This window comes from Pseudomonas sp. Irchel s3h14, from assembly GCF_900187425.1.
Taxonomy (GTDB): domain Bacteria; phylum Pseudomonadota; class Gammaproteobacteria; order Pseudomonadales; family Pseudomonadaceae; genus Aquipseudomonas.
Genome location: NZ_FYDJ01000009.1, coordinates 1 through 230,686 on the forward strand (window position 1 = coordinate 1; position 230,686 = coordinate 230,686).

Consider the following 230,686-nt stretch of genomic DNA (forward strand, 5'->3'; position numbering starts at 1 on the left):
GCTGTGGCTGTGGCTTTTGATTTTGATCTGTTGCCCCTTTCCCAGAGGCCGAACGCAGGCGTTGCGCAGGGGGGCACCGCGGCAAGGATGCCGCGGTAGCCGCCCCCGGCCATGGATGGCCGATGGCGGCGGGCCCCCGGAGCAATGCCGGAGTGAGGGCATGCCGAGCCTAAGCGAGGCACCGAATGGAGGGGCAAAGCCTTTTGCTTACTTTTCGGCGTTTGGAAAAGTGAGTCGCTGTAAGAGCGAAACCGTAATCAGCCAACACCGCACAAACGGATATGTACTCCAACCTTAGTGGCGCTGACCGGTCTAGTGCCCGCGAATGTAATGCTCCAGCTGCCGAATCAAATCCGCCTGCTCAACGATAGCTTCCTTGACCAGATCCCCAATCGATAACAGCCCCATCAGTTCGCCACCCTCCATCACCGGCAGATGACGCAGATGGCTGTCAGTCATAACCGCCATGCAACGCTCAATACTCTGCTGACTGTCCGCGGTCACCACAGGCGCACTCATGATGTCGCGCACCGGCGTACCAACCGAAGAGCGCCCCTGCAGCACGACCTTGCGCGCATAGTCGCGCTCACTGATCACGCCGACCACCTGCCCGGCCTCGATCACCGGAAGCGCGCCCACGTTCTTTTCGGCCATGATCCTCAGCGCTTCAAGCACCATTTCATCCGGCGCGATGCTATGCACCTGACGGTTTTGCACGACCTTGAGTTTCAGCAATTGTGCGGCTGTTTTCATAAATGCCTCCGATGCGAATACGCGATGCTGTTGAACAGGCTCAAGCCACCCCGACTTCCACCACGCCGCTGTTCAACCGCACGGGCCAGACACGCAGACGCTGTTGCGGGTACTCCAGGCAACTACCGTCCTCAAGGCGGAAATGCTGTTTGTAGATCGGCGATGCAACCACCAGATCCCCCTTGATGCTACCCACCAACCCGCGACCGATCACATTCGCCCCGGATTGTGGGTCATGGTTGTCGATGGCGTAGAGGGTCCGACCCTCGGCACCTGGCAAGTAGAACAGCGCCACTTGCGCGCCGTCGAGCCAGACGACGACGCCGGAGTTGCTGACCAGGTCCTGTTGCTCGCACACCGTTTGCCAGGCCTCGGTGTTTTCCAGGGAATCGATGCGTTGGGTATTGGACTGGCTCATCAGACAATCTCCTCGATAACAGGGATAAGGTTGAGTTCCGCGGCCATGATCGGGCGCCGCTGGCCGCGTTCCTGGACAAAGTGGATGTCCGGGTCCGGGCGTTTATCGTTGACGAAGGTACGGAAGCGCTTGAGTTTTTCCGGGTCTTTGAGGGCGTTGGCCCACTCGCATTCATAGCGGTTGACCACCAGTTGCATCTGCGATTCGAGCTCTTCACCCAGTCCGAGGCTGTCGTTGATGATCACGTCCTTGAGGTAATCGAGGCCGCCCTCCAGGCTTTCGCGCCACACCGAGGTACGCTGCAATTTGTCGGCGGTGCGGATGTAGAACATCAGGAAGCGGTCGATGTAGCGGATCAGGGTTTCATCGTCGAGGTCGGTGGCGAACAGTTCGGCATGGCGCGGACGCATGCCGCCGTTGCCGGCGATGTAAAGGTTCCAGCCTTTCTCGGTAGCGATCACGCCAACGTCTTTGCTCTGGGCCTCGGCACACTCACGGGTGCAACCGGACACCGCGAACTTGAGCTTGTGCGGCGAACGCAGGCCCTTGTAGCGGTCCTCGATGGTCAGGGCCATTTGCACGCTGTCTTGCACGCCATACCGGCACCAGGTGCTGCCCACACACGACTTCACCGTGCGGGTCGATTTGCCGTAGGCATGCCCGGTTTCGAAACCGGCTTCAATCAGCTCGGCCCAGATGTCCGGCAATTCATGCAACTGCGCGCCAAACAGGTCGATACGCTGGCCACCGGTGATTTTGGTGTAGAGGTCGTATTTCTTCGCCACCACACCAATCGCGATCAGTTTGTCGGCGGTGATTTCGCCACCGGGGATGCGCGGTACCACCGAATAGGTGCCGTTTTTCTGCATGTTGGCCATGAAGGTGTCGTTGGTGTCCTGCAGCGGCACCAGTGAGGCGTCCATGATCGGCTGGTTCCAGCACGACGCGAGGATCGAGCCCACCGCCGGTTTGCACACGTCGCAACCGGTGTGGCCACGGCCATGCTTGGCCAGCAGTTCTTCGAAAGTGATCACCCCTTCTACCCGCACCAGCGCATAAAGCTCTTGGCGGGTATAGGCGAAGTGTTCGCACAGGCTCTTGTCGACGCTGACGCCACGGGCAATCAACTCATGTTCGAACACCTGCTTGAGCAGCCCGGCACAACCACCGCAACCGGTGCAGGCTTTGGTCTGAGACTTGAGCAGGCCGAGGTCGGTGCAGCCACCGTCGATGGCCGAGCAAATGGAGCCCTTGGTGACGTTGTGGCACGAGCACACCGTGGCCGCTTCGGGCAACGCGCCCGGGCCCAGGATCGGCGCGCCTTCGGACGACGGCAGAATCAGGCTGGCGGGTTCCGCCGGCAGCGCAATCGCGTTCTGCATGTATTGCAGCAGCGTGTCGTAATAGCTGTTGTCACCGACCAACACCGCACCGAGTACATGCTTGCCCGTCGCGTCCACCACCAGGCGACGATAGCTGGCCGTGGTTTCGTCGATGAACTGATAACTGCGCGCGCCCGGCGTGCTGCCGTGGGCGTCGCCGATGGAGCCGACATCGACGCCCAGCAGTTTGAGCTTGGTCGACATGTCCGCGCCCATGAACGGCTCGGCGGTTTCGTTGCACAGCAGTGCGGCGACACCGCGCGCCATTTGGTAGCCCGGGGCGACCAGGCCAAAAATGCTGCCGTTCCACGCGGCACATTCGCCGATCGCATAGATGTTCGGATCGCTGCTCTGGCATTGGTCGTCAATCACCACACCGCCGCGCGGGCCGACTTCCAGCGAACACTGACGGGCCAGTGCGTCTTGCGCACGGATACCGGCAGAGAACACGATCAGGTCGGTTTCAAGGAATTCGTCATTGGCGAAATTCATCCGGTAGCGGTATTCCTCGCCTGCGCTGATCGATTGCGTACCGCGCGACAGGTGCACACCGACGCCGAGTCGTTCGATCTGCGCCTTGAGCGCCAGACCACCGTACTCGTCCAACTGCACCGGCATCAGGCGCGGGGCAAATTCCACCACGTGGGCTTCCAGCCCCAGGGTTTTCAGGGCGTTGGCCGCTTCCAGACCGAGCAAACCACCGCCGACCACCACACCGCGTCGGGCGTTGCTTGCCGCGGCACGAATGGCGTCGAGGTCTTCAAGGGTGCGATACACCAGCCGCGAATCGCCCTCGGCGCCTTCGATCGGCGGCACAAACGGATAGGACCCGGTGGCCAGCACCAATTTGTCGTAAGAGACACAGCCTTGCGCAGTGATCACCTGACGGCGGGCGCGGTCGATTTCCAGGACCGGCACCCCCAGATGCAGCGTGACGCCCGGGGTCTGATACAGCGAGGCTTCACCGAGGGCCAGCGACTCGGCATCACGGCCGGAGAAATACTCGGAAAGGTGCACGCGGTCGTAGGCACGCATCGGCTCCTCGCTGAACACGTGCAGCCGATACTGATCAAGGGCACCGCGTTCGATCAGCTGTTCGACACAATGATGTCCGACCATGCCATTGCCGATCACGATCAGCGTTTGCAGCTTGTTCAAAGTGGCAACATTGGAATTCATAAGAGACACCCGTCGATAGCTGTTCAAAAAGCAAAAAAAACGCCTGAAACCTTGCGGTTCCAGGCGTCTTTGCCTGTTCGTTTACGGTGCTAAGTCAGGCATCTATGCCGGATCCACCGATGTTGCCCGCGACCTGTTCGGTCAATCGATCGTCGTTGACCGAGGGGGCTGCCCACTCGACTGCATTCACAGTGGGCCTGAACAGTGTCTTGCAGACTTTGTGCCAGCCAGCCATTGGCAGTCCTTGCGCCAGTAAACGTTGACCACGGGCGCCCATGAAAGCCCGATATTTGCCTTCGCATAGTGCAGAGGTGTGTTGCGCGGCCTTATAAAAGTGCACACCTCAGAGGTATTTGAGGATCGCGATATCGCGGCGGCGCTGTTTGAGGTTGGCGAACCAGCGCGTCGGGAAGAACAGCAACACCCCGAGGATCACACTCCACAGCCACACCGTGGGCAGGTTGTCGAAGCCATAGTAGGCACCCTGATTGGCGCCCCAGATCGCGACCGCCACCAGGTACATGGCCTTGAGTACGTACAAGTGCAGCAAATAGAAAAACATCGGCGCCCCGCCGTAAATCGCCAGGGTCGCGGTGGACCAGCGATCCTGCAGCTTCTCGAACAGCGCCAGCAAGATCAGCGAAAGGCCAATCGTCGGCATCAGGAACATCAGCGAGGGCGGGTACTTCCTGGCGCTCATGAAACTCATGAAGGTGCGCAACGAGTCACCGGTCTGCACCCAGGGTTTCTCGCCATAGACGTTCAAGTAGCGAATGAACACGAACGCCACCAGCAGTCCGGCGCCCAGTTTGAGCAGACGGGAAATCCGCTCGGCCGGGTCCATGTCCTTGCCGAACCACGGCCCGATCCCCCACCCCAGCAGGATCACGCCAATCCAGGGCAATACCGGGTAAGTGGTGCGGGCCCGGGTGAATTCGGTGATGTCGATGAACACCCGCTGATGCAGGATCGACCACGGCACAAAGAACGGCGACTCCGGCCCCACGGTCACGCCATCGAGCAGGTTGTGCCCGGCGACAATGGCTACCCCGAGCACGATCAGCCAACTGCGTTTGAAGTGCAGCAACCCGGCGAGCACGATCATGCAGATGCCGATGCACCAGATCACCTGCAGCCACAGGGTCTTGGGCGGGAACTCGGCGTTCCAGGCAAAGCACACGAAGGTGACTTCGAGAAACACCAGGAACAACCCGCGCTTGAGCAGGAACACCGAGGTTTCTTTCGCCGTGTGTTTCTGGCTGTAGAGCCAGGCCGACAAACCGGTGAGGAAGATGAACGCAGGCGCGCAGATCTCGCTGAGCATGCGGGTGAAGTACAGGTCCGGCGTGACGCTCAACGCATCGATCGGGTCGGTGACCTGACGGTGCAGCAGAAAGGTTTCGCGCACATGGTCGATCAGCATCAACAGCATGACGAAGCCGCGCAGGGCGTCGATCGCCAGCATGCGGGTGTTGGCCTTGACGGCACTGGTTGCAAGCGCAGGGGAAGCGGTTGTCGCCTGCCCTGCCAATCCTGAAGATGGGGTCATATCAGTCACTCATTCATATAGTGGTCGCCAGTTGTTGCCCGTTCACTGAGTAGAACGCTTGCACTCAACCCTGATCCTGTTGGGCCCCGCCTCCTGGCAATCGATTGTCATCGGCAGGAAGCGTTCAATCACCGCGATATTGCTTTGCAGATGCTCGGTTATTCGCGGTGTGGTGAAGCTTCCACCGCCCGCCAGCGCCATGGGCAACAGCAATTGATCGGCCAGGTGTTCGGCCACGGCTGCCTCGCTATTGAGCCAGTCCGCCACCTGATTGATCGCGCCATCGGCGACCTTTTCTGCGCGAAGGGCCGCTTGGCCAAATGCGCTGAACACTTCAGTGACGTGCTCAAAAGCGTATTCCAGCAGCAGGACGTTACCCGGTCCACGGTCCTGATCGAGGGCGACACACTGCAATTCGTCTTGCGCCATGTCTAACCGTTTGGCGACCTGACTCAGTTCACGTTCAGCCACATTCGGTGCAATGCCCGCGATCAGCGCACAAGCGCGTTTCGAGAGCAAGGCACCACGCTCCAGCAGGTGCAACGGAGTCAGGGTCGACGGCTGAATAAACGCCTCGACCTCACCGCCCCCCGCTGGCACAAACCCATGGCGCACCAGCTGCAATTCAACCCTGGCGCCCATGCGCCGCAGTTGTGGCAACCAGGCCAGTTGCAGAAAGTCAGTGGGCGGTGCCATCGAATTATGAGTGCCGCCCGAAATCCGCACGCGACTGGCTTCAGGCGCCAGCAACAAGGCTGGCAACAGCGTCTGCAGCACCAGCGTGCAGCTTCCAGCGGTGCCAATAGCAAAGCTGAAATCCCCGCCGCGAATCGGTCCCGGCTCGAAGGACACGCGTTGCGAACCCAACTCAGCACCCTGCACGTTCGCACCGCAAACCTGGGTCGCCGCCAGTACGGCGGTCAGGTGCTGACGCAGCAATCCGGGTCGACTGCGCCTGGCTCGAATGTTCTTAATTTGCAGCGCGCGACCGGTCACCATCGACAGGCTTAAAGCGCTGCGCAACACCTGACCACCGCCAATGGCGCCGTCCAGTTCAATTACTTCCTGTTTCATCTTCATCCTTAGGCGTAGTGCTTGACGGTCTCTCTCAAGTAGTCGTCCAGCAATCGCGAGTTTTCCTGAGTGCGCGGCAGTTTGGGTACATCACGCTCCAATTCTGCGGCGATAAACGCGTGTAATGCGTGGCGCCTTGGGCCGTATGCGCTTTCATCGGCGTTGCGTTTGAGCACCAGCAGTTCCGCGACTTCATCCAGCAACGACGAGTCATCTACGGTGTTCAGCAGATCGGCGAACGTCATCGGCGGGCGACCCAGACCTTGATCGATCCAACGCACGGCCAGCAACGGCCGTAGCACGTAGAAGTACTTCTTGAAGCGAACGCTGTCGCCTTGCAGGTAGCCACGAAAGTTCTTCTTCGCCATCGACAGGTAATGGTTACGTGCGGCCGGCGGACTGTAGAACGCTTCGGCCAACGCACGCAGACGCAAAGTCGCAGCGGATTCGCTGCGATACACCAACGGTGAATCCAGCCACTCCAGCAAGGTCGGGTTGGATTTGCGCAACAATCCCAGGGTCTTGCGCAACTCCCAGCCGCTGACATCGAGTTCATCGTCCAGCGGGCGCTCGATCACATCCCGCGCTGTATCAACCTGGACGAACCAGTCGGGCTTCTCCACATACACGAAACGTACGTCGTAATCGCTGTCGGTCGAGGCGAAACCCCAGGCCCGACTACCGGATTCGCAGGCGTAAAGTACGGTGACGTTACGCTCGCGTTCTATGCGCGCCAACTCATCAAGCACCCGCTCGCGCATTGCTCCGCTGAGCGGGTGGCGCTCTTCACAGGTCATGTCCATTGCTCCTTAATCCTTAATTCAGGCGACTCATTGTGCCCGCAGGCAACTCACCCGTGCTTTCCAGTGCGTGTAACCGTTGTAACAACGCTTGGCGAACAACCTTGGGTGTCTGTGGATCGACCAAGGTGTATTGCGCCGCGCACCAGCGGCCAATCCGTTCAAGCCAGTAGGCCGAATCGGCAGGCGCCTGCTCATGGCGCCGAAGCAGGTATTCCAACTGCCGCCAGCACGGCTTGAGTCTCAGCAACGTGTTGCGACGATGATCGCTCAGCTCATGCCACAGTGTGTTCAAGTGAAACTCCAAGGCCTCGTCAAAGTCTTGCCAAGGGCGCTTGTCGAGCAAGGCAGCTGCGCATTTGAACAGCTTGTCGTGAGGGTCATTCAGGGCATTGATCTGGTGCGCCAAACCTCTCTCGCCAAGGGCCTCCAACGCCTGCAAACGAACACCGGGAAACGTCGTCGCCAGCGCCAGCACCAACATTGATTCCGCTTGCGGCTCTTCGAGTTCCCGGGCGAGCCCGACAAGCCCCAGCCACTCGCGTTTCGAATGAGGTGCAGCCTCGGCCAACCTTTTCAGCAAGACCTCTCGGCAATCAAGCGCCCATTGCGGTGCTGGCCAAAGAGCCAGACTACGCATGGCTGCGGAGGCATCCAGCATGGCTGCCCGCAAATGTGCACGCGGATCGGCAGAAAACGTCAACAACCCCCGCAATGCCTTCACTCGCACACTGGCACCGGGTGTTTTCATGGCGCTCTCGAGCAACGGCAGTGCTTGAGCCGCTGGCAGAACAGCACAGGCATCGACTGCGATCTGGCGCACAGTCATTTCTCCGTGGGTCAGCGCCACTTCCAGCAACGCAGCGGAATCCGTCGCCCCCTCAAGCATCAATTCGAAGAGAAATCGCGCGGCTCTGCCGCGGCAACCCATGAAAGTCGCTTCGACCGCCATCCGAGCCTGCGGCGCTTTGAGCACTGCACGAATCTCGGACAGTGTGGCGCCATGATCCACCCGCCCCTTGTCGGCCAGCGCCATCAACGAAGCAAGTGCCTGTAACAACAGTCCTGCGTGCTCCTGCACCAGGAATTTCCTGATGCTGGTGATTGCCCGCTGTCTGACCTGAGGCACCCAATCATTCAGACGTTCGACCAGCGCGGCCAAGGATTCGACCGATGCATGTTCTGCGAGCGCACCCACAGCGATTTCCCGAACATAACCGCTACCGAAGCGACTTAACGCGATCAGCGCATCGCCTTCGTCGTGGGTATCCAGAATCTGCCGCAATCGTCCTGTTTCGTAGTCCGTCAGCTGCAAGGGTCCGCCTTGCAGGTGCTCCAACTCCCTCATGTAGCCCATTTTTTCTATCCTTTTACGCACACCACCTGACGCAAGGTGTGCAGCACTTCCACCAGCTCGCGCTGGGCGTGCATGACGTGGTCGATGTCCTTGTAGGCCATCGGAATCTCATCGATGACAGCCGCATCCTTGCGGCACTCCACGTGGGCGGTGGCACGGATCTGGTCTTCGACGGTGAACAGGCTTTTCGCTTTGGTACGACTCATGGTGCGACCGGCGCCGTGGCTGCAGGAGCAGAATGAATCCTCGTTACCCAGCCCGCGGACGATGAAGCTTTTGGCGCCCATCGATCCCGGAATAATCCCCAACTCGCCCTTCTTGGCCGACACCGCGCCTTTGCGGGTGACCAGAATTTCCTCACCAAAATGTCGCTCTTTCTGCACGTAGTTGTGGTGGCAGTTCACCGCTTCCAGCGCCACCTCAAAGGGCTTGCTGATCACTTTTCGGGTCGCCTGAATCACCGCTTGCATCATCAACGCACGGTTCTGCCTGGCGAAGTCCTGGGCCCAGCCGACCGCTTCGACGTAGTCATTGAAGTGCCGGCTGCCCTCTTTAAAGTAAGCCAGGTCACGGTCCGGCAGATTGGCGAGGTGCTGACGCATATCCGCCTGGGCCATTTGAATGAACAGGTTGCCGATAGCGTTGCCAACACCACGGGAACCGCTGTGCAGCATGAACCAGACCCGGTTGGTTTCATCCAGGCACACCTCGATGAAGTGGTTCCCGCTGCCCAGCGTGCCCAAGTGCCCACGGTTATTGGTGTTGGCGAGTTTCGGGTACTTGTCGGTGATCGCCTTGAACCGCGGGTCCAGTGCCGCCCAGGCCCGGTCCGCCTGATGCGGAACGCTGTCCCAGGCGCCCTTGTCCCGACCGCCGCGGCCCCCGGTGCGGCCATGGGGCACCGCTTTCTCGATCGCGCAACGCAAGCCATGCAGGTTGTCCGGCAAATCGCTGGCGGTCAGCGACGTGCATGCCGCGATCATGCCGCAACCAATATCCACCCCAACAGCGGCCGGGATGATCGCACCGACTGTGGGAATCACACTGCCGATGGTCGAGCCCTTGCCCAGGTGAACATCAGGCATCACCGCCAGATGCTTGAAGATGAACGGCATCCTGGCGGTGTTCATCAATTGTTGTCTGGCTTCGTTTTCTACCGGAACGCCCTCGGTCCAGAGCTTGATCGGTTTGCCGTTGGCGACTTCCAGCAGTTGGTAAGTATGTGCTTGCATGATTTCGATTCTTTTCTATTGGCCGATTGTTCGGCGTTGTTCTGTGGTTTCTCCGGCACTCACCGGGCAAATCCAAAAAGGTGGCACGACAAAAATGAGTGACTGTTGCGCGTTGCCGCGCTCCGGGGTTAACCGGTCTTAGGATGTACAGCCACTCGGCATTCGTGCCTTTCACAGGCGCTGACAAGGGTTTGATGAGACGTCGTTGATGTAGTCCCATCGGCATTCAGCGCCGGTAAAAAATCAATTCTCTGTGCGATCGATCAAAGCTCCATGGCCTCGATCGCTTTTACCCAATGTTGCGCACCATAGTGGCCGGCGGTGAACTGTGCGATCACGTCGAACACCGAGTCGCTGAAACCGCCGACATTCAAGATGTCTTCACGGTCTGGCGCCTGGGTCCAGAAGCCGGGTTGCATATCAATGCACACCAGTCGCGCCTTCGGGTTGACCTGTTTGATCCGCTCCCATTGGCGCATCGTTTCGGTTGCACCACGGCGCCGCGCATCCATCCAGGATTCGTTGTCCGAGACCATGATCAGCGTATCGACCTTGGCCCTGGCGTTCGCCAGTTTCTCCAGCGGCGCGGAACAGCTTGTCCCGCCGCCACCGATGGCGGCCAACTTCTCGGCATTGCTCATCACGCTGTCGCGAGGGTTGAGCTGAATATCCACCACCTGCATTTCAAACGGCATCACCCGAGCGGCCGGCTGCTTGCGCAGTACGGCAGCGGCCAGCAGCGCAGCAACATCAATACAGCGTACCGCTGTGGTCGCCCCCTGACGATAACCGGTCACCGGACTGTGCATTGATCCCGAAACATCCGGGCAAACAATCACCGAACCTTGCAGCGCCGGCACGTTGGCCAACGACATTTCCAGTGCATCCTGCAACGCTTCTCGCACCACCTGCGGCACCTCATCACCGGTCATTCGGTAGGCCGCGAGCAACTGATAGGGATAAACCCGCGCCTTGGCCACCGCGTCGGCATCCGCCAGACGTGCCGCCACATACTCGGCGCAACCCGGTACCTGAAACGCACCGTGACGCGCCAGGGTGTTGAGGTTCATACGCAGCGCCTGCCAGCCCATGCTCCGGGCTTGAGTCGCCCATTGCTCCTTGGTCAGCGTCTCGTTGCCCAGCAACTGGAACGGTACCTGCGGCACTTCCTGGCTGGCCCCGCTGCGAAAGGCCAACAACGAGCGTGTCAGTTCAGGCAGTGCCTGAACATCCACCGGTTTACCGATCAACCAGGCGAAAAACGCTTCACGCCAGGCTTCGGTGGGTTTTGGGTGAACCATCTTCACCACATCCGCCAACGATGGCTGGTTACCGATCGATGCCTGTAGCAGTTGGCGCTCGCTGGCGTTGTTCAACCAGTTTTGTACCAGCCGTTTTGGCTGCGAACCGAGTGACTTACGCCCTGTTACTCCGCTGCGCAGAATCTGTACGAAATTGCGCAGCATCTTGCCGCTGTCCACCACCTGTTCGAACAGCGCTGGTACCAGCGCTGAGCGCTGTGCGGTCAGGGCTGCGAGCATCAAGGCCGGCATGTCTTTCATGTGACCTTTTTTACGAGCGTAAAGGGCGGCCTTGGCGACGTAGAGGCTGTCCAGCTCGGCCACGAGTTGCAACACGTTATCCAGCTGGCTTTCGGCCGAAGCGTAAAAGGTCTGGTTCAGGCAACCGGTCGCTGCCAGTTGGGCCAGCTGATGTTTGGCTGTGTAGGCATAAGCCGGTGCCTGAGCCGCATTCAGCGAGTCGCATGCCGGCAGTGCTGCCTGTTGGGTGTTGAACAGCTTGATGTTGGCCATCGTGGCGTCTCGCTTTGTTGTCTTGTTCGTTGCCAGAGGTATTGCAGTCGACGTGCCAGTTTTGTTTTTTCAAACGAAAAACTTTATATCTCATTGCTTTATAAGCATTTTATTTTCTAACAGTAAATTTTATCGATCCAAATCGAGACATACCGCTAGATGATTATCTATCCTTGCCTATCGCTATTTATCTTTTGGTATAAACATGTCAGGCAAACGCACGGTCGCCATCGGTTTTATCGGTTCCACCCTCGACCGAGTCGGCAAGGGCGCCAATCGCTGGGGTCATTGGCGACCGACTGTTGGCCTGTGCCAGCAACAGGATGTATTGATCCATCGACTGGAGTTGATCCACGGCGTTGACGCTCGAGACGTCAGCCTGGCGGAGCGCGTGCGTGAAGATATCCGCCAGGTCTCGCCGGAAACCGAAGTGCACCTGCATCCGATGCCACTGCGTAACCCGTGGGATTTCGAAGAGGTGTACGCAGCGCTGCACGATTTCACTACGGCCTACAGCTTCGACACCGAACACGAGGACTACCTGGTCCACATCACCACAGGGACCCACGTGGCGCAGATTTGCTGGTTTCTGCTCACAGAAGCACGCTACCTGCCGGCGCGACTGATCCAGACCTCCCCCGCTCGTCAGCTGGAGGAGCAAGAGCGCGCCATCGGCACCCATGCCCTGATCGACCTCGACCTGTCGCGCTACGACCGCATTGCCACGCGGTTCGCCCATAAACGCCTGGAAGGCCTGGCCTTCCTCAAGTCCGGGATCGCCACCCGTAACGCTGCGTTCAACCGCTCCATCGAGCAGATCGAGCGCGTGGCGGTGCGCTCACGAGCGCCCATGCTGTTGATCGGCCCGACCGGCGCCGGCAAATCCTTTCTGGCCCGGCGCATCTATGAGCTCAAGCGCAGTCGCCATCAGATGCAGGGCCGCTTTGTCGAAGTGAACTGCGCCACTTTGCGCGGTGACGGCGCCATGTCGACCCTCTTCGGCCACATCAAGGGCGCTTTCACCGGCGCACAAAACGCCCGCGACGGCCTGCTGCGAGCGGCCGATGGAGGCATGCTGTTTCTCGATGAAATTGGTGAGCTGGGCGCGGATGAGCAAGCGATGCTGCTCAAGGCCATTGAAGAAAAACGGTTCTTCCCTTTGGGATCGGACAAGGAAGTGGAAAGCGACTTCCTGATCATCGCCGGTACCCACCGGGACCTGCGTAGCCGAGTGGCCGAAGGGCTGTTTCGCGAAGATTTGTATGCGCGGATCAACCTGTGGACGTTCGACCTGCCCGGCCTGGCCGGTCGACGCGAAGACATCGAGCCGAATATCGATTTCGAGCTCGAGCGCCATGCCCGGGAACAAGGTCAAATGGCGCGCTTCAACCTCGAAGCGCGGCGTCGTTATCTGGCATTTGCCAGCTCCAGTGAAGCGGCCTGGCTGGGCAACTTCCGAGAGCTGTCGGCCTCCATCACCCGCATGGCGACATTGGCCGACAGCGGGCGAATCGATGAAGCCCAGGTCGAGGAGGAAATTGATCGCCTGCGCTATGCCTGGGGCCTGGCTCAGCCAGACGACGGACTGAACAGGTTACTCGGTGAAAACGTCGAGATGGACCTGTTCGATCGCCTGCAACTCAAAGCCGTACTCGACGTATGCCGGCAGGCGGATAGCCTGTCCGATGCCGGGCGACGCCTGTTTGGCGTATCACGCCAGGCTAAAGCACAGCCCAATGATGCTGACCGGCTGCGCAAATACCTGGCGCGCTTCGCCCTCGACTGGAAGCAGGTGTCAGGTTGACGCCGCCCCCGCAAACCCTCGGATTCAAGCCCTGCCCATTTCAGAGCTTGGCGATCGAGACTTCGGTGGATTTGACGAAGGCAATCACCTCGCTCCCCACTTTCAATTCAAGATCGCGCACTGAACGGGTGGTGATCACCGAAGTGACAATGCCGGAGGCGGTTTGCACATCGATTTCGGAGACCACTTCACCTGTCACAATTTCCTTGATGACACCCTTGAACTGGTTGCGGACGTTGATCGCTTTGATGGTCATGATGAGGCTTCCTGTCTGATGTCGAATACATCCGCACGGATGTGCAGGCCTTCAAAATGCACGCCCTAGACTAATATTAAAAGGAATAAATATCGATTTGCTTATTCCCTAATGGAATATAAAGTCCGCCAAGTATTTACCACAGCGCCAGGGTATAGCTGACGATCAGGCGATTCTCATCCAGGTCATTACCGAAGTTCGAGCGCACTGACGCGTTGCGCCATTTGAGGCCGAGCCCTTTCAACGAACCGTCCTGCACCACGTAAGCGATATCGGTGTTGCGCTCCCATTCCTTGCCTTCACCCGGCGCAGTGCGTTGCACATTGTCGCCAGAGATGTAGCGCGTCATGAAGGTCAACCCCGGCACACCGAGGGCGACAAAGTTGTAGTCGTAGCGCGCTTGCCAGGAATGTTCGTCGATGTTGGCGAAGTCACCGATCTGCACGAAGTTGACCAGGTACGGATCGCTGCGCCCGATATACGGAAACGGATCGTCGCCGCTCATGCGCTGATAGCCAAAGCCCAACGCATGGCCGCCCAGGCTATAGGTGAACATCGCACCGAAGGCCTGGTTATCGATATCTCGAAAGTTGCCGTCTTCGGTACTGCGCGCATAGCGCACGTCGCTCTTGAGCGATTGGCCGGCGCCCAGGTCCAGCGCGTGCACAAGCCCGAGGAAATTTTGCTGGTAGATGTTTTCCAGCTGGCCGTAGCGGTATTGGGTCGTCAGGTTCGGCAACCATTGATAGTCAGCCCCGGCAAACTGAAACTTGTCACTCCGCCCGCCAATGCGGTTGGCGGTCATGTCTTGATAGTCGGTGGAGTCGACAAAATTGATCTGCGTGAGTTGACCGCCCGTGAGCTTCAAACGATCGATTTCCTGCACATTCACCAGCCCACCCTTGAACGTGCTCGGCAACAGGCGGGTATCGTTGGAACTCACCACCGGGTCCTTGATCTGCAACGTCCCGAATTTCAGGGTGCTGTTGGACACGCGCATTTTCGCTGTCAGGCCTAACTCGCCATAGCGATCCTGCGAGCCGCCGGACCTATCCGGCGGCAACAGATTAGTCCCCGCCGTACCGCCACCGGAGTCCAGCTTGAAACCGGCCATGCCCAAAACATCCAGGCCAAACCCCAACATGCCAGCGGTGTAACCCGACTCCATCCGCAACAGAAAACCCTGCGCCCATTCCTCGGCCTTGTCGCGCGAACCGTCCTGGCGAAAATCACGGTTGAAGTAGAAGTTGCGCGCTTCCAGGCTGCCTTTACTGTCCGCGACGAAATCCGCCTGAGCGGTCGGTGCACAGAGCAGACTCAGGCCGAGCAATGTGCCAACCGGGGCACCCCCATTGAATGGGCGGGTGCGACCCGCTTTTGAAGGCACGTGGACAGTCATGATTTTTCCCATGGAAGAGGTTCCTGCGGCAGCAAGCGAAGATGACGGACACGCCTCATTGTTTTTTTGTGAAGGCGTTGTCGTGGGGAGCGGACGCAGCGACCTGCGTCGTGGAGCGGATTCTTCGTGTCGGGGCAGAACGGCGTCAAACGGGAAAAAGACGAGGTTATGCATAAGAAAATTTGATGCCCTCGATGGCGAACTCTGGAGTAACAATTGCAATTCGCCCCTTCATTACAAGAGCCATAAGCGCCAAGGGAACCGCCATGAACCTCAAATTCCTCGAAACCTTCGTCTGGGTCGCCCGCCTGCAAAGCTTCAGCCTGACCGCCGAGAAAATGTTCAGCACTCAGGCAGCGATCTCCAGCCGGATCGCCGCGCTGGAAGATGAGTTGGGCTTGCGCCTGTTCGTGCGCGATTCACGCGGGGTGTCGCTGACGCCCGAAGGTCTCAAGGTGCTCGACTACGCCGAGCAGATGCTTGAGGTTCAGCGCGCACTGAAACACTCGCTGGACAACACCAGTCCGCAGCAGGGGCTGGTGCGCATCGGCGTGATGGATACGGTGATTCACACCTGGCTCAGCCCGTTTATGTCGACCCTGATGCAGACCTTCCCCGCCGTCGAAATCGAGATCACTGCCGACGCCGCGCGCAATCTCTGCGAGCAGTTGAAAAAGGGCTATCTGGACATCGTTTTCCAGACTGACCTGATCCGCCACGAAAGCGTGCGTAACCTCGAACTGGCGCACTACCCCATGCACTGGATCGCCGCCAGCAACTCAATCTATGCCCGGCCTTATGCCTCGCTCACCGAGATGGCCGGCGAGCGCATCATCACCTTCGTCAAACACTCACGACCGCATCAGGATGTGCTCAACCTGTTGCACGCCCATGGCATCGGCGCTCCGCGCGTCAGTTGCGTCAACTCGGTGTCGGCCATGACCCGGCTGATTCGTGACGGCTTCGGCATCGGAGCCTTGCCGGCGGCACTGGTGGCCAAACCCCTGACCAGCGGCGAACTGATCCAGCTGGATCCCGGCACCCGCTTGCCGCAACTGGATGTCGTGGCCTCGTGGCGCGCTGGGGTCGGGCTGGAACTGATCGAGAACATCGTCGAGATGAGTCGCCAGGTGGTCTGCCAATACGCTGCGGATGTCGGTCCGTTACTCATGGTGGCGGCTCCGGGCCTCGACAGCCGACTGCCCCCTGAATAACTTTTAGTTGTCTGGGGGCAACAACATTCCTTGTTGGACGGCATCACCGCGGTTTTCTAAAAAGGGTCAACGAACCTGCCGAGATGCCATGATGAATCAGCCCGCCCCGTCCTTCGAACAACTGCAGCGCAGCACCCCTTTCGCCCTGCGCCAAAGCATCGCCGCCGGGCACTATCAGGGTCACACCAGCGGCCTGGGCCAAGGCCGGGTGCAAGCCAATATCGTGATTCTGCCCAGTGATTGGGCCAACGAGTTCCTCAGGTATTGCACCCTCAATCGTCAAGCCTGCCCGTTGCTCGACATTACCGAACCGGGCGATCCGTACTTCCGCAATCTCGGGACAGCCATTGATATTCGCCACGATGTGCCCCGATACAGGGTCTATCGCGATGGCGAACTGAGCGATGAACCGCTGGATATCGAGCACCTTTGGCAGGATGACCTGGTGGCCTTCGCCATCGGCTGCTCGTTCTCCTTCGAACAACCGCTGCTGGATGCCGGCATCCCCCTCAAGCACATCGATCTGGGGCGCAATGTCGCCATGTACCAGACCAACATCGACACGCGCCCCACCGCTCGCCTCGGTGGCAAGCTGGTGGTGAGCATGCGGCCGATGAAAGCCGCTGCCGCCATCCAGGCCATTCAAATCACTGCGCGCATGCCCAACGTCCACGGCGCTCCCGTGCACATCGGCGATCCGTCGCTGATCGGTATCCACGCGCTCAACACCCCGGACTACGGCGATGCCGTCCCCATTGAAGCTGATGAAATACCGGTGTTCTGGGCGTGCGGTGTGACGCCTCAATCGGTGGTGCAAGCTTCACGTCCGCCACTGTGCATCACCCATGCGCCCGGCTGCATGCTGGTGACGGATTTGTACAACAGTGCTTTGTAAAGGCGTGGATGTGCTTGAGCTCAGTGGATTGCGCCGAAACATCAGTTAAGGAACGACACAATCCGTAGCAGCTGGCGAAGCCTGCGTTCGGCTGCGCAGCAGTCGTGAAATCAGACGATGCGGTGTTTCAGGAAGACCGCAAACGCAGGTTTTACGACTGCTGCGCAGCCGAACGCAGGCTTCGCCAGCTGCTACAAGGTTTGCGTTGCGGCTGAAATGGCTTAACTGATGCAGCAGTCGAAGCCTTGTAAAACCACTCAATGTGGTCAACGATGCAATTGGCCTTCGTCCCTCATTTTGTGCCATGGACCCTGCCCCATTTCCTGAATGTTCAGGACTAAAGTTCGCGCACATTACCCACAAAAGACCGGATGACAGCAGAACCGACTATCCTTTCGGACAGTGAACGCTGCACTCTTGGCAAAAAGGGACGCCATGCCAGACTATGATCGCGCCATCGGCTCCAGACCCGGCATCACAGGCGGTGATCGAACCCGTCTGATCAGGCCCGGGCCACTCTGGATGGCTTCAATTACGGTTTTCTGTCTTTTCACGGCAACTCCCGGATACGGCCAGAACCTGCCAACCACAGCGGGTGTCGAAAACGCCACGGTTACGGTGATTCAAGCGCAGGAAATCGTTTCCAGGGCCACCCTCGAAGCCGTTCGCTGGAGCGGCCCTGAATCCGGCCCGCAAGCCCTGCGGGGCAAGAGCATCGCCTTTGTCGCAGAAGATTTGCGTAACGGAGGCATTGTCGGTGTCGCTCAGGGCGCTCGCGAGGCAGCCAAGGCGATGGGCTGGACGCTGAAGATATTCGATGGCGCTGGATCATCGGCCGGGCGCGCAAAGGCCTTTTCCGATGCCCTGGCAGCGAAACCCGACGGCCTCATTCTGTGCGGCTCCGATGCCCTTGAGAACAATGCGGCGCTGACCCTTTTCGCCAACCGGGATGTGCCGGTGGTTGGCTGGCACGCCGGGGCACGACCCGGGCCGATTGCCGGCACGCCGGTGGCCATGAACGTCACGACCGACCCGCTCGAAGTGGCTCGCCTCACGGCCATGGCGGCAGTGGCACAGTCAAACGGACAGGCCGGCGTGGTCATCCTGACCGACTCCAAGTACAGCATCGCCATGGCGAAAGCCAAGGCCATGGAAAACGTCATTCGGGCCTGTCAGGAATGTACGTTGCTGGAAGTGCGCGATGTCGCGATCTCCGAAAGTGGCGAGAAGATGCCGGCGATCACCAAGGAGCTGCTTCAGCGCTATGGCAAGCGCTGGACCCACACGCTGGCCATCAACGATATCTATTTCGACTACTCGATTGCCTCATTGACCAACGCCGCAATACCCAGCGACGGCATCAGTCTGTTGTCTGCCGGGGATGGCAGCGCTTCGGCTTTCTTGCGCATACAGGCAAAAACCTACCAGACCGTCACCGTGGCCGAGCCGCTCAACCTGCATGGCTGGCAAGTGATGGATGAATTGAACCGGCTGTTTGCAGGTCAGCCGGTGAGCGGCTTCGTCGCGCCGATTCACCTGGTCAATGCCGACAATATCGCCTTCGACGGCGGGAAGAAATTCCAGTACGACCCTGACAATGGCTATCGAGACATCTATCGCCACCAATGGAACCCCTGATATTGGACGTTATTTCCCGGCTCGGACGCCAGCTATTGCCGCAATCGCTACGCGCACAGTTCACACTGGCGTTTCTGACGCTGGCGCTGCTGATCCTGGCGAGTGGTGCAACGGCGGTCTATGCCTTGCGCACGTCAAACAATGCCACCCGCCAGCTGACGGATGAACGACTGGTCCGCATGCAAGATGGGCAAGACATGCTGCAGCGTACCTTGCTGATCGAACGCCAGACCGATCAGCTTCTGACAACCCGCTCCCCCGACACCCTGCGTTCAAGCTATGCGGCGACCGTCGAACAGCTTGAAGCCCTCGATCAACTGGTGCAGCAGCTGACTGCCGCGAACAATGGCGTGGCGATACTCGACATGCATCAGTCGAGTCAGATGTTCCGCAATACTGCCAACATCGTTGCGCAGCTGCGAGAAAGCCTGCTGCAAACCGAGGTCACCTTCGAGCAAACCATGGAGGATCACACCGCCCGGTTAACCGCGACTCAAACCCGGGCTAGCCTGGAACTGGCGATGTTGCTTTTCGATCTGCCGCACGCTGCTGACAGTGATGCCGTGCAACGGCTGCGGATCCGCTATGAGCACCTGTCACGCACCGCAGGCAAGTTACCGGACGCTGATGTGGAGACGCCCGATCTCTTCTCCCTGCGCCTGAGGCTCATCAATCAGCACAACGTCATACAGCGCTTCAATGAGGAACTGAAGAATGAGGCCGGGGTTCTGGTCGCGGTGGCCCGTGCGCAATCCAGTGCTTATACCGAAGACTATCGCGAAGCCCTGCAGCGCCTGGTCGAGGCCTCAAATCGCAGCCAGCAATGGGTGCTGATCATGTTGGGCGCCAGCCTGATATTCGCCTGGTTCGTGACCCGGGTCTTCATGGGCCGTCATGTGCTCGTGCGTCTGAATGAAATAAGCCGGCAATTGCGTCAGGAACACACTGACAAAACGCACTTGATGATGGCGGAACATGGAAAGGACGAGATTGGCAACATGGCTCGTGCGGTGAATCAATTCCTCAGAGACCGACTTCAGCTGGAAAAAAGAACGGTCCAATTGAGTATCGCCACAGAGCGGCTCGCCCTGCAAAACAGCCGATTAGAGAAAGAAGCGGTCATCCGTGCCGGACAACGTCATGTCCTGGAGCTGATCGCCAGGAGCACCGAGCTTGCAGAAGTTCTCGACAGCCTGGCTCACCTGGTGGAGTCCCAGCTGGAGGGGATGATGGTGTCCATCCTGGTGCTGGATGAGGATGGCAAGCACCTGCTGCACGGGGCTGCCCCCAGTTTGCCGAAAGCCTATAACCAGCTCATTGACGGGATTGCGATCGGTCCGAACGTCGGTTCATGCGGCACCGCGGTGTATCGACGAGAACCGGTCATCGTCACGGATATCGAGCTGGATCCGCTGTGGGAGGAGTACCGTTCAGCCGCTGCGCCCTATGGATTTCGCGCCTGCTGGTCGACGCCGATTCTGTCCCATGAGCGAAAGGTATTGGGTACGTTTGCCTTGTATTCCAACACCGTGCGCAGCCCTAGCTCGACCGAGACGCGACTGATCGACATGGCGACACCGCTTGCCGGCATTGCGATAGAACGCCAGCTTACCGAAAAGCGCATTCGCTATATGGGCGACCATGACGCACTGACCGGGCTGCCGAATCGCACACTGCTCGAAGACCGTCTCAAGCAGGCAATACTTTATGCTCAGCGCTACAACCGCCTGGTGACGGTGGTGTTTCTCGATCTGGACAAATTCAAACTGGTGAATGACAGCCTTGGGCACAGTGCTGGAGACGAACTGCTGAAAACCGTCGCCCAACGCATGCAGGAGTGTGTACGCCGCACCGACACAGTCGTGCGACTGGGTGGCGACGAGTTTGTGATCATCCTGTTCGACCAGCCCTCAGACCTCGACGGTGTTACTCCAGCCCTGCACAAAATCCAGGAAGCCATCCTGCGGCCGATTCAGCTCAGCGGACATACACTCCACGTCACCTGCAGCATGGGGTTGGCCACCTACCCTGCCGACGGCAGCGATACCGACACGTTGCTCAGCAACGCGGACGCCGCCATGTATCGGGCCAAGGAACTGGGTCGCAACAGTTACCAGTTCTATACGAGCGAGATGAAAAACAAGGTTCAGGGCAAGCTCGCCATGCAAGACGGGCTCCGAAACGCACTCAACCATGACGATTTCCTGCTGCTGTACCAGCCACAGGTGGATTTGCAGTCAGGTCAGATTATCGGCGTAGAGGCACTGATCCGCTGGCAGCACCCCGAGCTCGGCATCGTGTCTCCAATCAAATTCATTCCGCAGGCCGAAGAGACCGGGTTGATCGTGCCCATCGGCGACTGGGTGATTCATGCCGCGTGCAGACAGAACAAGGACTGGCAGGATGCGGGCTGGCCGCCGATCACCATGTCGGTGAATATTTCAGCACGTCAGTTCATCGAAAGGGACCTGATCGATCGGGTGAGGCATGCCTTGCAAGAAACCGGACTGGACCCGATGTACCTTGAGCTGGAGCTGACCGAAAGTCTGATCATGCAAGACCTTCAGCAAGCCATCAGCAAAATGAAGGAACTGCAATCAATGGGGATCAGTCTCTCGATCGACGACTTCGGCACCGGCTACTCCAGCCTCGCCGCATTGAAAAGCTTCCCGATCGCGAGACTCAAGATCGACCAGTCTTTCGTGCGGGATCTGCCCGACAACGAGAACGACAAAGCCATCGCCACCGCGGTGATTTCGTTGGGGCACAAACTGAACCTCAAGGTCATTGCCGAAGGTGTCGAAACCGAAGAGCAGCAAACCTTCCTGCGTGAAAACGGCTGCGATGAAATTCAGGGCCACTTTTTCAGCAGAGCGGTCAGCGCAGAGGAAATCAGTGTGTTACTGCGTACGCCCCGGCTGCCTCAACAGAGCCGCATTGCGAGCCCTGACTCGTCAAGGCGAAAACGCGATGCAAAGCGCCCAAGCAGTCCAATGCCCGGGCATTAATGACTCAGCAGTTGCTATGCACTTATCTGATCAAGGAAGAAACGACATTGAAAATAGCTTTTGGCGCCCTGTTTTGACCTGGCTGACGACTCTCGCGCTCGCTAATGATTGGCGATGATGCGGTGTTCGTCGGGGCTTCTGCCGTTCGTGACGCGCCGCCCGCTGCTGGCAAGCATCCATTGTTGGTGCTCTCCCACGGGTACAGGGGTAACTGGAGCAACCAGATCTGGCTTGCCAGTGCTCTGGCTCATAGGGGTTACATCGTCGCCGCAATCAATCACCCTGGCATCACCACTCATGACCGTCGCCCTCAAGCAGCGGCGCAGTTATGGCAGCGGCCCGTTGATGTGCGCCAAGCCATTGATAGGGTCACGACTCAACCTGAAAAATTCGGCTTGGTCGCCAATGACCGAATTGCAGTGGTGGGCCATTCACTCGGCGGCTGGACCGCCCTGGAGATCGCCGGTGCTCGCTTCGATCCAGACCGCTTCGCCCATGACTGCAAAGCACACACGCAGTTAGCAAGTTGCACCGTCTATGGAAAGATAAATCCTGCAAGCACCTCAAAATCGAAGGCCGCGTTGGCCGCCGATTTGCGCGATAAACGCGTCACTGCTGTGGTTACCTTGGACCTGGGCTTTTCACGGGGCCTGACCGATGAAAGCCTGGACGCGCTGCCGGTACCAGCGCTGGTGATCGCTGCCGGCGTACCGTCGCGCGAGCTTCCCTCTGAGTTGGAGTCTGCCAACCTGGCCAAACGCCTGCCTGCGGCGTCAAGCCGTTACGTCGAAATCAGCGACGCAAGCCACTTCAGCTTCTTGTCGTTGTGCAAACCTGGCGCGGAAGTAATGCTCGAAGAGGAAGTACCAGGCGATGGCATCATTTGTCGGGATGGCGACAGCGCTCGTCCGCGTGGAGTGATTCAACAGCAGATTACATCGCTGATAGCAGAGTTTCTTCAGTCATCTATCTACAAAGAAGACAGTTTGTAAAATCGTGGTACGAGAACTGCCGCAGCTCAACAAAAAAACCGTTGGAGCAGTTTCAGCGCCCGCGCAATCTGTCAGAACGGTTGGCCAGGGATGAGCGCTATGGGTCGGAAGCGGTCCGTCGAAGGTAGTGATGCCGGCTTGCTCGCAAGCAAGGATTTCCAGACCTTTGTAATAGCCTCGGTCGGCCACCACCGTTAGCGATTCAGCCTCGATTTCTTCACGCGCCTGGTTCGCCATATTGCTCAGTTGCCCACGATCATTGCCAACGTTGGTCACCTCATGGGCAATGATCAGATGGTGTTTGTCATCGACAGCTGTTTGTACGCTGTAACCAACCGTTCCGGTGCCTCGGCGACTTCAAGCGTTGCCCGATCCGCCGAATCCATCGCCGCCAGATATCGATCAATGCTCTGCTCGATCTGCTGCATGCGTGCCTTCACCTTGCCCTGAGTGAAGTTGCGGTTGCGACAAAGCACCACAAATTGCCGGCAGACACTGCGAATAGCCTTGCCGTTGTCCTTGCGAAAGTCGGCGATGGTTTTGAAATCTGGAGCCAAACGCCCCGTCAGCCACATCAACTCGATGTTCGGCATCACGCTCAAGCCGGCCGCTGGAGTGAATCCGATTGAGGTAGCCGTAGATATAGATCTTCAGCAACACCGCTGGGTGGTAGGCCGGACGACCCGTTGCGGCAGGATCGACGCCCTCAAAACCAAGTGCTCGCTTCATGATCGCCCCCGCTACGATCTCGACGATCAGAAGATTAGACAATTGCAGGTGTTTTCACACAGCCTGGATCGAGATTGAACGGAGAACTTCACTCAACCAACCCTTCTCGAACGATCTCAAAAAAGGTCGTCAGGATTCGCCGCGAGCTCTGCGCCCGTAGACACACCAAGGTCTCGGTAAAGCACCGCTGACAGTCGCTGATCGGCAATCCGCGAAGCCGGGAATCGGAGCCCAACTCGGCCGCTGAGACAACACCGACGCCCATACCGATCGCCACGGCTTCGCGTGCTGCCTCACGTCCCTCCACTTCGATCGCCTTGCGGATGCGCAGGCCTGCCGCTGCCATCTCCTCTTCGAGGGATAGCCGCGTGACCGAGCCCTGTTCGCGCAAGATCAGCGGTGTGTTGTCCAGATCAGCCAGGCAAATGGAGGTTCGTTGAGCCCAGGGATGGTCATGGGCGACGAAGGCGAGCATGGGATCACTGCGCAGGTGCAGCGTCAGCAGACGGTCGTCTTCGATGTGCCGCCCCAGCAGTGCAATGTCTGCCTGGTGCCCGAACAACCGCTGCAGGACCTCATCGGTATTGGCCGTTTCAATCTTCACGTCGACACCGGGGTAACGGCTGCAGAAGCGAGCGACATAGGGCAGTACGTGCACTGGCGCATCCACGGCGAGATTCAGGGTCCCGGTCGACAGGGTTCGATAGTCCATCAGCATGTCGTGGGCATCGACGCTGATATCGAACAGTCGTTGGGTCAGGCCGAACAATCGCTCGCCCACTTCCGTCAGGCGCACCAGACGCTTGTCGCGATAGAACACCATCACGCCGTAGTAATCCTCGAGCTTGCGCACCTGGTCGGACACCGCTGGCTGGGACAGGCAGAGCTGCTCGGCTGCCCGGGTGAAGCTGCCATTCATGGCCACGGCGTGGAATGCCTTGAGTTGCGTATGGGAAATCGCCATTGGAGACCTTGCTATAGATTCAGCTTATTCATGCATTCGATAAATCGATTTTATTTATGAAAGATGAACTGCAAGCATGGTTTTCGCAAGTCCTCTGACCGCTGTCTGAACAGCGGTGCCGCTGGCATTGACCTGGAGTGCTCTATGAAAATTGAACGTTTCGCCGCGATAAAACGCCGTTCGGACATGGTCCGGTACGACAACCACCTCTACATCGGTGGCCAGGTTGCCACCGACCTCAGTGGCGATATCGAGGCGCAGACCCATGAGGTGCTCGCGGGTATCGAGCAGCTTTTGCTCAGTGCCGGCAGCGACCGTACCCGGGTGCTATCGGTGCGCATCTTGCTGGCCCATCGCGAAGACTATGAAGGGCTGAACAGGGTCTGGGATGAATTTTTTCCCGCAGGCCATGCCCCCACGCGGGCGTGCACCCTCGCGCAGTTGATCGATCCCGGTTGGCGCGTGGAAATGATTGTGGTCGCCGCGTGCGCCTGATTACGTCCTGACTCTTGCCTCGAACCGATCAACGGAGATGACCCCATGCGACCTTACTGGCTCGACCAAGCCCTGAAGAACCAACCCGTCACACCTTGCCCGCCGCTACAGCAGGACACCCGCGCCGATGTCTGCATCGTTGGTGGCGGTTACACAGGCTTGTGGACCGCGATCATGATCAAGGAACAGAACCCCGAACTGGACGTGGTCATCGTCGAAGCCGACATTTGCGGTGCCGGCGCCAGCGGGCGCAACGGCGGCTGCGCGCTGTCCTGGTCGGCCAAGTACTTCACCCTGGAGCGCTTATTCGGCGTCGAAGAGGCGGTACGCCTGGTCAAGGAATCGGAGCAGAGCATTTACGCCATCGGCGACTTTTGCGAAAAGTACGCGGTGGATGCCGATTACCGTCTCGATGGCACGCTCTACACTGCGACTAACCGCGCCCAAGTGGGTTCGACCGACGGGGTGATAGCGGCATTGGAGCGCAATGGCATCAACTCTTTCTCCAAATACGCGCTAGCTGACGTGCAGCGTATGGCGGGTTCGACCCGGCACATTGAAGGCTGGTTTTCGCCAGCGGCTGCCAGTGTGCAGCCAGGCAAGCTGGTCCGCGGTCTGCGTCGGGTCGCGCTGGAACTGGGCGTGCGAATCTTTGAAGGCTCACCGATGACCGGCCTGGAACAAGGGCTGCCGGCCACCATCAAGACGCCCGGCGGGCAAGTGGTCGCCAATCACGTGGTGCTGGCGATCAACGCCTGGATGGCGCGGTCATTTCCAGAATTCGAGCGTTCAGTGGCCATCGTCTCCAGCGATATGATCATCACTGAGCCGCGACCTGATCTGCTCGAGCGAATCGGCCTGACCAGCGGGGTCACCGTACTCGACTCGCGGATCTTCGTGCACTACTACCACAACACCCCGGACGGCCGGATCATGCTCGGCAAAGGTGGCAACACCTTTGCCTACGGCGGACGCATTCTGCCGGTATTCGACCAACCTTCACCTTACGCAGGGTTGCTGCGTAACACCCTGACGGAGTTCTTTCCGGAGTTTGCCGATGTCGGCATTGCCGCCACTTGGAACGGTCCGTCCGATCGCTCGGTTACCGGGCTGCCTTTCTTCGGCCGTATGGGCGCAAGGGGCAATATCTTCTATGGTTTCGGCTATTCCGGCAGCGGCGTCGGCCCCTGTCATATGGGAGGACAGATCCTGTCATCGCTGGTCTTGGGCCTGGACAACCCCTGGACACGCTCGCCGCTGCTGCAAGGCCCACTCGGCCATTTCCCACCGGAGCCTATTCGCTACCTGGGTTCACTAATGGTGCGCAACGCCGTTCGCCGCAAGGAGCAAGCTGAAGACCACAACCAACGGCCACGTCGACTGGACGTGCGTCTGGCAAAATTCGCCGCGGCTGCCGGAAAGGCTGACAAGGGGTAACGCCTCGATCAAGCAGCGAAATTTTTACGTTTGCCAACAAAAAAACGCCTGGCTATTGGCCGGGCGGTTTTTTTTCAACACTGTCAGGATTAGCTTATACGTTCTCGCTCACTGGTGAACCGGCGCTGGATCGCCATGCTCTGCTGGCTCCGGCGTATCACTGCCGTAACGGGAAATATCGAGGCCTTCGGCGCTGAGCTGCGGTTTTCTCTTGGCCATCAAGTCAGCCAGCAAGCGGTCGGAGCCACAGGCCATGGTCCAGCCGAGCGTGCCATGACCGGTGTTCAGGAACAGGTTCTTGAACGGTGTGGCACCGACAATCGGCGTGCCGTCCGGAGTGGTCGAGCGCAGGCCGGTCCAGAAGCTGGCTTCGGCCAGATTGCCGCCCTGAGGATAAAGGTCGTTGACGATCTTCTCCAGGGTTTCGCGCCGACGCGGGTTCAGCGACAGGTCAAAACCGGCTATTTCAGCCATGCCACCGACGCGGATGCGGTTGTCGAAACGGGTAATCGCGACCTTGTAGGTCTCGTCGAGAATGGTCGAAGTCGGGGCCATCGCCGGGTTGGTGATCGGCACGGTCAGGGAGTAACCCTTGAGCGGATACACCGGCGCCTTGATCCCCAGCGGCTTGAGCAGTTGCGGCGAGTAGCTGCTGCGACAATTCTCGGCATAAGCGCTTTTAACGAAGGCATATCCCCTGCTCACACCATCACCGAGACCCAAAAACAGGCAGGACAGCACCGGGCGCAACCGCCTGTGGATCTTACAAAACATTTTGGGCGGATCGCCTTTTCCGAGCAGGAAGAAAAGGTCGAGCTGTCGACCACACCCTGTACCGAAGCGTCGGGAATCCAGGTGTGAAGATTATTTTTCCGCGACGGCATCGAATCGCGAACGGCTACTTGGGCAAGTACGTAAATCCAAGAGCTGCATCGTCATGGGAAGAGATTTGAACCAACAGAATCCAAATTGAACGCACCAGACAGATCGGGGCTGATTTACAGCGGCGATGAAATCTCACTTATAAGCTCAGCTTGTATTTGTAATGTGATAAATCGATTTCAGTTATTTCTGCGCAAGTGTTTTTATCAATCCGTGCATCACTCCTCATAAAAACAACACCGCCGGAGAAGATCATGACCACCGCTGAATTCCCGACCACCCAACCGCTGGCAACCCCTGCCTTGGGCGAGCCCTACCTGTTGACCCCAGGCCCGCTGACCACCTCCAAAGCCACCAAGGAAGCCATGTTGCGCGATTGGGGCTCATGGGACGGTGCCTTCAACCAGGTCACTGCTGAAGTTCGCCAGAAATTGCTCAGCATGGCCGGCGTACAGGATGACAGCTTCGCCTGCGTGCCATTGCAAGGTAGCGGCAGCTACTCAGTAGAGGCCGCATTGGCCACCGCCATCCCGCGTGACGGTAAAGCCCTGGTGCTAATGAACGGCGCCTACGGTCAGCGCGCCACCAAGACCCTGGAATACCTCGGTCGTGCCTTCATTACCCTGGACAAAGGCGATTACCTGCCTCCGCAGCCGGAGGAAGTGGATGCCCTGCTCAAGGCCAACCCGGACATCACCAATGTCTTCGTCGTCCATTGCGAAACCAGCTCCGGCATCCTCAACCCGCTGCGTGAAATCGCCGATGTCGTGAAGGCCCACGGCAAGAGCCTGATTATCGACGCCATGAGTTCCTTCGGCGCCGTGCCGTTGACTGTGAATGAAATAGCCTTTGACGTGGTGGTGTCATCCGCCAACAAATGCATCGAGGGCATTCCAGGCTTTGGTTTCGTGATCATCCGCCGCTCTGTCATTGAAGCCGCCAAAGGCCGCGCCAACTCGCTGTCCCTCGATCTCTTCGAACAGTGGGCCTACATGGAGCGCACCGGTCAATGGCGCTTCACACCGCCGACCCACAGTGTGGTGGCCTTCCACAAGGCGTTGGAACAGCACAGCGCCGAAGGCGGCGTGCATGGCCGGTTGGCGCGCTACACACGCAACCGCGACGTACTGGTCGCTGGTATGCGCGAGTTGGGCTTCAGGACACTGTTGGAAGACCGTTGGCTGTCGCCGATCATCACCACGTTCTTCAGCCCTGAACATCCCAATTTTGATTTCACGCGCTTCTACGAAGAACTCAAGGCCCGTCAGTTCATCATCTACCCGGGCAAGCTGACCGTTGCTGAGAGTTTCCGTATTGGCTGCATCGGCCAGATCGACGAATACATCGTCCACCAATTGCTCCGCGCTATCGCAGACAGTCTCGTCGCCATGGACGTGGACATGCTCAAGCCCGCAGCCTGATCGACCCCTTTTAGGTTTCTGCCGATTCGAGCACTGGTGCAATGGGTAGCGCCTTTGGGCAGAGATCTTTTTTAAACCATGGATTCGGTGACGTATCGCTCGGCAGCGCCGGGCAGGAGTCAGCGACCGCCGTCATTTATATCTTGAAGCCTGATGCCATTCTCACGGCCATCTGATCGATGTCGTGCGCCTGGACAGACTTGTGCACCGAAAACAAAAACAAAAACCGACCTCATTTGCGCTGTCTGGCACCTCACACGGGATCAGTACACCATGAACAAGAACACCACAAGTCCTCTCGCAACCGGCTGGAAATCTCTCCAGCGTTGGCGCGTGCAAGTTTTTCTCATCACCTGGGTGGCTTATGCCGCCTTCTACTTCACCCGCAAGGCGTTTTCTGTTGCCAAACTGGGTATTGGCGAAGATCCAAGCTTCATGCTCGAAAAGGCCATGATGGCCAATCTCGACGCCCTCTACTTGGCCGCTTATGCCGTGGGCCAGTTCCTCTGGGGTAATTTCGCCGACCGCTTCGGACCAAGGGTCGTGGTACTTAGCGGCCTGGTCATCTCAGCGCTGGCGGCGCTGCTCATGGGGACCTACGCCACCTTACCGATTTTCGTCTCCTGCATGCTGGTACAGGGTCTCGCTCAATCCACCGGTTGGTCAGGCCTGTGCAAGAATATCGGGAGCTTCTTCAGCACTGGCGAACGTGGCCGCGTAATGGGTTACTGGTGCACCTGCTACGCGTTCGGCGGACTAGTGGCAACGCCATTTGCAGGTTGGTGGGCCTATCAGGTCTTCCACGACTGGCGCATGTCGTTCATCAGCAGTGCTGTGGTGGTACTGGTGGTAGCAGTGCTGTTCTTTTTCCTGCAACGCAACCGGCCGGAGGACGTAGGTCTGCCTCCTGTCGAGATCGAGATCGAACCCGTCAGCAACGTCGTGGTGCCGCGCGAAAGTATGTGGGCTGGCTTGCGCGCCGTGATGAAAAATCGAACCGTGCTGGTTCTCGGCCTTGCCTATTTCATGCTTAAGCCCGCGCGCTATGCAATTCTCCTGTGGGGCCCAGTAATCATCTACGAACGGATGCCTGAGATCGGCAAAGTCGCATCTGCCATCGTACCCACCGCCTTCGAATTGGCGGGCCTGGTGGGCCCGATCCTTATCGGTATCGCATCAGATAAGTACTTCGGCGCTCGTCGGATGCCGGCCTGTGTCCTTAGCTTGGTTGTCCTCACCATCTGCCTAGGGTTGTTTGTCCCTGCGATGCAGAGCGGCAGTCTTTATATGGTGGTCGGCCTGCTGTTCATGATGGGCCTGACCCTCTACGGGCCGGATTCGATGCTGAGCGGCTCGGCTGCCATTGATTTCGGTAGCAAGGACGGAGCGGCCTCCGCGGCAGGCTTCGTCAACGGCTGCGGTTCGGTAGGTGCCATTCTTGGTGGCTTGCTGCCCGGCTACTTCGACACCACCACCATATTCCTGGTGTTCACTGCCTCAGCGCTTCTAGCCAGTCTGATACTGGTGCCCTTCTGGAACAGCCGCCCGAAAACAATCGAAAGCAAGGCGCTTGCTTCGACTCCGGTGCAACCGGTCATTGTCGGCACCAATTCCTGAATTCGAACTAACCAATTATCCATCACTGGAGCAATCACCATGCATTACAAACAACCTTCTCAACTGCAAGCTGTGGTCCTCGACTGGGCGGGCACCGTCGTTGACTTCGGCTCTTTCGCACCCACTCAGATCTTCGTGGAAGCCTTCGGCGAATTCGGCGTTGCCGTCTCTTTGGAAGAAGCACGTGGTCCCATGGGCATGGGCAAGTGGGATCACATCCGCACGCTGTGCAACGAGCCACAGATTGCCGCACGCTACCAGGCCGCCTTCGGTCGCCTGCCAACGGATGATGATGTCACCGCCCTCTACGAGCGCTTCATGCCGTTGCAGATCGAAAAGATCGCCCTGCACTCGGCGTTGATTCCCGGTGCTCTCGATACTATCAACGGCTTACGCGACAAGGGTCTGAAAATCGGCTCCTGCTCGGGTTATCCGGCCGTGGTCATGGAAAAAGTCGTAGAGCTGGCGCGTAAGAACGGCTACGTCACCGACCACGTTGTTGCCACCGACGAAGTGCCCAACGGTCGTCCGCATCCCGCACAGGCCTTGGCCAATGTAATCGCTCTGGGGATCAGCGACGTCGCGGCTTGCGTCAAGGTCGACGACACCTGGCCGGGCATCCTCGAAGGCCGCAGCGCGGGCATGTGGACGGTCGCACTGACCTGCTCCGGCAACGCACTGGGTCTGACCTATGAGGAATTCAAAGACTTGTCCCTGGAGGAGTTGGCCGAAGAACGCACACGCATCATCAAGATGTTCGAAGGCTCTCGCCCGCACTACCTGATCGACACCATCGTCGAGTTGCCGGCAGTCATCGAAGACATCAATGCGCGCCTGGCACGCGGAGAAACCCCACAGGGTTCCTGACCCTGCACGGCTTGTGTCACTGACAGTGGCCGTCCCACGGACGGTCACAACCCAAAACAACAAGAGATTCCGACCATGAACTACGCCCACCCAGGCACTCCCGGCGCCATCGTTTCCTTCAAGTCCCGTTATGGCAACTACATCGGCGGTGAGTTCGTCGCACCGGTCAACGGTCAGTACTTCACCACCACCTCGCCCGTGAATGGCCAACCGATTGCCGAATTTCCCCGCTCCAGCGCCGAAGACATTGACAAGGCGCTGGACGCTGCCCATGCGGCGGCCGATGCCTGGGGCAAAACTTCAGTGCAGGACCGCTCTTTGGCGCTGCTGAAAATCGCCGACCGCATCGAGCAAAACCTCGAACTGTTGGCCGTCACCGAAACCTGGGACAACGGCAAAGCCGTGCGTGAAACCCTTAACGCCGATATCCCGCTGGCCGTGGACCATTTCCGCTACTACGCCGGTTGCATCCGTGCACAGGAAGGTAGCTCCGCTGAAATCAATGAACACACCGCGGCGTATCACTTCCATGAACCGCTGGGCGTGGTCGGGCAGATCATCCCGTGGAACTTCCCGATCCTGATGGCCGCCTGGAAACTCGCCCCGGCCCTGGCGGCTGGTAACTGCGTGGTGCTCAAACCTGCCGAACAAACCCCGCTGGGCATTACCGTGCTGATGGAGCTGATCGGCGACCTGCTGCCACCGGGCGTGCTGAACGTGGTGCAAGGTTTCGGCAAAGAAGCCGGCGAAGCCCTGGCCACCAGCAAACGCATCGCCAAGATCGCCTTCACCGGCTCGACCCCGGTCGGCTCGCACATCATGAAATGCGCTGCCGAAAACATCATTCCGTCCACCGTGGAGCTGGGTGGCAAGTCGCCGAACATCTTCTTCGCCGACATCATGCAAGCCGAAGAAACCTTCATCGAAAAAGCCGCCGAAGGCCTGGTGCTGGCGTTCTTCAACCAGGGCGAAGTCTGCACCTGCCCGTCCCGCGCCTTGGTGCAAGAGTCGATCTATGACGACTTCATGAAAGTCGTGATGAAGAAAGTGCTGTCGATCAAACGTGGCGACCCGCTGGACACCAACACCATGGTCGGCGCCCAGGCGTCCGAGCAGCAATTCGACAAAATCCTTTCGTACCTGGAAATCGCCAAAGGCGAAGGCGCCGAGCTGCTGACCGGCGGCAAAGTGGAGAAACTCGAGGGCAACCTAGCGACCGGGTATTACATCCAGCCGACCCTGCTCAAGGGCACCAACAAAATGCGCGTGTTCCAGGAAGAAATCTTTGGCCCGGTGGTGAGCATCACCACCTTCAAAGACGAAGCCGAAGCCCTGGCCATCGCCAACGACACCGAGTTCGGCCTGGGTGCCGGCCTCTGGACCCGCGACATCAACCGCGCTTATCGCATGGGTCGCGCCATCAAGGCCGGCCGGGTGTGGACCAATTGCTACCACCTGTACCCGGCGCACGCCGCGTTCGGCGGTTACAAAAAATCCGGCGTCGGTCGTGAAACCCACAAAATGATGCTCGATCACTATCAGCAGACCAAAAACCTGCTGGTGAGCTACGACATCAATCCATTGGGCTTCTTCTAACCCGGCGCGATACCGCGTAACGGCTATCGCGGGCAAGCCTCGCTCCTACAGGAGCATGGCTTGCCCGCGATGGCGTCCTCAATGACACACCGAACATTCAAGGACTGGATGCTCTGCTCCCCTTGATCGATCCTTTGGAGCCCTCAATGAAAATCCGTTACAAGGTAAGCCTTGTGGCTGCTTGTGTGCTGTTCGTGACGACCAGTCTCCTGTCGCTGGTCCAGGTAGAGCAGATACGTACGATTTTGCGTCACCAGGTTGAGGCGAGCATTTCCGAATCGAGCAATGCGGTCGCACGCCAGATCGAAAACTGGCTAAACGGCAAACTTCGTCTGATGGATTTGGCATCCCAGGCGATCGACCGCCAGTACAGCCCGCAAGCGACCCAACGAATCTTCGATTCGCCCATTCTGAAAGACGAATTCAAGCTGGTATTCGGCGCCCTTGAGTCTGATGGAAAACCCATCAAGAACACCGCGTCCTGGAATCCCAAACCTGACTATGACGGTCGCGCCCGCCCTTGGTACGTAACCGGCAAGGCAGGTGGCCAAGCAGTTTTAACCGAACCTTACAAGGACTCCACCACCGGTGAAATTCTGATCTCGGCTGTCGCCCGGATCAGCGATGCGGGTCAGTTGCTCGGGGTGTTTGGCGGTGACATCCGTTTGACTGCGGTTGCCGATGCCATCAATACGCTGGATTTCGGTGGGGCCGGTTATGCCTTTCTGCTGAGCAAGAGTGGCAACATCATTTCCCACCCGGACGCTGAACTGAACGGCAAGCCCTACAGCCAGCTTTTCGCAGGAAGCGCCCTACCGCTCAACAGTCAGCTTCAAGAAGTCAGTAGCGATGGAAAGTCCCTCCTGGTGTCCTTCATCCCACTCACCGATCTCAAGGGCATGGATTGGTACATTGGTGTGGTGCTCGATCAGGACATCGTCATGGCCGCAGCCCATATCCTGAGCTGGCGAGCCGTCATCGGTACTGGCCTGGGCGTATTGCTTAGCCTGTTGGTGTTGGGGCTGCTGGTCAGACGGCTACTGCGCCCCCTGGATCAACTCAAGGAATCGTTGGCAGACATCAATCGCGGAGAAGGCGACCTGACCCGCCAATTACCCGTGGTCGGCAATGATGAAATTGCACTGGTCGCCGGTGAGTTCAACCAGTTCCTGCAGAACCTTAAAGCACTCATTGGCGATGTGAAAAGTAGCTCACAACAAGTCCACGAGAGCACCACAGCGACGTCATGCGAAGCGGATCAGGCCGCCAACCGCGTACAGATTCAACTACAGGAACTGGATCAACTGGCCACCGCCATGACCGAGATGGCCTCGACCGCCGAGGACGTGGCGCGCAATGCTCAAGCCGCTGCCGAGGCGGCGATCGTTGCCAGCGAGGAAACAGCAAACGGGGTCGCCCTGGTCTCCAAGTCAACGGGGGCGATCAAGCGTTTGGCTGACGAGATGGACGACACCGGTCATGCCATCAATGAATTATCCACGCTCAGTCAAAGCATCGAATCGATCGTGGCGGTCATCACCAGCATCGCCGACCAAACCAATCTGCTCGCGCTCAATGCGGCCATCGAGGCGGCACGTGCCGGTGAATCGGGACGCGGTTTCGCCGTGGTGGCTGACGAGGTGCGCTCACTGGCCTCGCGTACTCAGCAATCCACTCAGGAAATACGCCTGATGATTGATCAATTGCAGGCGGGTGTGAAACACGCCCAAGTGCGAGTGCAGCAAAGCCGTGACACGGCCAGCAAGACTGCCGGGGACGCCAATGCAGCCAATGAAACGCTCGAACGGATACGTGAGGCCATTTATCGCATCAATGACATGAACCTGCAGATTGCCACCGCCGCTGAAGAACAGAGCGCCACGACCGAGGAAATCAATCGCAACACGACGAACATCCGCGATATCAGTCTTGAAGTATCCGGCAGTGCGGACAAGCAAGTTCGTCAATGCTCGGCGATGGTGGAGCACGTTGGCCACCAGGACAAACTTCTCAGTCGCTTCAGGATTTGAGTTTCGCAATTGCCCGAATGCTCAGGCTGCAAACAGTGACAGATCACAAAAACAACTATTCCACCGAGGTAACAAAGATGCAACTGGGAGGCGCGGCTCTGGAATGCCTGCTTGGCTCACGCTTTCCAAGGCCTCTCTTTAAACGCTGAACGTAAATGTCACGCACAAAAAAACGCCACTCATTGAGTGGCGTTTTTTTGAATCTTGGAGCGGGAAACGAGACTCGAACTCGCGACCCCGACCTTGGCAAGGTCGTGCTCTACCAACTGAGCTATTCCCGCGTCTTGGTGTGGCGCATTCTATAGAATCCAGATGCCCCGTCAACCCCTTGATTCAAAAAAGTTTATTTCTTTTCCACGTCGGTCTTCAGATGCGGCCAGGCAGCCCGTAAATATTGGACCATGGACCACAACGTCAGGCCCGCGGATATCAGCAGCAAGGCGTAACCCAGCAGCACCCAGAACGTGAAATCCGACGGATTGGCCAGCAGGATCACCAGCGCCAGCATTTGCGCGGCGGTTTTCCATTTGCCCAGGTTCGACACCGCGACGTGAGCGCGGGCGCCGAGTTCGGCCATCCATTCGCGAAGTGCCGAGACGACAATCTCGCGACCGATGATCACGGCGGCCGGCAGCGTGAGCCACAGGTTGCCATGTTCTTGCACCAGCAATACCAGCGCAACGGCAACCATCAGCTTGTCAGCCACAGGATCGAGGAAAGCCCCGAACGGTGTGCTTTGTTCCAGTCGGCGGGCCAGATACCCATCCAGCCAGTCTGTGGCGGCAGCAAATGCGAACACCGAGGCGGACGCCAGATAGCTCCATTGATACGGCAGGTAGAACAGTAAAATGAAGATCGGAATGAGCAGGACGCGTAGTACGGTAATCAGATTAGGGATATTCATCGGCACAACTGGCTACGAGGTGAGGGGGCATTCTACTCGCTGTGCAGATTGGCATAAATCAACTCTGCGAGCTTTTTACTGATCCCGGGTGCTTTGGCGATCTCTTCGATGCTGGCACGAGACAGCTCCTGCAATCCACCAAAATGTTTCAACAAATCGCGACGACGGGTCGGTCCGACACCGGCAACGCCCTCCAGTGTAGACGTGCGGCGAGTTTTCCCACGACGGGCGCGGTGCCCGGTAATCGCAAAACGGTGAGCCTCGTCGCGTATCTGCTGGATCAAATGCAGCGCGGGGGAATCGCCGCGCAAGGTGAATTCGTGGGCGGCATCGTTCAGGTACAGGGTTTCGAAACCGGCCTTGCGCGTGGCGCCCTTGGCTACGCCCAGCAGAATCAGATCAGGCACAGCCAGTTCATTGAGCACGTCGCGGGCCATGGACAACTGCCCCTTGCCACCGTCCACCAGCAAAATGTCCGGTAGCTTGCCCTCCCCGTCCTTCAGTTTGCTGAAGCGTCGGGTCAGGGCCTGGTGCATCGCGGCGTAGTCATCGCCCGGGGTGACGCCTTCAATGTTGTAGCGACGGTAGTCGGACTTGATCGGACCTTCGGGGCCGAACACCACGCAGGAGGCCACGGTCGCTTCACCACTGGAGTGACTGATGTCGTAACACTCCAGGCGCTGCGGTGGCTCATCCAGGTTCAACACTTCCGCCAGGGCATCGAAACGTGCAGCAACGTGTTGACGATTAGCCAGTCGCGCTCCCAGGGCCTGCTCGGCATTGGTGACCGCCAACTGTTGCCAGCGTGCTCGCGTACCACGAACCCTATGACTGATGGTCAATTCGCGACCGCGCAGCTCATCGATGGCCGCGATCAGGGTCGGGAAGTCTTCGTGAACCACGTTGACGATCAGTTCGCTCGGCAAGTCGCGCTCGGGACTGCTGATGAAGTACTGACCGAGAAACGCCGCCATGACTTCGGAAACGTCTTCTTCAATACCCACCTGCGGAAAGAAGTTCTTGCTCCCCAACACCCGCCCGCCACGCACACTGATCAAATGAACGCAGGCACCACCCGGATTGACAAACGCTGCGATCACGTCGACATCGCCCGTCCCGCCTTCCATGCTCTGCTGGTCCTGGACCCGGCGCAGTAATGAAATCTGATCCCGCAACTCGGCCGCACGCTCGAACTCGAGATTGATCGCCGCCTCCTCCATTCCTGCGGACAACTCATCCGCAAGCGCATTGCTGCGCCCCTCAAGGAACATCACCGAGTGCCGTACGTCTTCAGCGTATACCTCAGGTTCCACCAGCCCGACACAGGGCGCCTTGCAGCGTTTGATCTGGTATTGCAGGCAAGGGCGCGTGCGGTTCTTGTAATAGCTGTCTTCGCACTGACGAACAAAAAACGTCTTCTGCAGCAGGCTCAGGCTTTCGCGAATCGCACCGGCGCTGGGATAAGGGCCGAAATATTTGCCCTTGGCCTTTTTTGCACCGCGATGGATGCTCAAGCGAGGGAACTGGCCATCCGAGAGAAAGACGTAGGGGTAGGATTTGTCGTCGCGCAGCAGGATGTTGTAGGGAGGACGCCACTCCTTGATCAGCGTCTGCTCAAGCAACAAGGCTTCGGTTTCATTGGCCGTAATCGTCGTTTCGACCTGAGCGATACGCGCGACCAGCGCCGCAGTCTTGGGCGCAAGACCGGATTTGCGGAAATAACTCGACAGGCGATTCTTGAGGTTCTTGGCCTTGCCGACGTAGAGCAGGCGTGCCTCGCTGTCGAACATGCGATACACACCGGGACGCCCACTGACCGTCGACAGAAAGGCGCTTGGATCGAAGACTTCAGTCATTTTCAGAGACTGGCATCGACCATGCCGTGACGAACCGCCAACAGCGTCAACTCGACATCGCTGCTGATCGAAAGCTTTTCGAAAATGCGGTAACGGTAAGTGTTCACGGTTTTTGGCGACAGACACAGTTTGTCGGAAATGATCTGGACCTTCTGACAGCCGACAATCATCAGCGCGATCTGGATTTCCCGCTCCGACAAGGCGTCGAAAGGCGAGTCATTGGTCGGCTGAAAGGATTTGATCGCCAGTTGCTGTGCAATTTGCGGGCTGATGTAGCGCTGCCCGGCAAACACCAGGCGGATGGCCTGGACCATTTCCGGCAATCCGGCGCCCTTGGTCAGATAGCCCGCGGCACCGGCCTGCAACAACCGAGTCGGAAACGGATCTTCTTCGCACACGGTGACCGCGACGACTTTGATATCCGGATGACTGCGCAACAATTTGCGTGTGGCTTCAAGACCGCCGATACCGGGCATCTTGACGTCCATCAGCACCACATCGGGTTTCAACTCACGCGCCTTGAGCAGGGATTCTTCGCCTGACTCAGCCTGGCCGACTACTTGCAGGCCATCGATGTCAGCCAGCATTCGTGTAATGCCTGTACGAACGAGATCATGATCATCGACTACTAGCACCCTAATCAAGCAGACACCTCGCGATATGGTCTTATTGGGTTGCCGACACCTTAGCAAAAAGCAACTGGCAGACCTAGCGGCAAGCGTCATATAAAAAGTTTCAATACATCTTGAAAGGCTTGCCGTATGCGTGTCTCAGCCAGGCGAGTCATTGATATCACGCTGCATTCTCAGGAAACACTCGTCCGTGCCGACCACCTTCAGGCCCTTTCTTTCATACAACGCTTGCGCGGGATTATTTTCGAAAACCGTCAAACGCAATGCCGGGCGCCGCTCCTTGCACGCCATGTCGAATACCTGATCAATCGCCCAGGAACCGGCGCCCTGCCCTCGAAACGCTTCGAGGACGTGCAGTTCGCGGATGTACAGGGCTTTGGCGTCACGACTCAGACTGAAAAAGCCCAACACGGTACTGCCACTTACAATCAACCAGTTCTCGCGCCCTGCCCAGCCAACATCGAACCCTTCGTCCTGCCACAGCAGATCGTGCTGAATGTAATAGCGGAGCATGTTGTTGCGGGTCAGTTCACGAGCGAAGTCGAGGTCCCTGGATGTCGCCGGACGTAATTCAAATACCATCACTCCAATGCAACCTCCACTAATTGCCCTTTCCAGCCGTCAGCGTTGCGTCGAGCAACGACCATCAGGTTACCGGTTCCGGGTGCGGCCGCAATCAGCGAACCGTCCGACGCCCAGATCGCGCTGCGACCTGCCGATTCCCAGCCACCGGTTGCACCGCCATGGTTGGCCATCAGGACCGCCATCGAATGAGCGCTGGCGTAACCTTGCAACAACGCGGTATCCGGGGCGTAACCGTTTTCCGTGATCAGCACGCCCGCCGCATAGAGATCGGCCCCTTGCTGCGCCGCCGCGGCGGCATGACTGGTGTGAGAGAAATCCGCACACACCGCCAACGCGACCGTATCGGCACCTATGGTCAGGGTCGAACCGCCGGTTCCCGGTGCAAATGCCACTTCCTCGCCGGGGTGCAGATGTTGCTTACTGTAGATCCCGAGCGATCCATCAGCGCCCAACACCAGCGCCCCAATCAATACGGGCGAATCCTCCGACAGGCGAATCGGCATCCCGACGACAGTCGTTACACCGACTTCCCGCGCGAAATCCCGTAGCGGTTGCAGCACCTCGGCGTCTGGCGCAATGGCCAATTCAGCCGCAAATCCACGCTCGTACCCGGTCAGCGATAACTCCGGGAACACCAGAAATTGCACGCCCTGCTCCGCGGCAAGCTGCATGAAGCGCTGATGCCACACAATGTTTGCAGCAAGGTCACCGGCGATGGAGATCGATTGAGCAGCAGCGATGATCAGTGGCGTCATGGTTCGTCCTTGTGACGTTGTACATAAGCGAAGCACAAAGTGTGTCACAACCGGCGACGCACTCAAGCGATAGAAAATGCCTCCGGTGATCGATAGCATTTTCTGATTGAATCCGCGTACCGGCCTCTAGTAAGCTCGGCGCACTCATCGGAGACAAATCATGTTCAACGCCCTCATACAGCTTCGTACCGTCAGCGCCCTGCGCTCGGTGTCGGCTGCCCGGGTGAATGACGTTTGTGCTCCGGTCAGCTTTTATTTTGGGTATTGGTTTAGCCACTGGCGCGCCTGATACCCACACGGCGCCCACTTTAAACGGGTCGCCACCAGAGAATTCTCAACCCCCGGTCGGCTTCCCGACCGGGGGTTTTGTTTTTTCAGCCCCACACATTTTTAGCGACACACCAGACAGCCAGAGGATTCAACAATGAACTACGCCACTTATTACCGTTACGACAGTTTTACCGCCTGGCGATTTAGCAGCCTCCGCTCGGGACAGCCTGCCGCCTCCGATCGGTCACCCACAGGTGGCAAGCACACACACGCAGCCAATCCGGCCAATTGTCGAACACCCCAGTAGGGCCGAGTGCGCGGGAACGAACCCGCCGCCAGCCCAGGAAGCCCGAATATGAACTCGTCCGTCTCTGCTCTGCCGCTGTCCACCTTGAGCCCTGCCAATGAAGCGCTGACCCTGCGTCTGCCCAGCTCATTGCAACTCAAACAGCAACTGCCACTCAGCAACGTCCTGAGCCAGCAAGTCGCCGCCCACCGCGAAGCGGTTCGCGCGATCCTCAACGGTGAAGACTCCCGTCTGCTGGTCATCGTCGGCCCCTGCTCGATCCACGATCCTCAGTCCGCCCTCGAATACGCTGGCAAGCTCGCTCGCCTCGCCGCCGACGTCAGCGATGAGATGCTGCTGGTGATGCGCGCCTACGTCGAAAAACCCCGCACCACGGTCGGCTGGAAAGGCCTGGCCTACGATCCCCACCTGGATGGCAGCGATGACATGGCCGGCGGCTTGACGCTTTCCCGCGAGTTGATGCGCGAAATGCTCCGCCTGGGACTGCCGATTGCCACCGAACTGCTGCAACCGATGGCTGCCGGCTACTTCGACGATCTGCTGAGCTGGGTCGCTATTGGCGCTCGCACCACCGAATCGCAGATCCACCGTGAAATGGCCAGCGGCCTGAGCATGCCGGTCGGCTTCAAGAACGGCACCGATGGTGGTGTCGGTGTGGCCAGCGACGCCATGCGCTCTGCCGCCCATCCGCATCGTCATTTCGGTGTCGACAGCCAGGGTCATCCGGCAATCATTCAGACGCCGGGCAATCCCGACACCCACCTGGTGCTGCGTGGCGGACACCGTGGGCCGAACTACGACCGCGAGAGCGTCGCCCAGGTGAACAGCGATTTGACCAAACTGAAGATCCCGGCCCGGATCATGGTCGATTGCAGCCATGCCAACAGCGGCAAAGACCCGTTGCGTCAGCCGTCGGTGTTTAACGATGTGCTTGAACAGCGCCTGCAAGGTGATCGATCACTGATCGGCATGATGATCGAGAGTCATCTGTTCGAAGGCTGCCAACCGCTGGGCACGTCAATGCGTTACGGCGTGTCAGTCACGGACGGCTGCCTTGGCTGGAGCGGGACGGATTTATTGTTGCGCCAGGCAGCCGACCGGCTCAGAGCGCAGAGCAGGGTTGAACAATCGGCGTGAGCCATACCCTCGTCCAGTCCTCCTATCGAGGACTGGACGTCGGAATCGAGACACGATTAACAGGCAATGGGTGTTCCCGGAGTAGGCCATCGCAGTAAAACGCTCTGTTACAGATAAAAAGATGTTCAAATATTCCGAACAAGACCTCATCTACTTTCGAACTTTCGTACATTTTCTATTCCGTTTTCATCAGGTTACAGCGGCTTTTTCATACAACGTCGAACAGCGGGTGTGCTTTAGAGTGAGCCCATCAACACACCTCTGAACGACTGCGAAAAAGGAAAGAACATGCAACGGAATGCAACGACTCAGTATCCGATCCTGTTGATCCACGGGCTCTTCGGCTTCGATCGCATCGGCAAGATCGAACTCTTTCATGACGTCAAGCAGGCCCTCAGGAGTGCAGGCGCAAGAGTGTTTATCCCGCACGTGTCGGCTACCCATAGCAATGAAGTTCGAGGCGACCAACTTCTGGCGCAGATCGAACGGGTACTGGAAGGAACCGGTGCAAACAAAGTCAACCTGATCGGCCACAGTCAAGGCGCACTCGCTGCACGTTATGCGGCAGCGACAGCACCGGAGGCAATCGCTTCGGTGACGTCCGTCAGCGGACCGAATCACGGCTCGGAACTGGCCGACTTCTTGCGCAAGGCGCTGACGCCCGGGCGCCTGCCGGAACACGTCGCCTCGACAGTTGCAACGTTGTTTGCAGACTTTCTATCGTTGCTCAGCAGCCACCATCACCTGCCGCAGAACGCCATCGCCGCGCTGAATGCCCTGACCACTGAAGGTGTAGGCGCGTTCAATGACAAGTACCCCCAGGGATTGCCGAAAACCTGGGGTGGCAAGGGTCGCGAACTGGTCGACGGCGTACGTTATTACTCCTGGAGCGGCACCCTGCAGGGCGACATCCTCGACAAAGGGCTTGATGCTCTGAGTCCGCTGCACGGGTTCCTCCGCGCCTTTTCCCACTACTTCACCACCGAACCCGAGCAGAACGATGGCCTGGTTGGCCGCTACAGCTCCCATTTGGGCAAAGTCATCCGGTCCGACTACCCGCTGGATCATCTGGACAGCCTCAGCCAGACCGCCGGTCCGCTGCGCAAGGGCATCGATCCGATTGCCCTGTATGTGCAGCATGCGGAGCGCCTGAGAAATGCCGGCCTATAAAGGAATACCGTACCGGCCTGCATAGTCTGTACGGAACTTTTGAGAAGAAATAGACCACTGAATCCGGTAGGCTCCGCACTTTACTGAACATTGAAAGGAGTATTTCACCATGGCTAAAGCCACTGCCCGTCACATCCTCGTTGCCAGCGAAGCCAAGTGCAACGAATTGAAAGCCCAAATCGAAGGCGGCGCTGATTTCGCCGAAGTCGCCAAAGCCAACTCCACTTGCCCGTCCAGCCGCCAGGGCGGTGATCTGGGTTCGTTCGGTCCAGGCCAGATGGTCAAGGAATTCGACGCCGTGGTCTTCAGCGCACCGATCAACGTGGTGCAAGGCCCGGTCAAGACCCAGTTCGGATACCACCTGCTGGAAGTGACCAGCCGTCAGGACTGATCAAGCCTTAAGTTTTCTGCTCAACGGCCCGCCTTTTGGTGGGCCGTTGTGTTTCGGATACGTGATACGGGTGGCGAGGGACGCGCCGCTAGCGTACAAATTGCGGTTATTGACCACCCGGCTCTAAGGCTGACAATGCGACTGGCTTTCCCTACTTTATTGTTCACGGCCGTGGCCCTGTTGTTGAGCGTCACCGGTGTGACTGCAGCACCGCAACATGCGTTGACCGTGTACGGTGAACCGGCGAAGTATCCTGCCGGCTTTAGTCATTTTGCCTACACAAACCCGCAAGCCCCCAAGGGCGGCACAATGCGCCGCTCGGCCGTCGAAATCGGTCATTTCGATCATATGTTGCCCTACATCGATAAAGGCATTGGCGTCACACAGATCGACGGCCTGCTTTACTCGCCCCTCGCCCAGCGTTCGCTGGACGAGCCTTACACCGTGTACGGTCTGGTGGCTTCGATGATGGAGCGCTCGGACGACGGTTTGTTCCTGCGCTTCTACCTGAACCCCAAGGCCCGTTTTGCAGACGGCAAACCGATCACGGCCGAAGACGTTCGTTACACCTTCGACCTGTTGATGACTCAGGGCAGCCTGCGTTATCGCACCCAATTTGCCGACGTCAAAGGCGTCGAAGTGGAATCTCCTCTAACGGTTCGGTTCGACTTGAAAAGCAATGAAAACCGTACCCTTCCCCTTGATATAGCGACCCTGCCGGTGTTTCCCGAGCATTGGTGGAAGACTCGCGACTTCGCCAATGGTGGAGGTTACGAGCCACCTTTAGGCAGCGGCCCCTACAGGGTGAGCAAGGTCGACTCCGGTCGCAGCATCACTTTCGAGCGCAATGCCGATTGGTGGGGCAAGGATTTACCGGTCAGCCGCGGCCTCTACAACTTCGATCGTTTCAGCATCGAGTACTTCGGCGATACCGACGTCGCCCGTCAGGTCCTGCGCGGCGGAGCCTACGACTACAACCGCGAATTCTCCGCCACCGCTTACTCCATTGGCTACGACAGCCCGGCCCTGAGTGACGGGCGACTGCAAAAGGCGCACCTGGCAACGCAAGCTCCCCAAACGGCTCAGGGCTTTGTGTTCAACCTGCAAAACCCGCTGTTCCAGGACCGTCGAGTGCGTCAGGCACTGGCCATGCTCTGGGATTTCGAGTGGAGCAACCGGCAGATGATGCGCGACATGTACATCCGCCAGCAGAGTTACTTTTCCAACACCGACCTCGCCGCCCGACAACTGCCGGACGCCGGCGAACTGGCGATTCTCGAACCGCTGCGCGGGCAGATCCCCGACGAGGTGTTCACCCAGGTTTTCCAGGCACCGAAAACCGATGGCAGTGGCCTGATACGCGACAAACAGTTGCAGGCACTCGATTTGCTCGAACAGGCCGGCTGGAAACCCGATGGCGATCAACTGGTCAACGCCGAAGGCAAGTCGTTGAGTTTCACTTTCCTGGTCAGCCAGAACGGCATGGACCGCTTGCTGCTGCCTTATAAGCGCACCCTGAAACAGATCGGCGTCGACATGAATATCCGCCGTATCGACTCGTCCCAATACGTGAATCGCCTGATGAGCCGCGACTACGACATGATCGTCACCGGCTACCCGGTCACGACGTCGCCCGGGGGTGAACTGCTCAATTACTTCGGCTCGGTCTCGGCCAACGACCCTGGCGCCAATAACTACATGGTATTGAAAAATCCAGCGGTCGACACACTGATCGACGGACTGATTCGCGCCACCACCCAACCCGAAATGCTGCACTACGCCCACGCGCTGGACCGGGTGCTGCAATGGAACTACTACTGGATTCCCAACTATTACCCGCCGGGCAGCTCCACCGTGTGGTGGAATCGTTTCGGGAGGCCCAACGAGCAGGCGAGCAATGACGAAGCCATCGAGAGCTGGTGGGAAATCAGCACCACGCCGCTGACCAACCAACAGATGACCGCTGAGCAAATCAGCCGTGGCAAACCCGGAGGGCCGCACTGATGTGGGCTTACATACTGCGGCGTCTGTTGCTGATCATTCCGACGCTGGTGATCATTCTTCTGGTCAACTTCATCATCGTCCAGGCCGCGCCGGGTGGCCCGGTGGAACAGGCCATCGCGCACTTGCAAGGCATCGGCGGCGCGAGTGTCGGCGGCGGTTCCGGTGAACACATGTCCGGCACCTCCCGATCCAGTCGCGGCCTCGACCCGCAACTGATCAAGGACATCGAAAAGCAATACGGCTTCGACAAACCAGCACACGAACGCCTGTGGCTGATGCTCACCAGTTATGCGCGCCTGGACTTCGGCAAGAGCTTTTTCCGCGGCGCGACCGTCACCGACCTGATCCTGGAAAAAATGCCGGTGACCATTTCCCTTGGGCTCTGGGCGACGCTGATCACCTACCTGGTGTCGATTCCTTTGGGCATCCGCAAGGCCGTGCACCACGGCAGCCACTTCGATATCTGGAGCAGCACCGCGATCGTCATCGGCTACGCCATGCCGGCGTTCCTGTTCGCGATGTTCTTGATCGTGGTTTTCGCCGGTGGCACCTCGCTGAACTGGTTTCCGGTGCGCGGCCTGGTCTCGGACAACTTCGAATCGCTGTCGACCGTGGGCAAAATCGCCGATTACTTCTGGCATCTGGTATTGCCGGTGACGGCGCTGGTGATCGGCGGGTTCGCCACGCTGACCATTCTGACCAAGAACTCCTTCCTCAATGAAATCACGCGCCAGTACGTGGTCACCGCCCGCGCCAAGGGTCTGAGCGAACGCCGAGTGCTCTACGGCCACGTGTTTCGCAACGCCATGCTGCTGGTGGTCTCGGGGATTCCCCAGGCGTTTATCAGCGTATTTTTCGCCGGTTCCCTGTTGATCGAAGTGATCTTCTCCCTCGACGGCCTGGGTCGCATGAGTTACGAGGCCGCGGTTTCACGGGACTATCCGGTGGTATTCGGTTCGCTGTTCATCTTCACGCTGTTCGGTCTCTTGATAAAACTGGTCGGTGACCTCTGCTACACCCTCGTCGACCCGCGTATCGACTTCGCCGCGAGGAACGCCTGATGTTCAAGCTCTCGCCGTTAGGTCGTCGTCGTTTCGAGCGGTTCAAGAAAAACCGTCGCGGCTGGTGGTCGCTGTGGTTGTTTGTCGGCCTGTTCCTGCTGACCCTCGGTGGCGAGCTGATCGCCAACGACAAACCGCTGATCGTCAGCTATCAGGGCTCCCTCTATTTCCCAGCCCTGAAGCGTCATACCGAGCAGGAGTTTGGCGGGCAGCTGCCGTTCCAGGCGGACTACCGCAGCGATTATGTGCAAAAGCTGATTAATAAGGACGGTGGCTGGATGCTGTTCCCGCCAATCCCCTTCAGCGACGACACGCCGAACTATGATCTCAATCAACCCGCGCCTAGCCCGCCGACGAAGGTCAACTGGCTGGGCACCGACGACCAGGCACGGGACGTGTTGGCCCGAGTGATTTTCGGTGCGCGGGTGTCGATCCTGTTTGCCTTGATGCTGACCTTTGTCAGCGCACTGATCGGCATCGCGGCCGGCGCCCTGCAAGGCTATTACGGCGGCTGGGTCGACCTGATCGGTCAACGGTTGCTGGAGGTTTGGTCGGGGCTGCCGGTGCTGTACCTGCTGATCATCCTGTCGGGTTTCGTCGAGCCGAATTTCTGGTGGCTGCTGGGAATCATGGCGCTGTTTTCCTGGTTGGCCCTGGTGGACGTGGTGCGCGCCGAGTTCCTGCGCGGACGCAACCTGGAATACGTCAAAGCTGCGCGGGCGCTGGGCCTGACCGACCGTAAAGTCATCGTCCGGCACATCCTGCCCAACGCGATGAACGCGACCCTGAGTTATCTGCCGTTCATTCTGACCGGGGCAATCTCGACCCTCACGGCGCTGGACTTCCTCGGTTTCGGCATGCCCGCCGGCAGTGCATCGCTGGGCGAGTTGATTGGTCAGGGCAAGCAGAACCTGCAAGCGCCGTGGCTGGGGCTGACAGCGTTTTTCACCCTGGCGCTGATTCTTTCTTTACTGGTGTTTATCGGGGAGGCGTTACGTGACGCCTTCGACCCGAGATCATGAGGCGGACGGCTAACATGAGTAACAACCTGATCGAAATCCGTGACCTGCGCGTCGCCTTCAGTGGCCAGACCGTGGTGCGCAATCTGTGCCTGGACATCCACCCCGGTGAATGCCTGGCGCTGGTGGGCGAGTCGGGCTGCGGCAAGTCGGTGACCGCTCACTCGATCCTGCAACTGCTGCCCGAGACCGGCACCGAAACCACGGGCAGTATTCGCTATCGTGGCCGGGAGCTGGTCGGCGCTTCGTCCAAGGTGCTGCGAGAACTGCGGGGTAACCGCATCGCGATGATCTTCCAGGAGCCGATGACCTCGCTCAATCCGCTGCACAGCATCGAAAAGCAGATCGGCGAAACCCTGTTGCTGCACAAGGGCCTGGCCGGCAAAGCGGCGCAAGCGCGGATACTCGAGTTGCTGCATCTGGTCGGCATTCAGAAGCCCAAAGAGCGGCTCAAGGCCTATCCCCATCAATTGTCCGGCGGCCAGCGGCAACGGGTGATGATCGCCATGGCCCTGGCCTGCGAACCGGAGCTGCTGATCGCCGACGAGCCGACCACCGCGCTGGACGTGACAGTGCAGCGCAAGATCCTGCTGCTGCTCAAATCCCTGCAACAGCGTCTCGGCATGTCGCTGCTGCTGATCAGCCACGACCTCAACCTGGTGCGCAGCATTGCCCAACGAGTCTGCGTGATGAAGGCCGGAGAAATCGTCGAGCAGGCACCTTGCGAAACGCTGTTTACCGAACCGAAACATCCTTACAGCTGCGTGCTGCTGAACGCCGAACCGGAAGGTGAAGCACTGCCCAGGGACGAGCGCGAGAACGTGCTGGAAGTGGACAATCTCCGAGTGCAGTTCGCCCTCGGTGGCGGGCTGTTTCAGCGCAAGACCTACCTGAAGGCCGTGGACGGCATCAGCCTGAACATTCAACGCGGCAAGACGCTGGGCATTGTGGGCGAATCCGGCTCCGGCAAGTCGACGCTGGGTCAGGCGATCCTGCGCTTGCTCGATTCCGAAGGCGGCATTCGCTTTCAGGGTGCAGCGCTGGACGGCCTGACGCAAAAACAGCTGCGGCCGTGGCGCAAGAAAATGCAGGTGGTGTTCCAGGACCCGTTCGGCAGCCTCAGTCCAAGGATGTCCGTGGCGCAGATCATCAGCGAAGGCCTGGAGGTGCATAGCCAGTTGACGGCTGACGAATGCAAAGCCGAAGTGATTCGGGCACTGGAGGAAGTCGGCCTCGACCCGCAAAGCCGTCATCGCTACCCGCACGAGTTTTCCGGCGGCCAACGCCAACGCATCGCCATCGCCCGGGCGCTGGTGCTGAAACCGGCGCTGATCCTGCTGGATGAACCGACCTCGGCACTGGATCGCACGGTGCAAAAACAAGTGGTCGCCCTGCTCCGCCAACTTCAAGAAAAACATGGCCTGACCTACCTGTTCATCAGCCACGACCTGGCGGTGGTGCGCGCACTGGCTCACGACATGATCGTGATCAAGGACGGCAAAGTGGTGGAAAGCGGTGCCAGCCACGACGTATTCGATTCGCCGCAGCATCCGTATACCAAAGAGCTGTTGGCGGCGGCGCATCCTGGGGCCGTCCGATGAACACCACCGAAAGCCTCAAGGACTATCAGCGCGTTCGTTTGCTGGCGATCCGTTCGTTGTTCGAGATCATCGAGCAGTCCAGCGAAGGCACGGTGATTGTCGACCGCGACGCCAACATTGTCTGGATGAACGAGCGCTATGCCCGGCGCTTCGGCCTGGAATCGGCGGAAGTGGCGATCGGCAAGGCCTGCGAAAGTGTGATCCCCGGCAGTCTGTTGCGCGAGGTGGTGCGCACCGGTCGGCCGATTTTGCTCGATATGCAGGACACCCCCAAAGAACCATTGGTGGTGATGCGCCTGCCGATTCATGACGACGCCGGCGTGGTGATCGGCGCCATCGGGTTTGCGCTGTTCGACGAATTGCGCAGCCTCTCGCCGATGCTCAAGCGCTACATGAGCATGCAGGAAGAACTGGCCTCCACCCGCTCGTTGCTACGGGCGCGGCAAACCAAATACAACTTCGCGCACTTCATCGGCACCAGCGCCGCCAGCCTCGAAGTCAAGCGCCGTGCCCGGCGCAGCGCGAGCGCCGAGTCTCCGGTTTTGCTGCTCGGTGAAACCGGCACCGGCAAAGAGCTGCTGGCTCAGGCGATCCATGGCGCTTCGCCGCGCGCGCACAAAGCCTTCGTCAGCATCAACAGCGCGGCGATTCCCGAATCGTTGCTGGAAGCGGAATTCTTCGGCACCGCGCCCGGCGCGTTTACCGGTGCTGATCGCAAGGGCCGTGCCGGCAAGTTGCAGATTGCCCAGGGCGGCACCCTGTTTCTCGATGAAATCGGCGACATGCCGTTGCCACTGCAAAGCAAACTGCTGCGGGTACTGCAGGAGAAAGAATTCGAGCCGGTGGGCTCCAACGAAGTGATCCAGAGTGACGTGCGGGTCATCGCCGCGACCTCAACGGATCTGGAAGCGGCGATCAAACGCGGTGAATTTCGCGCCGACCTGTATTACCGCCTCAACGTGCTGCCGATCCAGGTCCCGCCGCTGCGTGATCGACTCGATGACCTGCCGGCCCTCAGTGAAGCGATCCTTGAGGAATTGCGCAGTCAACACGAATTGAACCGTGAAGCGCTGGAGTTGCTGGGTCAACATGCCTGGCCGGGGAACATTCGTGAACTGCGCAACGTGCTCGAACGCGCCGCGCTGCTTAGTGATGACTTGATGCTGAATGCTGCAGATATCCGCGCGGCGATTGGTACGTTCACACCGGTAGCGCGTGCGGCGCCTGTAACGATTGAGCCGGTTGCGCATGAGACGTTTAGTGCGGCTCGGGAGCGGTTTGATCGGCAGTTGATTGAAGCCACCCTCGCGCAATGCGGCGGGAAGGTTGTTGAAGCGGCGGCGCGGTTGGGGCTGGGACGGTCGACGCTGTACAAGAAGATGGTGGCGTTGGGGATTGCAGAGTCTCTATAAGGAGACATAGATCTCTATTGGTAGACATGACCTCATCGCGGGCAAGCCTTGCTCCTACAAGGGGGCGGCGCACACAAATCAAGTGACTACCATTACCCCCTGTAGGAGCAAGGCTTGCCCGCGAAGGCACTCGCCCAACCACCAACATTCTCAAAACAGAGACGAAATCCAAGAGCGCTACTGAACGCCAACAATATTTCTTTATATTTCAACTAGTTAGCTATCTGGCACGAAACTCGCTAAAGCCCTCTCCCACAACAGTTCCACCCTACAAAAATAACAATCCAGGAGACACACCATGAGTGTGATCATTGCCTTGGCAGCTCTCACGCTGCTAATGCTCGCGGCTTACCGTGGCTACAGCGTTATCCTCTTTGCCCCGATTGCCGCCCTCGGCGCCGTGCTGCTCACCGACCCTTCCGCCGTCGCCCCCGCTTTCACCGGGGTGTTCATGGAGAAAATGGTCGGCTTCATCAAACTGTATTTCCCGGTGTTCCTGCTCGGTGCGGTGTTCGGCAAGCTGATCGAGCTGTCGGGCTTCTCGCGCTCCATCGTCGCCGCGGCGATTCGTCTCCTCGGCACGAGTCAGGCGATGCTGGTGATCGTACTGGTCTGCGCCGTGCTGACCTACGGTGGCGTGTCGCTGTTCGTAGTGGTGTTCGCGGTCTACCCGTTTGCTGCTGAAATGTTCCGCCAGAGCAATATTCCCAAGCGACTCATCCCGGCGACCATCGCCCTCGGCGCATTCTCGTTCACCATGGACGCCCTGCCCGGCACCCCGCAAATCCAGAACATCATCCCCAGCACCTTCTTCAACACCACCGCCTGGGCCGCGCCCTGGCTGGGCCTGATCGGCGCGATCTTCGTGGTCTGCGCCGGCATGCTGTTTCTGCAGCGCCAGCGCAACAAAGCGCAGCACGCCGGTGAAGGGTATGGCACCGATCTGCGCAACGAGCCGGAAACCGCTGCCGACATCAAACTGCCGAATCCGTGGATTGCTGTGTCGCCGCTGCTGGCCGTCGGCATCATGAACCTGCTGTTTACCCAGTGGATTCCGCAGTGGTACGGCAAGACCCACAGCCTCGCGCTGCCAGGCATGGCCGCGCCGGTGACCACCGACATCGCCAAGCTCACAGCGATCTGGGCCGTTCAGGCAGCCTTGCTGGTCGGCATCATTATGGTGCTGGTATTCGGCTTCCAGGCGATTCGCGGCAAACTCGCCGAGGGCAGTAGAAGTGCGGTCAGCGGTTCGTTGCTGGCGGCGATGAACACCGCGTCGGAGTATGGTTTCGGTGCGGTGATCGCCTCCTTGCCGGGTTTCCTGGTGCTGGCCGACTGGCTCAAAAGCATTCCCAATCCGCTGGTCAACGAAGCGATCACCGTGACCCTGCTGGCCGGCATCACCGGTTCTGCGTCGGGCGGTATGAGCATTGCGCTGGCGGCCATGGCCAATGACTTCATCGCAGCGGCCCATGCGGCCAACATCCCGCTGGAAGTGCTGCACCGGGTGGCCGCGATGGCCAGTGGTGGCATGGACACCCTGCCGCACAACGGCGCGGTGATTACCTTGCTGGCGGTGACCGGCCTGACCCACCGCGAAGCCTACAAAGACATTTTCTGTATTACGCTGATCAAGACCCTGGCGGTTTTTGTGGTGATCGGTACTTTCTACGCCACTGGCATTGTGTGAGGTATTCATGACGACTCTTTCGGGCAAGACTGCACTGGTCACCGGTTCCACCAGCGGCATCGGCCTGGGCATCGCCCTCAGTCTGGCCAAGGCTGGCGCCAATCTGATCCTCAACGGTTTCGGTGATGCGTCCAAGGTGATTGCCGAGGTGGAGCTGCTCAATAACAAAAGCGGTGGCAAGGTTGGCCATCACCCGGCTGACGTGAGCAACCCTGAGCAGATCGCCGACATGATTGCCTACGCCGAGCGTGAGTTCGGCGGTGTGGACATCCTGGTCAACAACGCCGGCATCCAGCATGTGGCGCCGGTGGAAGACTTCCCGGTGGAGCGCTGGGATTCGATCATTGCGATCAACCTGTCGTCGGTATTCCACAGCTCCCGTTTGAGCCTGCCAGGCATGCGCGCCAAGGGCTGGGGCCGGATCATCAACATCGCCTCGGTGCACGGCCAAGTCGGCTCCGTGGGCAAGGCGGCTTACGTGGCGGCCAAGCATGGGGTGATCGGTTTGACCAAGGTGGTGGGTTTGGAAACGGCGACCACCAACGTCACCTGCAACGCAATCTGCCCGGGCTGGGTGCTGACGCCACTGGTGCAGAAGCAAATTGATGATCGCATCGCCAAAGGGATCGACCCGCAACAGGCGCAGCATGATTTGCTGGCCGAGAAACAGCCTTCGCTGGAGTTTGTGACGCCGCCACAATTGGGCGAGCTGGTGCTGTTTTTGTGCAGTGAGGCCGGTAGCCAGGTGCGTGGCGCGGCGTGGAATATTGATGGTGGGTGGTTGGCGCAGTAACCCACAGTGATCGTTCCCACGCTCTGCGTGGGAATGCAGCCAGGGACGCTCCGCGTCCCAAAGCGGACGCAGAGCGTCCATTGAGGTATTCCCACGCGGAGCGTGGGAACGATCTGAATGAGAGAACAACAAGAAGAGGCAAGCCATGTCCGACATCCTCTGGCAACCCAGCGCCAAGCGCATCGGCAAGACCCGCATGGAGGCCTTCCGGCGCTTCATCAATCAGCGACACAACCTCCACGTCGACGACTACCCTGCCCTGCATCAATGGTCCATCGACCAGCGTGAAGCGTTCTGGCAGGCCATCGTCGATTTCTTCGACATCCGTTTCCACGACCAACCGGACGCTGTACTGGTTGAGGGCGCGCAAATGCCCAGCGCCCAATGGTTTCCCGGCGCTACCCTGAACTTCGCCGAACACTTGATGCGCCGTCGCGACGATGCCGTGGCGGTCATTGCCATCGGCGAGAACGGCCAGCGTGAACACCTGACCTGGGCAGAGCTGGCCGAGCATGTCGCCGGGTTTCAGAACAGCTTGAAAGCCGCCGGTGTCGGCCTCGGTGACCGCGTCGCGGCGTGCATGCCGAATACTTGGCAAACCCTGGTGGCCATGCTCGCCACCACCAGCCTCGGGGCGATCTGGTCCTGCTCTTCGCCGGACTTCGGCACCCAGGGCGTAATCGACCGTTTCGGCCAGATCGAGCCCAAAGTGCTGATCACCTGCGCCGGTTACCGCTATGCCGGCAAGGACATCGACCAGACCGCCAAGGTCAATGAAATCCTTGAACGCCTGCCGTCCTTGCAGCAGTTGATTATCGTGCCTTACGCCCGGCCGCAAGCGCACATCGAACACTTCCATACCCGGGCCAACGTAACGCTCTGGGATGATTTCTATGACGTGGGCGGCGAGCCGGATTTCGTCCCGGTGCCCTTCGCCCATCCGCTGTACATCCTCTATTCCAGCGGCACCACCGGCGTGCCGAAATGCATCATTCACAGCACTGGCGGTGTGTTGCTGCAACACGTCAAGGAACATGGCCTGCATTGCGATCTCGGTCCCGGCGACCGGTTGTTCTACTACACCACCTGCGGCTGGATGATGTGGAACTGGCTGGTCTCGGCGCTGGCCGTGGACAGCACGGTGGTGCTGTACGACGGCTCGCCGTTTCATCCCGCCCCCGAGCGCCTGATCGACCTGATCGACGACGAATGCATCAGTGTCTTCGGCACCAGCCCCAAGTACCTCGCGACCCTGGAAAGCAACGGCATCAAACCTCGCGAAAGCCATGACCTGAGCAGCCTCAAAACCCTGCTTTGCACCGGTTCCGCGTTATCGCCGCAGAGTTACGACTATGTCTACCGCGACCTCAAGCCTGACCTGTGCCTGGCCTCGATGTCCGGCGGCACCGACATCGTTTCATGTTTTGTGAACAGCAATCCGCTGCAGCCGGTACGCCGTGGCGAGATACAAGGCAAAAGCCTGGGCATGGCGGTGGAAGTCTGGAACGACAACGGCCAGCCGGTGATCGGCGAAAAAGGTGAGCTGGTGTGCACCCGGCACTTCCCGGCAATCCCCATCGGGTTCTGGAATGATCCTCAGCAGGAAAAGCTTCGTGCCTCGTATTTCAGTCAGTTCCCCGGCGTCTGGGCCCAAGGCGATTACGCTGAACAATTGCCCCATGGCGGGATGATGATCCACGGACGCTCCGACGCCGTGCTCAACCCCGGTGGCGTGCGCATCGGCACCGCGGAAATCTACCGTCAGGTGGAGAAAGTCCCGCAAGTGCTAGACAGCGTGGCCATCGGTCAGCAGTGGCAGGATGACGTGCGGGTGGTGCTGTTCGTGCGGTTGCGCGACGGCGTCGAACTGGACGAAGCGCTGCAACAACAGATTCGCCAGGTCATTCGCGCCAACACCACACCGCGGCATGTGCCGGCGAAGATTGTCGCGGTGACGGACATTCCACGGACGATCAGTGGCAAGGTTGTCGAGTTGGCCGTGAGGAATGTGGTGCACGGCCAGAAGGTGAAGAACACCGATGCCTTGGCCAATCCCGAGGCGCTGGAACAATTCCGCGACCGCTCGGAACTCCTTGATTGACAGAGATCGAGTGTGGGAGCGGGCTTGCTCGCGAAGGCGTCGGGTCAGTCAATATAAATGTCGACTGACACACCGCCTTCGCGAGCAAGCCCGCTCCCACATTGGATTTATGTCAGTCCATTAATCCCCATTCACCCGGAGGTGCATGGGGGCCTGGTGATGCTTCGGCGTGCAGCTTCAGCCGCAGACGCAAATTGTTCACCGAATCCGCATGCTTCAACGCTTCCTCCTCATCGATAGCCCCTTCTGCGACCAACTCGAATAGCGCACCGTCAAACGTCTGCATCCCCAGCTCCACAGACTTCTCCATGATTCCCTTGAGCTCTGAAAACTCATTGCGCCGGATCAAATCGCCAATGGTCGGCGTACCCAGCATCACCTCCACCGCCGCCCGTCGCTGACCGTTGCGGGTATGCACCAGGCGCTGGGACACAAACGCTTTCAGGTTGTTGCCCAGATCATGAAGCAACTGCGTGCGGCGCTCCTCGGGAAAGAAGTTGATGATACGGTCCAGCGCCTGATGGGCGTTATGGGCATGCAGGGTGGAGATAACCAGATGACCGGTATCGGCAAACGCCAGCGCATGCTCCATCGTCTCGCGATCACGAATTTCGCCGATCAGCACGACGTCCGGTGCCTGGCGCAGGGTATTTTTCAATGCGGCATGAAAACTGCGGGTATCGACGCCGACCTCGCGCTGATTGATGATCGACTTCTTGTGCCGATGGATGTACTCGACCGGGTCTTCGATGGTGATGATGTGGCCACTGCTGTGGCGATTGCGGTAGTCGATCAATGCCGCCAGCGAGGTTGACTTGCCCGAGTCGGTAGCGCCGACGAACAGCATAAGTCCTTGTTTGAGCATCACCGTTTCGAGGAGCACCGGCGGCAGCTTGAGGTCTTCGAAACGCGGAATGTCGAGCTTGATGTTGCGCGCCACGATTGACACATCGTTGCGTTGTTTAAAGATATTGACCCGAAAGCGCCCGACACCGGTCAAAGAGATCGCCAGGTTCATCTCCAGGTCCCGATCGAACTCCAGACGCTGTTCGGCGTCCATGATGGACGCGGCAATGGCCGCGACTTCTCCCGGCTTGAACGGCTGATCGGCCAAGGGTCTGAGCACACCCTCGAACCGTGCGCTGGGTGGCGCACCGGTAGACAGATAAAGATCGGAGCCATTCTGGCTGGCCAGGAGCCTTAACAGTGCATCGATTTCCATGGCAAAAAGCACCCGCGAAGCATTCAATGAATAAAAATGACCCAAAAAGGGTCATACAGCGTCTACTGCGGTACAAGGATAGTTGACACCGCTACACCGACTTAAATGCAGGACATCTTGATGAACGCATCACCGACCGGCAGCGATGCCCAGGCCTTGATTGCCCGACTGGACTGGAGACGCAGCCCGCTGGGCGCTGCCAGTACCTGGCCGCAGAGCTTGCGAACCGCCGTGGATATCGTGATTCATTCGCCGATGCCCATGCTGTTGCTGTGGGGCCCGCAACTCACGCAGATCTACAACGACGGCTTCGCCCTGCTGGCCGGCAGCAAGCATCCACACGCATTCGGACAGCCGACACACCTGATCTGGCCTGAGTTAAAAGACTTTACCGACCCCATTTACAGCGCCGTCCTACAAGGGCAGGTGCGGACCTACAGCGAACAGCGCTTCACCTTACAGCGTGATGGCCATGATTCCGACTTCTGGCTGGACCTGACCTACAGCCCCATCCGCGATGAAAGCGCCCAGGTCGCCGGGATTCTGGTTACCGCCATCGAAACCAACGAACGCCGACGCATCGCCCTCGAACTCGAGCAGCGTTCGGCTGCCAGCCTCAAGGCCCAGCACGAAACCGAGGAGCGCCTGCAACTGGCCCTCGCGGCCACCGACGCCGTCGGCACCTGGGACTGGGACATCAGCGAAGACCGCTTCATTGCCGACACCCACTTCGCCCAGTTACACGGTGTCGACCCGCTGCTCGCCAATCAGTTGCCCATCAGCGCCTACCTTCAGGGGGTGCACCCGGAAGACCGCGCCATGGTCGCCCGCAGCATCAAGTACTCCATCACCCACGGCACCGAGTACGCCGAGGAATATCGCCTGTTGCAAGCCGACGGTCAGCTGCGCTGGGTGTTCGCCCGGGGTCGTTGCTACAAGGACCACCATGGTCGGCCGATCCGCTTCCTCGGCGCCGCCCTGGACCTGACCGAACGCAAGCACACCGAGCAGGCCTTGCGGCAAAGTCAGACCGAGCTGCAACTGATCATCAACGCCATGCCGATCCTGATCAGCTACGTGGACAGCGAGGAACGCTTTCGCCTGAACAATGCGGCCTACCTCGACTGGTACGGGCTGACGCCTCAGGAGCTCTTTGGCAAAACCATCCGTGAAGTACTGGGTGAAGAAGCCTATGCCTTGCGCGCCGAATACATCGCCCAGGCGCTGTCCGGCAAGCCTTGTAGTTTCAGCATCCGCACCCCGCACCGTGACGGCAGCATCCGCCATGCCCTGATGAACTACTTGCCGCGCCACGGCGCGGATGGTGCGGTGAATGGTTTCTATATCTTTGTGATTGACGAAACCGAGCGCAAACAGACCGAAGAAGCCCTGCGCAATCTCAACGAAACGCTTGAGGAACGAGTCGCCGCCCGCACCCAGCAATTGGCTGAAGCCAACCAGCGACTGCAGAACGAGATGTTCGAACGCGAGCGCGCCGAAGAGGCGTTGCGGCATGCGCAGAAGATGGAAGCGCTCGGCCAACTCACCGGCGGCATCGCCCATGACTTCAACAATATGCTCACCGGGATCATCGGCAGCCTCGACTTGATGCAGCGCTACATCGCCGACGGGCGCGCCGCCGAGGTGGGCCGTTTCACCGAGGCGGCAGTGTCCTCGGCCAACCGCGCCGCCGCCCTGACACATCGCCTGCTGGCGTTTTCCCGGCGTCAGTCACTGGACCGCAAGCCGCTGAACGCCAATGATCTGATCCATTCCCTGGAAGATCTGCTCAGCCGGACCAAGGGCGACCACATCGAGCTCAAACTGCAACTGGCCGATGACGTCTGGCCGGTCAGCACCGACGTCAGCCAGCTGGAAAATGCCCTGCTCAATCTGGTGATCAACGCCCGGGACGCCATGCCCGATGGCGGCGAGTTGCGGATCGAAACGGCCAACGTTTATCTCGACAGCAGCGACATCAACACCCTGGAACCGGTCAAGGCCGGGGATTATCTGATGATTGCCGTCAGCGACAACGGTAGCGGCATGACACCGTCGGTGCTGGCCAAGGCCTTCGACCCGTTCTTCACCACCAAACCCATCGGCCAGGGCACCGGTCTTGGGCTGTCGATGATCTATGGATTTGCCCAGCAGTCGGGTGGGCATGTCAGCCTGTTCAGCTTGCCGGGCCAGGGCACCAGCGTTCGTCTGTACCTGCCGCGGCTGCACGCCGCAGAGCCCGAAAACATCCTGAAGCCGGTCACCAGCGAGGCGCCGGCCGCGATTGCCGGTGAAACCGTGGTGTTGGTGGAGGACGACCCGGCGGTGCGCATGCTGGTGCTCGACCTGCTCAACGAGCTGGGTTACCACGCCCATGAAGCCGAAGACGCGAAGACCGCCCTGCCCCTGCTGGAATCCGACCTGCGGGTCGATTTGCTGGTCACCGATGTCGGGCTGCCGGGGATGAACGGTCGGCAACTGGCGGAGATCGCGCGCCAGCACCGTCCCGAGCTCAAAGTGCTGTTCATGACCGGTTATGCGGAAAAAGCCGCCGAGCGCCAGGGCTTCCTGGAGGAAGGCATGGACATGGTGGCCAAGCCCTTTTCCATTGACCTGTTGGCCAACAAGATTCGCGCGATGATCGGTCAACCGGACTGAGTTAAGGCATAATCGCGCGCCCCCGCTGGCACCAACATAGCCACCACCGTTGCAAGGTACTGCCCATGAAAGCTCAAGCCCGCCATATCCTGGTGAAAACCTCGGAAGAAGCCGAACAGCTCAAACAACGCATCGCCAAGGGCGAAGCCTTCGATGTGCTGGCCAAGAAGTATTCCACCTGCCCGTCCGGCAAGCGCGGCGGCGACTTGGGTGAAGTGCGGCCCGGGCAGATGGTCGGGGTCATCGATGCCGTGATCTTCAAAAAACCGTTGCGCGTGGTGCACGGACCGATCAAGAGCAAGTTTGGCTATCACCTGGTGCAGGTGTTTTACCGGGATTAATGGATCGTATTTCAGGTTCGGGGGATCAATGCCCCCGGCACTTGAATCACCTGACTCGCCAATTGATGCCCCGCTTCGGCAGCCTCAACCGGGCTACCTCCTTTCAGGCGACTGGCCAAATACGCCGCGCTAAATGAATCCCCCGCCGCCGTGGTGTCCACCACCCGCTCGACCACCTGCGCCGGCACCTCGAACGACTCTCCATCACAACGAATCAGACACGCCTCGGCGCCCCGCTTGAGTACCACTTCAGGCGTGCCAATCTGCTCGTAAGCGGCAAACACCGCCTCGCAATCGGAATAACTAAACAGCGCCTGTTCGTCATCGACAGTCAGCAATGCCAGGTCGACGTAGGGCAGAACGCTGCGATAGGCCGCCCGTGCGTCCTCGACCGACGCCCACAAACGTGGCCGGTAGTTGTTGTCGAACACGATCCGCGCATCCCGCTGCCGTGCCTCGATCAGGGTTTCCAGCAATTTCTCCCGACCTTGCGCGCCGAGTACCGCCAGGGTGATGCCACTGAAATACAGCACATCGTAATCCGGCAGCGCCGCCAGGATCGGCGCGGCGGCCGGGGTGGTGAAACAATCGCGGACGGCCGCCTCATTGCGCCAGTAGAGAAAACGCCGTTCGCCGGCAGCGTCAGTCTGGATGCAATACAAGCCAGGCAATCGGCCGGGCAAGCGCTGGACCCTACCGAGCCCGATGTTTTCGTCGGCCCAGCTCTGGCACATGGCATCGCTGAAACTGTCGTCGCCCAGGGCGGTGACGTAATCCACCGTGCCGCCCTCGCCCAACTCCCGGGACAGGTAGACCGCCGTGTTCAAGGTATCGCCACCGAAACTCTGTTGCAGGCTGCCGTCGGCGCGTTGCTGCAACTCGATCATGCATTCGCCGATCAGGGCGATGCGCGGGGTGTTGGGGCCGAGGGTGCTGATGGTGTTCATTGTGTGGGGTCTCAGATGCTGCGATGTTGTCTGGGCGGCCGCCTTCGCGAGCAGGTCGAATCGTCGCACCGTCGCTCCCACAATGGAATGCGTTTCCCTGTGGGAGTGAGCCTGCTCGCGATGGCCGCGCCTCGGTCTAAACCTTAGAAACAGGTTTCCATGGTTTCGATGACATTCAGCTGCTCATCCACCAGACACCCGATACGCCACTTGTCGAACGTCAGGCACGGGTGCGAAGTACCAAAGGAAATAATGTCCCCCACCCGCAATTCAACCCCCGGCGCCACGGTCATGAACGCATGCTGGTCCATCACTGCCGTCACCTTGCAGGCGCTGACGTCGTCGCCCGTCGCCGGCACCACGCCCGCCTTGTAACGCAACAGCGGCACCGGCAACCCGGCGTCGTAGGCCACGTCGCGTTTACCCAGGGCGATCACCGCAAAACCCGGTTCCGGCAACGACTGCACGTGAGCCCAGACTTCCAGCGCCGGGCGCAGGCCTTCGTGCAGATCACTGCGGCGGTCGAGCACGCAGCATTGCGCTTCTTTATAGATGCCATGGTCGTGAGCCACGTAGCTGCCGGGACGCAGCACGCTGAGGAAACGCCCGCCGGCGTTCTGCGCTTCGAAGGATTCAGCGATCAGGTCATACCATGCCGAACCCGACGCCGTGATGATCGGCTTGGGAATGGCGAACGCGCCGCTGTCCTGCAATTGCACGGCCAGGCGCACCAAAGAATCAGCGAACGCACGGATGCCGCTCACCGCGTGATCGCCGTGAATCACCCCTTCGTAACCTTCGATCCCGGTCAGCGCCAGGGCCGGTTGTGCGGCAATGGCTTTGGCCAGCGCGACCACTTCGTCTTCCGTGCGGCAACCGCAGCGACCGCCGACCACGCCGTACTCGATCATCACGTTCAAGCGCACACCGCGCGAGGCGAAATACGCGCCGAGGTCGGCGACGTTGTCCGGGTGATCGACCATGCAATGGAAGTCGAAAGTCGGGTCCGTCAGCAGATCGGCGATCAACGCCATATTCGGCGTACCGACCAATTGGTTGGCCATCAGCACCCGATGCACGCCATGGGCGTAAGCCGCGCGGGTTTGCGTGGCGCTGGCCAGGGTGATGCCCCAGGCACCGGCGTCCAGTTGGCGGCGAAACAGCGCCGGGGTCATGCTGGTTTTGCCGTGGGGGGCGAGTTCGGCACCGCTGTTGCTGACAAACGCCTGCATCCAGCGAATGTTGTGTTCCAGCGCTTCGCGGTGCAGCACCAGCGCAGGCAAGCTAACGTCGCGCACAAGATTGGCGCCTGTGTGGGCAAAGCCCTTTTCCACGGTGGCAGTATTTTTGGCGGAAAACATGGTCGAACTCCTCACATTCGCGGCCGCAGGCAGCCGCTGTTATTCGTTGATGCGACGGGCCAGGCTGTTGGCGCTGTCAATCAGCACCCGGCGATAGTCGTTGTAATTGTTTTTGGCATCGGCCCGTGGGGCGACGATGCACAGGGTCGCAATAGCCACGCCGTTCGGGTCTTTCACCGGGGCGGCGAAGCAATGGGTAAAGGTGTCGGCAACGCTATCGAAAGAGAAGAAGCCATCGATAGCGGCCTGACGGATTTCACCGAGAAACTGCGCCAGTGGCAGGCGTTCGCCGTTGGGCAGGATGAAGTCGTCGTGATCAATCAGATCGACGATTTCCTGGTCGCTCAAGTGCGCCAGCAGCAGGCGCCCGGAAGCGGTCCAGGGAATCGGCGCGTTCTCGCCGATGTCCGAGGAAATGCGGAAATGCCGCTCGCCCTCTTTCATCAAGGCCACGGTGTATTTTCGTCCGTTGAGCAGGCACATCTGCGCGGTTTCGCGGGTCTGGCTGACGATCTCCTGCAACGCGTGATCGGCCTCGCGGGTCAGGTCGAAATGGCGTAAATGCGCTTGCCCCAGGAAGTACAACTGACGGCCGAGGTAGACGTGACCGTCCTTGCCCACCGCCTCCAGAATCCGTCGTTCCAGCAGGGAGGCAACCAATTCGTAGACCGTGGATTTCGGGCTGCCGATGCCGCTGGCGATTTCGTTCGGGCGCAGGGGCTTGCCGACTTCCTTGAGGAAATCGAGGATATCGAACGCCCGGTCCAGACCGCGAGCCCGGCGCTTGATGGTGTCTTCGGTCATTTCATTGGTTCCCATACAAATTCGCCAGGGAGTTTACCGCTAATGATCGTTCCCACGCTCTGCGTGGGAATGCCTCAATGGACGCTCTGCGTCCGCTTTGGGACGCGGAGCGTCCCGGGCTGCATTCCCACGCGGAGCGTGGGAACGATCATTAGGGTCAGGCCTTTTTCTTGTACGCGATGCAGTCGATCTCGACCTTGCAATCGACCATCATGTTCGCCTGCACACAGGCCCGGGCCGGTGCGTGTTCGCTTTTGAAGTATTCGGAAAACACCTTGTTGAAGCTCCAGAAATCCCGCGGGTCTTCCAGCCACACACCGGTGCGCACTACATCTTCGAGGCCATAACCGGCCTCTTCGAGAATCGCGATCAAATTCTTCATGGTCTGGTGAGTCTGTTCGACGATGCCACCCACAATGATTTCGCCATCCAGCGCCGGTACTTGCCCGGATACGTGTAGCCAGCCATCGGCTTCAACGGCGCGGGCGAAAGGACGGGGTTGGCCGCCACCGGCGGTGCTGCCGGTGCCGTAACGAGTAATGCTCATGAATAATTCTCCTGATTGAAAAGTGAAAATGCTTCTGTAAAAAATCAGAAGCGCGTGTTCTTGAGAAATTCCGTCAGTCGTGGCGATTGCGGGCGTTCGAAGAGTTCCTTGGGTGGCCCCTGCTCTTCGATCCGCCCCTGATTCATGAAGACGATCTTGTCCGAGACCTCGAAAGCGAAGCGCATTTCGTGGGTCACCAGCAGCATGGTCATGCCGTCCTCGGCCAGGCCTTTGATCACACTCAGCACTTCGCCCACCAGTTCCGGATCGAGGGCCGAAGTGACTTCGTCGAACAGCATCAGGCTCGGGTTCATCGCAATCGCCCGGGCAATTGCCACACGCTGCTGCTGACCGCCGGACAATTGACCGGGGAAGTGATCGCGCCGCTCCAGCAAGCCGACCCGCTCCAGCCATTTTTCCGCCAGGGCCACCGCTTCATCCTTGTGCAGCTTTTTGACCTTGAGCAAACCGAGGGTGACGTTCTGCAACGCCGTGAGGTGCGGAAACAGGTTGAACTGCTGGAACGCCATGCCGGTCATGGCCCGATGCCGGGCGATGACTTTTTCCGGGTGACGCACGCGCTTGCCGTTAACCTCGTCATAACCGATGGACTCGCCATCGAGCATGATCTGCCCGCCCTGGAATTCTTCGAGCATGTTCACGCAGCGCAGCAGCGTGGTCTTGCCCGAGCCGCTGGAACCGATCAGCGTCACGACGTTGCCGCGCTGCATGGTCAGGTCTACGCCCTTGAGCACTTCGAGCTGGCCGTATTGTTTGTGCAGGCCGCGGATGTCCAGCAAGGCCTGACCGTTTTGAGCATCTTTTACGTTAGAGAGCGAAGGTTGAGTCATGGCAAGGCCACCCGCTTTTCAATGTGCCGGCCGAGTAATTCGATGGCGTAGTTGATGACGAAAAACAGAAATCCGGCGAACAGGTAAAACTCGAGGGTCATGAAGGTCCGGGCGATGATCTGCTGCGTGCTGAGCAACAATTCAGCCACACCGATCACCGACAGCAGCGTGGAGGCCTTGACGATCTCGGTGGACGAGTTGACCCAGGTCGGCAAGATCTGCCGCAGCGCCTGAGGCAACAGCACGTAACCGAGTGCTTGATAAAACGTCAGGCCGATGGCCTTGCTCGCTTCCATCTGACCACTGGGCAGCGCTTGCAATGCGCCGCGCACGATCTCGGCGACGTGGGAGCCGCAAAACAGCGTCAGCCCCAACGCACCGGCCTGAAAGGCACTGATCTGCCAACCCAGCGCCGGCGCCATATAGAAGCAGGCGAGCACCAATACAAACACCGGCGTGCCGCGAATGATGTCGACGTAAAACCGAAATGGCGCGCGCATCCAGAACTTGCCGTAGGTCAGCACCAGACCGGCAACAACGCCGAGCATCGTGCCCAGCAGAATTGCCAGCGCCGAGACCTGCACACTGGTCATAAAGCCTTGCCACAGGACTTCCCGTGCCACCCATAACTCATGTAACCAACTGGGGGATTCGTACATGTGGGCCTCCTATCGGCGAATTGCCAGACGCTGCTCGAGGTAACGCAGCATCATGGCAATGAGGTAACAGGCCGCCACATAGAGCGCTGTGGTCACCAGCCAGGTTTCAATCACCCGGTAGCTCTCGACATTGATCTTGCGCGCGTAATAGGTCAGCTCTGGCACGGCAATCGCCGCGGCCAGCGAGGTGTCCTTGAACAGCGAAATGAAGTTGTTCGACAAGGCCGGCAGCACATTACGCAGCATCACCGGCACGGTGACGTACGCCTTGACCTGCCACTCGCCCAGACCGATTGCCAACCCGGCTTCCCGCTGGCCTTTGGGAATGCTCAACAGCCCACCGCGAAACACTTCGGTCAGATAGGCCCCGGCATACAGCGACAGCGTGATGATGAATGACGGGATCTTGTCCAGACGAATCCCCAGACTCGGCAAGGCGAAGTAGATCAACAGAATCAACACCAGAATCGGCGTATTGCGGATCACCGTCACATACACCGACGCCAGCACCCGCAACCCGCGGTGCTTTGACAGCAAAGCAAACGCCATCATCAGGCCGATCACGCAACCGATGGCGATCGACACCAGCGCCAGCTCAAGACCCAGACCGAGCCCCGCCAGCAGGGTGTCGAAATCGCGCCACACGGCGGCAAAATTCAACTGATAGTTCATGGTCAGCAGCACCTTGAACGGGGCGATCGGAACCGCCCCGCTCTCACGGGATCATTTGAATTCGACGGGGAAACCAATGGCTGGCGACGGCAGATCGACACCGAACCATTGCTTGAACGACGCTGCGTAGGTCGGGAACTCCACGCCTGTCATGCCTTCATGCAAAACGGTGTTGACGAAGTTCAACCAGTCCTGATCGCCGCGTTTGACCGCGCAGGCGTAGGTCTGCGGGCTCCAGGCATAAGCCGGGCTGCGATAGCGACCCTGGTTCTGCACCATCAGGTATTTCACCGACGACTGATCGGTGGCAGCGGCGTCGGCGCGACCGGAGTTCACCGCCTGATACATCAGGTCCACGCTGTCGTACTGATCGACTTTGGCCTTGGGCAATGCCTGATGCACCAGTTCTTCGGCGTAAACGTTCTGCAGCACTGCCACGGTCACTCCGTCACCGGCGGCTTTGAGGTCTTCGATTTCCTTGTACTTGCTGTTGGCCGGCAACAGCAGGCCGACACCTTCGCGATAGTACGGCAACGTGAACGCCACTTGCTGCGCACGACTGGCGGTGACGGTAATGAACTGGCAACTCATGTCGACTTTATCGGTCAGCAGGTTGGGAATCCGCGCATCTGACGACTGCACCACGAACTCGACTTTGCTCGGATCGTTGAACAACCCTTTCGCCACCATCCGCGCGATATCGATATCAAAACCCTGCAACTTGCCGTCCGCTCCCTGGAAGTGCCACGGCGCATTGGTACTGCCGGTGCCCACAATCAGTTTCCCGCGGGCCAGCACGCTATCGAGCTTGCTGTCCGCCGCCTGGGCCACACCCATGGCAGCAGCCGAAGCCGCGAGAACAAAAACACACGCTTTAAACAAGGAAGGTCGGCGATGCATGGCAAGCACTCCAGGGTGATGTTTATTCCGCTATACCGGAAGATAGTATGTAACAACGGAATAAACAGCAGAAAGTGTGCCACAGGATGCGGGCGGAATGTTGGGGAGATTGAAAAGTGTTTTGAATCAAATGGATGGAGAAAATACAAAACCGGCGTTACGAAATGCACAGGTGAACGACCGCTACCGTTGGCTACAACGTACGGGTATCTGGTTCACAGTTGGAGTTTTTATGAGTTAATTCGGTGCGGTGCTGCGTTGGCCAAGGCAGCCGGAAAATAAACTTAACAAGACCCATCAGCGATCGGCTGCATCCTTGTACACATCGCTCCGCTCTCTTTTCCCCACTGCTATGACGGTCACTACCAGCACATCATCAAGCACGCGATATACCATTCGATATCCGGCACTACGCAGCTTGATTTTGTAAGCATTTCCAAGCCCGCTGAGTCGGTCAGCGGGAACGTGCGGGTTTACAAGACGCTCCTGAAGTTTCCTTTTGAACTGGTCCTTCAGGTTTACTCCAAGCTTTTTCCATTCTTTCCAGGCTTTTTCTGAAAACTCCAGCTCATAGGTCATCAATCGAAACCTTTATGGTCGGATCGTTTTCCCGCTCTTTACAAAGAGCAAGTAACTCCAAGTCATCCAGGCGATTCATCATGGCTTCGTACTCTTTTGCGGGAACACAATAGAAAGCCGGCTCATTGCGGTTAAGGATCGCAACAGACAGGCCACCGCCGGCAGCGACCGTTCCCATCGGATTTTTTTTCAATTCAGAAATGCTCGCCACCACCTGCGAAAGCACGATATGTGTCATGAAGTTATTCCTTAGGGTGCTTTTAGAAGTGCTAAAAATAGCACTCCGAAGCGTATCTGCCTCTATCCTTTTGTCATAAAGGAGGCGCTCAGTGCTTGCCGCTTTTTGCCCTTCGATTCGCGGATTGATCTTGTGCTCCAGGTTCCTACTCATCTGTTCGGACACTCCATTGAAGAATGAACAAAAAGTATCACGCCACACGCTTCCAGCTTTCCGTGTGTCCTGTCGGGCTGGTCCTGTAACACGGTAAGGAGTGTCCGAGTCTACGTAGGAAAACTTACCTACCTGTTATTTCTGACAGTAGACTCCTTCCCGCGCCTTCCTTTACCGTCGATGGACCGTCAATGGCCGTTGTGAAAAGGAGATTTCAATGAGCTCGAAAATCGCTCGCAAAGCACTGGCCCCGGTCTACCGCAAGGCCCTGAGAACCTGGCGCCCGGTGATCCTGTACTTCGGCAGTCAACACTGTCCCGCCTGCGAAACAGCCGGGCCGATTTTTCGTGAGATTGGCGAACGATATCGCCATCACGCGCTGATCTACATGCTGAACACCAGCGAATCCCCCCGCCACCCGGACGTCACCGGAACACCCACCGTACTGTTTTACAAGGATGGGAAGTTGCTGAAGAAGCTCAAGGGAATCGGCACTGAGCAAACCCTGCAGGAAGACTTCGCCAGGCACATCGGCAAGGTGAAACCCAGATACACGGCTCGCAAACCGAGCCATGACCTGGCGTGGTTGCATCAAACCTTGCGGACCCTGTGCACTGTGCCTCGGGCGCGTCAGGTGGGCAGGGCTTGAGTTACCTGTCGCCGGATAGTCGCTTGCGCGAGCAAGCCCGCGAAGCCCCCTCAAATCCGGCGCAAAATTACCCGTCGATACGCGCCAGCAACACTCGTGTCACCCGCCGCTCTTCAACCGCCACCACGGTCATCCGCCAGCCTTCCCACTCATGGCTGTCACCGATCATCGGCAGGCGATCCAGCAAGCTCATCACCAGTCCGGCCAGGGTCTGATAGTCGTCGCCGGGCTCTGCCGCAAACCCGGTCCGCTGTCGCACGCGTGCCAGGTTCAACGCGCCGCTGACCATGAATCCACCCTTCTCCTCGACCACATCCGGGCCCTCGATTTCGCTGGCGTCAGGCAACTCGCCGGCGATCGATTCGAGAATGTCGGTCATGGTCAACACACCGACGAAGTCACCGAATTCATTGACCACAAACGCAATGTGCGTCGAGGCTTTGCGCATCTGTTCCAGGGCATTGAGGATCGAGTAACTGTCCAGCAGGTTGATGGTCTTGCGCGCCAAATGGTCAAGACCGGGTGAGTTGCCGGCCAGGTATTCCTTGAGCAATTCCTTCTTGTGCACGAAGCCCAGCGGCTCATCCACTGCGCCATCGCGAATCAGCGGCAGGCGCGAATAGGACGAATGCATCAGGCGCGTGCGAATGGCGTCGGCATCGTCGGACAGATCGATGTAGTCGACGTCAGCGCGCACGGTCATCAAGGTGCGGATCGGCCGCTCGGCGAGTTCCAGCACACCGCTGATCATCACTCGCTCACGACGGTCGAACAGTTCTGAGCTTGGTGATTCACCGTTGTCCAGCAAGTCGGCAATCTCCTCGCCGACCTCCTCCACGGCCAACTTGCGGCCACCGAGCAAACGCATCACGGCGTGGGCCGTGCGCTCTCGCATCGGTCGCAGGCCCTGCATGGATTTTTTGCGGCGAGCCCGGGCGATCTGGTTGAAAATCTCGATCAGGATCGAGAAGCCGATGGCCGCGTACAGGTAGCCCTTCGGAATGTGGAACCCCAGGCCTTCAGCGGTCAGCGCGAAGCCGATCATCATTAGAAAGCCCAGACACAGCATGATCACCGTCGGGTGTTCGTTGACGAAACGGGTCAGCGGCTTGCTGGCGACGATCATCAGGCCGATGGAAATAATCACCGCGATCATCATCACCGCCAGCTCATCAACCATGCCCACAGCGGTAATCACCGCGTCCAGAGAGAACACCGCATCGAGCACCACGATCTGCGCCACGATCGGCCAGAACAGCGCGTAAGCCACATTGGACGAGCGCTGGCCAACATGACCTTCGAGCCGCTCATGCAATTCCATCGTGGCTTTGAACAACAGGAACACACCACCGAACAGCATGATCAGGTCGCGGCCGGAGAAGCTCTTGTCGAACACCTCGAACAGCGGCTGAGTCAGGGTCACCAGCCAGGAAATACTCGCCAGCAGTCCCAGACGCATCAGCAACGCCAGGGACAAACCGATGATCCTCGCACGGTCGCGCTGCTCGGGCGGCAGTTTGTCGGCGAGGATTGCGATAAACACCAGGTTGTCGATGCCCAGCACCAGCTCCAGCACAATCAACGTCAACAGGCCCAGCCACGCGGTGGGGTCAGCTATCCATTCCATAAAAACGTCTCGATCTCTTCAGTGAATTCAGAATGCCGGGCACGGCAAGGCGCGGCGCGGAGGCCGTGGAACTGCAATGTCAAAGGTATTCAGAAGTCGAAAGACTGGGTGTTTCGCGTGCATCAAGACCGCGCAGTAGCGCGAGGAGAAAGGATAACCGGGAGGCTCCGAGAGGGTGTTCATGCACGTCCTGAAAGGAAAAAGGCCTTGGAGCGTACAGGCGAAAGCGATATTTCCTACAGTTGAAAATCATTACAAAATCTGTACTCAGTGATTTTTGACCCGCTCGATATACCTCGCCACCGCCGGTGATTTTTCGAATCGCCGATGGATCAACGACAACCAGGAGCTCGCCTCACACCCATTGATCGGCCGGTATAAGACACCCGGCAAACTGACATGCCCGACCACCGATTCTGGCACCACCGCCACGCCCTGCCCCAACGACACCAATGCAATGACCGCCACCAGCCCGCCCGGTTGCGCACCCAGTTTCGGCGCAAATCCACCCTCGGCGGCGACTTGCAACGTGCCGCTGATTTGTTCCGGCAGGATGAACGTCTCGTTCTGCAAATGTTCCGGGCCAATCTCTGGCAATCGGCACAGCCAGGACTCGGTCGGCAGCGCCAGCACAAAGCCTTCTGCATCCAGGCGAATGGCTTCCAGGCCTTCGGGCAAGGTCATGGGTGAGCGGACATAGCCAACATCGAAACGCCCCTCGACCACCATCATCGGCAATGACGCCATGGGACTTTCCCGTACATTCAAGCTGACATCAGGACACTCGCGGCTGAAGGCTTGCACTTGTTTCTGCAGCAAGCCCGAATACACCGCCGAAGCCACGTAACCCAGTTCGATATGGCCAATATCCCCGCGCCCGGCACGCTGGGCGTTGTACTGAGCGTATTCGAATTGGCGCACCGTCGCCTCGGCCTCGATCACCAGCGCCGCGCCGGCCTCGGTCAGGCTGACTTCACGTGTCTGGCGCACGAACAATCGTGTGCCGAGTTCGTTCTCCATGTCCTGGATCTGTCGAGTCAAGGTCGGCGGTGCGATACCGAGTTGTTCGGCGGCGCGAGTGAAATTGCCTTGCCGGGCAACGGCGAGGAAATAGCGAAAATGGCGAATATCCATCTGTGCATTAGCTCAAAGGTAATGAAGTGACAAGGCGTACCTAACAAGGACAGTAGCAACAGACGATAAGCTGCACTGACTTTCACAGTAGAGAAACGTTGCCATGCCCGTCAAATCCAAGGTGAGCCCGCGACTGACATTACTCACAGCCTCAGGCGTTTGCTCGCTGATCGTACTCGACACCAACATTGTCGCCGTCACTCTGCCGACGATCGCTCGGGACCTGGGCGCAAACTTTGCCGACATCGAATGGGTGGTCAGCGCTTACATGCTGGCCTTCGCGGCCCTTTTGTTGCCGGCTGGCAGCATCGCCGACCGCTTTGGTCGGCAGAAAACCCTGCTCTGCGGGTTGGCCATTTTCATTCTCGCGTCCATTGGTTGCGGTGCCGCGCCCAACGCGCTGTTCCTCGACATCGCCCGGGCGATCAAGGGTGTCGGCGGGGCCTTGCTGCTGACCTCGGCGCTCGCCTCCATCGGCCACACCTTTCACGATGAAGTGGAACGGGCCAAGGCCTGGGCGTTCTGGGGGGCGTGCATGGGGGTGGCGATGACCGCCGCGCCGACGGTCGGCGGGCTGATCACCGAATACATGGGCTGGCGCTGGATTTTCTACCTCAATTTGCCGGTGGGATTGTTGTTGATGGTGATGGTCTGGCGCGCCGTGCCGGAGTCCCGCGACACGCAGTCCGCACGCCTCGATCCCTGGGGCAGCCTGGCGTTCAGTGCGAGTTTGCTGTGCCTGATCTGGGGCCTGATCGAGGCGAACCGGATCGGCTGGAGCAACCCGCTGACCTACGCCCGGCTGATCGGCGGCGCTCTGTTGCTGGGGCTGTTCGTGGTGATTGAGCGGATGCAGCGGCGGCCGATGGTCGATCTGCAACTATTCAAGCATCCGCGTTTCATCGGCACGCTATTGGGCATGTTTGCCTACGCCGGTTGCGCCCAGGTGATGATGACCCTGCTGCCGTTCTACCTGCAAAACGGCCTGGGTTTCTCGGCCATCGCTTCAGGTCTGGGGATGTTGCCGTTTGCCCTGACCATGCTGATTTGCCCGCGCATCGGCGTACGCCTGGCGAGTCGGTTTGCCCCCGCCACGTTGATGGCCGCCGGTTTGACCCTGGTCGGCAGCGGCAATCTGCTCAGTGCCTGGGCGGTCAGCAGCGGCGGTTACCTGCCCTTCGCCCTGGCGATTGCCGTGACGGGCGCCGGTGCCGGGTTGCTCAACGGCGATACGCAAAAGAACATCATGGCTTGCGTGCCACGGGAGCGCACCGGCATGGCCTCAGGCATGAGCACCACCATGCGCTTCAGCGCAATCGTGCTGGCCATTGGCGTGTTCGGCGCGTTGCTGTCCAGTCATACCGAACTGTTGTTGCGTACGAGCCTGACGGCACAAGGTGCGCAATGGCTCGGCCAAACCCAGGGCATCGCCTCGCGGGTGGTGGCCGGTGACATGACGGCGGCGATGGGCCTGTTGCCGGAAACCGCGCGCACCGTGGTCGAACCGTTGGCCCGCCAAGCCTTCGTCGGTGGTTTCAGCCTGCTGCTTTGGGTCGCGGGGTTGTTGGCATTACTGGGTGCGCTGGTGGTGGGCACGCTGATGCGCAATCCGATCCCCGCTCCGTCGACCGCAGCTATCAGCGCTAAGGCTTGAACCTCGCCAATACCCGCTGGGCATTCGCTTCACAGCCCATGCCCTCGGGCCGCGACTGAATGTTGTCGATCACCTCCAACAGCTGCGCCTTGCTCTGCGCCAAGTGCAGCTGCATCTCTTCGATCTGTTCGACTTTGCGCGTAAGACCCGCCAGTAATTCGTCTTGCTTGAACTCACCGGTCGCGCTGTCCGGCAACAACTGTTTCAACTCTTCCAGGCTGAACCCGGCCTGCTGGGCGCAAAGGATGATCTTCAGGGTTTGCAACGTCTGGTCGGGATAGTGCCGGTAACCGTTGGCCCGGCGCTCCACTTGCCGAATCAAACCCTGAGCCTCGTAAAACCGAATGCGCGACGCATTCAACCCGCTCAATTGCGCCAATTCACCAATCTTCATCACGGCCTCATTTGCCTGCTTGACATTAAAGTTAACTTTAAGCTTAGCCTCTACTCTTCACTGATGAGGAGTCAAGCATGTCGCCCTTCCAAGCGTTGAATTTGCCCAACGGACAGACCATCGGCAACCGCATCGCCAAAGCCGCGATGGAAGAGAACCTCGCTGACAGCGGGCAGGCACCCGCGGATGCCTTGTTCCGGCTGTATCAGGCGTGGGCCGAAGGCGAAGCCGGACTGTTGCTGACTGGCAACGTGATGATCGACCGCCGCGCCATGACCGGCCCCGGCGGCGTGGTGCTGGAAGATGAGCGGCACCTTGAACGCTTTCGCCAGTGGGCCAGCATCGGTCGGGCCGGTGGCGCGCAGTTCTGGATGCAGCTCAATCATCCTGGCCGTCAGACCATGGCCAACCTCGGCCAGCAAGCGTTGGCGCCGTCCGCCGTGGCGCTGGACCTGGGTGCGTTCTCGAAGATGTTTGCCGAGCCCAAACCCATGAGCGAGCGCGACATCGAAGAGGTCATCCAACGCTTCGCCACCAGCGCTGTCCTTGCGGAAAAGGCCGGATTCACCGGGGTGCAGATTCATGCCGCGCACGGTTACCTGATCAGCCAGTTCCTCTCGCCGTTGACCAACCGCCGGACCGACCGCTGGGGTGGTTCTCTGGAAAATCGCGCGCGCTTGTTGTTGGCAGTGGTCAGCGCCGTGCGCAAGTCTGTGTCGCCGCAATTTTGCGTGGCGGTGAAGCTCAACTCGGCGGATTTCCAGCGCGGCGGTTTCGATGCCGACGATGCCCGACAAGTCATCCAATGGCTCAACGATCAACCGATCGATCTGCTGGAACTCTCCGGCGGCAGCTACGAAGCCCCGGCCATGCAAGGTGAGGCCCGGGATGGCCGGACCCTGGCGCGTGAAGCGTATTTCCTGGAAATGGCCGGGGAATTGGCCCGTGTGGCGAACATGCCGGTGATGGTGACCGGCGGGATTCGACGCCTGGCGATCGTCGAACAGGTACTCGACAGCGGCATCGCCATGGCCGGGATCGGCACGGCGCTGGCGATTGAACCGCAACTGGTCAAACGCTGGCGCGAAGGCCAGAACAGTCACCCGCAACTGCCGCCGATTCGCTGGAAACGCAAACCTCTGGCGGCGCTGGCGAGCATGGCCGTCGTGAAGTTCCAGCTCAATCGCTTGAGCCGAGGGCGCAAGACCCGTCCCGACGTGTCGGCGCTATGGGCGTTGATTCTCGACCGCGTGTACATCGCCCGGCGGACTCGTCAGTACCGGCAGGCGATGAACAGGCCTTAGCGCTTATCGCCCCGAGAAACGCACTCTCGACAGCATCCGCAAATCCCCCGCGCGATAGTAATCATCGGTCCAGCTGTCATCCGCCGCCAACGGATGGACCTGCTTGAGCGCGAGTTTCTTGGCGAAGTAGCGAAAGCGGTAATGCTCGTAGAACCGCAGCAGTTCCAGGCCATAACGGTCTGCCAGATCGGTATCGCCGCGAATGATCAGGTAGTTTTCGTCATTGCCATTGCTGGCCGCGGCACTGAGGTTATGGCTGCCGCTGATGATCGTCGGCGCATCGCTGGTGAAGTCCGTCACCACGGCTTTGGTGTGCACCAGCAGGTTGCCCTTCTGGCCTTTCATGTTCTCTCGGAGCCAGCCTTCCAGCCCGGTGTTGAGCAGCGCGGTGGCGGCGAATTCAGCGGTGCGGTCGGCGTGGAAACCGGTGATACGGCTGGCGGTGTTTTGCAGGCCGTAACGCAAAATGTCGTCGTGGGGCAGGCCGAGCAAAGCGTTCAGGATGTCGTCGGGCAAGGCGAACGCGGTGACGAACAGCACGTCCTTTTTCGCGGCGTTGATGATCTCGACGAACGCTTGCAGATCCCCTCTGCCCGAGCGCGGTGAGAAACCGGCGAACATCGGCTGCAGCGGATCCATCGGGTTGTTTTGCGTGAGCCAGTTTCGGGTGGAACCGACATCCGCAGGGTTAGCCCAGACCTGCTCGAAGGTGTGCAGATAGCTGGTGCTGACGCGCGTGTCGTCCAGCACATGCACCACGTTGGCCTGGCGGTAAACGCCGTTGGGCGTGAAATTGGTGCTGCCGCAAAGCACCGCTTCGGGCTGACGCTGCCCCGCCGCGTCGAGTCGGCTCAGCACCATGAACTTGTTGTGGAAGATGTTATGGGTTACCCGTCCACGTTTGTGCGCCACCGGGATTTTTTCCAGGCTGGCCTCGTTGACGGTGGTGTCATCATCGTCCGGTTGAGCGTGATACAGGACTCGAACGTTTACCCCACGTTCGAACGCGGCATTGACCGCATCGACAACGGCCTGCAATTCATACTCGTAGATGGCAATGTCCAGCGCCCACTGGTCATCCACCGCACGCTCGATAAACCCCAGCAAACGCCCGAGTAAACCGTTTTCCAGCCACTGCCGCGGGGCATCCGGCCAGGCTTCGATGGGCAGGTTCTTGTTGGCGCTGATCAGCGCGTCGAGTTCGGGAAACTTGCGCTGGAACGCCTGACTGGCAGCCACTGCGCGATTGAAGATCACGCTTTGGTTATTCGGCTGACCATTGTCGGAGGTGACCGTCACTTCCAGGTACTCACCCAGTTGCGGCGCATCAACGGGGCCGTAGGCCAGGTGGATTCGGTAATGGATCGTCATCCCCGGATTGACCGCGTAATCGGCCCAGCGAAATTTCTGCAACGGCGCGATATTGCTGGGGGTGGCGTGAAAATGGGGAAAGGTATGCACCTTGCCGGGGAAGGTCAGGCTGTTGAACAGGAACAGCCAGGGCTTGGGGCCTTGTTGTCTTTCGATGGCGAAACCCAATAGGCCTTTGCGGCGGGGTTCGGCCAGGTCCATGGCCAACAGCACGCCATTGGCGCCGGCGTAGGCCTTGACGCGGAAATCATCCTGAATGTTGGCGGCTAGAACGCGCATGACTCACTCCTGTGAAGATCTTTTCGGCTCACTCCATATCATCGATATGCCGGTACTGCGCCTGCAATTGAGTTGCCAATACTTTAGACCGTCCAAGACGAATCGGCCCCCGTTCGATGTCGATCAGCAGCCCCGGACAATCAAGCACCGGCAACATCGACCAGTCCTTCAATCGTCCATCGGTTACCAGCAACAATCGCTGCTTTTCCGCCGGAAAGCGTTTTTGCCGTGCCGTCAGCCAGCGCCCCGCCTCACCCAGCGCCGCCAGCAACGGCGTACCACCGCCCGCTCCCAACCCATCAAGCCAGTTGCGCAAACCCGCGGAGGCTTTCAACCCTTGTACTTGCCACTTCGGCACATGACCACTGGCAGTCAGCAACGCCAGGCGTGCACGCTGGCGATAGGCATCGTCGAACAGTTGCGCGAGCAAGCCCTTGGCATCGCTCAACGCCTGATGGCGACGAGTCGAAGCCGAGGCGTCGACGATCACCAGCCACAGTTCGTGGGGCGAACGGGTGCGCAGGTGAAACAAGACATCGGCGCGCTGACGCGGGCGGCCGTTCAGCAATGTGCCGGGCCAATTGATCGAGCCGCTGCGCGCGGTGTGACGTTTACCCTGTTTGCCGTTATCCAGCCGTCCGCCACGGGGTCTGGCATTCGCCCCCGCGTCAGATCGAGGGCGAATGCCTAGGGCTTTTTTGGCCAGCTCGGCACGTCACGTCGGGCGCCGACCGGGAGCGCCTGAGCGGGCATTTCACCCCATTGGCCCTGGCCTTCGCTCGGGTTGGCATTTTGCGTAGAGGGCGGCTGACTGTGTTGCGGCGCTGGTGGCGATGACTCGCGACGGCGATGGCGCAAGGCAAATTCGGCGACGGCGTCGATGTCTTCCTCGGCGATGGCGCTTGCCCCACGCCACGCCGCGTGGGCACGCGCCGCGCGCAACCAGACCAGGTCGGCCCGCAAGCCATCGACGCCGGCGGCAAAGCAGCGCTCGGTAATCTGCGCGAGCGCATGATCGTCGAGCGGGATGCTTGCCAGCGCGCTGCGCGCTTTCTGGCAACGTTCGCGCAGCGACTGCTGTTGGCTTTCCCATTCGGCGCAGAAGCTGTGGGGATCGTTGTCGAAATCCAGCCGTCGCCGGATGATCTGGCCGCGTTCGGTCGGTGCTGTGTGGCCACTGAGGGCGACGTTCAGGCCAAAGCGGTCGAGCAGTTGCGGACGCAGCTCACCCTCTTCCGGGTTCATGGTGCCGATCAGCACGAACTTCGCCGAATGCCGATGGGAAATGCCGTCGCGTTCGATCAGGTTGGTGCCGCTGGCGGCCACATCCAGCAGCAGGTCCACCAGGTGGTCGGGCAGCAAGTTGACTTCATCGACGTAGAGCACGCCGCCGTCGGCCTTGGCCAATACACCGGGGGAAAACTGTGCGCGACCCTCGCTCAGGGCGGCGTCCAGGTCTAGGGTGCCGACCAGCCGTTCTTCGGTGGCGCCCAACGGCAACGTCACGAATTGGCCGCTGGCGAGCAAATCCGCCAAGCCACGGGCCAGGGTCGATTTGGCCATGCCGCGAGGGCCTTCGATGAGAACGCCGCCGATTTTCGGGTCGATGGCGGTCAGGTAGAGGGCGAGTTTGAGATCGTCGGCGCCGACCACGGCGGAGAGGGGGAAATGCGGGGTGTCGGTCATGGTTTTGTCTCGGTCGTGGTCTTTTTTTTTGATTGATCGTTCCCACGCTCTGCGTGGGAATGCAGCCCGGGACGCTCTGCGTCCCAAGAGCCGAACGCAGAGCGTCCGTTGAGGCATTCCCACGCAGAGCGTGGGAACGATCAGCTACCCGTCTTCTTCGATATCCAACAACAAATTCTCCAGCGCTTCGCGGTAATCACCCGGCTCCTTCCACATCCCCCGCTGCTGCGCTTCCAGCATCCGCTCGGTCATGTCGCGCAACGCATGCGGATTATGTTCGCGAACAAAATCCCGGGTCGCCGGATCCAGCAAATACGCATCCGCCAGCAACGCATACTGGTGATCGTCGATCAGCTGCGTAGTGGCATCGAACGCAAACAGATTATCGACCGTCGCCGCCAGTTCAAACGCGCCTTTATAGCCATGACGCTTCACGCCGTCGATCCACTTCGGATTGGCTGCCCGTGAGCGAATCACCCGGTTCAGCTCTTCCTTCAACGTACGGATTTTCGGCAGATCCGGCTGACTGTGATCGCCATGGTAACTGGCCGCCGCTTCGCCACTGAGGCTTTCCACGGCCGCGAGCATGCCGCCCTGGAACTGGTAATAGTCGTTAGAGTCGAGCAAGTCGTGTTCACGGTTGTCCTGGTTTTGCAGCACAGCCTGAACCTGGCTCAGGCGCTGAGCGAACTGCTCTCGCGCCGCGGTGCCTTCGTCAGAACCGCCGTAAGCGTAGCCACCCCAGTTCAGATAAACCTCGGCCAGATCGTCGCGGCTTTGCCACAGACGACCATCAATGGCGCCCTGCACGCCAGCGCCATAGGCACCCGGTTTGGCGCCAAAAATGCGCCAACCGGCCTGACGCTTGGCCGCCTCTTCATCCAGCCCCGATTGCATCAACGCTTCGCGCTCGGCACGCACTTTGGCCGCCAAGGGGTTGAGGTCTTCCGGCTCGTCGAGGGCGGCGACCGCTTGCACGGCGGCGTCGAACAGACGGATCAGATTGGCAAAGGCATCGCGGAAGAATCCGGACACGCGCAACGTCACGTCCACGCGCGGACGGTCCAGCAGACTCAGCGGCAGAATCTCGAAATCGTCGACCCGCTGACTGCCCGTGGCCCAGACCGGGCGCACGCCCATCAGCGCCATGGCCTGGGCGATGTCGTCGCCGCCGGTGCGCATGGTCGCGGTGCCCCACACCGACAGGCCAAGCTGACGCAGGTGATCGCCGTGGTCTTGCAGGTGTCGTTCAAGAATCAGGGTGGCCGACTGGAAACCGATACGCCACGCGGTGGTGGTCGGCAGGTTACGCACGTCCACCGAGTAGAAGTTACGACCGGTCGGCAGCACGTCGAGCCGACCGCGACTCGGTGCACCACTGGGGCCGGCGGGCACGAAGAGGCCGCTTAGGGCGTCAAGCAGACCGCGCATTTCCGCCGGGCCGCAGGCATCAAGCCGTGGCGCGACGACTTCGCGCAGGCTGTCAATGATGGCGCTCACTTCGGACCAACCTGCCTCCTGTGGGAGCGGGCTTGCTCGCGAAAGCGGAGTGTCAGTCAACATTGATTTGCCTGACCCACCGCTTTCGCGAGCAAGCCCGCTCCCACAGGGGCCGGGCTCGACCTCGATGTTCAACGTTTGCGAGATCAGTTGAGCGGCAAACAGCTCAAGACGTTCGCGGGTATCACCTGCTGTGCGCCAGGCTTCATCGGTGAGGGTTTGCAGTTCAATCGGACGCGGCCCGGTCCAGGGTTCGGCGAGCGCGCAATCCAGCGGATCGAAGCCCAACGTGAACGCCTTGGCCAAGGCCCGCAGCAGGCTCGATTGCGCACCCCGTCCATCGCCACGCGGAATGCGCAACAACGCCAGCAAGGTATCAATGCGCAAACGCCCGGTCGGCGACTCGCCGAAAATGTGCAGGCCGTCGCGGATCTGCGACTCTTTCAAGTCGCACAAATAGGTGTCCAGACGCGGCAACCAGATCGCCGCATCGGCATCACTGTCGAGTTTTTCGTCCAGTTGCAGTTCGCGGTCGATGTGCGTCTCGCGCACCAGTTGCAGGATGTCGCGCTGCAACTCCCGGGCACGGCGCGGATCGAGTAATTGCGCTTCGTAATACTCGTCGGCGAGTAATTCGAGGTTGCGCAACGGACCGTAAGTTTCGGCGCGGGTCAGCGGCGGCATCAGGTGATCGATGATCACCGCCTGCGTACGGCGCTTGGCCTGGGCGCCCTCGCCCGGATCGTTGACGATAAACGGATAGATGTTCGGCAACGGCCCAAGCAGCGCATCCGGCCAGCAATGCTCCGACAGCCCGACGCCTTTGCCCGGCAACCACTCGAGGTTGCCGTGCTTGCCGACGTGGATCACGCCGTGGGCGCCATAGGTGTTACGCAACCAGAAATAGAACGCCAGATAACCGTGAGGCGGCACCAGGTCCGGGTCGTGATACACCGCGCTCGGGTCCACCTGATAACCGCGCGCCGGTTGAATGCCGACGAAAGTCAGGCCAAAGCGCAGCCCGGCGATCATCATTCGCCCGCCACGGAACATCGGATCGTTTTCGGGCGAGCCCCAACGTTCCAGCACCGCTTGGCGATTGGACTCGGGCAAGGCGTTGAACATCAGGTTGTAGTCATCCAGCGCGAGGCTTTGCATACACGGGCGCTGGTCGAGGGTGTCGAGGTCGTTGCTGACGCCGCCGAGTAATTGCTGGATCAACGCGGTGCCGCTATCAGGCAACTCGGCCGGCAGCGGATAACCTTCTTTATGCAGCGCACGCAGGATATTCAGCGCGGCGGCCGGGGTGTCGAGGCCCACGCCATTGCCGATGCGACCGTCGCGGGTCGGGTAGTTGGCGAGGATCAGGGCGATGCGTTTTTCAGCGTTGGGCACTCGCGCCAGATCGATCCAGCGCCGCGCCAGTTCGGCGACAAAATCCATGCGCTCCGGTTGTGGCCGATAGCAGACCACATCGGATTGACTGCGCTCGCTGCGCCAGGCCAGGTCCTTGAAGCTGATCGGTCGGCTGATGATCCGCCCGTCCAGTTCCGGCAGCGCGATGTGCATCGCCAGATCACGCGGACCGAGGCCTTGCTCGCTGGCGCGCCAACCCGGTTCGTTGTCCTGGGCACAGATCGCCTGGATCACCGGGATATTGCGGCGAAACGGTCGCAAGTGCGGCGCTTCGGGGCTGGATTGAGCGAAACCGGTGGTGTTGAGAATCACCCCCGCCTCGACTTCGTCCAACAGGTCCTCGACCACCGTCAGGCAGCCGGGTTCTTTCAAACTGGCCACTGCAATCGGCAAAGGATTCAACCCTGCCGCCTGCAAACGCTGGCAGAAAATATCGATGAAACCGGTGTTGGCCGCCTGCAAATGCGAGCGGTAGAACAGCACCGCCGCCACCGGTTGATCGGCCTGCCAGTCGGCTTGCCAATCCTTCAGTTCAGCGGGGCTTTTTTTCGGGTGGTAAATCGCCGTGCGCGGCAGGGTTTGCGCCTCAGCCCAGGCGTAGTCGCGATCCAGCCAACGATTGGCGAGGCAGTGGAAAAAATCCAGGGCATTGCTCATGCCGCCCTGACGCAGAAACTGCCAGAGCCGATCGCGGTCTTCCGCGCCCACCGTGCTTAGCTCGCTGAGTTCAGGGTCCGGGCGGTCATCGCCAGGCACCAGAATCAGCTGCACGCCGCGCTCCGACAGTTGCACCAGTTGCTCGACGCCGTAACGCCAATAGGCGATGCCGCCGTGCAGCGAAATCAGAATCACTTTGGCGTGGCGCAGCACTTCGTCGACATACAGGTCGACCGACGCGTGATTCTGCACCTGCATCGGGTTGGCCAGGCGCACGCTCGGGTAATCGTCGGGCAACTGCTGCGCCGCTTCGGCGAGCAGCGCGAGGCTGGAGTCGCCGCTGCACAGGATCACCAGCTCGGCGGGGGTTTGTCCAAGGTCGGCAATGTTGTCATCCGACACGAAACCGCCGGGCTGGGTCCTGAGCAGGTGCATGGCTTAAACGCTGAGCGCAGCGCGCAATTGCGCTTCAAGCAGAGTGGCGTCCAGCTCCTGACCGATCAACACCAGACGCGTGGTGCGCGCTTCATCGGCGCCCCACTGACGGTCGAAATGCTTGTCGAAACGTGTGCCCACGCCCTGGATCAGCAGGCGCATCGGTTTGTTCGGGATCGCCGCAAAACCTTTGACGCGCAGGATGCCGTGCTGGACCACCAGTTGGGTCAGCGCGTCCAGCAGCAGGCTTTCGTCGGCTTGCGGCAGTTCGATGGAGATGGAGTCAAAGGCATCATGGTCGTGATCGTCTTCGCCTTCATGGTGGTGATCGTGATGGCTGTGACGGCTGTCGATGTGCTCTTCGGAGCCGGCGCCGAGGCCGATCAGCACGTCCAGTGGCACGCGACCGCTGCTGGCTTCGATGACTTTCACCGCTGGCGGCAGTTCTTCAGCGACTTCCAGGCGTACACGGGCCAGGTCTTCAGGGCTGATCAGGTCGGCCTTGTTGAGGATCACCAGGTCGGCGCTGGCCAGTTGGTCGGCGAACAGCTCGTGCAGCGGCGATTCGTGGTCCAGGTTCGGGTCGAGTTTGCGCTGGGCATCGACCTGGTCCGGGAAAGCCGCGAAGGTGCCGGCGGCGACCGCTGGGCTGTCGACTACGGTGATGACCGCGTCAACGGTGCAGGCGCTGCGGATTTCCGGCCACTGGAAGGCTTGCACCAGCGGTTTTGGCAGGGCCAGGCCCGAGGTTTCGATGAGGATGTGGTCGAGGTCGCCGCGACGGGCGACCAATTCGCGCATCACCGGGAAGAATTCTTCCTGAACGGTGCAGCACAGGCAGCCGTTGGCCAGTTCGTAGACGCGGCCGTTGGCTTCTTCAGTGCAGCCGATGGAGCACTGCTTGAGGATTTCGCCGTCGATGCCCAGCTCGCCGAACTCGTTGACGATCACCGCAATACGACGGCCCTGAGCGTTGTCGAGCATGTGCCGCAGCAAAGTGGTTTTGCCCGAGCCGAGGAAGCCGGTAACGATGGTGACGGGGAGTTTGGCCAGTGTTTTCATCGGATGCCCTTTGGCAAGGTGGCGGGCATACGGGACGACAATCGCTGCGACGGATGCGCGCGCAAGAGTTCCGCCACCGGATCACCCCGCCCGGTTGTAGTGAGAATCTGTGTCGAGGCAGGTCTCCTGGCTGACGGTTTGCCGGGCTTGTCGGCCCGGCATTCGCTGCGCCTTCCCGCGAACCCGTTGCACAGGGTTTGCAGTGGCGTGGCAGCGAACATCACCGTTCACAGTTGCGGGGGCAGCCGCGGCATCGACCGCGTTCCCTTCTTAGCTTCGGCAGACGCCGAAGAACCTCGAAAGCGCAAGGCTACGCATCGTGTGGGGGCGGGTCAATGTTCACCTGAGTTCTGTGGCGCCCCCTTCGCGAGCAAGTCGAATCGTCGCACCGCCGCTCCCACAGGGGAATGCATTTCAAATGTGGGAGCGGGCTTGCTCGCGAAGGGAGCGCCGCAGTTTCCAACTGAGAACCCTTGCCAATTGACGTCCAACCCCCGCCCATGCTCTCCTACACGCCTTGTTACGGGTGCCCTTCACAGGGTGAAACGGGAAACCGGTGAATCATGTGCTTTACTCTAAAGTCATGTCAGTCCGGTGCTGCCCCCGCAACGGTAAGCGAGCGAAGCGTCAGATCCACTGTGCCAGCAGTTCGGCATGGGAAGGTGATGCTTGCAGGTCAAGGCGAAAGCCACTACCCCTCGTGAGCCCGGAGACCGGCCCGCAACACAAAGTGACCATTACGATCACTGAATAACAAACCCGCGGTGGGCGGGCGCTGTTTGAACCTCTGCGCGCCCGACTCGCAGGGGTCTTCCATGCGCTCTAAATCACCCGCTGACAGACCAGAGGGAAGCGCCATGTCGATCATCAGCAGCACCGGCAGCAACACCGATAAGAGCACCGCCAGCACCACCAATACCCTGACTCAACGCCTGACTGTCGCCCTGTGCGCGTCGATCCTGGGTGCCAGCCTTGTGTATTTCGCCGGTTTCTCGCACATCGAAGCGGTGCACAACGCCGCTCACGATACCCGCCACAGCTCTGCATTCCCGTGCCATTGAGACCTGCTGACATGATCAAGCGTATTGCGCAAACCGCAGGGTTCACCGGGCTTCTGGCCGCCCTGTTGCTGACCCTGCTGCAAAGCTTCTGGGTGGCTCCGCTGATTCTGCAGGCCGAGACGTTCGAAAAATCCGAGCCCGCCGCTGTTGAAGTTCACGAGCACGCCGCAGGTGCTGTCGCCGCTCACACCCACGATGCTGAAGCCTGGGAACCGGAAGACGGCTGGCAGCGCGTGCTGTCCACTACCGGCGGCAACCTGGTGGTAGCGGTTGGTTTCGCCCTGATGCTGGCCGGTCTTTACACCTTGCGCGCTCCGACCAAAACCTCCCAAGGCCTGCTTTGGGGTTTGGCCGGTTACGCGACGTTCGTGCTGGCACCGACCCTCGGTCTGCCGCCCGAGCTGCCGGGCACTGCCGCGGCTGATTTGGCGCAACGGCAGATCTGGTGGATCGGCACGGCCGCCTCCACCGCGGTCGGCATCGCATTGATCGTGTTCAGCCGTCACTGGCTGATGAAAGTGCTCGGCGTGGCAATCCTGGCTGTTCCTCATGTGATCGGCGCACCACAACCGGAAGTCCACTCGATGCTGGCTCCGGAAGCCCTGGAAACTCAGTTCAAAATCGCTTCGCAGCTGACCAACGTGGCTTTCTGGCTGGCCCTGGGCCTGATCAGTGCCTGGTTGTTCCGCCGCAAAAGCGATGGTCAATACCACGCATGACTGAGATCAGCACAGCGCCGACTTTAGTGGTCGGCCTGGGCTGCCAGCGCGGCTGCCCCGTCAGCACGCTGCGGGCGCTGCTCGATCAGGCGTTACAGGCTCATAAAATCGAACTTCACCAGATCAAGGCGCTGGCCAGCATCGACCTGAAGCGCGAAGAGCCTGGCTTGATCGAATTGGCCGAACAACTAGCGCTGCCACTGATGTACTTCAGCAGCGAACAACTGGCCGGCTATCAACCGCAACTCAGCCACCGCTCGGACATCGCGTTCGAACGCACCGGTTGCTACGGCGTCGCGGAAAGTGCCGCCCTGGCCCTGGCCGAACAACTGACCCAGGCACCGGCAAAATTGCTGATTTCACGACAAAAATATGCCCAGGCCACCTTGGCATTGGCCGGCGCCGCCTGAAATCCTCGATAATCCTCGCCTTCGATCATGAGCAATCTTCATCTGAAGCCTTGCCCAGCCCCTTTTTCTCACAGGAACCGACGATGACCGTCTACTTCATTGGCGCAGGTCCCGGCGACCCGGAACTGATCACCGTCAAAGGCCAACGGCTGATTCGCAGCTGCCCGGTGATCATCTATGCCGGCTCCCTGGTGCCCGCCGCCGTGCTGGAAGGCCATCGCGCCGAACAGGTGGTCAACAGCGCCGAACTGCACCTGGAACAGATCATCGAGCTGATCAAATCCGCCCATGCCAAGGGTCAGGACGTGGCCCGGGTGCACTCTGGCGATCCGAGTCTTTATGGCGCTATTGGCGAGCAGATTCGCTACCTGCGCGAACTCGACATCCCGTTTGAAATCATTCCCGGCGTCACGGCCACGGCGGCCTGCGCGGCGCTTCTGGGCTCGGAACTGACATTACCGGACGTGTCGCAAAGCGTGATCCTGACCCGCTACGCCGACAAGACCGCCATGCCCGCCGGCGAAGAGCTCGGCAGCCTGGCGCAGCACGGGGCGACCATGGCGATTCATCTGGGGGTCAATCATCTGGAGAAGATCCTGGCCGAATTGCTGCCGCATTACGGCGCGGATTGCCCGATCGCGGTAATTCACCGGGCGACCTGGCCGGATCAGGATTGGGTGGTGGGGACGCTTGAAGACATTGCCGCGAAGGTTGAAGCCAAGGGGTTTCGGCGTACGGCGTTGATTTTGGTGGGTCGGGTTTTGGGCAGTGATCACTTCAGTGAGTCGTCGCTGTACCGCGCAGGGCACGCGCATTTGTATCGGCCCTGAGATGATCGTTCCCACGCTCTGCGTGGGAATGCCTCAACGGACGCTCTGCGTCCGCTTTTGGGACGCGGAGCGTCCCGGGCTGCATTCCCACGCAGAGCGTGGGAACGATCAAAAAAAACGGCGCTCACGGGGCGCCGTTTTTTATGTTTGCAGCGAACACCTTACTTAGTAGTAGGCGTTTTCTTTCTGCGTGTGGTCGGTGACATCACGAACGCCCTTGAGCTCGGGAATGCGCTCGAGCAAGGTGCGCTCGATGCCTTCGCGCAAGGTAACGTCTGCCTGGCCGCAGCCCTGGCAACCGCCGCCGAACTTCAACACGGCGATGCCGTCTTCGACCACATCGATCAGGCTCACCTGACCGCCGTGGCTGGCCAGCCCCGGGTTGATCTCGGTTTGCAGGTAATAGTTGATACGCTCATTGACCGGGCTGTCGGCGCTGACCATCGGTACTTTGGCGTTTGGCGCCTTGATGGTGAGCTGGCCGCCCATGCGGTCGGTGGCGTAATCGACTACCGCATCGTCCAGGAAGGCTTCGCTGAACGAGTCGATGTAAGCGGTGAAGCTTTTGAGCCCCAGCGCCGTGTCTTCAGGTTTTTCTTCGCCCGGCTTGCAATAAGCAATGCAGGTTTCGGCGTACTGGGTGCCAGGCTGGGTGATAAAGACGCGGATGCCGATGCCTGGGGTGTTCTGCTTGGAGAGCAGATCAGCCAGATAATCGTGGGCGGCGTCGGTAATGGTAATAGCGGTCATGGAAACTCCTCGCAGGCTTGGGCGCAGTTTACGCCAATCATCGCGCCGTACAAAGTCCTAGTATTTTTGTCGGGAAAGCGCAGCGGATCCAATGTGGGAGCGGGCTTGCTCGCGAAGAGGTTATAACAGTCAATATTAATGTTGACTGGTCTACCGCCTTCGCGAGCAAGCCCGCTCCCACACTGGATCGCAGGCACCTCTAAATTCCGTGCATCAAAGATTCTCGTACCGGTTCATGTCCAGCACGCCCTCTTCCACCGGCTCGGTCTCGTGGACGTACCGGCTCAGGTCATGGAAGTAGAACCAGAACTGCGGATGGCTGCGGCGAATGCCCCAGCGCTCGACGATTTTTTCGAAGCGATTGGCGTCCTTCGCATTTTCCATCGCGTCGACGAACGCGGGCACCTGGCTGGCCGGAATGTTGAACATGAAGTTCGGATAGCTGCTGAGCACGCCCGGAAAAATGGTGATCGTGTCGAGCCCCGGTTGATAACGCAGGGATTCACCGAGCAGGAACGCGACGTTACTGTGCGCGCGGTTGCGCAGCAGGCTGTAAACCTCACGCTTGCCGCTCGCGGTTTCGATGCGCAGCAGGGTCGCTTCCGGCAACTGATCGATCACCTTCAGCCCGGCCGCCGGACGCGAAGTCAGGCGACTCAACGCCTGTTCGGCGCTCTGCAAGGCCGGATCTATGTTCGGCCGCGAGCAATATGCGCCGTCACAACGGTTGATCGGGTCCGGCTTGGCGTTGAGGTCGCCGTAACGGGCCAGCAACTGCAGGGCGAAATCGCGTTTCGGGTCTTTTTCGTTCAGTACCAGCGCCGTCTCTTTGTCGTTGTCGATGGCCTCGTAGTCCAGCCACATCTTGAATTTGCCGCCGCTCTGGTACCAGTCGTCGAGGTAGTCGTCCCGCGAATCGGCCGGCATCAGGCGCAGGAAATTCTGCTCGGCGCCGTTACGGATCAGGTCGAAATACAGCCGGGTTTGCGCCTGATGGGAGACGTTGCCGAACACGTCGAAGTTGACTGCCAACTGGTAATACGTGCGCTCCAGCAGCGGGAAGTCGAACAGCCACATCGTTTGTGGCACGTCACCGATCAGGCCTTTGTTCACCGAGGCACTGTCGAAGTGCCGGAAGATCGTCAGCAAGGCGTTATCGTTGCCGGCCCATAAGGTCGACCAGCTCGGCGCCGGCGCATCGGCGTAACTGTCACGGCGCAGCGCCTCGTACTCGTTACGCTTGTCGCGGTAGTCATGCCACAGGCTCAGGACGCTGCCGACATCGTCGTTCTGCCCCGGCATCGCCAGCAACGGCGTGGCCTGGCCGCGGTAGTTCGGATCGATGATGTAGAGGTCGTGCTCAGGCGCCTGGAACAGTGCCCAGAAGTTATCGCGGATCACGTCGGTGGCGATCTGGCCACGGCACACCGGGCCGCGAATAAACGTACGGACGAAATATTCGGCGTTATCGAGCATGAACTGATAACGCGCCTGGGCCGGGATCGCCTCGAACGTGGTGAACGGATTGGCCCGACGCTCCGGCCCGTAGCCCGGCAAGGCGTTGACCTGCCAGTTACCGTTATAGAAGAGGCTTTTGATCCGTGCCATCTTCGCCGCGCTCAACGGGTAGGTGATGTGGGTCTTCTGCACAATCACGCCTTGCACCGGCCACAAGCGGTAATACACCTGAGTGCCCGGATCGTCATTCGGGCGGCGTGTATTGATCAGATCGATCGGCTGGCCGGTCGGCGTGCGCGAACGCACCCACTGAAAGAAGTGCCCCGGCTCGCCGTCCTTGAAATAGAGATGAGCGAGAAACCAATGCTCGAACAACCAGCGCCCCACCAGGCTTTGCCGTGCGCCCGGTGCGTTGAGCAGGTTTTCCCACAACACCACCTGCAACGCTTCTTTGGCGCTTGGCACAAGGCCTTGCTCGTCAATCGGCGCGCCGGACGCCAGCCAGCGTTGCAGCGTCTGGTACTGCTGGTCGGTCAGGCCGGTGACCGCCAGCGGCATGCCCTCTTTGGGATGTGATTTGGCGTAGCCGTCGAACTCGGCAGGTAGGGCGCACATGTTTTCCCGGTTCAGTCCAAGGACGATGTCCTCCGGCAACCTGGCGTTGGGTTGCAAGGGGGTTTTGTGGCCCAACTCAAGCATCCGCGCCATCAACGCGGCCTGACTGCCCTGAGCGTCGAGCACCGAATAGAAGTCCTTTTGCTGCCAGGCGCGTTTGCCGAAGGCGTCATAAAACAGCCGGGTCGGCGCGACAGCCTGGCGGCGATCGCCAACATAGACCGGGATCTTGGTCGCGCCACGGGCAGCCCCTTCGCCACTGCCCAGATTGAGCTGACAGGCGGCGTCATAGCAGGCATGGCAGGCCACACACTTTTCGGTGAATATCGGTTGGATGTCGCGGCTGTAGGAAATGGCAGAGGAAATGGCCGGATCCTGCGCGGCAGCGCCCCAGCTTAAAAACAGCAAAACAATGCTGATGACGCGATAAGACATATCCCTGGTCCCAATCATGAAAAAACGCCGCGATTCTACCGGTCTGCACCCCACTCCAACATGAGCGATATTCATGCAAAACCGGGACATGCTCTAAAACCGCACAGGTTTGCTATTATCCCGCCCCTTCGTCATGGTCTTTCCGAGTAGTCCAAATGTCCGATCGCAGTGTTCGCCTTCAAGCTCTCAAGCACGCCCTCAAAGAGCGCATCCTGATTCTCGATGGCGGCATGGGCACGATGATCCAGAGCTACAAGCTCGAGGAGCAGGATTACCGCGGCAAACGCTTCGCCGACTGGCCAAGTGACGTCAAGGGCAACAACGACCTGTTGATCCTGACGCGCCCGGACGTGATTGGCGCCATCGAGAAAGCCTACCTGGATGCCGGCGCCGACATTCTGGAAACCAACACCTTCAATGCCACCCAGGTGTCCCAGGCCGACTACGGCATGCAAGGCCTGGCGTACGAGCTAAACGTAGAAGGCGCACGTCTGGCGCGCAAGGTCGCAGACGCCAAGACCCTGGAAACCCCGGACAAGCCGCGCTTCGTCGCTGGCGTGCTCGGCCCGACCAGCCGCACCTGCTCGCTGTCGCCTGACGTGAACAACCCCGGCTACCGCAACGTAACCTTCGATGAACTGGTGGAAAACTACACCGAGGCCACCAAAGGCCTGATCGAAGGTGGCGCCGACCTGATCCTGATCGAGACCATTTTCGACACCCTGAACGCCAAAGCGGCGATCTTCGCGGTGCAAGGTGTGTACGAAGAACTCGGCGTCGAGTTGCCGATCATGATCTCCGGCACCATTACCGATGCGTCCGGCCGTACGCTCTCCGGCCAGACCACCGAAGCCTTCTGGAACTCCGTGGCACATGCCAAACCGATTTCGGTTGGCCTGAACTGCGCCCTCGGCGCCAGCGAGTTGCGTCCGTACCTGGAAGAGCTGTCGAACAAGGCCAGCACCTACGTTTCCGCGCACCCTAACGCCGGCCTGCCGAACGAATTCGGCGAGTACGACGAACTGCCGTCGGAAACCGCCAAGGTCATCGAAGAATTTGCCCAAAGCGGCTTCCTCAACATCGTCGGCGGTTGCTGCGGCACCACACCGGGCCACATCGAAGCCATCGCCAACGCCGTGGCCGGTTATGCGCCGCGTGAAATTCCGGACATTCCAAAGGCCTGCCGCCTGTCGGGCCTGGAACCGTTCACCATCGATCGCAGCTCGTTGTTCGTCAACGTCGGCGAGCGCACCAACATCACCGGTTCCGCCAAGTTCGCCCGCCTGATCCGTGAAGACAACTACACCGAAGCCCTGGAAGTCGCCCTGCAGCAGGTTGAAGCCGGCGCCCAGGTGATCGACATCAACATGGACGAAGGGATGCTCGATTCGAAGAAGGCCATGGTGACCTTCCTCAATCTGATTGCCGGCGAACCGGACATCTCCCGCGTCCCGATCATGATCGACTCCTCCAAGTGGGAAGTGATCGAAGCCGGCCTCAAGTGCATTCAGGGCAAGGGCATCGTCAACTCGATCAGCATGAAGGAAGGCGTCGAGCAGTTCATTCATCACGCCAAACTGTGCAAACGCTACGGCGCCGCCGTGGTGGTGATGGCCTTCGACGAAGCCGGCCAGGCCGACACCGAAGCGCGCAAGAAAGAAATCTGCAAGCGCTCCTACGACATTCTGGTCAACGAAGTCGGCTTCCCGCCGGAAGACATCATCTTCGACCCGAACATCTTCGCCGTGGCCACCGGTATCGAAGAACACAACAACTACGCTGTGGACTTCATCAACGCCTGTGCCTACATCCGTGACGAACTGCCATACGCGCTGACCTCGGGCGGCGTGTCCAACGTGTCGTTCTCGTTCCGTGGCAACAACCCGGTGCGCGAGGCGATTCACTCGGTGTTCCTGCTGTATGCGATCCGCAACGGCCTGACCATGGGTATTGTCAACGCCGGTCAGTTGGAGATCTACGACCAGATCCCGGCCGAACTGCGTGACGCCGTGGAAGACGTAGTGCTCAACCGCACCCCGGAAGGCACCGACGCCCTCCTCGCCATTGCCGACAAGTACAAGGGCGACGGCAGCGTCAAGGAAGCCGAGACCGAAGAATGGCGCAGCTGGGACGTCAACAAGCGTCTGGAGCATGCGCTGGTCAAAGGCATCACCACGCACATTGTTGAAGACACTGAAGAATCCCGTCAGTCGTTCGCTCGCCCGATTGAAGTGATCGAAGGCCCGCTGATGTCTGGCATGAACATCGTCGGCGACCTGTTCGGCGCCGGCAAAATGTTCCTGCCGCAGGTGGTGAAATCCGCCCGCGTAATGAAGCAGGCCGTGGCCCACTTGATCCCGTTCATCGAACTGGAAAAAGGCGACAAGCCGGAAGCCAAGGGCAAGATCCTCATGGCCACGGTAAAAGGCGACGTGCACGACATCGGCAAGAACATCGTTGGCGTGGTGCTGGGCTGTAACGGCTACGACATCGTCGACCTCGGCGTGATGGTGCCTGCGGAGAAAATCCTGCAAGTGGCCAAGGAGCAGAAGTGCGACATCATCGGCCTGTCTGGCCTGATCACCCCTTCGCTGGATGAAATGGTCCACGTCGCCCGCGAGATGCAGCGTCAGGACTTCCATCTGCCACTGATGATCGGCGGCGCGACCACCTCCAAGGCCCACACGGCGGTGAAAATCGAGCCGAAGTACAGCAATGATGCGGTGATCTACGTCACCGACGCCTCCCGCGCCGTGGGCGTGGCGACGCAGTTGCTGTCCAAGGAATTGAAACCGGCGTTCGTCGAGAAGACCCGCCTGGAATACATCGAAGTCCGCGAGCGCACTGCCAACCGCAGCGCCCGCACCGAACGCCTGAGCTACCCGGCGGCCATTGCCAAGAAGCCGCAGTTTGACTGGAGCACTTACGCGCCGGTCAAACCAACGTTCACCGGTGCCAAGGTGCTGGACAACATCGACTTGAAAGTCCTGGCCGAATACATCGACTGGACACCGTTCTTTATCTCCTGGGACCTGGCCGGCAAGTACCCGCGCATTCTGCAGGACGAAGTGGTCGGTGAAGCCGCCACCGCGCTGTTCGCCGATGCCCAGGAAATGCTCGCCAAGCTGATCGACGAGAAACTCATCAGCGCCCGTGCGGTGTTCGGCTTCTGGCCGGCCAATCAGGTGCGTGAGGATGACATTGAAGTCTATGGCGATGACGGCAAGCCGATTGCCAAGCTGCATCACTTGCGTCAGCAGATCATCAAGACCGATGGCAAACCGAACTTCTCCCTGGCTGACTTCGTTGCACCGAAGGACAGCGAAGTGACCGACTACGTGGGTGGTTTCATCACCACCGCCGGTATCGGTGCCGAAGAAGTGGCCAAGGCCTATCAGGATGCCGGCGACGATTACAACTCGATTATGGTCAAGGCACTGGCCGATCGCCTGGCCGAGGCTTGCGCCGAGTGGCTGCACCAGCAGGTCCGTAAAGACTACTGGGGTTATGCCAAGGACGAGACGCTCGACAACGAGGCGCTGATCAAAGAGCTATACACCGGTATCCGCCCTGCTCCGGGCTACCCGGCCTGCCCGGATCACACCGAGAAATCCACGTTGTTCAAGTTGCTGGACCCTGAGGCCTCGGAAATGAAAGCCGGCCGCAGCGGCGTATTCCTCACCGAGCACTACGCGATGTTCCCGGCGGCAGCGGTCAGCGGTTGGTACTTCGCTCACCCGCAGGCGCAGTATTTTGCCGTGGGCAAGATCGACAAGGATCAGGTGCAGAGCTACACCTCGCGCAAGGGTCAGGAGTTGAGCGTGACCGAGCGGTGGCTGGCGCCGAACCTGGGTTACGACAACTGATGGTGGTCCCGGGAGTCGACTGGTGCGACTCCCGGGGTTCTTGTGAAAGCTGCAGGTGAACGTTACAGCCCCACCAGCGTCCGTTCTTTTTCAGACAATTCGCGCACCAACGTTCCTTGCTCGAAGAGAAGGTCTACCTCTATCGCCTGCATGGCGGTTTTGTACTGCTCTTCGTCGCCTTCGCCGTAATTTGGATACGCCTCGTCTACATCATGCTCTCTGCCTGCAAAACCCTCTCGCACCTGGGCGAACCGTTCAGGGTATTTGTCCTTCAAATAGTCGCTCCAGTAATTGCGGCCGACCAAATCATCAATAAATGCCGAAGATTGTTCTGCCGCGATCACTTCAGCATGGGCCGCATCCAGCATGACTGGCGTAACGTTGCCGCTGTAGCGCATGCCTCTTGGTTGCCCCGGCAACTCAAGTCGCTCGGCAAGGCCGATACGATAGGCTAACCGCACTTCCGCCGGATCAGTTGAACGGCGCTTTGCCTGTCGCTGGACAATGTCGCGGTTAGCGATTTCCTCGACTTTCCCAAGGCGAAACAGGCTCCTGCCAAGTCTGAACAAGACGTTACCTTGTTGGCCCGGGGAAGTTGACTTCGTGGTCTCAAATTCGAAAGCCTTAACTTCTATATCGCTGAACAACAGGATTTGACCATCAACGCAGGTTGCGCCAGACCTCGCCATTTCGAATATCGTATCCCTCAGACCTGCGTCGCTATCGGCCACCCTCAGTACGGTATGGACCCGCCGCACAAGATCAGAACGTCCCGTCAGGAAGTCTGTCGTACCTTCCATTTTGGTCAGCAGATTGAAGAAGAACTGATTGTTTTGCGCTTGCTCGAAGTCATTCCATATCCGTATCAATTCCTCTGAGTCGGCTGCTGACGGAGCGATCCATCGCTCGCGGGCGTCGGTACCTGTCACCTCATCCATATCCACTTCTACGTCACTTGCGATCGAGTCAACGCTATCGCTGTCGTTAAAGGTACCGCTGTGGCTACTGCTATCAATCCGCTCCAACGCCTCGTCAATCTCTTCTGGCGTCCATCCCACTATCTCCTCGCCCTGCAGCACCTGATTACGCAGCATTAGAAGGCTCGCGCCATCCAGAGTTTCGTTGCTGGCCAGATTCGTGCCCGCACGCAATCCCCTGTACTCATCGGCCATCAAGACCGACGGAATGGACTCGATCATGTTGTCGCGCAAATCCAGTGCGCTGAGCGAGGGGAGCTGAAGCGTTCCCTGCGGCCAGATGACCAGGCGATTGCCACTCAGATCGAGGGCCTGCAAACGGGTAAGAGGGCTGACATCCAGCGACTCAAGCCAGTTCTCCGCCAGGTTCAATGACTCCAGGTTGCTCAATCCTGCAAGCTGACGCTGGAGCTGAGGTGCATTGGAAAAACGGTTATTGACTGCCGAAAGTCGCTTGAGGCTGTTCAATGAGATCACCGACTCTGGCAAGGCATACAATGCGTTGGCATTCAGCGCCAAGGTATGAACATGAGTAAACGCACCAAGGAAATCGCTTAGCCCCTCCTCTCTCAGATACACGTTGTTCAGGTTCAACGCACCGACATGAGCGAAGTCGGCGGGTAGATCCGGGAGATTGCCCAAGGGGTTATCGGACAGATCAAGGATATAACCTCCCGATGCGCTCTCCACGGCCTGCGCCCCACGTAGGTTCTGCCTCCAGCACGCCATTATCCGGTCAGCCGCCTGACGACGCTGGGTGGCTGCAATCCACACAGGAGGAGAGGATTCACCCATCTGCTGTGGTGGGATTTCGATCCATGTGTTCAGGGTTTTCGTCAATGCCTGATGTTGTCTGTCCCATTTGGCCAATTGCTCATACAGGGGGCCAGCGCCGCCATGGCGTAACGTCAGTTCATCAACCATCTGTATCGCCTCGGCGCCTGGCAGATCCGGGTCAAGCCTTCGCAAGCGGGCTTGCGGGGTCAAGTGTGTCAGGTCATTGCCTGGTACAACGGGCAGCGGCAATAACAAGTCCGGATTTTGCGCGACCAGAACCGGAAAGTACTCTGGTTCGCCCATGGTAATACCCGCCTGCAAGCTGGCTCTGGAGATACCCATGGGTGTTTCGGAAGAAGTACTCGCCAGCAAATCGGTGCGGGCCTTGGCCGTCAACCGACAGCCAGTCATATCGATCCTTAGAGCGTCATGGCCGGTCAGGGCAGCCTCAGGAATCGTCGTGATTGCGCTGTTATTCAACTCGAGCCTGCCGAGGCCGGGCAAGTCCAACGCACCTTTTGGCCAGTCTTTAATGGCGGTATGACCCACACGCAGGGTCTTCAAGCGGGTCATGGCGCTGACATCCAGCGAATCGAGCCGGTTATAGCGCAAGTCCAGGCTTTCAAGGGCAGACAACCGGTTCAAGCGTTGCTGCATACTCGGGGTCATTGTCAGGTGATTTCGGCTCAGCTCCAGATAACTGAGTTTTCCGAGGTTGCCCAATGCAGACGGAAGATCCTGCAGTTGATTGCCACTCAGATCCAACCCGCGAATGTCGGTGAAGCCGCTCAAAAAACGACTGAAATCCTCGGATGAGGCCACCACACCCGACATTTGCAGGGTTTGCACATGGGCAAAATTCGTTGCTGACAGCGCTGGCAGTTCGGGCAGATCGCCCAGCGCCCAGCCGGACAAATCAAGATTCGATGAAATGATTTGTCGCGGCATGACAGGCCATGTCCGCACCGTTGAAGGTCCGGCCTGAGGTTGCGAAGACTGTGCCTCCTGCGTACCGCCATAGCGTTTACGCAGACCATCACGCCAGCACTCACGAATTCGCCGGGCAACGGATTCTCGTTCCCGAATGTTGACTTGCCGGCCATTGGCTCTCGCTGTTCGCTGCTGCCACGCCTCCAGTTGCTGTCGCAATGCCTGTCCATCCTGGCGCAGTGCATTGATCCGTGCCAGCAACGCCTGCCCTGCCAACCCCTCAGCCTTCATGCGCCCAAGGGCAATCTTCGAAAACTCGTCGCTTGTCTCCAGGGCGTTGTGTAGCGTGCCTTGGCAATAACGATCCAGCATTTGTCCGCTATCCAGCAAATGCGCAGGATTGTCGTGAACATACTCGTATGCCTTCACGAAGTCCTCAGTGCTCAGCCTGGCCCAGTTGAGCTTCATGCCAGGCCACAGTGATTCATGACCGGATAGCCATTCAGGGGGAAGTGTCTTGACGCTTGAGTGAGTGAGATCCAGCGACCTGAGCTGCGGCAATTGCAGAGCGCCCTTTGGCCAGGCCTCTGTCGTTCCGTACACACTCAACGAATGCAGTTGAGTCAGGCGACTGACATCCAGCTCGCCCGCCACGCCGATCACGTCCAATCGTTGCAGTTGTGGCATGGCGTCTATCACCGATTGGGCAGCTTCAGTGAATTCCGGACCCAGCGGCCCTGCCATCTCCAGCTCACGAATACTCGACAGTGCCTTTAGCCTCTCGGCCAGTTGAACCCTGTCGACGCCATCCTGGACTCCCAACGTCAGCGACCGGGCGTTGGGGAACTGGCGCACAAAGGCTTCGGGTGTCTGACTCAATACTCCACCAACGCTCATATTCAGATTACTTACGTGAGGAAAGTTGCCGGCCAGTTCCGGCAGGCTGTCTGCAGCGCGCACGTCCAGAGAAACACTGGCATCGCCATCGTAAATACCCCTCTGCTGCCAGACGTATTGAATGTTTCGTGCGACTTGATGGCGGACAGTATTCTGGTCGCCGCTGGTTATCCATTGTTCGAGCTGCGCCGTCAGTGCCTCGTATTCCCGGCCCCGCATGTTCAGAAAATGGGCGATCTGCGTTTCGGTCATACCATCCAGCGCAAGCTTGATGACCATCAATTCCGCCAACTCATCGGAGAAGATCGGATAGACATCCCGCAACCTGGAGACCAACGAGGGATTCACCGTTGCTCCGGCACCTCGCCCGCTCAATGGGTAGCCGACCCTGCCGTCGGCCAGTCGCACCGGCGAACGGAATCGTGGCGTAGTGGTATTGGGCACGAGGGTTACCATCATCTGGTCGCGGTGGCCCATGGCATAAGTGGTCAATGTCTTTTGTAACTTGGCATCCTGCGCCACTTTGGGCATGCCCAACTGAGTGCGAGCGTCGTCCGGTAACGCATGCATGAGCGAAGAGAAAAAGTTGTCGCCTTTTTTCGGCACGCTGTTCAACGAGTTTATTTGCTGGTCGAAGGCCTGGAACTGGCTGGCTTGATGATGTTGATAGCCGTCCTTGACCAGGTATTTGACTTGCTCGGCCGTCTCGCTACCGATGCTGTCGAGCAGTTTTCCGCCGCAATCACCCTGACGAACTTCCAGGCGCAGGTTTTTCGGCCAGCCGGGGAGTTTTTCCAGGCTGTGCAGCGCCAGGCGCTGGCTGTCGGATGACGCCATGCTCTCGAGTTGCAAACCGGCCAGGGCCTTGTTCAGCCGAGTCACCCGGGCGCGCGCACGCCCCTTGAGCAACAGACTGGTGGGGTGTCGGCCGGTTTGTTTGATGTGCAGCCGCTCCTTGGTTGTGGCATTGGCCAGGACTTCTTGCGCCGCGTCCGTCGACAGACTGGGGAGAGTACGTTGCAGCGCCTGAATGTCACGCGTTGTTGCCTTGGAATCCTGGCTGAGTTTGTCGAACAATGAGGTTTTGTTGCCCGAAAGATGGTCGCCAAGCTGTTGTCGAAAAACCGTTTCACGCTCTGCCTCGACCCGCGCACCTTCCCCCCCCAGCAAGCGGACGATTTCTTCCTCATCCAGTGCCGCAAGCACTCGTTCGGGCAATTTCCCGGCAGACACATCCTCACGGGAAATCTTGATGCTCGGCTTCACGGATGTCGACGCCTCAGCGTAGCGGGACGAAGCACCGCTCAGGCTTGCATTGTCGAACACGTCGATCACCCGCCCCTGCGGCCAACGCGGCATATTGATCACGTGCGGTAAGATCGCGTTGTAGCGGCTGTCCGGCACCGGCTGATCGAGACGAATCTGTTCAATCATTTCATTGAGTTGACGGTCGATTTGAAACTGCCGCAACGTGTCGGATAACGCTGATGGCAAGCGCAGGTTATCCGTATGGATCTTGCGCAACACGTCGTCGTTAACGCCGCTGATATCGGCGATTTTCTCCAGCGTCGCCGCGTCAATACCGTCGGTGACCGGGCCAAGACGTCGTAACAAGGTGGCACGATCCCACCCCAGCGGGCGCTCGAAACGATGGCGCCACGCGCCCTCACCGTTGTGTTCAAGAACGGGGGAGTAAGCGTTCGGGTCCGTCGGGTGTTTGAGACGCCATTTGTTCAGTGTGGGGTCGAAGGTTTTTTCGTAGACGTTACCGTCGAGCCTGATATAGGTCTTGCCGCCCACTTCATACTGCCCAAGCTTGTCGGGCTTGAGCCCCGCCGGCAAGACCCGGTCGCTCAGATAAGGCGTCAAGCCAGGCCGCCACAACTGTTCGCTGCCAAACGGCAATTTGACCTTCACCAGGCCATCGACGATGGGTGTGGACAGCACTTTCGGCGCGTTACTGGCAACCGCGCCTACAGCCGCCATGAATGCCACGTTCACGGCCACCGACTTCAAATAACTCCAGGCCTGATCCGTGTCCCCGATGCTCCAGGCTTCAACCCCGTGATAAATGTCCGTGGTCAGTTGCACAGCCATCACGGCCATCATTACCTCGCCCAGACCGGGCACAAAAAATGCCGCCACGTTGAGTATGTTCAGCCCCCACTCGGCATAGCGGGCGAGTCGTTCATACCAGGCGTCATGATCGACCTTGGCCGTCGGCACCGCCAGTTGCTCGGCAGTCTCCTTGAGGCGCGTCTGGTGCCGCGTGTACAGCTCGCCGAACAGTTCCGTGTCAAAAAATTCTTCACTGATATCCAGAACCGGCTCGTCCCGGTAAACATTTTCGTAGATTCCGTCTATGTGCCCCAAGAGGGTCTGTTTACGGTAAGGGAAATCCGGGTTCCATTTGAGTGTTTGCAGAGCAGTCTTGATCTTGCCGAGGAACTTACCCGCATCACCGTGAGGGATAAGCCTGAGGAAAGAGCGCTGGTAGTTCACATCGCGCAGCCTGTAGCTCAGGTCATTTTCAAAGGACTTGAGCGAGGCATATTCCATGACCGGCGCCACCGGATCACCCGGAATACAGACGATGATCCGCGAGTCCTGGTAACCCAGTACGTCAAACAGGTTTACACCGGAATGGGTCCAGCTGAAGTTGACCTTTTTACCTTTGCGCCGGCTTGCGCCAATGACAAACAGCTCACTGACAGGCGACCCCAGCACATGCAACTGACTGCAAGTGACGCGCTCACCGTCCAGTGTTGGCGATTTGTCGCCGTTGAGCATGGCCAGCAATGTGCTGTAGGCCGATGGCGTGATCAGCGATTTGAGGTGGGCGATATGGGCATGCACCCGCAGACTGTCCGTCCACGCGCCGACCGTTTGGGTGCGCACGGTGGCCGCCCTGTCCGCGGCGTCAAACATCGCCGTCAGGTGTTCCTGATACTGCTTGCCGATATCCAGTTCACGGCATAGCGAGGCGAAATCGGCGGGCTTTATCGGTAGCTTCTTGATCCTGTAGCGCGTTGAAGGACCCTTTTGCGGATAATCCCAACCGTAAGGTCCTCCTTGAGTTTCCAGATAGGCAGCCTGTTTACCTCGTTCAGCAATGACCTCACGTTCATCAAACGCCTGGTCTTCTTCAAAATTGCGCAGTGCCAGTTGCAGCAGTGTCTGGTGAGTGATGAGCGAGCCTGCAAAGGGCTCGTAGAGCCAGGTCTGCGCAACATCAACTTTCAACCCGAACTTTTTTTGCAGCGCCGCTTCGAGCAACGGTTGCGCGAATTCGGTGACCCCTTTGAGCCCGGCGAGTGTTTTTGCCAGGGTTTCGTTGGAGGTTCGACTGCGCTTCTGGTCGTCCCGTACATTGTGTCGTTGGTCGCCGGAGGCCTTCTGAAACCAGTCCGGCATGGCATTTTCGGCCAGGCCTCCCGGTGTTCTCGCCCGATCCAGAGCCCGGATATTTGCCGGGGTCAGGTGGCGTATCCGATCGTGAAGCTTTTTTTTGATGAAATGGTTGTGAAGGCCCTTTTCCTGAGCCGATGGGATTCCACTCATGTGGCAATACCTGATGCTGTCAAATGAAGCACCAGTCAATCAGCAGGTTTGTCGTCCAGGGCGGTACATATTTATACCGGGTAGCGCCGGGGGCGATCTTCTTTCCGTGGGTTGTCTATGCTTGTCTTACTCAAACGGGAGACGAGGGGTTTATGGACGATCCAGCCGACAACAAGCCGCCCACTTTCTGGCAGATGCTGCACAGCGTCATGGCGGCGGCGTTCGGGGTGCAGAGCGGGAAGAACCGGGCGCGGGACTTCACGCACGGCAAGCCCAGTCATTTCGTGATTCTGGGGATTTTGTTCACCGCGGTGTTCGCGTTGACGCTGTACGGCATCGTGCAACTGGTGGTGCACCTGGCCGGGGTTTAGCGCATCAAGGTTTGCAGGCTGAACGGATAGCGATACGACGTCGACCGGCCCTTGGCTGAAAGACGGCGGAAGTTCACACCGTAATCCGGTGATTCCCCCATGGCCAGCAGTCGCCTAGCCTGTGCCTTGTCGATCAGTTGCAACAACGGGATTTGCCGGTCTCGGCCGCCGTAATGGCTGAGATCCACGCCCTGTTCAAGATCATGCAACTCCACCAGTGCCCAGCCGCCCAACGTGAAGTGCCCGCCCAACAGCACGCTGATGCGTCCGTCGACCGTCGCCTGTAACGCCGCCGGCGAGGTGTTGACCGCACTGAACAACGCATCCTTGCCGGGTAGCCCACCCGTCTCCGAATACGCCTGCATGGCGCCAAACGCCATTTCGTCATTGGCTGACCACACCAGCGAGACCTTCGGGTAACGCCGGAACAGCAGTTTGGCCTGTTCATAGGCCCGTTCCCGGGTCCAGCCGCTGTAAACCAACTGGCGCAAGCGCACTTCCGGGTGCTCGGCCAAGGCCCGCATCATGCCTTGCTCGCGCAGTTGCGCCGAAGGGGTGATCTTCAGGCCTGAAAACGCCAGCAACTCGATGACCTGACCGGGCGCCACGGGCGGATGCTGGCGAATCAGTTCCTTGAGCATCAGGTAGCCACCCTCCTCATCGTTGGGCACCAGGCTGCCCAACTGATCAGAGCGATCCCCCAACAGACTCTGCTGATTGGCCGTCAGCGAAGCGTTAACCATAAACAGCTTCACCCCGCTGCCCTGGGCCAGACGAATGATCTGCGGGGCGACGTACTGTTCGTTGGCGAACACCAGATAGTCCGGACGATCAGGGCCTTGCAGTGCCTGACGGGCTTGCGCCAACGTGAGCTCCGGCATGCGCCGGGAATAGAGAATTCGCAGATCAATGCCCAGATCCGTGGCTGCCGCCTGCATGAATTGCGAATAGCTGATCCAGAAGGCTTCGTCAGTCTTTCCGGGACTCAGGAACAATACCGATTCCGCGCGCGCAACGGGGCCGTAAGCCGCGCCAAGCATCAGCAGGAATGAGTAGAAAAACTTCAACATTGATCGTTCGAGCCCCCCGGCAATTCGCCGCGCATTATAGCCAGCGAAGTCCCGTAAAACGGCGTTTATTCCGGTTATTGTCCGACAATCATCGGAATGGGGCCCGGACGGGGTCGGTTATTGATGGCTGACCCAAAATACCGCAGTGCTCACGACCAGGATGATCAGGAACAGAATGGCCCAAGCATCGACCGTGCTATCGGGTTTTGACGTTTTGGTAGGGTTGCTCATTGCATCGCCTCTTGTCGGTTTTATCGGTGATTGCATAAAGACACGAGCACAGTTAAGACGATGATTGCCCGCACCACAAATGTGGGTTTTAGAGAGATGAGCCTCATTAGTCGTTTTGGTTCTTTACATATACTCAAACATCACTTTTGCGCATAACTGCAAACTGGTATCTTGCCCCGGCTCCGTTGGGAGTGCGCGGCCGTGCGCGCAGAATTGCCGAGGCAGTATCGGAGACTTCCAAGCGAAAAACGCAACTGGATCCGACCGGCCCAAGCCTGAGAACAGGACTTATATGTACGTATACGACGAGTACGATCAGCGGATCATCGAGGACCGCGTCAAGCAGTTCCGTGATCAGACCCGACGCTATCTGGCAGGCGAGCTGAGCGAAGAAGAATTCCGCCCCCTGCGCCTGCAAAATGGCCTTTATATCCAGCGCTTCGCGCCGATGTTGCGGGTGGCGGTGCCCTACGGCCAACTGACTTCGCGCCAGACGCGAATGATGGCCAGGATTGCCCGTGACTTTGACAAGGGCTATGCCCACATCAGCACCCGGCAGAACGTACAGTTCAACTGGCCGGCGCTGGAGGACATCCCGGACATCCTTGCCGAACTGGCGACCGTGCAGATGCACGCGATCCAGACCAGCGGCAATTGCTTGCGCAACGTCACCACCGACCAGTTCGCCGGTGTCGCTGCCGACGAGCTGATCGATCCGCGCCCATGGTGCGAGATCGTCCGCCAGTGGACCACGTTCCACCCGGAATTCGCTTACTTGCCGCGCAAGTTCAAGATCGCCATCAACGGTTCGACTTCCGACCGCGCGGCCATCGAAGTCCATGACATCGGCCTTGAGCCGGTGCACAACGCCGCTGGCGAGCTGGGCTTCCGCGTGCTGGTGGGTGGTGGTCTCGGCCGTACCCCGGTGGTGGGCGCGTTCATCAATGAATTCCTGCCGTGGCAAGACCTGTTGAGCTACCTCGACGCCATCCTGCGGGTCTACAACCGCTACGGCCGTCGTGACAACAAGTACAAGGCGCGGATCAAGATTCTGGTCAAGGCCCTGACACCTGAAGTCTTCGCGCAAAAAGTCGATGCGGAAATGGAACACCTTCGCGGTGGCCAGACCACACTGACCGAAGCCGAAGTGCATCGTGTGGCCAAACACTTCGTTGATCCGGAATACAAGGTTCTGGACAACCAGACCTTGGCGTTGGCCGAACTCGATAAAGAACACCCGGGCTTCGCGCGCTGGCGCACCCGCAATACCCTGGCCCACAAGAAGCCAGGTTATGTGGCCGTGACCCTGTCCCTGAAGCCGACCGGTGTTGCACCGGGCGACATCACCGACAAGCAGCTCGATGCCGTTGCCGACCTGGCCGATCGTTACAGCTTCGGTCAACTGCGCACCTCTCACGAGCAGAACATCATTCTGGCCGACGTTGAGCAGATCCAACTATTCGCGATGTGGGGCGAGTTGCGCGAGCAGGGTTTCGCCACGCCGAACATCGGCTTGCTGACCGACATCATCTGCTGCCCGGGCGGCGACTTCTGCTCCCTGGCCAACGCCAAGTCGATCCCGATCGCCGAGTCGATCCAGCGTCGCTTCGAAGACCTGGATTACCTGTTCGATATCGGCGAACTGGACCTGAACATCTCCGGCTGCATGAACGCCTGTGGTCACCACCACGTTGGCCACATCGGCATTCTCGGGGTGGACAAGAAAGGCGAAGAGTTCTACCAGGTGTCTCTGGGTGGCAGCGCCAGTCGCGACGCCAGCCTGGGCAAGATCCTCGGCCCGTCCTTCGCCCAGGAAGCCATGCCTGATGTGATTGAAAAGCTGATCGACGTGTACATCGAACAACGTACCGAAGACGAGCGTTTCATCGACACCTATCAGCGTATTGGCATCGACCTCTTCAAGGAGCGCGTCTATGCAGCGAATAATTAAGAACAACGAAGTCGTCGACGAAACCTGGCACTTGCTGCCCAAGGACTTCAACATCGACGAGATCAGCAACTGCGACGACCTGATCGTCCCGTTGCAGCTGTGGCGCGAACACAGCCGCATGCTCAAGGCCCGCGATGGCGGCCTGGGCGTATGGCTGGATGCCGATGAAGAAGCGGAAGAAATCGGTGACGACGTGGAAAATTTCCAGGTCATCGCCTTGAACTTCCCGGCCTTCACCGACGGCCGCAACTACTCCAACGCCCGCCTGCTGCGTGACCGTTACGGTTTCAAAGGCGAATTGCGGGCGATTGGCGATGTGCTGCGCGACCAGCTGTTCTACCTGCACCGCTGCGGTTTCGACGCCTTTGCGATCCGCGCCGATAAAGACCCGTACGAAGCCCTGGAAGGTCTCAAGGACTTCTCGGTGACCTATCAGGCCGCCACCGACGAACCGCTGCCGCTGTTCCGTCGCCGCTGATCGTCAAACCTTGAACCCCTTCGCGGGGTTCAAGGCTCATGGGCTGTTATGAAGCCTCTCCTCCTGCCGGAAACGGCCGCCCCAATGCCACCCAGTCGTTGTAGAGCCGCGCCCGGTCTTCCATCACCGTGAACACCGCAAACGGGTTGTCGAACGCTCCTGCTGGCAACCGCACATCCTGGGACAATCGCCCCCACAGTTCATCCGAAGCGTCCGCTTCAGTGAGCAGTCGCCATACCCGCGCCTGAAGGTTCAGATAATTGACCTGGAAGTCTGCGGTCAGCGTCAATTTATTCAGGGCCCCTAAAAACCGTCCGCCGCGTTGCCTGAGCGACAGTCGTTGCCATATCTGTAACCGGGCATTCTCATGCGCAGCGTCAAGGCCGTTCAACCAGGCTGCCGGATTCGAATAGTTATTGCCCGGCGCGCTCAACCACAGGTTGATGCCCGTTTGTTCCCGATGCGTGACTAATCGCTGCAGGGTGTCCTCGTCGGTGATCGGGTTGCCCCACAGCAGCACTCGATCTCGGGCGATTGCCTGATTCAGTACAACCTGCGGCACTCGACTGATCTGGTTGTCCCTCAAGTTCAGCATCGTCAAATACGGGTACTCCATGATTCCGACCGGACATCTTGTGATCCCTGTATTTTCCAGATTCAAATGCCGCAACTGGTTCATGCCCATCACCAAGGGAGGATCGCCTAATGGGTTATCGCTCATGTCGAGGGTTTGAAGATGGGTCAACTCACTCAATTTCCCGGCATTGAGCTCGCTCAATTTCAGATGCGTGCTGCGTAAACTCAATGAAGTGAGACGCTTCAACTCGGGAATCATGACGGGTAATTCGCTGTCCTGTTGACCATTCGCAAGGTCAAACCGCAAGTCAACGTCTGAAAGATCCAGCGTCTCCACGTTGGGGAATGCCTCAAGAAATTCATCCAGGCTGGAAATCACGCTCATTTGAAAATTGTGCATGTTCAAACCGACTACATCGTTGAGTCGAACGCTTAACGCGGGCAATCGATGAAAATTTTCATGATCCAGGTCTATTGTAAAACCCGTGACATGGTTGCCGGAGTAACGGCTATGTGGCTGCGGGGAACGCTTGCGCCAGATGGAAACGAGTTCGCCAGCCAGCTCCATCCGACTCTCCACCTCAAACGCCATCACCTCTTGGACCAGCCCAGCGTTGTGTGCTGCCAATTGCGCGGCATTCATACCGGCGGCTTGGTGATGACCAGGGTTCAGGAGTGGCACACTCATATCGTTGATGTCTAGCGCCACCCGATCAACCCAGTTGTTCATATCACTGATCAACTGCTGAAGCTGGATTTTCAACTGATCAATGTGGGCTACATAACTATTGCCCACTCGTGCCAACTCCACATCGGCGTCAACATCAGTGAGCTCGGGGTAGACCTCCCTGAGTTGCACCCTTTTTATTGCCTGTGTCAGCGCTTCGTCTTGAGGCGTACCCGGAAAACCGCCGCCCTTGAGCCCCCGCGGTTCAAAGGCAAGCCCCGACTTCATTCTGCCCAACCCGGTCGCCAGCTCGGAACGAGACAGCACGTGATCGCTGATTTTGAGCTTCAGCTCAGCGCCGTGATCCGCGGACAGCACTTGCAGGGCCGAACGTTCTTCCCTGGACAGGACACTGGCGAGCGCCTCATAAAAGTCAGTCGTCGCGGCCGTTGGGTCAGTCAGGCTGTAGGGCTGATAGCGCTCCTGCACCTTGATCAGGCGCAGCGTAGCGGGTGAATCGATTGGCCCGGTGCCATCCAGCACCCGCCCCCCGAGCGAACCGTCGAGCACTTCGATTCGAAGACTCCTGGGCCATCCGGGCAAGTTCCGGAGAGAGTGCAAGGCCAGTGTGTCCGATTCGGCACTGGTTACCGACCGAAGATAGAGACCTTCATAAGCGCGATTGAGGCGTACATGCTGCTGGTATTGACGAGCCTTGCTGTCCAGTTGCTTGAACAGCTCCCTGGCCAGTACAGGGTCGGGTGACGCGGTGAAGTCGACACCATAGCGATCCAGCATTTGCTCCACGGCAGCCTTGGGCAAATCAGGGTATGTGCGTTGAAACAGCTTGACCCATTCGTGTTCCGATTGCTGGAGCGCCTGGTATCGACGGTTGAATTCAGCCTGTGCGGTGGACGGATCGCCCAGCGCCGTGACTTCCTGATCGATTCTGAAGCGATCGACGGTGTCGCCCAGCAACGGCGTCGGTGCGCGTCCCGACTGCATCAGCCGCAGCATGTCATCATCGACTGCACTGACCTTGCCGATCTGTGCCAGCGCTTCATCCGTAAAGGTACCCGCCGGTGCCCCTACTCCACGCAAAAGCTCCACCCGCGTTGGCAGTGGCAATTGCGGTAGTGAAGTAGCCTGGGAAGGCACTGGCTGCTTGATCGGCCCGCTTGAACCGTCGCTATCGCGTTCTACCTTGGTCAGCGCGACCAACTCCTCCCCGTCCTTGCCAAGCGAACCGACGCCGTTTGCCAATGGCAGCGCGTTGAGCAAACCGAACACAGTGCGAGCCACTCCCTGTGAGCGCTGGCTGGCGCTCTCACCGTTAACGGCCTGATCGATGCCATACCCGGCGTCGATCAGACCAGCAAGTACCAGCAACCCCTCACCTCCGGGCAAAAACAACGCCAGTGGACCAAACTGGTTGACCCACTGGACAATTGGCTCGACGAAGGCACTCAAATTGGCACGGTTGACGTCAGCATCATCGCGAATGGTCTGATTACTGGCGATGGCCGCCTGCTTCATGGTCAGTACCAGTTGCGCAAACGGATCGGTGCTCGAGGAAGCCAGGTCGACGCCAATGTAGTCCGCCGGATCCCAATAACCGTCGTCGTTGAAGAAGCCCGACTCCTTGGTCAAGTGATGCTGTCGCGGGAAAACCGCCATGCCATCAAACGCGGAGAGCACGCCAGCATGGAACGTCCCGTCCTCGCGATCTTCATCGGCGAAGTGCGCGGCCAGTGCCTGCTTCGTTACGGCAGCCTTGCCCTGTTCAACCAGCCATTGGCGCAGCGCTGCTCTGTTGGCGAATTCATGCAGTGGTGAGGAATTGCCGGGGATGTACAGCAGCACGCGGTCGCTGGACCGGTCCCGGTAGCACCAGATATCCCTCGCCGTGTAGCGGTAGAGCTTCAAACGGCCTGCTTCGACGCTGGCAGGCAAGTGCGTCGGCGCTTGCAGTTGGTCGATCGTCAGCGCTTCCCATGTCTGATCGACCGGTAGTCTCGCCGCCCGCATGGCCAGTTCCAGGCCTTTTGTGGACAGGCAGTTTTCATGGTGCTGCAGCCACACCGACATGACAAAAGCAGCCTTGACCGACGTTCGCAATGCGTACGGTCTGGATGCAATCAGCACCTCGTCCGACGGCCAGGCTTTATCCAGATAGTTTTCGTACAAATACTTCAGATCCAGTTTCCAGACCCATTTCTTGAAATCGGCGGGTCGCAGCTTGAGCTGGGTCTCGGGCCCATAGGCTTGCGGTGTTCTGCGGCGATAAATGCCTTCGTACGTACGGTGATTGCCGCTGCCGTTTTCAGCGAACTCGTCTACGTTCTCGACAAGGCGAACAGCTGGGCCGACATCGGGTGGCGTATACAAACCGAACGCGGTTTCACCGAAGCGCCCGTCGCCAACGGTCTGGTAATTGGAAAGCAGCGTTTGCAGCAGCGAACGCGAACTTCCCACTTGTCCTTGATGAATGCCGTTTTGCGCGGGGTGGCCCCTGTAGTCGTAATCAAGGGTCACCAGCAAGGCAGTCTGCGGATCGATGTCCGCTCCCCACTTTTCCTTGATCAGCTGTTCGCCAAACTGGCCCGGAGTTTGCGGAAGCGCGGCGTCCACCGCGGCCTTCAGCTCGTCGCGCATTCGTAGCGGTGAGGCCGGGTGCGGGGGCGCAACCTGGTCGTGAGAATCCGTATTCATGATGCATTCCTTTGCAATCAATTCAGGACCATCACCCTACTCAAGCCGGCCACTCGGCAATATCGGAGTGATCGACAGCAACGTAGGGAAAGTTCGCTGCCGGTGGACAGAAAGCGAGCGTTCTGCAGAGCAAAAAAAACCGTGGAACGGTCCACGGTTCTTTGTTGGTCATGACGATCAGGCGTCGAACGTCACCAGAAGCGTTGCTGGGTCAACCGGCTCCACCAGCTCAGCAACACACGATCGACCGAACCGCTGGCCGCCATGCCAATGCGCTCCTGCAGACTTTTACGTTCGGCGTAGTGCAAGTGGTACAGCTCGGACTTCTTCGCACGCTCGGAGAGGTATTCATCGCTGGTCTTGAGTTCGTCCACCAGTTGCTTGTCCAGCGCCGCGACACCGAGCCAGATTTCACCGGTGGCCACTTCGTCGATGGCCAGTTGCGGGCGATAACGGGAAACGAAGTTCTTGAACAACTGGTGAGTGATGTCCAGGTCTTCCTGGAACTTCTCGCGGCCCTTCTCGGTGTTTTCGCCAAACACCGTCAGGGTGCGCTTGTACTCGCCCGCGGTCAGCACTTCGAAGTCGATGTCGTGTTTTTTCAGCAGACGGTTGACGTTAGGCAACTGGGCCACGACGCCGATCGAGCCGAGGATCGCGAACGGCGCGCTGATAATCTTCTCGCCGATGCACGCCATCATGTAGCCGCCGCTGGCCGCGACCTTGTCGATGCACACGGTCAACGGCACACCGGCATCACGGATACGCGCCAGTTGCGAGGACGCCAGGCCGTAGCTGTGAACCATACCACCGCCGCTTTCCAGACGCAGCACCACTTCATCCTTGGGCGTGGCGAGGGTCAGCAGCGCGGTGATTTCATGGCGCAGGCTTTCAGTCGCCGAGGCCCTGATGTCGCCATCGAAATCGAGCACGAACACCCGTGGCTTGGCTGCCTCAGGTTTTTTCTTTTGCTTTTTCTCGGATTTAGCCTCGACCTTGCGCAAGGCCTTGAGCTGGTCCTTGTCGAGCAAGGTTTGCTCCAGGCGTTCGCGCAGCCCTTTGTAGAAATCATTGAGTTTGCTGACTTGCAACTGGCCGACCGACTTGCGTCGACCTTTGCTGCGCAACGCCGCGAAACTGGCCAGGACCACCAGAATGGCGATCACCAGTGTCACGGTCTTAGCCAGAAAAACTGCATACTCGGCAAAAAACTCCACAGGGACTCCTTTAATAAGATGCGCTGCAAAAACGCGCGCGGGATACCTCCAGCATACCCATGCACCGGCTCGGCGGCCAGCCGTGAAACCTCTGGCAACACGCCTGTAACGGGCATTTCAAACAAGCGTATGTTTTTTCATTGACAGCTCACCGTCATCCTCATAACCTCGCCGAACCTTCAACGTACCGGGATGACGCGGACGTGGGCAGTATCTATTTGATTCGACATGGCCAGGCCTCCTTTGGTGCAGACGACTATGACGTTCTGTCGCCGACCGGTATTCGCCAGGCAGAAGTCCTTGGTCAGCACCTCGCCGAGCTGGGTATCAGCTTCGATCGCTGCCTCTCGGGCGACCTGCGCCGCCAGCAGCACACGGCCAACAGCGCACTGGAACAGTTCGCTGCGGCAGGCCTGCCGGTTCCCGTCGTGGAAATCGATTCCGCTTTCAATGAGTTCGACGCCGACGCGGTGATCCGCGCGCTGCTGCCAGCGATGTTACCGGACGAGCCCGAAGCGCTGCACATCCTGCGCAATGCCGCGCAAAACCGCGGCGAGTTCCAGCGAATCTTCGCCCTGATCATCGAACGCTGGCTCGCCGGCACCTATGACACACCGGGCCTGGAAAGCTGGCTGGGGTTTGTCGAACGGGTGCAAGCCGGTCTGCAGCGAATCCTCGAAAGCGCCGACAACACCCAGAAAATCGCCGTGTTCACCTCCGGCGGCACTATCACGGCCCTGCTCCACCTCATTACGCAAATGCCTGCCAGGCAGGCGTTTGAACTGAACTGGCAAATCGTCAACACCTCGCTCAACCTGCTGAAGTTTCGCGGTCGCGAGGTGGCTCTGTCTTCTTTCAACAGTCATGCGCACCTGCAACTGTTGAAGACCCCGGAACTCATCACGTTTCGCTGAGTCCGGACTATTGTGACCCTGGCTGTATTCACCCAGCTCTAATTACCCAAGAAAGGATCGAACCATGACCTCCGTAGCTGATGCCGTACAAGCAATGAAAGCCAAGTTCAACCCAGCCGCTGCTGCCGGTCTGGACCTGGTATTCGGTTTCCGCATCGACGACACCAAGAACTTCTCGCTGATCGTCAAGGACAGCACTTGCGAGCTCCAGGAAGGCGAAAACCCGGACGCCCAGGTGACTCTGGTCATGGACGGCGAAACCCTGGAAGGCATCGTCAGCGGCGAAACCGACGGCATGCAAGCTTTCATGGGCGGCAAACTGCGCGCTGAAGGCGACATGATGCTGGCCATGAAACTGTCCGAGCTGTTCCCGGCCTAAGCGCGCCGCTCCCGACCTTCGGGAGCACGCCTGGCTGCAAACGAATCCCGCCCCTCGTGGCGGGATTCGTCGTTTTTCGCCATTGGAAAACGGCTACCTGTGGATTTGCCGTCTATATTCCTTCTGGCCGCATGCGTCAGACATCGGCTGTTTGCCCTCGCTTTTTTTATCAAGAGCCATTGCGCGGAGCACTGCCCATGAGCCCACCTGACCACCACGACGGATTTAACCGCCGACGTGTACTGCAAGGCCTTTCGGCAGGCGCCGTCGGTGCCTGGATCAGCCCGCTAATCGCAGGGAGTAAAACCATGCCCGACGCCCCCGCCGACCTCATCCTGTACAACGGACGCCTGCACACCGTCGATCGCAAAAAACCTCAGGCCAGCGCCGTCGCGATCAAGGACGGACGCTTCGTGGTGGTCGGCAGCGATGCCCAGGCCATGGCCCTGCAAGGCCCCGGCAGCCAAATTATCGACCTGCACGGTCGCACCGTGATTCCCGGCCTCAACGACTCGCACCTGCACCTGATCCGTGGTGGCCTCAACTACAACCTCGAACTGCGCTGGGAAGGCGTCCCGTCACTGGTCGACGCGCTGCGCATGCTCAAGGATCAGGCAGACCGCACACCCACGCCGCAATGGGTGCGAGTGGTCGGTGGCTGGAACGAATTCCAGTTCGCCGAAAAACGCCTGCCGACGATTGATGAACTGAACAAGGCCGCGCCGGATACCCCGGTGTTCGTCCTGCACCTCTACGACCGTGCACTGCTCAACCGCGCCGCGTTGAAGGTGGTCGGCTATACCCGTGACACGCCGAACCCGCCGGGTGGCGAAATCCAGCGCGATGCCAATGGCGACCCGACGGGCATGCTGATCGCCCGCCCCAACGCGATGATTCTCTACTCGACCCTGGCCAAAGGGCCGAAACTGCCACTGGAATATCAGGTCAACTCGACCCGCCAATTCATGCGTGAACTCAATCGCCTGGGTGTCACCAGCGCCATTGATGCCGGCGGCGGTTATCAGAATTATCCGGACGACTATCAAGTCATCCAGCAACTGGCCAAAGACCAACAACTCACGGTGCGCATTGCCTACAACCTGTTCACGCAGAAACCCAAGGAAGAACTGACCGACTTCAAGAACTGGACCAGCACCTCCCACTACGGTCAGGGCGATGACTTTCTACGGCACAACGGTGCCGGGGAAATGCTGGTGTTCTCGGCGGCCGACTTCGAAGACTTCCTCGAGCCCCGCCCCGACCTGCCGCAAACCATGGAGCAGGAACTGGAACCGGTGGTCCGTCATCTGGTGGAACAGCGCTGGCCGTTCCGTTTGCACGCCACGTACAACGAATCCATCAGCCGCATGCTCGACGTGTTCGAGAAGGTTAATCGCGACATTCCGTTCGACGGTTTGCCGTGGTTCTTCGACCACGCGGAAACCATCACCCCGCAGAACATCGAACGGGTCAAAGCCCTCGGCGGCGGCATCGCGATCCAGGACCGCATGGCATTCCAGGGCGAATACTTCGTCGACCGTTACGGTGCCAAGGCTGCCGAAGCCACGCCGCCCATTGCTCGTATGCTGGCCGAAGGCATTCCGGTCGGCGCCGGCACCGATGCCACGCGCGTGTCCAGCTACAACCCCTGGACTTCGCTGTACTGGCTGATCAGCGGTCGCACCGTCGGTGGTCTGGCGCTGTACCCGCAAGGCTTGAGCCGCGATACCGCGCTGGAACTCTTCACCCACGGCAGCGCCTGGTTTTCCTCCGAGCAAGGCAAAAAAGGCCAGATCAAGGTCGGGCAACTGGCGGATCTGATTGCGCTGTCGGCGGACTATTTCCACATCGAGGATGAAGCCGTCAAATGGATCGAATCGGTACTGACCATCGTCGACGGCAAGATCGTCTATGGCAGCGTCGAGTTTGAAAAACTCGGGCCGCCTCCCGTCCCGGTGGTGCCTGAGTGGTCGCCCGTTGCCAAAGTACCGGGCCATTGGAAACCCCTGGCGCCGCTGACGGCGCAGGTTCATCAATGCGTCGGGGCTTGCGCGGTGCATGCGCACAGTCACGAGAGAGCGAGACTGTCCTCCGCGCCGGTCAGTGACTTTCAAGGTTTTTGGGGGGCGTTTGGCTGTTCGTGTTTCGCCTTTTAGAAAAGACGTATAAAAAAGCCGGAACTCATTTGCAGTTCCGGCAATCACGTTCGAACGTTCAATCTTCAATAAGTACGGCACTCAAAACGAACCGTTTATTTTTATACGACGGTACTCCCGTGCATTAGCGAATGGCGTATTTAAGAATATAAGAATAAAGGTTATTCACTGCCAACCCCGCATCCTTCCGATCCAGCTGAAGAGTACCCGCCAGAGCAGCGTGACATTCAAGCACCATCTTTTCACGACCATAACGGTGAAAGATCGCTCCATCGGCAACATCGGAAAATGCCTTGTACACCCCGAACAGAACAGCACCGGACTTGTATTCAATACGCACCTGATTCATGTCCACCGACACCGAAACACCCCCGCTGTTTATCGGCTGCGGCGTCAACTCCCCGACTTTTACGCACTGACTGTGGCAAATCATCCTGCTTTTTTTATCTGTACTAAAGTTACGTTCATACAACGTAATTTCCGAACCTTGGACTTTGGAACAGGCTTCTTCGAAGGCAGTCAACACCGCTTTGGCATTCGCCATGCCCGCGTCTATGTCCCGATGCGAAACGAAGCGTTCCAGCTTGTTCCCTTTCACGCTGTCCAGTGCCCGCACGATGGTCGACACGTGCGCAAAATCTTTTTTGCTCGCGATGACATGAACCTCATATTCATAGAGACAAGCATGTTCACCCGTTTGAAAACCTGCAAACTCACGGGTTTCAAGGCCAGCCTCCATGATAATGCTGTACTTGTCTTCAAGGGATTTCTCAAAGATCATCGCCCCCAGATCCCTGACAAACGCTTCGGTCTGCTTGTAGGCATACACCACGCCATGCTTCTCGATCTCGTCGTAGTGCGGATGACGGGTGCGATATTCAGGCTCGTACAGCGGGACGTAATTTGAATAACGGGAAGTTTTGAGCAGCTCATTGAGCAAATGTGTTTTACCCGCCCCCTCCACACCAACGACCACCAGCATCTTTGGCACGGATTCGTCGACTGCACCTGATGTTCTGGACGCGAACAACTGTTCTTCCATTTCATGGAAAACTTTTTCTACATCTTGTTTCGTATAGGCATATTTATTCGACACTTTCTGAAATTCCTTTTCAGTTGAAATAAGTCCTTTAAATAACCTGGTCTTCGACACAGTAAAAGTTATTGACAATCGTCGAAGCCGCTCAAAAGACAACTCAAGCTAAATCCATTTTGTTACATCGGACAACCAAGAAGATCTTGCAAAACATTTCAGAAAAATATCAACCGCGACTCCGGAAAAACCCCCTACAGAGCAAGCAGTAATGGACTACCTAACACACATCATTAAGTATCGCGCCCAGCGAAACTTCATCGACCTATCAACGAATACCCCTATGTCCAACTTGACAGAATCACTTTCAGAAACACCCTGTTTCTTATAAATCAATGACGTCATTTCAAACTCGAAGACCGCCCTGCGAGGTATCCGTTGCCAGCCCCTGCTCTTACAATGCCTGCACCTCCGACACCGGCCGCCCCATGGACATCGATCTCGCCCGCACCTTTCTGGAAATCGTCCGCCACGGCAGCCTTGCCGCAGCGGCTGAAAAACTCCACGTCACCCAGACCGCTATCACAGCGCGGGTACAGAAACTCGAAAGCCAGCTAGGCAGTACGTTGTTCGTGCGCAACCGCGCCGGTGCGCGCCTGACGCCTAACGGTGAAGCCTTCGTGGTCTACGCCAATCAACTGGTCGAAACCTGGGAAGCGGCGCGACGGGACTTGCCGTTGCCCGAGGGTTACCGCGACGTGTTGCACATCGGTGGCGAGGTCAGTCTGTGCAACCCGCTGATGCTCAGCTGGGCCGGCGCGCTGCGCGAGAAGATCCCCAGCCACGCCCTGCGCATGGAAATCCGTGACGGTGAAAACCTGCTGCGCCAACTGGAACTGGGGGTTTTGGATGCGGCGTTGGTTTACCAGCCCGAGTATTGGCCGCGCCTGCAAGTCGAGCAGGTGCTGGAAGAAAAACTGGTCCTCATCCGCCTGGCCGCAAGACCCGATCCCTACGTGTACATCGACTGGGGCCCGGACTTCCGCCGCCAGCACGACGCGGCCCTGCCGGAAAAAGCCAAAGCCGCATTGAGCTTCAACCTCGGCCCACTGGGCTTGCAATACATTCTGGAAAACGGCGGCAGCGGCTACTTCCGCACCCGGGTGGTCCAGAGTTATCTGGAAAGCGGTGTGCTGGAGCAAGTGCCCAAAGCCCCGGAATTCAGCTACCCGACTTATCTGGTTTACTCCCGCGACCGCGACTCCGCGACCTTGCAACGAGCCTTCGACCTGCTGCGCGAAGTGATCAAATCCGACGATGACTGGTCGCAACGCTGGAACCCGCTGACCTGAATCCGGTTTGCACCGAAGCATGGCGGTTGCGTCCTCAAGGTTGGGCCAGCCAAAACGCCGGGATCGTCTAATCTGCTGGAGATAACAATAACTACAGGTGATTGCAGTGAGGCAGACCACCGAAGCATTCCGCGCCCGCTACCGTGCCGACATTCATCCGCTCTACAACCCATGGCTGCACGGCACTTTTGTGCTGTTGTTCGGGGTGCTGGCCATCGGCGGATTCTGGAGCACCGTGCACCAGGTTCAGCCACTGGAATGGCTGGCGATACCGTTGACGTTGTTGTTCTTCAACTTCGGCGTGTACATGGTCCATCGACACCTGGGGCATCATAAAAAAAACTTCGCGCGAATGTTCTACGCACGCCATGCCGGCGATCATCACAGCTTTTTCGCCCCCGGCCACATGACCTACAACAGTGCCCGAGACTGGCGGGTGATTCTGTTTCCAGCCTGGTTGATCGTGTTGCACACGGTCGTCATCACCCTGCCCGTCTGGTGGCTGCTTGTGCAGTTCGATGCCAACGTCGCCGGGTTGTTCGGTGGCTGCCTGGTCCTCGGCTACCTGACCTATGAAGTGTTCCATGCCTGTGAGCACCTGCCACCGGAGAACCCCGTCACACGGTTGCCGTGGATCCGCCAGATGCGCCGCCTGCATGAACTGCATCACCGTCGTGAGCTGATGCAGGAACGCAATTTCAATATCGTTTTTCCGCTGATGGACTACCTGTTCGGCACCCTCTATTGGGAACCGGAGCCGACTGACCTGCACCCGACGAGAACGACCATGACCCGCATGCAGCATCAGATCGACATTGCTGGAGACCCGATTGACGTGCTCGCCTATGCCAGCACCGTGACCCATTGGCCGGAGTGGCATCCCTCGTCCCTCAAGGTTGATGGCCAGAGTGGTCCGCTGCATGCCGGGGGGCGGTTCGAGGAAGACATCAAGGCGGGCGGGCGTGAAGGACACTTGCACTGGGAAGTTAACGAATACCTGCCAGGACGCCGCTGGAGTGCCTGGGCCCATGACGATCACGGGTTGTCTTTAGTGGTGACTTACGAGTGCGAGGCCCGGGGCGATGGCACACACTTTGTGCGCACCCTGGAGTATCAGTTCAGCGGCCTGGCGATGCGCATTGCCAATCGCCTGCTGCTCAAGCGTCGCATCGATCGTGAGTCGGCAGCTTCGATGTTGGCATTGCGCGAGATGGCGCAAAAACAATTGGCCCCGGCAGGAGTCAGCGCATGAGTCGAACCGTCAAGTTTCGCCATCTGTTGTTGCTGATAATCGTCGCCATCGGCGCCTTTCTGCTGCTGATGCCGACCAAAGTTCAACCGGTGGCCTGGACACCGCCACCGGCGCCCTCCCTCACCAGCGGCATCTACGCCGACAATCAGCGCCTCAAAGGCGTGGAGCGCGTCGGCGCCGCGGATATCGACGGGCCGGAAGCGTTGCTGCTGGAGGAAGACGCTCTCATCACCGGTTTGCATGACGGCCGATTGATCCGTACCAGCCTCGACGGCAAGGTCACCAAAGTCCTGGCCGATACGGGCGGCAGACCTTTGGGCCTGGCCCGTCATCCCAACGGTCTGCTGGTGATTGCCGACGGGGTCAAGGGCTTGCTGTCACTGGATGCCCAGGGCCGATTGATTGCATTGACCACGGCGGCCAACGGCGTGCCCTTCGGCTTCACCGACGACGTGGCGATCGACAAATCCGGGCACTACGCCTATTTCAGTGATGCCTCCAGCCGCTTTGGCTACGGCAGTGACGGCGAAGCGATCATCGAGCACGGCGGCGATGGCCGCTTGCTGCGTTATGACTTCCAGACCGGAAAGACCGCGGTCCTGTTGGACAAACTGGAATTCGCCAACGGCGTGACCCTGGGACCGGACGATGCCTTTGTGTTGGTCAACGAAACGGGCGCCTATCGCATCAGTCGTTACTGGCTGAGCGGCCCCAAAGCGGGCACCCACGATCTATTCATCGACAACTTGCCAGGGTTGCCGGACAACCTCGCATTCAATGGTCGCGACCGCTTCTGGGTGGCGCTCTATGCACCGCGCAACGCATTGCTCGATGCCACCGCGCCGCATCCATTCGTGCGCAAGATGATCGTGCGAGCGATGACTGTCCTGCCTAAACCGGTGGAGAAGCGTGCTTTTGCGCTAGGCCTGGATCTGGACGGTAAAGTCATCGCCAACTTGCAGGACGGTAGCCGCGACAACTACTCGCCGATCACGACCGTTCGCGAGTATGGGGATTGGTTGTATTTCGGGTCGTTGAAGGCCAGACACATGGCGCGATTGCCGTTGAGTACCGCGCTGCAATAGACACCAAATAACCTACAAGGGATTGATGGTGGTGCGTCCTGGACTCAGGGGTTGGGTCATGGGGCACCTCGCATGGAGCCGTAAAGTCGGACTCTGAACATTCGAGGTGCCGGTATTTATCGCCGTTCCAATTCTTCAGTCACCGGTCGCCGGTGACCAGACAGGGCGCGTCAGGACGGCGTCTGGAGTCGATCAACGATCTTTTGCTTAACCTCCACGCGCTTCGCCTTGAGTTTCTTCAATGCGTCATCACTGGGCGCATCCGATTTTGCGGATTCAGCCTTTACGACCTCGGCATCCGCCTGCGAATACTTGTTGATCAGTGAATCCAGTAACGGATCCTTGGTGCGTTTTTGCTGGATATCTTCCTTTGAAAGCTTGAGATCCTGATAAAGGTCGTGTGGCACCGGCATGGAACACCTCCGTTTGTTGATCGGAGGCAAACGCGATCAATTGCGTTCACCAACTATCAGAATGGCCTCGGTTAGCCGGTTCTGTCGACCGCCTATCAGACCAGCGGTGCCCGTTCGTCGCCATACCGCAAACGCAATAAAACCTTTGTCCACTCGTCGGCCTCCACAGACTAACGATCAATCGATCGCCCATGAAAACCTGTGTGGAGAATAACCAATGGACGGATTTACCCTGCGCCACCTCACGCTGGCCGTTGCCTTGAGCACCTGCATGGGCACGGCTTTCGCTGCCACTTCCAATGACTTCGTCGACAGCGCGGCCGCGGGCGGTATCGCGGAGGTCGAAACGAGCCGACTGGCCCTGGAAAAAAGCTCATCGGCGGACATCAAGGCATTCGCCAACATGATGATCACCGATCACGCCAAGGCTAACGATGAACTGGCGGCGCTGGCGAAAAAGAATGACATCGAGATGCCGGACAGCACGACGCTGGTCAAACAGGCGAAAGAGAAAATCCTCGACTTGCGCGATGAATCCTTCGATGCGGCCTATGCCAACAATCAGGTGAAGGCTCACGAAGACACCATCGAACTGTTCAAGAAAGAAGCCAACACGGTGACGGACGACAGAACCAAAGGCGCCACGGACTTGAAAGGTTTCGCGCAAAAAATGCTGCCGGCGCTGGAGAAGCACCTGGAAATGGCAAAAAAACTCCAGGCTGCTCATCCGAGCAAATAACCCTCCCACAAAAAGGCCGCACCGTTTGATGCGGCCGTTTTCAATGCCCCCCGGGGACAGGGTTCCATCGCAAGGCCGAATTTACCCGAGGGTTCTGGCCAAAAACGGTGCCGTCCGGCTCTTTTTGCTGTTGGCCACTTTCTGCGGCGTACCACTGACGACTATCTTCCCGCCCTGATCCCCCGCCCCCGGGCCGATGTCGATCACCCAGTCACTCTGCGCCACCACGCGCATTTCATGTTCGACGACGATCACCGTATGTCCCGCCGTCACCAGGGTATTCAACTGTTCGAGCAGGCGATCGACATCCCTTGGGTGCAAACCGGTGGTGGGCTCGTCGAGCACATACAAAGTTGCCCCGCGCTGGTTGCGTTGCAGCTCGGTGGCCAGTTTGATCCGCTGGGCTTCACCGCCCGACAGCTCGGTCGCCGGTTGACCGAGGCGCAAGTAACCCAGGCCGATATCGCGCAGCACCTCCAGCGAGCGGCGAATACCCGGTTGCTCGGTAAACACCGTGACCGCCTCGTCCACCGTCAGCTGCAACACCTGGGCGATGTTCAAGCCTTGCCAGATGATTGCCAGCGTCTCGGGGTTGTAGCGCGCGCCGTGGCAGGTCGAGCACGGTGCATAGACGCTGGGCATGAACAGCAACTCGACGCTGACAAAGCCTTCACCTTCGCAGGTCGAGCATCGCCCCTTGGCAACGTTGAAGGAAAACTGGCCCGCGTCGTAACCCTCGGCCTGCGCCTCGGGTGTGGCGGCATACAGTTTGCGCACGTTGTCGAACAGCCCTGTGTAGGTCGCCAGGTTCGAACGCGGCGTGCGGCCGATAGGTTTCTGATCGACTTGCACCAGGCGCTTGATCGATTCCAGCCCCGCCGTGACTTGACCGCCGCTCATTTGCGGTGCGTCGTCCTCAAGGCTCAACTCTTGCGTCTCGCTGTCACTTGCCGCGCGCCCGAGATGCGCGCCCACCAGTTCCAGCAACGCCTGACTGACCAGGCTTGATTTACCGGAACCGGAGACGCCCGTCACCGCGGTAAAACAGCCCAGCGGAAACTCGACGCTGAGGTTGTTCAGGTTATTGCGGGTGATGCCTTCCAGCCGTAGCCAATCGTTCGCCTTACGGCTGGCTTGGGGCTGAGTGACCTGTTCGGCGAACAGGTAAGCGCGCGTCTGCGAGTTTGTCACCTGCGCCAACCCTGGCGGCGGCCCGCTGTACAGGACTTGACCGCCATGCTCGCCGGCCGCCGGGCCCACGTCGATCAGCCAGTCGGCGCGGCGCATGGTTTCCAGGTCATGCTCGACCACGAACAAGGTGTTGCCCGCGGCTTTCAAGCGTTGCAGGGCTTCGAACAGCGCTTCGCCATCCGCCGGGTGCAGACCGGCCGACGGTTCATCCAGCACGTAAATCACGCCGAACAACTCCGAACCCAATTGCGTCGCCAGGCGCAGACGCTGCAACTCGCCGGACGACAGCGTCGGCGTGCTGCGTTCCAGTGCCAGGTAACCGAGCCCCAGATCGGTCAACGTGCTGACCCGTTCCAATAAATCCTGAGCGATCCGCTGCGCGGCCAGGCGTTTCTCCACTGACAGGTTCGGTGTGTGGCGGACATCCGGCGCGTTGGCGTGACCACTGGCGCCGTGGGCCACTCGTTGCTCGCGGGCCTCGCGGGTCTGGTCGTGTGTCAATACTTCGCCCGCCGCCTCGGTCTGTTCGAGGTAGCTGTGAGCGGCCACTGGCTTCAAGACTTCGGCCACTTGCAGCAACGGCATCTGCGACAACTCGCCAATGTCGTAACCGGCAAAGGTCACCGACAACGCCTCGCGCTTGAGCCGTTTGCCATCGCACAACGGGCACGGGCTGCCGAGCATGAATTGCGAGACTCTCTTCTTCATCAACGCGCTTTGGGAATGGCTGAAGGTGTGCAGGATGTAGCGCCGGGCGCCGGTGAACGTGCCCTGGTAACTCGGCTCCATGTTGCGTTTGAGCGCGACTCTGGTTTCTTCGGGGGTGAGCCCGGCGTACACCGGCACCGTGGGGGTTTCTTCGGTGAAGAGAATCCAGTCGCGTAGCTTTTTCGGTAGATCGCGCCAGGGTTTGTCGACGTCGTAACCCATCGTCACCAGGATGTCGCGCAGGTTTTGTCCCTGCCAGGCGGTGGGCCAGGAAGCGACCGCGCGCTGGCGAATGGTCAGGCTCGGGTCCGGGACCATCAACGCTTCGGTGACTTCATACACCCGCCCCAACCCATGACAGTCGGGGCACGCGCCCTGGGGCGTGTTGGGCGAAAAATCTTCGGCATAGAGCATCGGCTGCCCCGGCGGATAACTGCCGGCCCGGGAGTACAGCATGCGGATCAGGCTCGACAACGTCGTCACGCTGCCCACCGAAGAGCGCGTGCTCGGCGTCCCTCGTTGTTGCTGGAGCGCCACCGCCGGCGGCAAGCCTTCGATGGAGTCGACGTCCGGCACACCGACCTGATCGATCAGGCGCCGGGCATAAGGCGCCACGGATTCGAAATAGCGGCGTTGCGCTTCGGCGTAGAGGGTCGAGAACGCCAGCGACGACTTCCCCGAACCGGACACGCCAGTGAATACCACCAGGGCATCCCGGGGGATGTCGACATCGACGTTTTTGAGATTGTGTTCCCGGGCGCCGCGCACCCTGACCATGCCGGAGGGAGGGTTGGAAGTCATGAGCAGCCTTGATTGGAAGGTTCAAAGAAATGCGGTTCACCTGTAAGAGCCGAGCTTGCTCGCGATGGCGGTCTGTCTGACACACCGCCATCGCGAGCAAGCTCGGCTCCTACAGGGTGATCGTTCCCAGGGTGGATCGGGTCAGCCGTTAAGGACGGTGCGAACCATCTGTGTGAGCGCCTCGGGACCATAAGGTTTGCTCAGCAAATAAGTATCCGGGCTGAGTTGGTGATTGCGCGAAATAATGTCACGGGTGTGGCCCGAGGTGAACAGCACGGCCACCGGCGGCGTCTGCACCTTGGCCCAGGCCGCCAGGTCCGAGCTTTTGATCAGGCCGGGCATGACCACGTCGGTGAAAATCAGGTCGACCACGGCGCCATCCAGCAACATCTGCATCGCGACATCACCGTTGGCCGCCGTCAGCACTTGATAACCCTCTTCGTTCAGTAATTCCACCGCCGAGCTGCGCACCGCCTCGTTGTCCTCGACCACCAGAATGGTTTCGTGTCCGCCTCGCTGTTGCGGGTAATGACGTGTTGTTTCGTTAAGCATCGGCCGCAGGCTGCGAGGGAAATACAGCTGCACCCGAGTGCCCTGCCCGACCACGCTGGAAATCTCGATATGCCCGCCACTTTGCTTGACGAAACCGAACACCATGCTCAGGCCCAGCCCCGTGCCCTGGCCATCGGCTTTGGTGGTGAAAAACGGTTCGAAAGCCTGTGCGAGTACTTGCGGCGACATGCCAACCCCCTTGTCAGCCACTGCTACACAGACATAGTCGCCGGCGACGATGCCCTTGCCTGCGCAAAATTTGCTATCAAGGGCAATGTTCTCGGCGCTCAGGTCAATGGTGCCCTCGCCGTTCATGGCGTCCCGGGCATTGATCGCCAGATTGAGGATGGCATTTTCCAGTTGATTGTGGTCCACGTAGATGTGCCAAAGGGCTTCGACCGCGCGGACATTGATCTGAATGGTTTCCCCCAGCGCCCGCTGCAACAATTCCCCGAGCCCATCGAAGACCTGCCGCAGATCGCAGACCGCTGGCGACAAGGGTTGACGACGGGCGAACGCGAGTAATTGCGAAGACAGTTTGGCGCCGCGCTCGACTGCGGCAATCGAAGCGCTGACCCGGCGCTGCACGTTGGCGTTGTCCGGTTCATGCCGCGCCAGCAAGTGCAGGTTGCCGGCGATCACCTGCAACAGATTATTGAAGTCATGGGCCACGCCGCCGGTGAGGCCGCCGATGGCTTCGAGTTTCTGCGATTGACGCAGTTGTTCTTCAGCGGCCAGCCGCGCTTCGACTTCGTCGGCAACGCGTTGCTCCAGGTTGCGGGTGAACTTGAGCAAGGATTCTTCGGCAGTCTTGCGTTCGTGGATATCGATCAACACCCCGGGAAAACGGAACGGTTCGCCCTGCTCATTGAACTCGCAGCCGCCACTCGCCAGCACCCACAGATAACTGCCATCCGGGCGCAGGACCCGATACTCGGCGTTAAACGGTTCGCCGGTTTCCACTGATTGATCGATCTGCTCCTGCACCCAGCTGCGGTCATCGGGATGGATCCGTGCTTCGGCGACGTCCATTGGCAAGTTGGCCAGGTTTTGCTCCGGCGGGTAGGAAAAGGTGCGGGCGAAACGCTCATCGCCGGAGAGCACGTTGTCCTTGATGTCCCAGACGAACGAGCCGAGCAAAGCCCCGGCATTGAGTGCCAGGCGCACCCGTTCGTTGTCGGCGTGATAGGCATCCTCGGCGGCTTGACGGCGTCGCTCGGAAATCACGTGCTCGGTGGTCTCGACCACCATCGCCATGACTCCGGCCGGTTTCCCGTCATCATCCGCCACCGGGCTGTAATAGAGGTCCAGCCAGACATCTTCGGGAACCCCGTCGCGCAGCAACTCCAGGACTTTGTTGCGATAGGACAAGGTGCCGCCAGCCAGGCAGGTGTCGACCACATGCCGATTGAACTCGGCGACTTCCGGCCAGCCCAGTTCCACCGGGGAACCCAACAGGTAAGGATGGCGGCCACCGGCAAATTTCGAGTACGCGTCGTTATAGATCATGTAACCGGGGCGGCCCCACAGCATCACCATCGGCAGTGGGGACGCGAGCATCAACTGCACCGCGCTGCACAGGCTTCTGGGCCAGGTGTCCATGTTCCCAAGCTCAGTCAGGCTCCAGTCGAACGCGCGAATGCGCCCGGCCATTTCACCGTTCCAGCCTGCACACCCATGGCTATCGTCTAGAAACTGCATCGACTGACTCTGTATCCCTGTAGATGACTGGCTTAAGGGATCGCAACGGCATGAGGACGGTGCGTGCCCGTTTGTTTCGAGCATCGCCGTCGCCAATGGTTTCATAGAGGTTAGCTGATTCTTGATCTGCAGATTTTTGTGGGTTTGCCGTGAGGGCTTTGTAGCAGCTGTCGAGCCTGCGAGGCCGCGTTCGGCGGCGAAGCCGTCGTGAAATCAAACACCTCGGTGTGTCAGGACAAACTCGGATGCAGGGTTTACGACGGCTTCGTCCGAACGCGGCCCGAGCCGAACGCAGCCTCGCGCTGCTCGACAGCTGCTACAAGATTTCAGCGTGGCTAAACCTCGATCAGATGCTTGAGCGGGTGGTAGCCGGTTTTCAGCGTGGCGGCGACGTCGAGAATGGCCTTCTCGATGCCATTCAAATGCATGCAGGTCAGTTCGATCGCGGCGCTCTGATTGCCCGCTTCGATGTACTCGATCAGCCGCAGGTGTTCGTCGTCGCGGCAAGCTTCGTGACTGTCGTCATCCAGCGCGGCGGCGTACAGCGAGGCGCGGGAAATCAGCTTGCGGAACCAGTCCAGCAACACCGGATTGTTGAGGCTTTGCGCGAGCTTGATGTGGAACTCGCCAAGCAGATGAATCAACCGTTCATGGTCGCCACTGCGGTGCGCTTCATCCTCCAGCAACAGGTGATCGCGCAGGTCCTGGGTCACGGCAGTATCACGACGACGGCAGAGCTCAGTGACGATGCCGATCTCGATCAGGCGCCTCGTCTCAAACAGCGAACGGATCTCCTCATCACTGGGCAACGACACCGACGCCCCTTTGTTGGGCTCGGTGGTGACCAGGCCATCGGCTTCCAGTTGCTTGAGCGCGGCACGAACCGACGTTCGGCTGACATTAAAAAGTTCGGCCAATGACGCTTCGCCGAGCTTCATCCCGGGACGCAATGAACGTTTGCTGATCGCCTCGTAAACCCCTTGGTAGACGCGGTCGACCGTGGTCTCGAGTTTTTTCTCGGTCATCTGAACACTCCTTTAGCGCTAAACAACCGGCCCCAGGCGATGAGCAGCCTTTGAAAAAGGGGGTTGCACGAGCAGATTAATCCGGTTATTTCTAGATTGCATCCAGATATTGCATACAATAATTAGAGGAATGCACCAATATGGGTCATCCAGCAGCGATTGAAGTGCGTAACGTCTCCAAGCGGTATTCCGACGATCCGGGGCTGGCTCCAGCCCTCGACAACGTTTCAGTCGACATTGCCGACAATGAATTCTTCACCCTGCTCGGCCCTTCCGGCTGCGGCAAAACTACCTTGTTACGCACCATCGCCGGTTTCGAACAGGTCAGCGAAGGCGAGATTCGTCTGGCGGGTGAACCGGTCAATGATTTGCCACCGTTCAAGCGCCGGGTCAACACAGTATTCCAGAGCTACGCGCTGTTTCCGCACATGAGCGTCGCGCAGAATATCGCCTTCGGCCTCGAGATGCAGGGTCTTGATCGCAAGCAAATTGCCCAGCGCGTCGATGAGATGCTGGCGCTGGTGCAAATGCAACACCTGGCCGAGCGCAAACCGGCCGAGTTGTCCGGTGGCCAGCAGCAGCGCGTGGCCCTGGCCCGAGCCCTGGCGCCGAAGCCAAAAGTGCTGTTGCTCGACGAACCGCTGTCGGCACTGGACTTGAAGCTGCGCAAGGAAATGCAGGTCGAACTCAAGCGCGTACAGAAAGAAGCCGGGATCACCTTCATTTTCGTCACCCACGATCAGGAAGAAGCCCTGACCCTGTCCGACCGTATCGCCGTGATGTCCGCCGGCAAGATCCTGCAAATCGGCACACCGAACGATATCTACGAACGACCGCAACACCAATTCGTTGCGCAGTTTATCGGCGACATCAACTTCCTCCCCGGCCACCTCAAGCGCGGCCAGCGGAACGAAAAACTGTTCGTGCCGAGCGGCATGCCGGTGGAAATCCCTTGCCCGGCTCAAGGCTTCGACGGCGCCAGCGTGCAACTGGCGTTCCGCCCGGAGCGTTCGCAATTGGTCGACCCGGCGCAACCGCATCACCTGCGCGGCGTGATTGAAGCGGTGTTGTATGTCGGCACCGCGACCCTTTACCAGTGCCGCTTGAACAACGACATCAAAGTCATGTTGCGCGAGAACAACGAAGGCCTGAACCGTGGCCGGGTGGTCGGCGATCGCGTCGCGGTCAACCTGCCGCCCCACGCCTGTCTGTTGATGGAGGCCTGAGATGAGCGTCAGCAGCACTTCTCCCGCCCTCAACCGCGCGCTGTTGCTCAGCCCGGTGGTTCTGACTTTGCTGGCGCTGATCGCCATTCCGCTCGGCATCATGGGCTACATCAGCCTGTTGCCGCGCAACGTTTACGGCGGTGTCGACTGGCAGGCCAACTGGCAACTGCAAAGCTACGTGCAACTGTTTTTCCAGGAAGGTTTCGACGGTGAACTGGAACTGAACTGGGTCTACGCCCAGGCGTTGTTGCGCTCGGTGTTCCAGGCCGGCGGCACCACCTTGCTGTGTTTCCTGTTCGGCTTCCCGGTGGCCTTATGGATGTCGAGCCTGACACCGCGTCGGCGCAACCTCATGGTCTTGCTGATCACCATTCCGTTCTGGACCAACCTGCTGATCCGCAACTACGCCTGGCTGATCATCCTGCGCGAGCATGGCTGGGTTGCTCAGAGCCTCAACGCGCTGTTCCCCCAGGCCGGTGGCATCACCCTGCTCTACAACGACTTCGCGGTCAGCGTCGGGCTGGTCTACAGCTTCCTGCCGTTCATGATTCTGCCGATCTACTCGACCCTGGAAAAACTCGACTGGCGACTGGTGGAAGCGGCGTACGACCTCGGCGCCAATCGCTGGCACGCGCTGAAGCGGATCATCCTGCCGCTGTCGATGCCCGGCGTGATTGCCGGTGCGTTGCTGGTGTTTGTGCCGAGCCTCGGTGCCTTCATCACCCCGGCGATTCTCGGCGGCGGCAAGACGCTGATGATCGGCAACCTGATCCAGCAACAGTTCGGCACCGCGCGTAACTGGCCGCTGGGCAGTTCGCTGTCGTTCCTGTTGCTGGGGATTCTGCTGCTGTCCCTGGTGCTTTACGCCCTTTATAGCCGCAGCGCCGCCAAAACCCTTCGTCGGGGAGCCACCGCATGATCGCCCTGCACCTGAAAAAACTGCCGCTGACCCGCGAAGTCAGCCTGCTGATCCTGGCATATCTGTACGTGCCGATATTCGTGCTGATCGCCTACAGCTTCAACGCCAACCGCTCGGCGACGGTGTGGACAGAGTTCTCTTTCGCCTGGTATGGACGGATTCTGGCCAACCCGTCGATCCAGACCGCCGCGCTGAACTCGATCATCGTCGCCGGCATCGCCACGGTGTGTGCCACGGCGATTGCGTTGCTCGCGGCGTTGGCGACTTACCGGCCGTTCTATGGACAGAAGATGGTCGAGGGCGGGATCAACCTGCCCCTGATCCTGCCGGAGATCGTCACCGCCGTGGCCACGCTGCTGCTGTTCATGGCGCTAGGGATCAAGCTCGGTTTGCTGACGGTGATCGTCGCGCACATCGGCTTCTGCATTCCCTTCGCTTACCTGCCGATCCGCGCGCGGCTCAATGACCTGGACAAGAGCTTGCTGGAGGCGGCGAACGATTTGTACGCCAACCCGTGGCAGGTGTTTCGCCGGGTGACGCTGCCGCTGCTGTGGCCGGCGGTGTTGTCCGGTTCGGTGCTGGCGTTCGTGGTCAGCCTCGACGATTTCATCATGACCTTCTTCGTTGCCGGACCCGGTTCGACGACGTTGCCGGTGTACATCTTCTCGGCAATCAAGTCCGGTGTCACGCCGGAGATCAACGCGATTTCAACCCTGATGCTGGTGATTTCCATCGTGCTGGTGGTGCTGGCCTTCTGGCTGGGACAGCGCGGCAAAAACCAATGAGCCCTTTCCTTCGCGGTACTTTCGGAGCGTAAAACCATGATGTTGAAAAACACGATCTTCAAAAGCATGCGTTACGGCGTCGCCGGTCTGGCCCTCAGTTGCTTCAGCGTTTTCACCGCGCAGGCCGCCGAACCCAAGGAACTGTTCTTCTACAACTGGACCGACTACTACCCGGTCGATCTGCTGGCCAAGTTCGAAAAGGAGACCGGGATCAAGGTCACCATGGACGGCTACGACAGCAACGAAACCCTGCTGGCCAAGTTGCAGGCCGGCGGCGCGGCCTATGACGTGATCGTGCCGTCGCAATCGATCATGCGCACGTTGATCAACCAGAACCTGCTACTGCAAATCGACGCGTCGACCCTGCCCAACTTCCAGTACGTCAAACCGGCCTTCCGCAACCCGGGTTTCGACCCCGGTCGCAAGTTCTCCGCCCCATACCTGTGGGGCACCACCGGGTTTTCCTATGACAGCGCGCGGGTGCCCGGCGGCAAACTGGACGATTCGTGGAAAGAGTTCTTCGAACCGCGCAAGGAACTCGAAGGCCAACTCGCCGCCCTCGACACCTCCAGCAGTGTGATCAACGCCGCCAGCCATTACCTGAACGTCGACGAATGCAGCGAAAACCCACAAGACGCCAAGCGCATTCTGGAGCTGCTGAAAAAACAGAAACCACACTTGAAGATGTACAGCTCGGACAACACCGTCGACCGCATGGCCTCCGGTGAAGTGATCATGATGCAGAACTGGAACGGCTCCACCGCCCGAGCCACGTTGCAAAAAAGCACCATCAAGTACGTGTACCCGCGCGAAGGCCTGGCGATGTTCCAGGACAACTTCGCCGTACCGAAAAGCGCCCCGCACCCTGGCAACGCGAAGATCTTCATCGACTGGATGATGAAACCGGAAAACGCCGCCGCCGTGTCCAACGCCATCGCCTACGCCAACGGCATCCAGAGCGACAAGCTGATCGACGCCAAATGGCGGGTGATGGACGCGATCAATATGCCTGACGAGTTCGCCTCGCGCCTGCGCCCGGAGAAAGAGTGCAGCAACAAGGCGCGCGAGCTGCAGGACCGGATCTGGTCGAAGCTCAAGGGTTGATCCGAGACCGCGTCACGGCCATCGCGAGCAGGCTCGCTCCCACAGGGTTCTCGGTTGGAAAACTATCTTTGTTCCAACACAAACCCTTGTGGGAGCCGAGCTTGCTCGCGATGAGGCCCGCCCTAACACCACAAAACTTGAGGTTTCTCATGACTCAACCCCGCTGGCTACGCAACGTGCGCCCCTACGGCTCCCCCGCCGAAGACCTGCTGATCGAAAACGGCCTGTTCAAGCAACGCCGCCCTGCATCAAGCGCCGCGCTGACCACCACCGACATCGACGGCCAAAACCAGCTCCTCACCCCGGCCCTGGTTGAAAGCCACGTCCACCTCGACAAAACCCTCTGGGGCCAACCCTGGCGCCCGAACAGCGCCGGCCCGACGCTCAAGGATTACATCGCCAACGAGCGCCGCGTGCTGCGTGAAGTCCATGCACCGATTGCCCAACGCGCCGGCGCCCTGCTGGAAAACTGCATCGCCCGTGGCTCGCTGACGATGCGTTGTCACGTCGACATCGATCCGGAATTCGGCCTGCGCCATGTCGAGGCCATGCAACAGCTGCGCGAAGGCTACCGCGACCTGATCGACCTGCAACTGGTGGTGTTCCCGCAAACCGGCCTGATCAGCCGCCCCGGCACCGCCGAACTGATGCGCGAAGCGATGGCCCTGGGCGTGGAAAACGTCGGCGGCCTTGACCCGTGCGGCATCGACAACGACCCGATAGCACAGCTCGACTTCGTGTTTAAGCTGGCCAGCGAATTCGAGCGTGGCGTCGACATTCATCTGCACGACAAGGGCGAACTGGGCCTGTGGCAGATCGCACTGATCGCCGACTACACCGAACGTTTCGGGCGTCAGGGTCGGGTGATGATCAGCCACGCTTACTGCCTAGGGATGTTGCCGTGGAGCCAGGTCAAACTGGTGGCCGAACGCCTGGCGGCGTTGGGCATTTCGCTGATGAGTTCGGCACCGGCCGATTGCGCGGTGCCGCCGTTCCTCGCCTTGCGTGAGGCCGGGGTGAATGTCTGCCTGGGTTCGGACGGCATTCGTGATGCCTGGTCGCCCATGGGCAACGGCGACATGCTGGAACGGGCGATGCTGCTGGCGTTTCGTTTCGACTTGAACAAGGACGATGAACTGACGGCGGCGTTCGAAGCCGCGACGGTGAATGGCGCTCGGGCGTTGGGCTGTGAAGGTTATGGGCTGGAGATCGGCCAACCGGCGGACTTTTTGCTGATGCCGGTGCAGACGCTGGGTGAGGCGGTGGTGTCGCGGCTGGCGCGGCAGGTTTATCGCGGCGGTGAGTTGATCGCCTCCGGTGGCCGTCTGCTGGAAAGCCGTTTGTGAAGCGCATTGGCCTCAAGAGCAGCTGCGTCGTTGGTTTCGACGGCACACAGCATGTGCTGTGGCGCGACGGCCAAGTGGTGTTCGAAGGTTCGCGCATCGTGTTTGTCGGGCGGGATTATCCGGGGCCGGTGGACCAATGGATTGATTACGGCAACGCGTTGATCGGTCCGGGCTTCATCGATCTGGATGCACTCGGGGATCTTGATTCGACGGTGCTGACGCTGGACAACGGCGATGAACGCGACATGGGCCGGATGTGGTCCGAGGACTATCTGGCGAGCGGTCCGCGAGAGAGTTACAGCGCGGATGAAGAAGTCTTCAAATACCGCTACGCCTTCACTCAGCTGATCCGCAACGGCATCACCACCGCCATGCCGATCACCTCGATGTATTACCGCGAGTGGGCCGAGACTTACGACGAGTTTTCTGCGGTGGCCAGTGTGGCGGCCGAGTTGGGGCTGCGGACTTACCTCGGCCCCTGCTACATGAGCGGCATGAGTTACTGGCGTGCCGATGGAAGCCTCGGGCATCACTGGGATGAAGCACGAGGCATGGCCGGGCTCGACGCGGCTGCTCGGTTTTTCCATGATTTCGACGGTGCGCACGAGGGTTTGATTCGCGGCGCGCTGCTGCCGGACCGCATCCAGACCTGCACCCCGGCCCTGCTGCAACGCACTGCCGCGCTGAGTCGGGAACTGAACGCGCCGATGCGTTTGCATTGCTGCCAGGGGCTCGGTGAGGTGGCGATGGTCGAGCAACTGCGCGGCGTGTCACCCCTGACCTGGTTGCAGCAACTGGACCTGCTGACCCCGCGCAGTCTGCTGCCCCACGGCATCTACACCTCAGGCGATGACGATCTGCAACGCGTGGTGGATGGCGGCGCGAGTCTGGTGCATTGCCCGGTGGTGTTTGCCCGTGACGGCGAGGCGCTGAACTCCTTCGGTCGCTATCGGGCCAAGGGCATCAACTTCGCCTTGGGCACCGACACCTGGCCGGCGGATATGCTGGAAAACATGCGCCAGGGTCTGAACATCGCGCGATTGATGGAAGGCAGTGGTTCTTTGACCCGCACGCTGGATTTTTACAATGCGGCCACTCTCGGCGGCGCCAAAGCCTTGGGCCGCGATGATCTGGGCCGCTTGGCACCGGGCGCCAAGGCCGACATCACGGTGTTCAGCCTTCGCGGCCTGCATTTGGGGCCGCTGTTCGACCCACTGAAAAACCTGTTGCTGGCAGGGCGCGGTGACGACTGCATCGCCAGCTACATCAACGGCCGCTGCGTGATGCAGGACGGTCAGGTGCAGGGCGTCGACTACCCCGCCTTGCAACGCCAGGCCCAACAACAATTCGAAAAACTGATGCGCAGCCACAGCGACCGGGCCTTCGGCCAACCGGACTGGAAAGGTCTGTTCAAACCGGCCATCCCGTTCGCTGACGACTACAGCGCACACGCGCCGCTGAGCGCAATTGATCCCCTTCTTTAGAGAGTCCTGCCCATGCAAAGCTTCGACTTCAGCCAATTGAGCCCACGAGACAAATACAAAATTCTGATCGGCAGCGTGGTGCCACGGCCGATTGCCCTGGTCACCACCATCGACGGCGAAGGCCGGATCAACGCCGCGCCCTTCAGCTTCTTCAACGCCCTCTCGGCCGACCCGCCGATCCTCGCGTTGGGCGTGGAAAACTACGGCGACCAAAGCCCCAAGGACACCACGCGCAATATCCAGCTCAACCAGGAATTCACCGTAAACATTGTCAGCGATGCCCTGGTGGAAGCCATGAACGTCTGCGCCGTACCGTTCGCCCCCGGTTTCGATGAACTGACTGCTGCGGGCCTCACGGCCATTCCCGGGACCACGGTCAAATGCCCACGGATCGGGGAGGCACCGGTGGCGCTGGAGTGTCGGCGGATGATGGCGCTGTCCATCGGACAGTCACGGGAGATTATCTTTGGCGAAGTGTTGATGGCGCATGTGCGGGATGAATTGATCGACCCGAAAACCTTGTATATCGATCAGCTCGGGCTCGATGCGATTGGCCGGATGGGTGGGCATGGGTATGCGCGCACGCGCGATTATTTCGATTTGCCGACAAGGTCGTTGCAGGCGTGGACGGAGACGCCGGGGGGTGGGGAGCGGTTTTGGCCGTCAGGTAAATGATCGTTCCCACGCTCCGCGTGGGAATGCAGCAAGGGACGCTCTGCGTCCCAAAAGCGGACGCAGAGCGTCCGGGGAGGCATTCCCACGCAGAGCGTGGGAACGATCATGCACAGAGGGTTCAGTCAGTGCCGTACTTCGGCGAACGCGGCCCGTACAGCAACCCCGCCGGTTGTCCTGCCGACAGCAGCCGAGCGCTGGTCACACCGGCAATCGGGTGACCGGCGTCGGTGGAACTGTTGATCACTTGCTTCACCGCAGCCGTAATCAGCATGCCAATCAAATTACCGCCACCGTTGTTACCGCCCTCTTCGCTCGAAGCCCGAGCCGAGCCGGTCCACAGGGTGGTGCCGCTCTTGAGGTCCACCAGTTTCGCGCTGGCCGTCACCACGGTTTCGCTGCTGATGATCATGTAGCGAGTGCCGTAGTCCGTCACGGTGATGTACAGCGCAGCATCGGCACCGAAGATTTCTTGCAGTTTGTTGGCCGGTGCCTGATGGATATCCGCCGGTGTGGTCAAGCCATTCTGGCGGAACGTCTCATCGACCAGGGTGATCGGCAGCACGTAGTAACCGGCCTCAGCCAATGGGTACGTGACCTGCGACAACAAGCTGTAGGACGCCTTGACGTCCGGCGAGTTGTTCAGCGGCGGCAGCACCAGAATGGTTTTTGGACGACTTTGCTTGTACGCCGAATAGTCCACGGTCTTGGGGCTGACACAGCCACCGAGCACGGCCAGCGCCAGCAGCCCGGCCATCAGTTTCAATGAGCGCACGATCATTGGGTGTCTCCGGCCTTGGCGTTTTTAAGCAGAAAGTCCATGTACGGCGTCGACTCGGGGAACAACGTCTTCTCGGTTCTGAATTGCTGCACCATCTGATCGTCCTTGCCCATGCTCAGGTACAACAGGCCCAAGTGAGCGTGGTAGCCAGGCGGCGGCGTATTGCCGGTGGACCTGATCTTCTGTAGGTCGCGCTCCAGCGCTTCGGCCTGAGCTTCCTTGGGCTCTTCACCCTTGAAGTACTCGTAGACTTCCGGCTGGTAGCTTTCCCACTGGTAAAGGGTTTTCGGGCCGCTGTTGCAGCCGGCCAACAGGCCGCTGACCAGCACGGTCGACGTCATCAGCGCCCATTTCGCATAAATCTTGAACATGCTTGTACCGCTCCTTGTCATCGACCTTGATCAGTTGCCCGGTTTCCATGCACCGGCATTCATGCCGTCCACCAGACGATTGATCGCCTCGCGCATGGCCAGGTCGAGCACTTTGCCGTTGAGGGTCGAATCGTAGGCAGCGGTGCCGCCAAAGCCGATGACTTCACGGTTGGACAAGGCGTATTCGCCCGCGCCCTGAGTCGAATAAACGACTTCCGAGGTGCTGATATTGACGATGTTCAGGTTGACCTTGGCGTAGGCCACCTGGGTCTTGCCGCGACCGAGAATGCCGAACAACTGGTGATCCCCAGTCTCTTTGCGGCCGAACTCGGTGACATCACCGGTGACCACAAAGTCAGCACCCTTGAGGCGCTGGGACTGGCCCTTGATCGCGGCTTCTTGCTGGATCTCATCCATGTTGTCGCGGTCCAGCACGCTGAAGCGATTGGTTTGCTGCAAGTGAGTGATCAGGATGGTCTTGGCCTGACCGCCGAGGCGATCCACACCGTCGGAGAAGATCCCGCGCATGTAGCTCGAGCGGTTGTCGAACTTGCCTACCGCCATGGGTACGCGAACGCCGGAATAAGCGAGGCTGGCGCTTTCGACCTTTTCTACCGGCAAGACGCGCGAGCTTTCAGTCGCACACCCGGCCATCGCGCCGAAGAGGGCAATCGCTGCCGCCGATACCAACATCCGAGAGATCATTCTCACTGTGCATTCCTATTGAAAAACGGTTTATCCCGGCACGGCAATAGCCAGCCACTGCGGGTTGCAGCGGCGAAAAAGCGAGAGGGAATCAAATCGACAATCGACGTGCGGGACGTCGGCGGCCGGCATTATGCCAAAGTGCCACTATCGAAGACAGTATTAAATTATTCGGGCATCAACGCATTGGCTGGTGCTTTGATCGTTCCCACGCTCTGCGTGGGAATGCAGCCACGGACGCTCCGCGTCCGCTGTGACGCAGAGCGTCACGGGAGGCGTTACCACGCAGAGCGTGGGAACGATCAGGTCGGGTTCAGCGGAAATCCCGGCTGCGTACGCTGATGCCGTCGAGCAATGGGCTCAGGTCGCTCAACCGTCCGGCAATCAAATGCCTCACCTCACCTTCCTTCTCCCAGCGCCCATCGACCTTGAGCAATTGCGAGCCGACCAACACCTGGCGCTGCCGATCGGCCAGGTCGCGCCAGACAATGACGTTGACGTTGCCGAACTCATCTTCAAGGGTGACAAAGGTCACGCCACTGGCGGTGCCTGGGCGTTGTCGACCGGTCACCAGCCCGGCGACGCTGACCGGTCGCCCATGCTCGACCTCCAGCAGTTCCTTCGAACTGCGGCAGCGCCGGGCTTTCAATTCACCCCGCAACAACGCCAGCGGATGCGGACCGAGCGTGGTACCGACACTGTTGTAATCGGCTAGCAGGTCCTCGCCCACGGTAGGTTTGGGCAACGACACCGCGCCCTCTTCCTGACTCGGCAGACCGGCAAACAAGCCGAGCTGTTTCTGCACACCCGCCACTTCCCAGCGCGCCCGATGACGGTCACCCGCCAGGCCACACAGCGCACCGGCATCGGCCAGTTGCTCCTGGGCACGGGCATCGAGTCGCGCCCGTTCGCCGAGGTCGGCAATGTCGATAAACGCCCTCTTCGACCTCGCCGTTTCGATGCGCCGGGCATCGTCCTCGCGAAAGCCCTTGATCATCCGCAACCCCATGCGAATCGCCGGCTGGGCTCCGGTGATCGGCTCGAGGCTGCAATCCCAGTCACTGGCGCGCACGTCCACCGGGCGAATCTGCAAATGATGTCGGCGCGCGTCCTGCAGAATCTGGTCCGGGCTGTAGAAACCCATGGGCCAGCTGTTGATCAGCGCACAGGCGAAGGCCGCCGGCTCGTGGCATTTCAACCAGCAACTGGCGTAGGTCAGCAAGGCGAAACTGGCGGCGTGGGACTCGGGGAAACCGTAGCTGCCGAAGCCTTTGATCTGCTCGAAGATCTGCGCGGCAAACTCCGCCGTGTAGCCGTTTTTCTTCATCCCGGCGGCCAGGCGATCCTTGTGCGGTTCCAGCCCGCCGTGACGTTTCCAGGCGGCCATGGAGCGGCGCAACTGATCGGCCTCACCGGGGCTGTAGTCGGCGGCGACAATCGCAATCTGCATCACTTGTTCCTGGAACAGCGGCACGCCCAACGTGCGCTTGAGCACGGTTTCCAGTGCCGGGGACGGATAGATCTCCGGTTCTTCCTTGTTTCGGCGTCGCAGGTACGGATGCACCATCCCGCCCTGAATCGGCCCCGGACGGACGATCGCCACTTCAATCACCAGATCGTAGAAATTCACCGGTTTGAGCCGGGGCAGCATCGACATTTGCGCCCGGGACTCGATCTGGAACACACCGATGGTGTCGGCACGGCCAATCATTTCGTAGGTGGGCGCGTCTTCGGACGGGATCGTCGCCAGGCTCAGGTCCCGATCGCGATGACGGCGCAACAGATCGAAACAGCGGCGGATCGCACTGAGCATGCCCAACGCCAGGATATCCACCTTGAGCAGCCCGACCGCGTCGAGGTCGTCCTTGTCCCACTGGATGATGGTGCGCTCGGCCATAGCGGCGTTTTCCACCGGGACCAGGCTGTCCAGAGGCTGCTCGGAAATCACGAAACCACCGGGGTGCTGGGACAGGTGTCGGGGGAAACCGATCAGCTGCCCCGCCAGGCTGAGCACCCGGCGCAGCACCGGGCTCTCGGGATCGAACCCGCCTTCAAGCAGGCGTTCCACGGGCGGTGCTTCATCACTCCAGTGACCACAGCAATCGGCCAGGGCGTTGATCTGGTCCGGCGGCAAACCCAAGGCCTTGGCCACATCACGCACCGCGCCGGCCGCGTGATACGTGCTGACCACCGCCGTCAACGCCGCGCGGGTCCGGCCATAACGCTGGAACACGTACTGCAGGACTTCTTCGCGGCGTTCGTGTTCGAAATCGACGTCGATGTCCGGCGGTTCGTTGCGTTCCTTGGAGAGAAAGCGCTCGAACAATAGCGTGGTGCGATCCGGATCGATTTCCGTGATGCCCAAGGCAAAGCACACCGCTGAGTTGGCCGCCGAACCACGGCCCTGACACAGGATTTTTTGCTCACGGGCGAATCGCACAATGTCGTGAACCGTCAGGAAATAGCTTTCGTAGCCCAGCTCGGCGATCAGCTCCAGTTCCTTGTCGATCTGCATCAGCACCTGGGCCTGCGGGCCTTTTGGCCAGCGCCACGCGATGCCCTCCTCGGTCAAATGCCGCAGCCAGGACGTGGCTGTCTGGCCTTCCGGCACCAACTCCCGGGGATATTGATAACGCAACTGACCGAGGTCGAAGGTGCAGCGCCGGGCGATGTTCAGCGTTTCGTCGAGCAGTGTTTGCGGGTAGATCGATTGCAGAGCCTCGATACTGCGCACATGCCGCTCGCCATTGGGATGAAGACGCAGCCCGGCCTCCGCCACCGGCAGGTGATGGCGGATCGCGGTCATGGTGTCCTGCAAGGCGCGCCGCCCACGGGCGTGCATGTGCACATCGCCGCTGGCCACTGCCGGGATTCGCAGTTCGCCCGCCAGGGTCAGCAGCGCAGCCAGTCGTCGGGTATCGTCCTGGCCGCGATGCAGCTGGACGGCCAGCCACAGGCAATCGACGAAAGTCTGTTTCAGCCAGTGGCCCTGTTCGAAGTCATCGACCGCATCCGGCACCCACAACGCCAACAGCCCCGGCAAGGGTTCACTGAAGTCTTCCCGCAGCACTTGATACTGGCCTTTCTGTGTGCGGCGCCGTGCTCGGGTAATCAGTCGGCACAGGGTCTGGTAACCCTCGAGGTTTTCCACCAGCAACACCAGTTTCGGACCGTTCTCGATGCGCACTTCGCTGCCGATAATCAGCGGCAGCTCCACGGATTTGGCCGCTTGCCAGGCGCGGACGATACCGGCCAGGGTGCATTCATCGGTGATCGCCAAGGCCTGATAGCCCTGCTTTTTCGCCCGCTGAAAGAGCTCGAGGGCACTGGAAGCACCGCGCTGGAAACTGAAGTTCGACAGGCAGTGCAGCTCGGCATAGTCGATGCTCATGCGAACCAGCCTTGCAGCCACAACGGGCCGTCCTCACCAACCGCGCGATAGGCCCAACCCTGCTGGCCGGAACGGGTTTCGATCAGGAAGTAATCGCGGCGCACATCGTCGCCGTCCCACCAACCGGACTCGATGCGTTCCGGTCCCATGAGGATGCGCGCCGAACCTTCGTGTACCGCCAACGGTTCAGTCAGCAACCAGCCCGGACGTTGCACCGCAGGCAGCCCTGCACAGCGCTGACTGTCGACACTGGCCTGCCACGCGCATTCCGGCCGATGATCGGCCTGGAACCGCAAGCCCTGCACCGCGTCATCCCCCAACCGCGCGCGCAAGCGTTCGCGCAGTTGCTCCCAGGGCAAGGACTGCTGCGGGCGGTCGTCGAACAGCTCCTGGCGCTGGGGAACGAAGGCCGGCAAGTCTTCGGCGCGCAGGCGAAAACCGCGCACCGGGGCCTCGACCTGGACGTGCTCCAACCGGCCCCGGGCCAGTTCAAAGAGCATAGCCGGATCACGTTCGGCGCTGAGCAGGCCGACCTTGATGACGGTGTCCGGCAACCCGGCGTGTTCCAGGTGCAGGTCGAAACGCTGCACGCCGCTGTCCCGACCGCACAGAAACGCCGACAGGTCGCCGGTCAGCCGGCGTAACGGAAACAGCAGCGCCTGATGGGACTGCACGTCGAAGTTGAGCTCAATGCGCACATCGAAGCGGTCCGGCGGCAAGTAGAACGCCAGCGCCAGCCGCCGTAACCCGAGCAAGGCGTCCAGATGCTTGAGCACCTGGGCCTCGAAACGCCGGGCCAGACTATGGCGAGGCAACGCCTGAACCTGGCTCAAGGTGCGCAACCCCATGCGCGACAGCGCGGTGGCAACGCTGGTTTCCAGCCCGATACGGTCGATGGGCAACTGCCCAAGATGATGTTGCAAGGCTTGGTCGTCGGGCACCACCAGGCCGTCATAAGCGTTGGCCAGCACCCGTGCGGCCACCGGGTTGGGCGCGGCAACAATCCGATGACGAAACCCCAGCTCGCCGAGCTCGGCCCGCAACCGCGCCTCGAATTGCGGCCAGGCGCCGAACAACCCCAGGCTGGATTCGATTTCAAACACCACCGCACGCGGGTAATGCACGCTGACTTGTGAACTGAATCGATAAGCCCAGGCGGCCAGAAACTGCTGCCAGTGCTCGATCTCGGCAGCGTCGTACTCAGCCGTGACAAACCCTTTGCTCAAGGCCTGGGCAGCGGTCATCGACTGGCCCGGACGCAATCCCTGCGCCCGGGCCGAAGCGTTGACCGCTTGCAACACCCGACGCTGGGCCGGGCCGGTCAGCAGCGCCAGCGGCTCATCGGGATCGGCGCGTTGACGCAGTACCGCGTCCAGCGCCAATTGCGGGAAAAGAATACAGACCCAGCGCATGGCAACCTCAATGTCCCACAGGGAAGGCAATCGGCGCCGAACGCGCCAACCCACCCCGGCACTTGAGCACGCGCAATTGCGCAGGCCTGGCATCGATGGCGATGCGCAGCGCTGCGGGCGAAGGGTTAATCGCTTCATTGATCGAGCGGTAGGCAAACGCCAGGGTCGAGCCGGTTTCCGCCGCCACCTGCAAGCGCCGCAACGCTCGGTCATCGGCCTTGTGCGGCCAGCACAGCACTGCGCCGCAACTGCCCGAACGCAGGCATTGTTCCGCCGCCCACAAGGCATCGCGCTCGCTGGCCTGGATGATCGACAACTGACGCAGATCGACCCCGGCGTTCTGCCAGGCCTGGGGGTATGGCACGTAAGGCGGCGCCACCAGCACGATGCGCTCGCCCGCAGCCGACAACCGCGCCAGCGCCGGCCACACCAGTTGTAACTCGCCAATACCCTGCCCGGCCAAAAGGATTTCGCTCAGCGCCGCTTCCGGCCAGCCACCGGTGGGCAACGCCGCATCCAGCGCGGCATGCCCGGTGGGTTGCGGGCTGACGGACGGTGGCGCAGGCCGACCCTTCCAGACCTGGCCGCCATTGAACAGCGTATCCAGCGCAACGACGGCGCCCATCACCCTTGCCTCACCAGACCGCAGAACACCCCTTCGATGGCCAGGTCCTGATTGGCTTCGACGATGATCGGCTTATAGGCCGGATTGCGTGGCAGCAATCGGACAACCTCGCCGACCCGTTCGAAACGTTTGATGGTGACTTCCCCGTCGAGTCGCGCGACGACGATCTGGCCGTTGAACGCCTCGGGATTGCGGTGCACGCCCACCAGATCGCCGTCGAGAATGCCGTCCTCGATCATCGAGTCGCCCTGGACCCGCAGCATGTAATCCGGCACCCGCGAGAAGATCGACGGGTCAAGCAGCAAGCGGCTGTGAACCTCGGCATCGGCACCGATCGGCGCACCCGCCGCCACCCGGCCGAGTACCGGAATGTCCAGCAATTCGGGCCGCGTCGGCTGCCCGAGCAAACGAATGCCCCGGGCCTGATGCGCATTGACCTCGATGAAACCGGCCTCGGTCAGCGCCAGCACATGCTTGCGCGCCACGCTACGTGAGGCGAAACCGAACGCCTCGCTGATTTCAGCGAGGCTCGGGGACTGACCGTGCTCGGCGATTCGATCGCGGATAAAGGTCAGGATGGCGGTACGGCGGGGAGTTAAAGTCGTCATGGAGTACATTTGTACTCTTTTGGCTTTTTTCTGGCAAGGACCGCCAGTCAGCCGGCGGTCGACCACACAACCTGAGGTAAACACCGATTAAATGTGGGAGCGGGCTTGCTCGCGAATGCGGTTCAACATTCAACATTGATGTCGACTGACCCACCGCCTTCGCGAGCAAGTCGAATCGTCGCACCGCCGCTCCCACATTAGATTTCAGTAGGTTCGGGGGTGAGTTGTGCCAGGTAGGGCCAGGGGTAAATACCGCGTTCGTGGCCGTCGCTGAAGATCAGTTGCAGGCCGTAACCCTGGGAATTGAGTTCGACCACACGGATGCGCTCATCGACTTTCACCGTCAGCCCTTGCAACCGAAACGCCCGGCATTGCGAGCACGGGCATTGGCGGCGCAACTCAGCGTGGTCCAGCAACTGCTCGCGACCATCCGGCCAGTTCAACCGCAGCTGCTGTTTACCCTGGGAATTGCCAATCGCCACCGGGTTCATTGCAGCTGACTCAAGGCGATGCGCACGGCTTTGCGCACTTCCGGGTCGCCGTCGTTTTGCGCGGCCTGCAAGGGTGCGATGGCGCCCCGATCGCTCAACTCTCCGAGCGCCAGCGCAGCTTCCTTACGCAAGTTGCTGATGCGGTGGCCGAGGGTTTCGATCAACGCTTCAAGGGCCGGGACGTAACGCAAACGACCGAGGCTACGAGTGGCGCGCAGGCGCACTTGCCAGTACGCATCGCTCAAGGCTTCAATCAAGGCCGGGCCGGCGTCGACGTGGCCGACTTTACCCAGCGTGGTGGCAGCTTCTTCGCGCACTTGCCAGGCCTCGTCCTGCAAGGCGTGGCGCAGCGCCGGCAGCACGTGGGCGTCGGAGGCCAGGCCCAGGGCACCGGTGGCGGCGCGGCGGACTTCAGTGTCCGGGTCGTCACTGGCCAATCGAGCAAGCGCCGGCAAGGCATCGAGCTGTTTGAGCCAGCCGAGTACGCCGACGGCTTCGCGGCGGACACTGGCGTCTTCATCGCTCAATGCCTCTAAGGCGGCAGCGGCGGCATCGGGAAAGCGCAACTCACGCAAGGCTCTGAAAGCAGCGATGCGCACGTTGATGTCAGCATGTCCGGTCCACGGCAGAATCACCCTGCCCGCCGCCTCGGTCTTGAGCAGGCTAAGGCTTTGCGCGGCGGCAGCTTGCACGGCGTGGGAAGGATCGGTCAGCGCCTGGCACAGCGCTTCCACCACCGGTTCATCCTCCCAGGCTTCGAGCAAGCGTGCGGCCTCGGCGCGGACTTCTTCGGCCGGGTCTTGCGCAAGGCGATTGACCAGCCACAGCAAACCGTCCGGTTCTTCAAGGTCGGCCAATTCGATCAGGGCAATTCTGCGCACGCCGGGATCTTCATCCGTCAGGCGCGGTTGCAGGGCGAGAATGTCGTCGTTATCGGTTACATCGAATAGAGAGGTCATAGGGCAAATCGCGGCAGTTTGTTTTCAAGGGGAAGTCCGAGAGGGTTCAGGCGCGGTAACTGCCGACCGTCTTCGTGACGCAGCAACTCGAGGCAATGACGCTTCAAGCGGGAAAACTCGTGGCTGGTGACCCGTTCGGTGGTGCGTGGCCGTGGGAAATCGAGGCGCAGGTCTTCGATGATCCGCCCCGGGCGCGAACTCATGACCAGCAGCCGATCGGCGAGGAACAGCGCTTCATCGATGTCATGGGTGACGAACACCACGGTGGTGCGAATTCGCGTCCAGATGTCCAGCAGCAGCTCCTGCATGTTCAACCGGGTCAGCGCGTCGAGGGCGCCGAAGGGTTCGTCCATCAGCAACAGGCGCGGGCGGTTGATCAGCACCCGGGCGATTTCTACCCGTTGCTGCATGCCTCCGGAGAGTTGATCAGGCCAGCGCTCAGCAAACCCTTCGAGGCCCACCAGAGCAAGGATTTCATCGGCGGCTTTATGGCGTTCGGCTTTGCCGATGCCACGCATTTTCAGGCCGAAAGCCACGTTGTCGCGCACGGTGCGCCAAGGGAACAGCGTGTGGTGCTGGAACACCATGCCCCGCTGCGGGGACGGGCCCGAGACCGGCACACCGTCGACTGTCAGGGTGCCGGTTCGCGGTTGCAGGTGACCGGCCAGCGCACCGAGCAGGGTCGATTTGCCGCAACCGGACGGCCCAAGAATGCACACGAATTGCCCCGGTTCGATCTGGCAATCCAGACCTTGCACGGCTTCGAAGGCTTGCTTGTGTTCGCCGAGGACAATGGACAGTTGGCGGATGTCGATCCGTCCTTCAGGGGTTTGCATCACGCTCATCAGGCTTTTCCTCGTGGTCGGTGCCAAGGCGTAAACAGCCCGCCCAGACGTTTGATCAGCAGACTGCTGCCCATCCCCAGTACGCCGATCAGCAACATGCCGACCACGATGTCGGCGTAGTTCTGGATGGTGTAGGACTCCCAGGTGTAATAGCCGATGCCGTATTGGCCGGAGATCATTTCGGCGGTCACCAGGCAGAACCATGAGGTGCCCATGCCGATCGCCAGGCCGGTGATGATGCTCGGCGCGGCGCCCGGCAGGATCACCTCCAGCAGAATCGCCCGGCGCCCTGCCCCGAGGCTTTTCGCCGAGGCGATCAGCCGTGGGTCGACGCCTTCGACGCCATGCACGGTGTTGAGCAGGATCGGGAACAGCGCGCCGGTGAAGGTGATGAAGACCATCGACAGCTCAGAGGATGGGAACATCAGGATCGCCAGCGGAATCCAGGCGACGGCGGGGATCGGACGCAGGACTTCCAGCGGTGGCAGCAGCAGGTCTTCCGCCCATTTCGAGCGACCGATGGCCAGGCCCAACGCGATGCCGATGATCAGCGCCGCGAGGTAACCGGCGAAGACTCGGCTGAGGCTGCTGCCGAGGTGTTGCGCGAGTTTGCCGGAGTCGCCGAGGCCGAGGGCGGCCTCGATGACCGCCAGTGGCGTCGGGACGTTGGCGAAGGTGACCAGGCCGAGGTTCCAGTGGTGACTGGCCGCGAGTTGCCAGAATACAAGGCAGAGCAGCAATGAAGCGGCTCGGGGGATCCAGCGTGAAAACATATATCACCTCCAAAAGCGGAACGCGGAGCGTCCCTGGCGGCATTCCCACGCAGAGCGTGGGAACGATCAATTGCAAAACTTGCAGACGACTCCGATCCCTGTGGGAGCGGGCTTGCTCGCGAATGCGATTTTTCATTCAACATTGATGTCAACTGATCCACCGCATTCGCGAGCAAGCCCGCTCCCACATTTGATCGAGTCGTTCTGGGGATTAGCGAACGGCGACGGCCTGGGTACTGGCGTCGGTGAAGTCGAAGACTTTTCCGCCTTGTGCCGTGGCGAACTGTTGAGCCTGACCTTTGAGCAGAAACGCGCTGAGGCGCCCTTTCGCATCACTGGCAAACCACGCCTGATCCGCCAGCAACTTGATCCCGCTGTCACTCGCCTGGGCATACACCGCACGGATGTTTTTGCCTTCCTGCTTCAGGCTGGCCAACGCGGTGAACGCCGACTCTGCCGAGGCGTACTGACGAACCTTCGGCTCACCCCGCACCCAGATCTCCGCCACATGGCTGAAATCGGTAATCGCTTTGCCGCTCGACGCATCCACCGCTTTAAGCGGCGTCTGCCCGTAGTTGGCCAGTTGCGCGGTGTAATCCAGGTTCGAGGCCTTGAATGCTGCGCGGATGTATTGGTCGTCGATGAAGGTATTCAGATCGAGACCGCGATCAGCCTTCTTCAGCAGCTTGAGGGTATCGATGGCCGTGCCGACGGCCTGACGGTATTCCGGCTTCCAGCTGAGGTCGCGGGTTTGCACGCCCAGCGGACCGTGGAACAGGTAATTGACCTCGGCATCGACGCCGGTGACCTTGGCGATCAACTCGCTGTATTTCTCCGGCTCAGCCACTAGCAACTGGTTGGCTTCGATGCTCGCCCGCAGGTAAGCCACCACAATTTCCGGGTACTTCTTCGCGTAGGCCTGATCCACCAGCGCGCCGTGGAAGGTCGGCGCATTGGCCTGGGCGCCGTCATAAATCTTGCGAGCGAAACCACGGCTGGGGAACAGTTCGGCGAACGGCACGAAGTCGGCGTGGGCATCGATCTTCCCGGCCTGCAAGGCAGAGCCGGCGACTTCCGGCGGCTGGGCGATGATGTTCACGTCTTTCAACGGATCCCAGCCTTGGGCCGCGACCGCCCGCAGCAACATGCCGTGCGCCGTCGAGGCGAAAGGCACAGAAATGGTTTTGCCTTTGAGTTCGGCCAGCGACTGCACGCTCGATGCGCTCGGCACCACAATGCCGTTGCCGCTGCCCTTGATGCTGCCTGACAGCACGCTGATAAACAGGCTGTGTTTGCCCGCGGTTTCGAACGCCACACCATTGAACGAACCGGGGAAATCGGCCATGGCGCCGAAGTCGAGTTTTCCGGCGACCATCTCGTTGGTCAGGGGCGCGCCGCTGGTGAAGTTCTTCCACTCCACCTCGTACTTGGCGTCTTTGTAGGGGCCGTCGTGGGGCAGGTATTTGTCCAGCAGGCCCAGCTCGCGAATCAATAGACCGCCGGCGGCGCAGTTGATCGTGGTGTCCTGGGTGCCGATGGCAATGCGGATGGTCTCGGCCGATGCCGACAAGGTGAATGAAGCCAGTACCAGACCGGCGAAAGCTGCACGCAATAACATAAGTAGATCCCCTCGAATCATTTTTAGGATATTCGTCTCCGCCACGATCAGGGCGCGGTGGGAAACGAGGGGTGTTTTGAAGCAAGCGTCCGGGGGTTACCGGATGGCTTTGTGGTTGTCTGAGCTGGCCTCTTCGCGAGCAAGCCCGCTCCCACATTTGTAATGCATTCCCCTGTGGGAGCGGGCTTGCTCGCGAAGGCGTCCGGTCATTCAATGAAGATGCCGGCACTCACACTCAGCGCAACAGGTATGGGATTTCAACTTTCACCGCCCCGGTCGGGCAGTCCTTTTCGCACGGCATGCAGTACCAGCATTCGTCGAACGCCATGTAGGCCTTTTGCGTGGCCGGGTTGATCGCCAACAGGTCCATCGGGCAGACGTCGACGCACACGGTGCAGCCTTTGTGGGCGATGCAAAGGTCCTCATCGACCGTAACGGGCGCGTTGGAACGGAAGAAGATTTCCTGGGGTTGATAGGCCATTTTGCGGTCTCTCTTTTTGTGATACTCAGGCAGCAAAGGCACCGACCCGCAGCCGGTCGTAGGCCTGCATTTCATCGGCGTCCAGCGGGATGATGTAAGGCTCCACAGCTTTCTTGAAACTGGTCATCTGGCCGTCGTCGCCCTTTTTCAGATGGCAATGGCAGAACCAGTCGCTGTCGTTGCGTTGCGGGTGGTCGACCCGATAGTGGTAAAGCCCCCAACGACTTTCGGCGCGGAACAGCGAAGCGCGGGCGGCCATTTCGGCGCAGTCGCGGATCATGCTGACTTCCATGGCGCGCATCAGTTCGTGGGCGTTGTGGGCCTTGATCTGATCGAGATCGCGCTGGATATCGCTGAAGCGTTGCAAGCCGATCTGCATTTTTTTGGTCACTTTCGGCGGTTGCAGGTAGTCGTTGACGAAGCGCCGCAGCTTGTACTCGACCTGGGCTGGCGGCAGACCGTGTTCGCGGTCCAGCGGCGCGTAGACCCGAGCCTTTTCCGTTTCAATCTGCTGGGCATCGACCGCTGAAAACTCGCGACCGGCGACAAAGTCCGCCGAGTTGGTACCGGCAAACCAGCCGTAGGCGAACGCGCCGAGCATGTAATTGTGTGGCACCGCGGCCATGTCACCCGCCGAGTACAAACCCTTGACCGAGGTTTCGGCCTTCTCGTTGACCCACACACCCGATGCCGAGTGACCGCTGCAAAAGCCGATTTCCGAGATGTGCATCTCGACCATTTGCGTGCGGTAGTCGGTGCCGCGATTGGCGTGAAACTGGCCGCGACTTGGGCGCTCGTTGCTGTGCAGGATCTCTTCGATGTTCTGGATGGTTTCCTCGGCCAAGTGATCGAGCTTGAGGAACACCGGGCCGTTGCCGCTTTCGAGTTCCTGGTGGAACTCCCACATCATCTGGCCGCTCCAGTAATCGCACTCGATAAAGCGTTCGCCCTTGTTGTTCGCGGTGTAACCGCCCAACGGACCGGTAACGTAAGCGCAAGCCGGGCCGTTGTAATCCTTGATCAACGGGTTGATCTGGAAGCATTCCAGGTTCGCCAGTTCTGCCCCGGCGTGATAGGCCATGGCGTAACCGTCGCCAGCATTGGTGGGGTTTTCGTAGGTGCCCATCAGGTAACCCGAGGATGGCAAACCCAGGCGCCCGGCGGCGCCACAGCAGAGGATCACAGCTTTGGCCTTGATCACGTGGAAGTCGGCGGTGCGGCAATCGAAGCCCATCACGCCGTTGACCGCGCCCTCTTCGTCCGTCAGCAATCGTGTGCAAACCAGCCGATTGGTGATGCTCACCCGCGCCCGTTTCAACTGGCGATACAGGACTTTTTTGATGTCATGCCCTTCCGGCATTGGCAGCACGTAGGCGCCCATGTGGTGGACCTTTTTCACCGCGTAGTCGCCGGTCTCGTCCTTCTCGAACTTCACGCCCCAGCGGTCCAGTTGCTCGATGGTTTCAAAGCTGTGAGTCGCGTAGGCATACACCGCCGCCTGATTGACGATGCCGTCGTTGGCGATGGTGATTTCCTTGGTGTACTGCTCGGGCGTCGAGTGACCGGGAATGATCGCGTTGTTCAGGCCGTCCATGCCCATGCTGATCGCGCCGCTGCGTTTGACGTTGGCCTTGTCGATCAGCAGCACGCGCAAATCGCGATTGCGTTCCTTGGCTTTGATCGCCGCCATCGGTCCAGCGGTGCCGCCGCCGATCACGACAATGTCGTATTCCTGTTCGAGCGTCTTTCTAGTCATTGATCCGTGAGTCATGCCTGCGCCCCTTTTTGCCGGTCGATCCGCAGGCGGTACTGGAAGGCATCGCCGCGGTAGTAAAGGTGTTCGAAGTCCACGGGTTGGCCGCTGGCGTCGTGGGTCAGGCGCTCGATGCGCATGATCGGCGAGCCGGGTTCGACGTTCAGCGCCTGGGTCAGGTCGCTGTCGGCCAGCACCGCGTCGATGGCCAGATCCGCGTGACCGAGGGCCAGGCCGCAGTCGTTTTCCAGGATCAGGAAAATGTCGCGGGTGACCAGATCGGCCTTCTCCAGACGCTCGCCGATGGCCTTGGGCAGATAAGTGATTTCCAGCGAAATCGGCTCGCGGTTAATCAGCCGCACGCGCTTGATCTGCGCCACCGTCTCGCCTTCGGCGACTTGCAAGCGCTCGGCAACGAGTTTGTCGGCGGGAATGAATTTGAAGCTGCGCAGGCGGTTGATCACCTCGTAGCCGCGACCGGTCATCGACTCGGCCAGGCCTTGCAGGGTGCTGACGTTCTGGAAGGTTTTTGGCTTGGCGACGAAGGTGCCTTTGCCGTGAATCTTGAAGATCAGCCCTTCTTTCTGCAGATCCCCCAGGGCTTGGCGCACGGTGATGCGGCTGACTTTGAACAGCGCGCCGAGTTCGCTTTCGGAAGGCATCTGGCTGTCTTGCGGGTATTCGCCGTCGAGGATGCGGGCGCGAAGCACATCCCGCAGTTGGGTGTGCAGCGGAACGCTGCTGAGGGAGAGAACGTTATCGGTCATGGAAGATCACTTGTCATAACGAGTTATGACGTGATCTTAAAGTTCTAATAGGAGGCTTGAGAAATACTGTTTGAGAATAAGGTTAGATTCGCCGAACGACCGCGGACTTTGTAGCAGCTGCCGAGCAGCGCGAGGCTGCGTTCGGCGGCGAAGCCGTCGTGAAATCACGTAGCGCGGTGTGTCAGGGTAATCTTGCATGCAGGGTTTACGACTGCTCCGCAGCCGAACGCAGCCTCGCGCTGCTCGGCAGCTGCTACATCGGTGTGGCATTCAGTGAGCGTTAGCAGCGTTTGAGGATCTGGTCCATCACCCAGTCGGTTTTCAGCGCTTGTTCAGCGACCGCCGGATGCTTCGCTTCACCCCGAATGTGCGCGTTCATGCCCAGTACGTGATGCCACTGGATGTGCTCATGATTCTCGATGTGCAGGCTGAGTTTTTCATCGGCTTCGAGCTGAACTGGATGTTCATCGAATACGGAAAAGCTGATCCGGCCTTTGCTGCCGATCAGCTCAACCCGATCTTCGCGTCGGTCCGCGACGAAATTCCAGCAACCCATACCCAGGGCGCCCGAAGCAAACCGCCAACTGGCGCTGACGGCATCCTCGGCGGCATACAAACCGGCCTGGTGCGCGGTAAACCCGGCAACTTCGACGATGTCACCGAGCAGGTACTGGAACAGGTCGAAGCCATGACTGGCCAGGTCGGCGAAGTAACCACCGCCAGCAATGGCCGGGTCGGTGCGCCAATTATCTGAACCGCCAAGATCGGTCGGCGATGGCGCTTTGGCCAGGGTCCAGGTCAGGTGCCGGACCTCGCCGATCCGCCCTTCCTCCAGCCATTGCCGCACTTGCTGGAAGCGCGGCAGCGAACGTCGGTAGTAGGAAACAAACAGGTGCAGCCCGGCCTCGGCAAAGACCTTTTGCATCTCACGGCTTTGCCCGGCATTCAACGACATCGGCTTTTCGACGCAGCAATGTTTGCCAGCGGCGGCTACCTTCAAGGCGTAAGTGTGATGACTGTCAGGTGGCGTGGCGATGTACACCGCGTCCACCTCGGGATCATTGATCAGCGCATCGACATCGGTGTAGACCCGAGCGATGCCGTGGCGCGCGGCGTAATCCGTCACCGCTTCCAGACGCCGGCCCATCACCGCCACCAGCGCCGAGCCGGGCGCCTTGTAGAAGGCCGGCCCGCTCTTGCGTTCAGCGACGCTGCCACACCCGATCATGCCCCAGCGCACCACGTTCATAGTCACTCCCTGATGTTTAGCCGATGCGCAGAGCGCGCAGGTCCAGATGACCGTCCTTGAGCGGCGGGCACCAGTAGTAGCCGCCGGTGATCGGCTGGCTGATGCGGTACAGACCGTCGGTGATGCCGTCTTCCAGACCACTCATGCGGCATAGTTGAGCTTCGAAGGCGTCGAGGGAGAAACCGAAGGCCAGGAACATCAGGCCGGCGCGGTCGCCTTCGATCCACGGCATGGAACGGCGCACCACGAAGGCCTCGGGGGCGAAGCTTTCCTGGGCGGTGCGTTTGACGTGAGCGGAGATCGGCGCGTCGTCGATCTCTTCGTTGTCGCTCAAACGACGGCCCATGATGTTGTCCTTCTCATGGGGCGGCATCGCGTGGAAGCCCTTCAGGTCATGCTGCCACTGCTGGATCGCGGCGAAACTGCCGCCGACCATTCCGTCAGCGCCGTCACTCACCAGCGCAGCAGCGACGGCGGCTTCGTCGTGAGGGTTTTCGGTGCCGTCTTCGTATCCGGTCAGGTCGTGGCCGGTGAGGTGGCGGAAGGTTTCGTTCATCTGCACCAGGCGCAGGGCCGGGGCCAGTGCGGCTTCGATGGCGTTGCTGCGATTGAGCAACTCACCACGGTCGACACCGTGCAACCAGCACCAGAGCGCGTGCTGGGTCGACGGGTTATCGACGCCGACACCGGTCAACGCTGGAAAGGTGCGCAGGCCTTCGATTTGCCCCATGAGGGCCTTGACCAGGGATTCACCGAAACCGACCACTGCAGACTTACCGTCGATCAGCCCCTTCAGATTCTCCAGCGCGGCCGGCAAGGCAGCGGCGGATTCGAGTGCGAAGAACATATGACGGGCTTGAGGCGGAACTGGGGTGGCGAGAATGCCCGGCTGGTAGTAACTCATATGAACTCCTTCAGAAAGAGCGCGAAGTTTAACCGCAGCATCGGCCGTTGTGTGTTTTCAGGTCAAAAACCGCCACTTTCATCCCTCCTTCAACCGATCAAGACAGCGTGTGCTGTAGGTCATGACAATCCGTGTTGCCATCTGGTAAAACGATTCAGCTATGCTGATCGAGCGCGCAGGCCTGTATTAGGCAGCCTCTCGCCACCACTTTCGACAGCCGCGTTGTGATCAGGCCTTGACCTGATAGCAGTGCGTAGCGATAACAGACCTTATCCGCATCACCCAATCCAGACGGGGTAGCGACATGACCACAGCACACATCCTTGGCAACCTGTTTCCCGACGCCACCGACATCCCGGAAAAATACCGCCTCGACGGCCAGACCGAGCAGCGTGAATACCTGGTCGACGGCGAGCTGAAAACCTGGTCCGGGCCCCTCGCCCAAGTCCGCAGCCCGGTGTACCTGACGGGTGAAAATGGCGACGAACAAGTGATCCTTGGCAGCACGCCTCTGCTCGATGCCGACACCGCTTTGACTGCCCTCGACGCCGCCGTCCGTGCCTATGACCGGGGCCAGGGTCTGTGGCCGACAATGCGCGTAGCCGAACGCATCCAGCACGTCGAAGCCTTCCTCGGACGCATGCGTGAACAGCGTGAAGCCGTGGTCAAGTTGCTGATGTGGGAAATCGGCAAGAACCTCAAGGACTCGGAGAAAGAGTTCGACCGCACCTGCGATTACATCGTCGACACCATCAACGCGCTCAAGGAACTCGACCGCCGCTCCAGTCGCTTCGAACTGGAACAGGACACCCTCGGCCAGATCCGCCGCGTACCGCTGGGTGTGGCGTTGTGCATGGGGCCTTACAACTACCCGTTGAACGAAACCTTCACCACGCTGATCCCGGCGCTGATCATGGGCAACACCGTGGTGTTCAAACCGGCCAAGCTCGGCGTACTGCTGATTCGTCCGCTGTTGGAAGCGTTCCGCGACAGCTTCCCGGCCGGGGTGATCAACGTGATCTACGGCAGCGGCCGCGAGACCGTCAGCGCGCTGATGGCCAGCGGCAAGATCGACATCTTCGCGTTTATCGGCACCAACAAAGCCGCCAGCGACCTGAAAAAACTTCATCCAAAACCACACCGCTTGCGTGCGGCGTTGGGCCTGGATGCGAAAAACCCCGGCATCGTGCTGCCCGAGGTGGATCTGGACAACGCGGTCAGCGAAGCACTCACCGGCTCGCTGTCGTTCAATGGCCAGCGCTGCACCGCGCTGAAAATCCTCTTCGTCCATGAAGACGTGGTCGAGGCGTTCATCGAGAAATTCAACGCCAGACTCGCCAACCTCAAACCCGGCATGCCGTGGGACAGCAGCGTGGCGCTGACGCCGTTGCCGGAAGCGAGCAAGGTTGATTACCTGCACTCCTTGGTGGCGGATGCCGTGAGCAAAGGCGCCACCGTGGTCAACCCCAACGGCGGTGAAGCCCGCGCTTCGTTCTTCTACCCCGCCGTGCTGTACCCGGTGACGCCGCAGATGCGCGTCTATCAGGAAGAGCAGTTCGGCCCGGTCGTGCCGATCGTGCCTTACCGGCATCTGGACACGGTGATTGATTACGTCCTGGAATCGGACTTCGGCCAGCAGCTGAGTATCTTCGGCACCAACCCGGTGGCGGTCGGCCGGCTGGTGGACACCTTCGCCAACCAGGTCGGCCGGATCAACCTCAACGCGCAGTGCCAGCGCGGCCCGGACACCTTCCCGTTCAACGGCCGCAAGAACTCTGCCGAAGGCACGCTGTCGGTGCATGATGCGTTGCGGGTGTTTTCGATTCGCACGCTTGTGGCGACCAAGTTCCAGGAAACCAACAAAGAACTCATCAGCGAGATCATCAGCGGACGCAGTTCGAGCTTCCTGACCACCGATTACATCTTCTGAGGAAACCGAGCCTGAGCACATTCAGAGCCAATCGACTGCCACCGCTAATGCGCCGAGTGCTGCGTCCGTTGCTGGCCCCGTACCGGCGCTATCGCCACGCCAGAGTGATCCACGCGGTGCGTGTGTCGCTGGGGTTGCTGGCAACGATTCTGCTGACCACCGGCATCAATCTGCCCCACGGTGAGTGGGCGTCGGTGACGATGCTGGTGGTGATCGGCGGCTTGCAGCATCACGGCAACATCGGCAAAAAAGCCGCCGAGCGCGCCATCGGCACCTTGATCGGCGCCGGCGTCGGCTTGCTGCTGGTGGCGCAACAGGCGTGGCTCGGGATGCCGTGGCTGACCTATTTCGCGATGGCCGTGGTGTGCGGGTTCTTCTCGTACCACGCCATCGGCAAGGGCGGTTACACCGCGTTGCTCTCGGCGATTACCGTGTTTATCGTCGCGGGGCATGGCGACAATCCGATCACCGACGGGTTGTGGCGTGGGGTGGACATCCTGATCGGCATCGCCCTGGCCCTGGCGTTTTCCTTCGCCCTGCCGCTCTACGCGGTTTATTCCTGGCGCTACAACCTGGCCGATGCCTTGCGCGACTGCGCGACGATCTACGGGCGAATCATCAATGGCCAATCGGTCACTGATGACGAACACCATAAACTCGTGGGCCGTTTGAATACGGTGATGGTGCAACTGCGCTCGTTGATGCCGTCGGTGTCCAAGGAAGTACGAATCTCCATGACTGAACTCGATGCCATTCAGCGCCACTTGCGGATGTGCGTCAGCACCCTGGAAATCCTCGGCAACACCCGACCTGATGCCAATGACCCCGATGCCATGGCCCATCTGCAATCGGCCTTGAAAGCCGAGCATCGGTTGATTCGGGTGCAACTGATCGGTATGGCCCGAGCGCTGAAATCCGGGGCGTCCCAGCGGCTGAATCGGCCCGTCGAACTGCCGTCGGATTCAAGCCTGACCGCACCGGTTTACAATCCGCTGGACGGCTACCGGTTGTTGGTCCGGCAGTTAGCCGCCAACATCGGCGAGATGCGCCAGCGACTGGCCAAGACGGCACCGCGCTGGAACATCTGACGTTTTTTGACGGCTTACTGCGTTGTCACCGTCCGACGAAACTTCAGGCTCCAGCCCTGTTGCATGCCGGCAGCGGCCAACAGAATCGCGGCAACACCGATCCATTGCAGCGGCTCCAGGCGATGGCCGAAGGCAAACCAGTCAACGAAAATCGCCGCAATCGGGTAGATGAACGACAGCGCACCAGTCAGTGCCGTCGGCAGTTTTTGAATCGCGCCGTAGAGCAGCACATACATCACGCCGGTGTGGACAATGCCCAGGGTTACCAGACTGGCCCACGCGCTCGGCGCTTGCGGCAGCGCCGAAAAGTGCGCGAATGGCGCGAGTAACAGCACGCCAGTGGTGACCTGAACCAACGCGATCAGATGCGGCGGTGTACCGGTCAGGCGCTTGATGATCAACGCGGCAATCGCGTAAAGGAATGCCGCCCCCAGCGCCAGCGCGATGCCCATCAGGTAATCATTGCCGCTCTCGCCCTGCCCGCCATGTGCGCTGACAATCGCCAGCATCCCGAGAAACGAAATGCCCAGCCAGAACAGTTTCTGCAGGGTGATTTTCTCGTTGAGGAACAACGCGGCCAACCCCACCAGCATGAACGGCTGAACGTTGTATACCGCGGTGCCGATGGCAATCGAGGCGCGGGAGTAAGAAGCAAACAACAGCACCCAGTTGCCGACAATCGCCACGCCGCTGAGCACGGCCAGCAAGAACGTGGTGCGGGTCAGAATGCCGGGGCGCAGGAAGCCGAATGCCGCGCAGATCAGCAACAACGTGCCGGCGCCGAACACGCAACGCCAGAACACTACGTCCAGCACCGGTTGCCCGGACACCAGCACGAACCAGCCGATGGTCCCGGAAATCAGCATGGCGGCGGTCATTTCGAATGACCCGTGACGTATTGTTTTGTCCATCATCAGACTCCTGTGTTTGAGCCCAAAGTATGCCAATCCGCCGAGGGGCTTCTCCAGCGCAAAAAGCAGGCTAAACTCGAAATCTGCCTTTTTTATCAAGGCGGTTTGAATTAATTGCCTAATAGGGGTTTCGCCATGACCGACGATATCGACCAAGTGCTTATCACGGCATTGATGGAAGACTCACGCCGCTCGCTCAAGGCTCTGGCGCAGATCAGCGGCCTGTCTTCGCCCAGCGTCGCCGAGCGTTTGCGCCGCCTCGAAGAACGTGGCGTGCTCAAGGGTTACACCGTCGAGATCGACCCCAAATGCTTTGGCTATCAACTCCAGGCCATCGTCCGTATTCGTCCGCTGCCGGGCCAGTTGCAGGAAGTGGAACGGCAGATTCAGGCCATCCCGGAGTTCACGGAGTGCGACAAAGTCACCGGCGACGACTGTTTCATCGCCCGCCTGCATGTGCGTTCGATGGAGCAACTGGACACCCTGCTCGACCGCCTGAATACCCATGCCGAAACCAACACTGCAATCGTCAAGAAAACCCCGGTCAAGCGGCGCTTGCCACCGATGGCGTGACCCTTTACTCAAATCGCAGGCAAGAAAAAACCCGCCGAAGCGGGTTTTTTCCTCAAGGCTGACGATTAATCATCGCGGCTCATGATGCCAAACAGCTGCAACAAGCTGATGAACAGGTTGTAGATCGATACATACAGGCTGATGGTCGCCATGATGTAGTTGCGCTCGCCGCCATGAATAATGGCGCTGGTCTGGAACAGAATGCAGACCGAGGAGAACAGCACGAAACCTGCGCTGATCGCCAGTTGCAGACCGCTGATCTGGAAGAAGAAGCTGGCAACCACCGCGCCCAGCAACACGAAGAAACCCGCAGTGATGAAACCACTCAGGAAGCTCATGTCCTTGCGGCTAATCAGCACGTAAGCCGACAGACCGCCGAACACCAGCGCAGTCATCGCAAACGCGGAACTGACCACCTCGGCGCCGCCCTGCATACCCAGGTAACGGTTGAGGATCGGGCCGAGCAGGAAACCCATGAAACCGGTCAGGGCAAATGCCGACACCAGGCCCCAAGCCGAATCACGGAGTTTGTTGGTGAGGAAGAAAAGGCCGTAGAAACCGATCAGCACCACGAAAATGTTCGGGTAGCCGACACGCATCTGCTGAGCGACAAACGCCATCACGCCGCTGAATGCGAGGGTGAGAGCGAGTAAGCCGTAAGTGTTGCGCAGGACGCGGCTAACCTCTAGCTGCTCAGCCTGCACGCTGTTATTAACTGCGTAATCCTGTTCGCGCATGGCGACACTCCTGTTGGTTTGAAACGTTCAGTCGCAAAGATCATAACAGACGCTCTGTAACAAGCCATGCAGAGAGTTTGACAGTGTGTTTCATTCAGGTATTATGGCGCCCGCAACGCAACGGAGGTGTGGCCGAGTGGTTTAAGGCAACGGTCTTGAAAACCGTCGACTGTAACAGGTCCATGAGTTCGAATCCCATCGCCTCCGCCATATTTGTACCGACAAAGCCCTGATTATTCAGGGCTTTGTCGTTTCTGGGGTTTGAGCGGCACCCATTGTTTTTAGCATGCGTTACAAAACTATTTGGCGACCGTTACAAAACTTTCCAGTTTTCTCCCTCCTCCGGCGTCCTGCCGATCGTTAAACATCCTTCATGTAACGCGGTGCTACGCAGTCCTCAAAACCGAGGAATCGCGATGCCACATTCAGACCTGCTCCCCTCCCTGCTGTACAAGATCAACGAAAACCAACTCGCCCTGGAGGCCGCCATCCTGGAGCTTTCCAATTGGGTCAAGGCGCGAGGTTCGGCTGACGTCGCCGACAACGTGCGCGGCGCCTTGGACACCATCGACAAGAACGAGGAGTTCATCAAGCTGACGCTCGCGGTACTGATGACACCAGAGTGATCGCTCACAGGCAGAAATCGGCCAGCAGCAGATATGAGCGGGCTCACTACCTTTGTGACAAAGGCGATCAGCGAGTTTGTTTCAGCGTTTGCCAAGTACAAAGACACATGACACCTGTCCATCGGCGCCCAGAACCAACTCACGCCTAAACTGCGGGTGAACATTGGTGTGGCTGGGCGACATGGACGTGCAGCAAACCAAAAGCCGTTCCGGCGGCACAGCGCTTTTAACCGGTGCGATTGTCAGATTCGAGCGTGCTGATTTCTGCTATCAACGAACGCTTTGAATCTGAGACCGGATGAATGGTCGGGCAAAATACGGCGAAGCAATCATGATGCGACTAGCGTTATGTATCCGTACTGCCATCCCGGCATACATATAGCGGTGACTTGCAATGGATAAGATCGCCCGAAAATTGATCATCCCCTCCGTAGCCCGCATTACCGGAGCAGGACTTGCCCTAATCGCCGGATTGGGCATAACTCAAGCGGCACATGCCGATGAGGCCTATGCCAAAAGCCAACTCAAGAACATGTCCGACTACATGTCAGCGCAAAAAAACATATCGTTCAACTATGACACCATTCTTGAAGTCGTCACTAAAGATCAGCAAAGACTGGCCCTGGCAGGCTCCGGTGCTACGTCGATCAACCGGCCTGACAAGCTGCACACTACACGTTCCAGCGGCTTTGCAGACATGGAAATGTTGTTTGATGGCAAGACGCTCACGTTGATTGGTAAAGGTAAAAACATTTACACGCAGATCGAAGTTCCGGGCACGCTTGACCATCTGTTCGATGTACTACGGGATAAATACGACAGGCCACTTCCCGGCGCTGACCTGTTCATGTCAAACCCTCAAGATCAATTGATGGCAGACGTGACCAACATCAAAGACTTGGGCAGCGGTGTTATTGGCGGTGTCGAATGCGATCACCTGGCTTTCAGGAAGAAAGAAGTGGATTGGCAAATATGGATTGCCCAGGGCGAGCGGCCCTACCCTTGCCGTTACTCCGTTACGTCAAAAAAGATTGCCGGTGGTCCGCAGTACAGCATTCAGCTAAGCGACTGGAAAAGCGGCGATGCCGTTGCGCCTGAAGATTTCGCTTTTAATAACTCAACGAATGCCAAAAAAATCGAGTTGAAAGACCTGCCCAACGCCGAGGACTTACCGAGCAACTTTGTGCGAGGAAAAACCAAATGAACTTCTTGATGAAATCATGCGGCTTTCTTCTGGCTGGATTCGTTCTGATGTGTGCGCTGGAGCTGGGAGAGACCTTGTCGATCCCTGGAGTACACAGTTTGATTCCCCAGGCAGAGGCTGTGGTCGGGCGTCCACTCACACCCGTAAGTGTTGCCGGCGTAGCGAGGCGCACGGCACGGCGAAATTAAGGCACGTTCCAACGGGATTCTTCTCGTCGAGCCCTGACAAAAAAAGGGGGGCCATCAATGATGCCCCCCCTCTAGGGAAACTCTGAAGAAGACTTCCTGATTTTGGCAAAATACCCAGACTCCACCCGCCGAGTTTCCCGATGAAGCAAATGACTTTCGCCGATGCCGAGTACGCGTTTCCATCAGACAAGCAAAAAAGTTGAAGGTGAACAATTTGCTAATGTTAACCACCTACAAACGCACCGAAATTCCGGATTAAATGCCCGTATTTATTGGTCGAGAGTGGCTTAGCCCCGTGCCCGTGAGCTGTTAAGTTTGGTTACGCCTCTTTTTCCCATCTGAGATCGGGAAGCCAGGGCGCGGTAATCGCTTCGGTTCAGATGCTCAACGAGGACTCCAACCGCCAGCATTACGCGTCACGATCCATTGCAGCAATGTGATTTGAGGCTATGACCGTAGGGGAATTTTTATTGCCTGGCACAGCAGCCAGCAGCGTGTATGCCCCTGTGTATGCCTTGAGTCAATGACGCACGTTAATCCCAATGATTACTGGGAAAATACAGGCCAGTTCAAACGCCCCCGGCCCATTTGAGACAACAACGAAGCCCGCCCAGTGCGGGTTTCGCTGCATCTGGACCTTGGAATGTTGCTGAGGGTTGTTGTGGATTCATGTCGATTCGCGCACGCTTCAGCGACTTTTCAGCAGCATCCCTCTCCGGTGTCCTGCCGATCGAACACAATCCCTATTTCTGATTCACCAAAGCATCATAGGCCGCCGTGCACGTCATGCCCCGTCCGCGGACTTGATCAGCAATTGCCGCCATGACTCCCGCTGCTGCATCAGCCAGCTTGAGTACGTCCACCGTTGTTACCGGTAGCGCCAGATACGCCAGTGCCTCCAGCGCCAACTGTAATGGTCACACCAAAAAACGCTGAAGTGATGAGGCTTTTTGCGTATGCCCCTGCGCCGCCAGGTGCGCCAACTGATGCCTGACCAGAGTTGGTAGCGGCCGACCCGCCGCCTGCGCCACCTGCCGCCTGAACTTTGGAACAACCTTTTATGTGCCTGCTGTCGGGATGTAGGTGAAAGTACCTGCTGTGCTGAACACTTGGATGTTGAGCAAGCGCCCAGACATTGCATTCCCGCCGCTGGCAGTAATCAGAATCCAAGCATCCAGGGTGAGCGAATATTTCAGGCTGATTCGGCTATTTGCCGCGAACTCGCCTCCGCTCAAGGCTGCATGACCCAAGCCGACAATGGGCTTTGCGGTAATACCATTCCGGGCGAAGGTGCTTGCCCCCGTGTTTGCAGCGATGGCAATGGTATCAAGTGTCAGGTTGTCGGTCAGCGATGTGACAGCTGGCGTATACGTGGCTGTATATGCAATTGCTGCTCCAGCCCCAACTACAAACATGCCCGCACTTACAGCCTCACGTAGCGTAGAGTCAATCTCCCCCATATCCAGCCAGTCTGTATTCGCGCTGTTACGCTTTTTCATACGATTCGTGCCAGTGTCAGCCCAGACCTGGCATGGGACTGTCGGGCTTGGCGCTGACGCTCCGCTGCTTTGCGAGGCGAGCCGCACCGAGCGCGGCATTCAGATCGGCTCGAAATGCAGCGCCGGGGCCGTTGGCAATGTACATTTCGCGCCACTAGCGACCTTACCGTGATCAGTTACCTCGGCTGAGCTGCACGTTCTGGGTCGTGCATTCGGAGGTGCTAACGGTGTTCGTGAAAGCATTCATCTCCACAGAGCACTTCTCGATGTTCAAGCCGTTACGGCCATCACTGGAAATATTAGTGACGTATGGGCCGGCGCTTGTGCAGCCGGCCAGAACAGCGAGCAGGCCCAAGGTAACAATATTGAATTTCATATGAGTCCTTTCGAGCAGTGGCCTGAGCCAACTGGTTCGCCGAATCCGGCATTGAGATGTAGTCAAAAGCGTAGACCAACCCGAATAAACCACCCACCCTACTGTCGCATCCGGTCACGGAGGGCGGCGCCTACCTGAGGTAAACGCAATGCCTGTTCTCCACAGCATCATCCACAAAATCGACAAGAAGCCCGACGGTAGTCCGGCGATCCTGCACCGTAGCGGCGCAGAACTGGACGAGAGCCAGGCCCGCGATGATCTAATCAGCCGGCTCAACGAAAGCTACAACGCAAAGACCGGCAAGGCCTGGGGCTTCTTCCATGCCGAATCGGGCGCCCACCCTTTAAGTGGCTGGCTGAGCAAGTACCTGGACGGCACCGATGACTTCTCGGAGTTCAGCGGCAACGCTGTCGAGCATCTGACAATGCTCATGGAAGAATCCAACCTGTCGATAGGTAGCAACGTCCTCTTCTGCCATTACCTGCAAGGCATGACCGACTATTTAGTCATTGCCCTGGTGCAGGAAACCGAAGCCGTACTGATGACCGACGGGCTGGCACTGATGCCGATCCGGCGCCTGGATCTGGATCGCATCCAGCTGGCCGCGCGTATCAACCTCAGTGAATGGAAGAGCAACCCAGCGTCCCGCCAGTACATTTCGTTCATCAAGGGCAAGAATGGGCGGAAGGTAAGCGAGTACTTCCGTGATTTCATCGGCGCGCAGGAAGGTGTCGGGACGGACCAGGCGAAACCCGCACCCTGCTCAAGGCATTCAGTGACTTCGTTGAAAGCGAAGACCTCGGCGAGGATTCAGCTCGCGAGAAGACCAACACACTTGTCAGCTATGCGATGGTCCAGGCGAAGCTCGGCGAGCCAATCACCATCGACGAGCTATCCAAAGTGCTCGATGACGATCAGCCAAAGGCGTTTGCCGACTTCATCCGCGATAAGGATTACGGCCTGTCGGCTTCGCTCCCGCCAGACAAAAAGACTCTGAACAAATTCCGGCGCTTCACCGGCCGCATCGATTGCTTGTCGATCAGCTTCGAGCAGCACCTGCTTGGTTCGAAGATAGAGTTCGACGAAGCTGGAGGCACCCTGACGCTGCGCGGGCTGCCATCCCAACTGACTGATCAGCTCAAGCGCGCATCGTCCTGACACTCTCGCGCTACCCGCCAGCAGCTCTCAATCTTCGTCACTTCTTCAGCGCGACAGCACCGATCAGGCCAATCGTGACGCCCGCTAGTGCGACAACCGCGCCTGCGATGACTTTTCCATTCTCCTCAAACCAGGAATCAAACGCTTCCTGCGATGGTCCGGGAGCTTCAATCTCAACATCACGCCATTTGACCTTAATTTTCCCGGCGCTGCACCCCGCGCATCCCAACTTCAACGAATCATGCCAGCCGGCGAGGGAGGCGCCTGACCCGCCCTCACCTATATGCGTTTAGATCCGGCAGACAGCGCGCCGCACAATGGATGTGCAGCGCGCCATCCGACATCAGCCCTTTTTGCCTGGCTGAGCATTACCCCGGTCGACGCCAGAGACCTTTCCCGTTGTGCTTGGCCAATTACCACCTGGCCCTGGATGACTCGAAGGCCCGCGTGAACTGCCGGATCCTTTGCTTGAGCCGCCAGAACTGCTTGAGCTTTTACCACCTCCACCTTTGGACATGATGATCTCCTCGGAAATGGGAACTGCCCGTCAAGAGTAGGTCATCGCGGGCGTGCGCCCACGCCCCGCCTGTCCGGATATCCCACTTCAACGAATCACGCCAGCCGGCGAAGGCGTCTGCCTGGAGACAACCCATGAGCACATTTGCAGTGTTTGGTATGACCCGCCCTGTCGCCTTCGCCGAAGCCAAGAAGCGCATCAAAGGGACCCGCAAGAATCTTCAGGCACCAGGCGGTGTCGAGTAAATCCCGCTTGCTGAATGGCTGGTCTTGGTCGAGAGGAAGACCGAGCAAATAATGGGGGTACGGTTCGCCAGCTCTCCCCTCTGTTTGATGCGCCTCAGTACGCCGAGCAGTTCATCGAGCTGGCCCGCAAGACGCTTCAATGTCGCGACATGCGGATCAGATCAAAGGCAGTACTGACCGACGCCAAGGGCAAGCCGATCATCAACCCTAAAACGAAGGCGCCAAAGGTCGGCTTTGCAGAGTGGCCTCCCAAACAGGAAAGCCAGGCGGCCTGACCCACCCCCACCTATTGAGCTACGAGCTCAGCCATTACCTCGGTCGTACCAGTTGCTTGTTGATTGACAGCACTCCAGCTATCAAATGGCCCGCTTAGGATGCCTATCGCGTCAAACAAGTCGCCCAACCGTACGGTTACACACACTTTGTCCGGCAAGGCTGGGCCTTCAACAAGTCGGACTGGGAGGAAGGCAGCCTCAATGCGGAAGACGCGCGCCGCCTATTAATCGCGTCGACGAACTTCGCAACATCGAATCCCCAAACGAGTGCTGGCACCAGAGCGAGCTGCTCACAGAACTGTTCGGCGAAGAGTGGCACTACCCCGTCGGCGATCGAGCCAAAGAGGAAAACCACAAGTTCACGTACCTGCGCCGAGTCGTCGAAGCGGTGCAGATAGCTTTGCGCCAGGAACAGCAGCAGGTGGCAGTATGACCCGCCCTCACCTATTGTGCGGTTCGCGACTATAGAAGCTCTCGAAAGGTGCTTAGTTCATCGAACGCAAGCGCAGCGTCTGAAGCTTTTGCTTCAAGCTCCAAGAACTCTGTTTTCTGTTCTTCAGAAAATGGGTAATTCGAAGCCGCAAAAACTTCTACCGCTCGGAACGCGTCGCTTCGCTCTTTGAGCAGACGCTGAAATTCCTCTGCTAGATGGTTGCTCATCACCACCCTCCTTGATCCGGCCTTATGCCGGACCATCAACCAATAGCCCACAAACTTGAATCTTGCCACCGCAAGGGCATGATCAGGCGGGTCGAAGTCAGAAGTCCATTTATTCCAAAGCCATCGATTTCCTAGAGCGACTGGGCAAGCTGTCAGATCGCTCTTTAGTGGCACGGTGCAACAAAGAAACATTGTAATCGTAGGTCGATATCAACGGCATTGGCCCCTCGTTCCGAGCCATCCCGAGCCATTGCCTTGTTCGTTCAACGTCAAAGAATTCGTTCTTGAACTTCATCTTCGCAACAAGGTTCGCTGAGACCCTAAAGTGTCCACATCCGGCCGAGCATTTGACCTCGGACCAGCACCCTGCCATGTGAACAATTTTAGAAGCAGCCTGGCAAATTAAGCATTGCATGTCCGATCTCCATTTCGATGACTTACCTACTGTAGCCGAACATCGGCCAAGGCTCCTTCCATGCCCACAAAAAACAAGCTCACCCTGAAGCAGCAGCGCGCCGAGCAGGTCAATCAGGCGATCCGTATCATCGCTGACCACGGGCGCCGGTTCTTCTACAGCCATGCGGTCAATCGCTACGCCAACATGGAAGTCGACCAGCGCGGCAAGGTCTGGTTTATCGACAGCTACAGCGGCAAGCGCATCTTCACGCATGAAACAGTGTGGGGTGGAAAGTGGCGTGGTTTCAGTAACGGCGGCACGCTGCGTCAGCTGGTCGAAAACTTCCGCGATTACATCCGGACCGGCGAACCGATGAACCCGTTCTATCTGGGGTTACGACGAGGCGGGCATGAAGGCTGTTCGCGAGCAGGCCGGCGCCCTTCCCGTGTTCCGCCAGCCCGAGCAGGTAGCAGCATGACGGGCCGATCTGCGTATGGGTCCGGAAGGTGAGCCATGATCGCCCTTGCCTGGTTCGCCTATGTGTACTGCTACAAGGGGTCCCGACGATGACTCACCAACCGAAAGGCGGCATGCGTCGCTCCTGCGTCCACGCCCACCGCAATTGCAGCCACCTCCCCTTCAGCACCATGCCGGCGATCGCCGGGGACGGCCAGATCGTGATCGTCCGCACCACTGAATTCCAGCGCCGCAAGCAACCCCTCTTCCACCTACCAACCAGCGGGTGAGCGGCGAATTGTCACCGGCACCACTGCGTCTCACAGGGTATTCCGTCGTTGTCGCCGTCCATTGCCATTCCTGGACAATTTTGCAGAAATTTTTTGGCCTCTGCGCAAGAGGTCATCTGCGAGCAATATTTGCGCCCGTCACATTTGAAAGGAGACGAAACGGGTTTCGGCACAGTCGCGACTGTAGAGATTCCTAGTGGATTCGAGAGCTGAGCCTCAGCCCGCGGATGTAATTCAGGAAAAAGCTTCCAAACCAACAGACCAACAACAAGCACAACCAAAATCAGTTTCATTTTGATCCATCCGTGATGAGAGACCGTTTGCGTTCTCGCGTTGCTTGCTTTCCAGCGTAACCCACTAATCCACAAACAGCCTGCCGGTGAACGGCGGGCGAGGCGAAGCCATGACCAAAGAAAACGTTTACGACGAACAAATCAGCCCTCTGGTTCACCAGATCATCACCACCATTCATGCCGACGGCAGCCAGACGCTGACTGCAATCATCTGCCCCCTCCCCACCTTCTGCCGCCACGCGCGGCATGGAGCATATCTATGGAAGCTGAAATTCTCTCGGACGAAGAGCTGGCGGATATCACCGGCTACAAGGCACGAGCCTACCAGCGGCGCTGGCTGACAGATCGACAGTGGCTATTCGTCGAAAGCCGTGGCAAGCGGCCTCTGGTTGGGCGGATGCATGCCCGCATGAAGCTGGGCATGATCTCCCCCACCATCGCTGACCCCAACCCACCGCCGGCAGCTCCGGCATGGACGCGGCGCATGCCCTGAACGACCACATCAGGGAGTTGTTTCCGGGCGCCACAGAAGCTGTAGAAGAAGCCATCATCAATACCTTGCTGGCCGCAGATACCACCCAGGGTAATGGGCATGTGATACCGAGACTGGATGCCGCGAGTCAGTTATTTACACTGGCCGCCCCTGGCGAACGAGCCTATGGAAATGGAAGTCATCTCATGTTCGAACGTAACAAACTGGTTCCAGAGATAATGATCACTGATTTGGATAGCAGCCTGGCTTTTTGGGTGTCTTGACTGGGTCCCGAAGTAGCTTATCAACGCCCAGAAGGTGGATTCACTTACCCCGACTTGAATGGTGTTCAAGTAATGCTTGAGCAAACTGATCCGGATGCAGGCCAATGGCTGACTGCGCCCCTGAGCAAGCCGCTTGGAAGAGGAATAAACCTACAAGGCTCAGATCATCTCTCCACCAGGCAATACGCTCGAATAGTCAAAGCGTGGGTGATAACTATTGGCCTTGACCCAACCGTGTACGGTAGGCAACTGGAGTGGCGGGAAATAATCACGCCCTCTCCCCTATCGATGCAGGTCTTGGGACCGGGCAGCAGTAACGTGTTCTAAGAATCGCCTGATGTCCATTGATACTTTGATTGATTAGGCTGCAACGCTCCTTTGCCGACCCGCGTAGCCCTCTTCATGAAGCATTTAAATCTACAGAATCCCCTGCTCACCTTTGTCGCGGCGACGTTGCTGGCTTGCGCGTCGGACGCGATGGCGGCGAATTGCACACTCAACAATGGTTCCTCCACCACTCAAACGCTCAACTTCGGCGCAAGCCTGGCCAATGGTGGCCTGACAATCCCCGCCGACACGCCGGATGGCACAGTGGTCTACCAGGACACCGTGCAGCGATGGGGCTCGGACAATTGGACGTGCAGTGCGACCTCGCAATATGGCGTGGCAGTAAATCCAGCACTAGGCACCCCGACCAGTAAAGTAACGACCTTCCCCTTGGGCAAAACGGGGCTCTCGTTCCGTATCTGGTTGGAAATGGAGACGACAAGTCGCTATGAGGCTTCTCTGCGTGCGATTGACCCAAAAAGCTACCTTATCAAATCAGGCGCGGCCCGACTGGAAATCGTCAAGTCAGGCCCATTGGCATCGCAAGTCACGATTGCTGCCGGTAATCTGGGCAACCTGCAATCAGGCGAGCTGATTCTAAATAAGTTCAACCTGGCCAATCCTCTGGTATTGAATGCTGCCTCCTGCCAGACCCCTTCCGTCCCCGTAGCCATGGGTGACGACTATCAACTCCACGAGTTTCGCGAGGCCGGCGCAAAAACCCGAACGGTGCGCTTCAACATCGCTTTGAACCAATGCCAGGCCGGCATCAATAAAGTCACCTATTCGCTTAAGGCCACCACCCCCGTCATCGACGTGACAAAAGGCATCGTCGCACTCAATAGCACCTCTACCGCCACCGGCATCGGCCTGCAATTGATGAATGACGCAGGACAACCCATCGCATTCGATACCACCTACCCGTTCAACGCCTTTACCACCACCGGCACCGACTTCAAGATCCCGTTATCAGCGGCGTACTACCGCCTGCCAACAGGCGATCTCAAGGCCGGCAGCGCCAATACCGAAGTCACCTTCATCGTGAACTACCTGTAACAATCTAAGGATCGTCTGATTTTCCCCGCTCCCGGCCCTCCCTACAGTGCCCGGATGAGATTAAAGAACTACCTCCATCAGATCAGCCCGGTACTTTCCACTCCCCACGCCGCGCGCCGCCTGTTGCGCATTTTTGCCTTTGTGCTGCTGATAGGCATTCTGGGTGGCGTGTACAGCTTCCTGCTGTTTACCTTCAACAATGAAATTTCCCAGCGGCGCAGCTACATGAGCAGCGCGATCGCCGAGGCACATACCTTTTTCACCACGCGCGAAGCGCTGCTGGAGAGCCTGAGCCTGTCAGCCACGCGCAAGGCCGAAATAAGCGTGCCGGTGTCCGAGGAAGAAATCCGCTTGCTGCTGGGGCAAACGTCGGGCAAGCAATGGAGCATCTGGCTGACCCAGCGCATGCGCGACTACTTGAATGCCAAGCAGCTCAATTTGCTCTACGTCAGCAGCGGCGCCGAAGTCCGGGTGTGGCGCCTGTACAACGCGACCCCGGGCGCCGGCGATTTCCCCCGGGCCATGCTGAATCAGCAAATGGCGATCTCTGACCCCAGCGGCAAAGCCCTGGCACTGGTGGAAGAGGACTCAGCCACCCTCTTGATCAAATGGAACGGCGAACAATGCAAGGCGTCCTATTCGCTGCCCGAACGCAACAAATCGCTGAACTACGAGCGTGTTCGTTTAGTGTGTCAACCTTAAAAGGCCGGGCAATTCGACTACCTGCAGCCAGTAAGCCAACGACAGCGAAGCAGTCGCCTAACTTGCGCGCTGGGCTCGTTCAGATTCATCCAGGTGCTCCAGCAGCACCGTTATCGTTGCATCCCGCAGCTTGATTGCCTCCATCCAGCCCGGCCCCTGCGCCAACAGCGGGGGGCAGACGTTGACGTGGATTGCGCCGTGGCGCGGGAACCACTGACCGTCGCGCAACACCCTGCGCGTGCCGCGGATTGCGACCGGCAGCAGCGGCACGCCGACACGCGCAGCGAGCACGAAGGCGCCCATGTGGAAGGGGCGTAAGCCTGGCTCGCGGGTAAAGGTCCCCTCGGGGAAGAACACCAGCGGCTGGCCAGCCTGTAGCGCCTCGGCCAAGGGCTCCGTGTCTGCGGTGCTGCGCTTCAGGTCGAAGCGTTCGACGAAGCGGGCGCCGAGCTTGCGCAGGAACAGGCCGGCGATCCACTGGTCAGCCAGTTCGCGCTTGGCAACGAAGCTGAACTGCGGCGGCAGGGCCGCGCAGAGTATGACGCCGTCGAGGTAGCTGGCATGGTTTGCGGCCAGCACGCACACCCCTGACGCAGGCAGGCGCTCCAGCCCCGAGACGCTGAACGGCACCCCCGCCAGGCGCAGGAACAGCCGTGCGGCCGCGCGAGTAAAGCTGCGGCACCAACGCCCGCGCGGCAGGATCGCGACGCCCAGCCAGGTCAGCGGTGTGACCAGCCAGAACAGCAGCCAGATGTAAGCGGCATACAGAGCGGCGCGGCAGGTCTGCCAGCTGCGGCCGAAATGCCCGCGTACGGCCTGCAGCACCAGGCGCAGTAGCTGGCGCCACACGGCGAGGTGTGACCGACCCACTTCGCCGCGCTCATACAGTTCACGGCTGGCAGCACGACGAATCTTGCCGCTGGAGGTCTTCAGTACGCTATGCGGTGGCGCCAGAACGATATCGTCGGGCGGCACACCGGTGAGGTCGATCACGATGCGGTTGACCTCCTGCTGCAGGCGTTGCCGCGCGACAGCTTCCTTCTCGTAGCTTTCCGCCAACACCACCAGGCGCTCGGTGCCGGTGGCCGGGTCAGGACTGCCGAACACCGCAATGCAGCCTTTGCGCAGGCCGGGCAAATTGCCGACCGCCGCTTCGACATCATAGGGATAGATGTTGCGCCCGGCACGGATGATCAGGTCCTTCGCGCGGCCGGTCAGGTAGACCTCACCGCCGGCCATGTAGGCGAAGTCGAGCGAGTCGAACCAGCCATCGCGCAGCACCCGGCGGGTCTCTTCGGGGTTACGGTAGTAGCCACCGGTGGTGGACGGCCCGCTGAATTGCAGGTGACCTTCGCTGCGCTCGGGGACTTCCACCCCGCTGCTATCGACGATGCGAATCTGATGGCCCGGCAGCGGCCGGCCGCTGGAGACGAAGCGCAAAGTTGCGCTGGCGTTCGCTTCGGCGGGCAGTGCATTGCCGCGGGCCTGGAACGCCTCGCGCTGCACCCGGTCGATCAGCGGCCCTCGGTTCAAGGGAGGAAAGGCCACGCCCAACGTTGCCTCGGCCAACCCATAGACCGGCGCCAGCGCGGTGGGCGCCAAGCCATAGCGAACGAAACGTTCGGTGAAGCGTTGCAGAGTATCCGGGCTGACCGGCTCGGCACCGTTGAAGGCCACGCGCCAACTGCTCAAGTCCAGACCCTCGAGGTCGCCGTCAGCGAGTTTGCCCAGGCACAGTTCGTAGGCGAAGTTGGGCGCCGCCGACAACGTGCCGCGGAAGCGGTCGATGGCCCATAGCCAACGCGCCGGCCGCGCAAGGAAAGCCAGCGGCGACATCAGCACCAGGCTATAGCCGTAATACAGGCTGCCCAGCCAGGCACCGATCAGGCCCATGTCGTGGTACATGGGCAGCCAGCTGACGAACACGTCCTGTGGCCCCACTTTCAGAACCCCACCCATGGCGCGCAGATTGGCCAGCAGATTGGCGTGGCTGACCATCACGCCCTTGGGTTGGCCAGTGCTGCCCGAGGTGTACTGCAGGAAGGCGATGTCATCCGGTTGCCGCGGCGGTGTGACGCACTCGCCCCCCTCGCCTGTGAGCTCGGCCACGCTGGCAATGCGCGTCAGGCTCGGGACTTGCGGCCGGAGCAGCCGGGCGAGCAGCTTCGCTTGCGTCACGGTAATCAGCACTTTGGCTTCGGCGTTGCGCAGGATGCCGGCCTGGCGGCGCAGATGGTCCTCTATCTGCGACAGGCGCAGCGGTGGGTAGATGGGCACCGGCACACCACCGGCCAACAGGATGCCGAAAAAACCATGGAGAAAATCGCGCCCTGTGGGCAGCATCAGGGCCACGGTCTGACCGGTCTGCAAGCCACTGCGTTGCAGCCCTGCGGCCACGGCCAGGGCGCCCTGGTACAAGGCGCCATAGCTGAAGTCTTCCGGCTGGTCACTTTCACCCAGCAGGCGCACGTGGGGATACTGCGGCTGATGGCGCACCTGCCATTCCAGCACCTCGATCAGGGTCCGCGCGGCGTCCGGCGTCTGTCCCGTTGCTGTCGGGGCCTCGCTGTAGTCTCTGGAGGGCAATGGGCGTACCGCCTCGGCGCCCTGTCTGCTGTGCAGCACGCGCAGTACATCGGCGAGTGTGTCCGCCGAGGCGAACAGGTTTTCCGGTAAGTGCATACCGAATTCGTGCTCGATGCGTGACCAGAGCTCGACCCGGGCCAGGCTGTCTACGCCCAGGTCCCGGTCCAGCACGCTGTGCAAGGTGACTTGCAAACCTTCTGCCGCCTGCGGGCGCAACTCGACCACGGTACGCCGGGCAATTTCGAGCAACTTTTGCGCGTCCCCATCTGAATGGGAAATGGCGCGGGTTTCTGGAGGCGGACGAGACATCGGCGGCCCCTCATGACAGGACACTCTGTGTGTAGATCCTTGCCAATTGCCATTATGCGCCTATGGCGGCGACTGGGAATGCCATCATCGATTGCAGCGCTCGCAGGATGGCTGAGCCAGGGCTAGGCTCTCAAGGACGCAGCGCCTATAGAGAGATCGCCATGCCAGCCAGCCTTGCCCCCGGAGTGACGCGCCGAGAAATCTGGGCTTGGGCGATGTTCGATTTCGCCAACTCCGGCTACACAACGGTGGTGATCACCGCCGTGTTCAACGCCTACTTCGTCGCGGTGGTCGCCAAAGGCGAAGCCTGGGGTACGCTGGCCTGGACCAGCGCCACCGCCCTCTCCTATGTCCTGATCATCCTGACCGCGCCGCTGATCGGCGCTTACGCCGACGCCTTCGCCTGCAAGAAGCGCCTGTTGTTGTTCAGCACGGTCGGTTGCGTCGCCTTTACCTCTGGACTCGCGCTGGCGGGACCGGGGGAGCTCGGTATTGCGATCCTTTTCATCGTGCTATCCAACTTCTGCTTCGGCAGCGGCGAGAACCTGATCGCCGCCTTCCTGCCCCAACTCGCCCGTGCAGATGCCTTGGGCAAAGTGTCCGGTTGGGGCTGGGGGTTCGGTTATATCGGCGGCCTAGTCAGCCTGGGCGCCTGTTTGGCCTTCGTCAGCTGGGCCCAGGCGCAGGGCCAGACTGCGGCGCAGTTCGTGCCGGTGTGCATGCTGATCACCGCGGCCTTGTTCGCCGTAGCCAGCGTGCCGACCTTCCTGTTCCTGCGCGAACGCAGCCAGCCGCAGCCAGGACGCGGCGGCACGCCTATCGCGCAAGCGGCGCTGGCGCGCTTCGCGCAGACGCTGCGCGAAGCCGACCGCTATCGCGACCTGCTGCGCTTCCTTGCCTGCACCGTCTGCTACCAGGCCGGCATCTCGGCGGTGATCGCCCTGGCGGCCATCTATGCCAATCAGGTCATGGGCTTCAATACCCAGGACACGCTGCTGCTGATCTTCGTGGTGAATATCACGGCCTCCATCGGCGCCGTGCTGTTCGGCTGGTTGCAGGATCGCCTCGGCCATCGCGCCACGCTGGCGCTGACCCTGTTGGGATGGCTCGGCATGGTCGGCATGGTCTGGGTCGCACGCGGCCCTGAGCTATTCTGGCTGGCGGCCAACCTCGCCGGTCTGTGCATGGGCGCCAGTCAATCGGCCGGCCGCGCGATAGTCGGTCTGCTGGCGCCGCCGACGCGCCTGGCGGAGTTCTTCGGCCTCTGGGGGCTGGCAGTCAAACTGTCGGCAATCCTCGGCCCCATGACTTACGGCCTGACCAGTTGGCTATCCGGCGGCGATCACCGTCTGGCGATGCTGATCACCGGCAGCTATTTCGTGGTCGGCCTGCTGATCCTGGCTGGCGTCGACCTCGAGCGCGGGCGGCAGGCAGCTGTCAGCTGTACCGAGAGTCTCGAAAAGTGAGAGGGACTATCCATATCGGGTCAGTTTTCGCCTGTCGCGACTGCCTCAAATTGGCCAAAAGCGGTCGCTGAGAATGACCACAAACAGTCATAGAAGGTTTGGCGCTGAAATCGCGCGACACCGACATAATGCCTGCGTCTACACTCCATCAGAGCAACTTACGATACAAGCGTGTGGACTGCTGGCCACGGTGGTCGCGTTGATCACATGCGGCGCGAACCTTCTCGACGACGGTATGAACGCCAAGGTGATGCTATGCGCAATTTTTACTCATGAACCATTTAGCTATCGGACTGATCGCCTTCGTAGCTATCTTCGGCGGCGCTATGATCGGCATCTTTGCTGCGCGGTCTCTGCCCGAGCATCACCTCAGCAATGAGTCGCGCAATGCAATCTCTGTTTCGGCGGCGATTGTTGGCACGCTTTCAGCCTTGGTGATCGGCTTGATGATTTCGACAGCGAACAATTCGTTCTCGACACGATCGAGTGAAGTATCCAGGATCGCCGTCGACATCGTTCGTCTCAACCGCGTGATGCAGCTCTACGGGCCAGAAGCGGATGATGCGCGTGCCAAGCTGCGCACCTACGCAGAAGCAAAAATGCAGGAGTTGTTCCCGGCGGCAGGGGAACAGTCAGCGTCAACCGAAGCGACTGTCCGGATGATGGAGGCGACACAGGAATCGATTCTATTGCTTGTTCCGACTGATCCGAGACAGCGCTGGCTACGCTCGCAAGCGCTCACGCTTTCGGACGATGTATTACAGGCGCGCTGGCTGCTGGCGGAACAGCGTGCCAGCAACATTCCAATGCCGTTCCTGATCCTGCTGATCTTTTGGCTTAGCCTTGTTTTCGCCAGCTTCGGCTTGTTCGCACCTCGCAATGCCACGACTATCGTCGTTTTCTGCCTCTGTTCGATTGCGGTTTCGGGAGGCATCACAATGATTCTGGAGTTGGACTCGCCCTTCTCCGGCCTCGTCCATGTCTCCGGTGAGCCGATGCGCCAAGCGCTGGCCGAGATCATCCGTTGATCAATTAGTCGAGGACGGGGTCGACCAGCACATCAAATTCGCCTAGCCGAAGACCTCACCATGCCCGGAACCGAGACACTCGAGTATCTCCTTTTAGCGGCCACTGCATGGCCGGAGTGGGTTGTTCCTTGCCGGTCATAGCCACGAAACATGCTGGACAATCCGATGTAAATTGGATGGGCAAGTCTGTGCTATTCCCCCTGAGTAAAGAAATCCATCGCTTCGTGTAAATCACTTTGGACTGATTCAGAAGGTTCACGTGACAAACTCGATGTATTGGAGGTAATGAAATAAAAAACGACCACTACCGCGAAAGTATTCGCGGTAGTGGGTGCGGATAGACAAATAGAACTGCACCACCCCGTTGGGATAGTTGATTAATGATTAAAGGTGAACCTTAAAAAGGCTCGCAAAAATGGACTCTATTAAAAATTGAGTCGTGTCGCTTAGTACCGATAGGTAGCCTGTACAGAAACTCCATTCGCACTATTGTCGTAGTTGGCACTGTATTCAGGTTGAAGACCGGAGTTGTTCGCCTGCTTTACCGAGACTTTGGAATCCCAGAGATAACCGTAAGCAAAGTCTATCGTCAGATCGGAATTCGGCGAATAAGCACCGCCCAAAGTTACGGCTTGGCGATTCCCAACTGGAATGCGCACGCTGCGATCGGCATTTCTGATTGGCGAAGGATCATAGGCATATCCTGCGCGCAGCAGCCATTGTTGGTTCAATTGATAGGAGGCGCCAACTGCGGTGCTCCAAGTGTCGCGCCAGTTCATTTCTTCGATCACATGTCCCAGGCCAGCCGCCTGACCCACGGGGGAAAGACCACTGTTAACTGCCTCGACCTTCTGGATCCGGCTCCAACGTTTCCAGGTGGTCCCCAGGTAGCCCGTCCAGCGACTATTGAAATGATGGGTGATTGATGTGTCCACGGACTCGGGCATAGTGAGGTTTATCTTGTTGTCATACTTTCCGTCCAGCGGGATAACGCTCGGGGAGCCAGAAACCTCAGTATGCCCTTCAAGTTCATAGTCCACCTTCGAGTGATAGTTGATCCCCCAACTGGTTGACTCAGTAAAGTCAACCAAGATGCCGACGTTGTAGCCAAGTGCGGTGTCATCGCCTTTGATGGTGACCAGCGTGTCTTCGCCGTTGTTCAGGGCGCCGGTGGCCAGGTAATTCTGAAGCTTTGCATTGAAACGGTTTATGGTCGGTCCGCCACCAATGGACACGTAATCATTGATCCGATAGGCAATGGTGGGCTGCAGGGTTATTTCCTTGGTCGTGCTATAGGAACCATGGTAACGGCCCTGAAAACTGCTCTCGTAATCATTGATCAAACCACTCGGAGCATAAAGGCCCAGACCAATCGAAAGACGATCATCAAGCGGCGTTGACATATAGGCGAAAGGGACGGCCCCCAAAGGTACCGAGTCCCCCTTATTTGTTCCTGAGGCACTGCTCTGCGCATCACTAATGTCGTCGCTCACCGAGATGACCGCGGCTCCGCCGGAAATCTCACTACGCTTCAACTTGGTCAAGCCCGCTGGATTTCCAAAGATGGTGCTGGCGTCCAGCGCGGAAGACGACCTTCCCGCATAAGCAGTTCCCGCACTGCTTGCACTTTGTTCGTTCAGGGCTATGCCATTGGCGCCCGCGGTTGTTGAAGCGCTGAGTATCGCTAAGGCGCCGGTTAACTTGATCCAGGAAGCAAATGCTTGCTGAACAGAGAAATACGGGATCGCACGGTTATTCACTTTCATTGTCCACCTCTTATTCTTTTTGTTGGTTGCACGCAGGCAAGGCTTCGCCTTCCGGTGCACTTGGCAGTGCCGGTTGGAGTTGATCGAAGTTGTGTTAAACGCCCTGGCCGAACAGCGCCAGGGCACGACTGCTGGACTTACAGATGTGAATCAGAAACTCAATTAAGCCACTCGACTTGAAAGCTATAGCGCCCCAAGAGCGGAGCCAGTACTTCTTGGCCAGTTCCGGCCCTGATGCAGGCGACATGCCCACGGCGATTGTCCTGTACCACCTCTACCTTAACTTCCTTCAGACACATACGTTCCACCTCCTGCTGGACTACTCTGGCAATCTCCCGCTGCTGCAAGGCGGGCTTGAATATCTTGCCCACGGCAGTCAGCGGCAACGCTTCGAGGATTTCAATCCGCTTGGGAACGGCTGCCCGCTCGCTGATGTTGAGATGCGCGAACGACTCAAGCTCTTCAGCGTTACAGGTGTGCCCGGGGCGCAGTTGAACGTAGGCGACCGGCACCTCGCCCGAGTAGGCATCGGGGCTGCCGATTGCAGCGGCCAAGGCGACAGCAGGATGCGCCTGAAGAGCCTCCTCGATTTGCTTCGGATCGATGTTGTGACCGCCACGGATGATCAACTCCTTCTTGCGTCCGGTCAGCCAGAAATAGCCCTGCGCATCCTGGCGACCCAGATCGCCCGTATTCAGCCAGCGCTGACCGTCGATATCGATCCAGAGGCCCTGGTTATGACGCTCCTCCAGATAGCCATTGAAGAGGTTCGGCCCACTGATCGTGATGAGGCCGATCTCATCCACGTTGGCGTCGCGCAGGTACTCTCCCGAATCGTTGAGCAAGACCGCGCGCATATTCTGGTAGGCGATCCGTATCCCGATGGAGCCGATATGGCGCTCACCATGGGGTGGATTGATGGATGAGACGCAGGCGCCCTCAGTCAGTCCGTAACCTTCAAGGATTTTCACCCCGGTACGGTTCTCGAACTCTCGGAAAAGCTCAGCCGGCATGGGTGCGGCGCCACACATGGCAAAGCGAAGACTGGACAGATCGCGGCCCTGCCATTCATTTTGCAGAAGTGCAGCATAGACAGTAGGCACGCCGGAAAAGAGGTTGATACCGAAGTGCTCGACCATCTCCCAGAATCGTGGGATCACCCCCTCGCCACGATACCCCTGAGGCGTCCCGAGGATCACATGATCGCCTTGAGTCCAAGGCATCAGTCCCGTCACCAGCTGGCCATTGACATGAAATAGCGGCAGGCCACAAAAGATAACCTGACCCCCACTGCGTGGCTGCAAATGAGCGGACACAGCCCAGGCATTGAATACTTCCGAACCATGGGTACGCGCGGCGATCTTGGGGAGCCCGGTGGTGCCGCCAGTACAGATGTAAGAAGAGCACTCATCCTGGCGGATTTGACGACCGCTCTTCAGGTATGTGTGTGGCTGAGTATTCATCAGCGATTGCCAATCGTGGATCGCGATGCCGCTGTGTAAGTCTCGTTCCTTCAGTGCCACGGCGTTAAGAGCCCCACGCACAGATTCGCAGACATAGGGTTCCATGCTGACCCAGACAACAGACCTGACCGTGGGTAACTGATCCAGCTGCGAAGCCAGTTTGGGCCACAGATCGCTGCCTGGTGTCGGCGCGAGTGTCACCATCACGGATGCCTTTGCGGCATTCAGCAAGCCAGCCATCTGCTTGGCTTCAAGCATAGGATTGATCGCCATGACGATCCCCGCCGCCTCCCCGCCCCATAGAGTGAAGTGGGTTTCTGGCAGGTTTGGCAGGATGAAGGCAATCACCTCACCCGGTTTTATGCCCAGGTCATGGAAGGCATTTGCCGCGCGGGTAATATCCGCGAAGAGCTGGGAGTAGTTCCACTCGCTGGTGCGCCTGAAATCAGCGGCATTGGCGAAGAAGCTTAGCGCCGGCGCCTGAGGGGTACGCTCGGCCGCCTGACGCAGCGCTTCATAAGTGCTGCAAGCCAGACCACGCTCCGACAAGGGGACTCGTTCGAGACTTTCGATGTCATCCAGGGTCTGCACAACCATCAGGCTTCCCCCACGACGCGGTTGCATTGTACGCCGAGGTCGATCACACCATCGGCGCTACGAATGCGCGCCTCGACCACGTCACCGGCCTTGAGGTACTGCGTCCGGCCTTCCTGCGCCTTGAGGAAAAGCTTCCACTTGGCGGCTTCGGGCAGCAGGGCTGCAATGCGCATTTTGGCAGGCGAAGGGATCGTCAGGGCACAGCCGGCGGGCGTACCGGTGGCGATCAGGTCTCCAACGGCGAGATCCTGCAAGGCGGAGAGTTCGGTCAGGGTTTCAGCGGGGCCGTAAACCAGATTGGCCGTGCTGTCGTTCTGTCGCACCTGGTCGTTGACTGTCAGGCGTAGCTGCAGTTCTTTCAGGTAATGCATGTTCTTGGCGTCCAGAAGGCAGAGGTACGGGCCGACCGGGCCGAAAGTGCGGTAGCTCTTGCCCTTGTAGAACTGCATCTGGGGAATCTGAATGTCACGAGCCGAGTAGTCATTGACTATGACGACGCCTGCAATGAACTCATGCAGATTGGCGTCGGTGACAGCAATAGCACCGGTGATCGAGCGCTTCATCACAAGGCCCAGTTCGATCTCGTAGTCAAGGAAGCGCACGTGGCGCGGCTTGATGAGGTCGCTGTCAGCCGCCACCAGGCAACTCGTCGCCTTGGTGAAGATCATGTTGAATTTCTTCGCATCCGGGTCCATGCCCGACTCGATCATGTGCTGACGGTAATTGGCGCCCTGGCAGACGAACTGCTGGTTACGGGTCACCGGCGACAGCAGTTTCACTTCGCCCTCTTCCAGCTCCGTACCTTTCAATTGAGCGAGGTCGTCGATACTGTTCTGGCGAATGAAATCACCGGTGGTTTCAAAAGTACCGGGGACAACCGTGATACGGCCTTGGCGTAGCACGCCCCAGTGGATACCGTTCTGAAATTCAAAGCGGACTACGTGTACAGCAGACATTGAAGGTACTCCTGGAGCGGCGTTTGTCCCGTGCTCGGCGGCGCGAGAACTGTGGTGTTGTTCTGAGGAGGGGCTGGCAACGCTGTAGACCAACGAGCCGCCGACGATCAAGGCGCCAGCTTTGAGCACATCCCGACGGCCATACCTGGTTGCATTGCCCGACATGGCGGCAGCTCTACCCGAACATCCGCATGAGCGTTATCAACTTGCGAATGCTCAAGTCCGGGCTGCGTCGCAGGTTGCGGAACAGCGCACGCAGATTGGCCAAGCTCATCTTCGGTTTTGTAAAACGCTTGGGCATGCGCTGCCCCCACTGCGCCATTGCCTCGGGGCTCACGGGATGAATGCCCGTAGGCTGTGCAGCCGTGAAAATATCCCCGTCGCAGTAATGCTCGTGCTTATCGCCCCAAGGGTCTTGCCAGTAATCGAAGATCTGACTGCCCAGAATGTGTCGCCCGATTCCCCATGAGTGCTCCCAACCGCGCTCGCGCAGGACGCGCTGCCCCATGCCCACAGCGTCTGCATCGACGACCTCATAGGCGCTATGGCTGTAGGTCGCCATGAACCCTTGCGCTATCGCGAGCGTATGGTGAGCCGCGGGAATATCACCGAGGTCGAGACGCATGAAAGCGACGATAGGTGTGCCATCGGGGAGTACCTGCACATCGCTGGGAATCAACCCGAAATGCTCCGTATACCAGGCACAGGTCGCCTGATAGTCGGCCACTTCGATAACGATGTGGCCCAGTTTTAGGACTTCAGGCGGAGCAATCGGCGGGCGCTGCGTGGCGTTGATTCGCGGTTGCTCCTGCGCCAGATTCCAGGACAGAGGAGCTCTGTGTACCAGCGTTTTACCTGGAGCCTGGTCGCAAACAGCTTCCACAATGAAGCCGGAAGGATCGGTCAGCCTGACGTAACACCCGCCACCAGGATGTTCCGATTTCTCGACCGGTGACGCGCCCGGGATTCGCGTCAGTTTTTCCAGATCCTTGAGCGACTGGACTGCCAGTCCGAACCCGATAAAACGTGCATGTTCTGCACGATGAACACGGTAACAGTATGAAGTGGCGTCGGTGGCGCGCAGGTAAAGCGTATCAGCGTCATGCTGACTGACCGTCAGGCCGAAGTCGGTCAGGAAACGCGCCGCCTCGTTCAAGTCCGGCCGCTGAAAGATCAGGTGAGTCAGATCCTGAGCCTTCACCGTCGGTTTCGGATGCCGGGCAGGTTGTAGTGTGGCTAACCGGGGCATTTCATTTTTGTGGGTCATTGTTCTTGTTTTCCGGGTTTTCAGGGTAAAGCCGTCCCCGCACCCCTGAAAATCCAGGGATGTCTGGTTGAGTCGGTTAACTAACTCAGTCGATAGAAGGAAGTGCCGGCAACTCTGTGGTCGCCAGCGCACGAGCCTCCTCTGGCGGCACTCCCAATGCCCGCAGCACCAGCTCGGCAGTGTCAGAGCCCGATTCGCGCCACGTTCTGTGCCCTTCCAACACCAGGAAAATCGAGCCGAGAACGCTGCTCGATATCAGCGTCAGTACAGAGAGCAATTGCTCCTTTTCAAACGTGTACCGTCCACTGGACAGCCCGCTCAGAAGATCCGTCGTCGCTTGGCTGCTGAACATTTCGCGCAACGAAGAATTGCTCATGGCGAATTTATGTATGAAGGCCCCCCACTGGGAGTCTTCGTGCGCTCGACGAATGAACAATCGAATGCCATTGGCAAGGCGCTGAGCCGGATCAGAGAGGGAATTGAAGCTCTTGTTGACGCGCTCATGCATCTCCTTCGCGAGATGGCTGGCGACCGCCTCGAACAGGCTTTCCATGCTGTCGATGTTGCTATAGACCGTTCCGCGCGCCACGCCTGCCTCTTGTGCGAGGTCAAGAATGTTCACTTGCGAGGTGCCTCTTTCAGCGAACAGGCGAAAGGCGGCTTGATGAATGCGGCGCTGTGTTGGATTTAGGGATTCCACGGTTCTCTCTCCAGGATTACCTTATGGATCTATTGAACACTCGTGTTCATTTTACGTCAACACTATTTTTTAGCATGTTGGACTTTCTGTCCGAAAACCGACCATTAACCTAACAATATGGACGCTATGACCGATGTCATCGGGTCAATAAAAGTCCTGCACATTGACATAATTGAACACTAGTGTTCAATTATGTTGGCCGAATTTTTATTAGCTGAAGGACAGAACATGACCGGCTCAAAGCTCTTCAAACCGCTTCGATTGCCCAACGGCACGGTGATTCCAAACCGAATCGCCAAGGCTGCCATGGAGGAGAATCTTGCCAATGAGGATCACGCTCCAGGGGAAGCGCTGGTTAAGCTTTATCGCCGTTGGGCGGACGGTGGGGCCGGCCTGATCATCACTGGCAACGTCATGGTTGACCGTCACGCCTTGACCGGACCGGCTGGTGTGGTGCTTGAGGACGATCGGAACCTGGGCAAATTCAGGTTATGGGCCGATGCTTGCCGCAGCCGCGGGGCCCAGGCCTGGATGCAAATCAATCATCCAGGGCGGCAGCTATTGGCTTCAATGGGACAACCGGCAAGGGGCCCCTCCGCAGTTGCGGTCGATATCCCCGGACTGTCAAAAGCTTTTGTGCCGCCCAGGGCCTTGAATGAGCAGGAGATCGAAGAGCTGATTGAGCGCTATGCCCAAGCGGCGGTGTTGGCAGAGCGCGCCGGATTCACTGGCGTGGAGATTCATGCCGCGCATGGCTACCTGTTCAGCCAGTTCCTTTCGCCCTTGACCAACCGGCGTAGCGACCGCTGGGGTGGCAGCCTGGAAAATCGTGCGCAGATTCTCCTGCAAACCATCGACGCAATACGCCTGCGAGTGGCACCGATCTTTTGCGTCGCTGTGAAGCTCAATTCCGCGGACTTTCAGCGCGGCGGTTTCGATGCCGAGGATGCGGCTCGGGTGGTGGAAATGCTCAACGCCAAGGCGGTCGATCTGGTCGAGTTGTCCGGTGGCAGCTACGAAAGCCCGGCGATGCAGGGGCAAACCCGCGATGGCAGCCGCTTGGCTCGAGAAGCGTATTTTCTCGAGTGTGCGGAAAAAATAGGAGAAATAGCGCGCATGCCGCTGATGGTCACCGGCGGCGTGCGCAGAAAGGAGGTCGCGGAGCGAGTGGTGAGCAGCTCGGTGTCGATGGTCGGACTTGCCACTGCGCTGGCAATCGAGCCGGCCCTGCCAAGCCAGTGGATGGCAGGTCAAGACACCGAAGTGGAGCCCATCGTCGTCCGCTGGAAGAATAAGGCGCTGGCATCGCTTGCAGTGGCGTCGGTGATCAAGAAGCAACTCGGCTTGTTGAGCCAAGGCAAACAGACAAAACCCAGGACGTCGCCACTCATGGCATTGATCGGCAATCAGTTGAATTCTCGTCGCCAAGCGAAGAACTATCGGCAATGGATTGGCCGGGCTTAGCCGGCCGAGGATGACATCAGGACTAGGGTAGCGGCTTACCCGCGATTCTCTTGGCTCTGGCAGGTGTTACGCCCAGAGCCTTGAGAATCATCTCGGCGACCCGCTGGTCATGCTCCGCCACCACACGCCCTTCGACAACCGAGCGCATGGCGCCGGTTGTGCACGATACGACCATGTCCAGGGCGATCCCTTCGTCCTCATAAGCGAAAGTCCCCGCGTGCAGACCTTCACGCAGATCGCCCAGCACATGAGCAGCCAGGCGCGAACGCATGGCTTGATCGGAATGGATAATACGCAGCAGTGCGTTGGCCCATTGATGGTCGTACGCGGCTCGGCATACGAACATGCGCACACCAATCGAAAGCCGCTGTGCACCGCAATGCACGTCCGAACTCAGGGCGGAAATGGCATCGGAGAACTCGCTCGCCATGGCGATGCCAACCGCCTCGAGTACTTCGTCGCGCGTTCGAAAATAGTTGTAGATGGTGCCGTTGGATACCGCGGCCTCCGAGGCGACATCGAGCAGTGCAATCTCCCCCACCTCCTTACGCGCGACAAGACGCAATGCCGCATCCACCAGGCCGCGACGGGTGCGTTCACGCTTCTTGTGGCCCCGAGTGAGAGGCTCTTGCTCAGTTGCTTCTGAAGGAAAAGTGGGGGAAGGCATCTTCACGCTCTTAATCGAGGAGGCTCGTTGATGGTAATGGAAACGCTATCGGCAGTGGAATCGGTGCTACCCATCAGCATCAGGCAGTCTCGAACCAGGCAGCCTGCTTCTGTGCCGGGAGCGTGGTGCATGATGATACGGTCAGGGCGGATCGCGACGAGCGTGCCTTTGGCAGCCAGCGGCAGGATGTCATGGTTCAGGTCTTCGATGAAGTCGCAAGCGCCGTCGGAGCGCTGACCGCAGGGTCCGATCTGCAAGAAGTGACCGCCCGTCTTTGTCCAGGAAAAGACCTCGGCAGCGCTCAGCAGTGACAACGGGTCAACACCGAATCCGACCAGGGTCAGGTTGTGTCCAAGAGCATCGTCGCTCAGTTGGATCTGCTGTTGCGTGTTGCGAACCCAGGCCTGGGGAAACAGACTGCCACGAACCAGCTTGTCGCCACGACGATGCTGCACGAACAAACCGTCTTTGAAGATGTTCTTCGGCTTGATGTCCAGTTGCTCGAAGTACTTTCTGGAAGCGGGAGTCAACGCCAGCGCGCGCATCATTCCGTGGATGAAGAAAGCGGCGACTTTGTTTCTCGGCATCACCAGACGGCCCATGAGTTTTGCCAGATTGATCATCGCCTGGGCATGGGGGCGACGCTCTACGTCATAGGTATCGAGTACTGACGGTGCGGCCTGGCCGTGAAGGACCCAAGCCAGTTTCCAGGCAAGGTTGGCGCCATCTCGAAGTCCCGCTACGAGACCTTGCCCGACAAAGGGGGGGGTGATGTGGGCTGCATCCCCGACAAGAAAAGTTCGCCCCTTGCTGAATCTGTTGCAGCAACGCGCGTGGAATCGATACACCGCCTTGCGCTCGATTTCCAGTTCCTGCGGATTGACCCATGGGGCAATCAGCCGGGCTATGCTTTCCGGGCTTTCCAGCTCTTCCCGGGATTCGCCTGGATGTAGCATGAACTCCCAACGCTCCCTTCCGCCGGGCGCGGGCATGTGCGGCGTCGGGCGCCGTGGATCACAGAGAAACTCAACGTGATCAATGGCTGACTTATGCCGGTTTTTGGCATCGACAATCAGCCAATCCTCTGCATAGGTTTGTCCTTCGAATTCCTGGCCGATCAAGGCCCTGACCCTGGAGCTTGCACCATCCGCACCGACCAGATATCGGGCGCGAATGTAATGCAGATGGCCGTCCTGGTCCCGCACGGAGGCGACGACACAATCCGATTCCTCGACCAGATTCTCGAGCTCGAAGCCACCCAGGCTGGTCACAGACTTCAGCCCAGAGACCTGTTTACGCATCGCGTGTTCGAGGTCGGGTTGATAGAAAGTCACCAGTTTGGGGTGGCCGTCGATGCACCCGGCGGTATTGGCCCGACTGAATTGCCCGAGGACCGGAGAGTGCATCTTCACTTCAGGGATAACGATCTTCTCGAAAGCATCTTCCGACAATCCGGCGAGTTGCAGGATGCGAAGCGCCTCGTTGTCCAGAGCGATGGCGCGGGGCATTAGTACGACCTCATGGGTCTTGTCCAATACCAGTGTCTTGACCCCATGGCGGCCGAGCAGCGCCGCGATTGTCGCCCCTACCGGACCGTTACCGACGACCAGCACATCGACGGCGATGGGAGGCAGTTCGGTACCTTTCTTGTTGTTGTTCATCTCGAGCCCTTGTTGTGATTGAAGTCGTGAGACGTGGAGATCTCATCGTCAGGCAAGGTGAAGGTATGTAAAATTGAGACATATTTCAATATTGAAATTTTCGTCAATAGTATTTCTGGACCATTACCGCACCGTGATGAGGTCATGTGGGCTATGCCGAGGGCCAGTTTCCGACCGGTGAGGCTTGGCTTCTGAGCAGATCAGCGTTGTTATTGGAGTAATGGTCCAGTGCTAGAAACTATGTTTTTGTCTTCAGGAATCCAACGTGGCGCGTCCGCAGCCCCATCCGAACCCAGTCCAGCTCTGTTTCGTCGAGTTCGAGCTCGACGAGGCCAACGCCTGCTTGCTGCGTAACGGAGAAACCGTGGCGCTGGCGCCAACGCCCTTCACTCTGCTGTGCGTACTTGCGCGCCAGCCTGGATCGCTGGTGACCAAAGATGCCTTGCTTGATGCCGTGTGGGGGCATCGGTTCGTCAGCGATTCAGTGCTGAAGACGGCCATCAGCGATCTGCGCAAGGTGCTGGGCGACGACCCCAGGCAGCCTCGCTTCATTGAGACAGTGTCGCGGCGCGGCTATCGCTTCATCGCCACGCCCTCCCCTGCACCTTCGATGCCGTCGGCACCCGCAACGGTGCCAGCGGCCGATGCGTATCCGTCGCCGCCATTCATTGGTCGCACCGACAAGCTCTCAAGACTGCAACAGGCGTGGGAGCGGGCTTACAACGGGCAACGTGCAGTGGTCTGGCTTGCCGGAGAACCGGGGATTGGCAAGACCACATTGATCGAGCATTTCCTCGCCAGCCTTGGCGGCATCGCCTGCGCACGCGGTCATTGCGTGGAGCACCACGGCACCGGCGAGCCGTACCTGCCGGTGCTGGAGGCATTGGCCGATCTGTGCCGCAGTGACCCCGCCCTGCCGGCGCTGCTGCGCGCCGTGGCGCCGACCTGGCTGCTGCAACTGCCGTGGCTGAGCACCGCGCAAGAGCGAGACGCGTTGCGGCGCGAGCTTGCCGGCATCGGTCCGGACCGCATGTTGCGGGAAATGGGTGAGTTGCTGGACCGCTACACCGAGCAGCAGCCGCTGTTGCTGATAACCGAAGACCTGCACTGGAGCGATCGGGCGACGGTCCAGCTCATCGACTATGTGGCGCGGCGACGTGGCCGCGCGCGGCTTATGTGGCTGGCGAGCTTCCGCGTCGCCGAGGTGGTGGCGCTCGATCATCCGCTCAACTCGTTGCGCCACGAACTGCGCCTGCAACGTCTGTGCGAGGAAGTGGTGCTCGATCCATTCTCGGAAACCGAAGTCGCTGACTATGTCGCGCTGCGTTCGACCTCTCTGGCCCGCGATGAAGCCTTCGTGCGTGCCCTGCACGAGCGCACCGACGGTGTGCCGCTGTTCGTATCGTCAGTCATCAGTGAGGTGATGGACGCCACGAACGACGACGCCACCATCGAGGCCCGGCTGGCGGGAATGGCGGTTCCCGAGAACCTCGCGGCCATCATTGATCACTACATCAGCAAGCTCGGGCCGGAGCAGCGCACGCTGCTCTCGGCGGCAGCGGTATGCGGAGTCGAATTCCGGGTCGAGACAGTTTCGCTGGCCCTCGAGCGCGACCTCGCTTCTGTGGCCGACACCTGCGAGGAACTGGTGCGCGAGCAGGTATGGCTCACACAGTCGCGGGCCACCGAACTTGAAGAGGCGATGGAGCTACCCTACTCGTTCCGGCATGCCCTCTTCCGCCAGGTACTGTACGACCGCACGCCGCGCTCATTGCGCACCCACCTTCATCGCCAGGTTGGCACTGCGCTCGAACGCGAGCGCACGGCCGGTGTGCCGGTTGCGGCCTCGGAGCTGGCGACGCATTTCGACCGGGCCCGGCAGCCGATGACCGCGCTGCGCTATTACGCCGAGGCCGCGGAAGCCGCGCTGCTGCACTTCAGCCCGGCCTTGTGCATCGGCCTCACTGAGCGCGCGATGGTCCTGCTGCGCCAAGCGCCAAAAGGGATAGAGCGCGATACGCTCGAAATCACCTTGGCCACGCTGCAGGGCGTGTCGGCTTTCCACACACTCGGTGTCGGCAGCGAAGCCAGGAACGCGTTCGAACGCGCCTACACGTTGCTGGCGGATGTACCCGAGCATCCGATGCGCGGTCGCCTGCTGCATGGATTCGGCTATCTGCTCGGTCTGCGCGGCGACTATACGCAGGCGCTGGCGGTAGCGGAGCGCGCCGAAGCCCTCTCGTCCGAGGCAAACGATCCAGCGCTCATGCTGGTGGCGTGCATCGTGCAGGGCGAGGTGCATCATCTCCAGGGACGCACGCAGGCGACCCGCCGCTGGCTGGAGCGCGCACTCGCAATCGCCGAACCGCTAGACATCGGCGCTAACGAGATCTTCGCGGCCGATCCTCAGGTCATGCTGCACGGCATGTTGGCCATAGAACTTGTGCGTTCTGGCCTGGTTGAGCAAGGCCGGGCTCACATGCAGCAGGCGCGGACCCGCGCACAAACGCTTCGCCAGCCTATGACCTGGCTGGTCGCCACCTGGCAGGAGGTGTTGATCGAGGTGCGGATGGGGAACCCTGTACGTGTGGCAGCGCTGGCCGACGACATGCAGACGCTGGTCGACGAGTATTCGCTCGCACTGGGACGCACAGCTTGCCGCTGGTGGCGCGGCTGGGCCGACGCGCGCAACGGCGCACCGCGCGACGGCTACCGCAACATCCGCGAGGCCTATGAAGAACACACCGGACTCGGCATGCGCTCCGGTGCCAGCGAGGTGCTCGGCTACGCCGCCGAAGCGTTGCTGCTGGCGGGTGATTGCGATGCTGCGCAAGTCGAGCTACAGGAAGCCCTACGGATGGGGGAAGAACTGGGCGAGCGCGTGTACCTGCCGCAACTGTTGCTGCTGGAGGCATCGATTGCGCGGATGCAGGGCCGGCTCGATGACGGCAGCACCGCGGTGCGGCGTGCGATTGAGGAGGCGCGCGCCCAGGAAGCTCCGTGGCTGGAGCTGCAGGCGTTAGTCGAACTGTGTGGGCACCACGACGCCACGGCCGAGGACCGCCAGGCCCTGGCGGTGCTGCTTGACCAGTTGCCCGAAACGGATGGAACCGAGCTGATGAAACGAGCGCGCTCGCTGCTTCAGGCGGCAAAGTCTGATTGACGAGTTAAGGGCACAGACCTGTGGGAGCGGGCTTAACTGACTGGCATTAATTTCTGAGGGAGCTCCACGGTCCCGACCGAAGTCTGACCTTTCGCTTACGACTCGCCCCTGGGGACGGCCTACGCTGTCGTCGAACTTTCTTGCCCCCTGGTCTGTGATGAGTCTGAACCCTGAATCCAAGTACCCGAACCGCCGCTCGTACGTCGTGAAGCTGCGTAGCGATGCCACGCCCGGCGCCCTCTCGGGCCGCCTTGAAAACCTGGTCACCGGGCGTCAACGCGAGTTTTCGTCCGCCGATGAGTTACTGGAGTCGATTGACTCGGACCTCACGTCGGCGGCCCACGAACACGTGGCAGATACCGACGGCGAGTGACGCCTCCAACATGAATGAGCGCTCGATATGGCGACCGAACGGCGACGTTTCGCTGACGACTTCGCGCACACCGGGCCCTACGCTGATGCAATCTCGAATCTACACGAGTCCAATCCGATGCCGCGACTTCCAACCTCCCATCCATTGACCCGCTACGCCGGGCAGACGCCCCTGCAACATGCCGAACGCCTGCTCGGCGTCGTCGTGGGCGCGGCGCTCGCCGCGTCTTTCGCTCTGGTCTTGACCGGTTGTTCCACAGAGGTCGCCAAGCCGTCGGTAGACCTGCCGGTCAGGTTCGCCGCAAGCACGGCCTCCGAGATGGAACCCGAAGCCGCGTGGTGGAAGACGTTCAACGACCCGGTGCTGACGGATCTGGTGCGCCGCGCGATGAACGAGAACCGTGACGTCAAGATAGCCGCCGAACGCGTGCGTACCGCTCGCGCCGGTGAGACGATCAGTAACTCCTGGCTCTTTCCGAGTGTCGGAATGTCCGCCTCCGGCTCCGACCGTAGCAGCGGCTACAGCTCTGCCAAGAAGCAGGGTTATCCAGATACCAGGACCGTGGGTGCAGGCCTGGACGTTTCGTGGGAACTCGACCTGAGCGGACGCCTGCGCGCTGGCGCGCAAGCCGCCGAAGCAGAGGCACTGGCCGCTGAGGACGGCGTACGCGGCGTGCGTTTGCTGGTGATGAGCGATGTCGCCAGCAACTACTTCACGCTGGTTGGTGCGCTGCGCCAGGCCGAAACATTGCGCGCGATCTCGACGGCGCAGGACGAAACACTGCGCCTGGTTAATGCGCGCCACCGTGTAGGGTTGGCGACCTCTTTCGATGTCGAGCGCGCACAAACCGATGCCGCATCGGCGCGCGCGCAGATCCCACCGCTGGAGACGCTGGCAGCCGTATCGCGTCACCGCATCGCGGTACTGATCGGTGACCAGGCTTTTAATGCCACGAGCATCCAGCCCTCCCGTGGCAACGCGGTGGCGCCCGAGGCACGCCAAGGCCAGCCCGCCACCCTGCTACAGCGTCGGCCTGATGTATTGGCGCTGATGGCGCAGCTCGATGCCGCCAATGCGCGCCGTAAACAAGCCGCGGCCGAGTGGTTTCCGCGGCTTTTCCTCGGTGCATCCTACGGCCGTCAGGGCCTTGAGCTGAACGGTCTGGATCTGGGCGCCGCACGCTTCACCAACGTAGCCGCCCTGCTCACCATGCCGCTCTTCAACGCCGGGCGCACGCGCGCGATCAACGAGGTCGCCGAGAGCGGCCAGCGTGAGGCGCTACTGCGCGCCGAGGACGGCATTGTGCGCGCGCTCGAGGACGTGGAGAACGCCCTCGTCACGCAGACGCAAGAGCGCCAGCGCGCCCAGTCGTTGCAGTCGGCCACCGAGTCTGCGGAAGCAGCGCTGAGCCACGCGCAGTCACTCTACGACAGGGGACAAATCGACCTGTTGCCGCTGCTGGACGCGCAACGGGCGCGCTTGTCGGTGCGCATGAGCGCCAACGACAGCAACACCCGACTGCTGCTCGATAGCGTGCAGCTCTATAAGGCACTGGGCGGGGGCTGGCAGGTGTTCGAACAACCCGCCACTCCCACCGCAGCCACCAAAGCCGACCGGCCACCACTTTCTTAAGAAACTGCCTTTTTCAAAGAGGAACCGCCTTGAAAACCTCCCTTACTGCGGCCGGCGCTTTGGCCGTAGCCGTCATGCTGTCCGCGTGCAGCCCGGACCAGCCGACCGTTCAGGCACCACGACCGATACGCACCGTTGAAATCAGCTACGACAATGCCCGCGACATCAGTCGCTACGTGGGCACCGTACAGTCGCGACATGAAGTCGACCAGGCCTTCCGCGTGGGCGGTAAAGTCGCCCAGCGCAACGTCGATGTCGGCCAGTTTGTGCGCGAAGGCAGCATCCTGGCTGTGCTGGATGACAGCGACTACCGCCTCGCTGAGCAAGCGTCGCGACAACAGTGGACGGTTGCCGTCGAGCAGACGCGCCAGGCCGACTCGGACCGCCAACGCCTGACTGCACTGAAGGCTGACGGCTCGGTCAGTGCGGCCGACGACGAGCGCGCACATACAAATGCCCAGACCGCGCATGCAACCGCTGAAGCCGAGGCGCGAAAGCTCGAGCTCGCGCGCAACCGGCTCAAGTACACCGTGCTGCGCGCTTCGCGTAGCGGCGTCGTCACGGCTGTGCGCTTTGAGACCGGGCAGGTCGTTCCGGAGGGCCAACCGGTTGTATCGATCGCGAATCCGGATGAATCCGAGATCGTCATCGATGTGCCCGAGGATCAGCTGTCCGTCTTCAAGGAGGCGCATTTCAAGGCCTCGCTGGCCAGTGCACCGAACGAGATCTTCGATGTCACGCTGCGCGAGCTGTCGCCGCAGGCAGCGGCGCAAACGCGCACCTATCGTGCGCGGCTCAAACCGATGCAGGCGCTGCCGCTGGGCGCCACTGCCACGGTAACGGCCGAGCGCGTGATGACCAGTGTCTCGGTGGCAGCGGTGCCAGCCACGGCACTGACGCAAAGCGGCGGCCAGCCTGCGCTGTGGGTGGTCACGCCCGTGGGCAAGGATCCGGTAGGCGTCGTCGAACTGGTGCAGGTGGCGGTGTTGGGCTACCGCAACGACGAGGTGCTCGTCTCCGGGCCGCAGGCCGGCGCATTGGTCGTCACCGCCGGGGTGCAGAAGATGGCATCCGGACTGAAGGTCGCGCTTCCCGGCGCGGCGATTATTGACGCAAACACCACGCAGCAGGCCGCCCGATGAACAACCTGAACCTCACCGACTGGGCGCTGCGCCATCGCGCCATCGTCCTGTTCATGCTCCTCATTGTCGCAGTGGCCGGCGCCTTCAGCTTCACCCGGCTCGGTCAGCTCGAGGATCCGAACTTTTCCGTGCCCTCCATGACCGCCATGGTCATCTGGCCGGGCGCCACCGCCCAGCAGATGCAGGACCAGGTCCTCAACCGCATGGAGAAAAAATTCGAGCAGATCGACAACTTCGAAAAGGTGGTCACCTACGCGCGGCAAGGCTACGCCGGCATGACGCTCACCGTACGCGGCGGCACTTCCAAGGCTGACCAGCGCGAGGCCTGGTACCAGGCGCGCAAGAAACTCAACGACCTGAGCCTGGAGATGCCTGACGGCGTGATCGGCCCGATCCTGAACGACGAATACGGCGACGTGTATGGCCTGATGTACGCGGTCAAGGGCGACGGCGTCGGTCACGCCGATCTGTCGGACGCGGCCGAGGACATCAAGCGCCAGATGCTGAAGGTGCCGATGGTCAAGAAGATCGATCTCATCGGCAAGCAGGCAAAGCGTATCTACGTCGAGTTCTCGCACGAGCGCCTGGCAGCGCTGGGCATCACACCGCTGGCCATTGCCGAAAGCCTCAAGAGCCAGAACGCCATGTTGCCCGCAGGCCAGATCGACACCCGCGGCGACCGTGTCATGGTGCGCGTAAGCGGCCAGTTCGTCAGCGAAGAGGCTATCCGCAACGTGCCCATCGCTGCAGGCGGTCGGCTGATCAAGCTCGGCGACATCGCGACCGTTACCCGTGGCTTCGAGGATCCGCCGACCTACACGGTGCGCCACAACGGCCAGCCAGTGCTGATGCTCGGCATTACGATGACCAGCGACGGCAACATCGTGGACCTCGGCAAGGCGATGGACACAGCAGTCGCCAAGATCCAGTCGGAGCTTCCACATGGCGTAGAGCTGGAACTCGTGGCCGACCAGCCAACCACGGTGAAGGATGCAATCCTGGACTTCGGGCGCGCGTTGGCCGAGGCGCTGATCATCGTGATCGCGGTGAGCCTCGCCAGCCTGGGCTGGCGCGCCGGCCTCGTGGTCGCGACCACGGTGCCGCTGGTGCTGGGCGGCGTGGCGCTGGTGATGCTGGCGATGGGCTGGAACCTCGAACGCATCTCGCTCGGCTCGCTGATTATCGCGTTGGGATTGCTGGTGGATGACGCCATCATCGCCATCGAGATGATGGTGGCGAAGATGGAAACCGGCATGGACCGCGTGAAGGCGGCCGCCTTCTCCTATCAGTCCACCGCGATGCCGCGCCTGACCGGCGCGCTGATCACCGTCGTGGGCTTCCTGCCGATCGGCCTCTCGAAGTCCACCACCGGCGAGTACGCGGGTGGCATTTTCTGGATCGTCGGCGCCGCGGTGCTGTTCTCGTGGATCTGTTCCGGCATCTTCACGCCGTACCTGGCGGTCAAGATGCTGCCCAACGACTTGGGCAAGCACCAGCATGGTGATATGTACGATACGAAGTTCTACCGCAACCTGCGCCGCCTGATCGACGCCGCCATAGAGCGCCGCTGGGTGGTCATCGGTGCGACGTTTGGTGCTCTGGTGCTTGCCCTGGCCTGTATCAAGCTAGTGCCGCAGCAATTCTTCCCCAACAGTTCGCGTCCTGAACTGGTCATTGACCTGCGCGTCAAGGAAGGCGCCTCGTTCGCCGCGACGACCGAGCAGGTCAAGCACATGGAGGAGATCCTGGCGAAAGACGAGGACGTGCGTTTCTATACCGCCTACACCGGCGCTGGCGCACCGCGCTTCTATCTCTCGCTCAACCCCGAGCTGCCGAATCCTGGCTTTGCCCAGTTCGTTGTGATGACCAAGGATCTGGATGCACGCGAGCGAGTACGTGCGCGGCTGGTGGCCTCGGCTGACCAACAATTCCCGCAGGCGTGGGTGCGCGTGACCCGCCTCGAGTTGGGGCCGCCTGTCGGCTACCCGGTGCAGTTCCGCGTCGTAGGCCCCGATACCCAGGTGGTGCGCCAGATTGCCCGCGACGTAGAGAAGGTGGTTGGGGCCAACCCGAAGGTGCGCGACCTCCAGCTCGACTGGAACGACCCGGTGCGCACGCTGAAGGTCGAGCTTGATCAGGACAAGGCGAGCGCGCTTGGCCTCACGCCGGCCGACGTGTCGCTGGCGACCCAGACCGTGATGAACGGCGCCACCCTGTCGCAGCTGCGTGAGCGCGAGGACCTGATCGACATCGTGGCCCGTGCCGTGCCAGAGGAACGCTTGAGCCTCGATACATTGAAAGACATCAACCTCTACACGCGCCAAGGCACGGTGGTGCCACTGTCGCAAGTCGCACAGGTGCGCTCTGGGCTGGAAGAGCCGGTGTTGTGGCGCCGCAACCGTGACATGGCGATCACGGTGCGTGCCGACGTGAAGGATGGTGAGCAAGGTGTATCGGTGACGCAGGAGATCCAGCCGTTGCTTAAGGATATCGAAGCGAAGCTGCCATCGGGCTACCGCATCGACGTGGGCGGCGCGGTGGAGGAAAGTGACAAAGCCAACAAGGCACTGCTGGCGGTGGCTCCGCTGATGCTGATCAGCATCCTGCTGCTGCTCATGCTGCAACTGCAGAGCTTCTCTCGCATGTGGATGGTGGTGCTGACCGCACCGCTGGGCCTGATCGGTGTGGTACCGGCGCTGCTGGTGTTCCAGTCGCCGCTGGGCTTCGTCGCGATCCTGGGCATCATCGCACTGGGTGGCATGATCATGCGGAACGCGGTGATCCTGATCGATCAAATACAAATCGAGATCGCCGAAGGGCGTGACCCGTGGAATGCTGTTCTGGATGCCGCCATTCACCGAGCCCGTCCGGTGATGCTGACGGCGCTGGCTACCGTGCTCGCAATGATCCCGCTAACGCGCAGTGTGTTCTGGGGACCGATGGCAATTGCGATCATGGGCGGCCTTACCGTGGCGACGCTGCTGACGATTTTCTTCGTCCCGGCGTTGTACGCCGCATGGTTCAAGGTGGGTCGCCAGACGGCCGCTGGCACCCTGCCGGAGAGCTTCGCTGTATGACGTTTTGTTAGTCAATCTGTATCTAACGCGCTCCCTTTGGCCGCCCTACTATCGTCCGCTCCATCCAGGTGCATACCTCAGAGATCGCGAAAACCGTTTTATACAGATTTAGCGGAGCTTCCAATTCGTTATCTCTTCCTTTAGGAGTTACGCCATGCCCGAACTGTCCAACCTGCTTGCCTACGGCCTGATTTCACTCGGCATGGTGCTGACTCCCGGCCCGAACATGATCTATCTCATCTCGCGATCGATCTGCCAGGGACGAATGGCCGGACTGATTTCCCTCGGTGGCGTGGCGTTGGGTTTCGTCGTTTATATGTTTTGCGCCGCATTGGGCATCACAGCCCTGGTCCTGGCGGTTCCCTATGCGTATGACGCCCTGCGACTCGGCGGCGCGCTCTATCTGCTCTACCTGGCCTGGCAAGCGGTCAAGCCCGGCGGCCGTTCTCCGTTCCTGGTACGAGACCTGCCCAAGGACAGCCCGCGCAAGCTGTTTATGATGGGATTTGTCACCAACCTGCTGAATCCCAAAATCGCGGTCATGTATTTGTCGCTGCTGCCCCAATTCATCGACCCCACCGACCACGGAAGCGTGCTGGCGCAATCCATCGTGCTGGGCTTTACGCAGATCGTCATTAGCGTGAGCGTCAACGCCCTGATTGCCGTCATGGCTGGCTCCATTGCGACATTTCTCGCAAACAGGCCCGTGTGGCAGACCGTGCAGCGCTGGCTGATGGGGACGGTCCTCGCAGGCTTGGCCACGCGCATGGCCGTCGAAGGGTGACGCTAAACCGGGGTATTTTCGGTTGGCGCATCGGGTGCGCTGGTAAAAGATCCGGGCGGGGTGGCGAATGCCCCGCACTGGAGGATCGGCTGAGAGCTCATCATCCGGACAAGCACATGGTCGTTCCATAAATCTTTACGCCCACAAGTGCTAAGTCCTTAGCTGCTTAATCCAGTCAAGGCTCGCAGCGGTAGAGCCGGAAGGACGGTATTCACACCCGATCCATCCTGGGTAGCCACGCTGCTCCAACGCCGCGAACAAGGCAGCAAAGTTGATGCTCCCCGTTCCCGGTTCGTGACGACCCGGATAGTCAGCAATTTGCACATGGACAGTTCGGTCATAAAATCGAGCCAGAACATCTGCTGCGTCTCGGGTCAAAAGCTGGGCATGGTAAAGATCGAGAATCAGCCCAACACTCGGAAAGGTCTCCAGCACCTGTTGCGCCCTGCTGAAGTCAGACATGTAATAACTCGGCATCTCCTTCGAACTGATCACTTCGATAAGGGGCCGCAACCCCTGATCCTCGAAGTACTTGACTGCATACTCCAGGTTGCTCCCGAAGATAAGAGCAGCCTCATCCTGCGTCGTAATTCCAGACATGATGTGGACATCCGAACAAGCCAGCACCTTTGCATAACTGGCGGCCTGGACCAGGCCAGCGCGAAACTCTTCTTCCTTGCCTTGCAGGGCAGCAATGCCTTTAGTGACACCCGACGGTGCGGCGAACTGAATCAGAGGAAGAGCGTATTGAGCCAAGTGGTCGGCCAGGAGACTGGCGTCGAATTCATAGGGCGACGGAAACTCCACCGCCCGAAATCCAGCGGCAGCGGCGGCTTCGATGCGTTGAAGAAAAGGCACCTCATTGAATTGAAAACCGAGATGAGCATTGAACTTGAGCATTGGGTAAACATCCATCCTGGAAAGAAACGAAAAGCCTGGAACATCCTTTGTAGCTCCAACACTACACTATCGGAAGTGGTCCCCCTAAGAGGTAACCTTCGACATTTTCCATGGACAGGGTTTCAAGCAGCACCTGCTCCAGGATGGCAAAAAAACATTTGATGTGAGCCTGTTTCAATGCCTGAGGCCGGGTCACCAGATAGACCTCCATATCTGGAAGGTGGAGATCCGGGAACAACCCGATCAGATCCTTCGCCAATATACGGGGCAGCACGGCCACCCCCATACCTCGCCTCACCGATTCGAGCTGCACGGTGAACGAGTTCACGCAGATCTGCGCGCGGTCCAGACCACCGGCCTTTGCCGCACGCATTTGCGGCAACATGTCCAGCGGGGGAAGCAAGGCAATATTGACCGCAGTGGCCGGGGTCACCCCTGGAAACCGCTTCAGATAACCTGCATCAGCGAAGACACCGTAGGCGAGCCGGCCTATTGGTCGATAAATCAGCGACGGCTCACCCAGATGAGCTGTACGTACAGCAATGTCTGCCACGCCGCGGACGATCTTGTGAAAGTCGGCTGTTACCATCAGCTCCACCGAACAACGTGGGTGCAGAGAAGTGAAGCGACTCGCGGCTTCCAGCACACAAGACGAGAACCCCTCTCCTGCACTGACCAGGACACTGCCAAATAGCTCTGTGTGTAGCTCGGATATGCCAGCCGCGGTTTGACGTCTCAAGCCAGCTTCAGCAGCCAGGGCAACTTCCACGAGGGATTGGCCCCGCGAGGTCAACCAGCATCCTTCAACGCCCCGCTCAACGAGTGGCTCGCCCAGTGCGACCTCAAGTTGGGTCAGGCGGCGGGACACGGTAGACGCCGCGATACCCAGCAACTGGCCAGCTTGAAGAAAGCTGCCACGCCGCGAGACTGCCAACAGCAGACGAAGATCGTCCCAATTTGCTTGCAACGCCATGCGTCCTGTCCTCCCTGGTCTGCATATGTGCAAAGCCATTATGCAGTAGTCGCTGTTTTTCGGGAGAGGCCTCAAAGGTATATCTACAGGCCCTCGAAACAAATGGAATGGATTGTATGACTACTGGCCCCAACGACTATGCGGAACGCGCCTCAAGAGCCTTCAATCGCCGTGATGTGGAGGCGATGCTTGCGTTGGTTTGCGAAGACTTCATCTACCTCGATGGTATGGGGATTCAAACCGGTCGCGAATCCATGCGCAAACGAGAGACTGCGCTGTTCGAAGCGTTCCCTGATGCCCAAGTGACCTTCACCCCATTCATGGTCGCTGACGATCATTTGGCGCTGACTGCCTTCCTGACCGGCACCTTCACCGCCCCCTTGGTGCTGCCAGGCCGGGTGATTCCACCCCATGGACGCCATATTACCGTGCACTACGCCGCACACTTCACCTTCAGAAACGGACTGGCCATCCGTGAAGAGGCCTTCTTCGACAGTGCGGTGTTGATGCCGTTAGCCGAACAGGGTGAGGGTTGAGCCATGCGTAGCGCATTTGTTACTGGAGCAACCGGCTTGCTGGGCAACAACCTGGTGCGTGAATTGGTCGCTCGCGGCTACACGGTCAAAGGCCTGGTCCGCTCAAGAGCCGAAGGTGAACAGCAGTTCAATAATTTGCCGGGTGTGGAGCTGGTCGTTGGTGACATGGCCGATGTCGACGCATTCGCAGCATCGCTGCAAGGCTGCGATACGGTGTTTCACACCGCGGCGTTCTTTCGCGATAACTACAAGGGTGGCAGCCACTGGAAGGAACTCGAAAAGATTAATGTCGCCGGTACGCGGGACCTGATTCACCAGGCTTACCGCGCCGGTATTCGACGGTTCATCCATACGTCTTCCATTGCTGTGCTCGACGGCGCACCTGGCATGTCCATCGATGAGACATGTCTGCGGGCCGACGCCGACGCGGATGACTACTACCGCAGCAAGATCCTCGCCGATCGTGTCGTCTTGTCGTTCCTGGAAGCACATCCCGAGATGCATGCCTGCATGGTCCTGCCCGGTTGGATGTGGGGGCCTGCCGACATTGGCCCGACCTCCTCAGGACAGTTGGTCAATGATGTCGTGAACGGCAAGTTACCCGGGCTGATCCCTGGCAGCTTCTCCGTCGTCGATGCCCGTGATGTGGCATGGGTGCTGATTGCTGCCGCCAAACATGGCCGACGAGGTGAGCGCTATCTCGCGGCGGGCCGGCATATGACGATGCGTCAGCTAGTGCCTGTTCTAGGACGTATCGCGGGCGTCAAGACACCCGTTCGACAACTACCGTTGCCCTTTCTATACACCTTGGCGGCTGTGCAGGAGATCTATGCGCGCCTTACCGGCAAGCCCATTCTGCTGAGCATGGCCACGTTGCGCCTGTTGATACGAGAGGAGGACCGCACCTGTTTCAACCACCGCAAAAGTGAACAGGAACTTGGCCTGAATTTCCGGGCGCTAGAGCTGACAATCACTGACACCGTGGCGTGGTACCGTGATCACGGCTGGTTTGAAAACCACAGTGCGCGGGCCTCGAAGAAAAAAAGCTCATCCGTCATGGTCGACAACTGACTTTCGGAAACGGGATTACCGTCTAGCCCCAAAGCCGATAATCTCGAGCCGCATTGTGCGGTTTTATGCTGGCACGCGAGGCGTACCTTGAGCTCCCGAAACCGCACCTCTTGGTCATTTACCGCACACCAGAACAAGGACGTAAAATTGTGAACAGGGAAATAATCCTGATGCGTCACGGCCAGCCAAAACTGGCCGCAACCGACAAAATCTCAGCGCTCGAGATGAAAGACTGGATCGAGCAATACAACCGATCCGAAATTACCCACCACCCGGCCCCGCATGCCAGTATGCAACTCGCCGCAACCGCCACGGTGATTGTTTCAAGCAGCGCGCCTCGTGCGCTGACCTCCGTCCAGGCGCTCGGCCTGAAGCCTGCACTGGTTGACGCACTTTTCTGCGAAGCACAACTACCTTGTGGTCATTGGAAACTGCCACGGCTATCGCCGTTTACCTGGGCATTTATCCTTCGAGTCTTATGGCTGTGCGGTTACTCACGCAACGTCGAATCCGCCGGCACTACGAGGATGCGCGCCAGCACGGCAGCTAAACGATTACAGTCCCTTGCCAGCGATGGACCGGTTCTGCTGCTCGGTCATGGCTTTATGAATCGAATGATCGCCAATCAACTGGTGGCTGACGGATGGGTTCGCCAAAAACGTAACGGCAGCCAGTATTGGAGTGCGACCGTGTATCAGTACGGCGGTGTGTAAGAGGCGCCAGACACTTTCTTGGCGATTATCAGCTCAGTGGCAATATTCAATTTCTTCTTTCTCCCCATTCAGCAAAACGCATTGGGCCGGTGACCAAACCGACCCAATGCCATACGAGCTGATCCATTTACCGCGAATCGACTAACGAAACCATCGCCAAGCTGGCCGAATGCGGGATTACCGCCTTTGCCTTGGAAGCTGCGCCTCGCACCTCCCGCGCTCAGAGTCTGGATGTGCTGTCCTCCCAAGCCAACATCGCTGGCTGACATAGCATCCCCCCGCACCTTTTTCAGCCCAATTCACTTTCCCGGATGAGCTTCTTGTTAATCTTCCCGACGCTGGTTTTAGGGATCTCGGCGACGAACTTGAACTGCTTGGGGATCGCCCATTTGTTGATGCGGCCACGCTCGACAAACCCTTGAAGGTGCGTCTCCAGAATCTTGCGGTCGAGATACTGCCCAGGCTCGCACACCACCAGCGCCATCGGCCGTTCGCCCCATTGTTCGTCCGCAACGCCCACGACGGCGACCGACATGACGGCTGGGTGCTCGCTGATCAGGCTCTCCAGTTCCAGGGAGCTGATCCACTCCCCGCCCGTCTTGATGACATCCTTGATTCGATCTTTGATTTCCACTCCACCCAAAGCGTCGATAGAGGCCATGTCGCCGGTGTGCAGCCAGCCGTTGTGCCACAGCTCGGCGCCCTTTTCGGGCTCCTTCAAATAGCCTTGAGTCAGCCAAGGCGCGCGCACCACGATCTCGCCCAGGGACTCACCGTCATGAGGAACGTCATTGCCACTGGCATCGATGATTTTCAGGTCGACCATCGGCACCGGCGTGCCCGTCTTGATGCGGGTGGCCAGTTGGGCTTGCGTGGATTGTTCGAGGTCTTCATCACGCAGGTAAGTCAGGCACAGCAATGGGCAGGTTTCCGACATGCCGTAACCGCTGTGCACCTGAATACCTTTGGCGCTCGCTTCGCTGGCAATTCCCAGCGTCAGCGCGCTGCCGCCCAGGAGCATTTTCCAGCCATCGAAACGAGTCCGTTGCGCTTCCTCACAGCTCAGGATCATTTGCAGAATGGTCGGCACACAGTGGGAGAACGTGACCTTCTCCTCTCGATACAGCCTGACCAGGCTGTTGGGTTCGTAGCGGCCGGGGTAAACCTGCTTGATCCCCATCAGGGTGGCGACATAGGGCACACCCCAGGCATGCACGTGAAACATCGGTGTGATCGGCATGTAGACATCATCGGAGCGCAGCAGCGGCAACCCCTGATAGACGCCCAAAGTGCCGACGGCATTCAAGGTGTGCAAGACCAATTGGCGGTGGGTGAAATACACGCCTTTTGGGGCGCCTGTGGTGCCTGTCGTGTAGAAAAGGGTCGCGACCGAGTTTTCATCAAAATCGGGAAAGTCGTACTGGTCGGCCGACCCGGACAACAGGTTTTCATATTCCCCCAGCACCGGTAGCGACGTGTGAGTGGCTGTGTCGTCCGTGAGCTGCAGGTAGCCTTTGACGGTCTTCAGCTGTCCGTGAATCTGTTCGACCAGAGGCAGGAAATCATCATGCACCAGCACCAGGTCGTCTTCGGCATGGTTCATGGTGAAGAGCACCTGATCCGGCGAAAGACGGATGTTCACGGTGTGCAGCACCGCGCCGATCATCGGCACGGCAAAGAAACATTCCAGGTAGCGATGGCTGTCCCAGTCGAGCAGGGCCACCGTATCCCCGGCCTTGACGCCGGCAGCGGTCAAGGCGTTGGCCAGCCGGCGGATCCGCTGGTTGAGCGTCTGGTAGCTGTAGCGCAGTTTGTCGGCATACACGATTTCCCGGCCCGGCTCGTACCGCACGCCGGACAGCAACAATTGCTTGATCAGCAAGGGATAGGCATAGGCGCCGTCGGCGGGCGGAATTATTTTTGTCGCCATCATGGTTGTGGTTCCCGGTCCTTATTACGTGGGCTCAGAACTGCTCTGCATCCAATTGATAGAGGCATTCGCTGCCAGCCTTGGCCGACGCGCTCAACGAATGGATACGCGGCAGCAGACGGGCGAAGTAGAAGCGCGCGGTGGCCAGTTTGCTGGCATAGAAAGCGTCCTTGGAATGCGTGCTCATGGCGGTTTTGGCCATTCGCGCCCACATGTAGGCGTACGCGGTGTAGCCGAACACGTGCAGGTACTCGACCGAGGCCGCACCGATTTCATTCGGGTTGTTCTGGGCTCGGTCCAGCAGCCATGCGGTCAGTTCGTCGAGGGTGTCGACGGCGGCGTTCAACGGTTTGGTGAACTCGCCGAGGTCAGCGCAGGCATTGGCGGTAAAGTTGCGGATTTCCGAAGCGAACAGCCGGTACAGCGCCCCGCCGCTGCCGACGATTTTGCGCCCGGCCAGGTCCAGTGACTGGATACCGTTGGTGCCTTCGTAGATCTGCGTGATGCGCACGTCGCGAACCAATTGCTCCTGGCCCCACTCGCGGATGTAACCATGGCCGCCGAAGATCTGCTGGCCGTGCACCGTGGTTTCCAGCCCCATGTCGGTGAGGAACGCCTTGGCCACCGGGGTCAGCAGCGACACCAGTTCCTGGGCGCGGGTGCGGGTTGCTGCGTCATCGCTGTACTTGGCGGTGTCCAGTTGCAGGGCGACGTAGCTGGAGAACGCCCGCCCGCCTTCGTTCAAGGCCTTCATGGTCAATAGCATGCGCCGTACATCCGGATGCACGATGATCGGATCGGCGGCTTTGTCCTTGTTCTGCGCGCCCGTCGGCGAACGGCTTTGCAGACGGTCACGGGCGTATTCGACGGCGTTCTGGTACGAACGCTCACCCAGCGCCAGGCCCTGGATACCCACGCCCAGACGTTCGTAGTTCATCATGGTGAACATCGCCGCCAGGCCCTTATTCGGCGCATCGATGATCCAGCCGGTCGCCCCGTCAAAGTTCATCACGCACGTGGCGGAGGCCTTGATGCCCATCTTGTGCTCGATGGAACCGCAGGACAGCGAGTTGCGCTCGCCCAGCGAGCCATCCTCATTGACCAGCACCTTGGGCACCAGAAACAACGAAATCCCCTTGGGTCCGGCGGGCGCATCCGGTAACCGGGCCAGTACCAGATGGATAATGTTTTCGGTCAGGTCGTGCTCGCCGCCGGTGATGAAAATCTTGCTGCCGCTGATCTTGAAACTGCCGTCGGCCTGAGGTTCGGCCCGGGTGCGAATCAGGCCCAGGTCCGTGCCGGCATGCGCCTCGGTCAGGCACATCGAACCGGTCCAGGAGCCGGCATACATGTTTGGCAAATAGCGTTCCTTGAGTTCCTGACTGGCGTGGGCATTGATCGACAGGCACGCACCGGCGGTCAGCATCGGGTACAGGCCGAACGACAGACTGGCCGAGTTGACCATCTCCTCGACCTGAGCCGAAATGGCCTTGGGCATGCCCATGCCACCGAACTGCGGATCACCGCCAACACCCACCCAACCGCCTTCGGCGAAGGCCTGGTAAGCCGCGACAAAACCGTCCGGTGCCTGGACCGCGCCGTTGTTCCAGGTGCAGCCCTGTTCGTCGCTGCTGCGGTTCAGCGGTGCGATAACTTCGCCACTGATTTTGCCAGCCTCTTCAAGGATCGCGGCGGCCGTTTCTTCATCTATCACTTCGGCCAGGCCAGGCAATTGGGCCCACAGCCGGGACACCTGGAAGACTTCGTTGAGTACGAAGCGCATATCGCGCAAAGGAGCTTTGTAATCAGACATCGTTGGCTTACTCGGAAGTGGTCAGGGCATGCGGCATGCCCTGGCGTTGGGATGTGCCGGTTGCACCGGCTTGTGCCACTTGGGCTTGCGGAACGGGGTGACGCAGCAGGAAGTAAGACAGGGCAGGAATCAGCACCAGCGCGCCGAGCATGTTCCACAGGAACATGAAGGTCAGCAGGATGCCCATGTCGGCCTGGAACTTGATCGGCGACCAGACCCAGCACACCACGCCGGCCGCCAGGGTGATGCCCACCAGGCCCACCACCCGGCCGGTAAACGACACGGCGTTGCGGTAAGCCTGAGACAGCGGCAGGCCCTGGCGCTGGTAATGCAACTGCACGCTGAGCAGGTACAACGCGTAATCCACGCCGATGCCCACGCCCAATGCGATCACCGGCAGGGTTGCGACCTTCACGCCAATGCCCATGGCCACCATCAACGCTTCGCAGAGGATCGACGTCAGCACCAGTGGCAGCAGGGCGACCAGCGTCGCGCGCCAACTGCGGAAGGTGATCAGGCAGAACAGCGTCACCGCCGCATAGACGTACAACAGCATGGTGCGATTGGCCTCGCGCACCACAATGTTGGTCGCCGCCTCAATCCCGGCCGACCCGGCCGCCAGCAGGAACTGGCGATCTTCGCTGTTGTTCTCCCGGGCGAATTTTTCCGCGATACCCACCACGGCATCCAGCGTCTCGGCCTTGTGGTCCTTGAGGAAGGTGATCACCGGCATCAGCGAACAATCGGTGTTGAACAACTCCGGGGAGTTGACCGAGGCTTGTTGCGCGGCGTAGTTCAGCACGTCCTGATTGCGCTGGATGCTGTTGAGCTTGGGGTTGCCTTCATAAGTACCGGCGGTGATTTGGCGTACCGCGTTGACCAACGAAGCCGTCGCCTGTACGCCCGGATACTGCTGCAGCTCCCAGGCCAAACGATCGGCGAGGATCAGCGTCTTGTAGTTCAGACAGCCTTCCGGCGCGGTCTTGATCATCACCGCGAACAGGTCGCTGGACAGCGCGTAGTGGCTGGTGATGTAGGCGTTGTCACGGTTATAGCGCGAGTCGGCACGCAACTCCGGTGCGCCACTTTCCAGATCGCCGATCTTCAGTTGCAGGCTGACCATGAAGCCGCCGATGCCCATCAGCACCGCGACCAATACCGCGCCCGTGGCCCACTTGCGCGTGGTGAAGCGGTCGAGCAAGTCCCACAGTTTGCCGAAGCCTTTGTGCCCTTCTGCGCGCGTGTCGATTTTCAGCGCACGCTCGGCAGCCTTGGCCCCGACGCCGACATAAGACAGCGCCACCGGCATCAGCAATAGCGAGGTAAAAATCAGCACCGCCACACCGATACTGGCGGTGATCGCCAGGTCCCGGATCACCGGAATATCGATCAACATCAGCACCGCGAATCCGACGGCGTCGGCCAGCAGCGCCGTGACGCCGGCAATGAACAGACGACGGAAGGTGTAGCGTGCGGCGATCAGCTTGTGGGTGCCACGGGCGATGTCCTGCATGATCCCGTTCATCTTCTGCGCCGCATGGGACACACCAATGGCGAAGATCAGAAAAGGCACCAGCACCGAGTAAGGATCGATGGCATAGCCGAGCCAGGCGACGATGCCGAGTTGCCAGACCACCGCGATCAACGAGCAGCCGACCACCAGCAAGGTGCTGCGCACGCATCGGGTGTAGGCGTAAATGATGATCAGCGAAGTGACGACGGCCAGGCCGAAGAACATCATCACCTGAATCAACCCGTCGATCAGGTCGCCCATCAGTTTGGCGAAACCGATCACCCGGACTTTGTACTGTCCCTTGCCCTCCTCCCCGGCCTTGCGCGCAGCACTGTCACCGGCGAATTCGATCTTGTCGCGCAACTGCTCCTCGAGCATCTGCGAAAAGGCGTGGTAGTCGATGCGCTGACCGCTGGCCGTGGCCTTGTCCAGCAGCGGCACGATCAGCATGCTCGATTTGTAGTCGCTGGCCACCAGACTGCCGACGATACCGGCGCGGGAAATGTTCTGGCGCAGCTGTTCTATTTGCTCAGGCTTGCCCTCATACGTATCGGGCATCACCGGACCACCCTGAAAACCTTCCTCGGTGACTTCGGTCCAGCGCACAGCCGGGCTCCACAAGGATTTCATCCACGCACGGTCGACGCCTTCGGTGAGGAACAATTTGTCATTGACCTGCTTGAGCACGTCCAGGTAACCGGGGTCGAAAATATCGCCCTGAGTGTTCTCCACCACCACCCGCACCGAGTTGCCCAAGCCGCGCAACGACTGGCGGTTTTCCAGGAAGTTCTGGATGTACGGCTGGCTCTGCGGAATCATTTTTTCGAAGCTTGGACGCAGCTCCAGGCGAGTCGCGGCCATGTAGCCCAGCACCACAGTGGCCAGCGCCATCAGCAGCATGAACAGCGGACGGTAGTTGAACACCAGCCGCTCCAGCCGATTGCCGGAATGGCGGTCGAAGTCCCGCAGTTCGCGGATCACCGGCATGGTTTCTTGTTTGATATTGCCCATGTCTGGGTTCTCGCTCTAAGGGTTCGAGGGCTTATTCAACGGACAGCGTCCGTGCACCACGGCTGCCAACCACCACCAGCGCACCGTCGGCGGCGCGCGTGACGCCCGTCACCGGGACCGGCTCGGCTTGCTGCACCCAATGCATTTGCGCACCGGTGCCCTGGCTCACCAGCATCTGCCCGCCCTGAGTGAACAAGCGGTAATCACCCTGCGCATCGACGATGCCGGCGGTGATGCTGACGTGCAGGCCACTTTTCTGCGGGGTCCAGCTGAGACCGCCATCGGTGCTGCGCAGCACATTGCCGCGCAAGCCGTAGACGAGCGCTTCCCCAGGTTTGCCGAGCACACCGAAAAAACTGCCCTGATAAGGTGTCTGCATGGCGGAGAAGCGCTGTTTTGCGTCATCCCATTTGAGCAACAAGCCCTGCTCGCCGGCGATGTACAGCGCATCGCCGGTGGAGGCGATGGCGTTGAGGTGAAAACCCTGCGGGTTGTCGGTGCGGTCCTGGAACGGTGTCCAGCTCTGGCCGCCATCCTCGGTGCGCAGGATCAGGTTGAACACCCCGACCACATAGCCGAGGCGGTCGTTGGCGAACCAGACATCGAGCAAGGGTTTGTCGGCACCCTGCGCCACCAGGCGCTCACCTTCGGCGACCAGCAGCGGCCATTGTTCGTTGCCAGGTTCTGCACGAGCCAACGCCTGGTAATGCTTGACCAGCAAGGCCCCGATCTCGCGGCCGTCCAGTTGCTTGCGCCAGGTCGCACCCGCATCGTTGCTGTGCAACACCACACCGTCACCGCCCACCGCCCAGCCCTGGGTGGCAGAAGGAAAACTCACGGCATTGAGGTCGGCACTGACCGGCACCGCTGCCTGCTGCCAGTGTTTGCCGACGTCATCGGAAAACAGAATATGGCCACGCTGGCCGACGGCGATCACGCGCTCACCGGCGCGGGCCATGCCGGACAACGGATTGTTGATGGCCAAGGCGCTGACCCTGGCGGGCAGGTCCAGCACATCGACGTAATCGGCCGCGTGGATGACGCCCTGCAACAGGCCGAGCACAACGCCAAACGCCACCTGCAAATAATTCTTATACGAACACATACCGCGTCCTCTTCGGAAAACCGCGCCGGGACACACATCCGTGTGTCTGACGTTGAAACCTGGCGCCCGCTCGCTCCCACCGCCTCGTGAGCAGTGAGTCGAGCGGGCGTTTTTGCGGTTGGCTCAGCGAATACCGGCGCCGGCCAGGGACTCCGACGACCATTGCGCCTTGGAGAGCGGATCGATGTATTTGATGCCGCCGTAAGGCCCGACCACGCCGTTGATGTTGTAGGAACCCCCCACCAGGTCGTAGATCATGAAGGGCGTGGAATCCGGGATCTGTTTGTCGTAGCTCTGGCTGAGGAACGCGAAGGATCCACGGTACAGCTGACCACGGGCGTCGTATTGGTCAGAGGCCAGAGCGGTCCAGCTGTCTTCATCGAGGTAGAAGCGGCGCTTCTGATAGATGTGTCGAGCGCCGGACTTGAGGTTGCCCTCCACTACCCAGACGCGGTGTTTTTCCCAACGCACGTAATCGGGAGCCAGGTGATTGGCGGTGGTCAGCGACTTGGGATCCTGGGCGTAAGTCAGCTTGTAGGTGTTGTACGGCACGATCATTTCCTGCTTGCCCACCAACTTCCAGTCGTAGCGATCCAGTGCACCGTTGAACACGAAAACATCGTCGTAGGTGCCCGCGCCGGCGGTGCCGGGGTTGGGCGTGTCGTACGCCAGGTTCGGCGCCAACTTGACCCGACGCTGGCCAGGCAGGTACTGCCAGGCGCGGCGCGGTTGCTGCAACGGGTTGGCGGCGTCCTTGAGCATCACCGCTTCACCGGCCCGGCGCGCAGGGCCGGTATAGGACAGCTTCATCTGGTAGTACACGTCGGCGCTGCTGATCGGCTGCGTCAGGTTTTCGTAGATCGGATAGGAAATGAACGCCTGCCCGGTGGTCGCCAGGCTCGGCACGCCGGCGGAGTCGACGTTCCAGGAGTCGTACTTGGAATTGATGCTCACGCCTTGATAGCGCAGCAGGAAGTTCCACATTGCTTCGTTGCCCGACTGCGGGATCGGGAACGGCACGCCCGGCAGCACGTTATCGATGGCCAAACCGCCTTCGAGGGACTTGGCGCCGCTGGCGTTCTTCACGCCGTTATCGAGGATGGCTTTGGGCAGCGAAACGGTGCGGTGGGTCGGGTAGACATTGACGTGGAAGCTCGGGAAACGTTTGGCCAGTTCCGCCGTGGTTGCACTGAGCAAGCCCTTGTACTGATCGACGTTTTTGCCGTCGATCACCAGCAATGGTTTTTCGTTGACGAAGGGATCCGGACGCATGCTGTCACCGGATTTGAAACTGGCCGGCGGCGTGGTCAGGCCACCGTCATAAGCGGGGATGGAACCATCAGCGTTCCCGGCCTTTTCAGCGCCCACCAGGGTCAGGCTGCTGCCCAATTTTGCAGCGTCCTGGGGTGAAACAGCGGCCTGTGCCTGGGCGGCAAGGACCATGGCCAGCGAAGCGGCCAACACGGTTTTGGCGAATTTCATCTTGTTATTCTCCTGCTTGCATTGAGCAAATCAGTGGTGAATCAAAAAGTGGTTTTCATCGTCAGGTAAACGGCGCCACGGTCCTCAGTCGTTGCACCACCACCGGAAAAGGCTGAGTAGCCACCGGCGTAACAGGCGTAGTTTTCATTGCCGCTAAAGGCATTGGGTGTGGAGCCGTCGCCGCTGCCGGCATTGGCCGCGCCGGTACTCAGACCGCTGGCGTCGCACTTGTCGGCCTTGCCGAAAGAGTCCACGTACTTCAGGTCGACAAAGTATTTGTTGTACACAACGGCCCCGAGGCCGATGGCGTAGTTACCGGTGTCTTTGGCACCACCACCGGACACCGGTGAGACGCCGTCGAGACCGACGTTGATGGACATCGGCGCGTTGAGGTCGACACCGGGAAACACCTGGTACCAGGTCGGCGTGAAGTTGACCGCGATGCCCCAGTTGTCCCGAGTCGGCTGGTCGATGCCGCGATAGGAGTCCTTGCCCTTGTAGAGCGCTTCGTTCTTGCTATCGAGCTTGAGCAGGTTGCTGTAATACAGCTCGCCAAGCAGGGTTGCCGAATCGAACACAGGCGTTTTGGCAATGGTCATCAGACCGTTGAGCGTCCAGTGCAAGGTGTCGCCGGTGGCGGCCATGCTGTCGCCCTTCTCCGGCGTGTCATAAACCACACCGGTGGCAGCCGTACGCGCCGGCAACAGGCCAAGACCCGCGCCCAGGTCCAGCGGACTGTTAGTGCTGACAATCGCCGGAATACTGGCCAGGGGCATGTTGTGACGAATGTTCAGGTCCGAACCCACACTCACCCCGCCCACATCCTTGGATAGGCTCAGGCCAACGATCTTGATGTTGTCGGCATAGGCCATTTGATAGGTGGCGGTGCTCAGCGAGTTAAGCGTATTGACCACCGCAGGCACTTGCCCTGCCGGCCGGGTGCCGTTGGGGTTGGCCGAACTCAGGCCTCTGGCATCCAGCCAGGCTTGCGGCAGGATTTCCGAAGTTTCGCGGTAGTAAACGCCGAGGGTGCCATCCAGCCAGACCGGCGACCACTTGGCCATAACGCCCCAGTCACCGCGCTTGTCCGGCGTCAGGTCATGACCGCGACGCACATTGGTCAGCCCGTTGCAGGGCGCCAGACCACAACCCAGCGGACTGCCCGGCACCACACCATTGGTGTTGCCCAGCAGGAACGACTGCGCACCGAAACCGACCAGATCGGAACCACCGTAATAAGTGCCTGCTTCCGGCAGGCGCGCGGCGTCCCAATCGAGGAAATACTGGGCGCCCACGGTCAGTTCGGGATTGACCGTGAATGACATCGACAACTGGTTACGCGGAACGAACAGTTCCTTCGCTTCAGTGCCCGGCGAGGCGGCCAGTTTGGCCAGGTCCAGGCCGGATTGGCCGTAACTGTTCGAATGCACCGGGTTGAGAATGGTCTCGCCCCAGAACACGTTGTGCTGTCCGGCCTTGACGCTCAGCAGCGACTCCTCGCCCACTTCGGTGCTGTAGAACACGAAGGCATCAAGGATTTCGCCGGAGGGACCGGTGTAGTAACGCTGGGCATAGTTGCTCAGGTGCGGGCTGCCGTTGCCGACGTTGTCACCGGTGACCCCGGCCAGGCGTGGGTCGTTGGCGACCAGCCCCGACCTTGCGTCGTTGCCGTTGACGAACGGGTTGGAATTGGAACCGGTGTTCTCGTATGCCTTGTCGTACCAACTGGCGGCGCTGACACGAAAACCCATGTGGTTCTGGTAGACCACATCCATCTCGGTCAACAGGTCAACACGGTTGGTGATGTTGGTCCCGGCCTTGCGGAAGTTGTAGTCACCGTCGTTGTTGTTCGGCGTTGCCAGCATGCGTTTGTCAGCGCTTTCGGTGCGTACGCCGTAGTTGTACTTCACGGTGTTATCAAGACGTACGGTCCAGTCCGGGTTACCTGTGTCGAGCTCGACCGCCTGCGCGACCGGCATGGCGGCGGCCAGAATGGCCGAGGCCAGCAAGGTGTAACGCGAGGGTGCGAACCCGTGACTCTTATTGTTGTGCATTGCGTTGTCTCCGCCTTTTTGTATTTGTTTTAAGCGCAGCCGCCCTCGCGCAACCCCTTGTTCCAGGGGTTTACGTTTTCAGGAGTGAGGGCAAAAGCCGGATGGCGCGAGCCAACCGGCGCCTGAATTAGCGATCCAGCTCGAGGATGAGTGCTTCGGCGTGTGGCCAGCGCCCATACCCGGCAGCAGGATTGAGATGACCGACTTCGCCGAGATTGAGCAGTTCGCTGCCCCAGCCTTCGGCCATGCGCGTGGCGGCATCCAGGCTGGCGAGGTGGTCGTTGGTACTGGCGGCCACCAGGCTGCGGAACGGCAACCGGCCTTTGGGTAGAGGGTCCCAACCTTGGGTACGCAAGGTTTCAGCGGAGGGGTAGCCCTGCGGCCATTGGGCATCAAGGTCCGGCGGAGCGGCCAGCAGAGCGCCTTTGATCGGCCGACTGTGCCGCGCAGCCCAGTGCGCAACCATCAACACACCGGCGCTGTGAGCGACCAGAATCACCGGCCCGTCGATCTGTTCCAGCTCGTGCTGAATCGCTTCGACCCGCTTGGCGCAATCGAGCTTGTCGGTGTCCAGCGGCGGCACACTGCGCACCTTGCACAGCCTGGTTTCCAGCAACGTTTGCCAATGTTCGGCAACGTGCTCACGCAGACCCGGTACGATCAGAACGGTTGCGGCAGTTTGCAGTTTGTCCACTTCAACACCTTCGCTTTCTCGATGACTCGACTGGCTCTATTCGCCAGGGGCTTTTTGTAGGACTGACATTAAAGAGCGCCCGCCCGAGGCGCTTTTCATTGGACGTCAGGCACTTTTCTTTTCATGACAAATTTCCAGGTGTTGGCGCACAGCGACCACTGGTCGAATATCCCCACAGGTTCTCTACAGCTCACTGTAATCAATGGGTGAGCGTCGATTGCTGCACAACGACGGTGTGATTTTGGACAGCATTGGGCGAGCGCCCTCGACAACGTCGCAACTGTTCAATTGTTGATGTGCTGGATATAGTCGCCACGCAAATTTGAATCGCAACCGGCCCAGGAAAGACCTTCGCATGCCCAAGCTTGTTCGCGCCGCCGTCTTGACCAACTACCTGGAAGTCACTCAGTACCTGGGGTTCAACCCGCGCGATGTACTGGCCGGCGTCGGTTTGAGCAAAGCCAAGCTGCAAGCCCCTGAGCATCGCATTCCCATCGATGCCGCCGTGCGTCTGCTGGAGGATTCAGCCGTCGCCAGTGGCTGCCAGAGCTTCGGTCTGAGCATGGCCGAGTCGCGCCAGCTCTCGGACTTCGGCGTGGTCAGTCTGCTACTCAGCCACCAGCGTACGCTGCGTGATACGTTGCAAGTGTTGGTGCACTACCGGCATCTGATGAACGATTCGCTGGCCCTCTTCATCGAGGAGGCTGGCAAGATGGTGATCATTCGCGAAGAGGTGGTCACCGAATCGCCGATGCCCTGCCGACAAGCCAATGAATTGGCCATCGGCGTGATGTTCCGCCTGTGCGCCGCCCTGCTCGGCGCACACTGGCATCCCTACAGCGTCAACTTCACGCACCAGCCTCCCGACAACCTGCAACTGCATCGCCGCCTATTCGGCTGCAAGCTGGAGTTCGGCAGCGAGTTCAACGGCATTGTCTGTCCCAATGCCAGCCTCGACATGACCAACCCCCATGCCGACCCGGCCATGGCGCGCTATGCCCAGAGTTACCTCGACTCGCTGCTGAGCCACGAAGGCCCTTCGATGCTGTTCGAGGTGCGCAAAGCCATCTACCTGTTGTTGCCGATGGGACGCGCCACCATCGAGCAGATCGCCCAAACCCAGGGCATGAACGTGCGGACCCTGCAACGACGCCTCAAAGACGACGGCTGCGCCTTCAACGACCTGATCAACGACGTGCGCCGCGACCTGGTGTTGCGCTACCTGGAAAACCCGAATTACTCGCTGGGCCGGATCGCCGACATGCTCGGCTACTCCATGGCGAGTTCCTTCACACGCTGGTTCATCACCCAGTTCGGCATGCCGCCGGCCGCTTGGCGCAGCGCGCAAAAACAACCCAAGGCACCCAGCGAACCAAGCACCCTGCCCGGTTCCACGGAACCCTGGGACGACTGAAAAGGACGCAAAAAAAGCGGCGACTGCTGGTACAGTCGCCGCAAAAAACCGGTGTCTGTGACACCGGCCGAGGAGTCAACGCAGTGCGGCCCTTCGTAGCAGCTGTCGAGCCTGCGAGGCTGCGTTCGGCTGCGAAGCAGTCGTGAGTCCGGCTGACGCGGTTTGTCTGATGCACCGCAGGTTCTGATTTTACGACTGCTTCGCAGCCGGACGCAGCCTCGCAGGCTCGACAGCTGCTACAGATAACCGCTGCCAGTATTTTTTAACGGTCTTAGAGACCCCAGCGCAGCATTAACAACACCAGCACGACAAGGAACACCGTCTCCCCCACCATCAACAGGATCGGCTTGATGCCGACAGCGGCCAACTCCTTGAGCTGGGTCTTCATACCCAAGGCGCTGATGGAAACCACCAGGCACCAGCGCGACAATTCATTGACCGATCCCTGCACCGCCGGGGCCACCCATCCGGTGCTGTTGATACAAGCCAGAATCAGAAACCCGACGGCGAACCAAGGCAGCAGCGGCGGTCGTTTGCCGGTCGGGTCAGCGCCCTGCATGCGGGTAATCATGGCGGCGCAGACGATCACCGGCAGCAGCATGGCGACCCGCATCAGCTTGACCACCGTGGCGGTATCGCCGGTCTCGGTCGACATGCTGTAACCGGCACCGACGACCTGGGCGACATCGTGGATGGTCGCCCCCAGGAACACGCCCGCCACTTGTGGCGACAACGACAGCCAGTTGGCAATCATCGGGTACACGATCATCGCCAAGGTCGACAGTGCCGACACCCCAATCACCGTGAACAACGTCGCGCGCTCTTTCTGCGGGTGATTGGGCAATGCCGCCGCCAGCGCCAACGCTGCCGATGCACCACAAATCGCGGTGGCGCCACCGGTGAGCATGCCGAACAAACGCTGGAATCCCATGGCCTTGGCCGCGATCACCGAGACTCCGATAGTCACCACCACCACAATCACCACCAGCGCCACAGGCTTCCAGCCCAGCGCGGCAATCTGTTCGAGCGTGATGCGCATGCCCAGCAACGCCACCCCAATGCGCAACACCGTGCGCGCAGTGAACTCGATGCCAGCCTTACAGGCACCGTCACCGGCCAGAAAGTTCAGCGCCATGCCCAACAGCAAGGCAAATAGCATCACCGGCGCACCGTAGTGCTCGGACAAAAAGGACGCTGCGGCAGCAACGATCAAGCTGACGACAAAACCTGGCGCCAGTTCGCGCGTTCGGCTGTGGATACGGGTGAGAGCGATGGCGCTCATGGCGCGGCCTCCTCGGGAACGATGACGATGAACGCCTGGCCGTCGATGATCTCGACCGGGTAGTTGGCGACTTTGACAGCAGTGGAATTGAGCAAGTAACCGCTGCGCAGATCGAAGCGCAGGCCGTGGGCGCAGCACTGAATCACCCGCCCCTCAAGGCGCCCGCCACACAACGAGGCGCCTTGGTGCGGGCAACTGTCGTCGATGGCGAACACGTCACCTTCGACGTTGAATAACGCCAGGCTTTTGTCATCGAATTCGAACAGTGCACGACCGCCCGCCTGCGGGAGTTTTCCGGCAGGCACGGGGATACGCCGGTTCATGCCGGTTGCCACTCGTAATCACTTTCCTTGAGTGATTCGTTCATGGCTCCGAGCAGCGCCTGAGCAGGTTGTGCGCCGATCACCGTCATGCGGCGGTCGAACTGAAAGCTCGGCACGCCACTGGTCGCGCCGGGGAAGCCTTCAAATGGCGTGGCGTCGCCCTTCAGGCAATCGAGCACCACGTCCGTATCGACGCCGCAGGAACGGGCAATGGCGAGCAAGGTCTCGCGGCACCCCAGGTTTTCGCGTTTGCGGAAATAAGCGGCGAACAGCCGTTCGAGCAACATTTCACGCTGAGTAGCATTGCCCAGTACGCTGACTCGTTCGAACAAACGGTGGGCGTCTGCGGTGTTGGGCATCGTCTCGATGTGGCTGAGGTCGATGGTCAGTCCAACCGCCGCGGCAGCCTGCTGTACCTGGGCTTGGCGCATGGTCATAGCGTCGGCATTGCCCAGACGTTTGCGGTAGAAATCGGCGAAGGGCTCACCTTGTACCGGCAACTGAGGCAGCAACTGCACGCCATGCCACACCGTGGTGATCTGCACATCCGGGTGGCGACTGCGAAACTGTACCTGCGCATGCTCCAGTTGACGCTTGCCGATCAGGCACCAGGGGCAGATGAAATCGAAGAACACATCAATACGTAAACGACCACTCACAACTTCACCTCTAACACGGATTCGTCCACCGGATCGTTGATCCGCTCGCCCTTAAGCCGGGCAATGTCCTTGTGGTAATGACACTTGGCATAAAAGAACACGGCCGCAGCCGCGATGCTGACCAGCGGCACCCACTGAAAAGCAGCCTGCAAGCCGATGAGGTCGGACACCTTGCCGGTGATGAACGGCCCAGGCGCCAGCCCCAGCATGTTGTTGGCCAGGGTCAGCGTGGCGAAGGCCGTGCCATGGACCGAGTAGTGGGTCAGGTTGGCAACCATGGCGCCGCAAGGGCCGGTCGTGCCGGCGGCAATCAACATGCCCAGGCAGATCAGCGCCAATTGCACAGGCCCTGGTGGCAGGGCGAATGCTGCCGACAACAGCAGGCAACTGCCCAGGCAATAGGCGATGGCCAAGGCGACTTTGCGCTCCGGCGAATGGCGCGACAGTCGATCGCTGAGCATGCCGCACAGGATCATCCCCGCACCGCTGCACAGCACGATGATCGCCGCGACACCACCCGCCTTGTCCGTGGCCATGTCGTAATAACGATTGAGGTAACTGGGCATCCACACAATGACGGTTCCGCCGACGAACAGTTGCAAGCCACTGCCGATGTAGGCAGCGATCACCGAGCGGCTGGAAAACAGCGTACGCAACGGACGCTTGACCGCGGCAGCCGCCTTGTTCGCCGCCAGGGAGGCACGTTGTGGCGCAATGCGTGCTTCCTTGACGATGACCGGGTAAAGCACTGCCAGCAGCAGGCCGAACAGCGCCATGCCGGCAAACGACCAGCGCCATCCAAGCTTCGCAGCGATTGCACCGCCCAGCGCCATGCCTAATACCGAACCGAACATGCCGCCCGCCATAAAGGCACTGGCCAGGGTTGCCCGCAGGTGTTTGGGAAACACCGAAATCACCACCGCAATGCCGACGCTGCCGTACGCCGCTTCGCCGACGCCGACCATGAACCGTGCAATGAACATCTGCTGATAGTCCTGCGCCACTGCGCAGCCCAGCGTCGCCAGGCTCCACAGCAAAGCCATCAGCGCCAGGCTCTTGACCCGGCCGAAGCGATCCGCGAGCAATGACAGGGGAATTGTCAGCAGCCCCACCATCAGAGCGACAATGCCACTGAGCAGGCCGAGCTGGCCGTCGCTCAAGGCCCATTCGCCCTTGAGCATCGGGAACACCGCGTTCAGCACCTGGCGCGACATGTAATCGGAAATCAACAACCCGAACGTCAGTGCGAAGACGATCCAGGCATACGGGCGCGCAACACCGACAGCACAGTCGTCATCGTCTGCGGCGATTGGGTGAAAGGCCATGCAGCCTCCTCAAAGCTTTGTTTTATTGTTGTTATCAAGCGTGTTGCAGTGCAGCGAGCGGGAGGTCATTGATCTCCCGCTTCGTCTGCCGATCAGCCGCGTTGCGGAACACCTTTCTGCCCAGCCTTGCGGTTGGGGGCCATACCGTTGGCCAGCAGCGTTTCTTCGATGCTCTGGTACTGCACGCCGATGCGGTAGATCTCGCGGGCTTCTTTACCGGTGGCGATTTCGCGACCCAGTTCATGAGCGATGCGCACGGTCTGCTTGATCTGCGCAACTGAGCCGAAACGATCGCCCTTGTGATCAATGATAGTGTCTTCATTGCCCACACGCGGGTGCATACCCATGGCCATCGACATGGTGTTGAACGGCATGACGTTCTTGAGCAGCGACTCGGAGGTCAGGGTGCAACCGTCTGGTGCGCGGTGGATGAAATTGAAGAAGTTGAACGGATTGGGGCCATCGAAACCGCCGCCGATGCCGATCCAGGTCAGGTTCAACGGGCCCTTGTAGACGCCCTTGCGCACCAGACGCTCGAGGGTTTCCATCGCGTGCATGCCGGTCAGCTGGAAGTGCGGCTGGATGCCGTTGTCCATCAGACGCTTGAGGTGTTCGGCGACCCAGGCCGGACCTGCCGGTACGGTCATTTCGCTGTAGGCGGCCTGATACAGGGGGTTTGCCAGGGACGTGCCTTCCAGGTATTCCGGATACAGCAGTTCCATGATGTTCATCTGGGTGGTGTTGATCGCCACCGTGACTTGATCCGGTTTTGGCGTCAGCTCGGCCAGCATGTGGCGCGTATCGTCCGACAGCCACTTGGCGGCTTCGCCATCGCTTTCCGGCGCGAAGGAAATCGAACCACCGACCTGGATGATCATGTCCGGCACCGCTTCACGCACGCCGGCGATCAACTCGTTGAACTTGGACAGGCGCTTGGAGCCCTTGCCGTCCAGTTCGCGCACATGCAGGTGCAGAACCGTGGCACCGGCCTCATAACATTCGACCGCTTTTTGCACCTGTTCGTCCATGGTCAGCGGGATGTCTTCGGGGAAGTCTTCCGGCATCCATTCCGGGCCGTACGGGGCCACGGTGATGACCACCTTTTCCATGTTTTCCGGGTGCAGGGAATCGTCGAAGAATTGCATGAGTTACTCCTGTTTTTATGATTGTCGCGCCCACCCGGGTTCGTGCCGGGCAGACGTCTTTACGAGTGCGAATGCAGAAGGGGTCGATCAGTAAGTCTTGTCGCCGATGATTCCGGCACGCTCCATCTTGCGATGGCACGGCGGGTAATCCATGACGGCGTAGTGTTGGGTGCTGCGGTTGTCCCAGATGGCGATGCTGTTGGGTTTCCAGCGCCAGCGCACCTGATACTCGGGGATGTAGGCCTGGCTGATCAGGTAGCGCAGCAACTCGCTCGCGCCCGGGTTGGCGTCCTGGCCGAAACGCACCCGCTCAGGGGTGTGGTAATTGCTCAAGTGCGTCGTGAAGGCGTTGACGAACAGCACCTTCTCCCCGGTTTCCGGGTGGGTGCGCACCACCGGGTGTTCGGCATCCGGGTACATCGCCTTGAGCGCCAGACGTTTTTCGATCGGCATGGCGGCGCCAAAGCTTGCTTCGATACTGTGGCGGGCGCGCAGGTCGGCAATCTTCACCTTCACGTCTTCCGGCAAGCGCGCATAGGCCTCGACCATGTTGGCCCACATGGTGTCGCCGCCTACCGGCGGGCACTCTACACAGCGCAGTACGCAGCCCATCGGCGGTGCCTCGCGCCAGGTCGCGTCGGTGTGCCAGGCGTTTTCGTAGCGGTCCATCGGCTGGTCCGGGTTCTTGTAGATGCGCACCAGCCCTGGGTGATCCGGATCGCTGCCGGCCACCGGATGATCCTCCAGTTCGCCAAAGCGCCGGGCGAAGGCCACGTGCTCGTCGCGAGTGATGTCCTGATCACGCAGGAACAGCACCCGATGCTTGAGCAACTGAGCACGAATCTCGGCAAAAAGACCGTCGTCATGCACCGCATCGGCGAGGTTGACGCCGATCAGTTCGGCGCCAATGCTGCAGGTCAATTGTTCGACTTTCATGGCAGACGACTCCCTTAAATGACGAAAATCGACGAGCCCGTGGTCTTGCGTGATTCCAGGTCGCGATGGGCCTGGATGGCATCCTGCAAAGCGTAGTGCTGGTTGATCTCGATCTTGATCCGACCGCTGCCGACATGGTCGAACAACTCGCCCGCCAACGCGGCTTTTTCCGCCGGGTCGGCGATGTAATCGGCCAAGGCTGGACGGGTCATGAACAGCGAGCCTTTCATCGCCAGCATCACCGGGTCGAAGGCCGGGATCGGACCGGATGCCGTGCCGACACAGACCATCAGGCCGCGACGCTTGAGCGAATCCAGCGAACCCATAAAGGTGTTCTTGCCGACGCTGTCGAACACCACGTTGACCCCCACGCCGTCCGTCAACTCGCGAACGCGCTGGGCGACGTCTTCATGGCTGTAGTTGATGACATGCTCGCAGCCATGGGCACGAGCGATTTCACCCTTGGCCTCGGTGGACACGGTGCCGATGACGGTCAGGCCGAGCAGCTTGGCCCACTGCGAAACGATCAGACCCACGCCACCGGCAGCGGCGTGCAGCAGAATGCTGTCGCCGGCCTTGAAATCGTAAATGCGCCGCATCAGGTACGACGACGTCAGGCCGCGCATGGTCATGGCCGCGGCGGTCTCGAAACTGATGGTTTCCGGCAGTTTGATCAGCGGTGCGGCCGGGATCAGGCGCTCGGTGCTGTAGGCCCCCAATGTATTGAGAAAGCCGGTGTAGGTGACGCGATCACCCACGCGGACATTGGTAACCCCCTCTCCGATGGCCTGGACCACACCGGAGGCTTCAACCCCCATGCCATTGGGCATCGGGATCGGGTAAGTGCCATTGCGAAAGTAAGTGTCGGCATAGTTCAGGCCGACCGCCACATGACGAAGACGAACCTGGCCTGGACCGGGATCGCCAACTTCGACCTCCTCATAACGAAGGACTTCGGGACCACCGGTTTCGTAGAAGCGTACGGCTTTGGCCATTTTTTCTTATTCTCCAATCTGCAAGATGGGCGTGCTGCGTCGAATTGCGCTGATTGGACTGTAGGACGCCGTCTGACGAGTCGCTTCTCATCAGACGACAATGGCTTTTCATTTCATGACAACTACCTGGTTGTACGAATCCCGGAAACGAGAAAGCCCGGCGAGTGGGCCTAAGGCTGTTCACTTAAGGTTTGGGTACATATCCGTTTTTGCGGTAACGGCGGCTATCGGTTTCGCTTTTACAGCGAGTCACTTGGAAAAGCCCCAAGTAACCAAGGGCTCTTGCCCCTGTCGTTCGGTGCCTCGCCTAGGCTCGGCATGCCCTCGCTCCGGTCCTGCTCCGTGGGCCCGCCGCCATCCATGCCGGGTTGCCCACTGCGCAGAACCTCCACTCGGCCTCTCGATGGGACGGTGCATCAAGATCAAAAGCTGCAGGCGAGCTAACGCTCGGCCTGTTGAGTGGTGAAAAGCAAAAGCTGTACGCCGATTGATCGTTCCCACGCTCTGCGTGGGAATGCCGCCGGGGACGCTCCGCGTTCCGCTGTCGACGCTAGGCTTGAGTCCTGCGCAGAAGTAACGCGGAGCGTCACGGGATGCATTCCCACGCAGAGCGTGGGAACGATCAGGCGGTGAGCGCGGAGTGTTGTTGATCTAGCTTTGGCTTTGGCTTTTGATTTTGATCTGTTGCCCCTTTCCCAGAGGCCGAACGCAGGTATTGCGCAGGGGGCACCGCGGCAAGGATGCCGCGGTAGCCGCCCCCGGCCATGGATGGCCGATGGCGGCGGGCCCCCGGAGCAATGCCGGAGTGAGGGCATGCCGAGCCTAGGCGAGGCACCGAATGGAGGGGCAAAGCGTTTTGCTTCCTTTTGGGCGTCTGCAAAAGGGAGTCGCTGTAAAAGCGAAACCGCCAGCAGCCATCACCGCAGAAACGGATATGCACCCCAACCTTAAGTGAACAGCATTACGGCAAGTAGGCCGGGCTTACTCGTTTCGGGAGTAGGCTCAATGCTGCTGGCGCTGTTTCTGTAGCTCTGTCTTCAGCCAGGTGCTCGTCGGCTGGACGCCTGTTGAGCAACGCACTTCATAGGCTTTGCCATTCATGCTGCTTTTAGTGGCAGCGAGATCGATGAAGTCTTCTGCGCTGCTCACCAGGTTCTTGCCTTCGAGATAATTCAGCTTCTTTTCGAGGTGTGCCCGAGCCTGGGGTCCAGGGTATTCACTGCCGTTGCGCACGAACTTGCACTCACTGCGCTCCACAAAATCCAGCAAGCCCTTTATCTCCTGGTTCGCCTGTGGCGAAGTTTGAGCCTGAGCACCGCCCGCCACTGCAAAAAGGCCGATAGAAGCAGTGATCAACCATTGGCGAAAAATCGGCCGAGTCATTGCTACTTTCAAAATCCACATGGTTCTTCCTTGTCCAAAAAGGGATAACTGTAGCGCGACGTCACCCGAGCAACCAGCAGAACGCTGTGCGATGTTCTTCGTTCGAAAGGATCAACCTTAAGAGAAAGGGGATCAATGAGCCCAATGCCTCTGTGCGCGAGCAGTTGGCCAAAGTCGCAGTTACTTATCCCTGTATCGGCATCAGACTCATTGATCGTTGCCCAGCTCAATGTTGGGCGATTTCCATCAAACAGAATGGAGATGCATTGGCGCGTCATTAGCGGCCATGCACTATTTTTTTAACAAAACAACTTCGGCACGTCTAATCACCTTTTTCCCCGGCCTTATAGGCTCCGGAAATATCGGCACCACCATTCGTCGCATCAAAAACGTTGCGCGATTTTTTTGACTATTTCTGGCTTAAGGTTTGCAGAAGACGCTCGTAGCTGCCCCAGAACGACGTAATTCTGACGCGACAGCACTTTAATTAACGCTTAGGACGCCAGCGATGCGCTTGGTCAGTCACCGGGAGATGTAACGTGTCAACTCTCAACGAAATCGCAGCGAACCACGCGAGAATGGCCAAGGCTCTTGTCGAAGAGTCGACCGGGCTGAGTGAGCGCCACACCCAGATTGTGGACAGTTTCGAAGTTCCATCCATGGATGCGCAACACATGCCTCTGCACCTTATCGCCGGAGTGCAGGACAACCATTTCGGGCAAGCAACGGCCTACTTGCTCTGACGGTGTTTGATCCGGGCAGCCGTTGGGCAGGCGGTTAAGGCCTGCCTGCCGGCGCGGTAAGGTCGAGTACCACTTCTTGGCCTAAACTCAACTGACTAGCCCGTTGGGGAGCTGCCGGAGTGGCATTCCCATGCTCGAAAATTTAGAGATGTCGCGCGTCAAGCGCTTCGCCGCAAACGTTGCCGGCCGAGATTTCGCGGTCGGTGACATTCATGGCCATTTCACTCGGTTGCAGGATGCTCTGGATGCAGCCGGGTTCAACCAAATGGTAGATCGCCTGTTCAGTGTTGGCGATCTGATTGACCGTGGGCCCGAGTGCCTTGATGCGCTCGATTGGCTGGACAAGGCATGGTTCCACCCGGTGCGAGGCAACCATGACGACTACGTGGTGTGCTTCGATACCTGCGATGTCGACAGCTGGATCGACAACGGTGGTTCATGGTTCGTGGACCTGCCGCTGTTCGAGAAGCAAGCATTCGCGGCGCAGTTCGCCAAGCTCCCTATCGCGATCGAAGTCGAAACTGCCTACGGCCTGATCGGCATCGTGCACGCCGATTGTCCATTTCCATCATGGCAACAATTGCGAAAGGAACTAGAGTCGCCGGAAAGCCACAGGCGTCTGCAGGAGCTGCAGCACTACTGCATGTGGTCACGAAGGCGAATCGATCAGCAAGAGACGCATGGCGTTGAAGGCCTGCGCGCACTGGTCGTAGGGCATACGCCGCTTTATATGCCAGTCAGCCTTGGCAATGTGATTCACATCGATACGGGTGGCTGGAGGCCGGACCGTGGTTATTTCACCCTGCTGGATCTCGAAACGCTCGAAACCATCCCCGCAAGCTAACTCAACACGGATTAGCCAACGCCATTCACTCAAAAAAAAACCCGGCCTCATCAGCCGGGTTCTTTATTAGCTATTCAGGTGGCATCACTGCCACCCACCATCAACAGCACTTCGGCCCGGCCTTGCTTCCGTAACGAGCTTCCTGGCGTTCCCGAAAGAACACCTCATAACTCATCACCGGTTTGTCCGGGTGCTTGGTTTGCATGTGCTCGACGTAGGTGTCGTAGTCGGGCATGCCGACCATCAGGCGCGCGGCCTGACCGAGGTATTTACCGAGGCGACTCAGGTCATTGAACATGCTGCAATCCTCGATCAAGCGTCCGGCAGTGCCTGGAATGGCGCTTCTTTATCCGTACGTTCTTTAGTACCCCAGGCGGCGATACCGACCTTGAGTGCAAAGAACAGGATGCTGAAGACCACCAGCAAGAACAGCGCGGTCAGCGTTGCGTTGGTGTACGCGTTGTAGATCACGTGCTGCATCTGGTCGATGCTCTTCGCCGGGGCAAGGATCTGACCGTTGGCCAGCGCATCGCTGTACTTCTTGGCCAAGGCCAGGAAACCGATCGCCGGGTTGGCATCGAACAGCTTGATGAAGCCTGCGGTGGTGGTGCAGATCAGCAGCCACACGGCGGGCAGCATGGTGACCCAGACGTAGCGCTGGCGTTTCATTTTGATCAGCACAACGGTCGCCAACATCAGCGCGATACCGGCCAGCATCTGGTTGGAGATACCGAACAACGGCCACAAGGTGTTGATGCCACCCAGCGGATCGATCACGCCCTGGTACAACAGATACCCCCACATCGCCACACAACCGGCGGTTGCGATCAGGTTGGCGGTCCAGGATTCGGTGCGTTTCAGCGCTGGCACGAAGGAACCGAGCAAGTCCTGCAGCATGAAGCGGCCAGCACGGGTACCGGCATCGACGGCGGTCAGGATGAACAGCGCTTCGAACAGAATCGCGAAGTGGTACCAGAACGCCATGGTGTTTTCACCCGGCAGAAGCTGGTGCAGGATCTGCGCGATACCGACTGCCAGGGTCGGCGCGCCGCCGGCACGGGCCAGGATGGTGGTTTCACCGATGTCCTTGGCCACTGCTTGCAGCGCTTCCGGGGTAATTGCAAAGCCCCAGCTGCTGACGGTCTGAGCCACCGAAACAGCGTCAGAGCCGACAAGCGCCGCCGGGCTGTTCATGGCGAAGTACACGCCTGGTTCGATCACCGACGCAGCAACCATTGCCATGATGGCCACGAAGGATTCCATCAGCATGCCGCCGTAACCGATGTAACGGGCATGGCCTTCACTGGCCAACAACTTCGGCGTAGTGCCGGAAGCAATCAGTGCGTGGAAACCGGAAACCGCGCCACAGGCGATGGTGATGAACAGGAACGGGAACAACCCGCCCTTCCACACCGGCCCGGTGCCGTCGATGAACTGGGTGAGTGCCGGCATTTTCAGGTCGGGCATGGTGATCAGGATGCCGATCGCCAACGCCACGATGGTGCCGATTTTCAGGAAGGTCGACAGGTAATCCCGCGGCGCCAGAATCAGCCACACCGGCAATACCGCGGCGACAAAACCATAGCCGATCAACATCCAGGTGATCTGGACCCCGGTGAAGGTGAAGGCCTTGGCCCAGACTGGATCAGCGGCAATCTGCCCACCCAGCCAGATCGAACCGAGCAGCAACAGCACACCGACGATGGAGATTTCACCGATGCGACCCGGGCGGATGTAGCGCATGTAAATGCCCATGAACATCGCGATCGGGATGGTCGCCATCACCGTGAACATACCCCACGGGCTTTCGGCCAGGGCTTTTACAACGATCAGCGCCAGCACCGCGAGGATGATGATCATGATCAGGAAGCAGCCAAACAGCGCGATGGTGCCGGGGATGCGGCCCATTTCCTCACGAACCATGTCGCCGAGGGAACGGCCGTTGCGGCGGGTGGACATGAACAGGACCATGAAGTCCTGAACGGCACCGGCCAGCACCACGCCGGCAATCAGCCACAACGTGCCGGGCAGGTAGCCCATCTGCGCCGCCAGGACCGGACCGACCAGCGGCCCCGCGCCAGCGATGGCTGCGAAATGGTGACCGAAGAGTACGTGTTTGTTGGTCGGCACGTAGTCCAGACCATCGTTATTAACGACAGCCGGTGTGGCACGATTGGGATCGAGTTGCATCACCTTGGTGGCGATGAACAGGCTGTAGTAACGATAAGCGACGAGATAGATAGCGACTGCTGCGACTACGATCCAGAGTGCGTTGATCGCTTCGCCGCGGCGCAGGGCCACGACACTTAGCGCAAACGCTCCCAGGACAGCCACGGCAAACCAGGCGAGGTGTTTAGCCAGACGGGGCATAGCGTGTCTCCTGCCGACAGCCAGTGGACTGCGGCGGTAATTTTTATAATTGTGTCCGCTGTGCGGAGCTGGCCCAATATCCCCGCATGCCGTCTACAAATAAATCCGCGTTACTACGTACGCGGGATCTACGTAGTTCTACGTAGATGGCGCCGCACCCACAGGGGAATGCTGTACACCTACGAGTAATTGGTCGGCTGTCAGGCCGCCTTCGCGAGCAAGCTCAGCTCCTACAGACTGACCGACACCCCAGCCACAGGTCATTCCGTCCAGCACCGCTACTGGACGCGCGTATCTTTGGCATATGATGCCGGGCCTTCGCCTTCCCTCGGTCCGGACAGGAGCAGAGATGCAGCTCAAACACAAAATCGTCGCGCTCGGGATTCTGCCGCTGGTGTTGGCCATCGCCGTCATCTGCGCGCTGGTGATTTCCATGAACCGGCAACTGGGTGAACAACAGGCGCAACTGATCGAAGACAGCATTCTGGCCAGCAAGCGCGCCGAACTTAAGAACTACGTCGAAATGGCGCAAAGCCTGATCGAGCCGCTGTACGACGACGGTCACGGTGATGAGCACGCACAGCAAAAAGTGCTGGAAGAACTGCGCAAGCTCAGCTTTGGCATCAATGGCTACTTCTTCGTCTACGACCACGAAGGTCGCAGCCTGATGCACGCGCGCCAGTCCGAGCTGGTGGGCAAATACCTGTGGGACATGAAGGACCCTCACGGTTTGCCGGTGATCCAGGCGTTGCTCAAAAGTGCGCAATCGGGCGAAGGCTTTCAACGCTACGCCTGGAACAAGCCCTCTTCCGGCCAGGTGACCGACAAGCTCGCTTATGTGGTGATGCTGGATCGTTGGGGCTGGATGCTCGGCACCGGCATCTACCTTGAAGACGTTGAGCGCGCAACCCAACAGGCGCGTGACGAAGTGGCCCAGGGCATTCGTAAAACCATGCTGGCGATTGCCGCGGTGGCCCTCGTGGCGGTGCTGTTTGTCTTCGCCAGCGGCATGACGCTGAACGTCAGCGAGCATCGCCTGGCCGACAAAAAACTTCAGCGCCTGACTCAGCGTATCGTCAGCTTGCAAGAAGAAGAGCGCTCACGGGTTTCCCGTGAACTGCACGACGGCATCAGCCAACTACTGGTCTCCATCAAGTTTCAGTTCGAGCTGGCCAGCCATCTGCTCGAGAATGGGCAAGCTCACGACAAGGGTTTGAGTACGCTGAGAGACGCCACGGAACGCCTGGGGGAAGCGATTGGCGAGGTTCGCAGCCTTTCCCACGACCTGCGTTCCTCGCTGCTCGACACCTTGGGCCTGCCGGCGGCAATCGGTCAACTCGCCGCAGAATTCGAGCAACGCAGCGGCCTGGTGGTGACTTACAACGACAACGAATTCGACTGTCACTTGGTCGATGGGGCAGCGGTCTCGCTGTTTCGCATCGTGCAAGAGGGCCTGACTAATATTGAACGACATGCCCAGGCTAAAAACGTCTCCATTACCCTGCACGGGTCTGAAGATTCCATACGGTTGACGGTGGTCGATGACGGTATCGGTTTCAACGTCGCCCAGGTCGAACGTCGTCATGCGGGCATTGGCCTGCGTAATATCCGTGAGCGTGTCGAGCATTTTGGTGGACGATTCGACCTGAACTCGATGCCGGGAAGAAGTGAGCTGGACGTTTGGCTGCCAATGAAAATGCCCGGTACAACACGCTGACTCGCCCCCTGACAACAAGAGTGAATACCCGCGATGAACCTGCCCTACCCGATCCGCGTCGCCCTGGTCGACGATCACGCCCTGGTCCGCGACGGGATCAAAGCGCTGCTGGCGGTCATGCCCCCCCTGGAAGTGGTGGGCGAAGCCGAGAGTGGCGCGGATGCCATCGAAATGGTCGGGCGCTGCCAGCCGGACCTGTTGCTGGTCGACATCAGCCTGCGGGACATGAACGGGCTCGAGCTGACCCGGGTGTTACGCAGCCAGTACCCGTCGCTCAAGGTGCTGGTGCTCAGCATGTACGACAATAATGAATACGTGAGTGAGTCCGTTCGCGCGGGGGCCAGCGGCTATGTACTGAAGAACTCACCGTCGCGGGAAATCATAGCGGCGATCGAAGCCATCGCCAGTGGCGGCACGTTCTACAGTGCCGAGATCGCCCAGCGGCTCATCGCCGATAAAAATACCGACAACGAGCTGACACCGCGCGAGAGCCAGGTGTTGTACAAGATGGCCCAAGGGTTGAACAACAAAGAGATGGCCCGCGAACTGGACATCAGCGTTCGCACGGTAGAAACCCATCGCTTGAGCATCCGCCGCAAACTCAACATCGACAAACCGGCGGCCCTGGTCAAATACGCGATCGATCACGGCATCATCTCGCGGTAGCGGATATGCATCATTTGCCGCTGTGATTCTGGTCTTGTGCACCCCGGTCCGAATTTCAGGCAAAAAAAATCCCAGGCAGCTGATGGACGCCTGGGACTCAAAATGCATAAACCGTGGTGGTGAACGCGGGGCGAATATTACTTAATATGTCTGCCTGTAACAAGATATTTTGATTCACTATCCAGTTACTAAATCTTCTAACTCATTAAATATCCACATATTTTTTATGGGCGAGCACCGACAAGGACAGATTTAGAGGTACCAGCGATACTCCCGCGCACTGATGTCCTGCAGGAATGCCAAATGGTCCTGGCGCTTGTTTTCGCAGTAGACATCCACGAACTCCGCCCCCAAACCCTCGCGCAGCTGAACGTTGTTTTGCATCGAACGCACGGCCTCCAGCATCTCCAGCGGGAAGTCGATTCCGCTGCCACGATCTTCGTTGAGGGGTGCAATCGGTTCACGCCCCACTTCCAGCCCTTGCTCCAGCCCTACCAGAATCGCCGCCAACACGAGATAAGGATTGGCATCCGCGCCCGCCAGGCGATGTTCGATGCGCAGATTCTTAGCGTCCGACTCAGGCACCCGCAGACAAGCGTCACGATCTTCAAAGCCCCAACTGGCGCGCGTCGCGACATTCACCGTGCCGCTCAAGCGACGCATTGCGTTGTGATTCGGTGCAAAGATCGGCATGCAATGCGGCAACACTTCAAGGCAACCGGCCACTGCATGGCGCAGTGCCTGCTGATCGTTAGCCGCCAACAGGTTGGTTCCCGCCTCGTCGTAAAGGCTCACATGCACATGCATGCCGCTACCGGGGTGCTGCAAGTAGGGTTTTGCCATGAAGCTGGCGCGGTGGTTGTGCTTGAGGGCCACGCCCCGTGTGCTGCGGCAGAACAGGGCCGCCCAGTCGGCCGCACGCAGGCCGTCGTCAAGGTGACCGAAATTGATCTCGAACTGGCCCGGGCCCAACTCCGCAGTGATCACCGTGGCATCGATGCCTTGTGCCCGCGCCGTCTCGACCATGTCATCGAGCACCGGTGAAAATCTCGACAGCCGTTCGATGTGCATATTCGGCTGATCATCGGCATCGTCGGTCAGTTGATCGCGAGGGAACTGTGGCAAGCCGTCACGAAGCTGGCGATCGAACAGATAGAACTCCAGTTCGAACGCGACCACGGGGAAAATCCCTTTTCGGCCGAGGCGCTCAAGCACCTGCGCCAACACTTCACGCGGCCCGAAAACGATAGGCTTTTCAGTACCGCTTGAGGTAATCAGCATCTGCCCCAGCGGTTGTTTTTCCCAGCTCACTGGCTTGAGCGTACCGGGCACCAGGCGGCGTGGAGCATCCGGGTCGCCGTCGTTGAAACAGTAGTCGCCGATTTTGAACAGACCGCCCTGCGTGCCCAGCAACACACAGTTTTGCGGCAGCTTGAGCGCGCTGCCTGCGGCGACTTTCTCGAGCATTTCTATCGGGTAGCGCTTACCGTAAAAATGCCCGGGGATATCCAGGGAAATCAGGTCAACGTAACGCACCTGCGGGAAGCGCTGACGAAACGCGCGAACCTCAGCAACCAGATCAGAGCAGACAGCATCCATCGTTAGTGTTCCTTGTTGTTTTTATCAGGTGTAAACCCAAAGCACCCGGGCGAGCTGATCCGAGAGGTTGCCATAGCGACAATGTGTGTGACTGGCCAGCTGAAAACTGTCGCCGGTGCGCAATGTCACCGGTTTATCGTCATCCAGCCACAGCGTCAGCTCACCCTCGAGGACATAGCCACCCTGCTCCGAGCTGTCGTTCATGTGCCGATCACCACTGCTGGCGCCGGGCTCCAGTTGGCTTTCAAGCATTGAAAAGGACGCCCTCATCTTCGGAGAGACGAGGATGTCGGTAATCCCGTCGGCGTAGTACAGCGTGCGTCGCTCATCCGGGCGGGTCACCCAAGGCAATGCCATGGGCTTGGGCAAGCTATAGAAATAGGTGGTCGGCACGCCGAGGGTTTCGCTGATGGCGGTCAAGTCCGCCACCGTGGGACGTGACAACCCCCGCTCGACTTGCGAAAGAAACCCGACCGAACGACCGATTTTGTCCGCCAGCTCTTTGAGCGTGTACTTTTTGTGTTTGCGCAGGTCCTGGATCAGGATCGCCAGCGCCGAGATTTCTTCTTGCATGTCCATCTAAAGGCTTCCCGAAATTGATGCTTCAAATACTGTCGCGCAGCCGATACCAGGCCTTGCCGATGGCTTCCAGCGGTGCGGCCAAATACTTTCCACCGGGAAAACTGCCGTTGATCAAACCCTGGTACAACGCCAGCTCATCCGTCTGGCCAAGTATTGCGTCGGACACGGCACGCGCCCCGGACAATGTCGGCAGCACGCCATGCCCGGAGTAACCCTGCAGCCAGTAGAGATCGCCACGTCGACCGATGTCAGGCGTGCGCTTGAGGGTCAGATCGATGTGTCCTCCCCAGGCAAAGTCCAGTTCGACGCCCTTGAGCTGGGGAAACACGCGTTCCAGATAGGGCCGTGTCGCAGCGGCGATGTCCTTCGGCATGCCGCCCAGGTAAGTGCAACCACCACCGAACAGCAGGCGGTTGTCCGGCGTACGGCGGAAATAATCGAGGACAAACTGGTTGTCGGTGACGCATACATTGCCGGGTAGCAACGCGGTCGCCTGTTGCTCTGAAAGTGGCGCGGTGGCCACCTGATAAGTGCCAACCGGTAACACGCAACTCGAAAGCTTCGGATCAAGCCGATCAAGGTAGGCGTTGCACGCCAGCACCAGCACGTCAGCGCGAATGCGACCGCGTTCAGTGGTGACCACGTAACGATCACCTTCTTCGCGATAGCTCAACGCCTTGCTCTGTACATGAATGCGTCCACCGGCCTGTTCAATCGCAGCGGCCAGACCGAGCGCCAGTTTCAGCGGATTCAAATGCCCGCCTTCAGGATCAAACAGGCCCGCCTGGTAGCGCTCACTGGCGACCCAATCAGGCAACGCCTCGCGCGAAATGAACTGCAAATCATCGTGGCCCCACTTGTGGCTGGCCTCGTGTTGCCATTCTGTCAGCAGACTCACCCGACGCGGCATCACCGACGTCCAGAGGTGGCCAGGCCGGTAGTCACAATCGAAATCATGACGCGCGGGCAAGTCTCGCAACTCCCGTGCCGCCCAGCGCATGCTGTCCCATAACCGGCGGGCGCGCTCAAAACCCAGCGCAGCCTCGAGCGGCGGCATGTCACACGACCAACCGAGAATGGCCTGACCGCCATTGCGCCCCGAGGCGGCCCAGGCCACCCGACTGGCTTCCAGCAACGTCACGCGTTTGCCGGCCAGTGCCAGACGCAACGCCGTATGCAACCCACTGAAGCCGGCCCCGATGATCAACACTTCAGTATCCTGCTCGCCCTCAAGAACAGTTCGATCCACCAAGCGATCCGCGCAGGTATGGGCGTAATAGCTGGCGACGTGCCGGGTAGATTGCTGAAACATACGGGCCTCATGAAATTTTATACTTATAATTTCATGAAAAAGTACACGTTAAATTTCACAACCGCAACCGCTCAAGGCGCAAAAAAAATCCCGCCCAGGAGAACCCGGGCGGGATTTTTTCTAAGCAGGCAGCGTTATCGAAGCACCACTGCCGACGTTTCAGGCGACAGGAATCATCGGATCTGCTGAAGCCAGCGCAGTGACACGGTCAGCCGCAGGTGGGTAGATCCACATCGTGTTGATCTGGGTTTTCAGCGCTTTGGCTTCCTCTTTGACCAACTTCACCTGGCGGTCCCAACCCTCGGTGTAGACCGCGCCCCAGGCGCCCAGATCCAGACAGGTCACGTATTTAGGCTGGCTGTACGGGGTCGGGTCCACGCCCAGAATCTGTGCGGCAACGTTGTTGCCGGCATGACGACCCAGCGAGATGGCGTGCTGACAGGTCATCAATGCGAAGTTGCCGATGTCATCGCTGGCGGCATAGGCCACGTCGCCGGTGGCGAAGATGTCTTCCTGGCCAATGACTTTCAAGTGAGCGTCGACGTGCAAACGGCCCAGGTGATCGCGTTCGGCCGGAATCTGCTCGGTCAGCGAGCTGGCGCGCACGCCGGTGGTCCAGACCACGGTTTTGGCATCGATGCGCTGACCATCGGTCAGGGTCACGCCATTTTCATCGACAGCGACCACCGACGATTTCAAGCGCCATTTCACGCCCGTTTCAATACTGGCTTCAGCGATTGATTCGGCGATCTCGGCGCCCATGGACCCGCCAACTTTCTCGCCGCGATCAACGATGATCACTTCGACGTCGGCGCGATCACCCAGGATGGCACGCAGACGCGCAGGCATTTCAGTCGCGGTTTCAATCCCGGTAAAGCCACCGCCGGCCACCACTACGGTGTTGCGAGCTTGGCTTTCTGGCAGGTTGACCAGGGACTTGAGGTGATTTTCCAGGCGTACGGCCTGCTCGATCTGATCCACGTCGAAGGCGTGTTCCGCCACACCTGGCGTGTTCGGCAGTGCCAGACGGCTGCCAGTTGCCAGAACGAGTTTGTCGTAGCTGCACACTTGCTGGTTGCCGGATGCATCGACGTAGCCGACACGTTTTTGCTCAACGTCGATGGTTTCGGCAGAGCCTTTGATGAAATGGACGCCGACCGCATCGAACAGTTCGCCGATCGGTGCAGCCAGTTGGTGAGCATTCGGCTCGTAGAAGCGTGGACGGACTCGCAGCTCGGCCTGAGGGGCCAGAACGGTTACTTCAACGTCGTTGTGGCCATGAATGTCGAACAGACGCGTGGCGCTCAAAGCCGTCCACATGCCACCGAAACCTGCGCCGATAACCAGGATGTGCTGTTTCATTTTTAACTCCGGGGAGAAGACCAAGTGATGAGTTCGTTTAAGGTCACGCTCTTCGGTAGCGACTGCTTACCACTGCTGACCGGACAACGGCGACTATATTGATCCTAGTTACTTGGCACAAAACGAAATTACTGATGGTTAGTATCGAAAGTTTTGATTAGTCCAAAAAAGGCTTATGAACAGCCAGCCATGCCGCACAACGAGCAGTGAATACGCGACAGGATGCGTTGCTCGGCTCGCTTTCCGCTGTTAACATTTACGACAACTTTAGTCGGAGATCGACATGTCTCTTTACAGCGCAGGCGTTGAGTACGGCATTCATTGCCTGATTTTTTTGGTGGGTAATTGCGGTGACACCCGTGAGGCGAGCGTGCGCGACCTTGCCAAGCTGCAAGGCGTACCACAGGACTATCTGGCAAAAATTTTCACCAAACTGGCCAAGGCAAAACTGGTGGTCGCCACTGAAGGCGTGCGCGGCGGGTTCAAGCTGGCCCGGCCTTCTGACGAAATCAGCATTCTGGATATCGTCAATGCCATCGACGGCCAGAAGCTCATCTTCGATTGCCGAGAGATTCGCGGGCGTTGCGCCCTGTTCGAAGGTTCCGCGCCGGCGTGGGCGCTGGCAGGTCCCTGCGCAGTTAATGCCGCCATGATGACCGCGCAGAAACGCATGGAAGACGCCCTCGCCCAGCAGACCATTCTTGATCTCGCCAGGAAGGTCGGACGAAAAGCGCCGGCGCAATTCAATGCTCAGGTGGACAACTGGATGAACGATCGTCGGGAAAAGAAAATCAGTGCGAGCACTCAGGCAAGCGACGACCCGATCATCCAGGTGACCGATATCACCGATTAAACCTTACAGACAATCACGCACTGCCTGACGTAACGCCCCGGATTTCGCCCAGGGCGGCCCCTGATAAAGCGATACGTGACTGCCATCCTTCGATTTCACGATATCCACAATCTCGTCGGCCGTGATGATGCTCGGCGCCGTGACCCTGTAGCCATTGGAAATCGCCGATTGGGTCGTGTTGGGAATCTCCCGCTGCCACGCCGGCAGAACGCACGCGGCATAGTCTTTCGGCGCCTTGTCGCTGTATTTGCTGACATTCGGCTCACCTGGCACCATGGACGCGGGCAACGAACAGCCCGCCAGCAACGCCAGCCCTACTCCCCCAATCAATTTGCGCATGACGCTTCCTTATCCCGAAAAAGGGGAATGTAGCGCGTCGCTGTCCAGACATCCATCAGTTGCACTGAACTCAACAAGGGGCGTTGTGTTCACCGGTATCCGGATACGACCTCTCATTCAGATAAGTCATCCATCTTTCATACGCTTCATGCTGCCATTGAGTGACCCGCTCCCATTCCGGGCCGCTCAGCTGATGTGCAGAAATCAGTTTCATCATTTCCGTGGTGGCCGCGTCCAGATCAACGATCAGTTCATGGGCATGAAATCTAAAATCATCAGTAGCCGTCATTTGAAGTTGCCTCGCCCTAGCAAAAATTCACTACCTCACTACGACATCAGATCTGCGGGTTCACGTTCATTTTCCCGACAAAAGGCTGCACCCACGGCTCGGACGAACAAAACGCCCTGACCCGGGAAATGGGACTAAAATTTCGTAGCGGAGATTGGCAGGAGGTCATCATGTGGCTTAACGAATCTGAAAACGAACTTCGGCGTGACCTGCAAGGTGTTGCGTCGGATTTGAGATGGTCAGCGGTAGAGCTTTTGCGCATCGCAGAGCAGCTACGCCTGGCCGGCAATGACGTGGATGCGCAAGCAACCCTAAAGCTGTGCGAGTTGTTTCAGGGAGATGAAGAGCGACTGAAGGGTTATGCCGAGGAAGTGAAAGCCAAGATTATCACTCGAACGAAAGCTCAATAGCAGGAGCGCTGCCATGCACAAGCCTCTATGCGCGCTGGTCGTTGTACTGGGCGCGTCGGGTGGCTGCAGCACCGAATCGCATGTCTATCGCGATCAACCGCTGGTCGCAAAGGTCGAGACCGGCATGAGCAAGGATCAAGTCCAGCAGATTGGCGGCCAGCCTTTATCCATAACGGATCGCACCGTTGAGCCTGGCACTTGCTTTGACTACAAGCTGACGCAGGCCGGCCATCAGCAAACGTACAACGTCAGTTTCGATGACAGGGGCAAGGTCGACCATAAAAGTTTCATGACCTGCGCGGAATGGAGTAACGCGCAGCAAAAAGCCCGAGAGCCTTCCCGCGGCGGCGGTGGCGGTTATTAGCCCAGGACCTTAGCGCCAGGCAAAGAAAAGCCCCGGCGAACCGGGGCTGCAAGCGCGCTACTTATCTGACTTCTGGCTGCGTGCAGGCCGACTTGCTTTGGCCTTGTAGCCGGGAAGAGCGGCCGCAAAGGCCAGTGCTTCCTCTTTACTGCCAAAGGCTCCAAGCCGGTCACCTTTGGTGCACACCCGCCATGGGCCGTTGTTCACGCTGAGTACGTCATAACCGTTCATGTGCATTTTGGTCAGCATCGGAACGCTCATAGTCACCTCCATTTCGGCAGTGATGATCCTGGATTCACTTGAATACCTTACACCCGACCTTCCATGAAGTGCCGACCAGACGTCGCGCCAGGATTCCGACATCCGGTTGCACTTTCAACTTCGTCCATCACTCCTCCAGAACCTGAACACAAGCGACGCCACGCTCAGAATCATCAAAGCGTTTCAGCGTCGCCTGTAAGGCTCTCTATCCTGCGGCCAACGCCGTCGCGGCCTTATCGATGAACGCTGCAATCTCGACCGGCATCGACGCCAGGGACGCATGGCTGGCGTGCAGGGTGAGGATCTCCCTGGCGTTCAGCCGCCCCGCCATCCATTGCTGATTTTGCGGTGCGATCATCCTGTCATCCGTGGAAACCTGATACCACGACGGCTTCTTCTTCCACGCCACCGTGTTGATGGTGTCGCCGAAGGTGCTGGCCAGCGGCGCTTTCTGGGTGATGCCCATCACCAACCCTTCGGTCTTGGGCAGGTCCTGGCAGAAGCTTTCGTGATAGAGCTCAGGTTTGACCCACAGATAACCGTCGCTGTCGGGAGCCAGGTTGGCCGCCGCAGCGGGCGAATGCCGTTGCGTGATGCCACCGGGACTTTCACCGGCGTCCGGCGCGAAGGCAGC

At 59.5% G+C, this 230,686-nt stretch carries 188 protein-coding genes, 2 tRNA genes, 7 pseudogenes and 2 riboswitches (1 of these 199 cut by a window edge); of the genes and pseudogenes, 88 read left to right on the plus strand and 109 right to left on the minus strand.

Annotated features, from left to right (window positions below):
• Nucleotides 1–312 precede the first annotated feature (312 nt).
• The 9 genes from CKW16_RS18175 to CKW16_RS18215 all read right to left on the minus strand — a co-directional run bounded on the left by CKW16_RS18175 (nucleotide 313) and on the right by CKW16_RS18215 (nucleotide 11,558).
• Nucleotides 313–753 carry a CBS domain-containing protein gene (locus tag CKW16_RS18175; RefSeq protein ID WP_046046902.1) on the minus strand — a complete coding sequence of 147 codons (441 nt, stop codon included), beginning with the start codon at nucleotides 751–753 and terminating at the stop codon, nucleotides 313–315.
• Between the two features lie 40 nt (nucleotides 754–793).
• Nucleotides 794–1,171 (minus strand): nitrite reductase small subunit NirD, encoded by a 378-nt coding sequence (nirD, locus tag CKW16_RS18180; protein ID WP_033062163.1) that lies wholly within the window; start codon nucleotides 1,169–1,171, stop codon nucleotides 794–796.
• Entirely contained in the window at nucleotides 1,171–3,732 is a 2,562-nt protein-coding gene (gene nirB, locus CKW16_RS18185; protein WP_095129567.1) for a nitrite reductase large subunit NirB, read from the minus strand. Before nirB ends, nirD begins: the two co-directional genes overlap by 1 nt.
• 343 nt (nucleotides 3,733–4,075) lie before the next feature.
• Entirely contained in the window at nucleotides 4,076–5,281 is a 1,206-nt protein-coding gene (locus tag CKW16_RS18190; RefSeq protein ID WP_095129568.1) for a DUF1624 domain-containing protein, read from the minus strand.
• Between the two features lie 42 nt (nucleotides 5,282–5,323).
• Nucleotides 5,324–6,355 (minus strand): RNA 3'-terminal phosphate cyclase, encoded by a 1,032-nt coding sequence (gene rtcA, locus CKW16_RS18195; RefSeq protein WP_095129752.1) that lies wholly within the window; start codon nucleotides 6,353–6,355, stop codon nucleotides 5,324–5,326.
• Nucleotides 6,356–6,363: 8 nt separating this feature from the next.
• Nucleotides 6,364–7,152, minus strand: coding sequence for a nucleotidyltransferase domain-containing protein (locus tag CKW16_RS18200; RefSeq protein WP_095129569.1), 789 nt, complete (start codon nucleotides 7,150–7,152; stop codon nucleotides 6,364–6,366).
• 19 nt (nucleotides 7,153–7,171) lie between these two features.
• Nucleotides 7,172–8,512, minus strand: a complete 1,341-nt coding sequence (locus CKW16_RS18205; RefSeq protein WP_095129570.1) for a PBS lyase — start codon at nucleotides 8,510–8,512, stop codon at nucleotides 7,172–7,174.
• Nucleotides 8,513–8,517: 5 nt separating this feature from the next.
• Nucleotides 8,518–9,744: an RtcB family protein gene (locus tag CKW16_RS18210; RefSeq protein WP_095129571.1), complete on the minus strand. Its 1,227-nt coding sequence runs from the start codon at nucleotides 9,742–9,744 to the stop codon at nucleotides 8,518–8,520.
• A gap of 263 nt (nucleotides 9,745–10,007) precedes the next feature.
• Nucleotides 10,008–11,558 carry a TROVE domain-containing protein gene (locus tag CKW16_RS18215; protein ID WP_095129572.1) on the minus strand — a complete coding sequence of 517 codons (1,551 nt, stop codon included), beginning with the start codon at nucleotides 11,556–11,558 and terminating at the stop codon, nucleotides 10,008–10,010.
• Between the two features lie 205 nt (nucleotides 11,559–11,763).
• On the opposite strand from CKW16_RS18215, the gene rtcR reads away from it, so the two are divergent.
• Nucleotides 11,764–13,362 carry an RNA repair transcriptional activator RtcR gene (gene rtcR, locus CKW16_RS18220; protein WP_095129573.1) on the plus strand — a complete coding sequence of 533 codons (1,599 nt, stop codon included), beginning with the start codon at nucleotides 11,764–11,766 and terminating at the stop codon, nucleotides 13,360–13,362.
• A gap of 40 nt (nucleotides 13,363–13,402) precedes the next feature.
• On the opposite strand, the gene CKW16_RS18225 is transcribed toward rtcR, so the two are convergent.
• Together CKW16_RS18225 and CKW16_RS18230 are read right to left on the minus strand one after the other, a co-directional pair.
• Nucleotides 13,403–13,618 (minus strand): molybdopterin-binding protein, encoded by a 216-nt coding sequence (locus tag CKW16_RS18225; RefSeq protein ID WP_008145745.1) that lies wholly within the window; start codon nucleotides 13,616–13,618, stop codon nucleotides 13,403–13,405.
• Nucleotides 13,619–13,754: 136 nt separating this feature from the next.
• On the minus strand, nucleotides 13,755–15,017 hold the full coding sequence (locus CKW16_RS18230) for an OprD family porin (RefSeq protein WP_095129754.1): 1,263 nt from the start codon (nucleotides 15,015–15,017) through the stop codon (nucleotides 13,755–13,757).
• Nucleotides 15,018–15,283: 266 nt separating this feature from the next.
• Here CKW16_RS18230 and CKW16_RS18235 point away from each other — a divergent pair, with 266 nt between their 5' ends.
• The 5 genes from CKW16_RS18235 (at nucleotide 15,284) to CKW16_RS18255 (ending at nucleotide 22,764) form a co-directional block, all read left to right on the plus strand.
• On the plus strand, nucleotides 15,284–16,231 hold the full coding sequence (locus tag CKW16_RS18235; RefSeq protein ID WP_095129574.1) for a LysR family transcriptional regulator: 948 nt from the start codon (nucleotides 15,284–15,286) through the stop codon (nucleotides 16,229–16,231).
• A gap of 91 nt (nucleotides 16,232–16,322) precedes the next feature.
• On the plus strand, nucleotides 16,323–17,126 hold the full coding sequence (locus CKW16_RS18240; RefSeq protein ID WP_095129756.1) for a putative hydro-lyase: 804 nt from the start codon (nucleotides 16,323–16,325) through the stop codon (nucleotides 17,124–17,126).
• Between the two features lie 618 nt (nucleotides 17,127–17,744).
• Complete coding sequence (locus CKW16_RS18245) at nucleotides 17,745–18,764, plus strand: substrate-binding domain-containing protein (RefSeq protein WP_095129758.1); 1,020 nt, start codon at nucleotides 17,745–17,747, stop codon at nucleotides 18,762–18,764.
• Nucleotides 18,752–21,772 (plus strand): EAL domain-containing protein, encoded by a 3,021-nt coding sequence (locus tag CKW16_RS18250; RefSeq protein WP_095129575.1) that lies wholly within the window; start codon nucleotides 18,752–18,754, stop codon nucleotides 21,770–21,772. Before CKW16_RS18245 ends, CKW16_RS18250 begins: the two co-directional genes overlap by 13 nt.
• A 104-nt stretch (nucleotides 21,773–21,876) precedes the next feature.
• Nucleotides 21,877–22,764, plus strand: a complete 888-nt coding sequence (locus CKW16_RS18255; protein ID WP_095129576.1) for an alpha/beta fold hydrolase — start codon at nucleotides 21,877–21,879, stop codon at nucleotides 22,762–22,764.
• 120 nt (nucleotides 22,765–22,884) lie between these two features.
• On the opposite strand, the pseudogene CKW16_RS18260 reads toward CKW16_RS18255, so the two are convergent.
• Nucleotides 22,885–23,520: pseudogene (locus tag CKW16_RS18260) on the minus strand (transposase); the annotation flags it as partial.
• Nucleotides 23,521–23,581: 61 nt separating this feature from the next.
• A complete protein-coding gene (locus CKW16_RS18265; protein WP_095129577.1) occupies nucleotides 23,582–24,457 on the minus strand; it encodes a LysR substrate-binding domain-containing protein in 876 nt (291 codons plus the stop codon).
• A 144-nt stretch (nucleotides 24,458–24,601) separates the two neighbouring features.
• Here CKW16_RS18265 and CKW16_RS18270 point away from each other — a divergent pair, with 144 nt between their 5' ends.
• Together CKW16_RS18270 and CKW16_RS18275 are read left to right on the plus strand one after the other, a co-directional pair.
• Entirely contained in the window at nucleotides 24,602–24,952 is a 351-nt protein-coding gene (locus CKW16_RS18270) for a RidA family protein (RefSeq protein WP_095129578.1), read from the plus strand.
• Between the two features lie 45 nt (nucleotides 24,953–24,997).
• On the plus strand, nucleotides 24,998–26,389 hold the full coding sequence (locus CKW16_RS18275; RefSeq protein ID WP_095129579.1) for an FAD-dependent oxidoreductase: 1,392 nt from the start codon (nucleotides 24,998–25,000) through the stop codon (nucleotides 26,387–26,389).
• Between the two features lie 108 nt (nucleotides 26,390–26,497).
• On the opposite strand, the pseudogene CKW16_RS18280 reads toward CKW16_RS18275, so the two are convergent.
• A pseudogene (locus CKW16_RS18280) lies at nucleotides 26,498–27,040 on the minus strand (FAD-dependent oxidoreductase); the annotation flags it as partial.
• A gap of 485 nt (nucleotides 27,041–27,525) precedes the next feature.
• On the opposite strand from CKW16_RS18280, the gene CKW16_RS18285 reads away from it, so the two are divergent.
• From CKW16_RS18285 to CKW16_RS32895, 6 genes and pseudogenes are all read left to right on the plus strand, one after another.
• Entirely contained in the window at nucleotides 27,526–28,692 is a 1,167-nt protein-coding gene (locus CKW16_RS18285; protein WP_095129580.1) for a 2-aminoethylphosphonate--pyruvate transaminase, read from the plus strand.
• A gap of 273 nt (nucleotides 28,693–28,965) precedes the next feature.
• Nucleotides 28,966–30,309 (plus strand): MFS transporter, encoded by a 1,344-nt coding sequence (locus tag CKW16_RS18290; RefSeq protein WP_095129581.1) that lies wholly within the window; start codon nucleotides 28,966–28,968, stop codon nucleotides 30,307–30,309.
• A gap of 39 nt (nucleotides 30,310–30,348) precedes the next feature.
• Entirely contained in the window at nucleotides 30,349–31,176 is an 828-nt protein-coding gene (gene phnX / locus CKW16_RS18295; protein ID WP_095129582.1) for a phosphonoacetaldehyde hydrolase, read from the plus strand.
• Between the two features lie 75 nt (nucleotides 31,177–31,251).
• A complete protein-coding gene (locus CKW16_RS18300; RefSeq protein WP_095129583.1) occupies nucleotides 31,252–32,772 on the plus strand; it encodes an aldehyde dehydrogenase family protein in 1,521 nt (506 codons plus the stop codon).
• Between the two features lie 146 nt (nucleotides 32,773–32,918).
• Nucleotides 32,919–33,944: pseudogene (locus CKW16_RS32890) on the plus strand (cache domain-containing protein); the annotation flags it as partial.
• Nucleotides 33,945–33,971: 27 nt separating this feature from the next.
• A complete protein-coding gene (locus tag CKW16_RS32895) occupies nucleotides 33,972–34,802 on the plus strand; it encodes a methyl-accepting chemotaxis protein (RefSeq protein ID WP_371918038.1) in 831 nt (276 codons plus the stop codon).
• Between the two features lie 205 nt (nucleotides 34,803–35,007).
• Here the strand turns inward: CKW16_RS32895 and CKW16_RS18310 are convergent.
• The 6 genes from CKW16_RS18310 to CKW16_RS18335 all read right to left on the minus strand — a co-directional run bounded on the left by CKW16_RS18310 (nucleotide 35,008) and on the right by CKW16_RS18335 (nucleotide 39,534).
• A tRNA-Gly gene (locus CKW16_RS18310) sits at nucleotides 35,008–35,083 on the minus strand.
• 62 nt (nucleotides 35,084–35,145) lie between these two features.
• Entirely contained in the window at nucleotides 35,146–35,706 is a 561-nt protein-coding gene (pgsA, locus tag CKW16_RS18315; protein ID WP_008150904.1) for a CDP-diacylglycerol--glycerol-3-phosphate 3-phosphatidyltransferase, read from the minus strand.
• Nucleotides 35,707–35,738: 32 nt separating this feature from the next.
• Nucleotides 35,739–37,562 carry an excinuclease ABC subunit UvrC gene (uvrC, locus tag CKW16_RS18320; RefSeq protein WP_095129585.1) on the minus strand — a complete coding sequence of 608 codons (1,824 nt, stop codon included), beginning with the start codon at nucleotides 37,560–37,562 and terminating at the stop codon, nucleotides 35,739–35,741.
• A 2-nt stretch (nucleotides 37,563–37,564) separates the two neighbouring features.
• Nucleotides 37,565–38,206: a UvrY/SirA/GacA family response regulator transcription factor gene (gene uvrY, locus CKW16_RS18325; RefSeq protein WP_008015884.1), complete on the minus strand. Its 642-nt coding sequence runs from the start codon at nucleotides 38,204–38,206 to the stop codon at nucleotides 37,565–37,567.
• A gap of 126 nt (nucleotides 38,207–38,332) precedes the next feature.
• Nucleotides 38,333–38,776, minus strand: a complete 444-nt coding sequence (locus tag CKW16_RS18330; protein ID WP_095129586.1) for an N-acetyltransferase — start codon at nucleotides 38,774–38,776, stop codon at nucleotides 38,333–38,335.
• Nucleotides 38,776–39,534 carry a carbon-nitrogen hydrolase family protein gene (locus CKW16_RS18335; protein ID WP_095129587.1) on the minus strand — a complete coding sequence of 253 codons (759 nt, stop codon included), beginning with the start codon at nucleotides 39,532–39,534 and terminating at the stop codon, nucleotides 38,776–38,778. Before CKW16_RS18335 ends, CKW16_RS18330 begins: the two co-directional genes overlap by 1 nt.
• 160 nt (nucleotides 39,535–39,694) lie before the next feature.
• Between CKW16_RS18335 and CKW16_RS32625 the strand changes: the two genes are divergently transcribed.
• The 12 genes from CKW16_RS32625 (at nucleotide 39,695) to CKW16_RS18390 (ending at nucleotide 54,490) form a co-directional block, all read left to right on the plus strand.
• Nucleotides 39,695–39,823 carry a hypothetical protein gene (locus CKW16_RS32625; RefSeq protein WP_256580517.1) on the plus strand — a complete coding sequence of 43 codons (129 nt, stop codon included), beginning with the start codon at nucleotides 39,695–39,697 and terminating at the stop codon, nucleotides 39,821–39,823.
• A 336-nt stretch (nucleotides 39,824–40,159) separates the two neighbouring features.
• On the plus strand, nucleotides 40,160–41,248 hold the full coding sequence (locus CKW16_RS18340) for a 3-deoxy-7-phosphoheptulonate synthase (RefSeq protein ID WP_095129588.1): 1,089 nt from the start codon (nucleotides 40,160–40,162) through the stop codon (nucleotides 41,246–41,248).
• A gap of 288 nt (nucleotides 41,249–41,536) precedes the next feature.
• Nucleotides 41,537–42,418 carry a triacylglycerol lipase gene (locus tag CKW16_RS18345; protein ID WP_095129589.1) on the plus strand — a complete coding sequence of 294 codons (882 nt, stop codon included), beginning with the start codon at nucleotides 41,537–41,539 and terminating at the stop codon, nucleotides 42,416–42,418.
• Between the two features lie 109 nt (nucleotides 42,419–42,527).
• Entirely contained in the window at nucleotides 42,528–42,809 is a 282-nt protein-coding gene (locus CKW16_RS18350) for a peptidylprolyl isomerase (RefSeq protein ID WP_046048458.1), read from the plus strand.
• 135 nt (nucleotides 42,810–42,944) lie between these two features.
• Nucleotides 42,945–44,813 carry an extracellular solute-binding protein gene (locus CKW16_RS18355; protein WP_095129590.1) on the plus strand — a complete coding sequence of 623 codons (1,869 nt, stop codon included), beginning with the start codon at nucleotides 42,945–42,947 and terminating at the stop codon, nucleotides 44,811–44,813.
• Nucleotides 44,813–45,874 carry a microcin C ABC transporter permease YejB gene (locus CKW16_RS18360; protein ID WP_095129591.1) on the plus strand — a complete coding sequence of 354 codons (1,062 nt, stop codon included), beginning with the start codon at nucleotides 44,813–44,815 and terminating at the stop codon, nucleotides 45,872–45,874. The genes CKW16_RS18355 and CKW16_RS18360 overlap by 1 nt, the downstream gene beginning before the upstream one ends.
• On the plus strand, nucleotides 45,874–46,896 hold the full coding sequence (locus CKW16_RS18365; RefSeq protein WP_095129592.1) for an ABC transporter permease: 1,023 nt from the start codon (nucleotides 45,874–45,876) through the stop codon (nucleotides 46,894–46,896). Before CKW16_RS18360 ends, CKW16_RS18365 begins: the two co-directional genes overlap by 1 nt.
• Nucleotides 46,897–46,910: 14 nt before the next feature.
• Nucleotides 46,911–48,494, plus strand: coding sequence for an ABC transporter ATP-binding protein (locus tag CKW16_RS18370; protein WP_095129593.1), 1,584 nt, complete (start codon nucleotides 46,911–46,913; stop codon nucleotides 48,492–48,494).
• Nucleotides 48,491–49,906, plus strand: a complete 1,416-nt coding sequence (locus tag CKW16_RS18375; protein WP_095129594.1) for a sigma-54-dependent Fis family transcriptional regulator — start codon at nucleotides 48,491–48,493, stop codon at nucleotides 49,904–49,906. Before CKW16_RS18370 ends, CKW16_RS18375 begins: the two co-directional genes overlap by 4 nt.
• A 298-nt stretch (nucleotides 49,907–50,204) precedes the next feature.
• Nucleotides 50,205–51,596 (plus strand): GntP family permease, encoded by a 1,392-nt coding sequence (locus CKW16_RS18380; RefSeq protein WP_095129595.1) that lies wholly within the window; start codon nucleotides 50,205–50,207, stop codon nucleotides 51,594–51,596.
• 7 nt (nucleotides 51,597–51,603) lie between these two features.
• Nucleotides 51,604–52,389, plus strand: coding sequence for a 3-hydroxybutyrate dehydrogenase (locus CKW16_RS18385; RefSeq protein ID WP_095129596.1), 786 nt, complete (start codon nucleotides 51,604–51,606; stop codon nucleotides 52,387–52,389).
• Between the two features lie 145 nt (nucleotides 52,390–52,534).
• Nucleotides 52,535–54,490 carry an acetoacetate--CoA ligase gene (locus CKW16_RS18390; protein WP_095129597.1) on the plus strand — a complete coding sequence of 652 codons (1,956 nt, stop codon included), beginning with the start codon at nucleotides 52,535–52,537 and terminating at the stop codon, nucleotides 54,488–54,490.
• 112 nt (nucleotides 54,491–54,602) lie between these two features.
• Here the strand turns inward: CKW16_RS18390 and CKW16_RS18395 are convergent, their stop codons facing one another.
• Nucleotides 54,603–55,712, minus strand: a complete 1,110-nt coding sequence (locus CKW16_RS18395) for a PilT/PilU family type 4a pilus ATPase (RefSeq protein WP_095129598.1) — start codon at nucleotides 55,710–55,712, stop codon at nucleotides 54,603–54,605.
• A gap of 120 nt (nucleotides 55,713–55,832) precedes the next feature.
• On the opposite strand from CKW16_RS18395, the gene CKW16_RS18400 reads away from it, so the two are divergent.
• Nucleotides 55,833–58,370 (plus strand): PAS domain S-box protein, encoded by a 2,538-nt coding sequence (locus tag CKW16_RS18400; RefSeq protein WP_095129760.1) that lies wholly within the window; start codon nucleotides 55,833–55,835, stop codon nucleotides 58,368–58,370.
• Between the two features lie 65 nt (nucleotides 58,371–58,435).
• Nucleotides 58,436–58,711, plus strand: coding sequence for a peptidylprolyl isomerase (locus CKW16_RS18405; protein WP_007898282.1), 276 nt, complete (start codon nucleotides 58,436–58,438; stop codon nucleotides 58,709–58,711).
• Nucleotides 58,712–58,722: 11 nt separating this feature from the next.
• Here the strand turns inward: CKW16_RS18405 and CKW16_RS18410 are convergent, their stop codons facing one another.
• From CKW16_RS18410 to CKW16_RS18455, 10 genes are all read right to left on the minus strand, one after another.
• Entirely contained in the window at nucleotides 58,723–59,658 is a 936-nt protein-coding gene (locus CKW16_RS18410) for a sugar kinase (RefSeq protein ID WP_095129599.1), read from the minus strand.
• 143 nt (nucleotides 59,659–59,801) lie between these two features.
• Nucleotides 59,802–61,019 (minus strand): amino acid deaminase, encoded by a 1,218-nt coding sequence (locus CKW16_RS18415; protein WP_095129600.1) that lies wholly within the window; start codon nucleotides 61,017–61,019, stop codon nucleotides 59,802–59,804.
• Nucleotides 61,020–61,058: 39 nt separating this feature from the next.
• On the minus strand, nucleotides 61,059–61,823 hold the full coding sequence (locus CKW16_RS18420; RefSeq protein WP_095129762.1) for an IclR family transcriptional regulator: 765 nt from the start codon (nucleotides 61,821–61,823) through the stop codon (nucleotides 61,059–61,061).
• Nucleotides 61,824–61,980: 157 nt separating this feature from the next.
• Nucleotides 61,981–62,370, minus strand: a complete 390-nt coding sequence (locus CKW16_RS18425; protein ID WP_007898265.1) for a RidA family protein — start codon at nucleotides 62,368–62,370, stop codon at nucleotides 61,981–61,983.
• 44 nt (nucleotides 62,371–62,414) lie between these two features.
• Nucleotides 62,415–63,221 (minus strand): amino acid ABC transporter ATP-binding protein, encoded by an 807-nt coding sequence (locus CKW16_RS18430; protein ID WP_095129601.1) that lies wholly within the window; start codon nucleotides 63,219–63,221, stop codon nucleotides 62,415–62,417.
• On the minus strand, nucleotides 63,218–63,880 hold the full coding sequence (locus CKW16_RS18435; RefSeq protein WP_095129602.1) for an amino acid ABC transporter permease: 663 nt from the start codon (nucleotides 63,878–63,880) through the stop codon (nucleotides 63,218–63,220). The genes CKW16_RS18430 and CKW16_RS18435 overlap by 4 nt, the downstream gene beginning before the upstream one ends.
• A gap of 9 nt (nucleotides 63,881–63,889) precedes the next feature.
• Nucleotides 63,890–64,552 carry an amino acid ABC transporter permease gene (locus CKW16_RS18440; protein WP_095129603.1) on the minus strand — a complete coding sequence of 221 codons (663 nt, stop codon included), beginning with the start codon at nucleotides 64,550–64,552 and terminating at the stop codon, nucleotides 63,890–63,892.
• Between the two features lie 51 nt (nucleotides 64,553–64,603).
• The gene (locus CKW16_RS18445; RefSeq protein WP_095129604.1) at nucleotides 64,604–65,452 is read right to left on the minus strand and encodes a transporter substrate-binding domain-containing protein; all 849 of its coding nucleotides are present in this window, start codon (nucleotides 65,450–65,452) and stop codon (nucleotides 64,604–64,606) included.
• A 297-nt stretch (nucleotides 65,453–65,749) separates the two neighbouring features.
• Complete coding sequence (locus CKW16_RS18450) at nucleotides 65,750–66,031, minus strand: type II toxin-antitoxin system RelE/ParE family toxin (RefSeq protein ID WP_095129605.1); 282 nt, start codon at nucleotides 66,029–66,031, stop codon at nucleotides 65,750–65,752.
• Nucleotides 66,021–66,269 carry a type II toxin-antitoxin system Phd/YefM family antitoxin gene (locus CKW16_RS18455; protein WP_095129765.1) on the minus strand — a complete coding sequence of 83 codons (249 nt, stop codon included), beginning with the start codon at nucleotides 66,267–66,269 and terminating at the stop codon, nucleotides 66,021–66,023. The genes CKW16_RS18450 and CKW16_RS18455 overlap by 11 nt, the downstream gene beginning before the upstream one ends.
• Nucleotides 66,270–66,639: 370 nt before the next feature.
• Between CKW16_RS18455 and CKW16_RS18460 the strand changes: the two genes are divergently transcribed.
• Nucleotides 66,640–67,071: a co-chaperone YbbN gene (locus CKW16_RS18460; protein WP_095129606.1), complete on the plus strand. Its 432-nt coding sequence runs from the start codon at nucleotides 66,640–66,642 to the stop codon at nucleotides 67,069–67,071.
• Between the two features lie 67 nt (nucleotides 67,072–67,138).
• Here CKW16_RS18460 and CKW16_RS18465 read toward each other — a convergent pair whose 3' ends face one another.
• Nucleotides 67,139–68,698 carry a TerC family protein gene (locus tag CKW16_RS18465; protein WP_095129607.1) on the minus strand — a complete coding sequence of 520 codons (1,560 nt, stop codon included), beginning with the start codon at nucleotides 68,696–68,698 and terminating at the stop codon, nucleotides 67,139–67,141.
• Between the two features lie 267 nt (nucleotides 68,699–68,965).
• Nucleotides 68,966–69,832, minus strand: a complete 867-nt coding sequence (locus CKW16_RS18470) for a LysR family transcriptional regulator (protein WP_095129608.1) — start codon at nucleotides 69,830–69,832, stop codon at nucleotides 68,966–68,968.
• A 103-nt stretch (nucleotides 69,833–69,935) separates the two neighbouring features.
• Between CKW16_RS18470 and CKW16_RS18475 the strand changes: the two genes are divergently transcribed.
• Nucleotides 69,936–71,486, plus strand: a complete 1,551-nt coding sequence (locus CKW16_RS18475) for an MFS transporter (RefSeq protein ID WP_095129609.1) — start codon at nucleotides 69,936–69,938, stop codon at nucleotides 71,484–71,486.
• On the opposite strand, the gene CKW16_RS18480 is transcribed toward CKW16_RS18475, so the two are convergent.
• Nucleotides 71,476–71,880 carry a MerR family transcriptional regulator gene (locus tag CKW16_RS18480; RefSeq protein ID WP_095129610.1) on the minus strand — a complete coding sequence of 135 codons (405 nt, stop codon included), beginning with the start codon at nucleotides 71,878–71,880 and terminating at the stop codon, nucleotides 71,476–71,478. The genes CKW16_RS18475 and CKW16_RS18480 overlap by 11 nt on opposite strands.
• 77 nt (nucleotides 71,881–71,957) lie before the next feature.
• Between CKW16_RS18480 and CKW16_RS18485 the strand changes: the two genes are divergently transcribed.
• Nucleotides 71,958–73,184 (plus strand): NADH:flavin oxidoreductase/NADH oxidase family protein, encoded by a 1,227-nt coding sequence (locus CKW16_RS18485; RefSeq protein WP_095129611.1) that lies wholly within the window; start codon nucleotides 71,958–71,960, stop codon nucleotides 73,182–73,184.
• A gap of 3 nt (nucleotides 73,185–73,187) precedes the next feature.
• On the opposite strand, the gene CKW16_RS18490 is transcribed toward CKW16_RS18485, so the two are convergent.
• From CKW16_RS18490 to cobW, 5 genes are all read right to left on the minus strand, one after another.
• Nucleotides 73,188–74,834 carry a phospholipase D-like domain-containing protein gene (locus CKW16_RS18490; RefSeq protein WP_095129612.1) on the minus strand — a complete coding sequence of 549 codons (1,647 nt, stop codon included), beginning with the start codon at nucleotides 74,832–74,834 and terminating at the stop codon, nucleotides 73,188–73,190.
• A gap of 28 nt (nucleotides 74,835–74,862) precedes the next feature.
• Complete coding sequence (locus CKW16_RS18495; RefSeq protein WP_095129613.1) at nucleotides 74,863–75,402, minus strand: VWA domain-containing protein; 540 nt, start codon at nucleotides 75,400–75,402, stop codon at nucleotides 74,863–74,865.
• 119 nt (nucleotides 75,403–75,521) lie between these two features.
• Complete coding sequence (locus CKW16_RS18500; protein ID WP_095129614.1) at nucleotides 75,522–76,520, minus strand: ATP-binding protein; 999 nt, start codon at nucleotides 76,518–76,520, stop codon at nucleotides 75,522–75,524.
• 144 nt (nucleotides 76,521–76,664) lie between these two features.
• Complete coding sequence (gene cobN / locus CKW16_RS18505) at nucleotides 76,665–80,528, minus strand: cobaltochelatase subunit CobN (protein WP_095129615.1); 3,864 nt, start codon at nucleotides 80,526–80,528, stop codon at nucleotides 76,665–76,667.
• Between the two features lie 3 nt (nucleotides 80,529–80,531).
• A complete protein-coding gene (gene cobW, locus CKW16_RS18510) occupies nucleotides 80,532–81,590 on the minus strand; it encodes a cobalamin biosynthesis protein CobW (RefSeq protein ID WP_095129616.1) in 1,059 nt (352 codons plus the stop codon).
• Between the two features lie 98 nt (nucleotides 81,591–81,688).
• Nucleotides 81,689–81,904: riboswitch (cobalamin riboswitch) on the minus strand.
• A gap of 193 nt (nucleotides 81,905–82,097) precedes the next feature.
• Nucleotides 82,098–82,327: riboswitch (cobalamin riboswitch) on the plus strand.
• A gap of 120 nt (nucleotides 82,328–82,447) precedes the next feature.
• On the opposite strand from cobW, the gene CKW16_RS18515 reads away from it, so the two are divergent.
• The 4 genes from CKW16_RS18515 to cobM all read left to right on the plus strand — a co-directional run bounded on the left by CKW16_RS18515 (nucleotide 82,448) and on the right by cobM (nucleotide 84,610).
• On the plus strand, nucleotides 82,448–82,651 hold the full coding sequence (locus CKW16_RS18515; protein ID WP_095129617.1) for a CbtB domain-containing protein: 204 nt from the start codon (nucleotides 82,448–82,450) through the stop codon (nucleotides 82,649–82,651).
• 11 nt (nucleotides 82,652–82,662) lie between these two features.
• Nucleotides 82,663–83,370 (plus strand): CbtA family protein, encoded by a 708-nt coding sequence (locus tag CKW16_RS18520; protein WP_095129618.1) that lies wholly within the window; start codon nucleotides 82,663–82,665, stop codon nucleotides 83,368–83,370.
• Complete coding sequence (locus CKW16_RS18525; RefSeq protein WP_095129619.1) at nucleotides 83,367–83,780, plus strand: cobalamin biosynthesis protein; 414 nt, start codon at nucleotides 83,367–83,369, stop codon at nucleotides 83,778–83,780. Before CKW16_RS18520 ends, CKW16_RS18525 begins: the two co-directional genes overlap by 4 nt.
• Nucleotides 83,781–83,863: 83 nt before the next feature.
• On the plus strand, nucleotides 83,864–84,610 hold the full coding sequence (cobM, locus tag CKW16_RS18530; RefSeq protein WP_095129620.1) for a precorrin-4 C(11)-methyltransferase: 747 nt from the start codon (nucleotides 83,864–83,866) through the stop codon (nucleotides 84,608–84,610).
• A 165-nt stretch (nucleotides 84,611–84,775) separates the two neighbouring features.
• On the opposite strand, the gene nfuA is transcribed toward cobM, so the two are convergent.
• Both nfuA and CKW16_RS18540 read right to left on the minus strand, forming a co-directional pair.
• Nucleotides 84,776–85,360, minus strand: a complete 585-nt coding sequence (nfuA, locus tag CKW16_RS18535) for a Fe-S biogenesis protein NfuA (RefSeq protein WP_008150988.1) — start codon at nucleotides 85,358–85,360, stop codon at nucleotides 84,776–84,778.
• 213 nt (nucleotides 85,361–85,573) lie between these two features.
• A complete protein-coding gene (locus CKW16_RS18540; RefSeq protein ID WP_095129621.1) occupies nucleotides 85,574–87,868 on the minus strand; it encodes a fatty acid cis/trans isomerase in 2,295 nt (764 codons plus the stop codon).
• Between the two features lie 155 nt (nucleotides 87,869–88,023).
• Between CKW16_RS18540 and metH the strand changes: the two genes are divergently transcribed.
• Nucleotides 88,024–91,734, plus strand: a complete 3,711-nt coding sequence (metH, locus tag CKW16_RS18545; RefSeq protein ID WP_095129622.1) for a methionine synthase — start codon at nucleotides 88,024–88,026, stop codon at nucleotides 91,732–91,734.
• Between the two features lie 62 nt (nucleotides 91,735–91,796).
• On the opposite strand, the gene CKW16_RS18550 is transcribed toward metH, so the two are convergent.
• Complete coding sequence (locus CKW16_RS18550; protein ID WP_095129623.1) at nucleotides 91,797–98,876, minus strand: NEL-type E3 ubiquitin ligase domain-containing protein; 7,080 nt, start codon at nucleotides 98,874–98,876, stop codon at nucleotides 91,797–91,799.
• A 152-nt stretch (nucleotides 98,877–99,028) separates the two neighbouring features.
• Between CKW16_RS18550 and CKW16_RS18555 the strand changes: the two genes are divergently transcribed.
• On the plus strand, nucleotides 99,029–99,247 hold the full coding sequence (locus tag CKW16_RS18555) for a DUF2970 domain-containing protein (protein WP_008154959.1): 219 nt from the start codon (nucleotides 99,029–99,031) through the stop codon (nucleotides 99,245–99,247).
• Here the strand turns inward: CKW16_RS18555 and CKW16_RS18560 are convergent.
• On the minus strand, nucleotides 99,244–100,317 hold the full coding sequence (locus tag CKW16_RS18560) for an ABC transporter substrate-binding protein (RefSeq protein WP_095129624.1): 1,074 nt from the start codon (nucleotides 100,315–100,317) through the stop codon (nucleotides 99,244–99,246). The two genes, CKW16_RS18555 and CKW16_RS18560, sit on opposite strands and share 4 nt — an antisense overlap.
• Nucleotides 100,318–100,840: 523 nt before the next feature.
• Between CKW16_RS18560 and CKW16_RS18565 the strand changes: the two genes are divergently transcribed.
• Nucleotides 100,841–102,499 carry a nitrite/sulfite reductase gene (locus tag CKW16_RS18565; RefSeq protein WP_095129625.1) on the plus strand — a complete coding sequence of 553 codons (1,659 nt, stop codon included), beginning with the start codon at nucleotides 100,841–100,843 and terminating at the stop codon, nucleotides 102,497–102,499.
• Nucleotides 102,483–102,977, plus strand: a complete 495-nt coding sequence (locus CKW16_RS18570; protein WP_038982933.1) for a DUF934 domain-containing protein — start codon at nucleotides 102,483–102,485, stop codon at nucleotides 102,975–102,977. Before CKW16_RS18565 ends, CKW16_RS18570 begins: the two co-directional genes overlap by 17 nt.
• A 46-nt stretch (nucleotides 102,978–103,023) precedes the next feature.
• Here CKW16_RS18570 and CKW16_RS18575 read toward each other — a convergent pair whose 3' ends face one another.
• Together CKW16_RS18575 and sohB are read right to left on the minus strand one after the other, a co-directional pair.
• Nucleotides 103,024–106,932: a dermonecrotic toxin domain-containing protein gene (locus CKW16_RS18575; RefSeq protein ID WP_095129626.1), complete on the minus strand. Its 3,909-nt coding sequence runs from the start codon at nucleotides 106,930–106,932 to the stop codon at nucleotides 103,024–103,026.
• Between the two features lie 191 nt (nucleotides 106,933–107,123).
• Entirely contained in the window at nucleotides 107,124–108,149 is a 1,026-nt protein-coding gene (sohB, locus tag CKW16_RS18580; RefSeq protein ID WP_095129627.1) for a protease SohB, read from the minus strand.
• Nucleotides 108,150–108,352: 203 nt separating this feature from the next.
• Here sohB and CKW16_RS18585 point away from each other — a divergent pair, with 203 nt between their 5' ends.
• The 3 genes from CKW16_RS18585 to CKW16_RS18595 all read left to right on the plus strand — a co-directional run bounded on the left by CKW16_RS18585 (nucleotide 108,353) and on the right by CKW16_RS18595 (nucleotide 111,598).
• Complete coding sequence (locus CKW16_RS18585) at nucleotides 108,353–109,063, plus strand: histidine phosphatase family protein (RefSeq protein WP_095129628.1); 711 nt, start codon at nucleotides 108,353–108,355, stop codon at nucleotides 109,061–109,063.
• A gap of 64 nt (nucleotides 109,064–109,127) precedes the next feature.
• Nucleotides 109,128–109,442 carry an SCP2 sterol-binding domain-containing protein gene (locus CKW16_RS18590; RefSeq protein ID WP_008154977.1) on the plus strand — a complete coding sequence of 105 codons (315 nt, stop codon included), beginning with the start codon at nucleotides 109,128–109,130 and terminating at the stop codon, nucleotides 109,440–109,442.
• Between the two features lie 308 nt (nucleotides 109,443–109,750).
• Nucleotides 109,751–111,598, plus strand: coding sequence for an amidohydrolase (locus CKW16_RS18595; RefSeq protein WP_095129629.1), 1,848 nt, complete (start codon nucleotides 109,751–109,753; stop codon nucleotides 111,596–111,598).
• Between the two features lie 124 nt (nucleotides 111,599–111,722).
• On the opposite strand, the gene CKW16_RS18600 is transcribed toward CKW16_RS18595, so the two are convergent.
• Complete coding sequence (locus CKW16_RS18600; protein ID WP_095129630.1) at nucleotides 111,723–112,694, minus strand: zeta toxin family protein; 972 nt, start codon at nucleotides 112,692–112,694, stop codon at nucleotides 111,723–111,725.
• 425 nt (nucleotides 112,695–113,119) lie between these two features.
• Here CKW16_RS18600 and CKW16_RS18605 point away from each other — a divergent pair, with 425 nt between their 5' ends.
• From CKW16_RS18605 to CKW16_RS18615, 3 genes are all read left to right on the plus strand, one after another.
• Nucleotides 113,120–113,983 carry a LysR family transcriptional regulator gene (locus CKW16_RS18605; protein ID WP_033061633.1) on the plus strand — a complete coding sequence of 288 codons (864 nt, stop codon included), beginning with the start codon at nucleotides 113,120–113,122 and terminating at the stop codon, nucleotides 113,981–113,983.
• A 106-nt stretch (nucleotides 113,984–114,089) separates the two neighbouring features.
• Nucleotides 114,090–115,235: an SRPBCC family protein gene (locus CKW16_RS18610; protein WP_095129767.1), complete on the plus strand. Its 1,146-nt coding sequence runs from the start codon at nucleotides 114,090–114,092 to the stop codon at nucleotides 115,233–115,235.
• Entirely contained in the window at nucleotides 115,232–116,320 is a 1,089-nt protein-coding gene (locus tag CKW16_RS18615) for an SMP-30/gluconolactonase/LRE family protein (RefSeq protein WP_095129631.1), read from the plus strand. Before CKW16_RS18610 ends, CKW16_RS18615 begins: the two co-directional genes overlap by 4 nt.
• A 170-nt stretch (nucleotides 116,321–116,490) precedes the next feature.
• Here the strand turns inward: CKW16_RS18615 and CKW16_RS18620 are convergent, their stop codons facing one another.
• Nucleotides 116,491–116,733 carry a DUF465 domain-containing protein gene (locus CKW16_RS18620; RefSeq protein WP_046048501.1) on the minus strand — a complete coding sequence of 81 codons (243 nt, stop codon included), beginning with the start codon at nucleotides 116,731–116,733 and terminating at the stop codon, nucleotides 116,491–116,493.
• Nucleotides 116,734–116,950: 217 nt separating this feature from the next.
• On the opposite strand from CKW16_RS18620, the gene CKW16_RS18625 reads away from it, so the two are divergent.
• The gene (locus tag CKW16_RS18625; protein WP_095129632.1) at nucleotides 116,951–117,472 is read left to right on the plus strand and encodes a DUF4142 domain-containing protein; all 522 of its coding nucleotides are present in this window, start codon (nucleotides 116,951–116,953) and stop codon (nucleotides 117,470–117,472) included.
• A gap of 81 nt (nucleotides 117,473–117,553) precedes the next feature.
• On the opposite strand, the gene uvrA is transcribed toward CKW16_RS18625, so the two are convergent.
• The 3 genes from uvrA to CKW16_RS18640 all read right to left on the minus strand — a co-directional run bounded on the left by uvrA (nucleotide 117,554) and on the right by CKW16_RS18640 (nucleotide 123,450).
• Entirely contained in the window at nucleotides 117,554–120,172 is a 2,619-nt protein-coding gene (gene uvrA, locus CKW16_RS18630) for an excinuclease ABC subunit UvrA (protein WP_095129633.1), read from the minus strand.
• A gap of 141 nt (nucleotides 120,173–120,313) precedes the next feature.
• A complete protein-coding gene (locus CKW16_RS18635; RefSeq protein WP_095129634.1) occupies nucleotides 120,314–122,425 on the minus strand; it encodes a PAS domain-containing sensor histidine kinase in 2,112 nt (703 codons plus the stop codon).
• A gap of 335 nt (nucleotides 122,426–122,760) precedes the next feature.
• A complete protein-coding gene (locus CKW16_RS18640; RefSeq protein ID WP_008154995.1) occupies nucleotides 122,761–123,450 on the minus strand; it encodes a GntR family transcriptional regulator in 690 nt (229 codons plus the stop codon).
• A gap of 140 nt (nucleotides 123,451–123,590) precedes the next feature.
• On the opposite strand from CKW16_RS18640, the gene CKW16_RS18645 reads away from it, so the two are divergent.
• The 7 genes from CKW16_RS18645 (at nucleotide 123,591) to CKW16_RS18675 (ending at nucleotide 130,989) form a co-directional block, all read left to right on the plus strand.
• Nucleotides 123,591–124,676, plus strand: coding sequence for an ABC transporter ATP-binding protein (locus CKW16_RS18645; RefSeq protein WP_095129635.1), 1,086 nt, complete (start codon nucleotides 123,591–123,593; stop codon nucleotides 124,674–124,676).
• A 1-nt stretch (nucleotide 124,677) separates the two neighbouring features.
• Nucleotides 124,678–125,595 carry an ABC transporter permease gene (locus tag CKW16_RS18650; protein WP_095129636.1) on the plus strand — a complete coding sequence of 306 codons (918 nt, stop codon included), beginning with the start codon at nucleotides 124,678–124,680 and terminating at the stop codon, nucleotides 125,593–125,595.
• Nucleotides 125,592–126,380, plus strand: a complete 789-nt coding sequence (locus CKW16_RS18655; protein WP_046048507.1) for an ABC transporter permease — start codon at nucleotides 125,592–125,594, stop codon at nucleotides 126,378–126,380. The genes CKW16_RS18650 and CKW16_RS18655 overlap by 4 nt, the downstream gene beginning before the upstream one ends.
• Nucleotides 126,381–126,419: 39 nt before the next feature.
• Nucleotides 126,420–127,484, plus strand: coding sequence for an extracellular solute-binding protein (locus CKW16_RS18660; protein WP_371918039.1), 1,065 nt, complete (start codon nucleotides 126,420–126,422; stop codon nucleotides 127,482–127,484).
• A 149-nt stretch (nucleotides 127,485–127,633) separates the two neighbouring features.
• Nucleotides 127,634–128,830 carry an amidohydrolase family protein gene (locus CKW16_RS18665; protein ID WP_095129638.1) on the plus strand — a complete coding sequence of 399 codons (1,197 nt, stop codon included), beginning with the start codon at nucleotides 127,634–127,636 and terminating at the stop codon, nucleotides 128,828–128,830.
• Nucleotides 128,827–130,314, plus strand: coding sequence for an amidohydrolase family protein (locus tag CKW16_RS18670; protein ID WP_095129639.1), 1,488 nt, complete (start codon nucleotides 128,827–128,829; stop codon nucleotides 130,312–130,314). The genes CKW16_RS18665 and CKW16_RS18670 overlap by 4 nt, the downstream gene beginning before the upstream one ends.
• Before the next feature lie 12 nt (nucleotides 130,315–130,326).
• Complete coding sequence (locus CKW16_RS18675) at nucleotides 130,327–130,989, plus strand: flavin reductase family protein (protein WP_095129640.1); 663 nt, start codon at nucleotides 130,327–130,329, stop codon at nucleotides 130,987–130,989.
• Nucleotides 130,990–131,107: 118 nt separating this feature from the next.
• Here CKW16_RS18675 and CKW16_RS18685 read toward each other — a convergent pair whose 3' ends face one another.
• The 17 genes from CKW16_RS18685 to CKW16_RS18765 form a co-directional block, all read right to left on the minus strand.
• Complete coding sequence (locus CKW16_RS18685) at nucleotides 131,108–131,767, minus strand: DUF799 domain-containing protein (RefSeq protein ID WP_095129642.1); 660 nt, start codon at nucleotides 131,765–131,767, stop codon at nucleotides 131,108–131,110.
• Nucleotides 131,764–132,108 (minus strand): DUF4810 domain-containing protein, encoded by a 345-nt coding sequence (locus tag CKW16_RS18690; protein WP_371918040.1) that lies wholly within the window; start codon nucleotides 132,106–132,108, stop codon nucleotides 131,764–131,766. Before CKW16_RS18690 ends, CKW16_RS18685 begins: the two co-directional genes overlap by 4 nt.
• A gap of 60 nt (nucleotides 132,109–132,168) precedes the next feature.
• Nucleotides 132,169–132,843 (minus strand): CsgG/HfaB family protein, encoded by a 675-nt coding sequence (locus CKW16_RS18695; RefSeq protein ID WP_176471575.1) that lies wholly within the window; start codon nucleotides 132,841–132,843, stop codon nucleotides 132,169–132,171.
• A gap of 313 nt (nucleotides 132,844–133,156) precedes the next feature.
• Nucleotides 133,157–136,255, minus strand: a complete 3,099-nt coding sequence (locus CKW16_RS18700) for an error-prone DNA polymerase (protein ID WP_176471571.1) — start codon at nucleotides 136,253–136,255, stop codon at nucleotides 133,157–133,159.
• A complete protein-coding gene (locus CKW16_RS18705) occupies nucleotides 136,231–137,646 on the minus strand; it encodes a DNA polymerase Y family protein (protein ID WP_095129646.1) in 1,416 nt (471 codons plus the stop codon). Before CKW16_RS18705 ends, CKW16_RS18700 begins: the two co-directional genes overlap by 25 nt.
• A 7-nt stretch (nucleotides 137,647–137,653) precedes the next feature.
• The gene (imuA, locus tag CKW16_RS18710; RefSeq protein ID WP_095129647.1) at nucleotides 137,654–138,271 is read right to left on the minus strand and encodes a translesion DNA synthesis-associated protein ImuA; all 618 of its coding nucleotides are present in this window, start codon (nucleotides 138,269–138,271) and stop codon (nucleotides 137,654–137,656) included.
• Entirely contained in the window at nucleotides 138,271–138,888 is a 618-nt protein-coding gene (gene lexA, locus CKW16_RS18715; RefSeq protein WP_095129648.1) for a transcriptional repressor LexA, read from the minus strand. The genes imuA and lexA overlap by 1 nt, the downstream gene beginning before the upstream one ends.
• A 188-nt stretch (nucleotides 138,889–139,076) precedes the next feature.
• The gene (locus tag CKW16_RS18720; protein ID WP_095129649.1) at nucleotides 139,077–139,370 is read right to left on the minus strand and encodes a DUF971 domain-containing protein; all 294 of its coding nucleotides are present in this window, start codon (nucleotides 139,368–139,370) and stop codon (nucleotides 139,077–139,079) included.
• Nucleotides 139,367–140,329 (minus strand): HEAT repeat domain-containing protein, encoded by a 963-nt coding sequence (locus CKW16_RS18725; RefSeq protein ID WP_095129650.1) that lies wholly within the window; start codon nucleotides 140,327–140,329, stop codon nucleotides 139,367–139,369. Before CKW16_RS18725 ends, CKW16_RS18720 begins: the two co-directional genes overlap by 4 nt.
• Nucleotides 140,326–141,174 carry an ABC transporter ATP-binding protein gene (locus CKW16_RS18730; protein WP_095129651.1) on the minus strand — a complete coding sequence of 283 codons (849 nt, stop codon included), beginning with the start codon at nucleotides 141,172–141,174 and terminating at the stop codon, nucleotides 140,326–140,328. Before CKW16_RS18730 ends, CKW16_RS18725 begins: the two co-directional genes overlap by 4 nt.
• Nucleotides 141,174–141,947: an ABC transporter permease gene (locus CKW16_RS18735; RefSeq protein ID WP_095129652.1), complete on the minus strand. Its 774-nt coding sequence runs from the start codon at nucleotides 141,945–141,947 to the stop codon at nucleotides 141,174–141,176. The genes CKW16_RS18730 and CKW16_RS18735 overlap by 1 nt, the downstream gene beginning before the upstream one ends.
• A gap of 211 nt (nucleotides 141,948–142,158) precedes the next feature.
• Complete coding sequence (locus tag CKW16_RS18740; RefSeq protein ID WP_095129653.1) at nucleotides 142,159–143,565, minus strand: ABC transporter substrate-binding protein; 1,407 nt, start codon at nucleotides 143,563–143,565, stop codon at nucleotides 142,159–142,161.
• Between the two features lie 235 nt (nucleotides 143,566–143,800).
• Entirely contained in the window at nucleotides 143,801–144,046 is a 246-nt protein-coding gene (locus tag CKW16_RS18745) for a ferredoxin family protein (RefSeq protein WP_007946457.1), read from the minus strand.
• A gap of 25 nt (nucleotides 144,047–144,071) precedes the next feature.
• On the minus strand, nucleotides 144,072–145,802 hold the full coding sequence (locus CKW16_RS18750; protein ID WP_095129654.1) for a fumarate reductase/succinate dehydrogenase flavoprotein subunit: 1,731 nt from the start codon (nucleotides 145,800–145,802) through the stop codon (nucleotides 144,072–144,074).
• An 11-nt stretch (nucleotides 145,803–145,813) separates the two neighbouring features.
• Nucleotides 145,814–146,566, minus strand: a complete 753-nt coding sequence (locus CKW16_RS18755) for a GntR family transcriptional regulator (protein ID WP_033061603.1) — start codon at nucleotides 146,564–146,566, stop codon at nucleotides 145,814–145,816.
• Nucleotides 146,567–146,846: 280 nt separating this feature from the next.
• Entirely contained in the window at nucleotides 146,847–147,815 is a 969-nt protein-coding gene (locus CKW16_RS18760) for a Gfo/Idh/MocA family protein (protein WP_095129655.1), read from the minus strand.
• Nucleotides 147,816–147,831: 16 nt separating this feature from the next.
• The gene (locus CKW16_RS18765; RefSeq protein ID WP_095129656.1) at nucleotides 147,832–148,719 is read right to left on the minus strand and encodes a Dyp-type peroxidase; all 888 of its coding nucleotides are present in this window, start codon (nucleotides 148,717–148,719) and stop codon (nucleotides 147,832–147,834) included.
• Nucleotides 148,720–149,023: 304 nt separating this feature from the next.
• On the opposite strand from CKW16_RS18765, the gene CKW16_RS18770 reads away from it, so the two are divergent.
• The gene (locus tag CKW16_RS18770; protein ID WP_095129657.1) at nucleotides 149,024–150,649 is read left to right on the plus strand and encodes an NADP-dependent glyceraldehyde-3-phosphate dehydrogenase; all 1,626 of its coding nucleotides are present in this window, start codon (nucleotides 149,024–149,026) and stop codon (nucleotides 150,647–150,649) included.
• 47 nt (nucleotides 150,650–150,696) lie between these two features.
• The gene (locus tag CKW16_RS18775; RefSeq protein ID WP_176471572.1) at nucleotides 150,697–151,737 is read left to right on the plus strand and encodes an FUSC family protein; all 1,041 of its coding nucleotides are present in this window, start codon (nucleotides 150,697–150,699) and stop codon (nucleotides 151,735–151,737) included.
• 14 nt (nucleotides 151,738–151,751) lie between these two features.
• Here CKW16_RS18775 and CKW16_RS18780 read toward each other — a convergent pair whose 3' ends face one another.
• Nucleotides 151,752–152,648: a DMT family transporter gene (locus tag CKW16_RS18780; RefSeq protein ID WP_095129658.1), complete on the minus strand. Its 897-nt coding sequence runs from the start codon at nucleotides 152,646–152,648 to the stop codon at nucleotides 151,752–151,754.
• A 135-nt stretch (nucleotides 152,649–152,783) separates the two neighbouring features.
• Here CKW16_RS18780 and CKW16_RS18785 point away from each other — a divergent pair, with 135 nt between their 5' ends.
• A complete protein-coding gene (locus CKW16_RS18785; protein WP_008155029.1) occupies nucleotides 152,784–153,221 on the plus strand; it encodes an Lrp/AsnC family transcriptional regulator in 438 nt (145 codons plus the stop codon).
• A gap of 65 nt (nucleotides 153,222–153,286) precedes the next feature.
• On the opposite strand, the gene CKW16_RS18790 is transcribed toward CKW16_RS18785, so the two are convergent.
• Nucleotides 153,287–153,958, minus strand: a complete 672-nt coding sequence (locus CKW16_RS18790) for a Bax inhibitor-1/YccA family protein (protein ID WP_095129659.1) — start codon at nucleotides 153,956–153,958, stop codon at nucleotides 153,287–153,289.
• Between the two features lie 122 nt (nucleotides 153,959–154,080).
• Between CKW16_RS18790 and CKW16_RS18795 the strand changes: the two genes are divergently transcribed.
• From CKW16_RS18795 to CKW16_RS18805, 3 genes are all read left to right on the plus strand, one after another.
• Nucleotides 154,081–154,168, plus strand: a tRNA-Ser gene (locus CKW16_RS18795).
• Between the two features lie 206 nt (nucleotides 154,169–154,374).
• Complete coding sequence (locus CKW16_RS18800) at nucleotides 154,375–154,584, plus strand: hypothetical protein (protein WP_095129660.1); 210 nt, start codon at nucleotides 154,375–154,377, stop codon at nucleotides 154,582–154,584.
• Nucleotides 154,585–154,978: 394 nt separating this feature from the next.
• Nucleotides 154,979–155,788, plus strand: coding sequence for a DUF2092 domain-containing protein (locus CKW16_RS18805; RefSeq protein ID WP_095129661.1), 810 nt, complete (start codon nucleotides 154,979–154,981; stop codon nucleotides 155,786–155,788).
• 1,246 nt (nucleotides 155,789–157,034) lie between these two features.
• Here CKW16_RS18805 and CKW16_RS18815 read toward each other — a convergent pair.
• Nucleotides 157,035–157,475, minus strand: a complete 441-nt coding sequence (locus tag CKW16_RS18815) for a hypothetical protein (RefSeq protein ID WP_095129663.1) — start codon at nucleotides 157,473–157,475, stop codon at nucleotides 157,035–157,037.
• Nucleotides 157,476–157,647: 172 nt separating this feature from the next.
• On the minus strand, nucleotides 157,648–157,851 hold the full coding sequence (locus CKW16_RS18820; protein WP_095129664.1) for a hypothetical protein: 204 nt from the start codon (nucleotides 157,849–157,851) through the stop codon (nucleotides 157,648–157,650).
• A gap of 148 nt (nucleotides 157,852–157,999) precedes the next feature.
• On the opposite strand from CKW16_RS18820, the pseudogene yejK reads away from it, so the two are divergent.
• Both yejK and CKW16_RS18835 read left to right on the plus strand, forming a co-directional pair.
• Nucleotides 158,000–159,009: pseudogene (gene yejK / locus CKW16_RS18825) on the plus strand (nucleoid-associated protein YejK).
• Between the two features lie 776 nt (nucleotides 159,010–159,785).
• A complete protein-coding gene (locus tag CKW16_RS18835) occupies nucleotides 159,786–160,046 on the plus strand; it encodes a hypothetical protein (protein WP_256580519.1) in 261 nt (86 codons plus the stop codon).
• A 462-nt stretch (nucleotides 160,047–160,508) separates the two neighbouring features.
• Here CKW16_RS18835 and CKW16_RS18845 read toward each other — a convergent pair whose 3' ends face one another.
• Complete coding sequence (locus CKW16_RS18845) at nucleotides 160,509–160,706, minus strand: hypothetical protein (RefSeq protein WP_095129666.1); 198 nt, start codon at nucleotides 160,704–160,706, stop codon at nucleotides 160,509–160,511.
• A 475-nt stretch (nucleotides 160,707–161,181) separates the two neighbouring features.
• Between CKW16_RS18845 and CKW16_RS18855 the strand changes: the two genes are divergently transcribed.
• Complete coding sequence (locus CKW16_RS18855) at nucleotides 161,182–161,613, plus strand: hypothetical protein (protein ID WP_256580520.1); 432 nt, start codon at nucleotides 161,182–161,184, stop codon at nucleotides 161,611–161,613.
• A gap of 247 nt (nucleotides 161,614–161,860) precedes the next feature.
• Here the strand turns inward: CKW16_RS18855 and CKW16_RS18865 are convergent, their stop codons facing one another.
• On the minus strand, nucleotides 161,861–162,142 hold the full coding sequence (locus tag CKW16_RS18865) for an excalibur calcium-binding domain-containing protein (RefSeq protein ID WP_095129668.1): 282 nt from the start codon (nucleotides 162,140–162,142) through the stop codon (nucleotides 161,861–161,863).
• On the minus strand, nucleotides 162,139–162,390 hold the full coding sequence (locus CKW16_RS18870; protein ID WP_095129669.1) for a hypothetical protein: 252 nt from the start codon (nucleotides 162,388–162,390) through the stop codon (nucleotides 162,139–162,141). Before CKW16_RS18870 ends, CKW16_RS18865 begins: the two co-directional genes overlap by 4 nt.
• Before the next feature lie 11 nt (nucleotides 162,391–162,401).
• On the opposite strand from CKW16_RS18870, the gene CKW16_RS18875 reads away from it, so the two are divergent.
• The 5 genes and pseudogenes from CKW16_RS18875 to CKW16_RS18895 all read left to right on the plus strand — a co-directional run bounded on the left by CKW16_RS18875 (nucleotide 162,402) and on the right by CKW16_RS18895 (nucleotide 164,983).
• Nucleotides 162,402–162,635, plus strand: coding sequence for a DUF4224 domain-containing protein (locus CKW16_RS18875; protein WP_095129670.1), 234 nt, complete (start codon nucleotides 162,402–162,404; stop codon nucleotides 162,633–162,635).
• Nucleotides 162,635–162,790 (plus strand): annotated as a pseudogene (locus tag CKW16_RS32630) (P1 family peptidase); the annotation flags it as partial. The gene CKW16_RS18875 and the pseudogene CKW16_RS32630, both read left to right, overlap by 1 nt.
• Nucleotides 162,791–163,048: 258 nt before the next feature.
• Nucleotides 163,049–163,141: pseudogene (locus CKW16_RS32635) on the plus strand (integrase); the annotation flags it as partial.
• 159 nt (nucleotides 163,142–163,300) lie between these two features.
• Complete coding sequence (locus CKW16_RS18890; RefSeq protein ID WP_095129671.1) at nucleotides 163,301–164,281, plus strand: fimbrial protein; 981 nt, start codon at nucleotides 163,301–163,303, stop codon at nucleotides 164,279–164,281.
• A gap of 54 nt (nucleotides 164,282–164,335) precedes the next feature.
• Entirely contained in the window at nucleotides 164,336–164,983 is a 648-nt protein-coding gene (locus CKW16_RS18895) for a hypothetical protein (RefSeq protein WP_095129672.1), read from the plus strand.
• A 57-nt stretch (nucleotides 164,984–165,040) separates the two neighbouring features.
• On the opposite strand, the gene CKW16_RS18900 is transcribed toward CKW16_RS18895, so the two are convergent.
• On the minus strand, nucleotides 165,041–167,878 hold the full coding sequence (locus tag CKW16_RS18900) for an AMP-binding protein (RefSeq protein ID WP_176471573.1): 2,838 nt from the start codon (nucleotides 167,876–167,878) through the stop codon (nucleotides 165,041–165,043).
• Nucleotides 167,879–168,039: 161 nt separating this feature from the next.
• On the opposite strand from CKW16_RS18900, the gene CKW16_RS18905 reads away from it, so the two are divergent.
• Nucleotides 168,040–169,344 carry an MFS transporter gene (locus CKW16_RS18905; RefSeq protein ID WP_095129673.1) on the plus strand — a complete coding sequence of 435 codons (1,305 nt, stop codon included), beginning with the start codon at nucleotides 168,040–168,042 and terminating at the stop codon, nucleotides 169,342–169,344.
• A gap of 272 nt (nucleotides 169,345–169,616) precedes the next feature.
• A complete protein-coding gene (locus CKW16_RS18910) occupies nucleotides 169,617–170,372 on the plus strand; it encodes a hypothetical protein (RefSeq protein WP_141232753.1) in 756 nt (251 codons plus the stop codon).
• Between the two features lie 446 nt (nucleotides 170,373–170,818).
• Here the strand turns inward: CKW16_RS18910 and CKW16_RS18915 are convergent, their stop codons facing one another.
• From CKW16_RS18915 to CKW16_RS18935, 5 genes are all read right to left on the minus strand, one after another.
• The gene (locus CKW16_RS18915; protein WP_095129675.1) at nucleotides 170,819–172,138 is read right to left on the minus strand and encodes an outer membrane protein transport protein; all 1,320 of its coding nucleotides are present in this window, start codon (nucleotides 172,136–172,138) and stop codon (nucleotides 170,819–170,821) included.
• 158 nt (nucleotides 172,139–172,296) lie between these two features.
• Nucleotides 172,297–174,198, minus strand: coding sequence for an acyl-CoA synthetase (locus tag CKW16_RS18920; protein ID WP_095129676.1), 1,902 nt, complete (start codon nucleotides 174,196–174,198; stop codon nucleotides 172,297–172,299).
• Nucleotides 174,198–175,154: a fumarylacetoacetate hydrolase family protein gene (locus CKW16_RS18925; protein ID WP_095129677.1), complete on the minus strand. Its 957-nt coding sequence runs from the start codon at nucleotides 175,152–175,154 to the stop codon at nucleotides 174,198–174,200. The genes CKW16_RS18920 and CKW16_RS18925 overlap by 1 nt, the downstream gene beginning before the upstream one ends.
• Nucleotides 175,155–175,329: 175 nt before the next feature.
• The gene (locus CKW16_RS18930; RefSeq protein WP_095129678.1) at nucleotides 175,330–176,421 is read right to left on the minus strand and encodes a VOC family protein; all 1,092 of its coding nucleotides are present in this window, start codon (nucleotides 176,419–176,421) and stop codon (nucleotides 175,330–175,332) included.
• Between the two features lie 85 nt (nucleotides 176,422–176,506).
• Nucleotides 176,507–177,121: a TetR/AcrR family transcriptional regulator gene (locus CKW16_RS18935; RefSeq protein ID WP_046049456.1), complete on the minus strand. Its 615-nt coding sequence runs from the start codon at nucleotides 177,119–177,121 to the stop codon at nucleotides 176,507–176,509.
• Between the two features lie 228 nt (nucleotides 177,122–177,349).
• On the opposite strand from CKW16_RS18935, the gene CKW16_RS18940 reads away from it, so the two are divergent.
• On the plus strand, nucleotides 177,350–178,585 hold the full coding sequence (locus CKW16_RS18940) for an NADH:flavin oxidoreductase/NADH oxidase family protein (RefSeq protein ID WP_095129679.1): 1,236 nt from the start codon (nucleotides 177,350–177,352) through the stop codon (nucleotides 178,583–178,585).
• A 22-nt stretch (nucleotides 178,586–178,607) separates the two neighbouring features.
• Here the strand turns inward: CKW16_RS18940 and CKW16_RS18945 are convergent, their stop codons facing one another.
• Complete coding sequence (locus CKW16_RS18945) at nucleotides 178,608–179,252, minus strand: TetR/AcrR family transcriptional regulator (RefSeq protein WP_095129680.1); 645 nt, start codon at nucleotides 179,250–179,252, stop codon at nucleotides 178,608–178,610.
• 2 nt (nucleotides 179,253–179,254) lie between these two features.
• Nucleotides 179,255–180,913 (minus strand): bifunctional 3-(3-hydroxy-phenyl)propionate/3-hydroxycinnamic acid hydroxylase, encoded by a 1,659-nt coding sequence (locus tag CKW16_RS18950; protein ID WP_095129681.1) that lies wholly within the window; start codon nucleotides 180,911–180,913, stop codon nucleotides 179,255–179,257.
• Between the two features lie 265 nt (nucleotides 180,914–181,178).
• Here CKW16_RS18950 and CKW16_RS18955 point away from each other — a divergent pair, with 265 nt between their 5' ends.
• From CKW16_RS18955 to CKW16_RS18980, 6 genes are all read left to right on the plus strand, one after another.
• Nucleotides 181,179–184,076: an AAA family ATPase gene (locus tag CKW16_RS18955; RefSeq protein WP_095129682.1), complete on the plus strand. Its 2,898-nt coding sequence runs from the start codon at nucleotides 181,179–181,181 to the stop codon at nucleotides 184,074–184,076.
• A 157-nt stretch (nucleotides 184,077–184,233) separates the two neighbouring features.
• Nucleotides 184,234–184,449, plus strand: a complete 216-nt coding sequence (locus CKW16_RS18960; RefSeq protein ID WP_095129683.1) for a hypothetical protein — start codon at nucleotides 184,234–184,236, stop codon at nucleotides 184,447–184,449.
• A gap of 117 nt (nucleotides 184,450–184,566) precedes the next feature.
• The gene (locus CKW16_RS18965; protein ID WP_095129776.1) at nucleotides 184,567–186,081 is read left to right on the plus strand and encodes an efflux transporter outer membrane subunit; all 1,515 of its coding nucleotides are present in this window, start codon (nucleotides 184,567–184,569) and stop codon (nucleotides 186,079–186,081) included.
• A gap of 29 nt (nucleotides 186,082–186,110) precedes the next feature.
• On the plus strand, nucleotides 186,111–187,223 hold the full coding sequence (locus CKW16_RS18970; protein WP_095129684.1) for an efflux RND transporter periplasmic adaptor subunit: 1,113 nt from the start codon (nucleotides 186,111–186,113) through the stop codon (nucleotides 187,221–187,223).
• Nucleotides 187,220–190,300, plus strand: coding sequence for an efflux RND transporter permease subunit (locus CKW16_RS18975; RefSeq protein WP_095129685.1), 3,081 nt, complete (start codon nucleotides 187,220–187,222; stop codon nucleotides 190,298–190,300). The genes CKW16_RS18970 and CKW16_RS18975 overlap by 4 nt, the downstream gene beginning before the upstream one ends.
• Nucleotides 190,301–190,454: 154 nt before the next feature.
• On the plus strand, nucleotides 190,455–191,084 hold the full coding sequence (locus CKW16_RS18980; protein WP_095129686.1) for a LysE family translocator: 630 nt from the start codon (nucleotides 190,455–190,457) through the stop codon (nucleotides 191,082–191,084).
• A 150-nt stretch (nucleotides 191,085–191,234) separates the two neighbouring features.
• Here CKW16_RS18980 and CKW16_RS18985 read toward each other — a convergent pair whose 3' ends face one another.
• Together CKW16_RS18985 and CKW16_RS18990 are read right to left on the minus strand one after the other, a co-directional pair.
• The gene (locus tag CKW16_RS18985; protein ID WP_095129687.1) at nucleotides 191,235–191,984 is read right to left on the minus strand and encodes a hydroxypyruvate isomerase family protein; all 750 of its coding nucleotides are present in this window, start codon (nucleotides 191,982–191,984) and stop codon (nucleotides 191,235–191,237) included.
• A gap of 61 nt (nucleotides 191,985–192,045) precedes the next feature.
• The gene (locus CKW16_RS18990) at nucleotides 192,046–192,957 is read right to left on the minus strand and encodes a LysR family transcriptional regulator (protein WP_095129688.1); all 912 of its coding nucleotides are present in this window, start codon (nucleotides 192,955–192,957) and stop codon (nucleotides 192,046–192,048) included.
• Between the two features lie 116 nt (nucleotides 192,958–193,073).
• Here CKW16_RS18990 and CKW16_RS18995 point away from each other — a divergent pair, with 116 nt between their 5' ends.
• The 4 genes and pseudogenes from CKW16_RS18995 to CKW16_RS19010 all read left to right on the plus strand — a co-directional run.
• Nucleotides 193,074–193,493 (plus strand): ester cyclase, encoded by a 420-nt coding sequence (locus CKW16_RS18995; protein WP_095129689.1) that lies wholly within the window; start codon nucleotides 193,074–193,076, stop codon nucleotides 193,491–193,493.
• 3 nt (nucleotides 193,494–193,496) lie between these two features.
• Entirely contained in the window at nucleotides 193,497–194,564 is a 1,068-nt protein-coding gene (locus CKW16_RS19000) for an SDR family oxidoreductase (RefSeq protein ID WP_095129690.1), read from the plus strand.
• Nucleotides 194,565–194,734: 170 nt separating this feature from the next.
• Entirely contained in the window at nucleotides 194,735–195,277 is a 543-nt protein-coding gene (locus tag CKW16_RS19005) for a histidine phosphatase family protein (protein ID WP_095129778.1), read from the plus strand.
• 143 nt (nucleotides 195,278–195,420) lie between these two features.
• Nucleotides 195,421–195,540, plus strand: a pseudogene (locus tag CKW16_RS19010) (NAD(P)(+) transhydrogenase (Re/Si-specific) subunit alpha); the annotation flags it as partial.
• Between the two features lie 26 nt (nucleotides 195,541–195,566).
• Here CKW16_RS19010 and CKW16_RS19015 read toward each other — a convergent pair.
• The 7 genes from CKW16_RS19015 to CKW16_RS19045 form a co-directional block, all read right to left on the minus strand.
• Nucleotides 195,567–197,210, minus strand: coding sequence for a fatty acid--CoA ligase (locus tag CKW16_RS19015; protein WP_095129691.1), 1,644 nt, complete (start codon nucleotides 197,208–197,210; stop codon nucleotides 195,567–195,569).
• A 31-nt stretch (nucleotides 197,211–197,241) separates the two neighbouring features.
• A complete protein-coding gene (locus CKW16_RS19020; protein WP_095129692.1) occupies nucleotides 197,242–199,020 on the minus strand; it encodes an acyl-CoA dehydrogenase C-terminal domain-containing protein in 1,779 nt (592 codons plus the stop codon).
• Nucleotides 199,021–199,027: 7 nt separating this feature from the next.
• Nucleotides 199,028–201,544: an RND family transporter gene (locus CKW16_RS19025; protein ID WP_095129693.1), complete on the minus strand. Its 2,517-nt coding sequence runs from the start codon at nucleotides 201,542–201,544 to the stop codon at nucleotides 199,028–199,030.
• Between the two features lie 31 nt (nucleotides 201,545–201,575).
• Nucleotides 201,576–202,649, minus strand: a complete 1,074-nt coding sequence (locus CKW16_RS19030) for a YCF48-related protein (RefSeq protein ID WP_095129694.1) — start codon at nucleotides 202,647–202,649, stop codon at nucleotides 201,576–201,578.
• Nucleotides 202,650–202,772: 123 nt separating this feature from the next.
• The gene (locus CKW16_RS19035; protein WP_095129695.1) at nucleotides 202,773–204,131 is read right to left on the minus strand and encodes a DUF1329 domain-containing protein; all 1,359 of its coding nucleotides are present in this window, start codon (nucleotides 204,129–204,131) and stop codon (nucleotides 202,773–202,775) included.
• A 41-nt stretch (nucleotides 204,132–204,172) separates the two neighbouring features.
• Nucleotides 204,173–206,185, minus strand: coding sequence for a DUF1302 domain-containing protein (locus tag CKW16_RS19040; RefSeq protein ID WP_095129696.1), 2,013 nt, complete (start codon nucleotides 206,183–206,185; stop codon nucleotides 204,173–204,175).
• A 127-nt stretch (nucleotides 206,186–206,312) separates the two neighbouring features.
• Nucleotides 206,313–206,879 (minus strand): alpha/beta hydrolase, encoded by a 567-nt coding sequence (locus tag CKW16_RS19045; RefSeq protein ID WP_056740534.1) that lies wholly within the window; start codon nucleotides 206,877–206,879, stop codon nucleotides 206,313–206,315.
• A 355-nt stretch (nucleotides 206,880–207,234) separates the two neighbouring features.
• On the opposite strand from CKW16_RS19045, the gene CKW16_RS19050 reads away from it, so the two are divergent.
• Nucleotides 207,235–208,293, plus strand: a complete 1,059-nt coding sequence (locus tag CKW16_RS19050) for an AraC family transcriptional regulator (RefSeq protein ID WP_095129697.1) — start codon at nucleotides 207,235–207,237, stop codon at nucleotides 208,291–208,293.
• Nucleotides 208,294–208,564: 271 nt separating this feature from the next.
• On the opposite strand, the gene CKW16_RS19055 is transcribed toward CKW16_RS19050, so the two are convergent.
• From CKW16_RS19055 to CKW16_RS19095, 8 genes are all read right to left on the minus strand, one after another.
• Nucleotides 208,565–209,575, minus strand: a complete 1,011-nt coding sequence (locus CKW16_RS19055) for a YeiH family protein (RefSeq protein ID WP_095129698.1) — start codon at nucleotides 209,573–209,575, stop codon at nucleotides 208,565–208,567.
• On the minus strand, nucleotides 209,572–209,898 hold the full coding sequence (locus CKW16_RS19060) for a Rieske 2Fe-2S domain-containing protein (RefSeq protein WP_095129699.1): 327 nt from the start codon (nucleotides 209,896–209,898) through the stop codon (nucleotides 209,572–209,574). Before CKW16_RS19060 ends, CKW16_RS19055 begins: the two co-directional genes overlap by 4 nt.
• The gene (locus CKW16_RS19065) at nucleotides 209,895–210,557 is read right to left on the minus strand and encodes a DsbA family oxidoreductase (protein ID WP_095129700.1); all 663 of its coding nucleotides are present in this window, start codon (nucleotides 210,555–210,557) and stop codon (nucleotides 209,895–209,897) included. Before CKW16_RS19065 ends, CKW16_RS19060 begins: the two co-directional genes overlap by 4 nt.
• Nucleotides 210,554–211,882 (minus strand): MFS transporter, encoded by a 1,329-nt coding sequence (locus tag CKW16_RS19070; RefSeq protein WP_095129701.1) that lies wholly within the window; start codon nucleotides 211,880–211,882, stop codon nucleotides 210,554–210,556. Before CKW16_RS19070 ends, CKW16_RS19065 begins: the two co-directional genes overlap by 4 nt.
• A 92-nt stretch (nucleotides 211,883–211,974) precedes the next feature.
• Nucleotides 211,975–213,027 (minus strand): 3-keto-5-aminohexanoate cleavage protein, encoded by a 1,053-nt coding sequence (locus CKW16_RS19075; RefSeq protein WP_095129703.1) that lies wholly within the window; start codon nucleotides 213,025–213,027, stop codon nucleotides 211,975–211,977.
• An 87-nt stretch (nucleotides 213,028–213,114) separates the two neighbouring features.
• Nucleotides 213,115–213,963 (minus strand): TauD/TfdA family dioxygenase, encoded by an 849-nt coding sequence (locus tag CKW16_RS19080; protein ID WP_095129705.1) that lies wholly within the window; start codon nucleotides 213,961–213,963, stop codon nucleotides 213,115–213,117.
• A gap of 14 nt (nucleotides 213,964–213,977) precedes the next feature.
• The gene (locus tag CKW16_RS19085; RefSeq protein WP_095129707.1) at nucleotides 213,978–214,958 is read right to left on the minus strand and encodes a quinone oxidoreductase; all 981 of its coding nucleotides are present in this window, start codon (nucleotides 214,956–214,958) and stop codon (nucleotides 213,978–213,980) included.
• Nucleotides 214,959–215,960: 1,002 nt separating this feature from the next.
• Nucleotides 215,961–216,341: a DUF5329 domain-containing protein gene (locus tag CKW16_RS19095; RefSeq protein ID WP_371918041.1), complete on the minus strand. Its 381-nt coding sequence runs from the start codon at nucleotides 216,339–216,341 to the stop codon at nucleotides 215,961–215,963.
• 539 nt (nucleotides 216,342–216,880) lie between these two features.
• On the opposite strand from CKW16_RS19095, the gene CKW16_RS19100 reads away from it, so the two are divergent.
• A complete protein-coding gene (locus tag CKW16_RS19100) occupies nucleotides 216,881–217,084 on the plus strand; it encodes a hypothetical protein (protein WP_046049793.1) in 204 nt (67 codons plus the stop codon).
• A 130-nt stretch (nucleotides 217,085–217,214) separates the two neighbouring features.
• Complete coding sequence (locus CKW16_RS19105) at nucleotides 217,215–217,928, plus strand: metallophosphoesterase (protein ID WP_095129711.1); 714 nt, start codon at nucleotides 217,215–217,217, stop codon at nucleotides 217,926–217,928.
• A gap of 100 nt (nucleotides 217,929–218,028) precedes the next feature.
• On the opposite strand, the gene CKW16_RS19110 is transcribed toward CKW16_RS19105, so the two are convergent.
• Entirely contained in the window at nucleotides 218,029–218,226 is a 198-nt protein-coding gene (locus CKW16_RS19110) for a YbdD/YjiX family protein (RefSeq protein WP_007900300.1), read from the minus strand.
• Nucleotides 218,227–218,240: 14 nt separating this feature from the next.
• Entirely contained in the window at nucleotides 218,241–220,298 is a 2,058-nt protein-coding gene (locus tag CKW16_RS19115) for a carbon starvation CstA family protein (RefSeq protein WP_095129713.1), read from the minus strand.
• Nucleotides 220,299–220,647: 349 nt separating this feature from the next.
• On the opposite strand from CKW16_RS19115, the gene CKW16_RS19120 reads away from it, so the two are divergent.
• Nucleotides 220,648–222,015 (plus strand): cache domain-containing protein, encoded by a 1,368-nt coding sequence (locus CKW16_RS19120; protein ID WP_095129715.1) that lies wholly within the window; start codon nucleotides 220,648–220,650, stop codon nucleotides 222,013–222,015.
• Between the two features lie 33 nt (nucleotides 222,016–222,048).
• Complete coding sequence (locus tag CKW16_RS19125) at nucleotides 222,049–222,681, plus strand: response regulator transcription factor (RefSeq protein WP_008154581.1); 633 nt, start codon at nucleotides 222,049–222,051, stop codon at nucleotides 222,679–222,681.
• Between the two features lie 252 nt (nucleotides 222,682–222,933).
• Here CKW16_RS19125 and CKW16_RS19130 read toward each other — a convergent pair whose 3' ends face one another.
• From CKW16_RS19130 to CKW16_RS19145, 4 genes are all read right to left on the minus strand, one after another.
• A complete protein-coding gene (locus tag CKW16_RS19130; protein ID WP_095129717.1) occupies nucleotides 222,934–224,280 on the minus strand; it encodes a glutamine synthetase family protein in 1,347 nt (448 codons plus the stop codon).
• Between the two features lie 24 nt (nucleotides 224,281–224,304).
• Nucleotides 224,305–224,859 carry a helix-turn-helix domain-containing protein gene (locus CKW16_RS19135; RefSeq protein WP_008154577.1) on the minus strand — a complete coding sequence of 185 codons (555 nt, stop codon included), beginning with the start codon at nucleotides 224,857–224,859 and terminating at the stop codon, nucleotides 224,305–224,307.
• A 25-nt stretch (nucleotides 224,860–224,884) separates the two neighbouring features.
• Nucleotides 224,885–226,174 (minus strand): FAD-binding oxidoreductase, encoded by a 1,290-nt coding sequence (locus tag CKW16_RS19140; RefSeq protein WP_095129719.1) that lies wholly within the window; start codon nucleotides 226,172–226,174, stop codon nucleotides 224,885–224,887.
• A 159-nt stretch (nucleotides 226,175–226,333) separates the two neighbouring features.
• Entirely contained in the window at nucleotides 226,334–227,536 is a 1,203-nt protein-coding gene (locus tag CKW16_RS19145; protein ID WP_095129721.1) for an NAD(P)/FAD-dependent oxidoreductase, read from the minus strand.
• Nucleotides 227,537–227,819: 283 nt separating this feature from the next.
• Here CKW16_RS19145 and CKW16_RS19150 point away from each other — a divergent pair, with 283 nt between their 5' ends.
• A complete protein-coding gene (locus CKW16_RS19150; protein WP_095129723.1) occupies nucleotides 227,820–228,389 on the plus strand; it encodes an Rrf2 family transcriptional regulator in 570 nt (189 codons plus the stop codon).
• A gap of 3 nt (nucleotides 228,390–228,392) precedes the next feature.
• On the opposite strand, the gene CKW16_RS19155 is transcribed toward CKW16_RS19150, so the two are convergent.
• Both CKW16_RS19155 and CKW16_RS19160 read right to left on the minus strand, forming a co-directional pair.
• Nucleotides 228,393–228,728 carry a hypothetical protein gene (locus tag CKW16_RS19155; RefSeq protein WP_095129725.1) on the minus strand — a complete coding sequence of 112 codons (336 nt, stop codon included), beginning with the start codon at nucleotides 228,726–228,728 and terminating at the stop codon, nucleotides 228,393–228,395.
• 70 nt (nucleotides 228,729–228,798) lie between these two features.
• Nucleotides 228,799–229,017, minus strand: coding sequence for a hypothetical protein (locus tag CKW16_RS19160; protein ID WP_095129727.1), 219 nt, complete (start codon nucleotides 229,015–229,017; stop codon nucleotides 228,799–228,801).
• Nucleotides 229,018–229,187: 170 nt separating this feature from the next.
• Between CKW16_RS19160 and CKW16_RS19165 the strand changes: the two genes are divergently transcribed.
• Nucleotides 229,188–229,427: a hypothetical protein gene (locus CKW16_RS19165; RefSeq protein ID WP_095129729.1), complete on the plus strand. Its 240-nt coding sequence runs from the start codon at nucleotides 229,188–229,190 to the stop codon at nucleotides 229,425–229,427.
• Nucleotides 229,428–229,440: 13 nt separating this feature from the next.
• Complete coding sequence (osmE, locus tag CKW16_RS19170; protein WP_095129731.1) at nucleotides 229,441–229,791, plus strand: osmotically-inducible lipoprotein OsmE; 351 nt, start codon at nucleotides 229,441–229,443, stop codon at nucleotides 229,789–229,791.
• A gap of 57 nt (nucleotides 229,792–229,848) precedes the next feature.
• On the opposite strand, the gene CKW16_RS19175 is transcribed toward osmE, so the two are convergent.
• Both CKW16_RS19175 and CKW16_RS19180 read right to left on the minus strand, forming a co-directional pair.
• Nucleotides 229,849–230,052 (minus strand): hypothetical protein, encoded by a 204-nt coding sequence (locus CKW16_RS19175; protein WP_046049802.1) that lies wholly within the window; start codon nucleotides 230,050–230,052, stop codon nucleotides 229,849–229,851.
• Between the two features lie 205 nt (nucleotides 230,053–230,257).
• On the minus strand, nucleotides 230,258–230,686 hold the 3' portion of the coding sequence (locus CKW16_RS19180) for an alpha/beta hydrolase (protein WP_095129733.1). 270 nt of this gene lie beyond the right edge of the window; 429 of the gene's 699 nt are visible here — the last part of the coding sequence; the start codon falls outside the window, past its right edge; the stop codon is at nucleotides 230,258–230,260.

Excerpts from the sequence above, each read along its gene's own strand:
- CKW16_RS18175 (WP_046046902.1), bottom strand. The coding sequence starts at position 753 with ATGAAAACAGCCGCACAATTGCTGAAACTCAAGGTCGTGCAAAACCGT.
- nirD (WP_033062163.1), bottom strand. The coding sequence starts at position 1,171 with ATGAGCCAGTCCAATACCCAACGCATCGATTCCCTGGAAAACACCGAG.
- nirB (WP_095129567.1), bottom strand. The coding sequence starts at position 3,732 with ATGAATTCCAATGTTGCCACTTTGAACAAGCTGCAAACGCTGATCGTG.
- CKW16_RS18190 (WP_095129568.1), bottom strand. The coding sequence starts at position 5,281 with ATGACCCCATCTTCAGGATTGGCAGGGCAGGCGACAACCGCTTCCCCT.
- rtcA (WP_095129752.1), bottom strand. The coding sequence starts at position 6,355 with ATGAAACAGGAAGTAATTGAACTGGACGGCGCCATTGGCGGTGGTCAG.
- CKW16_RS18200 (WP_095129569.1), bottom strand. The coding sequence starts at position 7,152 with ATGACCTGTGAAGAGCGCCACCCGCTCAGCGGAGCAATGCGCGAGCGG.
- CKW16_RS18205 (WP_095129570.1), bottom strand. The coding sequence starts at position 8,512 with ATGGGCTACATGAGGGAGTTGGAGCACCTGCAAGGCGGACCCTTGCAG.
- CKW16_RS18210 (WP_095129571.1), bottom strand. The coding sequence starts at position 9,744 with ATGCAAGCACATACTTACCAACTGCTGGAAGTCGCCAACGGCAAACCG.
- CKW16_RS18215 (WP_095129572.1), bottom strand. The coding sequence starts at position 11,558 with ATGGCCAACATCAAGCTGTTCAACACCCAACAGGCAGCACTGCCGGCA.
- rtcR (WP_095129573.1), top strand. The coding sequence starts at position 11,764 with ATGTCAGGCAAACGCACGGTCGCCATCGGTTTTATCGGTTCCACCCTC.
- CKW16_RS18225 (WP_008145745.1), bottom strand. The coding sequence starts at position 13,618 with ATGACCATCAAAGCGATCAACGTCCGCAACCAGTTCAAGGGTGTCATC.
- CKW16_RS18230 (WP_095129754.1), bottom strand. The coding sequence starts at position 15,017 with ATGACTGTCCACGTGCCTTCAAAAGCGGGTCGCACCCGCCCATTCAAT.
- CKW16_RS18235 (WP_095129574.1), top strand. The coding sequence starts at position 15,284 with ATGAACCTCAAATTCCTCGAAACCTTCGTCTGGGTCGCCCGCCTGCAA.
- CKW16_RS18240 (WP_095129756.1), top strand. The coding sequence starts at position 16,323 with ATGAATCAGCCCGCCCCGTCCTTCGAACAACTGCAGCGCAGCACCCCT.
- CKW16_RS18250 (WP_095129575.1), top strand. The coding sequence starts at position 18,752 with ATGGAACCCCTGATATTGGACGTTATTTCCCGGCTCGGACGCCAGCTA.
- CKW16_RS18255 (WP_095129576.1), top strand. The coding sequence starts at position 21,877 with ATGATTGGCGATGATGCGGTGTTCGTCGGGGCTTCTGCCGTTCGTGAC.
- CKW16_RS18265 (WP_095129577.1), bottom strand. The coding sequence starts at position 24,457 with ATGGCGATTTCCCATACGCAACTCAAGGCATTCCACGCCGTGGCCATG.
- CKW16_RS18270 (WP_095129578.1), top strand. The coding sequence starts at position 24,602 with ATGAAAATTGAACGTTTCGCCGCGATAAAACGCCGTTCGGACATGGTC.
- CKW16_RS18275 (WP_095129579.1), top strand. The coding sequence starts at position 24,998 with ATGCGACCTTACTGGCTCGACCAAGCCCTGAAGAACCAACCCGTCACA.
- CKW16_RS18285 (WP_095129580.1), top strand. The coding sequence starts at position 27,526 with ATGACCACCGCTGAATTCCCGACCACCCAACCGCTGGCAACCCCTGCC.
- CKW16_RS18290 (WP_095129581.1), top strand. The coding sequence starts at position 28,966 with ATGAACAAGAACACCACAAGTCCTCTCGCAACCGGCTGGAAATCTCTC.
- phnX (WP_095129582.1), top strand. The coding sequence starts at position 30,349 with ATGCATTACAAACAACCTTCTCAACTGCAAGCTGTGGTCCTCGACTGG.
- CKW16_RS18300 (WP_095129583.1), top strand. The coding sequence starts at position 31,252 with ATGAACTACGCCCACCCAGGCACTCCCGGCGCCATCGTTTCCTTCAAG.
- pgsA (WP_008150904.1), bottom strand. The coding sequence starts at position 35,706 with ATGAATATCCCTAATCTGATTACCGTACTACGCGTCCTGCTCATTCCG.
- uvrC (WP_095129585.1), bottom strand. The coding sequence starts at position 37,562 with ATGACTGAAGTCTTCGATCCAAGCGCCTTTCTGTCGACGGTCAGTGGG.
- CKW16_RS18330 (WP_095129586.1), bottom strand. The coding sequence starts at position 38,776 with ATGGTATTTGAATTACGTCCGGCGACATCCAGGGACCTCGACTTCGCT.
- CKW16_RS18335 (WP_095129587.1), bottom strand. The coding sequence starts at position 39,534 with ATGACGCCACTGATCATCGCTGCTGCTCAATCGATCTCCATCGCCGGT.
- CKW16_RS32625 (WP_256580517.1), top strand. The coding sequence starts at position 39,695 with ATGTTCAACGCCCTCATACAGCTTCGTACCGTCAGCGCCCTGCGCTCG.
- CKW16_RS18340 (WP_095129588.1), top strand. The coding sequence starts at position 40,160 with ATGAACTCGTCCGTCTCTGCTCTGCCGCTGTCCACCTTGAGCCCTGCC.
- CKW16_RS18345 (WP_095129589.1), top strand. The coding sequence starts at position 41,537 with ATGCAACGGAATGCAACGACTCAGTATCCGATCCTGTTGATCCACGGG.
- CKW16_RS18350 (WP_046048458.1), top strand. The coding sequence starts at position 42,528 with ATGGCTAAAGCCACTGCCCGTCACATCCTCGTTGCCAGCGAAGCCAAG.
- CKW16_RS18355 (WP_095129590.1), top strand. The coding sequence starts at position 42,945 with ATGCGACTGGCTTTCCCTACTTTATTGTTCACGGCCGTGGCCCTGTTG.
- CKW16_RS18360 (WP_095129591.1), top strand. The coding sequence starts at position 44,813 with ATGTGGGCTTACATACTGCGGCGTCTGTTGCTGATCATTCCGACGCTG.
- CKW16_RS18365 (WP_095129592.1), top strand. The coding sequence starts at position 45,874 with ATGTTCAAGCTCTCGCCGTTAGGTCGTCGTCGTTTCGAGCGGTTCAAG.
- CKW16_RS18370 (WP_095129593.1), top strand. The coding sequence starts at position 46,911 with ATGAGTAACAACCTGATCGAAATCCGTGACCTGCGCGTCGCCTTCAGT.
- CKW16_RS18375 (WP_095129594.1), top strand. The coding sequence starts at position 48,491 with ATGAACACCACCGAAAGCCTCAAGGACTATCAGCGCGTTCGTTTGCTG.
- CKW16_RS18380 (WP_095129595.1), top strand. The coding sequence starts at position 50,205 with ATGAGTGTGATCATTGCCTTGGCAGCTCTCACGCTGCTAATGCTCGCG.
- CKW16_RS18385 (WP_095129596.1), top strand. The coding sequence starts at position 51,604 with ATGACGACTCTTTCGGGCAAGACTGCACTGGTCACCGGTTCCACCAGC.
- CKW16_RS18390 (WP_095129597.1), top strand. The coding sequence starts at position 52,535 with ATGTCCGACATCCTCTGGCAACCCAGCGCCAAGCGCATCGGCAAGACC.
- CKW16_RS18395 (WP_095129598.1), bottom strand. The coding sequence starts at position 55,712 with ATGGAAATCGATGCACTGTTAAGGCTCCTGGCCAGCCAGAATGGCTCC.
- CKW16_RS18400 (WP_095129760.1), top strand. The coding sequence starts at position 55,833 with ATGAACGCATCACCGACCGGCAGCGATGCCCAGGCCTTGATTGCCCGA.
- CKW16_RS18405 (WP_007898282.1), top strand. The coding sequence starts at position 58,436 with ATGAAAGCTCAAGCCCGCCATATCCTGGTGAAAACCTCGGAAGAAGCC.
- CKW16_RS18410 (WP_095129599.1), bottom strand. The coding sequence starts at position 59,658 with ATGAACACCATCAGCACCCTCGGCCCCAACACCCCGCGCATCGCCCTG.
- CKW16_RS18415 (WP_095129600.1), bottom strand. The coding sequence starts at position 61,019 with ATGTTTTCCGCCAAAAATACTGCCACCGTGGAAAAGGGCTTTGCCCAC.
- CKW16_RS18420 (WP_095129762.1), bottom strand. The coding sequence starts at position 61,823 with ATGACCGAAGACACCATCAAGCGCCGGGCTCGCGGTCTGGACCGGGCG.
- CKW16_RS18425 (WP_007898265.1), bottom strand. The coding sequence starts at position 62,370 with ATGAGCATTACTCGTTACGGCACCGGCAGCACCGCCGGTGGCGGCCAA.
- CKW16_RS18430 (WP_095129601.1), bottom strand. The coding sequence starts at position 63,221 with ATGACTCAACCTTCGCTCTCTAACGTAAAAGATGCTCAAAACGGTCAG.
- CKW16_RS18435 (WP_095129602.1), bottom strand. The coding sequence starts at position 63,880 with ATGTACGAATCCCCCAGTTGGTTACATGAGTTATGGGTGGCACGGGAA.
- CKW16_RS18440 (WP_095129603.1), bottom strand. The coding sequence starts at position 64,552 with ATGAACTATCAGTTGAATTTTGCCGCCGTGTGGCGCGATTTCGACACC.
- CKW16_RS18445 (WP_095129604.1), bottom strand. The coding sequence starts at position 65,452 with ATGCATCGCCGACCTTCCTTGTTTAAAGCGTGTGTTTTTGTTCTCGCG.
- CKW16_RS18450 (WP_095129605.1), bottom strand. The coding sequence starts at position 66,031 with ATGACCTATGAGCTGGAGTTTTCAGAAAAAGCCTGGAAAGAATGGAAA.
- CKW16_RS18455 (WP_095129765.1), bottom strand. The coding sequence starts at position 66,269 with ATGACACATATCGTGCTTTCGCAGGTGGTGGCGAGCATTTCTGAATTG.
- CKW16_RS18460 (WP_095129606.1), top strand. The coding sequence starts at position 66,640 with ATGAGCTCGAAAATCGCTCGCAAAGCACTGGCCCCGGTCTACCGCAAG.
- CKW16_RS18465 (WP_095129607.1), bottom strand. The coding sequence starts at position 68,698 with ATGGAATGGATAGCTGACCCCACCGCGTGGCTGGGCCTGTTGACGTTG.
- CKW16_RS18470 (WP_095129608.1), bottom strand. The coding sequence starts at position 69,832 with ATGGATATTCGCCATTTTCGCTATTTCCTCGCCGTTGCCCGGCAAGGC.
- CKW16_RS18475 (WP_095129609.1), top strand. The coding sequence starts at position 69,936 with ATGCCCGTCAAATCCAAGGTGAGCCCGCGACTGACATTACTCACAGCC.
- CKW16_RS18480 (WP_095129610.1), bottom strand. The coding sequence starts at position 71,880 with ATGAAGATTGGTGAATTGGCGCAATTGAGCGGGTTGAATGCGTCGCGC.
- CKW16_RS18485 (WP_095129611.1), top strand. The coding sequence starts at position 71,958 with ATGTCGCCCTTCCAAGCGTTGAATTTGCCCAACGGACAGACCATCGGC.
- CKW16_RS18490 (WP_095129612.1), bottom strand. The coding sequence starts at position 74,834 with ATGCGCGTTCTAGCCGCCAACATTCAGGATGATTTCCGCGTCAAGGCC.
- CKW16_RS18500 (WP_095129614.1), bottom strand. The coding sequence starts at position 76,520 with ATGACCGACACCCCGCATTTCCCCCTCTCCGCCGTGGTCGGCGCCGAC.
- cobN (WP_095129615.1), bottom strand. The coding sequence starts at position 80,528 with ATGCACCTGCTCAGGACCCAGCCCGGCGGTTTCGTGTCGGATGACAAC.
- cobW (WP_095129616.1), bottom strand. The coding sequence starts at position 81,590 with ATGAAAACACTGGCCAAACTCCCCGTCACCATCGTTACCGGCTTCCTC.
- CKW16_RS18515 (WP_095129617.1), top strand. The coding sequence starts at position 82,448 with ATGTCGATCATCAGCAGCACCGGCAGCAACACCGATAAGAGCACCGCC.
- CKW16_RS18520 (WP_095129618.1), top strand. The coding sequence starts at position 82,663 with ATGATCAAGCGTATTGCGCAAACCGCAGGGTTCACCGGGCTTCTGGCC.
- CKW16_RS18525 (WP_095129619.1), top strand. The coding sequence starts at position 83,367 with ATGACTGAGATCAGCACAGCGCCGACTTTAGTGGTCGGCCTGGGCTGC.
- cobM (WP_095129620.1), top strand. The coding sequence starts at position 83,864 with ATGACCGTCTACTTCATTGGCGCAGGTCCCGGCGACCCGGAACTGATC.
- nfuA (WP_008150988.1), bottom strand. The coding sequence starts at position 85,360 with ATGACCGCTATTACCATTACCGACGCCGCCCACGATTATCTGGCTGAT.
- CKW16_RS18540 (WP_095129621.1), bottom strand. The coding sequence starts at position 87,868 with ATGTCTTATCGCGTCATCAGCATTGTTTTGCTGTTTTTAAGCTGGGGC.
- metH (WP_095129622.1), top strand. The coding sequence starts at position 88,024 with ATGTCCGATCGCAGTGTTCGCCTTCAAGCTCTCAAGCACGCCCTCAAA.
- CKW16_RS18550 (WP_095129623.1), bottom strand. The coding sequence starts at position 98,876 with ATGAGTGGAATCCCATCGGCTCAGGAAAAGGGCCTTCACAACCATTTC.
- CKW16_RS18555 (WP_008154959.1), top strand. The coding sequence starts at position 99,029 with ATGGACGATCCAGCCGACAACAAGCCGCCCACTTTCTGGCAGATGCTG.
- CKW16_RS18560 (WP_095129624.1), bottom strand. The coding sequence starts at position 100,317 with ATGTTGAAGTTTTTCTACTCATTCCTGCTGATGCTTGGCGCGGCTTAC.
- CKW16_RS18565 (WP_095129625.1), top strand. The coding sequence starts at position 100,841 with ATGTACGTATACGACGAGTACGATCAGCGGATCATCGAGGACCGCGTC.
- CKW16_RS18570 (WP_038982933.1), top strand. The coding sequence starts at position 102,483 with ATGCAGCGAATAATTAAGAACAACGAAGTCGTCGACGAAACCTGGCAC.
- CKW16_RS18575 (WP_095129626.1), bottom strand. The coding sequence starts at position 106,932 with ATGAATACGGATTCTCACGACCAGGTTGCGCCCCCGCACCCGGCCTCA.
- CKW16_RS18590 (WP_008154977.1), top strand. The coding sequence starts at position 109,128 with ATGACCTCCGTAGCTGATGCCGTACAAGCAATGAAAGCCAAGTTCAAC.
- CKW16_RS18595 (WP_095129629.1), top strand. The coding sequence starts at position 109,751 with ATGCCCGACGCCCCCGCCGACCTCATCCTGTACAACGGACGCCTGCAC.
- CKW16_RS18605 (WP_033061633.1), top strand. The coding sequence starts at position 113,120 with ATGGACATCGATCTCGCCCGCACCTTTCTGGAAATCGTCCGCCACGGC.
- CKW16_RS18615 (WP_095129631.1), top strand. The coding sequence starts at position 115,232 with ATGAGTCGAACCGTCAAGTTTCGCCATCTGTTGTTGCTGATAATCGTC.
- CKW16_RS18620 (WP_046048501.1), bottom strand. The coding sequence starts at position 116,733 with ATGCCGGTGCCACACGACCTTTATCAGGATCTCAAGCTTTCAAAGGAA.
- CKW16_RS18625 (WP_095129632.1), top strand. The coding sequence starts at position 116,951 with ATGGACGGATTTACCCTGCGCCACCTCACGCTGGCCGTTGCCTTGAGC.
- uvrA (WP_095129633.1), bottom strand. The coding sequence starts at position 120,172 with ATGACTTCCAACCCTCCCTCCGGCATGGTCAGGGTGCGCGGCGCCCGG.
- CKW16_RS18635 (WP_095129634.1), bottom strand. The coding sequence starts at position 122,425 with ATGCAGTTTCTAGACGATAGCCATGGGTGTGCAGGCTGGAACGGTGAA.
- CKW16_RS18640 (WP_008154995.1), bottom strand. The coding sequence starts at position 123,450 with ATGACCGAGAAAAAACTCGAGACCACGGTCGACCGCGTCTACCAAGGG.
- CKW16_RS18645 (WP_095129635.1), top strand. The coding sequence starts at position 123,591 with ATGGGTCATCCAGCAGCGATTGAAGTGCGTAACGTCTCCAAGCGGTAT.
- CKW16_RS18650 (WP_095129636.1), top strand. The coding sequence starts at position 124,678 with ATGAGCGTCAGCAGCACTTCTCCCGCCCTCAACCGCGCGCTGTTGCTC.
- CKW16_RS18655 (WP_046048507.1), top strand. The coding sequence starts at position 125,592 with ATGATCGCCCTGCACCTGAAAAAACTGCCGCTGACCCGCGAAGTCAGC.
- CKW16_RS18660 (WP_371918039.1), top strand. The coding sequence starts at position 126,420 with ATGTTGAAAAACACGATCTTCAAAAGCATGCGTTACGGCGTCGCCGGT.
- CKW16_RS18665 (WP_095129638.1), top strand. The coding sequence starts at position 127,634 with ATGACTCAACCCCGCTGGCTACGCAACGTGCGCCCCTACGGCTCCCCC.
- CKW16_RS18675 (WP_095129640.1), top strand. The coding sequence starts at position 130,327 with ATGCAAAGCTTCGACTTCAGCCAATTGAGCCCACGAGACAAATACAAA.
- CKW16_RS18685 (WP_095129642.1), bottom strand. The coding sequence starts at position 131,767 with ATGATCGTGCGCTCATTGAAACTGATGGCCGGGCTGCTGGCGCTGGCC.
- CKW16_RS18690 (WP_371918040.1), bottom strand. The coding sequence starts at position 132,108 with ATGACGTCGACCGTGCTGGTCAGCGGCCTGTTGGCCGGCTGCAACAGC.
- CKW16_RS18695 (WP_176471575.1), bottom strand. The coding sequence starts at position 132,843 with ATGATCTCTCGGATGTTGGTATCGGCGGCAGCGATTGCCCTCTTCGGC.
- CKW16_RS18705 (WP_095129646.1), bottom strand. The coding sequence starts at position 137,646 with ATGCGCTGGGTCTGTATTCTTTTCCCGCAATTGGCGCTGGACGCGGTA.
- imuA (WP_095129647.1), bottom strand. The coding sequence starts at position 138,271 with ATGGGCGCCGTCGTTGCGCTGGATACGCTGTTCAATGGCGGCCAGGTC.
- lexA (WP_095129648.1), bottom strand. The coding sequence starts at position 138,888 with ATGTACTCCATGACGACTTTAACTCCCCGCCGTACCGCCATCCTGACC.
- CKW16_RS18720 (WP_095129649.1), bottom strand. The coding sequence starts at position 139,370 with ATGAACCCGGTGGCGATTGGCAATTCCCAGGGTAAACAGCAGCTGCGG.
- CKW16_RS18725 (WP_095129650.1), bottom strand. The coding sequence starts at position 140,329 with ATGACCTCTCTATTCGATGTAACCGATAACGACGACATTCTCGCCCTG.
- CKW16_RS18730 (WP_095129651.1), bottom strand. The coding sequence starts at position 141,174 with ATGAGCGTGATGCAAACCCCTGAAGGACGGATCGACATCCGCCAACTG.
- CKW16_RS18735 (WP_095129652.1), bottom strand. The coding sequence starts at position 141,947 with ATGTTTTCACGCTGGATCCCCCGAGCCGCTTCATTGCTGCTCTGCCTT.
- CKW16_RS18740 (WP_095129653.1), bottom strand. The coding sequence starts at position 143,565 with ATGTTATTGCGTGCAGCTTTCGCCGGTCTGGTACTGGCTTCATTCACC.
- CKW16_RS18745 (WP_007946457.1), bottom strand. The coding sequence starts at position 144,046 with ATGGCCTATCAACCCCAGGAAATCTTCTTCCGTTCCAACGCGCCCGTT.
- CKW16_RS18750 (WP_095129654.1), bottom strand. The coding sequence starts at position 145,802 with ATGACTAGAAAGACGCTCGAACAGGAATACGACATTGTCGTGATCGGC.
- CKW16_RS18755 (WP_033061603.1), bottom strand. The coding sequence starts at position 146,566 with ATGACCGATAACGTTCTCTCCCTCAGCAGCGTTCCGCTGCACACCCAA.
- CKW16_RS18760 (WP_095129655.1), bottom strand. The coding sequence starts at position 147,815 with ATGAACGTGGTGCGCTGGGGCATGATCGGGTGTGGCAGCGTCGCTGAA.
- CKW16_RS18765 (WP_095129656.1), bottom strand. The coding sequence starts at position 148,719 with ATGAGTTACTACCAGCCGGGCATTCTCGCCACCCCAGTTCCGCCTCAA.
- CKW16_RS18770 (WP_095129657.1), top strand. The coding sequence starts at position 149,024 with ATGACCACAGCACACATCCTTGGCAACCTGTTTCCCGACGCCACCGAC.
- CKW16_RS18775 (WP_176471572.1), top strand. The coding sequence starts at position 150,697 with ATGCGCCGAGTGCTGCGTCCGTTGCTGGCCCCGTACCGGCGCTATCGC.
- CKW16_RS18780 (WP_095129658.1), bottom strand. The coding sequence starts at position 152,648 with ATGGACAAAACAATACGTCACGGGTCATTCGAAATGACCGCCGCCATG.
- CKW16_RS18785 (WP_008155029.1), top strand. The coding sequence starts at position 152,784 with ATGACCGACGATATCGACCAAGTGCTTATCACGGCATTGATGGAAGAC.
- CKW16_RS18790 (WP_095129659.1), bottom strand. The coding sequence starts at position 153,958 with ATGCGCGAACAGGATTACGCAGTTAATAACAGCGTGCAGGCTGAGCAG.
- CKW16_RS18800 (WP_095129660.1), top strand. The coding sequence starts at position 154,375 with ATGCCACATTCAGACCTGCTCCCCTCCCTGCTGTACAAGATCAACGAA.
- CKW16_RS18805 (WP_095129661.1), top strand. The coding sequence starts at position 154,979 with ATGGATAAGATCGCCCGAAAATTGATCATCCCCTCCGTAGCCCGCATT.
- CKW16_RS18815 (WP_095129663.1), bottom strand. The coding sequence starts at position 157,475 with ATGAAAAAGCGTAACAGCGCGAATACAGACTGGCTGGATATGGGGGAG.
- CKW16_RS18820 (WP_095129664.1), bottom strand. The coding sequence starts at position 157,851 with ATGAAATTCAATATTGTTACCTTGGGCCTGCTCGCTGTTCTGGCCGGC.
- CKW16_RS18835 (WP_256580519.1), top strand. The coding sequence starts at position 159,786 with ATGGCTGGTCTTGGTCGAGAGGAAGACCGAGCAAATAATGGGGGTACG.
- CKW16_RS18845 (WP_095129666.1), bottom strand. The coding sequence starts at position 160,706 with ATGAGCAACCATCTAGCAGAGGAATTTCAGCGTCTGCTCAAAGAGCGA.
- CKW16_RS18855 (WP_256580520.1), top strand. The coding sequence starts at position 161,182 with ATGCCCACAAAAAACAAGCTCACCCTGAAGCAGCAGCGCGCCGAGCAG.
- CKW16_RS18865 (WP_095129668.1), bottom strand. The coding sequence starts at position 162,142 with ATGAAACTGATTTTGGTTGTGCTTGTTGTTGGTCTGTTGGTTTGGAAG.
- CKW16_RS18870 (WP_095129669.1), bottom strand. The coding sequence starts at position 162,390 with ATGCCGCGCGTGGCGGCAGAAGGTGGGGAGGGGGCAGATGATTGCAGT.
- CKW16_RS18875 (WP_095129670.1), top strand. The coding sequence starts at position 162,402 with ATGGAAGCTGAAATTCTCTCGGACGAAGAGCTGGCGGATATCACCGGC.
- CKW16_RS18890 (WP_095129671.1), top strand. The coding sequence starts at position 163,301 with ATGAAGCATTTAAATCTACAGAATCCCCTGCTCACCTTTGTCGCGGCG.
- CKW16_RS18895 (WP_095129672.1), top strand. The coding sequence starts at position 164,336 with ATGAGATTAAAGAACTACCTCCATCAGATCAGCCCGGTACTTTCCACT.
- CKW16_RS18900 (WP_176471573.1), bottom strand. The coding sequence starts at position 167,878 with ATGTCTCGTCCGCCTCCAGAAACCCGCGCCATTTCCCATTCAGATGGG.
- CKW16_RS18905 (WP_095129673.1), top strand. The coding sequence starts at position 168,040 with ATGCCAGCCAGCCTTGCCCCCGGAGTGACGCGCCGAGAAATCTGGGCT.
- CKW16_RS18910 (WP_141232753.1), top strand. The coding sequence starts at position 169,617 with ATGAACCATTTAGCTATCGGACTGATCGCCTTCGTAGCTATCTTCGGC.
- CKW16_RS18915 (WP_095129675.1), bottom strand. The coding sequence starts at position 172,138 with ATGAAAGTGAATAACCGTGCGATCCCGTATTTCTCTGTTCAGCAAGCA.
- CKW16_RS18920 (WP_095129676.1), bottom strand. The coding sequence starts at position 174,198 with ATGGTTGTGCAGACCCTGGATGACATCGAAAGTCTCGAACGAGTCCCC.
- CKW16_RS18925 (WP_095129677.1), bottom strand. The coding sequence starts at position 175,154 with ATGTCTGCTGTACACGTAGTCCGCTTTGAATTTCAGAACGGTATCCAC.
- CKW16_RS18930 (WP_095129678.1), bottom strand. The coding sequence starts at position 176,421 with ATGACCCACAAAAATGAAATGCCCCGGTTAGCCACACTACAACCTGCC.
- CKW16_RS18940 (WP_095129679.1), top strand. The coding sequence starts at position 177,350 with ATGACCGGCTCAAAGCTCTTCAAACCGCTTCGATTGCCCAACGGCACG.
- CKW16_RS18945 (WP_095129680.1), bottom strand. The coding sequence starts at position 179,252 with ATGCCTTCCCCCACTTTTCCTTCAGAAGCAACTGAGCAAGAGCCTCTC.
- CKW16_RS18950 (WP_095129681.1), bottom strand. The coding sequence starts at position 180,913 with ATGAACAACAACAAGAAAGGTACCGAACTGCCTCCCATCGCCGTCGAT.
- CKW16_RS18960 (WP_095129683.1), top strand. The coding sequence starts at position 184,234 with ATGAGTCTGAACCCTGAATCCAAGTACCCGAACCGCCGCTCGTACGTC.
- CKW16_RS18965 (WP_095129776.1), top strand. The coding sequence starts at position 184,567 with ATGCCGCGACTTCCAACCTCCCATCCATTGACCCGCTACGCCGGGCAG.
- CKW16_RS18975 (WP_095129685.1), top strand. The coding sequence starts at position 187,220 with ATGAACAACCTGAACCTCACCGACTGGGCGCTGCGCCATCGCGCCATC.
- CKW16_RS18980 (WP_095129686.1), top strand. The coding sequence starts at position 190,455 with ATGCCCGAACTGTCCAACCTGCTTGCCTACGGCCTGATTTCACTCGGC.
- CKW16_RS18985 (WP_095129687.1), bottom strand. The coding sequence starts at position 191,984 with ATGCTCAAGTTCAATGCTCATCTCGGTTTTCAATTCAATGAGGTGCCT.
- CKW16_RS18990 (WP_095129688.1), bottom strand. The coding sequence starts at position 192,957 with ATGGCGTTGCAAGCAAATTGGGACGATCTTCGTCTGCTGTTGGCAGTC.
- CKW16_RS18995 (WP_095129689.1), top strand. The coding sequence starts at position 193,074 with ATGACTACTGGCCCCAACGACTATGCGGAACGCGCCTCAAGAGCCTTC.
- CKW16_RS19000 (WP_095129690.1), top strand. The coding sequence starts at position 193,497 with ATGCGTAGCGCATTTGTTACTGGAGCAACCGGCTTGCTGGGCAACAAC.
- CKW16_RS19005 (WP_095129778.1), top strand. The coding sequence starts at position 194,735 with ATGCGTCACGGCCAGCCAAAACTGGCCGCAACCGACAAAATCTCAGCG.
- CKW16_RS19015 (WP_095129691.1), bottom strand. The coding sequence starts at position 197,210 with ATGATGGCGACAAAAATAATTCCGCCCGCCGACGGCGCCTATGCCTAT.
- CKW16_RS19020 (WP_095129692.1), bottom strand. The coding sequence starts at position 199,020 with ATGTCTGATTACAAAGCTCCTTTGCGCGATATGCGCTTCGTACTCAAC.
- CKW16_RS19025 (WP_095129693.1), bottom strand. The coding sequence starts at position 201,544 with ATGGGCAATATCAAACAAGAAACCATGCCGGTGATCCGCGAACTGCGG.
- CKW16_RS19030 (WP_095129694.1), bottom strand. The coding sequence starts at position 202,649 with ATGTGTTCGTATAAGAATTATTTGCAGGTGGCGTTTGGCGTTGTGCTC.
- CKW16_RS19035 (WP_095129695.1), bottom strand. The coding sequence starts at position 204,131 with ATGAAATTCGCCAAAACCGTGTTGGCCGCTTCGCTGGCCATGGTCCTT.
- CKW16_RS19040 (WP_095129696.1), bottom strand. The coding sequence starts at position 206,185 with ATGCACAACAATAAGAGTCACGGGTTCGCACCCTCGCGTTACACCTTG.
- CKW16_RS19050 (WP_095129697.1), top strand. The coding sequence starts at position 207,235 with ATGCCCAAGCTTGTTCGCGCCGCCGTCTTGACCAACTACCTGGAAGTC.
- CKW16_RS19055 (WP_095129698.1), bottom strand. The coding sequence starts at position 209,575 with ATGAGCGCCATCGCTCTCACCCGTATCCACAGCCGAACGCGCGAACTG.
- CKW16_RS19060 (WP_095129699.1), bottom strand. The coding sequence starts at position 209,898 with ATGAACCGGCGTATCCCCGTGCCTGCCGGAAAACTCCCGCAGGCGGGC.
- CKW16_RS19070 (WP_095129701.1), bottom strand. The coding sequence starts at position 211,882 with ATGGCCTTTCACCCAATCGCCGCAGACGATGACGACTGTGCTGTCGGT.
- CKW16_RS19075 (WP_095129703.1), bottom strand. The coding sequence starts at position 213,027 with ATGCAATTCTTCGACGATTCCCTGCACCCGGAAAACATGGAAAAGGTG.
- CKW16_RS19080 (WP_095129705.1), bottom strand. The coding sequence starts at position 213,963 with ATGAAAGTCGAACAATTGACCTGCAGCATTGGCGCCGAACTGATCGGC.
- CKW16_RS19085 (WP_095129707.1), bottom strand. The coding sequence starts at position 214,958 with ATGGCCAAAGCCGTACGCTTCTACGAAACCGGTGGTCCCGAAGTCCTT.
- CKW16_RS19095 (WP_371918041.1), bottom strand. The coding sequence starts at position 216,341 with ATGACTCGGCCGATTTTTCGCCAATGGTTGATCACTGCTTCTATCGGC.
- CKW16_RS19105 (WP_095129711.1), top strand. The coding sequence starts at position 217,215 with ATGCTCGAAAATTTAGAGATGTCGCGCGTCAAGCGCTTCGCCGCAAAC.
- CKW16_RS19110 (WP_007900300.1), bottom strand. The coding sequence starts at position 218,226 with ATGTTCAATGACCTGAGTCGCCTCGGTAAATACCTCGGTCAGGCCGCG.
- CKW16_RS19115 (WP_095129713.1), bottom strand. The coding sequence starts at position 220,298 with ATGCCCCGTCTGGCTAAACACCTCGCCTGGTTTGCCGTGGCTGTCCTG.
- CKW16_RS19120 (WP_095129715.1), top strand. The coding sequence starts at position 220,648 with ATGCAGCTCAAACACAAAATCGTCGCGCTCGGGATTCTGCCGCTGGTG.
- CKW16_RS19125 (WP_008154581.1), top strand. The coding sequence starts at position 222,049 with ATGAACCTGCCCTACCCGATCCGCGTCGCCCTGGTCGACGATCACGCC.
- CKW16_RS19130 (WP_095129717.1), bottom strand. The coding sequence starts at position 224,280 with ATGGATGCTGTCTGCTCTGATCTGGTTGCTGAGGTTCGCGCGTTTCGT.
- CKW16_RS19135 (WP_008154577.1), bottom strand. The coding sequence starts at position 224,859 with ATGGACATGCAAGAAGAAATCTCGGCGCTGGCGATCCTGATCCAGGAC.
- CKW16_RS19140 (WP_095129719.1), bottom strand. The coding sequence starts at position 226,174 with ATGTTTCAGCAATCTACCCGGCACGTCGCCAGCTATTACGCCCATACC.
- CKW16_RS19145 (WP_095129721.1), bottom strand. The coding sequence starts at position 227,536 with ATGAAACAGCACATCCTGGTTATCGGCGCAGGTTTCGGTGGCATGTGG.
- CKW16_RS19150 (WP_095129723.1), top strand. The coding sequence starts at position 227,820 with ATGTCTCTTTACAGCGCAGGCGTTGAGTACGGCATTCATTGCCTGATT.
- CKW16_RS19155 (WP_095129725.1), bottom strand. The coding sequence starts at position 228,728 with ATGCGCAAATTGATTGGGGGAGTAGGGCTGGCGTTGCTGGCGGGCTGT.
- CKW16_RS19160 (WP_095129727.1), bottom strand. The coding sequence starts at position 229,017 with ATGACGGCTACTGATGATTTTAGATTTCATGCCCATGAACTGATCGTT.
- CKW16_RS19165 (WP_095129729.1), top strand. The coding sequence starts at position 229,188 with ATGTGGCTTAACGAATCTGAAAACGAACTTCGGCGTGACCTGCAAGGT.
- osmE (WP_095129731.1), top strand. The coding sequence starts at position 229,441 with ATGCACAAGCCTCTATGCGCGCTGGTCGTTGTACTGGGCGCGTCGGGT.
- CKW16_RS19175 (WP_046049802.1), bottom strand. The coding sequence starts at position 230,052 with ATGAGCGTTCCGATGCTGACCAAAATGCACATGAACGGTTATGACGTA.